The following is a 227,464-nucleotide window of genomic DNA, read 5'->3' as shown; positions in this document are numbered from 1 at the left end:
ATCCAACCTGACCGGGAAACGCTCTAATGCCCCGGCGCGTTGGGAAAGCGCAGCGCCTTGTAATAGTCCAGATCATGCGCCGGTTCCGGATATCCTTCCGGCGCCCGCTTGCCCGACACGCTTTCCCAATACAGCACCGAGGCGTCGCGCCACCATTTCGCTTCCTTTTCCTGAATGCGCAGGAAATCGGCCGTCTTGGCGAAGCGGCGCGGGTCGATGTCGCCCTTCAGCGACTGCCACTGCCGCTCCATCGCCTGCACCTGTTCGACACCGGTCTGATAATGATCGAGCAGCGATTGCCACAGCGTCTCGCCCGATCGCATCCGGTAGTCCCAGGCCAGATGGTGAAACCATAGCAGGTCCCGGTCGGGCACGGCGGCGAGATCGCCGAACTCTTTCGCGACCGGCGGCGCATATTGTGCGATCGCGTTGCTGCCGCTCGCCGTGCGGTCGAAGCCGATGCCGTCTTTATCCGCGCGGTTGTAATAAGCCGGATTCCATTCCGGCCGGCCGAGATCGCTGACCCACGGTCCCGGTCCGTAATGATGCCCCGTCGCCATCTGGTGCGCCAGACCCAGCGGCGTCATATAGTTCACCACCGCCTCGCGCGAGGTCATCATCATGTCGAGCACGGTGCGCGTCACGTCGTCGCGCGGGCCGAAAGTCAGTTCCGCCCATTCGACCGCGATGTTGCGCGCCGAGCTTTGCGGGTTCCAGGCCATCCGGCCGAACGCGAACCAGTTGGCCTGGTTAAACGTCGATCCCGTCCAATCGCGATCGTCGCCGATATTGGCGACGCCGGCCATGCCGGTCAGCTTGTGTGCGCCGTACCGCCCCTCGATCACCTTGGCGACGGTCGCCCCCTCACCGTGCCGGCGGGTGTCCGCCTCCAGCACCTCTTCCCATAACGGACCGAGATAGACGAGGTGCGTGGCCTGCCCCAGATATTCCTTGGTGATCTGGAATTCCATCATCAGCGGCGTTTCCGGCATCGCGCCGAACAGCGGGTGGAACGGCTCTCGCGGCTGGAAATCGATCGGCCCGTTCTTCACCTGCAACAGCACATTGTCCGCGAACGTGCCGTCCAGCGGCTTGAACTCGGCATAGGCCTGTTTCGCCCGGTCGGTCGCGTCCTCGGCCGAATAGACGAAGGCGCGCCACATCACGATGCCGCCATGCGGTGCCACCGCCGCTGCCAGCATGTTCGCACCCTCGGCATGGCTGCGGTGATAATCCTGCGGCCCCGGCTGCCCTTCGGAATTCGCCTTCACCAGGAACCCGCCGAAATCGGGGATGCTTGCGTAGATCTCGTCCGCCTTCGCCTTCCACCAGGCGGCCACCTCCGGGTCGAGCGGGTCAGCGGTGTCGAGCCCGCCCAGCTCGATCGGCGCGGAAAAGCGCGCCGACAGATAGACCTTCATCCCCCAGGGGCGCAGGGTGTCCGCGATCGCCGCCGCCTTTGCGATGTAGCGTGGCGTCAGGCTCAGTGCGCTGGCATTGACGTTGTTGAGTACCGCACCGTTGATGCCGATCGAAGCGTTGGCGCGGGCGTAATCGACCAGCCGCGGATCGACATGCTCGGGCAGCGTCCACCAGTTCCAGATCGACTGCCCGGCATAGCCGCGCTCCACCGACCCGTCGAGATTATCCCAATGGTCGAGCACGCGAAGTTGCAGCTTCGGCGCCGATCGCATGTTCATTTCGTCGATCGGAAGTCCGCGCTGGATATGTTCGAGAAGCGCGAAGGCACCGTATAGAAGGCCGGCATCGCCATTCGCCGCGACCACGGTGACGGGTTTTCCGTCCAGCGTCATGCTGCGCAGCAGATATCCTTCGGCTCCCAGGTCGGAAAGCGGCAGGTCGATGCCGAGGCGCGCCTGCACCGATGGGTTGGCGAGAATCACCGTTCCGGCGGAAATTTGCGTCCCCGCCGGGATTTCGCGCGCCAGCATTCCGCCCAGCCCGCGCTGAAGCTCGCTGATCGCCGATGCGACCACCGCAGAGGGGCGGTCCGGCCCGGTGATGCTCGCGGCGCGCTGCGCAACCGCACCCGCCCGCTGCGCGCTCAGTGCGTCATAGCGCAGCCAGAGCCGGTATCCGTCCTCGGCTCGGGCCACCGGCGCCAGCACCATCGCCGCCAGCAGCCAAAGGCACATTCCGCGCAGCATCCGCATTCAACCTCTCCCGCGTCTGATCGCCCGCATTGTTGGTAGCGGTATCACAGACACCGGCGCAATCGGCAACCAAGCAGCGACACCCATTACATGCTCATCGCCCCGCGGCGCAGAAATCGCGTACATAGTCGCCGTGCAGCGGCATCTGTGCGGCATTGTCCCGAATGATGCGGCGCATCTGCTCCAGCGCCGCCGCCAGCCGGTCCTCGTCCAGCGCGTCGGTGATGGGGTCGTATCCCTGCGGAGTCCAGTTCTGGCCCACCATCACCGCCACCCAGTTGGACAGGTCGAACAGTTCGTCGTCATAGCGGAAGAAACGCCCCTTGTCGCGGAACAGCGCGATCTTCTCGGCCAGGCTGTCCGGCAGCTCCATGGTCCGCAACCGGTTCCAGAACGGCGTGTCGTCCCGCTGGGTCGCGGCATAATGCAGGATGATGAAGTCGCGCACGCCGTCGACCGTTCGGCGCATCAGCCGGTTGTAGGTATCGCGCTCGATCGCGGCGAAGCGGCGGTCCGGCATCAGCGCCATCAGCTTGGAAATACCGGTCTGGATCAGATGGATGCTGGTCGATTCCAGCGGCTCCAGAAAACCGCTCGACAAGCCGATGGCGACGACGTTCTTCTCCCAGAAGCGCTCGCGCCGTCCCGCGGTGAAGGCAAGATGGCGCGGCGGCGCCGTCGCCTTTGTCTCCAGGGTCTCGAGCAATGTCGCTTCTGCCTCGTCCGGCGTCATGTACGCATCGCAATAGACATGGCCATTGCCAGTGCGATGCTGCAGCGGAATGCGCCATTGCCACCCCGCCGGGCGGGCGAAAGCCTGGGTATAAGGCCGCGGCCGCGCGGTGGCTTCGCTGGGCACCGCGACAGCGCGGTTGCATGGCAGCCAATGGCTCCAATCCTCGAACCCGACACCCAGCGTTCGCCCCAGCAGCAGCGCGCGAAACCCCGAACAGTCCAGAAACAGGTCGCCCGCGACACGCCGGTCGTCCGAAAGCCGCACGGCGGTGACGAATCCGCTCTGCCCGTCCTGCTCGACCTCCTCGATCCGCCCCTCGATACGCTGCACGCCCAGCCGCTCTGCATAGTCGCGCAGGAATCTGGCATAGTGGCCGGCATCGAAATGATAGGCGTAAACCGGGCGCGAAAAGGGCGAGCGCGAATCGCCAGCGCGGTGCGCGAAGCGACCCCGCGCCGCCGCCGCGGCACAAAGCGAATATTCCTCCAGCGGCCCGGCCCTGCCGAGCCGCGCCAGCTTTTCGCGGATATGGTGGAACTGCACGCCCTGAAGCGGCTGGCCGTAACTGCTGAACGGATGCAGATAGCGGTCGCCGACCGCCCCCCAGTCGCTGAATTCGATGCCCAGCTTGAACGTTCCGCCCGTCGCCCGCAGGAACGCCGCTTCGTCGATGCCCAGCATCTGGTTGAAGCCCAGAATGGTCGGGATCGTCGCCTCGCCCACGCCAACGGTTCCGATCGCGTCGGATTCAATGAGCGTGACGCGCGTATGGCCGTTGTTGAGGAACCGGCCATAGGCGGCGGCCGCCATCCATCCCGCCGTCCCGCCGCCGACAATCACGACGTCGCGCAGCCGCTGGTCCGCGCCGCCGTTCATGCTGCCCGCGCGCTGCGCAGCCGCGCCAGGACGGTATCGTGGCGCGGAGCGGCGTTCAGCTCCGTCGCCATCGCGCCGAGGAAGGTGTCGGCGAAGGACGCGAACTGCTGCGCCGTAAGGTTATCGGCAAGCGCGTCGGCATGGCGCGGCAACACGGACGCCCCCAGCAGCACCGCATACCAGGCCTCCGGACCGAAACTTCCGAAGTTGCGCAACGGCAATCGCCCGCGTTCGCGGAACAGCGCCAGCGCGTAATTCAGTTCGTCCGGCAGCTCGACGTCGCGCAGCCGCTTCCAACAGGGGTCGTTCCGGCCTGAAACGGCATGATGCAGGATCAGGAAGTCGCGCAGCCGGTCCGCCTCCTCGCCCCATTCGCGGTTATAGCGGGCAAGTTCCAGCGGCGCGAACTCCGTGTCGGGCAACAGGTTCAGAATACGATCGATCGCCGCATGGATCAGATGGCAATGCGGCGCCTCCAGCGGCTCGCATTCGACCGCCGCATCACCGATCGCGACACAATTGCCGATCCAGGCAGCCGCGCGCCGGCCCGGCCGGATTTCCAGCCGCTCGGCTGCGTCGCCGAGGGCGCGCGCGACCGTCTCGTCCTTCAGCCGCCGGGAGGAATAAACGCGTGCGATGGTGCGCCCCGCCGGCAAATCACTTGTCAGGCGCCAGCCGACCCGCTCCGCCATGACGATGTCCGCCGGTATCAGCTCGGGTCCCGATCGCTCGCGCGTCACCTGAACCCGGTCGTTCGGCAGCCAGTGCGACCAGTCGCGGCGCGCATCGCCTCCCTCCAGGCTCGACAGCAGCGCCGCCGCCGACCCGCTTGCATCGACGTACAGATCGGCGTCGATCGTTTCGCCGTCCACTCCGTGCAGGCCCGTCACCCGCTCGCCCGTCGCCGACACGCCGCACAGGCGCGACGCGGTCGCGACGTTCGCCGCAAGCGCCGCCTGTCTCAGCACCTCGCGATAGGCGGCCGGATCCACCGCGATCGCAACGTCGAAGCCCCAGAACGGCGACCGTGCGTCCACCGCCGGCGGTCGAAACCGTCCAGCAGAGATCAGGGCGGCGGCGGGAGAAAAGCGATCGAACGCCGGTGCCGCACCGCGGTGCGCCGCCGCGATCCACGCCTGATGGAAGGGCACGCCGCTGACGGACCGGCCATGGCCGCCGATCGGCCGGACGAAATGTCCGCCCATGCGCATCCAGCCGTCGAAGCGCGTGCCGAGGCGAAAGGCGCCCCCGCATGTCGCGAGCAGCTTGCGCTCGTCGATCCCGGCGCGCAGATGGAAGTCTCGCGCCGATACCTGCATCGTGCCGAACCGGTCCGCCATCCCGCACGGCGCATCATCCGTCGGCACCACCGTCACCTGCGTTCCGGGCAGCCGCCGGGCAAAGGCGAGCGCCGCCGCCCAGGCCGCCACCCCGCCGCCGGCGATGGCGATCCGCGTGATCGGCCGCGCCGTCATGCCGCCATCGCGCCGGTTCGCATCATATAGTCGACATGGCCCGGCATCCCCGCGGCGACTTCGGCCGTGCGCCGGCGGAACGCCTCCATCCCCTTCGCCACCGCTTCGATCGACCCCGCCCCGGCCCGCTGGTCGAAGCCGTCGGGGACGATCCGCTGCCCCGCATAAACGGCAATCCAGCTCGGTTCGAGGAACAGTCCGCGACCATATTGCGCCACGCGCCCGCGGCGACGGTACAACTCTATCTTTTCCGCCAGGCTGTCGGGAATATCGAGCGTCCGCATCCGTTCCCAGAATGCCGAATCGCTCCGCTGCGTCGCGTGATAATGCAGGATCAGAAAGTCGCGAATCCGGTCATATTCCAGATCGAGCACCCGGTTGAACTCGTCGCGGTCGATCGCGGCGACGCCGTCCTGCGGAAACAGCTCGATCAGCGTCTGCACGCAAAGCTGGACCAGATAAATGCTCGTCGATTCGAGCGGTTCCAAAAAGCCGCCCGAAAGGCCCACGCTCACACAATTGTTCACCCAGCCGCGCCGTCGCCGACCGGCGCGAAAGCGCAGGATGCGCGGTTCAGCGATCGGCTCGCCCTCGATCGCGCCCAGGATCGCCGCCACCGCTTCGTCATCCGAACAATGGCCGGAAGCATAGACATAGCCGTTGCCGACCCGGTGCTGCAGCGGAATGCGCCACCGCCAGCCCGACGGCATCGCGATCGCGCTCGTATAGGGCAGAAGCGGCCCCGCCTGTACTGCGCACGGCACCGCCGCCGCACGGTCGCATGGCAACCAGCGCGACCAGTCCTCGAACGGTTCTTCCAGCACGCCGTCGATCAGCAGCGCGCGAAAACCGGAGCAGTCGAGGAACAGGTCGCCCTCGAAAGACCGGCCGTCCTCCAGCGTCACGGCGCGAATATCGCCGCTTTCGCCGTGGCGGGCCACGTCCACCACTTTGCCTTCTATGCGTTCCACGCCGCGCGCCTCGGCGAAGCGGCGCAGATAGGGCGCGTACAGCGTCGAATCGAACTGATAGGCATGGCTGAACCCGTGTGGCGCCCGGGCGATGGTGTCGGCCGGCGTGAAGCGCGCCATGCGCGCCGCGACCACCGGCAGCGAATAGGCGTCCAGGTCCTCCGCCTGTCCGGCCGCACGTGCGCGGTGCCAATAGTGGTGGAAACCAACGCCGCCGATATCGTTGCCGAACGCGCCGAAGGGGTGAATGTAGCTGTCGCCGATGCGCGCCCAGTCGCGAAATTCGATCCCCAGCTTATAGGTCGCGCGCGTCGCCGCCATGAACGCCGCCTCGTTGAAGCCGAGCCGGTCGTTGAACGCCTTGAGATGCGGCAGCGTCGCCTCGCCCACGCCGATGATGCCGATCGCTTCCGATTCGATCAGCGTGACGGCGCATTTGCGCGGCAACAGCGCCGCCAGGGCCGCCGCGGCCATCCAACCCGCCGTCCCGCCGCCGACGATCGTCACGCGCACGCGCTCGGCCATCGCTCCCTCTCCTTCCCGTTGCGGGACCGCTACCATATCCGCCGGGCACCTGGCGACAATATCTCGCCCGAGCCGCCGCCGGCGCGCGGGCCGGAACGACGCCGGCCGCACGATCGGTTGACAGCGTCGTGCCATTCGCTCCACTACTCAGACAAATAAGAAGAGGTGGAGGATGGCTTGTCGGGCGTAACCCTGGCGCAGGTCAGCAAGAGCTACGGATCGCTGCGAGTGGTCGACCGGCTGTCGTTGGAGATCGCGCCCGGCGAGTTCGTCGTGTTCCTGGGTCCGTCGGGCTGCGGAAAATCGACATTGCTGCGCATGATCGCGGGGCTGGAGACGGTTGATTCGGGTGCGATCCATATCGGCGATGCCCGTGTGGACCATCTGCCGCCCGGCAAACGCGGCGTGGCGATGGTGTTCCAGCATTATGCGCTCTACCCGCACATGACGGTGCGCGAGAACATGGCGTTCGGCCTGCGCAACGCCGGCGTCGACAAGGCGGAGATCACCCGCCGGGCCGAAGCGGCGGCCGAGAGCCTGGAGATATCTGCGCTTCTCGACCGCAAGCCCGGACAGCTTTCCGGCGGTCAGCGGCAGCGCGTCGCCATCGCCCGCGCGATCGTCAAGGAACCGGCATTGTTCCTGCTCGACGAGCCGCTGTCGAACCTCGACGCCGCGCTCAGGAACCGCACGCGGCTGGAAATCGCGCAGCTCCACCAACGGCTGGGCGCGACGATGATCTTCGTCACCCACGACCAGGTGGAGGCGATGACGCTCGCCGACCGCATCGTCATCCTGAACGGCGGCGGGATCGAACAGGTCGGCACGCCGATGGAAATCTATCTTCGCCCGCGCACGCAGTTCGTCGCGACCTTTGTCGGTTCGCCGCGCATCAACCTGCTGCCCGCCGCGATGGACGATGCCGAGGCGGGCCACGCGATCGTGCGGCTGGGCGACGGAACGCGCGTCGTGACGAAGATCGCGGCCGAAAGCCTCGACAATGCAGACAACATGAATCTCGGCATCCGGCCCGAATGCGTGCGGCCGGTGCCGATGGAGCGGGCGGTGATGCAAGGCAAGGCCGCGGTTGTCGAACGGCTCGGCGAACGGACGCTGGTTCACGTGACGCTGTCCGACGGCGAAACACTGGTCGCCGAGGATGCAGGCGTCTCGTCCATTCGCGTCGGCGATGTGGTCGGCGTGTCGCTCGACACCGACGCCGCGCACCTGTTCGATGCGCATGGCCTCGGTCACCACCCGGAAGGGGCCGGCTGATGGCGACGGCCTTTTCCGAACCCACCGCGCCGATCCCGGCCGAACCGCCAAAGCGGCGGCAGGCGGCGACCTGGGGCAATCTGCTGTTCGTGGTGCCGTATCTCACCGTGTTCGCGATCATGCTGGTCATCCCGCTCGGCTGGGGCATCTGGCTGTCGACGACGAAAGGCGACCTGTTCGGCACCGACCGCTGGGTCGGCCTGGCCAATTTCATCCGCCTGTTCCGCGATCCGATCTTCCTCGAAACGGTGTGGAATACCTTTTACTTCGTCCTGCTGACCGTGCCCGCCCTCGCCGCGATCGGGCTGGCGCTGGCGCTCGTGCTCAACCGGCAGACGCGCTGGGCGGCGGTGCTGCGGACGATCTTCTTCGCCTCGACGGTCTTGTCGGTGACGGTGGTTACCTTGGTCTGGCGGCTGGTCTTCCTGCCCGATGGCGGCCTGCTCGCGGTGGTGACGAAGGCGCTGGGCGGCACGCCGGTCGCGTTCCTCAACGACGAAACGCTCGCCATGCCGGCGATCGCGATCACCACCATCTGGTGGTGCATCGGTCTGCCGATGGTCCTGTTCCTCGCCGCCCTGCAACAGGTGCCGCGTGACCTGTACGAAGCGGCCGCGCTCGACAACGCCTCGCGCTGGACGACGCTGACCAGGATCACGCTGCCGGCGATCCGGCGCACCTTCATGCTCGTGTTGATTATCGAGATCATCCTGCAGTTCCAGCTCTTCGGACAGCCGCAACTGATGACGCTGGGCGGTCCCAACAACGCGACGCGGCCGATCGTACTGTTCATCTACGAAACCGGCTGGCGGCAATGGGAGCTGGGCTATGCCTCGGCCGCCGCGCAGGTGCTGTTCGTGATGATCCTGCTCGCGGCGATGGCGCAGTACCGGGTGTCGTCTCGCAGGGAGGAGACATGATGCGCGTCGGCAGGACGCACCCGGTGGCGATCGCGCTCGTCATATTCGCGGCGATCCTGATGCTGCTGCCTTTGGGCTGGGTGCTAGCGCTCTCGCTCAAGGCCAATGCGGCGCTGCTCGCCGACACCAATTCGGTCTTCCACGCGCCTTATACGCTCGAAAACTACCGCATCCTGTTCGGCGACGGGCAGGTGTTCCGCTGGATCGGCAACAGCCTGATCGTCTCGCTGGGGATGACGGCGGGGGTGCTCGTTCTCTCCTCGCTCGCCGGTTACGGCTTTGCGCGGCTGGAATTTCCGGGGCGCGGGGCGCTGTTCGTGGTCGTCCTGCTGGGACTCGCCGTGCCCGAGCAGGCGGTCATCATCGCGCGGCACCAGATGTTCAGCGCGGTGTCGATGCACAACACCTACATTGCGCTGATGCTGCCGGGCATGTCGGCCCCGTTCGGGGTGTTCCTGATGACGCAATATTTCAAGGCGATCCCGCGCGATATCGACGAAGCCGCAATGCTCGACGGCGCCTCACGCCTGCGCATCTTCCTGCGTGTGCTGCTGCCGCTCACCATACCGGCACAGGCCACGCTCGGCATCTTCACCTTCCTGACTGCGTGGAACGATTATTGGTGGCCGCTCATCTCGGCAACCAACAAGGCGATGTACACGCTGACCGTCGGCATCGCCTCGACGCAGATGAACTTCGCCCAGACCGAAGGGCTGGGTTTCCTGATGGCGCAGGCGGTGTTCGCCGGGCTGCCGATCCTGATCGTCTACCTTTTCTTCCAGAAATATATCGTTCAGGCGGTGGCGGGAGCGGCCGGACGATGAGACGATCTGTTGTTTGCCATCACCCTTCCCACGCCGTGGCGCGCGCGCTCCCTCCCTCTCCCGATGGGAGAGGGAGGGAGCGCCGAAGGCGCGGAAGGATGAGGGCGACCGCGCCCATCCGAACCTGGTTCGCGCTGGTTCTGGCCCTCACCCTCGCGGCATGTGGTTCCGCAAAGGACGAGGGCCGGACCACGCTCGTCATTCAGCGCTTCTTCGGGTCGTGCGAGGCCGAATACGGCGCGAATACCGATATCGCCTCGGCCGAGGGCGAATGCGGCATCATGACCTCGATCATCAACGCCTTCGAAAAGGCCAATCCCGATATCGAGGTGAAGCAGAATGTCGTCTTCTGGCCCGGCTACGACCAGTTGACGGCACAGCTTGCCGCCAACGACGCGCCCGACCTCGTCACCATGCACGGATCGGTGATCGCCGATTATCAGGCGCGCGGCCTGCTCGATCCGCTGGGGCCGGACCTTGCCGCGATCGGCATCACGCCCGACCAGTTCACCCCCGCGGCCCGCCGCGCCGTGACCATCAACGGCAGGGTCTGGGGTATGCCGCTCGATAGCTGGGCGACGCTGTGGCACATCAACATGAACCTGTTCCGCAAGGCCGGGCTGGTGGAAAACGGCAGGCCCGTCCTGCCCCATTCGCCGGACGCGCTTCTGGCGCAGGCCGAGCAGTTCGGGCGCCGCACCGGCAAGCCCTATTTCGTCGCCCCGACCGCCAACGAATATGCCAGCTTCACCCGCAACTTCTATACCATGGTGATGCAGCAGGGCGGCCGGGTCTACACCGGCCCGCGCCACGCCAATTTCCAGACGCCCGAGGCCCGCCGCGCGCTCGAGCTGTTCCGCACGCTCTACCGCCGCGGGCTGATGACGCGGAACATGGACTATTCCTCGGCCGTATCGGGCTTTCTGAACGGCGCCGGCGGTGTGTTCCTCGTCGGCACCTGGATGGTGCAGGATTTCGACACCGCATCGCGCAAGCCCGATCGGCCGCTGTCGAACGGCTATGCGGTCGTCCCCTACCCCGCCATCTTCGCCAAGGACGTAACCTTCGCCGACGGCCACAACTGGGTGATGCCGCACGATCCCGACCGCACGCCCGCCGAGCGACAGGCCGCGCGCAAATTCCTGAAGTTCTTCGCCGCTCACGACATCGACTGGTCGCGCACCGGCCACCTGCCCGCTTTTTCCCGGGTGGTCGAGGCCGATGCGTGGCAGGCGCTGCCGCACCGCGAAGACCTTGCGCGGCTGACCGAGACGGCCACGCCGCTGCCCAAGCAGATCCGCCGCCAATTCCCGATCGAGACCATCGTCGGTCAGGAAGCCGGCGCAGCCATCACCGGCGCCAAGTCCGTCGACCAGGCGCTCACCGACATGGAGCGGCGCGTGAACGCCGTTCTTCAGCACATCTGACGCTCAAGAGGACCCCAATGGCCAAATCGCACATCATCGCCGACCGCGACTTCGTGATCGCCCCCGTCAACCGGCACATCTACGGCAGCTTCGTCGAGCATCTCGGCCGCTGCGTCTATGGCGGCATCTACGAGCCGGGGCATCCGAGCGCGGACGAACACGGTTTCCGCCGCGACGTGCTCGACCTCACGCGCGAACTCGGCGTATCGATCGTGCGCTACCCCGGCGGCAATTTCGTCTCGGGCTATGATTGGGAAGACGGCGTCGGGCCGAAGGACGAGCGCCCCATCCGCCTCGATCTCGCCTGGGGTTCGACCGAAACCAACCAGTTCGGCACCAACGAGTTCATGGACTGGTGCCGGCAAGCGGACGTAGAGCCGATGTTCGCCGTCAATCTCGGCACGCGCGGGCCGGCGGAGGCGCAGAACTTCCTCGAATATTGCTGCCATCCCGGCGGCACGCATTATTCCGACCTGCGCAAGCGCCACGGCTATGAACAGCCGCACGACATCGCCTTCTGGTGCCTCGGCAACGAAATGGACGGCCCCTGGCAGACCTGCGCGAAGACGGCCGAGGAATATGGCCGCATCGCCACCGAAACGGCAAAGATGATGCGCTGGACCAAGGACGGGCTGAAGCTCGCGGTGTGCGGCTCGTCCTTCCGCGACATGCCGACCTTCGGCGCATGGGAATATACCGTGCTCGACCATTGTTTCGAGCATGTCGACTATATCTCGCTCCACCAGTATTTCGAAAATCAGGAGGACGAGGTCGACCGCTTTCTCACCGTCATCGACGATCTCGAAAGCTTCATCGTCGAGGTCGCGGGCATCGCCGACGCGGTGGCCGCCAAGCGCCGATCCGACAAGCGCATCATGTTGTCGCTCGATGAATGGAATGTCTGGTATCGCGCACGCTCGGGCGAACAACTGCGCGGGGTCGGCTGGCCGCAGGCGCCGCATCTGCTCGAGGAGATCTACAATTTCGAGGATGCGCTCGTCATCGGCGGCGCGCTGCTCACGATGATCAACCATTCCGATCGGGTGAAGGCCGCGTGCCTGGCGCAACTCGTCAACGTCATCGGCCCGATCATGACGGAGACCGGCGGCCCGGCGTGGCGACAGACGATCTTCCATCCCTTCGCCCAGGCCGCGCGCTACGGCCGCGGCAACGCCTTGCGCACGAAAGTCACGACCGACACCTTCGCCGCGGGCAAGCAGAAGGCGGCGCCGCTGCTCGTCAGCTCGGTGATCGACGACCCCGACACGGGCCGCGTCACCGTCTTCGCGCTCAACCGCAGCACCGACGCGGCGATGGATCTGACCGTCGAATTGCGCGGCATGGGCGACCGCCGCATCGAAACCGCACAGCAACTGCACCACGCCGACCTGAAGGCGATCAACTCGAAGGACGCGCCCGACACGGTGGCGCCCGCCGATCACCCGGCAGTCGAACTCGCCAACGGTACGCTCTCCGCGACGCTCAAGCCGCTGTCCTGGAACATGTTCGTGACGATGCCGGCCTGAACCGGTATCGGTTGTGAAACCAACCACGCGCGATACAACGGAGGATATGACGGCCAGGGACAGACGCAAGAGGAGCACGGAGCCGGTGCCGGCCGGGCGCGGCAAGGCGCTGCGCATCCACGGCACCATCGCGCGCGATCTCGGCATCATGATCGTCACCGGCAAATACCGGCCGGGCGAAACGCTGAATGGCGAGGTGGAGGCGAGCGATCGGCTCAATGTCTCGCGCACCGCCTATCGCGAGGCGTTGCGCATGCTCTCGGCCAAGGGGTTGGTCGAATCCCGTCCCAAAACGGGCACCCGGGTAAGCGAGCGGACCAACTGGCACCTGCTCGATCCCGACGTGCTGTCCTGGATTTTCGAGTTCGAACCCGAAGACGACCTGCTCGCCAGCCTGTTCGAGCTGCGCAAGATCGTCGAGCCCGAAGCGGCGGCGCTGGCCGCCCAGCGCCGCACAGATGCGCATGTGGAACGGATGAGGGACGCGCTGGAGCGGATGGGCAAGCACACACTGGCGTCGGAGGAAGGTCGCACCGCCGACCAGGATTTTCATGCCGCCCTGCTCGGTGCATCGGGCAACCCGTTCCTCGTCACCCTGACCAGCGGCGTCGGCGCGGCGGTCGCCTGGACCACCATCTTCAAGCAGCGCAACATGCCGCTCAGGCGCGATCCCGTTCCCGACCATGCCCGCGTGTTCGATGCGGTCGCCGCCCGCAATGCCGGCGCGGCGCACCGCGCCATGTCGGACCTAGTCGACCTCGCCTTCCTCGACACCGAACGCTCGCTGGCCCCCAAAGCGCGGGCCTGATTCGGTTACCGCAGCGAGCACGAGCGGCTACGGTTCTCGCACAGGCCGAAGAAGAACAGTGCTTCGACAAGCTCAGCACAAACGGAGGCGGCGCTCGAATCGATCTTCCGCTCTCGGAATTGTCGCTCGAATTGCACAAATCCTCCGTCCGCCCTGAGCTTGTCGAAGAGCCGTTCTTCTCCTCACGGTCGAAGGAAAGAGCAGCGCTTCCGCAAACCCGGCGCAAACGGTGAGCTCATTCCGCTTCGGCGGCGAGCGTCTCTTCAGGCAGCGCCGCGGTCGGCCGGCTGCCCCACAATGCGTAGAACAGCACGTACAGCTCGCACACCGCCGGCAGCAGGAACGACCATTGCAGCCCGTAATGATCCGCGATCCAGCCCTGCCCGGTAGCCAGCGCACCGCCGGCGATCGCCATGATCAGCAATCCGGAGCCTTCCTCGGTCAGCGGTCCCAAGCCGCGAATGCCCAAGGTGAAGATCGTCGGAAACATGATCGAGTGGAACAGCCCGACGAGCACCAGCGCCCACATCGACAGGTGGCCCGTGCCGAAGATCACGATCATCAGCAGCGCGAACGCCCCGACCGCAGCGCCCGCAAGCATCATTTCGGCGCGGATGAAGCGCATCATGAAGCTGCCGGCGAAGCGGCCGACCATCATCCCGCCCCACAGCAGCGTCAGATAGAAGCCGGCATCCTCCGGCGTCAGCGCACCGATATCGGGACGGGTGATGAAGCTGATCAGCAGGCTGCCGACCCCGATTTCCGCGATCAGGTAGATAAAGATCGCGGGAATGCCGAAGACGAGGTTGCGGTGCTTCCACAGGCTGTGCTTCCGGCGCTCCTCGCGTGCGACGCGGCGCGTCTCGCCGCCCAGGTCGGGCAGCTTGATCAACGCGAACACGACCGCGAGCAGCACCAGCACGATGACGATGCCGATATAGGGAAGCTGAACCGACTGCGCGTCGGCGAGCTTCTGCGCCGCCGTCAGCTTCGTCGCGACCGCGTCGCCGCCCTCGACCGAGCCGGAGCTGCTGCGCCCCAGGATGAGCAGGCTGCCGAAGATCGGCGCGACCCACGTTCCCGCCGAATTCATCGCCTGCACCAGGTTCAGCCGCGAAGAAGAGGTTTCCGGCGGCCCCAGTACGGACACGTAAGGGTTCGCCGCGACCTGCAGCAGCGTGATGCCCGATGCCAGAACGAACAACGCCGTCAGGAAAAAGGCGTAGGAGACGAATTGCGACGCCGGAAGAAACCCCAGCGCACCCACGGCCATGATCGCCAGGCCGATGACGATCGACCATTTGTACCCGGCGCGTTCGAGCAGCTTCGCCGACGGAATCGACATCACGAAATAGGCGATGAACCAGACGAACTGCACCAGCAATGCCTGCGTATAGTTCAGATCGAAGACGATCTTCAGGTGCGGAATCAGGATGTCGTTCAGGACCGTGATGAAGCCCCACATGAAGAACAGCGAGGCGAGTACCGCCAGCGCGGCGGTATAGGTCTTGCGCGGACGTGCCGCGCCGGACGGAGAACTGGAAACGCCTGCTACCATCGACTACTCCTGGTGACCCGTTATTCTTCTATCGCGCAATCGGCCACCCGTCCGTCGTCCATTCGATCGGGCGAATGCGAAGCGTGGGAAGGCCGTTCCGCTGCGTATCATAGGCGTGATAAGTAATATAATCGCCGTCGTCACCCCGCACTATGGCGACGTGACCCCGCCCGACATAGCGGCTGCCCTCAGCCTGTCCAGATGTGAGGACGATCGTTCCCCCGCCCTGCAGCATCGGGGTTCCGTCCCGGTCGACATACGGCCCCGTCGGCTCGGCGGACCGCCCGACGACGGTGTAATAGCTGCTGTCCGCGCCGCGACAGCAATAATCGAACGAGGCGAACAGATAATAATGGTCCCCGTGGCGGATCACATAAGGCGCCTCGATCGCACCGGCCTGCGGTCGCCGGGCGAGCGAGCGCACGGGTTCCGCCGCCAGGCGCTTGCCTGTGGCCGGATCGAGCCGAACCATCTTGATCCCCGACCAGAAGCTGCCGAAGACCAGCCACTGGCGATCGTTTGCATCCTCGAACACATTCGGATCGATGGCGTTGAAGTCGTCGCCTTCGTGCGACGCGATCACCTCGCCGCGGTCGCGCCACCCCTCCGCCGCGTCCGACGGCGTCAGTGTCGATCGGGTCGCGAGCCCGATTGCCGAGCGGTTCTTGCCGAACGTCGAAACCGAATAATAAAGACGGTATTCGCCGTTCCGCCGGGAAATGTCGGGCGCCCAGATGCCATGGGTTCCCGGCACCGCGGCGTGCGCCCAGGCCGGAATGGCCTCGAACACGGCACCGCGATAGGTCCAGTGCCGCAGATCGGGTGAGGTCCGCACCGCCAGCAACCCCTCGGGATCGTCCCGATTGCCGGTGGTGAACAGATAATATCCGCCATCGCCGGCGAGGATCGAGGGATCGTGAACCGGCGCCGTATCGCCGGAAAGCGTCAACGCCTCCGGCGCAGGCGCAGGCGTCGCGATCGGCGGGGGTGTGGGCGAAGGAGCGGGCGACGGCGAGACGACCCCGCCTATGCCGCCATTGTTACCGCCGCACCCGCTCAGCAGCATGGCGGCGGCGATCAGCGGACCGGCCGCCGCTCGCCACCTCCAAACATCATGGCCACGGACGAAAGAGCGGCATGCGGTGCCCACGCCTAGTCCAGCGAATACCGGACACCGAGCGCGAAGGTCCGGTCGATGATGGTATTGCCCAGATTGAACATGTCCGGCCCGCCCGCGTCGCCGAACCGGTAATAGGCCTGGCTCAGTTCGTTGGTCAGGTTGGTCGCGTCGAACGACAGCGCCAGCCGGTCGGTGATGTCGTAGTTGAACTGGAAGTCCAGGCTGCTTTCCGGCCGCCGCCACACGCCGATCGGATTGGCGAAGAGCGACGCCTCGTTATTGGCGAGGAAGTTCTTGCGCCAGACATAGGACAGCCGGACGCCGACGGGGCCGTGTTCATAGATGCCGGTGATGTTGTAGGAGGTGTCCGACACGCCGAAGAACCCTGTCTCCCGTTCGTCCACGACATTGCCTTCATTGTCGGTGATCGGGATGTTCTGTTTCGAATCCAGCAGCGTCAGACTGCCCTGCGCGCCCAGGCCGTCCAGGATTCCCGGCAGGAAATCGGGGAAATAGACGAAGCCCAGTTCGGCCCCCTTCAGCACGCCGTCAGAGGCATTGGCCGGCCGCGTGATGATGAAATTGTCGGTGTTCAGATCGCTTCCCGGAATGGTGACGAACTGCCGCAGCGGCACGACCAGCCCGTCGACCTCGCGGCGGAACAGCGTGCCGTAAAGGGCGCTGTCGTTTTCGAAATACCATTCGAGCGACAGGTCGTAATTGGTCGCCTTGGTCGGGTTCAGGTCCGGATTGCCGCCCGTGCCGCTGCCATAGCCGACATTGGTAAGGTCCCCCGTCAGCGTATAGTTCGGGTTCAGGTCGACGAAGTTCGGCCGGCGCAGCGTCTTGCCGAAGTTGAACCGCATCCGCAGGTCGTCGGTGATGTCGTACATCACGGTGACGCTGGGCAGCATGCTCGCCGCCGCCTTGGAATCGCGTGTGGTCGTGCCCGTCAGCAGGTCGGTGAAGGTCAGATCGGTATCCACGTCGACATAGCGCGCGCCCACCTGCAGGCGCAGGGGCCGATCGAAGATGCGGGTCTCGAAATCTCCCTGCACATAGGCCGCCATGGTGATCTCGTCGACGTTGAAGGTGCGCCGCAGCGCGAGCTGGTCGCTGGTCTGGATGCCGGGATCGACGCTGTTCTGATAGAGCTGCCGGATCTCGTCGGCATGATCGAGCAGATAATATCCATTGGGCACCACCCAGCTCGTCGGCACGTCGGCCCGACCGTCATAATAGCCGCTGTTGGTGTAGAAGAAGCCGGAATCGAGCTGATCGAACGGCTGGTTCAGCACCGGCGCATCCTGCGTCCGCTGCGCCTCCGACGCCCCGCGATCATCATAGCGCAGGCCGAAACTCAACTTCTTGAAGATGCCCTCGGAAAATTCATAATCGCCATCGGCGGTAAAGGTGATCGCATCACCCTTGTTGCGATTGGCGTTGTCGTAGAACTCCCCGAGTTGCCACTGCGACGGATCGGTCGCCAGGCTGTCATCGCCGTAATGGAAGGACGGCAGCCCGCCGCCGGCATTGAAGTTGACGTCGATCGACGCCGGCACGCGGTTGGTGCGGAGCGCGATGAACCGCGATTCGAACGTGCTCGTCTGGTACGAAGCGTCCGCCGTCAGGTGAAGCTGCCCCAGGTCCCAATCGCCGTTCAGGGCATAGACATAGCTGTCGGTCGAGGACTTGGTCAGGTCGCCGCTCGTGAAGTTGTACGGAAAATTCACATGGCGTGAATGAACGATATTGGTGCCGTCATAGGTCGTGATCGATCCCGCAGGATCGTCCTGCACGCCGCCGGCATAATCGACGAAGTTGAACAGCAGGCTGTTGAAGGTCGTGCTGCGGAATCCGTTCCAGAAGAACTCGAAGCTATAGGTGGAGGCTTCGTCGGGCGCCCACTGCACCATGGCGTTGACCGCGGGCCGTTCCCGTTCACCGTGCAGGTCCGACTGGAACACCGCGTCACGCGACAGGAGGTAGGGCACCTCCTCGCCGTTGATGGTGAAGGTCGACCCTTCGGCATAGGGAAGCCCGGTCTGCAGCCCCGGAACCCAGATCTGCTGGCCGGGGGCGCGGCAATCGGTGGGTTGGATGCGCTCCAGCGGAATCCAGCCATTCGGGTTCGAAGGATCGCAGCTATTGGCGGCCCCGCTTCCCGGCGGCGGATTGGTCGCCGACGCGAACGGCACGAGCGCGCCTGCCGTAAGCACCTGGTCGCGATAGCGCGTGCGGGCATAGCTCGCATTCACCAGCACGCCGATGTCGCCGATCCCCGTTTCCCAGCGATCGCTGACCAGCGCGCTGAGATGCGGATTCACCTCGTCCGCCTGCTCGCTATAGATGCCGCGGGCATAGCCGGACAGCGCGAACCCGTCGAAATCGAACGGCCGCCGCGTGCGGATGTCGATCTGCCCGGCAAGGCCGGTGGGCAATTGATCGGCCCCGCGCGTCTTATAGACGTCGATCCTGCCCACCAGCGTGGCGGGCACGTCTGCCAGCGCCAGTTGCCGGCCCGATGCGGTGAACACCATGCGACCGTTGAGCGTGGTGGTGATGTCCGGCAGGCCGCGAATGGTGATCGTGTTGGCCTCGTCGCTCGCCCGGTCCGTCACCTGGATGCCGGTTATCCGTTGCAGCGCCTCGACCACGTTGTTGTCAGGCAGCTTGCCGATGTCTTCGGCCACCACGGACTCTACTACCTGCGTCGCCTGCCGCTTCACCTCCAGCGCCCTGACCAGCGAAGCACGCACGCCGGTCACGACGATCTCGTTGGGAACCGATGTCTCGCTTTCCTGATCGTCCTGCCGGTCGGCCGGCATCGACTCGGGTATTGGCTGCGGGTTGGTTTGTTGCCCGGCCTCGACAGCCTGAGCGTGAACCGGCGCCGCGACCATAGTCATCGCCAGCACCGACGCGGATCCGAGCGCGCACAGCTTGATCGCCATCATTTCTCCCCTCCTGCACCGCCATTTTTCGCCGGCTCGGAGGCCGATCTTTATCGCGGCAATACTCAGACAAAACTTCTAGTGCCGCTCTGCCGCCAGCGCAACCGGAAAGTGCGATATTCTCGGACAATATCCCGCCGTACACGCGCTAATCCCGAAATTCCGTGAATTTTTATTCCCAGCGGCACCCCTTTATAGCGCGCGCCAAGCTTGTTGATTCCCTCCGGCCTTGCCGATATGTCTGAGTTAAAATTGCGCTGCGCGATCCCGCGGTGGCGCCTCATCGGCTATGGAGAGAACTTTGACATTGCGGCTGGTCCAGTATCGCGCCGAGGACGGCGAGCGGCGGGTTGCCGCATCCGATGGCGACGACTTTTGCGCGCTGGAACGCTGGTCGAGCATCTACGACCTCGCCAACGCGGCGATCTCCGGCAACGTCGCCCTGTCGGACCTGGTCGGGGAGGCGCGCGGCGCACGGCTGGATGTGGACGCCTTGCAGCGCGAGAGCCGGCTTCTCTCGCCGATCGCGCACCCCGACCCGGCGCATTGCCACGTCACCGGCACCGGCCTCACCCATCTCGGCTCGGCCGAAGGCCGCGACCAGATGCACCGGGCGGCCGCCAGCGGAGACCTTACCGATTCCATGCGCATGTTCCTGATGGGCATGGAGGGGGGAAAGCCGCGCGCCGGTGAAGACGGCGTCCAGCCCGAATGGTTCTACAAGGGCGATGGTTCCTGCATCGTCGGCCCGTCCGAGGATCTCCCCTCGCCCGCATTCGCGCTCGACGGCAGCGAAGAGCCGGAAATCGCCGGCATCTATATCATCGACGGCGCCGGCACGCCGCGGCGCCTGGGCTTCACGCTCGCCAACGAATTTTCCGACCACGTGACGGAAAAGGGCAATTATCTATGGCTGGCACATTCGAAATTGCGCCACGCTGCGCTCGGCGCGGAACTGCTCGTGGGCGATCTGCCGAGCGACATTCGGGGCACCAGCAGCATTTTGCGCGATGGCGAGACGCTGTGGGAAAAGCCGTTTCTGTCCGGTGAAGCGAACATGTCGCACAGCATCGCCAACCTCGAACGCCACCATTTCAAATACGGCCTGTTCCGCCGGCCCGGCGATATCCACATCCACTTCTTCGGCACCGCCACCCTGTCCTTTGCCGACGGCGTGGAAACCGCCCCCGGCGACATTTTCGAGATTTCGGCCCCGCCCTTTACCATTCCGCTGCGCAATCGGCTGTGTCCCATGGCGCCGGAAACGGTAGAGGTGCGTCCCCTATGAGCAGCAAACCCATCCGCATCGCCCTGGCCGGCATCGGCAAGATCGCCCGCGACCAGCATATCCCCAGCATCGCCGTCAGCGACCGGTTCGAACTCGTCGCCGCCGTCACCGGCCATGCCCCGCCCGAAGGGGTTCCCGGTTTCGCCACGGTCGACGCCATGATGCAGGCGGTGCCGGACGTCCAGGCGCTTTCCATCTGCACGCCGCCGCGCGGGCGTACCGCGCTGATGGCGGACGGTTTCCGCCACGGTCTCGATCTGATGATCGAGAAGCCGCCGGCCGCCACCGTCAGTGAAGCCGACGGTTTCGCCGCGATGGCGCGCGCCGCCGACCGCATCCTCTACGCCACCTGGCATTCGCGCGAGGCGGCGGGCGTGGCGCCGGCGCGCGACTGGCTGAAGGGGTGCGAAATCCGGCGCGTCGCGTGCAACTGGAAAGAGGATGTGCGCGTCTGGCACCCGGGCCAGGAATGGATCTGGGAACCCGGCATCGGCGTCTTCGATCCCGGCATCAATGCGCTGTCGGTGCTGACGGCGATCCTGCCGATGCCGCTGGTGCTGGAACAGGCGAAGCTCCGCTTTCCCGAAAACAAGGCGGCGCCGATCGCTGCCGATCTCGATTATTCGCATGGCGATGCGCCGGTGCGCGTCGAATTCGATTTCGACCAGCGCGGGCCGCAGACCTGGGACATCGACGTCGAAACCGATAACGGCACGCTCAACCTGTCCAAGGGCGCCTCGCAACTGGCGATCGATGGCCAGCCCGTCGATGTCGGCGACGAGACCGAATATGCCAGGCTTTACCGCCGGTTCGCCGAACTGGTCGATGCGCGGCAGTGCGACGTCGATCTGGCGCCCTTCCACCATGTCGCCGACGCCTTCTTCATGGGCGAGCGCACCACCATCCACGCTTTCGACGAACAGCCCGACCGCTAAAGCGGCGGCGGGAAAAGGGGAGAGGAAGAACAATGAAATTGCTGAAACATGCCGGCATGTCGCTGGCAGGGGTGCTGGCGCTGACCGCGCCGCTTTATGCGCAGGAACGCGCATCGGTCTCGATCGACACCGCCCGTCCGGGGGCGACCATCGACCCCGCCGTCCAGGGCCAGTTCGCCGAGGATCTCGGCCGGGGCATCTATGGCGGCGTCTGGGTTGGGCCGGATTCGAAGATTCCCAATACCGACGGCTATCGCAACGACGTGATGCAGGCGATCAGAAAGCTGAACCCGCCGGTGATCCGCTGGCCGGGCGGCTGCTTCGCCGACCAGTATGACTGGCGCGACGGCATCGGCCCGCGGGATAAGCGGCCGGTCCGCGTCAACGTCACCTGGGGCGGCGTCACCTATGACAACAGCTTCGGCACCAACGAGTTCATGAACTATACCGAGTTGGTCGGTGCCGATGCCTATGTCGCCGGCAACATGGGGTCGATGACCCCGCACGACATGCAGCAGTGGATCGAATATATGACCTTCGCCGGCGATTCCACGCTGGCGGACATGCGGCGCGAAAACGGTCGCGACAAACCGTGGACGAACCTGAAATATTTCGGCGTCGGCAATGAAACTTGGGGCTGCGGCGGCAACATGACCGCCGAATTCGCCGCGGAGATGCACCGCCGCTACGCCACCTTCGTCTGGAAGGCCGGCGACAGCCCGCCGATCACCAAGGTCGCGTCGGGCGCCAATGTCGACGACTATCACTGGACCGAGGCGATGATGAAGACGGCCGGGCGCATGATGGATGCGCTCAGCCTGCATTACTATACCTTCCCGGGAAGCTGGGAGAACAAGGGCGCGGCGACCGGCTTCACCGAGGATGCGTGGGCCTCCACGCTGAAGAACGCGCGGCACATGGACGAACTGATCACGAAGCATTCGGCGATCATGGACAAGTACGATCCCGAAAAGCGGGTCGGCCTCTATGTCGACGAATGGGGCACCTGGTACGACCAGGAACCAGGGTCGCATCCGGGCTTCCTTTATCAGCAGAACAGCTTGCGCGACGCCGAGGTCGCGGCGCTGACGCTCAACATCTTTCACCGCCATTCCGACCGGGTAAAGCTCGCCGCAATCGCGCAGATGGTGAACGTGCTTCAGGCGATGATCCTGACGAAGGGCGACCAGATGGTGCTGACGCCCACCTATCATGTGTTCGACATGTACAAGGTCTTCCAGGGCGCGACTCCCTATCCCGTCGACATCGACACGCCGCGCTACAAGCATGGCGATATCGACCTGCCGATGGTCGATGCCTCGGCGGCGAAGGCCGGGGACGGCACGCTCTATCTGGCGCTCGTCAACCTGAACCCGGACGAACCGGCGCATATCGTCACCGGCATGACGGGAACGGCCAGAGGACGCATTCTGACAGGGCCGAAGATGGACACGCACAACACGTTCGAGGCGCCGAACACCATTCACCCGGTGGCATATGAAGGCACCTCGGACGGCGGCAAGCTCGCCTTCGACCTGCCGGCCAAGTCGGTCGCGGTGGTCGCCGTCGAGCAACGCTGATGTGGACGCGCCGCGCATTCCTGGCTTCGGTGAGCATAGTTGCGCTCGCCGGGCCGGTCGCGGCGCGCTCTGCACCGGCAGCGGGTCCGCGCATCCGCGTGCAGCCGGTGCCGCTGGAAAGCGTCCGGCTCAAACCCGGGCCGTTTCTGAACGCGGTCGCGCGTAACCGCGAATATCTCCTGTCGCTCGACGCCGACCGTCTCCTGCACAATTTCCGCGCGAGCGCCGGGCTTCAACCCAAGGCGCCCGTCTATGGCGGCTGGGAGGCGCGCGGCATCGCCGGGCACACGCTCGGCCACTATCTCTCCGCCTGCTCGCTGATGCACGCCCAGACCGGCGACCCCGCCGTGCGCGACCATATCCATTACATCGTCGATGAACTCGCCGCCTGCCAGGCTGCGCATGGCGACGGCTATATCGGCGGCACCACGGTCGAGCGGGACGGCAAGGAAGTCGACGGCAAGATCGTCTTCGAGGAAATCCGCCGCGGTACAATCGAAAGCGGCGGGTTCGACGTCAATGGCGGCTGGGTGCCGCTCTATACCTGGCACAAGGTTCATGCCGGGCTGATCGACGCCTACCGGACCGGCAAGGTCGAACGCGCCCTGCCGGTCATGCTCGGCATGGCGGGCTATCTCGCCACGATCTTGGAAGGCTTGAGCGACGCGCAGATGCAGACGCTGCTCAAGGCCGAATATGGCGGGTTGAACGAAAGCTACGCCAACACCCACGCGATTACCGGCGATCCGCGCTGGCTGCGCGTGGCGGAGAAAATCTACGACCGCCGCGTGCTCGACCCGCTGACCGCAGAGAAGGACAGGCTTGCCGGGCTTCACGCGAATACACAGATCCCCAAGCTGATCGGGCTGGCACGCATCTACGAGCTGAACGGCGAGCCGCGCGACCGCATCGCCGCCCGCTTCTTCCGCAACACCGTCGCGAACCATCACAGCTATGTGATCGGCGGCAATTCGCAGGCAGAGCATTTCGGCCCGCCCGACCAGCTCAGCGATGCAATTACCGAACGCACCTGCGAGCATTGCAACAGCTACAACATGCTCAAACTGACGCGCCACCAATATGGCTGGGCGCCCGACGCCGCACTGTTCGACTTCTACGAGCGGGTTCACCTCAACCATGTGCTCGCCAGCCAGAATCCCGAGACGGGCATGTTCGCCTATTTCATGCCGCTGTCGGCCGGCGCGAAGCGGACCTGGTCGACGCCCCATGACAGCTTCTGGTGCTGCGTCGGGTCGGGGATGGAAAGCCATGCCAAGCACGGCGATTCCATCTACTGGCACGACGCCGACACGCTCTACGTCAATCTGTTCATCCCCTCGACGCTCGACTGGGAGGGCGGCAGGCTCGACCTGTCGACCGACTATCCCTTCAGCGATACGATCACCCTGACGATCAATGCGCCGATGAAGCACGCCATCGCGCTGCGCCTCCCCGGCTGGAGCAAGGCGCCGAGCGTCGCCGTCAACGGCGCGCCCGCGCGGTTGGAGCGTCGCAACGGCTATGCCGTCCTGCGCCGCGAATGGCGCGCGGGCGACCGGATCGAGCTGACGGTGCCGATGGCGCTCACGGTCGAGCCCACGCCCGACGATCCGGGCATCGTCGCCTACACGCACGGCCCTATCGTGCTCGGCGCCGATCTCGGCCCGGCATCCGAGGATTGGGACGGCCTGCCGCCGGCGCTGGTCGCCGCGACGCCGGAACAGGCCGCTACGCCGATCGACGCCGCGGCGCACCGCTTCCGTCTCACGGGGACAAAGCCCGAAGCGGTCACGCTCCTTCCCTTCTTCAACCAGTATGACCGCCGTACCGCCGTCTATTTCCCGACCTTCACAAGGGAGCGCTGGAATGCGGAGGAAGCCGCCTTCATCGCCGATCAGCGGGCCAGGCAAGCGCTGAAGAAGCGCACCGTCGATGGAATCGATATCGGCGAGCAGCAGCCCGAGCGCGACCACGACATCGCCTTCAACCATGCCGACCTGCAAAGCTGGGCGGGCAAGAGCGGGCGCCTGCTTCCCTGGGGCACGGGCAATTACATCGAATTCACCCTCGCCGTCCGCCCCGGACCGATGGTGCTGCGCGCACTCTATTGGGGCGAAGAGGTCGATAAGGATTTCGCCATCGAAATCGATGGCCATTTACTCGCCGAGGAGCACCGTTCGGTCCCGCCGGTGAAGGAATGGGTGGCGCAGGACTATCCGATCCCTGAGGCCCTCACCCGCGGCAAGCACAACGTCCGCGTCCGCTTCGAGACTCGCGGCACCGACGCGCGCATCTACGAGGTCCGGATGCTCGAAGCGGCGGCGGGCGCCTGAGGGGCCAGCAGTGCTCCTGCGCAGGCAGGAGCACGGGAAGGCCCTGAAAGGATGCCTCTGCGAAAGGCGCGAAATGGAAATCTCTTTCGTCATGCTGAACTTGATTCAGCATCCACTTGGCCGCAATATCAAATGCTTAGGCTGAGCGGCTCGTGGACCCCGGCCTTCGCCGAGGTGACGAGAATGGGTTTCGCAGAGGCATCCTGAAAGGAAGGCTCGTCGCGCCGGCCGCCTAATGATTATGCCGCGGCACACCGTACTTCTGGACGATACGCTGATATTTCACGGCGGGTTCAAGCACCGCGCCGGTGCCCATCTGCCCGGTGACGCCGCGCTGCATTTCCTGCCACGGCGTCTGGCTGCCCGGATAGGCGAAGCCGCCCGCCGCCTCCAGTTCCTTGCGACGGCGGTCGAGTTCCTCGTCCGACACCAGCATGTTCGCCTCGCCCTTGTTCAGGTCGATACGAATGCGGTCGCCGGTGCGCAGCAACGCCAGCCCCCCGCCCGCCGCCGCTTCCGGTGAGGCGTTGAGGATCGACGGACTGCCGCTCGTGCCCGACTGCCGCCCGTCGCCCATGCAGGGCAGCGCATGAATGCCCATTTTCAGGAGCTTGGCCGGCGGTCGCATGTTCACCACCTCGGCCGCACCGGGATAGCCGACGGGCCCGGCACCGCGCATGATCAATAGCGTCCGTTCGTCGACGTCGAGAGCAGGATCGTCGATCCGCGCATGATAATCCTCCGGCCCGTCGAAAACGACGACGCGTCCCTCGAACGCCCAGGGGTCGTCGGGATCGGACAGGAAACGCTCGCGAAACTCGTCGGAGATCACCGACAGTTTCATGATCGCGCTGTCGAACAAATTGCCGTGCAGCACCGAAAAGCCCGCATCGGGCCGCAGGGCATCGTCGAACGGGTGGATGACGCGCTCGTCCTCGATTGTCGCGTCGCGGCAATTGTCGCCGATCGACCTGCCGTTGACGGTCAACGCATTCTCGTGAATCAGCCCTTGGCCCATCAACTGCGCGATCACCGCCGGTACGCCGCCGGCGCGGTAATAATCCTCGCCCAGATATTCGCCGGCCGGCTGCAGGTTGACGAGCAGCGGCACCTTGCGGCCCTCGCTCTCCCAATCCTCGATCTTCAGCTCGACGCCCATGTGCCGGGCAATCGCATTGATGTGGATCGGCGCGTTGGTCGAGCCGCCGATCGCCGAATTGACGCGGATGGCGTTCACGAAGGCCTCGCGCGTCATGATGTCGGAGGGCTTGCGGTCGGCATGGACCATCTCGACGATCTGCCTGCCGGTCCGGTACGCGGCCTCCTGCCGGTCGCGATAGGGCGCGGGGATCGCGGCCGATCCGGGCAGCGACATGCCCAGCGCTTCCGTCAGGGAATTCATCGTCGTCGCCGTACCCATCGTGTTGCAATAGCCCGTCGACGGCGCGGACGAGGCGACCAGCTTGATGAAGCCCTGATAATCGATCTCACCGGCGGCGAGCAGTTCGCGCGCCTTCCACACGATCGTGCCCGATCCGGTCCGTTCGCCCTTGTGCCAACCATTGAGCATCGGCCCCACCGACAACGCGATCGCCGGCATGTTCACCGTGGCCGCGGCCATCAGCGCGGCCGGCGTGGTCTTGTCGCAACCGATCGTCAGCACCACCCCGTCGAGCGGATAGCCGAACAGGATCTCGACCAGCCCGAGATAGGACAGGTTCCGGTCGAGCCCCGCGGTCGGGCGCTTGCCCGTCTCCTGGATGGGGTGGACGGGAAATTCGATGGCGATGCCGCCGGCCTCGCGGATACCTTCGCGCACCCGCTCGGCCAGCACCAGGTGATGCCGATTGCACGGGCTGAGGTCGCTGCCCGATTGTGCGATGCCGATGATCGGCTTGCCCGATTGCAGCTCTTCCAGACTGATGCCGAAATTCATGTAGCGCTCCAGATAGAGCGCGGTCATGTCCGCATTGCTCGGATCGTCGAACCAGGCGCGCGAACGCAGGGTCCGCCCGTTTCTGATATCGTCGGTATTCACACTGTCATCGGTCATCAATCGTCCGCCACCGAGAATTTGAAGATCATGCTGTTGGTATAGGTTTCGCCAGGGTCGAGCCGGGCGCTGGGAAAATCGGGATGGTTCGGCGCGTCGGGGAAAAGCTGCGGCTCGAACACCAGTGCATCGCCTTCGCGGTAGATGTGCTGTCCCTTGCCCAGCGTCGTGCCGTCCAGGAAGTTGCCGGAATAGAATTGCAGGCCCGGCGCTGCCGACCAGACCTCCATCACCCGGCCGGAGCCCGAATCCTCCACCCGCGCCATGCGTCGCATCGTGCCCGCATCGCCGTCGATCACGAAATTGTGGTCATAGCCATGGCCATAGCGAAGCTGTTCGCTCGATCCGTCGCGCACGCGCGCGCCGATGCGGGTCGGCTTGCGGAAATCGAACGGGGTGCCCGCGACGGGGCGAATCTCGCCGGTCGGGATGAGCGTCCCACTCACCGGCGTGAAGGCCGAGGCATCAATCGTCAGCAGATCGTCCATCGATCCGGTGTCCGACGTCGCGCCGGCCAGGTTCCAATAGCTGTGGTTGCTCATGTTGACGATCGTCGGTGCATCGGTCGTCGCGCGATAGGTCACGTGAAGCGCATTGTCCCTGCCCAGCGAATAGGTCGCCGTCGCCGTGACGGTGCCGGGATAGCCGCCCTCGCCATCGGCACTGACATAGCGATAGGTGACGCTCGCGGTCGGTCCGCTCTCCACCGACGCGACCTCCCACACGCGCTTGTCGAAGCCCTGCTTGCCACCGTGCAGCGAGTTGGGTCCGTCGTTGATCTCGAGCTGATACTGCTTGCCGTCGAGGGGGAAGCGGCCCCTGTCGATACGGTTGGCGAAGCGGCCGACGGTCGCCCCGAAATATTGCGGGTCGGCGAGGTACTCCGCCGGCGTGTCATAGCCGAGAACGACGTCCGCACGCTTGCCGTCGCGGTCGGGCACGCTCAGCGATTGCACCGACGCGCCCAGTGCCATCGTCGTCACCGACATGCCGTTGTCGTTCGTCAGCGTCACCTTTTCGATCGCGGTGCCATCCGCCAGCTTGCCGAACGGCGCGCGAACCGCGTCCGCGGCGACGGCCGGCTGCGCCACCGTTGCCAGCGCCGCCGTCAGAACCGCCGGCCCGATATTCCTTCCTCGCATGCGCCTACCCTCTCGCGTCACCGTGATTTAGTCAGACAAATGACAAGCTTTTGCCGATGTAACAAGAGAAGATATCCATCAAGTGCGTTTTCCGGTCGGGCCGGATCACCCTTCTTGTGCTCCTGCGAACGCAGGAACACGGGCACCATTGCTCGGGTAGCCGGCGTAAAGCCGAACGCATGCCGCGCCGGGCCACAGCGCCGATGCCGGCGGCATATCGACCTGATGGATAGTATTCGACGGGAATGGTGCCCCTGGCCGGAGTCGAACCAGCACGCCTTGCGGCACTCGATTTTGAGTCGAGCGCGTCTACCAATTCCGCCACAGGGGCACTCGCCGGTGCGCTAGACGATCGGCGACACCATCGCAAGATGTCCGTTCCCGAGCCGCCGGCGGCGATCAACTCCGGTGCCCGCCGGCGATAGCCCAGCCCGACCCAATGATGGCCGTCCTCCCTTCCCTTGCAAGAAGGCCTCTTTTCGTCATGCCGGACTTGTTCCGGCATCCACGGCGCAGCAAACCGGCACCATACGGGTTCGTGGCTCCGTGGCCCCCGGAACAAGTCCGGGATGACGGGGAGTTTCGCAGAAGTCTCTAGAAAGGGAGGGGAAATAAACGGCAGCTCGCCACCGTTGCGTTTCTTCAAGCTCGCGGGGCCTGCCGCCGATAGCTGAGCGCTTCGGCCACATGGATGCGGGCGACCTCGTCGGCGCCTGCCAGATCCGCAACCGTGCGTGCGACCCGGAGCACCCGCGTATAGCCGCGCGCGGACATCCGCGTGGCCTCGGCCGCCTGCGCCAGCAACGCCCGGCCCGGTTCGTCGGGCGTCGCCGCGGTTTCCAGCAGATCGCCGTCGATTTCGGCATTGGTCCGCGCTGTCGCCGCTTCGTATCGCTGCGTCTGCGCCTGGCGTGCGGCGGCGACCCGCGCGGCCACCTCAACGGAACCTTCGGCCGGCGGCGGCAGCACCAGGTCGGCCGCGCTCACCGCATCGACCTCGACATGAAGGTCGATCCGGTCGAGCAGCGGGCCGGAAACCTTGGCCTGATAATCGACCGCGCATTTCGGCGCGCGCGAACAGGCGAGCGCCGCATCGCCCAGATGCCCGCAGCGGCACGGGTTCATCGCCGCGACGAGCTGGACCCGTGCGGGAAAGGTGACATGCGCATTGGCGCGGGCGACGCTCACCGTTCCCGTTTCCAGCGGCTGCCGCAGCGAATCGAGCACGGCCCGCTGGAATTCCGGCAGTTCGTCCAGGAACAGGACGCCCAGATGCGCCATGCTCACCTCGCCCGGCTTCACCTTCAGCCCGCCACCGGTCAGCGCCGCCATGGATGCCGAGTGATGCGGGTCGCGAAACGGCCGCCGGCGCGTCAGCTTGCCGTCCGTCATGGTTCCCGCCACCGACGCGACCATCGAAACTTCCAGCGCCTCGGCCGCATCGAGCGGGGGCAGGATGCCGGGCAGGCAGGACGCCAGCAGCGACTTGCCCGCACCGGGCGGCCCGACCATCAGCAGGTTGTGACCGCCCGCCGCCGCGATCTCCAGCGCCCGTTTCGCGATTTCCTGGCCCTTGACCTTCTTCAGGTCCGGCCCCGTTTCCGCCGCGATCATCTCGCCCGCCGGCGGCGCCGGCAACAACTGCTCGCCCTTCAGATGATTGGTGAGCGCGATGAGATCGGGCGCGGCCAGCACCTCGACCGAACCGGCCCAGGCCGCCTCCGCCCCCTGCTCGACCGGACAGATCAGCCCCCGATCCCGCTCGCCGGCATGCAGCGCGGCAAGCAGCACGCCGGGCGACGGCGCGATGCGCCCGTTCAGGCCCAGCTCGCCGACCACGACATAGCCGGCCAGCGTCTCGGCATCGACCACGCCCATCGCGCTCAGCAGGCCGAGCGCGATGGGCAGATCGTAATGCGATCCCTCCTTGGGCAGGTCGGCCGGCGACAGGTTCACGGTGATGCGCTTCGGCGGCAGCGACAGGCCGATGGCGGCGATGGCGGCACGCACCCGCTCACGGCTTTCGGCGACCGCCTTGTCCGGCAATCCCACCACCACGAAGGCGGGCACGCCCGGTGCGACCTGGACCTGCACCTCCACCGCCCGCGCCTCCAGCCCCAGATAGGCTACCGTCGATACGATCGCGACCATCGATTCCCCCCTGTTCGCGCCCTGCATAGCGCGTTTGCCGGCACGCGCCACCATGGGCCGTCCGCCACGCTCGCTCCGTCGCGAGCGCGGTTGCGCAGGGCGCCCCGGTGCACCAGATAGCGTCTGTGCATCCTCCGCTTCCCGCCTCGGCTTCATGATCCGCTTTCTGCTTCTGTGCACCGGCATCCTGGTCATGCTGCTGTCGCCGCTGGTCGGCGCCATTCCCGGTCCGGGCGGGATATTCGTGTTCGCCGGAGGCCTTGTCCTCGTTCTGCGCAACTCACTCTGGGCACGACGCGTCTTCGTGCGGGCCAAGCTGCGCTGGCCGCGCTTTGGGCATCTGGCCGACCGCGCCTTGCGCCGCCGCAGCGCCCGGCGGCGGCGCAACCTGGCGAAGAAAGCCGCGCGTTGACTTGGGCCCCGTCCTTGCGTAAGGGCTGCGGCCAAGCAGGTCGTCCCCCGTCGGGGCGGCCCTTTTAGTTTCGATCCTTGAGGAATGAGTGATGAAGCGGACCTTTCAGCCGAGCAACCTCGTGCGTGCACGCCGGCACGGTTTCCGTGCCCGCATGGCGACGCCGGGCGGTCGCAAGGTGATCCGGGCGCGCCGGGCGCGCGGCCGCAAGAAGCTGTCGGCGTAACCGGGCTCAAGCGGCGGAGCGAGTTTCTCGCGGCCAATCGCGGCGCGCGTGCGCCGATGCCGGGATTCGTCCTGCTGGTGCGCGACCGCCGCGACGACGATCCGACCATGCGGATCGGCATCACCGTGTCGAAAAAGGTCGGGAACGCCGTCGTGCGCAATCGCATGAAACGGCGTTTTCGCGCGCTTGCCCGGGAAATCCTGCCCACCTGCGGCCATCCCGGCGCCGATCACGTCCTGATCGGCCGCGCTTCCGGTATCGAGCGCGCCTTCGATCAGCTTCGCACCGAACTGCGCAAGGCGCTGGCGAAGATCGCCCGGCGCGGGGCCGACACGCGGAACGGAGCAGACGCGTGATCGCCAGGCTGCTTATCCTGCTCGCGCGGGGCTGGCAGCTCGGACCATCCATGGTAATGCCGCCAACCTGCCGCTACACGCCGTCCTGTTCCAGCTATGCGATTCAGGCGCTGCGTCGATATGGCGCACTGAAGGGAGGCTGGTTGGCGATCCGGCGCATCGCGCGCTGCCATCCATGGGGCGGATTCGGGCACGATCCGGTCCCGTGAACATGCGGGCCGGTGCCATAGGTCAAAGAGGGTTGCGGGGATCAGAGTGAAGAACGATCAGAAGAATTTCATCCTCTTCGCGGTGATCGCCGCGCTCGTGCTGTTCGCGTGGCAGCCGATCGTGGATCGCTTCTTCCCCTCCAACCCGCGGCCGACGACGGTCGAGAGCGGCGCCGAGATGGAGCCGAAGGCGAACCCGAAGGCGGACCCCACCGCCGAAGCGCCCGCGGTGGTCCGCGACCGGGCAAAGGTGATCGCGGAAACGCCGCGCGTGCGGATCGACACGCCGCATCTCAAAGGCTCGATCAATCTGAAGGGCGCGCGGATCGACGATCTCGTCCTGCCCGAATACCGCCAGACCATCGCCGAGGATTCGCCGCCGATCCGCCTGCTGTCGCCGGCCGGCACCCCCCACGCCTATTTCGCCGGGTTCGGCTGGCGGGCACAGGGAATCGTCCCGCCCGGCCCCGACACGGTGTGGCAGGCCGACAGCAAGATACTGACGCCGGGTCGTCCGGTCACGCTGACGGCGCAAAACGGCCGTGGCCAGCGCTTCGCCATCACCATCGGCGTCGACGATCAGTATATGTTCACCGTCAAGCAGACCGTGGCCAATGCCGGAAACGCGCCCGTGCAGGTCCGCCCCTATGCGCTGGTGAACCGCAGCGGCGAGTCCGAAGACGCCGATACCTGGACGATCCATACCGGGCCGATGGCCGTTCACGGCGGCGCGGCCGATTACGACATCGACTTCGACGACCTGGACGAAAAGCCCGCCGCGTTCGACACCACCGGCGGCTGGATGGGCTTTACCGACAAATACTGGCTGACCGCGCTCGTCCCCGATCAGTCGCGCCCGGTAAGCGCCCAGTTCCGCTCCGGCGCCAACCAGACCTACCAGAGCGACTACACCCCGACGCAGCCCAGGCTGCTCCAGCCGGGGCAGCAGACGAGCTACACTTCCCGCTTCTTCGCCGGCGGCAAGGAGGTATCGCTCCTCCAGCATTATCAGAGTGCCGGCGTCCCGCTGTTCGACAAGGCGATCGACTGGGGCTGGTTCGAAATCGTCGAAAAGCCGATCTTCTATTATCTCGACTGGCTGTTCCGCCATGTCGGCAATTTCGGCATCGCGATCATCCTGCTGACGCTTACCATTCGCGGCGCGATGTTCCCGATCGCCCAGCGCCAGTTCCGCTCCATGGCGGGCATGCGCGCGATCCAGCCGAAGATGAAGGCGCTGCAGGAACGCCACAAGGACGACAAGCCGCGCCTCCAGCAGGAGATGATGCAGCTCTACAAGGAGGAAAAGGTCAATCCGCTCGGCGGCTGCGCGCCGACGCTGCTGCAGATTCCGGTCTTCTTCGCGCTCTACAAGGTGCTGCAGCTCACCATCGAGATGCGCCACAAGCCCTTTGTTCTGTGGATCAAGGATCTGTCCGCGCCCGATCCGCTGACGCCGGTGAACCTGTTCGGCCTGCTCGATTTCACCCCGCCGCATTTCATCGCAATCGGCGTGATTCCGATCCTGCTCGGCATTTCGATGTTCTTTCAGTTCCGCCTCAATCCGGCGCCGATGGACGACACGCAGAAGCAGATCTTCGGCCTGATGCCGTGGGTGCTGATGTTCGTGATGGCGCCGTTCGCGGTCGGCCTGCAGATCTACTGGATCACGTCCAATCTGGTGACCATCGCGCAGCAGCAATATCTCTACAGCCGCCATCCGCAGCTCAAGCAGCAGAAGGAAAAGGCGAAGGCGGAATGAACCGCACGGCGGATGCGACGTTCGACCGGACGTCCGTCCGCCGCCGGACCGGCCGTCGCGCAGAACCGACATGAGCTTCGATCCCGAACCGATTGAACAGGCGCGGAAAGTCTTCGCCGGCCCGATCACCTTCCTGAAATCCGCGCCGCAGCTTCAGTTCCTGCCGGATCCGTCCGTGCCGGAAATCGCCTTTGCCGGCCGCTCGAACGTCGGCAAGTCGTCGCTGATCAACGCGCTCACCGGCCGCAACAGCCTGGCGCGCACGTCCGTCACGCCCGGCCGCACGCAGGAATTGAACTTTTTCGACGTAGGCGATCCCCTGACCTTCCGTCTCGTCGACATGCCGGGCTACGGCTTCGCCAAGGCGCCGAAGGACGTGGTGAAGAAGTGGCGCTATCTGGTGAACGATTTCCTGCGCGGCCGCGCCGTGCTGAAGCGTACGCTGGTCCTCATCGATTCGCGCCACGGCGTGAAGGAAATCGACCGCGACATTCTGGACATGCTCGACAAGGCGGCGGTCAGCTACCGCATCGTCCTCACCAAGGCGGACAAGATCAAGGCGAGCGCGCTCGCCGAAACGATCGATCGGACCGCCGCCGAAGTCCGCAAGCGTCCAGCCGCCCATCCCGACATCCTCGCCACGTCGAGCGAGAAGGGAATGGGCATCGCCGATCTGCGCGCCGTCGTCCTCGAAGCGATCCTCTAACGCCGTTCAGAGGTAGGTTCGGCCGACTGTAAACGTCGTACCGCCCCTTGAGCCGGCCCAGGAAGAGTCTCGTTCCAACTCCACCTTCCTTGCGCTCCCGCGAAGGCGGGAGCCCGGTGGCACCGACGGGATCGATGCCCGGTCCGGCCCGCTGCCGTGATCCGATCCACCGTTAACCCTTTCTTTACCATGTTGGCGTTAATCCTTTTCTAACGCCCTTTGCGAAAAGGATAGACGGCGATGCGCGCGCACATTTCCGCGCTCCTGACGAGCATTCTGCTGGCCGGCTGCGCCAATATGGCGTCCCGTACGGATACGGTCGAGCCGGTCTCCGCGGCGGCGATCGAGGAAACGGGCTGGCGTGCGACGATCCGTCCCGACGACGAGGCCAGGCTCGCCGAACTCGATCGCATCTGGAGCGATGCGCTGGCCCTTGCGGAGAAGCACAAGGCCGCCTCGCTCGAAAAGGAAGCGCCGTTCACGCAGGCCGACGGCGCGCTCGATCACCCGGCGCTGCCGCCGGGTTCCTATCGCTGCCGCGTCATCCGGCTGGGCGCCTATGCCAACCGGCGCGGCTTCGAATCCTTCCCGCCCTTCTTCTGCTATGTGAAAAGCGACGGGCCGGAGCATCTCAGCTTCCTGAAACAGACCGGAACCGATCTTCCCGCCGGTTGGCTGTATCACGACGAAGATGCGAACCGGCTCGTCTTCCTCGGCGCGCAGCAGGACGCGCCGGGCGAGAATTCGCTCGGCTACGGCGCACAGCCGGATCGCGACATCGCCGGCGTCGTCGAACGGGTCGGCCCGTTCCAGTGGCGACTGGTGGTCCCGCACAGCGATCCGGACGGTCTCGACATCTATGCGCTGACGCCGGTCCCGGCGGCCGACCAGCCCGACTGACCCGCATCCGGCGCGGATTGCTCCGCGCCGGTCGCACCGCTATGCCGGTGCCATGCGCAAGCTCATCATCGGCAATAAGGCCTATTCCTCCTGGTCGCTGCGCGGCTGGCTCGCCATGAAGCAGTCGGGCCTTCCGTTCGAGGAAGCGGTCGTTCCGCTCTACGATCAGGATTGGGAAAAGCGCCGCCGGGGCGACGAGTTCGCGCCGTCCTCCGGCAAGGTGCCGGTGCTGTGGGACGGCGACGATGTGGTGTGGGACAGCCTGGCGATCATCGAACACCTCAACGACCAGACCGGCAACCGCCTTTTCTGGCCCGACGATCCCGCAGCCCGCGCCATGGCCCGCTCGATGGCGGCGGAAATGCATTCCAGCTTTCCCGCGCTGCGCAGCAAGCATCCCATGAACATCCGCCAGACCTTCGCGCCGAAACAGCCCGACGCGGATGTCGTCGCGGAATTGCAGCGCGTTATGGAATTATGGGCGCAGGCCAGGGCACGCTATGGCGGCGCCGGTGCCTTCCTGTTCGGCGCATTCGGCGCGGCGGACATCATGTTCGCGCCCGTCGTCACCCGCATCATCACCTATTCGCTGCCGGTCGCGCGTTTCGCCCCGGCCTATATGCAGGCGGTGATCGCCCATCCCTTCATGCAGGACTGGATCGCCGGCGCGCAGGAGGAGGATTGGGTGATCGAACGCTACGAACAGCCGGCGTCGCAATGAAGCGGCGGCACGCGGGTTCCGGCAGGAATATCGGTATCGGCGTTGCGATCGGCGTCGCCGTCGGTGTGGCGATGGACAATATTGGTGTCGGCATCGCCATCGGCCTCGCGCTCGGCATCGCCATGCCGTCCGGTTCGTCGAAGGACGAGGGAACCGATTGACTCGCCCGCGTCAGAACGCGCTGCCGTCGCGGCGCCGGAACCCCTCGCCCGGCACCAACTGCATGTCGACGTCGGGATAGTGGCAGGCGGTATTCGACGGCCGGCCGACCGCCACGAACACGCATTCCGAACCGCTGCGGTTCTGCAGCACATGGCCGTTGCCGTCGCCCTTGGGAAAGGCGGCACAGTCTCCGGCGCGAAGCCTGGTTTCGCCGGTGTCGTCGACCAGCACCGCTTCGCCCGACAGCATCACCACGAACTCGTCCTCGCCGGCGTGCCAGTGGCGCTGCGACGACCAGGCGCCGGGTTTCAGCGTCACGTGGCTGACGCCGAAATCCTCCAGCCCGGCGGCCGGCGCCAGCCGGCGATACCAGCGCCCCGCGACGGCACCGGCATATTCGGGCGGATAGCCGGTGGCGTTGGTTTGCGGGATTGTATCGAGATCTAGCTTGGGCAATGCCCCCTCCATGACTGATGAATCGATGCTTCGCGACGCCGTCGCCCTCGCCAGCCGACTGATCGACGCGGAAAGCGTAACGCCGGCGGGACCCGCCGTCTTCGACGCGCTGGAGGCGATGTTGCACCCGCTCGGCTTCGCCGTCGAGCGATTCCATGCCGGCGAAGCACCGGATGGACCCGTCGAAAACCTGCTCGCGGTGCGGGGCACCGGATCGCCGCACTTCGCCTTTGCCGGACATCTCGACGTCGTGCCGCCCGGCGAAGGCTGGTCGAGCGACCCGTTCGCGGCGGACATCCGCGGCGGCCTGCTCTACGGGCGCGGCGCCGTCGACATGAAGGGGGCGATCGCCGCGTTCGTCGCCGCTGTCGCCCGCCAGGCGGCGGGGAACGGCACGCTCAGCCTGATCATCACGGGCGACGAGGAAGGCCCCGCCATCCACGGCACCCGCGCGCTGATCGACCGCCTGCGCGGGCGCTCGCTCATTCCCGACCTGTGCCTGGTGGGCGAGCCGACCTCGGTCGATCGACTGGGCGACACGATCAAGATCGGCCGGCGCGGATCGGTCAATATCTGGATCGACGTGCCGGGCCGGCAGGGGCACGTGGCCTATCCGCATCTCGCCGACAATCCGGTGCCGAAACTGGTACGCGCGCTCGCCGCCATCGACGCCCTCCCGCTCGACCAGGGCACCGAATGGTTCCAGCCCTCGAATATCGAGATCACCGACCTGGCCGTCGGCAATCCTGCCCATAACGTCATCCCCGCCGCTGCCTCCGCCCGCATCAGCATCCGTTTCAACGACCTCCATCGCGGTGAGGACCTGGCCCGACTGATCGAGCGCACCGTCCATGCCCATGCGCCCGAAGCGACCGTTACCCCGCGCATTTCCGGCGAGGCCTTCCTGACCGAGCCCGGCCCGTTTTCCGATCTCGTTTCCGACGCGATCCAGGCGGAAGCGGGTACATGTCCCACCCTGTCGACCGGCGGCGGCACGTCGGACGCGCGCTTCCTGTCGCAGCTCTGCCCGGTGGTGGAATTCGGCCTGGTCAACGCGACGATGCACAAGCTGGACGAAGCCGTGGCCGTGGCCGACCTGGACCGGCTGAGCCGGATCTATGCCGACATCCTCGCACGGGCCTTCAGGCGGTAAGGCGGACCTCGGCATCGCGCAGCCAGTCCGGCATGGACATGGCTCAATGCCGGTGCGGAATCGTGTCGATCAGCCGGTCGTTCGCGCGCGCCGAAGAATGACGTAAAGTGCGCCGGCGCCGCCGTGGCGCGGATGCGCCGGCCGGATCGCGGCGATCCGCGCGGCGTGCGGCGACACCGCGATCCAGTCCTCCACCGACGCGCGGATCGAGCCGCGAACATGGGGCCGCATGCCCTCGCCCCTCGGCGCCCTGCCGGTCACGAGCAGGATCACCCGCTCGCCCAAATGGATCGCCTCGGCCAGGCCGCGATCGAGCATCGCATGGGCGGAGGCCAGGCTGTGGCCATGCAGGTCGATCGTGCGATCGGGTTCGATCCGCCCCTTGCCGATGCGCCGGTCCCATCCGCCGTCCAGCCCCGGCACCGCGCGCGTGGCGACGGGCGCCGGCGCGATCCTGGGCGACGGCGCCACGGGCGCGGCCACGTCGCGCGCCCGCGCCTTCGCCGGTGCAGTCGGCGTCGCCGGCCGACCGGGCTCCAGCGGCCGCACCCCGGACGTTACCCGCTGCCACAATGCGCGCTCGGCGTCGCTAAGGCGTCGTCCGGCCATCGGCCTGCAATTTCGCCAGCGTTCCACGCGGCACCAGTACGAAGGCGGTCCCGCGCGCCGACATGCCGCCCGCGATCGCGCGCGCCTCCTCGCCCGCGCCCCAGAATGTATCGAACCGGTTGGCGCCCTTGATCGCCCCGCCGGTATCCTGCGCCACCCACAGGCCGGTCGCATCCGACCGGTCGAGCGACAGGAACACCGGCGCGCCCATCGGCACGAAGGCGGGGTCGGCGGCAATGCTCGTGCGCGGTGTCACCGGCAGACCCATCGCCCCGATCGGCCCCGGACCCGTCAGTTCGCGAAAGAAGACGTAGCTCTTATTCTCGCGCATCAGCGCGGCGCCCGCCTGCCGGTGGCGGTGCAACCAGTCGACGATTCCCTGCATCGACGCCTGGCCGGGCGCCAACAGTTCGCGCTCGCGCATCAATTTGCCGATGCTCACATAATCGCGGCCATTCTGCCCGGCATAGCCGACCCGCATGACCGAACCATCGCGCAGGCGCAGCCGACCCGATCCCTGGATCTGCAGAAAGAACGCCGCCACCGGGTCCGCCGCCCAGGCGAGTTCGAGCCCGCGACCGGCCAGTGCGCCGCCCTCGATTTCCGCCCGATCGTAATAGGGTACGAAGCTCGTGCCCGAAACCCGCCCGCGCACCGTCTTTTTGGCCAGCGAATCCGAAAAACGGCCGAGATCGGCGTCGATCAGGTCCGCCGGTCGGGCATAGATCGGCGTCGCATAGCCGGCGCGGCGCTTGCGTGAGGCCGCGATCTCGGGCTCATAATAGCCGGTGGCGAAGGTGTCGCCCCGCCCCACCTGCACCGTTTCGAACTGTTCCGTAAAGAACCGGCCGGCGTCGGTCGCGTGCCTGGCCCGGTCGCACACCGTCCGCCAGTCCGCGCCCCCGGTCAGGCCGGATTTGTCGCCGCCGCGCAGCAGCGATGGGCATGATCGGCGAAACGCCTCCAGCGCGCGCGCGGCGCCGTCGGAACCGATCGGCAAATCAATGGTCGGCGGCCCGGCAACGATGCCGCTCGCCAGCGCGGTGACGGCGCCATCCGGTGCGGCGGGTGCGGCCATGGGTGCCATCGGCATCGCCGGCGGCGGCGTGCGGGCGGGCGGATTGGCGGGCGCGGCAGTGGGTGGCGCCCCGGCCCCCTCGCCCGGCGGGACCATCGAACCGGAACAGGCCCCAAGCAGCGCCGCCAGCGCGATTGCCCCCCCAAATCGCATTGCGGCTCCGCCCGTCAGACCTCGTCTGTCTCGATCAGTTTCCAATTGGGGTCGTCGCTGCCCAGCGTCCGACCGAAGGTCCAGATATCATGGGTTTCGACGGCGTCGCTCATCGATCCGCCGATGACATTGCCGTCGGCATCGCGCGTCACCGCCGCGATATCGGCGTCGAATCGCACCGTCACCCGCGCTTCGCGGCCATGGACTTCGGCATCGAGGATCTTCGCCTCCTCAATCGACACCAGCCGGTTGTCGAGCGTGTGGCCCGCCTTTTCCCGCTCGTCGATCGCGCTTTCGAACGCCCGGCGTACATCATCGCCGGCCAGCCATTCCAGCGTCTTGCGATCGCCCTTCCAGAACGCCTCGAGTACCATGCGATAGGCCGCCTTCGAACCGTCAAGGAACTGGGCCACGTCGAACGAGGAATCGGCCGCGACCAGCGCGCGGATTCCGTTTTCCGCGCCGGGATCGAGCCGGCGGCCGGCCTCGTCACGCGGCTGTTGCGGCATGTCGATGGTGCGCGCGACCGGTCGCGCGCCGACGCGTTCTTCGGCCGGCTTGGTCAGCGGCTGTTCGTGTCCGGTGCGCTTGCCGAGCACCGAATACAGCCGAAGCGCCAGGAACGCGGCGACCATGGCGAGGAGAACGATGTAAAGCACTATTCCTCCGAGGTTGTCCCCAAATACATAGGCGCTTGGCCGCGGTGATTCAAATGCCACGGCGCGGGGTGCATTGAACTTGGGCGGACCGGCTGCTAGTCGCAGCCGCGACAGGCGGGCGATCATCGCAATCACCGCACCATCCGACGAAAAGGGACATTGCATGGCCGAGCAGGAAAACGGCGCGAATACTGGTTCCACTGCGCCCAACGGCGCCGACACCGCGGCGGAAAACGCGCCGATGGCGAACGTGCTTTCGCAATATGTGAAGGACCTGTCCTTCGAAAATCCCAACGCGCCGGCGGTGTTCCAGAAGAACGGCCAGCCTCAGATCGACGTGCAGTTCAACATCGGCGCCAATCAGGTCGGCGACGGCGTGCACGAGGTGATTCTCAAGATCGAGGCGAAGGCGACCGTCGAGGGGCAGACCGCGTTCCTCGTCGATCTCAGCTATGCCGGCCTGTTCGGCCTGCGCAACGTGCCCGAAGAGCATGTCCGCCCCTTCATGCTGGCGGAAGCGCCGCGCATCCTGTTCCCGTTCGCCCGCCGCGTGCTGGCCGATGCGGTGCGCGACGGCGGCTTCGCCCCGCTGATGCTGGAGCCGATCGACTTCAACGCATTGTTCCAGCAGCAGGCGCAGGAACAGGGCTTCAACCTGCAGGCATCGGGCGCCGATATCGGCCAGGCCTGAACCGCACCCTGACCGGGACGATATAGCGTGAACCTGACACGCGCCCTGGGGTCGGTTGGCGGGCTCACGCTCGCCAGCCGCATACTCGCCCTGGGGCGCGACACGCTCCAGGCGACGTTCGTCGGCGCGGGCTTCGCATCCGACGCCTTTCTCGTCGCCTTCCGATTGCCCAACATGTTCCGGTCGCTCTTTGCCGAGGGTGCCTTTTCCGCCGCCTTCATCCCGCTGTTCAACCGCAAGGTGGCGGAAGCCGACGATCTGAGTGCGGGCCTCCGCTTCGCCGAACAGGCGCTGGCGGTCCTGTTCCCGATCCTGGTAGTGATGACGCTGGTGATGTTGGCCGCCGCCTGGCCGCTCACCTGGGCGCTGTCGGGCGGGTTCGACGATCCCAGCCGCGCGCAGTTCGCGTTCGCCGTCACGCTGTCGCGCTTCACCATCCCCTATCTGATGCTGATCTCGCTAGCGTCGCTGCTGGGTGGGATCCTCAATTCGCTCGACAAGTTCTGGGTGAACGCCGCTGCCCCCATCCTGCTCAACGTCGCGATGATTTCCGGCCTGTGGTTCTTCCACGGCGACGGCCCGTACGAGACCGCGCGCGTCCAGGCGATCTCCGTCACCATCGGCGGCATGTTGCAGCTCGGCTGGCTGATGCTCGCCTGTCGCAGGGCCGGCATCAGCCTGCGCCTGCGCCGCCCGCGTTTCGACAAGGACGTGCGCGAACTGATGGCGCTGATCCTGCCGGCCGCCGCCGGTGCCGGCGCCACGCAGATCAACCTGCTGATCTCCACCGCGCTCGCCGGCGGGCTGCTCGATGCGGGTTCGATCTCCTACATCTATTATGCCGATCGGCTGAACCAGTTGCCGCTCGGCCTGATCGGGATCGGTCTCGGCACCATCCTGTTGCCCACCATCTCGCGCCTGATCGGCCAGGGCAAGGAAGCGGAAGCGAGAGAGACGCAGAATCGCGGCATCGAACTCGCTCTGTTCCTGACGCTGCCCGCCACCATCGCCTTTCTCGTCTCCGCCCAGCCGATCCTCGCCGGCCTGTTCCAGCACGGGCAATTCACCGCGATCGACAGCGAACGCAGCAGTTGGGCGCTTGCCGCCTTCTCGCTCGGCCTGCCCTCCTATGTGCTGGTAAAGGTGCTGACCCCCGCATTCTATGCTCGGTCGGATACCAGGACGCCGGTGCGCTTCGCCACCATTTCGGTCGGCGTCAATATCGTCGGCAACCTCATCCTCATCCCGCTGATCGCCCATATCGGCCCGCCATTGGCGACGGCGATCGCGGCCACCGTAAACGCGGTGCTGCTCTACCGGACGCTGCGCGCGCGCGGCCAGATGGAAGCCGATGCCCGGCTGCGCCGCCGCGTGCCGCGGCTGCTCCTCGCCGCGCTCCTGATGGGGGTCGCCTTGTTCTTCCTCGACGGTTTCATCGCGCCATGGACGACCGGCGACCTGCTTGCCCGGGTGACCGGTCTGACGCTACTGGTCGGCGGCGGCGTCGCGGTCTATGCGCTCGCCTGCATCGCCACCGGCGCCTATCGCATTGCGGATCTCACCGCGATGCTGCGCCGCCGCCCCGCCAATTCGTAAGGACCATCATGCGCATCGTCTCCGGCATCCAGACCACCGGCAATCTGCACCTCGGCAACTATCTGGGCGCGATCAAGCAATGGGTCGCGATGCAAAACGATGTCGCGGCGACAGGTGGCGACTGCCTGTTCTTCCTCGCCGACCTGCACTCGCTCACCGTGGCGATTCCGCCCGCCGAACGCGCGCGGACCACGATCGAGATGGCCGCCACCCTGCTCGCCGCCGGCATCGACCCGGACAAGGCGATCCTGTTCAACCAGGCGCGCGTGCCCGCCCATGCGGAGCTTTGCTGGATTCTGCAGGGCACGGCGCGCATGGGCTGGCTCGGCCGCATGACGCAGTGGAAGGACAAGGCCGGCAAGAACCGGGAAGGCGCCAGCGTCGGCCTGTTCACCTATCCGGTGCTCCAGGCAGCAGACGTCCTGGTCTATAACGCCACGCACGTTCCCGTGGGCGAGGATCAGAAACAGCATCTCGAACTGGCCCGCGACATCGCCACGAAATTCAACACCGATTTCGACACCGAACTGTTCACCCTGCCCGAACCCTTCGTATCGAAGGCGGCGCCGCGGATCATGAGCCTGCGCGACGGCGCGGCGAAGATGTCCAAGTCCGACCCTTCCGACATGACGCGCATCAACCTGACCGACGACGACGACGCCATCGCGCAGAAATTCCGCAAGGCGCGCACCGACCCCGCCCCGCTGCCCGACACCATGGATGCCCTTGCCGATCGGCCGGAGGCGCGCAACCTCGTCACGATCTTCGCCGCCCTTGCCGACCGCACGCCGCAATCGGTGGTTACCGAATATGCCGGCCAGGGCTTCGGCACGTTCAAACCCGCGCTCGCGGACCTCGCCATCGCGCGGCTCGGCCCTATCCGCGACCGCCTGACGCGCTTGCTCGACAATCCGGACGCCGTCACGGCCCATCTCGTACGCGGTGCCGAGCGTGCCGATGCGCTCGCCGCGCCCATGCTGCAGGCCGCCCAGCACGCCACCGGCCTGCAGGTCTGAGCGCGAGCCCCGGCGGGACAACCCGCTTGCCGCGCGGCGCATCCGGCGATAGCCAAGCGGACATGAAAGCCGTCCTGCCCACCCTCGCCCGCCCGCTTCTCGAGGAAAAGCTGCCCGGCGGCCTCGACATCCGCTGGTTCGAGTCTCGCGAAGAGGCGCAGGAGATGATCGTCGATGCCGACATTGCCTGGGTCGACATGCAGCGCTCGAAACACACGGCGGAAACCATCGCCAAGGGCGAGCGGCTGAAATGGCTCTTCACCCTCTATGCCGGCGTCGACCCGTTCGATCTCGATCTGCTGCGCGAGCGCGGCACCATCGTCACCAACGGCGTCGGCATCAACACCATCGCGGTCGCAGAATATGCGGTGATGGGCGTCCTCGTCGCGGCCAAGCGCTATGACGACGTCGTCCGCCACGCCGACGGCCACGAATGGCTGACCGACGCCCCCGGAAAGGTCGAGCTGTACGATACGAAAGCGCTCGTCATCGGCTATGGCGCCATCGGCAAGGCGATCGGCGACCGGCTCGCCGCATTCGGCGTGACGGTGACCGGCGTCACCCGCTCCGGCCGTGACGGCACGCTCACCCCGGACCAGTGGCGCGAGCGCTTGGTCGAGTTCGACTGGGTGATTCTCGCCGCCCCCTCGACGGGCGAGACCCATGCCCTGATCGGCGCGGCCGAGCTGGAGGCTATGAAGAAGACCGCCTGGCTCGTGAACATCGCGCGCGGCGACATGGTCGACCAGGACGAACTGATCAAGGCGCTCAAAAAGTCCCGCATTGGCGGTGCCTTCCTCGATACCGTCACGCCCGAGCCGATGCCCGAGGACCATCCCCTGTGGTCCGCGCCCAATGTGCTGATGACGATGCACCTGGCGGGTCGTAGCCAGACGAAGATGTTCCAGCGCGCCGCGACGCTGTTCCTCGAAAATCTCGAGGCCTTCCGCGAGGGCCGCGAGATGCGGAACGTCGTCGACCTGAACGCCGGCTACTGACCGGCCGCCGCCCGGCCGGCCACTCCCCGCCGCCGCCCTTCCCGTCATCCCGGACGTGATCCGGGATCCAGCTTCTTCTTCCTTCTTCACTTCCCTCCTTCCGTTCACAACCTGGGGTAAATCGCCCAACCCCTCTTGCGCACCATTACCCCTTTAGGGTAACCCCTCGCGCATGACGACGCTAGCAGGCTCCAAGATCCGCCGCTTCCGCGAGGAGCGCTCCATCACCCGCGCGGCGTTCGGCGCGTGGTTCGACACCCCCGGCAGCACCGTTCAGGGCTGGGAGGAGGACGGCAAGCGCGCCAATGCCAAGGTCGTCAACCAGATCGCCGCCAACGGCATCGCCCACCATGCCGACTGGTATGTCGCGCTCAACATCGCCGCGCCCGACGCTCCCGAATGGACCCCGGCAAGCTGGATGCAGGCGGAGGCGCGCCAGCTCCCCGCCTATCCGGACGCCGACGCCCTCGCCGCCGCCACCGAACAGCTTTCGTCCTGTCCGCCGCTGGTCTTCGCCGGAGAAGCGCGCAACCTCACCGCCGATCTCGGCGAAGTCGCCGCCGGCCGCGCCTTCCTGCTCCAGGGCGGCGACTGCGCGGAGAGCTTTGCCGAGTTCCACCCCAACAACATTCGCGACACCTTCCGCGTCATCCTGCAGATGGCGGTCGTCCTCACCTTCGCCTCGAAGCTGCCGACGGTGAAGCTCGGTCGCATGGCCGGCCAGTTCGCCAAGCCCCGCTCCGCCCCCACCGAGCGCCAGGGCGACATCGAACTGCCCAGCTACCGCGGCGACATCGTCAACGACATGGCCTTCACCGCAGAGGCCCGTGCCCCCGATCCGCAGCGCATGATCCGCGCCTACAGCCAGTCGGCGGCGACGGTGAACCTGCTGCGCGCCTTTGCGCAGGGCGGCTATGCCAATCTCCACCAGGTCCACCGCTGGACGCACGATTTCCTCGGCGCCAGCCCCTGGGCGAAGAAATATGCCGAGACCGCCGACCGCATCGGCGAAGCGCTCGACTTCATGGAGGCCTGCGGCATCGACGCCGACAGCGTGCCCCAGCTAAAGGCCACCCAGTTCTACACCAGCCACGAAGCGCTGCTCCTGCCCTATGAGCAGGCCCTCACCCGCGCCGACAGCCTGACCGGCGACTGGTACGACACATCCGCCCATTTCCTGTGGATCGGCGACCGCACCCGCTTCGAAGGCTCGGCCCATGTCGAGTTCCTGCGCGGCATCGGCAATCCCATCGGCATGAAATGCGGTCCGAACCTCGACCCCGACGAAGCCCTGCGCCTGCTCGACACCCTCAACCCGCAGCGCATCCCCGGCCGCATGACGCTCATCACCCGCTACGGCCACGACAAGATCGAAAAGCACCTCCCCGCCCTCGTCCGCGCGGTAAAGCGCGAGGGGCATCCGGTGGTGTGGAGCTGCGACCCGATGCACGGCAACGTCGTCAAGGCGGCGAACGGCTTCAAGACCCGCCCCTTCGACCGCATCCTGGACGAGGTGCGCGGCTTCTTCGCCGTCCACCGCGCGGAGGGCACCTATGCCGGCGGCATCCATACCGAAATGACCGGCCAGAACGTCACCGAATGCACCGGCGGCGCGGTCGCCGTCACCGAACAGGCACTGGCCGACCGCTACCACACCCACTGCGACCCGCGCCTCAACGCGAGCCAGAGCCTGGAACTGGCGTTCCTGCTGGCCGAGATGCTCAACGCGGAGATGGCGGAGCGGCGGAAGGCGGCGGCTTAGGACGGTATTTGGGTCTGTAGCAGACTTAAGGTCCACCTGCGCGAGCGAATCGAGGCGGCCGCCGCGAGCCAACCGACCTCCTCTTCGAGCCCGTGCCGCAGTGGCGCGTTCGGGCGGATGGGTGGCCGGCTCAGGTGCAGCGCGCCTTGGACATCCTCGCGCGCACGGGCGTTGTGGCGCGCGGCGGGACGGCGATCGTATCCCTGCGCCGCCATCACCCTTGAAGAACCATCGCAAAACGCACACCGGTAGGTCGGCCCGCCCGCACCTGCCCGCGGCGCACCCATTGGCCGGTTCGTCGAACGGCGATCTGCGAATTAGGGAGCTTGCAGCCGCGTTGGTGACCCCTACGGGACTCGAACCCGTGTTTTCGCCGTGAGAGGGCGACGTCCTGGACCGCTAGACGAAGGGGCCGTCGTTGCGTTGCTGCGAAGGCGCGCCTCCTACGAGGGTTGATCCGGCGCGTCAAGCGGTGTGCGCTGCATCCCGTCCAGGCGATCCAGCGTCGCCTCGCTCCAGCCGCCGCCCAGCGCCTTGTAAAGCGATGCGAGTGCCTGTTTCAGCGCGCCGTCGCTCTGCGCGAGCTGGTTGCGCTGCTCTAGCACCGATGCCTGCGCCTGCAACACGGCCGAGATGTCGGCCAGGCCCGCCCGCTGCCGCGCCGCCGCCGCGTGTTCGGCGCGCTCGGCGTTCGCAAGCGATTCCGTCAGCCGCTGCCGCCGGCGCTGTTCGCCTGCGACGCGGGCGAGCGCATCCTCGACATCCTTCAGCGCGGTCAGGACCGTCTGCTGGTAGGCGATATAGGCCTGTTCCCGGTCCTCCTCGCGCAGGCGGACCTGACCGCGGCCCCGCCCGAAATCGAGGATCGGGAACACCGCCTGTCCGGCCGCCCGCGTCTGCAGGCTGTCGCTTTCCAGCAGCGAGGACAGGCTCGTCGAGATGAGTTGCGCCGCGCCGGTAAGGCTGAACTTGGGATAGAGGTCCGCCACCGCCACGCCGATATCGGCGGTCGCAGCGGCAAGCCGGCGCTCGGCCGCGCGAACGTCCGGTCGCCGCCGGAGCAATTCCGACGGCAGGCCCGGCGGCACCACCGGCGGTGTCGCGGCGGTCGGATTGGGCGCCGACAGGGTGTCGATCAGCGCGCCGGGCGGCTTGCCGAGCAACAGCGCAAGCGCGTGCATCTGGATGCGCTCCTGCACCAGCACCGGCTCGATCGCCGCCTCGGTCGCGGACAAGGCGGCGCGCTGGCGGATCGGATCGGTCTCGGGCGTCAGGCCGACCGCCGCGCGGTGCTGCTGCAACGCCGACAGGCGCCGCTGCCGGGCGGCCTCGTCCCGCAGGATCGCCTCGCGGTGCTGGAGCGTGCGCAATTGCAGATAGCTGTCGGCCACCTCCGCGGCCAGGGTCACGCTGGCGTCACGGGAATTCCAGCGCGCCGCGTCCAGCCGCGCCCGTGCCGCCTCGGCCGATCGCTTTACGCCGCCGAACAGGTCGAGTTCCCAGCTCGCGTCGAAACCGGCGGAATAGGTGGTGATCCCGCCACCGGGCAGCGCGATGCCGCCACCGTCGCCCCCCTCGCCGCCGAACAACTGCGCCAGGGACGAAAACCCTGCATTCTTGGAAAAGTCCATCCGCGTGGCGCCGGCATTCGCATTGACCTGCGGAAGAAACTGCGCCCGCGCCAGCGCCGCCGCATAGCGCGCGCGCCGAATGCGCGACGCCGCCATGCGCATGTCGAGCCCTTCGGACAGGGCGGTGGCGACCAGGTCGTTCAGTTGCGGATCGTCGAAACTTCGCCACCACCGCTCCAGATCGACGTCGCGCGCCGAGGCGCCCGGCCGCGCCGCCTCGCTGAAATGCGGGGGCACCGCGACGTCCGGGGCATGATAGTCGGGGCCCACCGTACAGGCGGCGAGGGCCGAGCCGAACGCCGTCAGCGCGACAGCCGGTCGCAGCGATGAAAAGCGGTGGTACGGATATGGCATCAATGGGCTCCGGCCGGCGCCTTCGCGCCGCGCTTGCTTTTCAGGAACAAGGCCACGGGGCTGACCACGAAGACGAAGAGCATGAACGTATGGAACGTATCCAGAAAGGACAGCATCGCCGCTTGTTGCTGCACGATCTGATAGAGTACGGCCATGCGCGCCTCCATGCTTTCGCCCACCATCGCGGCGGCTCGGTTCATCCATTCCACATAGTTCGGATTGAGCGGATTCAGACCCTCGACCAGGCGGGACTGTTCGACCTGACGATAATTGGCCAGCAATGTCTGGGCCGCGGAGATTCCCACCGTTCCGCCCAGGTTCCGCGACACGTTCAACAGGCTCGACGCCTGCGCCGTCGCGCGTTGCGGCAAGCCGACATAGGCCGCGGCGTTGATCGGTACGAACAGGAAGGGCAGCGCCACCGATTGGTACATGCGGGCGACGGCGGCATCCATGAACGCGATATGGCTGTTCAGCAGTGACAGGTTGTACAGCGCCAGTCCCTGCACGATCAGTGCGGGAAAGAGCAGCATCCGCACGTCCACCTTGTCGGTCAGGCGCCCCGCGATCGGAACGGCCAGCAGCGTGGCGATGCCGCCGACGGTGAGCGCGAGACCGGCGTCCGTCGCGCTATATCCCAGCACCTGTTGCAGCATCTGCGGAATGAGCTGCGTCGTGCCGAACAGAATCATGCCGGTCGTGAACATGATCAGGTTGGTGATGGCGAAGTTCCGGTTCCGGAACAGCTTGATGTCGACAATGGGATCCTTGTGCCGCCATTCCCACGCAACCAGCCCGACCAGCGCGACCGCCGAAACCAACGCCGTCGTCAGGATGAAACTGCTGTCGAACCAGGCCTCGCGCTCGCCACGGTCCAGCGTGAGTTCCAGAAAGCCGAGCCCGGCGGCGACGAGGGCGAAGCCGATATAGTCGATGCGGATGCCGCGCCGGTGCCGCGCCTTGCGCTCGTCGATCAGGATTTGTGGTTCGTCGACGAACAACTGTGTCAGCACCAACGAAGCGATCCCGACCGGTACGTTGATCAGGAAGATCCAGTGCCAGCTCGCCGTATCGGTGATGAAGCCGCCCAGCGTCGGTCCCAGCACCGGCCCGACCACCACGACGATGGCGAAGGTCGCGAATGCCATGCCGCGTTTTTCCGGGGGAAAGGTATCCGCGAGCATCGACTGTTCGACCGGCGCCAACCCGCCGCCGCCGATACCCTGCAATATCCGCGCGATGACCAGGAACTGCAGGTTCGGCGCGATGCCGCACAGAAAGGATGCGATCGTGAACAGCGCGACGGAAATCATGAAATAGCGCTTTCGGCCGATCACGTCGGACAACCAGCCGGAGATCGGAATGATGATCGCGTTGGCGACGAGATAGCTGGTCAGCACCCACGTCGCCTGGTCCAGCGTGATCGACAGGCCGCCGGCGATCTCGTTGAGCGACACGTTCGCGATCGATGTGTCGAGCACTTCCATGAAGGTCGGCAGGCTGATGATCGCGACGATCGCCCACGGGTTGTTGCGCCCCGCGACCGAGCGTTCCGAATTCCATGCGTGCGACGGGGCGGCGGCGCTCGCCATCGGATCAGCGCACCTTCACCGTCGGGACCGCGGACATACCGGGGCCGATGGGATATTTGCGCCAGTCGGCACCGCCCGCTTCGCGATCGAATTCGATGCGCACGGGCACGCGTTGCACCACCTTTACGAAATTGCCGGTGGCGTTTTGCGGTGGGAGCAGGGCGAATGCCTGGCCCGCGCCGCGCTGAATCGAATCGACATGGCCGTGGAAGTGAAGCTCGGGAAAGGCATCGACCTTGATGTCGACGGGGTCGCCCCGCTTCATCTCGGTGATCTGCGTTTCCTTGAAATTGGCGGTAATCCAGACGTGATCGGGCACGATCGCCATGAGCTGGGTTTGCGGTGACACGGTGCTGCCCGTCGTAACCGACCGATTGACGACCTGCCCGGCAATCGGCGCGGATACCGTCAGGTCGCTGACGGTGTCCCGGGCCTGGGTCACCTGGGCCTGGGCCGCCTTTCGCTGCGCGCGGGCCGCGTCTAGCGCGCGCTCCGCCACGACCACCTGAGCCCTGGCCGTTGCGATCTGCTGCTGTGCGGCTTCGGCCTGTGCAGCCGTCGAGCGCGCCTGCGCCCTGGCCGCATCGAGCTGGGTCGCGGCCACCGCATTGTCGTCTATGGCCTCCAGATCCCGATAGCGGGCGAGATCGCGCGCCGCATTGGCCGCTTCGGCTCGTGGGGCGGCCGCGTTGGCGCGGGCCTGTTCAACCTGGGCGCGGGCGGCGACGAGGCTACCCTGCGCCCGTTTCACCGCGGCGTCCGCCTCGGCAAGACCCGCCCTGGCCTGTTGCAACTTCGCCAGCGGCGTGGTCGGCTCGATCTTCGCGAGCAGTTGGCCCGCCTTCACGTGCCGGTTGTCGGCATCCGCGACCCAGGTCAGCCGCCCCGATATCTGCGGCTGCAGGCGAAGGATATGGGCATCGACGAACGCGTTGTCGGTGGACTCGTATTTGCGCGAGTGAAGATAATAGAGAATGGCACCGACGATCACGACCGCGATGATCGCACCGCCGATGATCCAGAATAACGGCCGCTTGTAGATCGGCGGCTTGTCCGGCTTCTGCTCCGAAGACTCATCGTCGCGGCCCGAATCCGGCTGCGCATCCCGGTTTTCGTTGTCCCGATCGTCCTCGGCGCTCATCCCTTTGCGGCTCCCTGTTGCCCACTCGCCACCAAATCGGACGAGGTGGATAGCGTTCCAATTACTGGACGCAACCGTTCTGCATCCAGTTAGGCGAGGCCGCGCTGCTCCGCAAGCGCTCTGCGCCAATCGGCTATTCGGCCGGTTGCAACGCATTGCTGCGGCGCAACATTTTCTTTTCCGGCGTGGCCGCTGGGCGGGTCGCGGGCGCAGCCCCCATGATCGAGAACATGGATCGCCCATCGCAATCACACGGTGGGAATTCGTACAACTGCCAAGTAGTTTCTTCCGCTGGTGCCGAAATCCGCCATGCGCAGGATAATTGTTGCACAAAAACAACAAGCGATCGGATAATTGTCGCGATTTGCAAAGCTCGCCTTGTGTAAGCGCCGTGCTCTGATAGCAAGCGCCCCCTCATCTCATTGTTGTGGACCTGCTCGCGACTTGACTGTTCTGCGATGGACCACTTCTCGCTGCGCTTTGCGCAGCATTGAACCCGTATTCGTCACGCCAAACAAACCGGATAGACAGAATGAATCGACTTACCACGACCGTATCCGCAACCGCGCTGCTGGCCGCGATCGCCACGCCAGCGGCCGCACAGACCAGCAACGACGCGCAGCAAGGCGACCAGCAGGCGGGCACCGCCCGTCAGCCGGCGGCTCAGCAGCGTACCGGCGGCATCCAGGAAATCACCGTCACCGCGACGAAGCGCAGTGAAAACCTGCAGGACGTGCCGGTCGCGGTGCAGGCGCTGGGCGGGGAGGAACTCGGTCAGCTCGGCGTTTCCAATTTCCAGGATTACCTGACCCAGCTTCCCAACGTGACCGCCGGCGGCGGCGGACCGGGGCAGAACACCATCTATATCCGTGGGCTCGCCTCGACCACGCCGAACCTGACGACCGCCGGCGTCGCGGGCCTGGCGCCCAACGTCGCGGTATATCTCGACGAGCAGCCGCTGACCCAGCCGGGCCGCAATCTTGACGTCTATGCCGCCGATCTCGACCGGATCGAGGTGCTTTCGGGGCCGCAGGGCACATTGTTCGGCGCCAGCTCGCAGGCCGGCGTGGTGCGCCTGATCACCAATAAGCCGGTCAACAGCTTCGAGGCTTATGCGAAGGGCGAGACGTCCTTCACCAAGGGTGGCGACGAAAGCTACAAGGCGGAGTTCATGCTGAACGTGCCCGTCACCGACAAGCTGGCGGTGCGCGGCGTGGTCTATCTCGACCATCAGGGCGGCTATATCGACAATGTGCACGGCACCCGCACCCTGCGCGACAGCGCGCGGTTCCGCCCGGCCGGCACGGAACGCTATAACGGCGTGCCGGTAAGCGACGTTCGTGCCGGATTCCAGTCCGATCCGGATTCGCTCGCCTATATCGACAACGACGTGAACTTCCTGGCGGCGGACAATGCGCGGCTTGTCGAGGACGATTTCAACACCGCACAATATTCGGGCTTTCGCGCGTCCGCGCGCTACGAATTCAATTCCGACTGGCGCGTGACCGTGGCCCATACCCGTCAGGGGCTGGACACCGACGGCGTTTTCTTCGCCGACCCCGAACTCGGCCTGGATGACCCGTCGATCCAGCGCTATTCGGACGATTACATGAAGGACGACTTCTCGAACACGGCCTGGACGGTCGAGGGTCGCCTGGCCGCGCTCGATCTGGTTTACACCGGCGCTTATACGGATCGCGAAACGCATCAGAATGTCGGCTATTCCGACTATCTGTTCGTGGGCCAGTACATTCCCTATTATATGTGCGACACGGCCGTCACCTATCCCGGCTATGTCGCGCCGGGCGATCAGCCGGCCAACCCGACGTGCTACGAGCCGGACCTTGCCGTAACGTCGGACACCGATACCAGCGTGTTCACGCAGGAATTCCGCTTCAACACGCCGGAAGAGGAGCGTATCCGCTTCACCGGCGGCGGCTTCTATTCGAACACCGTTCTGAAGGAGCGCAACGACTATTATTACGCCGATGACCGGGCGGTCGGCCTGGACGGCGAGACGCCGGGCTTTTCCGACATCTATCCGTTCACCAATACCGAGGTGACGGGCACGACCGGAAATGCCTATCCCGGCTATTACAGCGATCCCGGCCCGCTTCCCACCGATGTAGGTTTCCGCAACGACGTCAAGCGCACCGACGAGCAGTTCGGCCTGTTCGGGGAAGCGTCGTTCGACATCATTCCCGACACGCTGACCATTACCGGCGGCGCGCGTTACTATAACGTCTCCGTCGATCTGGAAGGTGCGGCCACGTCGGCCTTCTGCAAACGCAACTCGCCCGTATTCGGCGCCAATGTCGGCGTGCCAGTGGACGAGCAGACCAACATTCCGGGCTGCGGCGGCACCAATCTTTCGCAGAAATACGGGCCCGACAATCCCGACGGCAACCCCGACAAGGCGAAGACCGAGGGCGTGATCTTCAAGGGTACGCTGACCTATACGCCGACCAGCGATCTGCTGTTCTACGCCACCTATTCGGAAGGGTTCCGGCCCGGCCTGCTCAACCGTCCGGGCGGCGCGAACGGCCCCGGCGACTATGTCGTGCCGTATGCGCTCGACACCGACAATGTGCAGAATTACGAGATCGGCTGGAAGACGAGCCTGTTCGACCGGCAGGTGCGCCTGAACGGCAGCGCATTCTATGTCGATGTCTCCGACCTGCAGACGACGATCTTCGATCCCAGCATCACCAACCTGTTCTTCTCGGACAATGCGGCCGATGCGGAGATCAAGGGCGTCGAGGGGGATTTCGCCTATGCCCCCTATGCGGTGCCGGGCCTGACCCTGGCGGGTGCCTTCTCGTTCCTCGATACCAAGATCACCAAGGTGCTGACCCCGACCAACGATGTGAAGAAGGGCGAGCCGCTCGCCTTCGCACCGGAATTCCAGGGCAATCTGCGGATTCGCTACGAATGGGATCTGGGCGATACCGGCCTGCGCGCGCACGTCATGCCGCAGGTGAAGCATTCGGCGTCGAAATACACCGACATCATCGAGATCAACAAACTGAAGCTCCACAGCTACACTACGTTCAGCCTGACCGCCGGCGTCGAGAAGGACCATTGGTCTGCCGAGCTGTTCGGGGAAAATCTCAGCGACGAACGCGCCGAGATCTCGGGCAATTTCTACTTCGATCGCCCGCGCGTGACCATCAACCGTCCGCTGACGGTCGGTATCCGCGTCGGATACACCTACTAAGCGCATCCGCGCTTCGATCAGGAGCGGCGGGCGGCCTTCGGGCCTTGCCCGCCGCTTTGTATTTGGGCACGAGGCAAGGCCGATGGCTGAGGAAACGGAAAAGGCTCAGGCGCTGGACGCCGCGCGCCAGGCCCTGCGCGCCGGCCGCCACGCCGATGCGCTGGCGGGTGCCGAGGCGGTGCTCGGTCGGGCGCCGGACGATGTCGACACGCTCTATGTCGCAGCCGTCGCGGCGCGCTTCGCGGGCCGGCAGAAGGATGCGCGCGCATTTCAGGACCGGCTGCTGACGATCGCGCCCGATTATGGGCGGGCCTGGCAGGAGCGCGGGCATCTCGCGCGCGATACCGGCGACAGCGACGCCGCCATCGCCGCCTATCGCCGCGCCTGCCGCTATAATCCGGCGCTGCACGCGAGTTGGAAGTGGCAGGCCGACCTGCTCGCCGCGCGCGGGCGGCACGGCGAAGCAGCGGCCGCGCGGGCACAGGCCGACAGGCTTTCATCGCTGCCGCGCGATCTGGTCGCCGTCACCAACATGATCCACGAAGGTCGCGTGCTGAAGGCCGAAGCCTTGTGCCGACGGTTCCTCCAGGCCCATCCCCATCATGTCGAGGCGATGCGCCTGCTCGCCGACATCGGCAGCCGGCTGGGTGTGCTCGACGATGCCGATTTCCTGCTGGAAAGCGCGGTCGCGTTCGAACCCGACAATGTCCAGCTTCGCCTCGACTGGATCCGGCTTCTCAGGAAACGGCAAAAATTCGCCGCTGCACTCGCCCAGGCGGAAGCGCTGTACGAGCGCGATCCCGACAACCCGCTGTTCCAGTCGCAACTCGCGATCGAGGCGATGCAGACCGGCGATTATGAGCGCGCCTTCGCCCTATTCGACCGGGTGCTGGCGAAGCTTCCGAACGACCCGGCCACGCTGACTTCCAGGGGCCATGCGCTCAAGACGCGCGGAGAGCATGACGCGGCGGTCGCCTCGTACCGCGCCGCAACGGCGGCGATACCGGGACATGGTGACGCCTGGTATTCGCTGGCCAATCTCAAGACCTATCGCTTCACCGATGCCGAGATCGCGCAGATGCACGATCAGGTCGGTCGCGCCGATCTGGGCTTCATGGACCGCGTGAACCTGTCCTTCGCGCTGGGCAAGGCACATGAAGACCGGCGCGAATATGACGAATCCTTCCGCTTCTATGCGCAGGGCAACGATCTGAAACGCCGCCAATCGCGCTATGACGCCGATGCCATGTCGGCGGAGCTGGCGCTGCAGCGCGAATTCTGCACGCCGGACCTGTTCGCAGCAAAGGCGGGCATGGGCGATCCCGCCCCCGATCCGATCTTCGTGCTCGGGCTGCCGCGGGCCGGGTCGACGCTGATCGAGCAGATCCTCGCCTCGCACAGCCAGGTCGATGGCACGATGGAGCTGCCCGACATCCTGTCGCTGGCGCACCGGCTGCGCGGGCGGATGAAGGGCGGCGGACAGGGCCACTATCCCGCCAATCTAGCCGGACTGTCGGCCGAACAGCTTCGCGAAATGGGCGAACAGTTCATCGAGAACACCCGCATCCACCGCGGCGGCGCGCCCTTCTTCATCGACAAGATGCCGAACAATTTCCGGCATATCGGTCTCATCCACCTGATCCTGCCCAATGCGAAGATCATCGACGCCAGGCGGGCGCCGATGGATTGCTGTTTTTCCGGGTTCAAGCAGTTGTTCGCGGAAGGCCAGGAATTCACCTACGGCCTGTACGAAATCGGCCGGTATTACCGCGACTATGTCGCGCTGATGGACCATTGGGACCGGGTCCTGCCGGGCAGGGTTCTCCGCGTCGTCCATGAGGACGTATTGGACGATCTGGAAGGCCAGGTGCGGCGGATGCTCGATTTCGTCGGGCTTCCCTTCGAGCGGGCCTGCCTGGAATTCCATAAGACCGACCGCGCCGTCAGGACCGCCAGTTCCGAACAGGTGCGCCGGCCGATCAACAAGAGCGGCGTGGGAAGCTGGAAACCGTTCGAGCCGTGGCTGGATCCGCTGAAGAAGGCGCTGGGCCCGCTGGCGCCGTAAGCCGGCGTATCCCATGACCGTTGCCGGGCACCCTCACCCGAAGATATAAAGAAATCTTTATATGACGCTTGACGCAGGCCACCGCACTACGCGATATTGCGGTGGTCGAGGTTCTCCGGTCGGCATGGCCACACCGGAGCTAAGACGGGAAGCCGGTGCAAATCCGGCGCTGCCCCCGCAACTGTAAGCGGCGAGCGGCGGTCCATCCATGTCACTGGGGCGCAAAGCCTCGGGAAGACGGACCGTCCGCTATGACCCGCGAGCCAGGAGACCTGCCTTCGACGCCATAACGTCCACCGGCGGGGTGCCCGGTCTGGTCTCCTGACAGTCGTGGCCGGCCCGCTTCCGGTCACGCGTGACGGTGTCCGGCTATCGCCCCCGCCTTCATCTTCGGGGTTGAAGAATATGACCGTCACCACCGCCACCCTCGGCTTTCCACGCATCGGGCCGCGCCGCGAGCTGAAATTCGCACTCGAAAAATTCTGGTCGGGAAAATCGGACGAGACAGAATTGCTCGGGGCCGCAGCCGGCCTCAGAACCGCGTCCTGGGCGCGACAGAATGCACTCGGCGTCGACTGGCTGCCGTCGGGCGATTTCTCGCTGTACGACCATATGCTCGACATGAGCGCGATGCTTGGCGCGATTCCCGATCGCTACGGCGTCCCGCACGGCACCGCCGACCTTTCGACCTATTTCGCGATGGCGCGCGGCACCGGCGGCGCGGACAGCGTCACCGCCTGCGAAATGACCAAGTGGTTCGATACCAACTACCACTATATCGTTCCCGAACTCCATGCCGGACAGCATCTTGCGCTCGGCCGGCTGGGCGTTGTCGATGCCTATCGCGAGGCGAAGGCACAGGGGTTCGAAACCCGGCCCGTCATCGTCGGTCCGATCACCTGGCTCAGCCTGGCCAAGGGGCATGGCATCGACCCGTTCGATTATCTCGAGGAGGTGCTCGGTCTTTATCGCGTGATCCTCGGTCATCTTGGGCAGGCCGGCGCCGAATGGGTGCAGATCGACGAGCCGATCCTCGTCACCGACCTCGACGACCGCCAGCGCAGCGCCCTCACCCGCGCCTATGCCAAGCTTGCGCGCTCGGGGCCGAAACTGATGCTGACCACCTATTTCGGCGGATTGGGCGACAATCTGTCCTTCGCCGCGTCGCTGCCGGTGTCGGGGCTGCACATCGATTGCGTCCGCGCGCCCGAACAGCTCGACCGGCTGGTCAGGATCGCGCCCAAGTCACTGCTGCTCTCGCTCGGCGTGATCGACGGCCGCAATGTCTGGCGCGCGGATCTCGCGGCGCTGCTCGACCGGCTGGAACCGATCGCGGCGTTGCGGGACATCGTTGTCGCGCCGTCCTGTTCGCTGCTCCACGTGCCGGTCGATCTCGACCTGGAGCAAAAGCTCGATGACGAGGTGAAACAGTGGCTCGCCTTTGCCGCGCAGAAGGTCGCCGAACTGACCACGCTCAAGACCGCGCTCAACGAAGGCCGCGATGCGGTGGCGAAAGACCTTGCCGCGTCGACCGAGGCATCGGTCTCGCGCAAGCGGTCGCAGCGCATCCACGACAGCGCGGTCGCAGCCCGCGTCCACCAGGCAACGCCCGACATGCGCCAGCGCAAGTCCGGGCATGACGAACGTACGCGCGCGCAGGCCGAGGCGCTCAACCTGCCGCTCTTTCCAACGACGACGATCGGCTCCTTCCCGCAGACGCGTGAGGTGCGCAAGGCACGCGCTTCATACAACCGGGGCGAAATGGATGCTGCCGGCTATGACGCCTTCCTGCGCGCCGAAACCGAACGCGCGATCCGCTGGCAGGAGGAGGTCGGGCTCGACATGCTCGTCCATGGCGAGTTCGAGCGCAACGACATGGTCCAGTATTTCGGCGAGAAGCTGTCGGGTTTCGCCTTCACCACGGGCGGTTGGGTACAATCCTACGGTTCGCGTTGCGTGCGCCCGCCGATCCTGTTCGGCGACGTCTCGCGGCCAGAGCCGATGACGGTGGACTGGTGGCATTATGCCCAGGGCCTGACGGACAGGCCGGTGAAGGGAATGCTCACCGGTCCCGTCACGATCCTCAACTGGAGCTTCGTGCGCGACGATCAGCCGCGCGAGGACAGTTGCCGCCAGATCGCGCTCGCCATCCGCGACGAGGTGCGGGATCTGGAAGCCGCCGGTTGCAAGGCGATCCAGATCGACGAGGCGGCGCTTCGTGAGGGCCTGCCGCTCAGGCGCGATGCGTGGCGGCATTATCTCGACTGGGCGGTCGACTGTTTCCGACTCGCCGCTTCGGGGGTCGAGGACCGGACGCAGATTCACACGCATATGTGCTATTCGGAATTCAACGACATTCTCGCCGATATCGGCGCGATGGATGCCGATGTGATCTCGATCGAAACGGCGCGGTCGCAGATGGAGTTGCTCGAAGGCTTCGCCCGCTACGAATATCCGGCGGCGATCGGGCCGGGTGTCTATGACATCCATACGCCGCGTGTGCCCGGTGAGGACGAGATGGTTCACCTGATCCGCCTCGCGCAGCGCCATCTGCGGCCCGAGCAGCTCTGGGTAAATCCCGATTGCGGACTCAAGACGCGCAGATGGGAGGAGGTACGCCCGTCGATCGATGCGATGGTCGCGGCGGCGCGTACCCTGCGGGCCGAAGGGACGGCACGGGTCTGACGCATCACGGCAAGGGCCTGAAACGGCGTCGCCGGATTGATCGACACGATTTTTTCCCGGCGACGCCAATCATCACGGCACGCCGTTCGGCGGCACGGCGACAGACAGCGTCGTGTTTTCGAGCATATGGCGGAGCACGCCGGTATCGATCATCGAATATAAGCAGAAATATCTGTTGGTCGGGGAGACAGGATTCGAACCTGCGACCCTCTGCTCCCAAAGCAGATGCGCTACCAGGCTGCGCTACTCCCCGACCGTCGCGCTGCTACACGCTCACCGCGCGCGGAGCAACGTCATCGTGACAGCGCGGTTCGCATCGTTATGCTGCCCCCTTCCGTAAACCGAAGGGGGAGGACCATCATGCAACGCTCCATTACCGCGATCGCCGGCCTGGCGCTGCTCGCCGGCTGCAACAGTTCGGGCGCGGACCAGCAGGCCGCGGCCGCGAAGCCGGAAAAGCCGGATTGCACATCAGTCGACGTGCAGCCGACCTATAACGGCTTTTCGTCCGCCGCCATCGCCGATCTCGCCGACAAGCGGGTGCAGATGATGCAGGCCGGCGGAAGCGACGCCGCCGCCTGGGACGAGGGGGCGAAGACCTTCGCGACCTATTTCCTCGACCAGATCGGGATGAAGCCCGATGCGCTGTGTCCCGGCAACTATAAGGCGATTCAGACGCTGATGGGCGCGGAGATGGACTTCGAATCGCGCGCGCCGGACAAGGCGGTCCTGCCCGAGGATAAGACCGCCGATTATATCCGCATTCTCTACAGCACCGCCGGCCTCAGCGAGGATCGCGGCGAGGATGCGCTCGATACCAAGGTCCAGCAGACCATGGAGGGCGTCGCCCGCACCCGGGAAAGCTGGAACAAATAGGCAGACCGCAGCGGCGCTGGTGGGCCCGGCAGGACTCGAACCCGCAACCTAGCCGTTATGAGCGGCCAGCTCTAACCGATTGAGCTACAGGCCCCCAGCGCCAGCAGCGGCGATAGCCGAGCGGAGCCCCGCCCCGCAAGCCGGAACGGCGCTCAACCCGCCGCGTCGATCGCTTCGATCAGTTCCGCCTCATTTGTCGAGCGATAGCCGAGCCGCGCGAGTTCGGCGAGCACCCCGTCCCACCAGCCATGGAAGCGCGCCAGATCGGCCGGGTCGCGCACATAGGGCGTGAAACCCGGAACGAGCGACGGCGAATGGAAGCTGAAATTCAAGAGGCGGATGCCCTCGCCCGCGGCAATGCGGATGGCTTCGGTCGCCTCGGCCAGCGGCATGTCCTCCGGCGTCAGCGCCACGCGCGACAACAAGCGGGCGCGCGCGAAGGCGCCCCTGCCCTTCGGCACCGGTCCCAGCATCGGATAGAGCGCCGGCCCCAGCGCACGCAGCATCCCTGTGAAAATCGTCGTAAGCGGCAGTTCGACGATGCCGTCCCGCCGGAACGCACGGTTGCCGATCCGTGCAAAGCCCGGCCCGCCGGCGGCGCGATAATCGTATCGTGCGCGCATCGAGCTGTCGATGCGGTAGCCGCGATGCGCCAGCCCCGCCAGCGTCTCAGGACCGATGCCATAGCGTCCGGCGCGATAGATGCGCGGCCGCCGACCGAAATTCGTCGTGATCGCCTCGCTCAGCAAATCCAGCTTCGCCATCTCCAGCGCCGGGCGAAGATTGCCGGGATAGCTGTTGTGGTGATCGACGGTTTCCTGGAACGGCGGGTTCACCCAGGGGTGAAGCTGCGCCCCTACCGAAGCCCCGGCCTCGACAAGCGGTCCGATCGCGTCGATCGCCTGCCGCGCGGTCGCAATCGGGTGATCGACCAGATAGGCCGGGGCCGCGCCGCCGTCGCGCAATCGGCGGTGCGCATCCGGCAACGCCGCGACGGCGGTGGTTTCCCGCGCGTTCCGGTCGAAAGGGCGGGACCAGTCGAATTCCTCTTCGGTGTCGATGAACAGGCAGAAGCGGCTGCCGAATGCTTCCGGCCATCGCAGGAACTCGGCCTTGGCCGGCGGCGAAATCTCGCCTGCCGTTCGCGCGGGCGTTGCCGTCCCCCGCATCCGGTCAGTTCTTCTGCGCCTCGTCCACCCTGCGATCCTCCGCGCTCGGCAGTTGCAAAGTCAAGCAGCGATCGCCGAACGACAGGTTGCCGCCGAGTTCACGCGCCAGATTGCGCGCCAGGCGCAATGCGAAATCGATGCCGAGCAGGGCATGGTCGTCGCAATATTCCTCGTCCACCGCGTCGGCCTGGCCTGGATAGCCGCGCAGGCTCGACGGGCGGTCGAACGTGATGAGGATCCGGTCGTCCTCGGCATGCGCCTCGATGGCGATCGCCTCGTTGCTGGCCGACGCGACGAGGGTGGCCAGCAGGCGCGCGAAAAGGCGCTCGATCGCCTGCGAATCCCCCGCGACACGGTAATCCGCGTCGGGTAGTGCGATCCGCGCCGATCGCATGACGGCCAGCGGCTCCAGATCGGTGACGATCCGGATCAGAAGCGGCGTGAGCGACACCTGTTCCGCCGCCAATTCCAGCGACTGCACCTCGATCCGCGCGGCGAGGTCGAGATCCTCGATGACCCCCAGCAATTCCCGCGCATCGGTCAGGATGTCCCGCGCCATGCGGCGATAGGGTTCGGCCACGGCGCCGAACAGTTGCTGCTCGATCATCTCGGCAAAGCCGGTGATGGCGCCCGCGGGCGTGCGGAGTTCGTGCACGAGTTGGCGCAGCGACTGCGCCGCGGCGACGTCCTTGCGCGGCGTTTCCGCCCGCTCGTCGCGGCGCGGCCGCCGGCCGCTGCCGCGATAGCCCGTGAACCGGCCGTTATGCGGATCGAAGGCCGGCGTCGCGGAGATCAGCCAGTCACCGGCACAGGCCGCCCGCCCCTCGATCACCAGGCGCGCATTGGCGAAGGGCGACCGGCTGCGAAACGCGCCCGCGGCCGCCGCATCGACCCGCGACATTCCCGACGGGCCCGCAAGCGCCAGCGACAGCCCCACCAGCGTCGACGGCTCGATCCCGTCAACGGCATAGACGACGCCCGCGGCATCGCAGGCGAAGGTGAACCGTTCGGGATCCGCGACATCTGCGTCGGGCGACGGCGGGGCCTGCGTCGCGCCGGCTTCGCGCCGCTGCTGATAGGCCTGGATCCGGGCCATAACTTCGGGAATGGTAAACGGCCCATGTTCCGGCCCGCCGCGCCCCGCGACTCTTGCCGGACCGGCGGCGGCATCGCCACCCTGTCGCCGTGCTTCGGCGACGATGGGGAGGTCGGAGGTGATCGCGCCGACCGAAGCGAAGGAGGCGGTGCGCTCCGGCGCCGGCGGCGCAACCGTCGCGGAATCGGTGGCTCCTGTCGCCGCGCCGCCTGCCTGCGTCGCTTCCCGTGCGTCGTCGAGCACGAAGTCGGCTGAGCCGAAACTGTCCAGGGCACGACGCACCGCGCTCGACAGGTCCTTCCGCCCGCGCAGGATCGCGCGTCCCACCGATGGCAGTTGCGGCAGCAACTGGCGCCACTCGGCGTCGCTCAACCGCGCATGGTGCAACACCGGACCCGCCACGGCGGGATTGTCGGTCGCGAGAATCGCCACCAGCGATGCCGGCGGATCGGCCAATTCCAGCGCCCGTGCGCTCGCCGCGCGCACCGGCAGCGGCACCGAATCGCGCAAGGCGGTCAGCCGGGAAAGCGCCTCATCCGTCGGCGCGGCCTTGCGCCGACCAATCAGGTCGACCAATTGCAGCCACAGCGACTGCCGCCCCGGATTGGTGGAAGCATCGCCTGCCAGAACCGTTTCCAGGCTGTCGTCGAACCGCAAAGATGGGACCTCGCTCCGGCACGACCATCCGCGCCACATGCTTGTCCTACCGCGTCCCCGCGGCTTGGGAAACCGCGATTTTGGGCACGTCGCATTGTGGGACAATTGCGTTTGCAAGCAATTAAATTATGCTATGGCCCGGAAATGAAGAAGGAAAGCATTGCGGCGGCTATGGGGGAACAGAAAATGGCGTTTGACCGGATCGACCGGCAGATCATGGCGCTCCTGCAGGAGGACGGCCGTATGACCAACGTCGAACTGGCGGAACGGGTGGGACTTACGGCGCCGCCATGCCTGCGGCGTGTCCGCGCGCTGGAGGAAGAGGGCGCGATCCACGGTTACCATGCCCAGCTCGACCCGCTCGCACTCGGTTACACCATCACCGTATTCGCGCTGGTCAGCCTGCGCAGCCAGGCGGAAAGCGATCTCGACGCCTTCGAGGACCATGTCGCCGAAATTCCCGAAGTCCGCGAATGTCACATGCTGAATGGTGAAATCGATTTCATCCTCAAGATCGTGGCGGCGGACCTGAAAAGCTTTCAGGAACTGCTGACCACCCGCCTCACCACCGCGCCGAACGTCACCAGCGTGAAGACGTCGCTCACCATCCGCACCTCGAAGCAACTTCCTGGTATCCCGGTCCGCGACTGACGCGATCGGGCGCGCACGACCCCGCAAAAAAGGGCGGGAAGCGACATCGCCGCTTCCCGCCCCGTTTCGCACGGCCGAGCGTGCAGATAGATCAGTTGCCGGTGGGCTGGGTCGCCGCCGTGGTGCCCGTCGTTGCCGAAGCACCCGCCATCGTGCCGGCGCCCGCCGCCGCGCCCGACCGGTTATCGAGCCAAAGCTCCCACAGATCGGCGATGTCGCCGCGCACGCCGGTGCCGTTCACCTTGGCAAAGGCCTGTTCCGCCTGCGCCGTCTGTCCGGCCTTGGCATAGGCGATGCCCAGGCGCGTGTTGATCACATCGGCTTCGACGCCGCCCTTCTGCAATGCGGTATTGTAGAGTTCAACCGCCGTGGCGGGCTGACCGTCGGCCAGATAGGCATCGGCCGTCTGCGCGGCCAGGTTGCCCTTGGCGGAAGCCATGGCTTCCTTCCTGAGCGCATCCAGCGACTTGTCGTTCTTCACCGCGCCCTTGGCCTCGGTATATAGCTGGTTCAACGCCGACGAACTGGACGAGATCTTGCCGTCGGCGCGGCCCTGATCGATCACCGCGATCGTTTCATAGGGCAGTCCCATCCGGTTGGTCAGATCGGCATATTCGGTATAGTCGCTGTCACCGGCCAGCGCGTCGCTCGCCCGCATCAGGCGGAAGAAGTCGAGCCGCGCCGGCTTGTCCAGCCCGCCGGCCGACGGCGAGATGGCGTCGCGATAGACGACAAGGCCCTGGCGCCAGTTCTCCGCGGTCGGATACGCATCGATCCAGCGCATCAGCCATTTCGTCGCGGCAGCCATGTCCTTGGCCTTATAGGCCTGCGACCAGCCGAACTTGTACTGCGATTCGGGCACTTCCTTGCCGGCGGCCTTCTCCGCGGCGATCGCCTCGTCCAACGATTGCAGCCCGGGCTGGATCTGGCCGCTGTCGATCTGCGCGCGCGCCAGCATCAGGGGCATTTCCGGGTTGGAATAGCCGAGCTGTTTCGACTTGTTGAGATAGGTGATCGCGGCCGCGTTGTCGTCCTCGTTGAGGGCGATCTGCGCGCGATAGAAATTGTATTTCGCGCGGTCGGCCTGCTGGACGCGGTCGCTGGCCAGCAGCGCGTCGAGCGCGGTCTTCATCATCGCTTCGTCATTTTCCCGCGCGGCGAGTGGGAGCTGAAGCGAAGCGAGGAAATATTTCTCGTCCGGTGTCTTGGCGAGCGACGCGGCGGTCTGAATCTGTGTCTTGGCCGTGGCGGTATCGCCTGACTGCAGCGCCGTCTGCGCGGCTACGGCAGCCTCACGGAACTCCTTGCCGACCTGCAGCGGAGCCTCTTTCTGTTCGTCTTTGTCCTGTTTGACGGCGGCGTCGGCCGGGGTCGCGATGACCGGCAACGCCATACCGGTCGCAAGCGCAACGGCCAGTGCGGCCTTGGAAGCGAATTTCATGGGGAAAACTCTCCTTGTTCAAGGGTGCGGTCGCAGCCTCGGCGCACGAATAGTCGGCGCTCGGCGGCCATTCAAGACGCACCAGGACGACCTGTTTACCAATTCCGGTCTGAACGCGATTTGAACGCCTTCGTTGCATTTTGACGCATGAGCGCTGCTGTGCTTAGGCCTGCGACCACCATGATCGTCACCCTTTCTCCTGCCAAGACGCTCGATTACAGCAGCGCCCTGCCCGATATCGCGCCGACCCGGCCGCGCTTCCGCGAAGATGCGGACAAGCTCGCTGCCGCTGCCGCCAGGCTGGGAGCGAAGAAGCTCGGCGGCCTGATGAAGATTTCGGACAAGCTGGCGAAGCTGAATGCCGAACGTTTCCGCGAATTCGCCGACGCGCCGGAGCGCCCCGCCCTGTTCGCCTTTGCCGGCGATGTCTATACCGGGTTGGAGGTGGCGACGCTCGACGCGCCGGCGATCGACTTCGCACAGGATCACGTCCGCATCCTGTCCGGCCTGTACGGCCTGCTGCGTCCGCACGACGAAATCCGGCCCTATCGCCTGGAAATGGGCACCCGCTGGGCGCCGGGCCGGGTGAAGGACATCTATCATTATTGGGACGATAGGATCGCAAACGCGCTGGCGGACGACGTTCGCGCGGAAGGATCGGACACGGTCCTCAATCTCGCCAGCAACGAATATTGGCACGCGGTGAAAGGCCGGCTGCCGGCCGGCATTCGCGTGGTCGACGTGGATTTCCGCGAACCCGGCCCGGACGGGCCGCGCATCGTCAGCTTCCATGCCAAGAAGGCGCGCGGCATGATGGCGCGCTGGCTTTGCGAACACCGCGTGCGCGACGTGGAAGCGATGAAGCAATTCGACAGCGCCGGCTATCGCTACGACGCCGGGACCAGCACCGACGATCATTGGCAATTCCTGCGCGCATGACCGGGTCGGCCGTCATCATTGGCGCTTCGGGCGGTATCGGCCGCGCCTTCGTCGCAGCGCTGGAGGAGGAAGGCGCCTTCGCGAAAATCTGGCAATTCGCCCGTTCCTTCGGCGGCGACCGGCATCTCGACCTGGGCGACGAGGCGAGCATTGCCGCCGCCGCGCAGCGCGTGGCATCGGGACCGGCCCCCATGCTCGTCATCGTCGCCACCGGTATCCTGCACGACGACGTGCACGGGCCGGAGCGTGCGCTGAAAGACCTCGACGCCGGATGGCTGGCTCGGCAATTCGCCGTCAACGCCATCGGTCCGGCGCTCGTCGCCAAACATTTCCTGCCCCTGCTGCCGCGCGACGGCGCGCCCGTCTTCGCCGCGCTCTCCGCCCGGATCGGCAGCATTTCCGACAATGGGATGGGCGGCTGGTACGGCTACCGCGCATCCAAGGCGGCGCTCAACATGCTGATCCGCTCCGCGGCGATCGAGGCGAAGCGCGCGAACAATCGCTCGATCGTCGTCGGCCTCCATCCCGGCACGGTGGACACGCCGCTGTCCGAACCGTTCCAGGCCAATGTCGCGCCCGGCAAGCTGTTCGAACCGGATCGCGCGGCCCTCCAGCTCCTCGACGTCATCGACGGCCTGAAGCCGCAGGATTCGGGCAGGCTGTTCGCGTGGGACGGCGAGGAAATCGCCCCCTGAGCACCACGGCTCACGCGCGCACGCGCGTACATACGCGCGCGTGACAATTGCAGCCGAAGGCGTTAGACCGGCCTCATCTTCTGAACCCATTACCTGAAAGCGTGAAATCTTGACCGACGAGACCGTGCTCGCCGACCCATCGGACATTTCCCCCGTCAGCATCGTCGACGAGATGAAGGCGAGCTATCTCGATTATGCCATGTCGGTGATCGTCAGCCGCGCGCTACCGGATGTCCGCGACGGCCTGAAGCCCGTCCACCGCCGCATCCTCTATTCGGCGAGCGAGAACGGCTTTTATTACAACCGGCCCTATCGCAAGTCGGCGCGCATCGTCGGTGACGTGATCGGTAAATACCACCCGCACGGCGACACCGCGATCTACGACGCGCTCGCGCGCATGACGCAGGACTGGTCGATGCGCGTGCCGCTGATCGACGGCCAGGGCAATTTCGGATCGATGGACCCCGATCCGCCGGCGGCGATGCGCTACACCGAAGCGCGCCTCGCGAAATCGGCGAACGAGCTGCTGACCGATCTCGACAAGGACACGGTCGATTTCCAGGACAATTACGACAGTTCGGAAACCGAGCCGCAGGTGCTGCCGGCGCGCTTTCCCAACCTGCTCGTCAATGGCGCCGGCGGCATCGCGGTCGGCATGGCGACCAACGTTCCGCCGCACAATCTGGGCGAGGTGATGAATGCCTGCCTGGCGATCGTCGACGCCAAGACCGGCGGCGAAGTGGTGACCGACGAGGCGTTGCTGGAAATCGTCCCCGGCCCGGACTTCCCCACCGGCGCGATGATGCTGGGCCGGTCGGGCGCGCGTTCGGCCTATATGACCGGCCGCGGCTCTGTGATGCTGCGCTCGCGCTATGATGTGGAAGCGCGCGGCGACCGGCGTTCGATCGTCCTTACCGAGATCCCGTACCAGGTCGGCAAGGCCGGTCTGGTCGAAAAGATCGCCGACGCCGCCAAGGAAAAGCGGATCGAGGGCGTCGCCGACATTCGCGACGAATCGAACCGCGAAGGCGTGCGCATCGTCATCGAGCTGAAGCGCGACGCCACGCCCGAGGTCGTCCTCAACCAGCTCTGGCGCCACACGCCGGCGCAGTCGAGCTTCGCCGCCAACATGCTGGCGATCCGCGGCGGCCGCCCCGAACTGCTCAACCTGCGCGAAATCCTCGAAGCGTTCATCGACTTCCGTGAACAGGTCATCACCCGCCGCTCGAAGTTCGAACTCGCCAAGGCCCGCGACCGCGCCCATGTGTTGCTCGGCCTTGTCATCGCCGTCACCAATCTCGACGAGGTGGTGAAGATCATCCGCGGTTCGGCGTCGCCGGCGGACGCCCGCGCCGCGCTGCTCGCGCGCGAATGGCCGGTCGCGGAAATCGCCGGCTATATCCGCCTGGTCGAAGCGGTCGAGCATGAGGTCGAGGGCGACACCTATACGCTGTCCGAAACACAGGTCCGCGCGATTCTCGACCTGCGCCTGCACCGCCTGACCGCGCTCGGCCGCGACGAGATCGGCGACGAACTCGCCAAACTCGCCGAATCGATCACCGAACTGCTCGAAATCCTCGGCAACCGCGCCAAGCTCTATGAAGTCATGCGCGGCGAGCTGGTCGCCGTGCGCGACGAATTCGCCACCCCGCGCAGGACCGAGATCACCGCCGCCGCCGACGGCATCGAGGACGAGGACCTGATCGAGCGCGAGGACATGGTCGTCACCGTGACCATGCAGGGCTATATCAAACGCACCCCGCTCGCGACCTTCCGCGCGCAGAAGCGCGGCGGCAAGGGGCGCGCGGGGATGCAGACCAAAGACGAGGACGCGATCACCAACCTGTTCGTCACCTCGACGCACACGCCGGTGCTGTTCTTCTCCACGGCCGGCAAGGTCTATCGCAAGAAGGTCTGGCGCCTTCCCGAAGGTGGCCCCGCAACCCGGGGGCGGCCGATGGTGAACCTGTTGCCGCTCGAAAAGGACGAAACCATCTCGACGGTCCTCTCGCTGCCCGAGGACGAGGCCGAATGGGCGAACCTGCACGTCATGTTCGCCACTGCGGGCGGAACCGTGCGCCGCAATTCGATGGATGCGTTCACCAACGTGCCCTCGAACGGAAAGATCGCGATGCGGTTCGACGACGACAGCGACGACCGGCTGATCAGCGTCAAGCTGCTGACTGAAACCGACGACGTGCTGCTCGCCACGCGCGACGGCAAGGCGATCCGCTTCGCCGCCACCGATGTCCGCGAATTCCAGAGCCGCACCGCGACCGGCGTGCGCGGCATCCGGTTGCTCGGCGACGATCAGGTCATTTCGATGTCGGTGCTGCGCGGCTTCGCATCCTCGACCGAGGAGCGCGACGCCTATCTGCGCGCCGCGCCGTGGAAGGAGGGCGAGCGCGAGGTCACGCTGTCGCCAGAGCGCATGGCCGAATTCGAGCGCGACGAGGAATTCATCCTCACCGTCACCGCCAACGGCTTCGGCAAGCGCACCAGCGCCTATGAATATCGCCGCACCGGCCGCGGCGGACAGGGCATCACCAACATCGTGATGTCGGATCGCAACGGCCCCGTGGTCGCCAGCTTCCCGGCGCATAACGGCGAACAGCTCATGCTCGTGACCGACCAGGCGAAGCTCATCCGCACCACCGTCGGCGACATCCGCATCGCCGGCCGCAACACCCAGGGCGTCACCATCTTCCGCGTCGCCGAGAACGAGCATGTCGTCTCCGCCGCACGCATCGATGAGGAAGAGGAACCCGAGAACGAGGCCGAGGAACTGGTTGCGCAGGAGCGGGCCGGACAGGCACCTTCGGACGATCAAGACGATTCGATTCGGGTGGACGACGGCACGGGGCCGGAAACACTTGACGAGCGCGTCGACGAATCTGGCTCAGAGGAGGAGGAATGACCCCGGACGCGGCCTATAAGGTCCTGACCGACGAACAGATGCAGGCGCTGGAGGCCGACCGCTTCGAAGGCGCCGAGGTCGATCGGCGGGACGGCTTCATCCACCTGTCCACCGCCGATCAGCTCACCGAGACGGTCGACAGGCATTTCGCCGACCAGACCGACCTTTGGATCGCTGAGGTCGATCTAGAAATATTGGGCAAGCAGGTCCGCTGGGAGGAATCACGCGGCGGCGACCGCTTTCCGCATCTCTACGGCAAGCTGCGGCTCGACACGATCATCGCCTACAGCCCGCTGGAACGCGACGAGGACGGCCGCGTGAAATTACCGGTCGCCGGCTGACACCGGCACCGCCGGAGCAAGATGCACGCCGCCGAGGAATGCGGGGCTGACCCGCATCAAATTCGGTCTGCGCGGACGGATTCCGGCCTAGCAACCCCCCGATCCCACGATTCCATCTCCTTCCCCCTCCCTTTCGAGGGAGGGGATCAAGGGGTGGGTCCAGCAAAGCCGAGGCTCGATGCCTCGGCTTTGCTTGATCGGGACGCAAAGGTTCGCTTCGCTCGCCCCCGCCCCTGCAAGGGAGCGGAGCAGGCGGCCAAGCCCTCAGCAAGAAACAACAGGAACCGAACGCCCCCCTGAGGGACAAAAGAACGAAGGCCGCCGCCTCAGCGTCCGGCGAAGATTGGAAAGGGTGCGCGACGTACCGCCCGGATGCCCCACACCATCAACGCGACGCCGCCGAAATGGAGCGGCCAGACCAGCAGCGTCGGCACGACGGTCTCGCCCAGCGGCCCGGCACGCGCGAAGATCAGCAGGTCGGACGCCACGAACAATATCGCGCCGACGCCCGTTCGATAGCGGGGAAAGCGGCTCAGCCACGCCGTCGCCGCCATGACACCAAGTACGCCGGCATAAATGCCTGCCGCCATTTCGCTGCCGGTACGCCACACCAGCGCGACGGCGATCACCACCGTCAGCGGCCCCAGCAGGCGGCCGAGAAGCCTCTGGCTCCCGCTCGGCCGCGCGCGGCCATTGCGCAGGAAGAGCGCGATCGCGAACAGATGGCCGATCAGGAATGCGATGGCGCCGATCGCCAGTCCGACCACGTCGAGCAGCACGTCGCCGGTCGCATAAAAGACGAGCATCAGCGCCAGCAGGCCGTCATCGACCGTCCGCGCCCGCGCCGTCGCCCAGGCCGCGAGCAGGCCGACGCCCGCCCCTTTCCACACCGTGACCCAGGGTCCGGCCCAGCCGAACCACGCCGCCAGGCAATAGCTCGCGCCCGCAATCAATCCGGCGCCCCACAGAATCCGCATCGCTCCCCCTGTCCTACATGGCCGGCAATCCCTATCATTGACGGCGGCGGCAACAAATGATCGGAGCCGCGCAACTTTCAACAAGAATGATCGCGAATTTTGTGAACGTAAGCCAATCCCAGCCGAATCACGACATCCACATCATTGGCGGCGGCCTTGCCGGGTCCGAAGCCGCGTGGCAGCTCGCCCAGGCCGGCAAGCGCGTGCGCCTGTCGGAAATGCGCGGGAGCGGCGAGATGACGCCGGCGCACCACACCGATCGTCTCGCCGAACTCGTCTGCTCCAACAGCTTCCGCTCCGACGATGCGGAAAGCAACGCCGTCGGGCTGCTTCATGCCGAGATGCGCAGCCTGGATTCGCTCATCATGGCGATGGGCGACAAGCACAAGGTTCCCGCCGGTTCCGCGCTCGCGGTCGATCGCGACGGCTTTGCGGCGGGCGTGACCGAAGCGCTGGAGAACCATCCCAACATCACGCTCGTGCGGGAAAAGATAGAGACGCTCCCGCCCGAGGGGCTCACCATCGTCGCCACCGGCCCTCTCACCGCCCCCGGTCTCGCCGAAGCGATCGGCGGTGCGACCGGCGCGGAAAGCCTCGCCTTCTTCGACGCCATTGCGCCCATCGTCTATCGGGAAAGCATCGATTTCGACATGGCCTGGTTCCAGTCGCGCTGGAACAAAGGTGAAGGCAAGGACTACATCAACTGCCCGCTCGACAAGGACCAGTATGTCGCCTTCGTGCAAGGGCTGATCGACGGCGAAAAGACCGAGTTCAAGGACTGGGAGAAGGACACCCCCTATTTCGACGGCTGCATGCCGATCGAGGTCATGGCCGAACGCGGGATCGATACGCTGCGCCACGGGCCGATGAAGCCGGTCGGGCTCGACGATCCGCGCACCGGGCGCTGGCCCTATGCCGCCGTGCAGCTTCGCCAGGATAACGCCAGCGGCACGCTCTGGAACATCGTCGGTTTCCAGACCAAGCTGAAATATGGCGCGCAGGTGGCGCTGTTCCGCACCATTCCGGGGCTGGAGAATGCCGAATTCGCGCGGCTAGGCGGGCTGCACCGCAATACCTTCATCCGCTCGCCCGAATTGCTCGATTCGACGCTGAGGCTCAAGGCGCGCCCGAACATCCGCTTCGCCGGGCAAATCACCGGCTGCGAGGGCTATATCGAAAGCGCCGCGATCGGCCTCATCGCCGGCCGCTTCGCCGCGGCGGAGCATGACGGTGCGCTGATGATGCCGCCGCCGCCCGAGACCGCGCTGGGTGCACTCCTCGGTCATATCACCGGCGGTGCGGTAGCCGAAACCTATCAGCCGATGAACGTCAATTTCGGCCTGTTCCCGCCCATCACCCAGCGAGCGAAAAAGGCGGAGCGCAAGAAACTCTACACCGCCCGCGCCCGCGAAGCGCTGGGCGACTGGCTCGCGGCCTGACAGCGCTCAGTCGCGCCGCGTCGTCGCGAACTCGGCGCGGCTGAGCCTGCCGGAATCGTCGGCATCGGCCTTGTCGAACTTGTCATAGGTCGTGTGCGCCCATTCGCGAAAGGACAGCACTCCGTCGCCGTCACTGTCCAGGTGCCCGAACCGGGTATGACGCGATTCCAGCAACTCCGCGCGCGTGATCCACTCGTCGCCATTGTCGTCATAGCGATCAAAGCGCTTTTCCTCCCGCGTCTTCTCGGTGGCCCTCGGCGGTTCGATATCGGCGACGCGCGGTGGCTTCGCATCGTCCGCCGCCGGGTGCGGCGGCGGCTTCAGCGGCAGCGGTTCCGGTCCGGGCCGCGCTTCACCACGATACAGAACCACCGCGGCGGCGATCATCAACATCGCTCCCAATCCGCCGACCAGATATCGCCACATGCGTCCCCCGAAGCCGCAGCCTAGCAGACCCGGCCATGCGGACAAGCGATCACATTCCGGTCAGGCGGTGCCACAACATGCGGCCCACACGGCCCGGCGCGCCGACCTGCACCGGGTCGGACGGCGGACGGCGCGAATCCCGTTCGGCCAAATGCGCCAGCGCCCCCAGACCGCGCGCCGCGCGGGGCAACCTGCCCCTCAGCCCGTAGCGAAGCAGCGGCCGGGCGATTTCCAGGCAGGCGTCGGCCAACGCGCTCGACCGACTGTGCCGCGCCAGGTCGACCAGCGCCCAGCCCTGCCCGCATTTGCGGAGGCGCCCGTCATCCTCCACCGAACACAGGGCCGCCGCCGATCCGAACAGATTGCCGCCGCGCAATCGTGCAAACCGCATAAGCGCGTCCCGGCCCAGCGTTTCCTCCTCGATCAGGACCGACCAGCCATCCGCGATTCCGGCGACCAGATCGGTCTGCACATCCGCACCCTGGGGGAGGGCATATCGATGGATATTTTCCACGGCCGGAACCGCCGCGACCCGGCCGGACTTCAGATCCAGAACGGTATCACGCCACCATAAAAGCCGCATCTGGCCGAGCGCAGGCTCGGTCGTGGTGCGCACGACCTCCGCCAGCTTGCCGTCCAGCGCGAACAGCGCGGCGACCCCGGATTGGGCCGCAGGCGGCACATAGCTGAGCGCCAGTGCGAATTCCGGGTTCTCGATCAGTTCCGCGGTTGCTGAAGCCGTCACCAGATATTTTCCTATTCGATATTAACCATTTGTCACAACCGACGAGAAAGCAGGACCCGCTATGGCGACCGATGGACCAAAGGATGGGAATTGCAGATGTCGGTGACGAACGCCGCGGCGCGCTGCGCCGCATGGTATCTTCGCAAGCTTGCCAGCCTGGCGTCAAATCGTCGCGCATCCGCGCTGCCTTTCATGGCGGCGGCATTGCTTCCCGTTCTTGCGGTAATCGGCGCGGCGGTCGACACGGGACGCCTCTACATCGTCAAATCGCAACTGCAGGCCGGTGTCGACGCTGGTGCGCTCGCTGGCGCGCGCGCATTCGGTATTACCGACGACAGTCCGACCTCGCGCGATCAACAGGCGCTTTCCTATTTCTACGGCAATTTCCCGGATTCTCCGCCGTATATGGGCGTAGAGAATTTGCAGGTGCTGCCCGAATTTACCCGGCGCGGAGAACTGAACGTCACCACCCTCACGGCAACGGCCGAAGTGCCGATGACTTTCATGCGCATTTTCGGCATCGATCGCCGTTCCGTGGCGGCCGAGGCCAAGGCCGAATTGCAGCCCAGGCCGCTGGAGGTGATGGTCATCCTCGACAATACGGGCTCGATGCGCAACGGATTGAACGGCGGTACGCGCATGACGGCCCTGAAGAGCGCCGCGCACGACTTCCTGGACGTTCTGTACCAGGGCCGTGACAAGCGCGAGGACCTGGCGATCGGCTTTCTGCCGTACGACATCACCGTAAACGTCGGACATCTGCTCGAAAAAGCTAGCATTCCGTTGAAGTCGAACGGCATCGAACCGCTCGACGGCTTTACCTATTTGAGCAATCCCCAATACAATAAATATTGGCACGAGTGGCCGGCCAACAAGCTTGCCTGGAAGGGCTGCGTGATGGCCGATCCGACGATCCCAAAGGTCAACAACGACATCGAAGATTCCGATCCCGGCGCCTGGGATCTGACCCGCTCGCTGCCGGGTGAGAACGGGCGCGATCCGGTGCGTCCCTTCTTCATGCCGCCGCTGTGGATTCCCAACATCAATAAGAATTCCGTGACACAGGCCCAAAAACTCGATCCCGAAAGTAGATATTATCAAGCGCTAAATTACGAGGGCGGTGACAACCGGTATCTTCTTACTGGCGGATACACCGGGTCCGCAGGGGAGACAGTAGCCAAGATTCTTGCCAATACCGACGCCTATAGGGATTACTTTTTCGAATATTATATCGACCTGAACGAAGACGGACCGGATAGCAGCTATAACGATGTAATCCGCAAGAAAAATGGCAACGGGTACGTCAAGCCGACTCCGGGAAAGAGCCACAGCAACGATTGGGCGGTCGATCCTTCGCACCTGCCGCAACTGTCGTCCTGGAAACAGGCGACGGATGCCGTCGTCAATCCGAAGGGCGGGAGCACCACCAGCTCCTATTACAACAAAACGCCGATTCCGTCGCCCAACTGGCAATGTCCGCAAGAAGCGATGCTCGTGCAATATGATCGGCCGAAGTCGGACTATGACGACTATATCGACCAGGAGAACGGCGCGATTTATCCTGCCAACGGAACACTGCACCACAGTGGCCTGCTGTGGGGGTTTCGTCTGCTTGTTCGAGATGACGCCTTCCCTCGCGACAAGCCCACCAACGAATTGCCTCGCCGCGCGATCGTCTTCATGACCGATGGCCAGAACGAGATCTCCGAGGAGCACAACCGCTATAAGGACCGGACCTATACCTGGTACGGCCGCTGGACCGACGGACTGGTTCCCGGCGATCAGGTAAATGTGGAAAAGCAATCGGAGCTGCGGTTCTCCAAGACCTGTTCGAACATCCACCGCGAGGCCAATCCGCCGGAAGTGTATATCATTGCGCTGGCGACCGATGGCGGCGGTCTTTTCGATAACTGCGCACCTGGGCATGTATATAGGACGAGCAGCACCGACGAATTGCGCAAGGCCTTTCAGGACGTCGCGACCGAGCTGGTCGACTTGCATCTCGTCCAATGACCGCCCGCCCTCTTCTTCGCCACGATCGCCGTGCGGTTACCGCGGTGGAGTTCGCGATCGTCCTTCCCGCGCTGTTGACGTTGATTTGCGGCACGTTGGAACTCGGGCATCTGCTGTTCGCCCGAACGGTGCTCGACGGTGCCGTGATCGACGCTTCGCGCATCGCGACCGCCTCGCTGGAAACATCAGAGGAAGAGCGCGACGCCGTTCTCCGCGACAGCATCATAAAATCGATGGAAGATTTTCCGCTGGCCGACGGTCGATCCATGACCATCGTTACCAAGGTGTACCGGGACTTCAGCACTTCCTATCCGGAAAGCTATGACGATGTGGACGGCAACGGCCAACACGACCTGAATGAGCCTTATGTCGATCGGAATCGGAACGGCGAGTGGGATCCGGCGGAGCCGATCGAAGGGACACTCGGAGGGCCGGGAGACGTGGTGAGCTATACTGCCATTTATCCCAAGAAAATCCTGTTCGACTTCCTTGCCCGCCCGCTCGGCCTCCAAGATGCCATCACGATCAGCGCAACGACCGTCGTCCGAAACGAATCGGTACGCCGAAAGGATTTAGACGAATGATGTACCGGGCGTGCCGCAATCGCTTGAACGCGGTTTTGCTCGCCACGAAAGGCGTGGCGATGATCGAGTTCGCCTTGGGCCTACCCCTTTTGCTGGGGCTGTCGCTCAGCGGCCTCGAAATGGGCAATTACATCATCGCGAACAATCGGGTGCAACGCCTGGCGTCGATGGCAGCCGACCTCATAGCGCAAAGCGGGCAAGGACGCATCGGGCTGAACGAAGGGCAGATTTACGATCTGTTCAACGCGCTCGACGTCACCGCCAAACCGTTCAATCTGCGCGAACACGGCCGGATCGTCATCACGGCGGTGCGGGGCGTCGACAAGAGCGGCAGCGGGAAAACGACGAATGAGATACTGTGGCAGCGCTTCGACGGAGCCTTCGCTCAGGCACAACCGGTCCTTGGCTGCTGGCAGGACTCGAAAACCGCCGATTTGAACAAGGTGTTGCCGAAGAACGAACTGCTATTCCACGTTCAGGTCACCTATGATTATCAGCCTCTGTTCTCGAGCATCCCGTTCTCGATGCTCGATCTACCGCAGCATTTTACCCGCACCGCCATGTACCGGGCGCGCAAGAACGACCTGACCCTGCCCGATCAGCAAGATCAGTTTCCACCCAAGCAAAATTGCGATTCAGCCGACGGGCTCTGACGATCGGACAGGCGGGACGCGCTCTTCCGAACGCGTCCCGCTGCGGACCGGCTAGGCGGTCTATTCTACGTAGCAGACCTTCTTCGCCGCCGCGACGACGCGGTCGGCGTCGATCAGCGCCATCTTCTCCAGGTTGGCGGCATAGGGCAGCGGCACGTCCTCGTTGGTCACGCGCAGCACCGGCGCGTCGAGATCGTCGAACCCTTCCTCCATGCAGATCGCCGCGATTTCGCTGGCGATCGAGCAGGTCGGCCAGCCTTCTTCGGCAACCACGACGCGATTCGTCTTCTTCAGGCTGTCGAGCACGGCCTGCTTGTCGAGCGGGCGCAGCGTGCGAAGGTCGATCACTTCCGCGTCGATCCCCTCCTCGGCCAGCTTCTCGGCGGCTTCGAGCGATACGCCTACACCGATCGAATAGCTGACGATGGTGACGTCCGCACCTTCCCGCATGATCCGCGCCTTGCCGATCGGCAGGACATAGTCGTCCAGCTTCGGGATCTCGAAGCTGCGGCCATAGACCAGTTCGTTCTCCAGGAACACGACCGGATCCTCGCTGCGGATCGCGGCCTTGAGCAGGCCCTTGCAATCCGCCGCGTCATAGGGCGCGATCACGACCAGGCCCGGCACGCTGGCATACCAGGGACCGTAATTCTGGCTGTGCTGCGCGCCTACGCGGCTCGCGGCGCCGTTCGGCCCGCGGAATACGATCGGACAGCGCATCTGGCCGCCGGACATGTAGTTCGTCTTCGCGGCGGAGTTCACGATATGATCGATCGCCTGCATGGCGAAGTTGAACGTCATGAACTCGACCACGGGGCGAAGGCCGCCCATCGCCGCACCGGTGCCGACACCGGCAAAGCCGTATTCGGTGATCGGCGTGTCGATCACGCGCCTGTCGCCGAATTCGTCGAGCAGCCCCTGCGTGACCTTGTAGGCGCCCTGATATTCCGCGACTTCCTCGCCCATCACGAAGACGCGCTCGTCCTTGCGCATCTCCTCGGCCATCGCGTCGCGCAGCGCCTCGCGGACGGTGATCTTCACCATCTCGGTGCCTTCCGGCACTTCCGGATCGGGCTGCCGCGCCTCGGACTCGAGGCGTTCCGGCTTCGTCGGCGCTTCTTTCCTCTCGGTTTCGGGTTTGGCCGGCTTGGTGTCGCTCTCGCCCGCCTTTTCCTTCTTGTCGGGGGTATCGGCCTCGGGCGCCTCGACATCGCCCACGTCCTCGCCTTCCTCCGCAAGCATGGCGATGACGGCGCCGACCTTCACATTATCCGTGCCTTCATCGACCAGGATCTTGGCGATCGTACCCTCGTCGACCGCCTCGAACTCCATCGTCGCCTTGTCCGTCTCGATCTCGGCCATGATGTCGCCGGCCGCGACGGTATCGCCTTCCTTCACCAGCCACTTCGCCAGCGTGCCCTCTTCCATCGTGGGCGACAGCGCCGGCATCTTCAGTTCGATCGCCATCTCAGTAGGACTCCACCAGAACGTCGGTATACAGTTCGCCCGCCTCGGGTTCGGGCGTCGATTCCGCAAAGTCCGCGGCCTCGTTCACGATTCGGCGGATTTCCTTCTCCGTGGTCTTGATATCGTCCTCGCTGATACCGGCTTCCGCCAGTTCGCGCTTCACTCGCTCGATCGGATCGGACTTTTCGCGCATCGTCTGCACCTCGTCGCGGCTGCGATATTTCGCCGGGTCGGACATGGAGTGGCCGCGATAGCGATAGGTCTTCATCTCCAGGATGATCGGCCCCTTGCCGCTGCGCACCCATTCCAGCGCCGTCTCGGCCGCGCCGCGCGCCGCCAGCACGTCCATGCCGTCGACCTGCAGGCCGGGAATGCGGAAGGATTCGCCGCGCTTGTAGAGCTGGTCCTCGGCCGCCGAGCGATTGACGCTGGTGCCCATCGCGTATTGGTTGTTCTCGATCACGAAGATGATCGGCAGCTTCCACAGCTCGGCCATGTTGAAGGCTTCGTAAACCTGGCCCTGATTGGACGCGCCGTCGCCGAAATAAGCGAGGCACACGCCGCCATCCTCATTGTATTTGTGGCTGAAGGCCAGCCCGGCGCCCAGCGGCACCGAGGCGCCGACGATGCCGTGGCCGCCATAGAATTTATGCTCGACCGAGAACATGTGCATCGAGCCGCCCTTGCCCTTCGAGATGCCGGCGGCGCGGCCGGTCAGCTCGGCCATGACGTCCTTCGGCGGCAGGCCGCACAGCAGCATATGGCCATGATCGCGATAGGCGGTGATGACGCTGTCCTTTTCGGCAAGCGCCGATTGCAGACCGACCGCCACGGCCTCCTGCCCGATATAGAGATGACAGAAGCCGCCGATGAGGCCGAGGCCATATAACTGGCCCGCCTTTTCCTCGAAACGGCGGATGAGAAGCATCTTCTTGTAGAACTCGATGAGTTCTTCCTTGGATGCCTCGTATCGCTTGGGCTCGTCCGGCCGTTCGCGATTGGGCTTGGGGGGGGTGCTCTTACGGCTGCGTGCCGGTGCCTTGGCCACGATTTGCTAAACCTCGTTTCCTTGGGAAGGACGATGGAGCCTATAATCAGGTTATAAGCCTCACTGCAACGCCAACGCGCGGATCGCGATGACGTTCAACGCACGATGTGCGTCAGTTGAGCGGAATGATCTTCTCGTCCGGATGGACGACGTTCAGCTCCTTGCGCACCAGTTCGTCGGCCAGGTCCGGATTGACGTGGCGCGGATCGAGCAGCTTCTTGCGGTTGCGCAGATCGGCGCGCTCCGCATCGAGCCGCGCATACCGCGCCTCCCGCTGCGCGAGTTGATGTTGATAATCGCGATACGCCAGAACGCCGTTCGGGCCGAGTACCGCGTAATAGCCGAAAAAGACCATTGAAACGATCGCCGCAGCCGGCAAGCTCGCGCGGCGCAGCATCGTCAGGGGAGCGGAACGGGGCATATCTGATATTCGCCCGACACGGCCGGTAAATCAAGGATTTTCGCTGTGCATCGACGCCGAAGCACGGCGCCCCGCCCGCTCCGCGGATCGATTCGCCCCCTCGCCTTCGATTAGGGGTACTGACGCTGGGCCTACTCGTTGGCGAGGGCTCTGCTGCTGACGCAGACCGGCCCGTCGCCAACGGTTCGCAGGTTCTAGCCGCGCAGCACCGAGCGCCCGGCATAGCGCGCCACGTCGCCCAGCTCCTCTTCGATGCGGATGAGCTGGTTGTACTTGGCGAGCCGGTCAGAACGCGCCAGGCTACCGGTCTTGATCTGCCCGCAATTGGTCGCGACGGCGAGATCCGCGATCGTCGCATCCTCGGTTTCGCCCGAACGGTGCGACATGACGGCCGTATAGCCCGAACGCTGCGCCAGGCTGACCGCCTCCAGCGTCTCCGACAATGACCCGATCTGATTGACCTTGACCAGCAACGAATTGGCCAGGCCGCGCTCGATACCGTCGGCCAGGCGCTCCGGGTTGGTGACGAACAGGTCGTCGCCGACGAGCTGGACCTTGCCGCCGGAAAGGTCGGTATGCGCCTTCCAGCCTTCGAAATCGTCCTCGGCCATACCGTCCTCGATCGACAGGATCGGATAGCGGCCGACCAGATCATCCAGATATTGCGCCATCTCGTCGGGGCTCAGCGTCTTGCCCTCGCCTTCCATGTGATAGGCGCCGTCCCGGAAGAATTCGGTCGAGGCGCAATCAAGTGCGAGCATGATGTCGTCGCCGGGCGTGTAGCCCGCCGCCTCGACCGACCGCATGATGAAGTCGAGCGCGTCGGTGGTCGAACCCAGCGCCGGCGCGAAGCCGCCCTCGTCCCCCACGGAGGTGGAAAGCCCCTTCTCGCTCAGGCCCTTCTTCAGCGTGTGGAAGATCTCGGAACCATAGCGCACCGCCTCGGCGATGCTGTCCGCGCCCACCGGCATGATCATGAATTCCTGGAAGTCGATCGGGTTGTCGGCGTGCTCGCCGCCATTGATGATGTTCATCATCGGCACCGGCAGGAGATGCGTGCCGACGCCGCCGACATAGCGATAGAGCGGCAGGCCACGTGCCTCGGCCGCGGCTTTCGCCACCGCCAGGCTGACGCCCAGGATCGCGTTGGCGCCCAGGCGGCCCTTGTTGTCGGTGCCGTCGAGCGTCCGCATGACCGCATCGACATCGCCCTGGTCCTCCGCCTCGAAGCCCAGCAATGCCTCGGCGATCTCTCCGTTGACCGCCTCGACGGCCTGGCTGACGCCCTTGCCCAGGTAACGCGACTTGTCGCCGTCGCGCCGCTCCACCGCCTCGTGCGCGCCGGTCGAGGCGCCAGACGGCACGGCGGCACGGCCGAAACTGCCATCTTCCAGCAGAACGTCGACCTCGACCGTCGGATTGCCCCGGCTGTCAAAAATCTGGCGGCCATGAATGTCGATAATTGCGGTCACGAAACGATCTCCCTACCTGATATCTGTTGGCGGCGCGAATTCGGGCGTGGCTCTAGCCATTACCGGGTGCGTCGGCAATTCGCATCTGCGGATGGAACCACGCGACTGCTTCGAGGTTGTTTCGCCTGAATGATGAAAGGGTTTCTATATGGCCGACGACAAGATTCCCGCCGCGCCCGTCAAGGACGGTCCGGGTGATGCCAAGCCGCCAAAGGCGCCAAAGCCGCCGCAGCCGAAGGCGACCGGTCCGAAGCCCGCCGATCCGGCGAAGACGGCTGGCGAAGGCAGCGATATGCCGCGCAAGAGCGCCAGGGACATGGTGAAGGAAGAAGCATCCAAGGCGTCGCGCGAAGCCGCCGGCAAGGCGCGCAGCTACGCAAGCGAGGGCAAGACGAAAGCGACGGGCACGCTCAGGGACGTGTCCAGAATGATGGAGGAGGCGGCCGGTTCCGTGGACGAACGGTTCGGCGCCGAATACGGAAAATATGCGCGTCAGGCCGCGGGTTCCGTATCGGACTTCGCCGCCACCCTGGAAAGCAGGGAGGTGGACGAACTGCTCGATGACGTGCGCGACTTCGTTCGCAAGAGTCCCGCCGTCGCCATCGGCACGGCGGCCGCCCTCGGCTTCGTCTTCGCCCGGATCCTGAAGTCGGGCTTCGATCACGACGGCGCCGATTGAACCGGCTCGGCAGCGACGTGAACGAAAGGAATCCCGAAGAACTCGGCACCGGCGCGCTGATCGCACAACTGTTCCGCGAAAGCAGGGACTGGGCGCGTGCCGAAATCGGCTTCTACAAGACGCTTCTGCGCGACCGGCTCGATGCCGCGAAGATGGCGGCGGCCTTCGGCATCGCCGGTGCGGTGCTGGCCAATGCCGCGCTGATCGCCTTGTTGGTGGGCCTGATCATCGCGCTGATGCCTGTCGTCGGCATCGTCTGGTCGATCGTCATCGTGATCGGCGTTACGCTTGCGACCGCCGGCCTTCTGGTTCGCGCGGCGATACGACGGATGCAGCAGGTCACCGCCTCGACCAAGCGGGAGGAAATGTGAGCGACGAAACCGCTGTCCATGCCGCCGCCGCACAGGCGCGCGAGGCGAAGCACGACGTCCTGCTGACCGCCAATGTGCTGAAGGACCGGTTGCGCCCGAAACGCCTGGCGGCGCAAGCCGGGGCGACCGCGAAGTCGAAGGCCGGCGCTCTGGCCGTCGGCGGAGTGTGGGCCTTGCGCCGGCGACCCGGCCTTGCCCTCGCACTGACCGGTGCCTTGGCCGGTGCGTGGCTGACAAAGCGCCTGCTGGCCCGCCGGTGCGATAAAGGGTCGTGAAACCGCCCCGCCCCTTCGAGAGTTTGAATCCCATGAGCCCGGTGACGAGGCCCGCAAGAAAGGAAAGTCCGACATGACGGATACGCAGACGCCCAATGCCAACAGCTCGCAATCCGGCATCCGCGGCAAGGCGGACGATACGATCAGCAAGACTCGCGACCGCGCCAGCAAGGCCTATGGCAAGTCCCGCGAAACGGGTCGGAAGGCGACCAGATATGCCGGCGACAGCCTCGACGGCAATCCGCTCGCCATGCTCGTCGGCGGTGCGGCCGTCGGACTGTTGGCCGGTGTCCTTCTGCCCCGTACCGAGCGCGAGACCGAAATGTTCGGCTCCACCGGCAAGCGGTTGATCCAGGGCGCCACCGCCGCAGCCGCCGCGGCGCGCGACGCGGGCAAGGAAGAGTTCGAAGCGCTTGCGCCCGACAAGGGCACGGCGAAGAGCAAGGCCTCCTCGATCTTCGGCCACGTCGCAAAGGCGGCGGGCGACGCCGGCAAATCGGCGGTCTCGGGCAAGAAAACCGCCTGAGCTTCGCAGAAACTTGCCCTTCGGGGATTGCGTGATCGGCGTCAGCGGCTATTCGCTGGCGCCGATTCCCCTCATTCTCCTTCCGGAGGCCGTATGACCAAGCTGCACTTCGTGTTCGGCGGTCGCGTCAGCGATCCCACCACGCTCGATTTCACGAATCTCAAGGAAATCGAAATGGTGGGGATCTTCCCCGATTATGCCAGCGCCGAACAGGCCTGGCGCGCCGCGGCACAGCGCACCGTCGACGATGCCGAGATGAAATATGTCGTGGCCCATCTCCACCGCCTGTTCGAGCCGGAAACCGGCCTGACGCGGGAGGACTAGGCCAGCCTCGGCACAATGAAGCCGCGGGCCGCGCGAGCAAGATTTCGCTATTCTCGTCATTCCCGCGCGAAGGCGGGATGCGCCGGCTGGTTTTTCCGAACGGCCCAACCAAGCCCGCCTCCGCGGAACCTCTACGAAAGGGCGCACCTTTTCGTCATCCCGAACCCTTTGGACCGGATCAGGCAGAGCGTCGTGCCTTCCCGCCCTTGTTCCGAACCTCCGAGAGTCCAGGCTGATCGTGTGCAAAGCTGATAGCATTCGCCTCTGACGGGTTCGTCGCTCCGCGGACCTGAACTTGAAGGTCTGCGCGGGTGGAAAGAACGAGCGGTCCCTCGACAGGCTCAGCACGAACGGATCGGTAACGCCCCAAGCCGCTCAAACCCAGCGGCGACGCAGCGACAGCAGCGGCCGCGCGAGCAGCAGGCCGGCGGCGAACCCGCCGACATGCGCCGCGGCCGCGATCGGCATCCCCGTATCGGCGCTGAGTATCCCGATCAGCAGGTTGAGGCCCGTCCACGCCGCCGCCAGCCACAGCACATGCACCGCCCGCGCCGGTATCGGCCCGATCGCACGCGCTCGCATCCGGCCATAAAGCAGTGAATAGGCACCCACGATCGCGGAGATGGCGCCGCTCGCACCGATCATCGGTGTCTGCACATCGGGACCGGCCAGCCACTGCGCCGCCGCCGCGGCATAGGCTCCCGCCAGATACAATATGGCAATGCCCGTACCGCCCAGCGCCCGCTCGCTTTCGCGGCCGGTATATAGAAACATCACCATGTTGAACCCCAGGTGCAGGAGCCCGGCATGGACCAGCGTGGCCGTCAGCGGCGTTAAACCGGCCGGCGCAAGTCGGTAATAGCTCTCGAACAGGGACGTGCCGCCGATCCGCGCCGGGATGAATCCGCCCCATATGGCCGCAGCGTCGATCGCCCCCGAAAACAGGAACGCGATGCTCACGACGGCCGTGAGCATCGCGATTCCGAGCGTTACAGGCGCGCCAAATGCGCGCATCCGGTCAGATGAACTCGATCTTCGATACGAGGTAATAGCGGTCGCCCGACGGCACCGTCACCTCGACCTCGTCGTCGACACGTTTGCCGATCAAGCCGCGCCCCATCGGCGAATTATAGGAAATGCGCCCCGCCTTGGCATCGGCCTCGGTCGGGCCGACGATCTGGTACTTTATCGGCTTGTCGTCCTCGTCGAGCAGCGTCACGGTCGCACCGAAGACGATCTTGTCGCCCGACAGATCCCTGGGGTCGATGACCTGGGCGCGGCTCAGCTTGTCCTCGATATCGGCGATCGACGCTTCGATCTGCCCCTGCCGCTCCTTGGCGGCATGATATTCCGCGTTTTCGGAAAGGTCGCCGTGCGCACGCGCTTCCTCGATCGCGTCCACAACCTGCGGGCGTTCCGCCTTGAGCGCCTTGAGCTGCTCGGTCAGCTTTGCGTGGCCCTCGGCCAGCATTGGCACCTTTTCGACCGTCGCCATAACCTTCCAATCCTTGTCTCACGGTCCCCCGGCTCAAGCGTCTCGCCGCAGAGCCGCTCGCACATTAAACCGAGTTGGGGGAAATCAATTGTGCGAACGCGAATAATAGGTTTGCAACGACCGCACTTCAAGGGAGTGTTGCGACAGCGCCACGATCGCCTGCGCCGCGGCATTACTGGCGGGTGCCGTGGTGAAATAGGGCACCTTCTGGCTGACGGCGGATGCGCGGATGGACTTGGAATCCTGAAGCGACTGCCATCCCTCGGTCGTATTGAAGACCAGGTCGACCCGCCCGTCCAGGATCCGGTCGACGATGTGCGGGCGCCCCTGCGCCACCTTGTTGACCCGCTCGATCGCGATACCCTGCCGTTCCAGATAGTCCGCCGTGCCACCGGTGGCGATGATGGTGAAGCCGTGCTCGGCGAGCATCCGGACCCCCGCGACGATCACCGGCTTGTCGCTGTCCTTCACGCTGACGAACAGCGTCCCCCGCTCCGGCAACGTTACGCCGGCACCGAGCTGGGATTTGGCAAAAGCGACGGCAAAATCATCATCGATTCCCATCACTTCACCGGTGCTCTTCATTTCCGGTGACAGCACGGGATCGACGCCGGGAAAGCGCCCCCAGGGAAAGACGGCTTCCTTGACCGCGACATAGTCGATCGCGCGGTCGATGGTCGGCAGGTCGGCGAGTTTTTCGCCCGCCATCACCCGCGCGGCGATCTTCGCGATGGGCGCGCCGATCGCCTTGGCGACGAAGGGAACGGTGCGGCTGGCACGCGGATTGACCTCGATCAGATAGACCTCGCCCGCCTTAACCGCGAACTGGATGTTCATCAGCCCGCGCACTTTCAGCGCACGCGCCAGCGCCTCGGTCTGTTTCTCGATTTCCGCGACGATGTCTTGCGGAAGGCTGTGCGGCGGGATGGCGCAGGCGCTGTCGCCCGAATGCACACCGGCTTCCTCGATATGCTGAAGCACGCCAGCGACCACGACATCCTTGCCATCGGCGACGGCGTCGACATCGACCTCGATCGCATCGCGCAGATATTGGTCGATCAGCACCGGGCTCTCGCCCGACACCTGCACGGCCGTCTCGATATATTCCTCGAGCTGGCGGGTCGAATCCACGATCTCCATCGCGCGCCCGCCGAGCACATAGCTCGGCCGCGTCAGCACCGGATAGCCGATGCGCTCGGCCACCGCGATCGCCTCCTCGCGACTGCGCGCGATACCGTTGTCGGGCTGCTTCAGCTTGAGCTTCGCCACCAGCGCGGCAAAGCGTTCGCGGTCCTCGGCCAGGTCGATCGCATCCGGCGCGGTGCCCAGGATCGGGATGCCCGCTTCTTCCAGCGCACGGGCGAGGCTGAGCGGCGTCTGTCCGCCGAACTGGACGATCACGCCGGCAAGCGTACCGTTCGACTGCTCGACGTGCAGGATCTCCAGCACGTCCTCGACCGTCAGCGGCTCGAAATACAGCCGGTCGGACGTATCGTAATCGGTCGACACCGTTTCGGGATTGCAGTTGACCATGATGGTCTCGAACCCGGCTTCCTCCAGCGCGAAACAGGCGTGGCAGCAGCAATAATCGAACTCGATCCCCTGTCCGATACGGTTCGGCCCGCCGCCCAGGATCACGATCTTTTTTCGGTCGCTGGGCATCGCCTCGTTTTCGGGTGCGCCGAAACTGGGAGCCTCATAGGTCGAATACATGTACGGCGTCTTCGCCTCGAACTCGGCCGCGCAGGTGTCGATGCGCTTATAGACCGGCCGCACGCCCATGCGGTGCCGCGCGCGGCGCACCTCATCCTCGGTCACGCCGCCGGTCATCGCCTTGACCGCTTCGTGGATCAGCCCCGATCCGCGCGCGATCGCGTCCTCGCTGCCGTGGCGCAGATTGGCCGATTGCAGCGCCAGCGCCGCCAGCCGCTTATCCGAAAAGCCCATGGATTTCAGCTTGCGCATACCGGCCGCCTCCTGCGGCAGACCGTCCCGGCACACCGCTTCTTCGGCCCGCACGATCTCGGCGATACGTTCCAGGAACCAGGGATCGTATTTCGTGATCGCCTGCACTTCGGCCACGGTGAAACCCTCGCGCAGCGCCTGCGCCGTTACCAGCAACCGCTCCGGCGTCGGCTTGGCCAGCGCCGCCTCGATCACCGGCCGCGTCGCCCCGACCAGCCGCTCCACGGGATCGAAGCCCGCAAGCCCCGTTTCCAGCCCGCGCAGCGCCTTCTGCATCGATTCGTGGATGTTGCGGCCGATCGCCATCACCTCGCCCACCGATTTCATCGCGGTGGCGAGCACGGGTTCGGCGCCCTTGAACTTCTCGAATGCGAAGCGCGGGATCTTGGTCACGACATAATCAATCGTCGGCTCGAACGATGCCGGGGTGACGCCGGTGATGTCGTTGTCGATCTCGTCAAGCGTGTAGCCCACCGCCAGCTTCGCCGCGACCTTGGCGATCGGGAAGCCCGTCGCCTTCGACGCCAGCGCCGAAGAGCGCGACACGCGCGGGTTCATCTCGATGACGACCAGCCGGCCGTCCTTCGGATTCACTGCGAACTGTACGTTGGAACCGCCTGTTTCGACGCCGATTTCGCGGAGCACCGCCAGGCTGGCATTGCGCATGACCTGATATTCCTTGTCGGTCAGCGTCAGCGCCGGTGCGACGGTGATCGAATCGCCCGTATGCACGCCCATCGGATCGACATTCTCGATCGCGCAGATGATGATGCAGTTGTCCGCGCGGTCGCGGACCACCTCCATCTCATATTCCTTCCAGCCGAGCAGCGACTCGTCGATCAGGATCTGGCCGACCGGCGACGCCTCGATGCCGGTGCGGGCATAATGCTCGAATTCCTCGCGATTATACGCGACGCCGCCGCCGGTGCCGCCCAGCGTGAAGGCCGGGCGGATGATCGCGGGCAAGCCGATCTCATCCATCAGCTCCATCGCACGCACGACGCCGCGTGGGCGGTCATAACCGACGACGCGGCCGTTTGCGTCCGTGATCTCGGGCGCGGCGGCGATCGCGGCGCGCGGGCTTTCGAGCCCGATCTTATCCATCGCCGCGCGGAATTTCTCGCGGTCCTCGGCCTTGTCGATCGCCTCGGCATTGGCGCCGATCATCTGGCAGCCGAACTTTTCCAGCGTGCCGTCGCGGTCGAGCGCGAGCGCGGTATTGAGCGCGGTCTGCCCACCCATCGTCGGCAGGACGGCGTCGGGTCGTTCCTTCTCGATGATCTTGGCGACGATCTCGGGCGTGATCGGCTCGACATAGGTCGCGTCCGCCAGTTCGGGATCGGTCATGATCGTCGCCGGGTTCGAATTGACGAGGACGATCCGGTAACCCTCCTCGCGCAGCGCCTTGATCGCCTGCGTACCCGAATAATCGAACTCGCACGCCTGCCCGATGATGATCGGACCGGCACCGATGATGAGGATGGAGGAAATGTCAGTGCGTTTGGGCATTAGTGAGACAACCAATGTAGGATAGCGAGCAGAGCTTGTTTTGCTAATTCACCAATCGAGGCTGCCCCTGCCTTTTCGGCTATCCAGCCTAAGCAGCGTTTAGCATATTCTATTACCGGCACTGCTCTGACCCGACCTTTGTCGAGCAAGGTAAAAAGCACCGAAACTTCCGTTTCAACGACTGGTTTTTCGTCTCCGAATATCGAGCCTGCCTCATTGCTGGTAGCTAGCTCGTCTTCTAGTTTGGCCAAACTTCCGATGGCCTCTTGATACGCCGCTTCATTGTCTGATTTAGATACGAATCTATCTGATGCAGGCGCAACTTCATCAAAGTCGATCGTTACGCTAACCCAATCTTCTTCAAACGCGCCAAACTCACCATCGCGAAATAACGCTGGGGCCGAATTCTCTTCCTCGTGAAGACGCTGTTCGACAAGATCAATTCCGGCATCAGTGAGCATGAAATATTGCACTTCGTGATTTTTTCGGGATCGATCGAAAGGGTCTACAACCAGCTCACGATCTAGAAGACTATTTAGCGCTAGGCGCAATTGGGGAGCATTGGAAAGCTCGCCCAATCCAGCCAAAATGTCCTCTTCTTTGGAGATAGTGTGCCCGTCTATCATCGCGTTACGGTAGATTATATACAGCGCGATTTCGCCGTACTCTCGCGTTCGCATGACCTTCACGAACTTGCCTCCAACATCCCCACAAACCGCTCGAACAGGTAGAAGCTGTCCTGAGGTCCCGGGCTGGCTTCGGGGTGGTACTGGACGGCGAAGACAGGCTTGTCGGTCAGCTCGAACCCGGCGTTGGAGCCGTCGAATAGCGACACATGCGTCTCGCGCGCACCCTTGGGCAGCGTATCGCCCTTTACCGAAAAGCCGTGGTTCATGCTGGTGATCTCGACCACGCCGTCGCTTAGCCGCTTGACCGGATGGTTGGCGCCGCGATGCCCTTGGAACATCTTGGTCGTCTCCGCACCCACCGCGAGCGCGAGGAGCTGGTGACCTAGGCAGATGCCGAAGATCGGCAGTCCGGTCTCGATCAGCTTGCGGATCACCGGCACGGCATATTCGCCCGTCGCCGCCGGATCGCCGGGGCCGTTCGACAGGAAGATGCCGTCGGGCTGCAGCGCCATGACATCGTCGAAGCTGGCGGTGGCGGGCAGCACGGAAACCTTCGCGCCGGCCTTCACCAGGTTGCGATAGATGTTGCGCTTGGCGCCGTAATCGATCGCGACGACATGGGGGCGGATACCAGCCTCGGGTTTCTCGACTTCGCTCGAAACCAGCGGTTCTTTTGCGGAGGCGCCGCGCCCTTCTCCGTTCGTGTCGAGCGAAGTCGAGACACGTTCCCCCTCGCCCTCATATCCGAAGCCCAGCCGCCACACGCCGCCTTCCCAGCCGTAATGCGTCTCGGTCGTGACCTCTTTCGCAAGGTCCATCCCCTCCAGCCCCGGCCAGTCGCGCGCCATCTGGAGCAGCTTGGGAATGTCGAACCGCCCCGCTTTCGAATGCGCGATCACGCCGCTGGGCGCACCACCTGCCCGGATACGCCGGGTCAGCGCGCGCGTGTCGATGCCGGAAAGGCCGATACGCTCGTGCGTCGCCATCCATTGGTCGAGCCTATCGACCGAGCGGAAATTGCTCGGCTCGGTCACGTCCTCGCGCACGATCATGCCCAGCGCGTGCGGGTCGTTCGCCTCGATGTCCTCGGCATTGGTGCCGACATTGCCGATATGCGGAAAGGTGAAGGTGATGATCTGCCCGGCATAAGAGGGATCGGTCATCACCTCCTGATAGCCGGTCATCGCGGTGTTGAAGCAGACCTCGCCGACCGCCGCGCCTTCCGCGCCGAATCCCCTGCCCCACAGCACGTCTCCGTTCGCCAGAACCAATACCCCCGTCGCTCCTTCGGGCACGGGGTGGCGTTTGGCGTCGGCCATGGTGGCGGGCACTCCTAAAAAGCAAGGTTCCGGCGATGTCGCTAAGCGGTGTCCGCTAGAGCGCTGCGGCGGGGTCGTCAACTGCCTCGGCTTGCATTACATCGCGCGCAGCATCGATTCCAACGAGAGCAAAGCCATGATCCGCGACGATATCAAAGCCGCGCTCGTCACCGCGATGAAGAGCGGCGACAAGCAGACCACCGCCACCATCCGCCTGGTCCAGTCCGCCATCAAGAACCGCGACATCGAAGCCCGCGGCAGCGAGGTCGCCGACGACGACGCGCTGGTGACGGAGGTGCTGCAGAAGATGGTCAAACAGCGCCGCGAATCGATCGACATGTACGAAAAGGGCGGCCGCGCCGAACTGGCCGAGGCGGAAGCGGCGGAAGTGGCGGTGATCGAGCGCTTCCTTCCCGCCCGGATGGACGAGGCCGAGACGAAGGCCGCGATCGAACAGGTGAAGGCCGATGTCGGCGCCACGGGCATGAAGGACATGGGCCGCGTGATGGCCGAACTGAAGGCGCGTCACGGCACGCAGCTCGACATGAGCAAGGCGAGCGGACTGGTGAAGGCGTCTTTGGCGAATTAACAGACATTCTCCCCTCCCGCTCACGGGAGGGGTCGGGGGAGGGAATGGAGACCCGAACCAAAGCGCGCAATCTTCGCCGCGAAGCCACGCCGGCAGAGCGAAAGCTGTGGCAGTATCTTCGTGCGCGCCAGATCGCCAGCGTCCGGTTCAACCGCCAGGTTCCTGTCGGTCCTTTCATCTGCGATTTTGTGGCGCGAGGTGCTAAGCTCGTTGTCGAGGTCGATGGCGGGCAACATGGCTGGCAATCGGAACAGGATCGCGAGCGCACGCGGTTTCTGGAAGCCAAGGGATATCGGGTGATCCGTTTCTGGAACAACGATGTGATGGAGCGGGTCGGAGGCGTGGTGAGCGAAATTGAGCGCGTATTGGTCGAACTGCCCTCCCCTAACCCCTCCCGCAAGCGGGAGGGGAACCCGTGACCCTCACCCCCGCCTTTCTCGACGAACTGCGTTCGCGCATCACGCTGTCCTCGCTCATCGGCAAGTCGGTGAAGATCCGGCGCGCCGGGCGCGAGTACAAGGCGTGCTGCCCGTTCCACCAGGAAAAGACGCCCAGTTTCACGATCAACGACGACAAGGGCTTCTATCACTGTTTCGGCTGCGGCGCGCATGGCGATGCGATTCGCTGGATGACCGACCAGCGCGGCCTGCCGTTCATGGATGCGGTAAAGGAACTCGCCGCCGCCGCCGGGATGGAGGTCCCCGCCCCCGACAAGCGCTCCGCCGAGCGGGCCGAGCGGCAGAAGGGGCTGCACGACCTGATGGCCGACGCCGCGCAGTGGTTTACCGAGCAATTGCACGGCCTGGCGGGCGCGGAAGCGCGTGCGGTGCTCGAACGGCGCGGGATCAGTGCGGAGACGGCGCGCAGGTTCGGCTTCGGCTACGCCCCCGATTCGCGCTCCAGGCTCCGCCATGCGCTGTCGAGCTATGGCGACGCCAGGCTGGTCGAGGCGGGAATGCTGATCCAGGTCGAGGGCAAGGAGCCGTACGACCGGTTCCGTGGCCGCCTGATGATCCCGATCCGCGACGTGCGCGGGCGCGTGATCGCGTTCGGCGGACGCATCATCGGCGACGGTGAGCCCAAATATCTGAATTCGCCCGAGACGCCGCTCTTCGACAAGGGCCGCAACCTCTACAATCTCGACCGGGCACAGGCCGCCGCGCGCAAGGCCGGCCGCGTGATCGCGGTCGAAGGCTATATGGACGTGATCGCGCTCGCCCAGGCCGGCTTCGAGGAATCCGTCGCCCCGCTCGGCACCGCGATGACGGAGCAGCAACTGGAGCGGCTGTGGCGCATGGCCGATGTGCCGCTGCTCTGCTTCGACGGTGATTCGGCCGGGCAGAAGGCAGCGATGCGCGCTGCGATGCGCGCCCTTCCCCTGCTCCAGCCGGGGCGCAGTCTCGGCTTCGTCGTACTGCCGCAGGGACTCGATCCCGACGATCTCGTGCGCCAGCGTGGTCCCGCCGCTTTCGAGCAACTGCTTGCAAAGCCCGAACCGCTGGTCGAGCGCATCTGGGCACACGAACTCGCCGCACAGCCGATCGAAACGCCCGAGGCGCGCGCGGGTCTGCGCCGCCGCCTCACCGAGCACGCGCAGGCGATCGGCGATCCGATCGTGCGATCAGAATATCTCGCCGAGTTCCGCCGCCGTTTCGACCGGCTGTTCGCGCCGCCGCCCCGCCGGCAATATCAGCAGCGACAGCCCGGCCCTGCCGGCCAACGCCGCGGACCGTGGAAACCGCCCGAGCCACCGCCCTCGGCCGAGGCGCGCAACGTGCATTCCGGCGGCATCGACCGGGTCCTGGCCAAGGCGATCCTTGCCGGCCTCATCCGGCATCCGGCCGAGATCGCGCGGCACATGGAGGTGCTCGGCACGCTCAAGATGGCAGACGGCGCCCTGGGGCGGCTGTTCGAGGCGGTCATCGACGTGGCGCTGGAAGATCAGGCGCTTGATGGCGAGCGGTTACGCACCATATTGGCCACGTCCGGTTTCGACCAGATCGCTGGCGATCTGCTCAGGGCCGACACGCTACCATTCTCGTTCACGCAAGTCGGAGGGGACGAAGACAGGGCCCGCGCCGACCTGAACGAGGCGATCGCGGTGCTGGTCGCGCGGCCCGCGGTGGATGCTGCGCTTGCGGAAGCGACGGCGGCGGTGCAGTCGGGCTTCACGGACGAAGCCTTTGCACGGCAGGTAGCGTTGGTAAAGGAACGACAAATGCTGGAAGCGCGTCTTGCAAATCTGATGCTCGACGACGAAGAAGGCGAAACGATCGCGTAATCGAGGGCTATTGATGGCGAAGGCGAATACGGCGGATGTCGCTGAAAATCAGGATCAAGGCGACGCGCCGCTGATCGACCTCAACGAAGGTTCGATCAAGAAGATGATCACCCGCGCGAGGAAGCGCGGCTATATCACGGTCGACCAACTCAACGAGATGCTGCCCCAGGACCAGATGTCTTCCGAGCAGATCGAGGACATCATGGCGCAGCTCAACGAGATGGGCGTGAATGTCGTCGAGAACGAGGAAGCCGGCGAGGACGGCGACCGCGACGACGACACGCCGGACGAAATCGACGCCGAGGACGGCGCCACGGCGAAGAAGCCGGCGACCGAGACCAAGAAGAAGGAAACGGTCGATCGAACCGACGATCCCGTGCGCATGTACCTGCGCGAGATGGGCGCGGTCGAACTGCTCAGCCGCGAGGGCGAGATCGCGATCGCCAAGCGTATCGAGGCCGGTCGCGACACGATGATCCTGGGGCTTTGCGAAAGTCCCATTACCTTCAACGCCATCATCGGCTGGTCCGACGCGCTCAACGAAGGCGAAATGCAGTTGCGCGAGATCCTCGATCTCGACGCCATGCTGACCAAGGATCCCGCGCCCGAGGCCATGTCCGACGATGACGAGGCGGACGGCGACGGCGAAATCTCCGAAAAGACCGCCGGTCCTTCCTTCAAGGAAGAGGACGAAGTCGAGGACGAGTCCGAAGACGACGAAGAGGACTCGATGACGGAACGTCGTGCCAAGCGCAACGACGATGACGACGAGGAGGACAACACCCTCAGCCTCGCCCAGATGGAAGAGACGCTGAAGCCGCAGGCGCTCGAGAAGTTCGCGAACATCACCGCGATCTACAAGAAGTTCTCGGCCATGCAGTCGAAGCGGCTCGACGCGATGGCCTCCGGCGGAGAGCTGTCCGCGGCCGAGGAAAAGAAATATCAGAAGCTGCGCGAGGACCTGACGGCCGAGGTCGAAAGCGTCCAGTTCCACCAGGCGAAGATCGAATATCTCGTCGACCAGCTCTACAGCTTCAACCGGCGCCTGACTGCGCTGGGCGGTCAGATGCTGCGTCTTGCCGAGCGCCACAAGGTCAAGCGCAAGGACTTTCTCGACGCCTATGTCGATCACGAACTCGACGAGGGATGGCTCGGCTCGGTCGCGGGCATCGACAAGAAGTGGAAGGCGTTCACCGAGAATGAGGGCGATGCGGTCGACCGCATCCGCACCGAGATCGCCGAAATCTCGCAACAGACCGGCATGGCGCTGGGCGAGTTCCGCCGCATCGTCAACATGGTGCAAAAGGGCGAGCGCGAGGCGCGGATCGCGAAGAAGGAGATGGTCGAGGCCAATCTGCGCCTGGTGATCTCCATCGCTAAGAAATACACCAATCGCGGGCTGCAGTTTCTGGACCTGATTCAAGAGGGCAATATCGGCCTGATGAAGGCGGTCGACAAGTTCGAGTATCGCCGCGGCTACAAATTCTCGACCTATGCGACCTGGTGGATTCGCCAGGCGATCACCCGCTCCATCGCCGATCAGGCGCGCACGATCCGCATCCCGGTCCACATGATCGAGACGATCAACAAGCTGGTCCGCACCAGCCGCCAGTTCCTCCACGAACAGGGGCGCGAACCGACGCCCGAGGAAATGGCGGAACGCCTTTCGATGCCGCTGGAGAAAGTGCGCAAGGTGATGAAGATCGCCAAGGAGCCGATCTCCCTCGAAACGCCGATCGGCGACGAGGAGGACAGCCATCTCGGCGATTTCATCGAGGACAAGAACGCGGTCATTCCCGTGGATTCGGCGATCCAGTCGAACCTGAAGGAAACGGTGACGCGCGTGCTCGCCAGCCTCACCCCGCGCGAGGAGCGCGTGCTGCGCATGCGCTTCGGCATCGGCATGAACACCGATCACACGCTGGAGGAAGTCGGGCAGCAGTTCAGCGTGACGCGCGAACGTATTCGCCAGATCGAGGCGAAGGCGCTCAGGAAGCTCAAGCATCCCTCGCGCAGCCGCAAGATGCGCAGCTTCCTCGACCAGTAGGAAAATGTACCCGGCGCCGAGAGGACCAACACCGGCGCCGGGTACGCGAAGCTTCGCGACGATGGGTGAGTTCGCGAAACCTCCTTTCCGACCGGCGGTGAAGAACCGGGGTGCCGACCGGAAATTCTTTTTCGGCGCCAGTGCATAACGCTGTGCCGATGTCCTGATGCTAGGGCCGGTGGCGCAATCTATCGCTAACGCGCAGCGCTTACGGGACTGCGTGAAATGCGTGCTTTGCGCGAACGGCAAGGCTGCCGGGCGGCTGGCCTGTCCAAAATGGACACAATGATCCGCGCAACCTGCTGACCGCGCGCCTTTCCCTGCCGTTTCGGAGACAGCGCCGCTGTCCGACGCCCCGCCGACATGGCCTTTAGAAGCCCTTCGTGCAGCAAGGGAGGCCCGGATGACATCGCGCAAATCAGGAGATTACGGATCACACCCGGCCCCGGGGGCCGAATCGCGGCAGGACCAGGCGACGGCATCGCAACTCGTGCGAAATTTTGGCTATTGGCAGGATAAGGCCAGGCGGCACCCCGTTTATATCCTGCATCGCGGCCGCCCGCGCCTCGCACTGTCGTCAATCGAACAGTTCCGCGAATTGCAGTCGCCCGATTCTCCGCAGGAACGGCTGATCAACGAACGCGATGTCGTGCTCGATGCCATGCGCGACATCGCCATCCTGCTCGACCGCGAACTCCGCATCGTCACGGTCAATCGTGCGGCGCGCACCTATTTCGGCCGCGATCTTGGCGTCGCCGGGATGTCCCTGACAGCGGCGCTGCCCGAACCGGTCGGCGGATATCTGGACGACACCGCCCGCCGGATCCGGGCAAGCGGCACCATGGAGCGGATCGACCTGCGGCTCGACGACACGGGAAGCCGCAGCCTTTCGCTCGCCTTCGCGCCCTACCCGGACGGCGTGGCCCTGGTCGGCACCGACATTTCGGTGCAGGATCAGCGCGACCTCGCATTCTCGGCCCGTCAATCGGTCGACATGGCGCTTGCCGAACTCGAAGACATCGCCAAGGCGCGGATCAATCCCCGCGGCTATATCGCCCGGCCGACGGAAAGCCTCACCCGGATGACCGGCATAGCGGCGGAGATGTTGCGCAACGTCCGCTATGCCGGTCTGTTCGATCTATCCTCGCGCAGCCGCGTTGCGGATGCGATCGAGCATATTCTGGACGGTGGCGAGCCGATGCGGATCGAGGCCGGCCTGGTGGTACGCGGCACGGAGACAATGCCCGTCCGCGTCGCCTTCGCGCCCGTGCGGCGACATGTTGTGGTCGATGCGGTGCAGACCGTCCTGGTCGCCGCCGCCTGATCCACGCAAATTCCTTAGCGGGACGTTCACCAGCTTTTTACGTGCTTCGGTATAACAAGGTGGCGCACAAGGGCCGGACCGGACGACGCGGTGATCGTCCGGAGGACGGCACAGGAGAATCATGGTCAGCGAACCCGCCCGACTCGCCGGTTTCGGAGGCGCCTGGGAAACGGTCCGCGCACTGGTGCGCGCCGATGGAACCACGGCCCAGCCCTTCGTCGAACACCTGATCGGCCGGGACTGCCCCGCACGCGATCGCGCCGACGCCGTGCATCATCTATGTGCGCTGCACGGACGCTATCCGGGGATCATCGAACATGCGGCCGACTACATGCCCGGCCCGCCCGCCCGCGACTGGCTGATCGCTGCGGCGAACGCCTTCGCGATCGAGCGAAGCTATCTGGCGAACCTTGCCGCTGCCGCCGGTCCGGTGCCGAGCACCCCCGGCCAGGCGGAGGCGGAAGCCGCCAGTGCCGCGCAGCGCCACGCCCTCGATACGCTCGGACGATCGGAACGCAAGGGCTGTGCATTGGGCGCGGCCGTGGTACTCGCCCTGGAATGGCAGGAAATCCGCCGGCTACTCGACGCCGCCGCGCTCCGCCTGGGCGTGGCCGCGCCGCAATCCACGTTGCCACCGGAGCATGAAGCGGCCGCGCTGCTCGCCGCGCTGTCGGACGGTGTCGCCATCGAACGCGCGATGCTGTTCGGCGCCGATCAGCTCCTTGCCCAGCATCGCGGGCTGTGGGCGCTGTTGGAAGCGCGGGCCGAAGCGCGCGGCATCGACTGAGCCGCCACCACAGTTGCGCGCCCTGCTAAAGGATCGCACGTATCCCTGACGCTGACGGGCTCGACCGGCGATGCGCGAACTCAGCCGCCAGAAATTCAGCCGCAAGAAATAGCGCGGCCGGACCCTACAGCCGCGATACGGCGCGCTCGATCCGGCGGACCATCTCCCGGTGGCCGGCGGCGCACGCGGTCGCTTCCGTGGCCAGCGCCATCAGCCGCACCGCACCGAAGCTGGCGGCAAGTCCCTTCATGCGCATCGCGGCCGAATCCCATTCCTCCTGCCGCGCCGCCGAGGAAAGCGTGGCGAGATGTTCCTGCACGCCCTCGAGAAAGGCCAGGCGCAATTCCGCGATCAGTCCGGGCTCGTCGCCCAGCGCGGCCGCCAGAGTCGCATCGATTGCACCGGGATCGTAAGCCATGCTCCACCGCTATCACGCCTCGGGTTAACGCGGTGTGTCGCAAAACGGTTTGCCGGCGAGGGAAACGTGATAGACATAGTGGCCATGAGCGGGGTGTCGAAGATCGTCGGGCTGAGGCCCGGGCACGAGGCGGGGTCCGAAAGCCCCGACGGGGAAATCGAAGCGGCCGGCAACGCCGCTCTCGACGAAACGGTCGAGGCCGAAGAGGCGGGGTTTTCGGACCTCGACCATGCGGAGCCGGACGAACACGAGTCGACCGGACGGTTGGACCGGATCATGCCGGTCCTCGCGACCCTGGCCACCGCGGCGTGGCTCGGCGGCATGCTCTACCTCGCCTGGCCGACCATCAGCCGCCCCATGGCGCCCGTCGCGATCGTGGAGTTCATCGCCGCGCTGTGCGTTCCGCCCACGCTCATCGGCATCCTGTGGCTGCTCGCCCTGCGCACGAGCCGCGCGGAGGCGCGGCGCTTCGGATCGACCGCGCGCGCCATGCGTGCGGAGGCGATCAGCCTGGAGCGCATGGTCGCCACCCTGTCGCAAAAGATCGAGGAGAATCGCGCCGAACTCGCCAAGCAGACCAACTATCTGCTGTCGCTGGGCGACGATGCCGCGGAACGCCTGCGCGCCGTCAGCAACGGCATGGGCGACCAGGCCGACGCCATCGACCGTTCCACCCGCACCCTCGGCCAGGCCGCGGGCGATGCCGAAAAGTCGCTCAACGTGGTCCTCGCATCCCTGCCCCGTGCGCATGAGGAAACCCAGGCCCTGGCGCGCACGCTCGACGAATCGGGTCTGAATGCCAGCAAGCATGCCGCGGCGCTCGATGCCCAGCTTGCCGCGCTCGCACAGCGCGGGCGCGAGGCGAACGAGGTCTCCGGCGGCGCGGCCGAGCGGCTTGCCGCGCACATCGCCCGCATGGAAGCGACCAGCGAAACCGCCGGCGCCCGGCTGGAAAAGGTCACGGCGGAAATGTCGCAGGCCGTCGACGGTGTGCTCGACCGCGCCGCCGACGCGGTCGAGCAGGCGCGCCAGGGCATCACCGCCCAAGGCGAGGCGATGCTTGCCATGATCTCCAGCAACCAGGGCGCGATGGAACGGGCCGGCGAAGAAGGCGTCGCCGCTTTGGCCGAACGCATCCAGGGCGTCGACGCCGCCATTTCCCGTATCGCCGAACAGCTCGGCGAGCAGCAGCAGCGCGGCGCGGTGCTGTTCGAAACGCTGGAAAGCGGTGCCGCCGAAGCCGATTCCCGCTTCGAGCAGTTGCACGGCGACGGCATGAAGCGGACGCAGGAACTTGCCGCCTCGCTCAGCGCCCTCACCGAATCGGCCAATGCCATGACGCATTCGATGCAGAGCGGCGACGAAACCGCGGGACAGGTCATCGCGACGGCGGAAAATCTGCTCGTCGCCCTGGACGCCGCGGCGCGCGAGATGGACGAGACGCTTCCCGGCGCGCTTCAGCGGCTCGACGAGCGCATCGGCCAGAGCCGCTCGATCGTCGCCAGCGCCAAGCCGGAGCTGCTGTCACTCGTCACGGCGGCGGAAAGCACGCACGACGCGATCGAGGCGATCGCCGGGGTCGTCGGCACCCAGCGCGACACGCTTGCCGCCGTAACCGAATCGCTGCTCGAGAATCTGGACGTGGGCAAGGATCGCATCGCCGACGTGCAGAAGATCGTCGACGCCACGGTCGAGAGCACGCGGCGCTTCGCCGACGAAGCGGCGCCGCAACTGGTCGATTCGCTGCTGCGCATCCGCGAAACCGCGACGACGGCCAGCGATCAGGCCCGCACCACGCTCGCCAGCGTCATTCCCGCCGCCGCGCGCAAGCTGGAACAGGAAGGCGCCGATGCGCTCGGCCGCGCGGCGGAAACGACGGTCGGTCGCCAGATCGCCGATCTGCACCGCACGACCGAAGAAGCGGTCGCCGCGGCCGCCACCGCCTCCGAACGGCTCGCGCGCCAGATGCAGGCTCTGTCCGAGACCACGGCGGCGGTCGAAGCGCGGATTGAGGAGGGGCGCGCCGAGCGCGAAGAGAATGACCGCGACAGCTTCGCGCGCCGTGTTTCGCTATTGATCGAGGCGCTCAACTCCGCTTCGATCGACATCACCAAGACGTTCAGCCACGAGGTTTCGGACAGCGCCTGGGCCGCCTATCTGAAGGGCGATCGCGGCGTGTTCACCCGCCGCGCCGTGCGCCTGCTGGAGCCCCACGAAGCACGCGAAATCGGCCGGATGTACAATGATGAGCCGGAATTCCGCGAACAGGTCAACCGCTACATCCACGATTTCGAGGCCATGCTGCGCCACGTGCTGGCGCTGCGCGACGGCACGCCGATGGGCGTGACGCTGTTGTCGTCGGATATGGGCAAGCTCTACGTCGCGCTGGCCCAGGCGATCGAACGCCTGCGCGCCTGATCACCCGGCGCTGAAATCGAGCATCGCGACCGTGACCCAGCCATAGCTGTAGTTCAGGGCGAACAGCGCGAACAGAATGGCCGATACCAGCGTCGTCTGCAGCAGGATGCGGCGGAACGGCACCGTCGCCGGCGCGCTGTCGGCCTGTCCCGGCACATGCTCGTCCCCCGCCGCCGGGTCCGTCCGCACGTTGAACGGCAGCACCACGAAGGCGGTGATCACCCAGAACAGCACATAGACCGCCAGCATCGACTGCCAGGCCACGCGCTCAGACCTCGACGATCAGAACGTCGACCACCGGTTTCTTGCCCGTCCAGCGGCGGGCAGTCCGCCGCACCGCCAGGCGCAGGCTTTCGCGCGTCGCCTCGAGGTCGCCGGAACGCTTCTCCAGCGCGCGGCGCACGGCATCGGCGGTTTCGTTCAGGAATTCGTCGCGATCCTCTTCCACCGGCACGCCCGCCATCCGGAATTGCGGGTCCCCGGCCAGGCGCCCGCCCGCATCCAGCGCGACCGCCACCGAAATCTGGCCGTTGATGGACAGTTTGCGGCGCTCGTTGATGGTGCCGCCATCGGCGGGCAGGATCACGTCGCCATCCAGCACGAGCCGCCCGACAAAAGCGTGGGCGACCTTTTCCGCCCTACCGGGCGCCAGCCGCACGATATCGCCGTCGGTCTGCACGAGCGCCTGCGGAATGCCGTTTGCGAGGCCGAACCGGGCATGTTCCATCAGGTGTCGCATCTCCCCATGCACGGGGATCAGGATGTCGGGCCGTATCCAGTCGTACATCGCCTTCAGCTCCGGGCGACCCGGATGGCCGGAGACGTGGATATGCGCCTGCCGCTCGGTGATCATCTCCACCCCGCGCGCGGCGAGCTGGTTCTGGATGCGGCCGATCGCCACCTCGTTGCCCGGAATCTGCTTGGACGAGAAGATCACCCGGTCGCCGGCCTCCAGGGCGATCGGATGCGTACCCTCGGCCACGCGTGCCAGGGCCGCGCGCGGCTCCCCCTGCCCGCCGGTGGCGATGATCAGCACGTCTTCGCGCGGCAGGTCCATGGCCGTGTCGAAATCGACAGTGCGCGGGAAATCCTTCAGATAACCGGTCTGCTGCGCCACGCGCAGGATACGGTTGAGCGAGCGGCCGGCAACGCACAGCGTCCGACCCGTGTCTTGCGCCACGTCGGCCAGCGTCTTCAGCCGCGCGGCGTTCGACGCGAACGTCGTCACCATCACGCGGCCGCGCGCCTCCGCCACGACCTCGGCCAGTCCCGCGCGCACGCTTTCCTCGGGTCCCGACGCTTCGGCGTTGTAGACGTTGGTCGAATCGCACATGAGCGCGAGAACACCGTCGTCGCCGATCGCCTTCAGCGTATCGGCGGTGGCGACGTCGCCCAGCACCGGCGCGTCGTCCAGCTTCCAGTCGCCGGTATGCAGCACGGTGCCATATTCAGAGGTGATGAGGACCGCGTTACCCTCCGGAATGGAGTGGGCGACGGGGACGAAACGCATACCGAACGGGCCGACCTCGAAATCGGTGCCGGGATCGACGACGTTCAGCTCGACCTCGTCGGCTATGCCTTCCTCTTCCAGCTTGCACCGCACCAGCCCCGCGGTGAACGGCGAAGCATAGATCGGCACGCCCAGATCCAGCGCCAGATAGGGAATGGCGCCGATATGATCCTCGTGGCCGTGGGTGAGGACGATCCCCGTCAGCCCGTCGAGCTGTTCCTCGATGAAGCGGAGATCCGGCAGGATCACGTCCACGCCCGGATAGCCGGGATCGGCGAAGGTGATGCCGCAATCCACCATCACCCATTGGCCGCGGGTGCCATAGCAGTTGACGTTCATGCCGATCTCGCCCGACCCGCCGAGCGCGACGAAGAGAAGTTCCTTGCCTGGTGTCACAGAGTTCCTGTTGCGTTGCCGGCGTCCATCGTTGCGCCGTTCGGTTCTAGATATGGGCGCGTGCCCGCAATATCGCCAATCCCTGAAGCGTCAGATCGGTTTCGACAGCGTCGAAGATATCGGTGTGCCGCTCGAACAGGACCGCGAGGCCGCCCGTCGCCACCACCTTTACCGGCCTTCCGATCTCCGCCTTCATGCGCGCGACGAGGCCTTCCATCATCGCGATATACCCCCAATAGATGCCGATCTGCATCTGGTCGACCGTGTTCCGCCCGATGACCGAATTGGTCGCGGGCTCGTCGATCGCGATCCGCGGCAGTTTCGCCGCCGCGCTGACCAGCGCATCGAGCGACAGATTGATGCCCGGCGCAATGATGCCGCCCTTGTACGCGCCGCGATAATCTATCACGTCGAACGTCGTCGCGGTGCCGAAATCGATGATCAGCAGGTCACCGCCATGGCTCGCATGCGCCGCGATCATGTTGAGCGCGCGGTCGGCGCCCAGGCTCTGCGGCTCGTCCACGTCGAGCGCGATCCCCCAGCCGGCATCGCCCTGCCCGGCGATAACGGGGGTCACGCCGAAATATTTCGTCGCCAGCACCTCCAGATTGTGCAGCGCGCGCGGCACGACCGTGCCGATGATGACGTCGTTCACATCGCCGCGCTCGAACCCTTCGAGCTGCAGGAGCTGACTGAGCCAGACGGCATATTCGTCGGCCGTCCGCCGCGGATCCGTCGTGATGCGCCAGCGGGTGCGGATCCGGCCCGGATCGCCAGGCTCCGGGCCCGGCTCGAACAGGGCGAAGACGATGTTGGTATTTCCGGCATCGATCGCGAGCAGCACGATCGCTCTCCTCTGTCTGGCGGCGGTCTTCAGATCAGGAAGACATCGCCTGCGTGAATGACATGGCGTTCGCCCGAGGCCAAGCGCAGGATCAATGCGCCGTCGCCGTCCAGCCCGTCGAACAACCCGTCGACACTCGCTCCGTCGCTGGTCCGGGCGGTGAGCGCGGTCCCCGGCGGATGCGCGCAGGCCAGCCAGCGACTGCGAATCGGCGCGATGCCTTCGCCCCGCCAACGCGAAAGCCAGCGGGCGACGCTTTCGGCCAGCGTCTCCACGAACATCGCCGGGTCGATCGACATGCCGTGTTCCGCAAGGCTGGTTGCCGCGCGCTCCAGTCCCTGCGGATGGTGCGCCAGGTTTACGCCGAATCCGATCACGACGGCGTCGCCGGCGCGCTCGAGCAGAATGCCGGAAAGCTTGGCGCCGTCCAGCAACAGGTCATTGGGCCATTTCAATCGGATCGGGCTGTCGCAATAGACGGCAACCGCCTCATGCAGCGCGATTGCCGCCGTCAACGCCAGCGTCGCAGCCGGCGGATCGGAAGGTCGCAGCCGGATCAGGGTGCTCGCATAGCAATTGCCCGCGGGCGAGGCCCATTGCCGCCCCTGCCGACCGCGCCCGGCGGTCTGCCGCTCGGCGCGGAGCCACGTCCCCTCCGCCGCGCCCTCCCGGGCGAGCAAGAGGAGATCGGCGTTGGTCGAGCCCGTCTCTGCGAGCGTGCGGATCGTCGTCAGAACAACGCCTGCGCAGCGGCCAGCGACCACGCCGTCAGGGCCGGAACGGCAAGATAGGCGAACGGCGAGATGCAGATCGTGGCGATCGTCAGCAGACCGCCCTCCATCCGGCTTTCCATCGGCGCATATTCGGGCGCGGGCGCATCGAAGAACATCGTCTTGACGATCCGCAGATAGTAATAGGCGCCGACCACCGAACCGACGACGCCGGCCACCGCCAGCGGGAACAGCCCCGCCTGCACCGCCGCGCTGAACACGACGAACTTGGCGTAGAAGCCGAACATCGGCGGGATGCCGGCAAGCGAGAACATGACGATCAGCAGTGCCCAGGCAAGGCCCGGCCGCGTGGTCGACAGGCCCGACAGGCTCTCGATCGTCTCGATCGGCCTGCCGTCCTGCCCGCGCATCTGCAGCACGACCAGGAAGCTCGCCAGCGTCATCACGACATAGATCGCCATATAGACCAGCACGGCCGCGACGCCTTCGCGCGTTCCGGCGGCGAGCCCGATCAGCGCGAACCCGACATTGTTGATCGAGGAATAAGCGAGCAGGCGTTTGATATTGGTCTGCCCGATCGCCGCCACGGCGCCCAGGAAGATCGACGCCAGCGCCGCGAAGATCACGATCTGTCGCCACTCGGTCAGCGCCGGACCCATCGCCTCAACCGCGACGCGCAGTGCCAGGCCCATCGCCGCGACCTTGGGCGCACTGGCGAAGAAGGCCGTGACGGGCGTCGGCGCGCCTTCATAGACGTCGGGCGTCCACATGTGGAACGGCACGGCGGAAATCTTGAAGGCGATGCCGGCGAAGACGAAGACCAGGCCGAACAGCATGCCCGTCGACATTCCGGCGGCATAGCGCACGGCGATGTCGTCGAACAGCGTCGTTCCGGTAAAGCCGTAGACCAGCGAGATGCCGTAGAGCAGGATCCCGCTCGCCAGCGCGCCGAGCACGAAATATTTCAGGCCGGCCTCGGCCGAACGCGTGTCGCGCCGCATGAAGCTCGCCAGCACATAAGCGGCAAGGCTCTGCAGTTCGAGACCGACATAGAGCGTCAACAGATCGGCTGCCGATACCATGATGCCCATGCCGACCGCCGACAACAGGATCAGCACCGGATATTCGGGCCGCAGGTCGTCCCCGCCGGTCGCGGCGAAGAAGCGCGGCGCGATCAGGATCGACACGCCGGCGGCGATGTAGATCAGCAGCTTGGCGAAGCCGGCAAAGGCATCCGCGCGGTAGAGGCCGTAAAAGGCTTCCCCGCCACCGGTCGCGGGACCGATCAGCGCAATGGCGGCGCCGGCCAGCAGCGCCACCGCCGCCAGGCTCACGCCGTAAGCGGACCGCTGCCCGCCCCAGGCGGCGACGAGCATCAGCACCAGCGCGCCGAGCGACAGCACGACCTCCGGCAGGGTCATCACCAGTTGCGAGGCGTAGGACATCAGTGCGCCTCCCCGTGACCGGCTTCGGCCGCGTGCGCAACCCCGCTTCCGGCGGTGGGCCGGGAATCGCCTTCCGGCTGCGCGCGGTCGATCCGCTGCAACAGGATGGCGACGTCGTCGCGCATCGGCGCGAGGAAGCTTTCGGGATAGACGCCCATCCACAACACGACCGCCGCGACGGGCGCCAGCAGCGCGATCTCGCGCTTGCTCAGATCAGGCATCGCCTTCACATCTTCCTTGGTCAGATCGCCGAACACCACGCGGGCATAGAGATACAGCATATAGGCCGCGCCCAGGATGATGCCGGTGGCGCACAGCAGCGTGATCCAGGTCGATACCTGATAGGTGCCCATCAGCGCCAGCAATTCGCCGACGAAGTTGCTCGTGCCCGGCAGGCCGATCGAGGCCATGGTGAAGAGCAGAAACAGCGTCGCATAACGCGGCATGTTGATCGCCAGCCCGCCATAGCGGCTGATCTCGCGCGTGTGCAGCCGGTCGTAGATCACCCCGACGCACAGGAACAGCGCGCCGGACACCAGACCATGGCCCAGCATCACCAGCATCGCGCCCTCTATCCCCTGTCGGTTGAAGGCGAACAGCCCGATCGTGACGATCGCCATGTGCGCGACCGAGGAATAGGCGATCAGCTTCTTCATGTCCTGCTGCACCAACGCGACGAGCGAGGTGTAGATCACCGCTACCGCCGACAGCGCGAAGACGAGCCAGATGAGCTGCGACGAGGCTTCGGGGAACATCGGCAGCGAAAAGCGCAGGAAGCCGTAGCCGCCCAGCTTCAAGAGCACGCCCGCCAGGATCACCGAGCCCGCCGTCGGCGCCTGGACGTGCGCGTCGGGCAGCCAGGTGTGGACCGGCCACATCGGCATCTTCACCGCGAAAGAGGCGAAGAAGGCGAGCCACAGCCAGGTCTGCGCATGAACCGGGAAATCGTGGTCCATCAGGTCGGGAATATAGGTCGTACCCGCATTCTGGCTCATCCACAGCATCGCGATCAGCATCAGCACCGACCCGAGCAGCGTATAGAGGAAGAATTTGTAACTGGCGTAGATCCGGTTCGTGCCGCCCCAGATGCCGATGATCAGATACATCGGGATCAGGCCGGCCTCGAAGAAGATGTAGAACAGGAACAGGTCCTGCGCCGCGAACGTGCCGATCATCAGCAATTCGGTCAGCAGGAACAGCGCCATATATTCCGGCACGCGCTTCTGGATCGCTTCCCAGCTCGCGCCGATGCAGATCGGCATCAGGAACACCGAAAGCATGATCAGCAGAAGGGCGAAGCCGTCGATGCCCAGCGACCAGGTGAAGGTCCCGAACAGCGCGTCGGAATGCTCTACGAACTGCCACTGCGCGCCGCCGATGTCGAAATTGGCCCAGAGCAGCACACCCAGCGCCAGATTGACTAGCGTCGCCGCCAGCGCCAGCCAGCGCGCCGACTTCGCATCGAGGAACAGACAGATGGCCGCCGCGACCGCAGGCACGGCGAGCATCACGGAAAGAATGGGAAAACCGTTCATCGCATTGCCATCCTTACCGCGTGATTGCCCAGGTAACCGCGGCGGTGAGCCCGATCAGCATGACGAATGCATAAGCGTAGAGATATCCCGATTGAACGCGTCCGGCGATCCGGCTGCCGAAGGCCACCAGCGCCGCCGAGCCGTTCGGCCCGAAGCGATCGATCGTGCCCTCGTCGCCGCGCTTCCAGAACAGCCGCCCGAAAGCGAACGCGGAACGCACGAAGAGGAAATGATAGATCTCGTCGAAATACCATTTGTGGAGAAGGAAGCGGTACAGGACGCGGAAGTGATCCGCCGTGCGCGCCGGAAACTCCTTGTTCCGGATATAGCCGTACCAGGCCGTCACCAATCCGATCAGCATCACGATCGTCGCGGCCAGCTTGCCCCATTCCGGGATTTCGTGCGCTGCGTGCGCCAGATGCTCGTTGAAGAACAGGCTGCCCTTCCAGAAATTCGCGCCGGCCTCCGGATCGATGAAGAACTGGTGGAAGAACACGCCGGCGAACACCGCCCCCATCGACAGGACGACGAGCGGCACCAGCATCATCCACGGACTTTCATGCGGATGATATCCGCCCGTTCCACCCGGCATGTCGGTCTTGCGCGGGCCGGCCTCGTGCGGCTCCGCTCCCGCATCCTCGGCCTGCGGATTGTCCTCCACCTCGCGCGTCGGATGTTCGACATGCGCATCTTCCGCCTCGTGATGGCCGTGCGCGTCGTGGATCGCATGCTGGATATGCTCCGAACCCGCCCAGCGCGGCTTGCCCCAGAACGTCAGGAACATCAGCCGCCAGGAATAGAAGCTCGTCAGCAGCGCGGCGATCACGCCGGCCCAATACGCGCCCATTCCGCCCGCGGCGAACGCACTCTCGATGATCGAATCCTTGGAGTGGAACCCGGCAAAGCCGATGTCGAGGAAAGGAATGCCGACGCCGGTGATCGCCAGGGTGCCCGCCATCATCGCCCAGAAGGTGACCGGGATCTCCTTTCGCAGCGCACCGTAATAGCGCATGTCCTGCTCGTGGTGCATCGCATGGATGACCGAGCCCGCGCCGAGGAACAGCAGCGCCTTGAAGAAGGCATGCGTGAACAGGTGGAACATCGCCGCGCCATATGCGCCGACGCCGGCGGCAAAGAACATGTAGCCGAGCTGGCTGCACGTCGAATAGGCGATCACGCGCTTGATGTCCGTCTGCACCGTGCCGATCGTCGCCGCGAAGAAGCAGGTCAGCGCGCCGATGAAGGTGACGACGCCGAGTGCCACCGGGCTCGTTTCGAACATCGGCGACAGGCGGCACACCATGAACACACCCGCGGTCACCATGGTCGCTGCGTGGATCAGCGCCGACACCGGGGTCGGGCCTTCCATCGCGTCGGGAAGCCAGGTGTGCAGGCCGATCTGCGCCGACTTGCCCATCGCGCCGACGAACAACAGCAGGCACAGCACCGTCATCGTGTCGGCACGCAGGCCCAGAAAGCCGATCGTCGACCCCGCCATGCCGGGTGCGGCGGCGAGAATCTCGGGGATGGAGACGGTGCCGAACACCAGGAACGTGCCGAAGATGCCGAGCATGAAGCCCAGATCGCCCACCCGGTTGACCACGAAAGCCTTGATCGCCGCGGCACGCGCGCTCGCCTTCTGGAACCAGAAGCCGATCAGCAGATAGGATGCCAGGCCGACGCCTTCCCAGCCGAAGAAGAGCTGGATCAGGTTGTTCGCCGTCACCAGCATCAGCATGGCGAAGGTGAACAGCGACAGATAGGCGAAGAAACGCGGCTGATCCGGGTCCTCGTCCATATAGCCCCAGCTATACAGGTGGACGAGCGAGGACACCGTGGTCACCACGACCAGCATGACGGCCGTCAGCGCATCGACGCGCAGCGCCCAGGAAACGTCGAAATCGCCCGACATCATCCAGGTCGCGATGGGCGCGACGCTCGGCTCCGACGTGCCCTGCAGAAAACCGATGAAGATCGGCCAGGACAGCGCGCAGGCGATGAACAGGGCGCCCGTCGTCACGATCTTGGGCAGCGTCGCCCCGAAGGCGCGATTGCTGAGCCCGGCGAAAGCGGCAGCGAGCAGCGGCAGGAATACGATAAGCTGGATCACCGAATGATCACCCCTTCATCCGGTTGACGTCATCGACCGCGATCGAGCCGCGGCCACGGAAATAGATCACCAGGATCGCCAGCCCGATCGCCGCCTCGCCGGCGGCTACGGTCAACACGAACATGGCGAAGACCTGCCCCACCAGATCGTGGAGATAGGCGGAAAAGGCCACAAGGTTCAGGTTCACCGCCAGCAGGATCAACTCGATCGCCATCAGGATGACGATCAGGTTCTTGCGGTTGGCGAAGATGCCGAGCACCCCCATGGTGAACAGGATCGCCGAAACGACGAGATAGTGCGTAAGGCCGATCACAGCTCCACCCCCTGCCCCACGGGCGCATCGACATTGCGGATCGCGTCCTTCGACCGGCGGTTGATCTGGCGGCTGATCTTCTGCGGCCGCACGCCCGCGCGCTGCCGGTGCGTCAGCACGATCGCGCCGATCATCGCGACCAGCAGCACCAGCCCGGCGCCTTCGAACACGAAAAGATAGCGCGTATAGAGCAGGCGCCCGATCGCCTCGATATTGGGCACCGCCGGATCGACCGGCGCAATGCGCCTGGCGATATCGATGCCGCCGGCCGTCCAGGCGCCCACGGCGATCAGGATCTCGGCGACCAGCGCCACGGCCAGCGTGAACCCGATCCAGAAATATTTGACGAAGCCTGCGCGCAACTCGGCGAAATCGATGTCGAGCATCATCACCACGAACAGGAACAGCACCGCGACCGCACCGACATAGACGATGACGAGCAGCATCGCGATGAACTCCGCACCGACCAGCACCATCAGGCCGGCGGCGTTGAAGAAGGCGAGAATCAGCCACAGCACCGAATGCACGGGGTTGCGCGCCGATATCGTCATCGCGGCGGAGATCAGCACCACCGCGGCGAACAGGTAGAAGGCGATTGCTTGGATCACTGAACGAACATGCCCCCTGAACTCCGTATGGGCCGCCAGGTGCACGAGGGCACCGACAGGCGCAGCCCGAACGGAACGGAATCGATAGTCACGGCGCGCTTAACGGTACGGCGCGTCGGCGGCAAGGTTCGCCGCGATCGCGCGTTCCCAACGGTCACCGTTTTCGAGGAGCTTGTCCTTCTGATAGATCAATTCCTCGCGCGTTTCGGTCGAAAATTCGTAATTCGGCCCCTCGACGATGGCATCGACGGGGCACGCCTCCTGGCACAGACCGCAATAGATGCACTTCGTCATGTCGATGTCGTAGCGCGTCGTGCGCCGCGATCCGTCATCGCGCGGCTCGGCCTCGATCGTGATGGCGAGCGCAGGGCAGATCGCTTCGCACAGCTTGCACGCGATGCAGCGTTCCTCGCCGTTGGGATAGCGCCTCAGCGCGTGCTCGCCCCGAAAGCGCGGGCTTACCGGGTTGTGCTCATATGGATAGTTGATCGTCGCCTTGGGCTTGAAGAAGTAGCTCAGCGTCTTGGCGTGCGCGCCGATGAACTCCCAAAGCGTGAAGGATCGTATCGTCTGCGCGACACTCATGCGGGAACTCCGTAACGGGTGAGCATCAGGAAACCGGAAATCAGCACCACGAACACCAGGCTCAGCGGCAGGAAAATCTTCCAGCCCAGCCGCATCAACTGGTCGTAGCGATAGCGCGGGACCGTTGCCTTCACCCAACTGAACAGGAAGAAGAAGAAGCACATCTTGGCCAGCAGCCAGATGATGCCGGGCACGGCGTAGAGGAACGGAATGTCGAGCGGCGGCAGATAGCCGCCCCAGAACAGGATCGCGTTCAGCGCGCACATCAGGATGACGTTGGCATATTCGCCCAGCCAGAACAGCGCGAAGCTCATCGACGAATATTCCGTCTGATAGCCCGCGACGAGTTCCGATTCCGCCTCGGTCAGGTCGAACGGCGGGCGCTGCGTCTCCGCCAGTGCGGAGATGAAGAACACCACCGCCATCGGGAACAGCAGGATGTTGAAGCCGAACCCGTTCAGGATGCCCAGGCCATAGATATCACGCTGCGCCTCGACGATTTCCGTCAGGTTGAAGCTGCCCGACCAGAGCACGACCGAGATCAGGACGAAACCGATCGCGACCTCATAGGACACCATCTGCGCCGCCGCGCGGATCGCCGAATAGAAGGGATATTTGGAATTGGACGCCCAACCGGCCAGGATCACGCCGTACACGCCCAGCGACGAGGCCGCGAGCACGTAGAGCAGGCCGACATTGATGTTCGCGAGCACGACATAGGGCTGGAACGGCACCACCGCCCATACGATCAGCGCGACCGTGAAGGTGATGATCGGGGCGAGCAGGAAGATGCCCTTGTTCGCGCCCGACGGAATGATCGTTTCCTGAAGGAAGACCTTCAGGCCGTCGGCGAAGGACTGGAGCAATCCCAGCGGCCCGACCACGTTCGGCCCGCGCCGGAGCGCCATCGCCGCCCAGATCTTGCGGTCGGCATAGATCACCATGGCGACCGCCAACATCACCGGCAACGCGATGGCGAGGATGCCGACAATGGTCGCGAGGAACCATGCCCAGCCGTGCATCATCCCCAGGGATTCGAAGAAGGCTGTCACTTCACTCCCCCCTCACCCGTTCGTGTCGAGCGCAGTCGAGACACGTCAGCCGGACGCTGCTTTACCGCTTCTCGACTACGCGCGAAGCGAACGGTATTGGTAAAAATCGCTGCCATCACTCCGCGGCCTCCGCAAAGTCTTCACCGTGGACCAGTTCGGCCGAGCAGCGCTGCATCGTCGGGCTGGCGCGGCAGATGGCGTTGGTCAGATAGAAGTCGTGGATCGGATAGGCGACCTCGCCCTCGCTTTTCTTGTCGAGCGCCGGCGGGTTCCATTCGAACGTGGCGAGGCCTTCGTTCGCCAGTGCCGGCGCATCGGCCGCCATCTGCGCGCGCAGTTCCTCGAACGTGTCGAACGGCAGGGTATGGCCCAGCTTCTCCGAAAGCGCGCGCAGGATCGTCCAGTCCTCGCGCGCGTCGCCCGGCGGGAACACCGCGCGGTCGCCGCGCTGCACCCGGCCTTCCAGGTTCACATAGGTGCCCGGCTTCTCGGCATAGCTCGCGCCCGGCAGGATGACGTCGGCGGCATGCGCCCCGGCATCGCCGTGATGCCCGATATAGACCTTGAAGCTATCGGCGAAGCGCGAATAATCGACCTCGTCGGCGCCCAGGAAGAAGGCGAGCTTGGGCTTCGCCGCGATAATGTCGGCTAGGCCGCCCGCCTGCGCATAGCCCAGCATCAGCCCGCCCATCCGCGCCGCCGACATGTGCAGCACGTTGAACCCGTTCCACGTCGTGCCGTCTTCCAGTGTGCGGACGAGCTTCAGCGACTTGGCGAGCGCCAGTGCGCCGCCATGTCCGCCGGCGAGCGCCGCCCCGCCGACGATCACCACCGGCTTCCTGGCGTCCGCGAACGCGTCCTTCGCCGCCTTGGGCAGCTTGCCGAGCAGCGACAGATCGTTGCCCAGCCATTCGACCTTGTAGGTCAGGTCGACCTCGGGACCGATGCCGAACACCTTCGCACCCTGCTTGCGCACCGCCTTGCGGATGCGCGTGTTGACCAGCGGCGCTTCCCAGCGGACGTTCGAGCCGACGACGAGGATCGCATCCGCCTCTTCGAGCCGCGCGATGGTGGTGTTGAAATTGACCGCCGACAGGCTCGACACGTCATAATCCATGCCCGTCTGCCGCCCTTCGAGCAGCGACGAGCCCATTTCCCCGACGAGCGCCTTGGCCGCAAACATCGTCTCGCAATCGACGAGATCGCCGGCAATCGCGGCGACATTCGATTTCGCGGTCTTTGCGACCTCGGTTATGGCGTCGAACGCCTCTTCCCAGCTTGCGGCGGCCAGCTTGCCGTCGCGCCGGACATAGGGTTGGTCGAGCCGCCGCCGGATCAGACCGTCGACATGATAGCGGGTCTTGTCGTGCGCCCACTCCTCGTTCACCTCGTCGTTGACGCGCGGCAGGCAGCGAAGCACGGCGCGCCCACGCCGATCGAGGCGAATATTGGTGCCGACCGCATCCATCACGTCGATCGCCAGGCTCTTGCCGAGTTCCCAAGGACGATATTCAAACGCATAAGGCTTGTGCGTCAGCGCGCCGACCGGGCACAGGTCGTTGACGTTGCCGGACAATTCGCTGTGCACGGCCTCTTCGAGATAGGACGTGATCTGCATGTCCTCGCCGCGATAGATCGCGCCGATTTCCTCGACGCCCGCGACTTCCTCGGCAAAGCGCACGCAGCGGGTGCAATGGATGCACCGGGTCATGATCGTCTTGACGACCGGCCCCATATATTTCTCGGTGACCGCGCGCTTGTTCTCGTCATAGCGCGACCAGCCCTTGCCGTACGCCATGGCCTGGTCCTGCAGGTCGCACTCGCCGCCCTGGTCGCAGATCGGGCAGTCGAGCGGATGATTGATGAGCAGGAACTCCATCACGCCTTCGCGCGCGGCTTTGACCATGGCGCTATCGGTGCGGATCTCCTGCCCGTCGGCCGTGGGCAGCGCGCAACTCGCCTGCGGCTTGGGCGGCCCCGGCTTCACCTCGACCAGGCACATGCGGCAATTGCCGGCGATCGACAGCCGCTCATGATAGCAGAAGCGCGGGATCTCCTTGCCGGCAAGCTCGCATGCCTGCAGCACGGTGGCGCCCTGCGGCACCTCAATCTCGGTTCCGTCTACGGTTACCTTCGGCATTATTCGGCAGCTTCCATCATCGGTTCGGCCCCACCCGGCGCCTGGCGCTCGGCGATGCGGCGTTCCAGCTCGGGGCGGAAATGGCGGATCAGGCCCTGGATCGGCCAGGCGGCGGCATCGCCCAGCGCGCAGATCGTGTGGCCCTCGACCTGCTTGGTCACCTCCCACAGCGTGTCGATCTCGTTGACGTCGGCATCGCCGGTGCGCAGCCGTTCCATCACTCGCCACATCCAGCCCGCGCCCTCGCGGCACGGCGTGCACTGGCCGCAGCTCTCATGCTTGTAGAAATAGCTGATCCGGCTGATCGCGCGGACGATGTCGGTGGACTTGTCCATCACGATAACCGCCGCGGTGCCGAGGCCCGATTTCAGCTCTTTCAGCCCGTCGAAATCCATCGGCGCGTCGATGATCTGCTCGGCCGGCACCAGCGGCACCGACGATCCGCCCGGAATCACCGCGAGCAGATTGTCCCAGCCGCCGCGTATGCCGCCGCCGTGCCGCTCGATCAGCTCGCGGAAGGAAATCGACATTTCCTCCTCGACCACGCACGGCGTGTTGATGTGGCCCGAAAGCTGGAACAGCTTGGTGCCGCGGTTGTTCTCGCGGCCGAAGCTCGCGAACCATTCCGCCCCGCGCCGCAGGATCGTCGGCACCACCGCGATGGATTCGACGTTGTTGACCGTCGTCGGACAGCCATACAGCCCCGCGCCCGCCGGAAAGGGCGGTTTCAGCCGCGGCTGACCCTTCTTGCCCTCCAGGCTTTCGAGCATCGCGGTCTCTTCGCCGCAGATATACGCACCCGCGCCCCGGTGGACGAAAACGTCGAAGTCATAGCCCGATCCGCAGGCATTCTTGCCGAGAAAGCCCTTGTCGTATGCCTCGGCCACCGCGGCGAACAGGTTCTCCGCCTCGCGGATGAACTCGCCGCGGATATAGATGTACGCCGCCCGCGCACGCATCGCGAAGCCCGCCACCAGCGCGCCCTCGATCAGCTTGTGCGGATCGTGGCGGATGATCTCGCGGTCCTTGCAACTGCCGGGTTCGGATTCGTCGGCATTGATGACGAGGAAGCTGGGCCGATCCGGCTTCGGCTCTTTGGGCATGAAACCCCATTTCACACCGGTCGGAAATCCCGCGCCGCCGCGCCCGCGCAATCCGCTCGCCTTCACCCGGTCGATGATGTCGTCCTGCCCGATTTCGAGCAACTTCTTCGTGTTGTCCCAGTCGCCGCGCTTCATCGCGGCACCGATCTGCCACGACTGATAGCCATAGACGTTGGTGAAGATGCGGTCCTTGTCAGCGAGCATGACGAACTCCGTTCGCCACCCCGGCGCAGGCCGGGGTCTCCAGCCGCTGGGGTGCGGGATGAAACATGGCGATCCCGGCCTTCGCCGGGATGACGGAATAGCGGTTCATCGTCCCCTCCCGATCAGCTTTTCGGCAAAGAAATAGGCCAGCACGGCCAGCCCCACCCCGATCGCGAGCACGATCAGCCCGAGCGCGAGCTTCAACAGCGCCACCAGGATGACGACCGCGACGACCCCGACCAGAATGGCGATCAGCAGGTTCATGCCCACTCCCCGCGATAATCATGGTTTTCCTCGGCCATCGCCTTCAGCGTGGTCGGGCCGCCCTGCGGCGCGGAAGTCTGGCGGTCGACCTGCGGTCCCGGCCTGGGCGTTTCGCCGCCGGCCAGCGCATCGAGAATGCGCGTCGTGCTGTCGTAATCGAGGTCTTCGTAATTATCGTCGTTGATCTGCATCATCGGCGCATTGGCGCAATTGCCCATGCACTCGACCTCGGTCAGCGTGAACAGCCCGTCCGGCGTCGTCTTGCCGCGCGCCAGCCCCTTGTTCTTGCACGCCGCGAACACGTCATCCGATCCGCGCAGCATGCACGGCGTCGTGCCGCACACCTGCACATGATACTTGCCCACCGGCACCAGGTTGAACATGGTATAGAAGGTCGCGACCTCGAACACGCGCATATAGGGCGTATCGATCTCGCGGGCGACATATTCGATCACCGGAACGGGCAACCAGCCCTGCGTGTTCGTCGCGGCCCCCACCTGTCGCTGGGCGAGATCGAGCAGCGGGATCGACGCCGATTGCTGGCGCCCCGGCGGATAGCGGCCGATGATTTCCTTGGCCTTGGCGGCGTTTTCCGGCGTCCAGGCGAAATCGCTCCACTGCGCGCGGACTTCCGTTTCGTCGGGGAGTTGAGGTTTCTCAGCCATTGCTACGCTTCTTGTTCGTTGCGACGGCGACCGCGATTAGCGCGGAGCCAGTGGAAATCGAAAGCAGCCCGATGGCCAGCGGCTCGATGAGGACCAGTTCCACCAATCCAAACACAAGGAGAAGCGGACTCAGCAGCCAGAGCATCTTGTGCGCGGTTCCCATCGTCACCGGTCACACTCCCCGAAAACGATGTCCATCGCGCCGAGAATGGCGGTGGTGTCGGCGAGCATGTGCCCCTTCGACATGAAATCCATCGCCTGCAAATGGCTGAACGCGGTCGGGCGGATCTTGCAGCGGTACGGGCTGTTGGTGCCGTCGGACACCATATAGATGCCGAATTCGCCCTTGGGCGCTTCGGTCGCGACATAAACCTCGCCCGCGGGAACGTGATAGCCCTCGGTATAGAGCTTGAAGTGATGGATCAGCGCTTCCATCGAATGCTTCATCTCGCCGCGCTTGGGCGGGCCGACCTTGCGATCCATCGTCATGATCGGGCCTTCGGGCATTTCCGCCAGGCACTGCTTCATGATCTTCGCCGACTGGTACACTTCCTCGACCCGCACCATGAAACGGTCGTAGCAATCGCCATTGGTGCCGACCGGGATTTCGAAGTCCATGCGATCATAGACATCATAGGGCTGCGACTTGCGGATATCCCAGGCGATGCCCGCAGCACGGATCATCGGACCGGAAAAGCCCCAGCGGATCGCGTCGTCGCGGCTCACCACCGCGATGTCGACGTTGCGCTGCTTGAAGATGCGATTTTCCGCGACCAGGCTGATGGCGTCGCCGAACAGCTTGGGCAGCCGCGTGTCGAGCCATTCGCCGATGTCGGTCAGGAGCTTCAGCGGCACATCCTGATGCACCCCGCCGACGCGGTAATAGTTGGAGTGCATGCGCGCACCCGATGCCCGCTCGAAGAAGTTCATGCAGTCTTCGCGCAGCTCGAACATCCACAGGTTCGGCGTCATCGCGCCCACGTCCATCACGTGGCTGCCGAGGTTCAGCATGTGGTTCGAAATGCGCGTCAGCTCGGCGAACAACACGCGCAGATACTGCGCACGCAACGGCACTTCCAGATCGAGCAGCTTCTCGACCGCCAGCACGAAGCTGTGCTCCATGCACAGCGGCGAGCAGTAATCGAGGCGGTCCATGTACGGGAGCGCCTGCGCATAGGTCTTGTATTCGATCAGCTTTTCGGTGCCGCGGTGAAGCAGGCCGACATGCGGGTCGATCCGCTCGACGATTTCGCCATCCAGTTCCATGACGAGGCGCAGCACGCCGTGCGCCGCCGGATGCTGCGGACCGAAATTGATCGTGTAGTTCTGGATCTCGACATCGCCCGCCCTCGGGTCGGCGCGATCGGTCTCACCCAGCATCTCTTCAACATATTCAGCCATTACTGATTCTGCCCCTTGCTGGGCACCACATCGGGATCGTCCGGCTTTTCCTCGGGCCGGTTGCCCGGATCGGGCTTGCCGGCCCCGGTCTGCGCCGGGGAATCGGTGGTCGCGGGCTCCGGAGCGTTCGGCTTCGCCTCTCGCGCATCGTCGGCCTTCTTCTGCTCGTCGGCGGTCAGCGGCGTCGGCGCGCCCTTGGCTTCCGGTTCATGCGCCTTCTCGTCGCCCGGAAGGATGTATTCGGCACCTTCCCACGGGCTCATGAAGTCGAAGGTGCGGAAATCCTGCGCCAGCTCGACCGGTTCGTACACGACGCGCTTCGCCTCTTCCGAATAGCGCAGCTCGACATAGCCCGTCAGCGGGAAGTCCTTGCGTTGCGGATGGCCGCGAAAGCCGTAATCGGTCAGGATGCGGCGCAGGTCGGCATTGCCGTCGAACAGCACGCCGTACATGTCGTACACTTCGCGTTCCAGCCAGCCCGCGACCGGCCAGATGCCCGTCACCGACGGCACCGACTTCACCTCGTCGGTGGAGACATGGACGTGCAGGCGGTGATTTCGCGTCAGGCTGAGCAGGCAATAGACGATCTCGAACCGCTCCTCGCGCTCGGGATAGTCGACGCCCGCGATTTCCATGAGCTGCTGATATTCGAGGCCGGACGCATCGCGCAGCGCGATCATCGCCTCGACCAGGCGCTCGCGCGCGACGTGCAACTGCACCTCGCCCACGCGCTCACGCGCATCGACCAGCATGTCACCAAGCGCCGAGCGCGCGGCGTCGATCACCCCGTCATTGGCGGCGTATTTGGGAGCAGGCGCCCTCATACCCAATCTCCACCGTTCGTGTCGAGCGAAGTCGAGACACGCCGCCGCAGGGAAACGCTTCTCGACTGCGCTCGAAGCGAACGGCTGATATTGTTCCCGATTTCGCTCATCGCTCGATCGTCCCTGCGCGGCGAATCTTCCGCTGCAACTGCATCACGCCATAGAGCAACGCCTCGGCGGTCGGCGGGCAGCCGGGCACATAGACATCCACGGGCACGATCCGGTCGCAGCCGCGCACCACCGAATAGCTGTAGTGATAATAGCCGCCGCCATTGGCGCAGCTACCCATCGAGATGACGTATTTCGGCTCCGACATCTGGTCATATACGCGGCGCAGCGCCGGGGCCATCTTGTTGCACAGCGTGCCGGCGACGATCATCACGTCCGACTGGCGCGGGCTCGCACGCGGCGCGGCGCCGAACCGCTCCATGTCATAGCGCGGCATGTTGACGTGGATCATCTCCACCGCGCAGCAGGCGAGGCCGAACGTCATCCACCACAGCGAGCCCGTGCGCGCCCACTGGAACAGCTCCTCGGTCGAGGTGACGAGGAACCCCTTGTCGGTCAGTTCGCCGTTCAGATCATTGAAAAACTGCTGGTCGGGCAGCTTTCCCTCGGGCGGAGGGCTCAATTCTACTCCCACTCCAACGCTCCCACTTTCCAGGCATAGGCAAGGCCCAGCGCAAGTTCCGCGATGAACACCATCATCGAGAACCAGGCCGTCCAGCCGATGTCGAACACGCTTACCGCCCACGGATAGATGAACGCCGCCTCCAGATCGAAGATGATGAAGAGGATCGCGACGAGGTAAAAGCGCACGTCGAACTGGTTGCGCGGGTCCTCGAACGCCGGAAAGCCGCATTCATATTCGGTCAGCTTTTCCGGATACGGCTTGTGCGCGCCGGTCAGCCGGCCGACGATCATCGGCAGGACGACGAAGGCGACCGAAAGCGCCAGCGCGACCCCGAGAAAGATCAGGATCGGAAGATATTGCGACAGATCGAACAAGGTCATCTCGCGGTTGCGGTAAAGTTGAGGCGCTTCTAGGACGCTGCCCCGTACCGGGCAAGGCCCACGGGGACAGAATCTCGCGCCAATTTTGCGACGGTTCGCCCAGATGGCGGACCGGAACGCCGAAAAGGCGGTTCATCATCTGCGCCCGACGCTGTACGATATCGTTTCGATTTTCTGTATTTGAAGGGGATCGCGACATGAAAGCCGCAATCCTGGCTGTCGCCTTGACGTTTTCCGCGAGCATTTCCACCGCGTCCGCACAGAACGCCAGCCGCTCGCCCGCGCCCGCGACCGCGACGAAGCCCTCGCTCGCGCTCATTCACAACATCACGGCCGACCCGCAAGCCATCAGCGAGATCCTTCGCGCCGACGGCTATGACGCGGAGATCGAATATTCGGCCAGCGGCGATCCCTTCATCACCAGCGAGGGATCGAAGAATCGCTTCACCATCTTCTTCAACAACTGCACCGACGGAAAGGACTGCCGCACCATCCAGTTCTATGCGGGCTTCGCCACGTCCGAACCGCGCACCCTCTCGCTGATCAACCAGTGGAACCGGGAAAAGCGCTTCGCCAAGGCCTATATCGACGACCAGAACGATCCTCGGCTGGAGATGGACCTCAATCTCAATAATGGCGGCGTGGCGCGGAACAACTTCGTCAGCGACTTCCGCCTCTGGGTCCGCCTGCTCGATGCCTTCAAGAGCCATATCGACTGGAACGAGGACGAATAAGGCGGACGGCGCGGTTCGTCGCCGGCGGATGCGCCGCCTATTTGTTGCGCAGCGCCCCTGCCACCAGCTTGTGCAGCTTCGAATGCAGCGCGTCGTTGGCCGCCAGCACCTGCTTGCGCGTCATCGCCTGGTCGCCGCCCCGAAAGTCGGTGACGAAACCGCCCGCTTCGCGCACCAGCAACAGTCCGGCCGCCACGTCCCAGGGCTGCAGCCCGCTCTCCCAGAAGCCGTCATAGCGGCCCGCCGCGACCCAGGCGAGATCGAGCGCGGCCGACCCGAAGCGGCGAATGCCCGCCACCTCCGGCGCCACGGCACCGAAGATCCGGGTCCACTCGGCAAAATCACCGTGGCCGAGAAACGGGATTCCGGTCGCGATCAGCGACTCGTCCAGATGCCGGCGCGCCGACACCCGCAGCCGCCCGTCATGCAACCAGGCGCCCCGCCCCTTTTCGGCCCAGAAGCTCTCGTCCGTCAGCGGCTGATAGATGAGCCCGCTGGTGATTTCCGGCTGACCGCCCGCCCCGCGCGGATCTTCCACCGCGATGGAAATGGCGAAATGCGGAATGCCGTGCAGGAAGTTGCTCGTGCCGTCGAGCGGATCGACGATCCAGCGCGGCTTGTCGGGGTCGCCCTCGATCTTGCCGCCCTCTTCCAGCAACATACCCCAGTCGGGTCGCGCCTTGCGCAGTTCCTCGAAAATGGTCTGCTCGGCCCGCTTGTCGGCCATGGAGACGAAGTCCGCCGGCCCCTTGCGGCTGACCTGCAGGTGCTGAACCTCGTTGAAGTCGCGCCGAAGCCGCGGCGCCGCCTTGCGCGCGGCGCGCTCCATGATGGTAAGAAGACCCGAATGCGAAACCATGATGCTCTCCCCCCTCCCGCTTACGGGAGGGGCTGGGGGAGGGAAAATTCGTGACGCGGGATGTGCGGGGTCAGGCCCTCCCCCGACCCCTCCCGCAGGCGGGAGGGGAAACTAGTCCGCCCGCTTCACATATGCCTGTTCGTACACGTCAACGACGACGCGCGTGCCGGAGCTGATATGCGGCGGCACCATGATGCGCACGCCGTTGTCGAGCACCGCCGGCTTGTAGGAAGACGACGCCGTCTGCCCCTTCACCACCGCATCGGCTTCGACGATCTCCGCTTCGATCTGGTCGGGCAGTTGCACGGAAATCGGCTTGTCCTCGTAAAGTTCCAGCGTCACGTCCATCCCGTCCTGCAGGAACGCCGCGGCGTCGCCCAGCATGTCGGTGGGCAGCGTGATCTGCTCGAACGTGTCCTTGTCCATGAAGGTCAGCATCTCGCCGTCCTGGAACAGGAACTGGAAATCCTTGGTGTCCAGCCGCACCTTCTCGACCGTTTCGGCCGAGCGGAAACGGACGTTGGTCTTGCGGCCGTCCATCAGGTTCTTCATTTCGACCTGCATGTACGCGCCGCCCTTGCCGGGCTGGGTGTGCTGGATCTTGGCGGCCCGCCACAGGCCGTTTTCATATTCGATGATGTTGCCGGGACGAATGTCCACGCCGCTGATCTTCATGAGTCTACCCGTTGGAAAGAGCGTTGCGGCGGCTCACGACAAGCCGCCTCGTGGCCGGCCATTTAGAGGGTGGCGACGCAGAGGGCAATCCCGCCGACGCCGGTTGCGCCGCGCACCGCCCGATCCGCTCCGCCGTGCGCGCTCGATCAGTGCGCGCCGGCCGGTTCCGACACCAGCAGCGGATAAGGGTCGATCGGCGTTCCCCGCCACCATCCATCCCCTCGCGCGCGTCGCCACACGCCGAAATGCAAATGGTAATTCCCGGCACCCGCATTGCCGCTGTCGCCGACATTCGCGATCCACTGGCCGGCACGGACCCGCTGTCCTTCGCGCAGGTCCGGCGCATAGCGGTCGAGATGGGCGTAATAATAGGTCCGCCTGCCGTCCGCCGACCGTTCGTAGATGGTGACCCCGCCGCCGCCTTCGCTGAAATACAGCCTGTCGATCCGCCCCGGCGCGGCGGCGAGCACGGGTGTGCCCCTGTCGGCCATGATGTCGAGGCCCTCGTGCCGCCGCGCGCCGCCTTCGCGCGGATCGGCGAAGTTGGGCGTGAGGTCGCGGCGCGCCACCCCGGCCACCGGCACGACGAGCATGCCCGAACCATCGCCGCGGTCCGCCGCCTGCCCGTCCGCGGACATATCGGCGTCGTTCACCCCGTCCGCTGGCTGCCGCTTGGACGGCGTATCGAAAGGGGCGATCTCGACGCGCGTGGTGGCGACGAACAGGATGACTATCAACACCAACAGCCCGGCCACCGCCCAGCCGAGGCGGGACAGGATCACGGCTGGAAGATCGCCGGCGTACCCGGTTTCACCATCAGCGAGAGCCGCGCCGCGTCCCAGTTGGTCAGGCGAATGCAGCCATGGCTCTCCGCCCGGCCGATCGTTTCCGGTGCGGGCGTGCCATGGATGCCGTAATGCTCCTTGGACAGATCGAGCCAGACGACGCCGACCGGGCCATTCGGTCCCGGCGGCAGCTTCGCCTCGCCCTCGCTCGAATCCGCATCCCAGAACAGGTCCGGATCATAGGCAAATTCGGGATTGTAGTCGGCACCCTTGATGGTCCAGCGACCGATCGGCAGCGGATCGTGCTCGCTTCCCATGGTTGCGCTGAACTGCGCGAGCAGCCGGTCCCGCTTGTCGAGAACGCGCAGCACCCCGTCGGACTTGTCGACCACGATATGATCCGCGGTGGGCACGTCGGCCTCGACATTGAGCATGTTGAGCGTATCCCGCCATTGCGGCTCCAGGTCCTGCGGATAGGCGCGAGAGGTCGGCAGCGCGTTGGGGAACACCACCTTCGTGCCCGGCGTCAGCATCGTCTGCGGGCTGTTGAGTTCCAGCAGCACCTCCGGCGTGGTGTGGAACATCTCGGCCAGTTTTTCCATCGGCGAACGATAGCCCAGTCGTTGCAGCTTCGCCTGCTCCTTCGGATCGTCGGGCAGCGGATTGACATAAGGTCCCGCCAGCGCCTTGCGCGACAGCGTCAGCGTCCTGGTCGGCCGCCACGCGCGATAGCGATGGAGGGCGCGCAACGTCGCCCGGTCGATCTCGCCCGTTTCGGGCAGCCCCCGCGACTCCTGGAAGCCTTCGAGCGCGGCATGAAGCGACTGGCCCATTCTGCCGTCGAGCACGCCCGGCCCGAAGCCGAGATGATCGAGGATCACCTGCACATGCAGCGTCGTCCAGTCGATCTTGTCGGGCGACGCCGCAACCGGCCGCGCAGGCGCCGTGCCCGCATTCGCCACCCCGCCGGCCGCCGTCAGGGCAATCGTCGTGATCGCTATAAGAACGCCGCGCATACTGATACTCCCCAACCGCCAATGGTCGGTGCTTCAAACGAAATCCGGCACGCTTGTTTCCGGCAGGTGATATCGGCTCTGAAGCTGTCAGGCGTCGAGCTTCTCGGCAAAGGCGCGGACGGCGGCCGCCTCGTCGCCGTTCCACACGCTGCCGCACACGGCCAGGAAATCGGCCCCGGCTTCGATCAGCGGTCGGCAATTGTCCGGCGTGATACCACCGATCGCCACGCTCGGCAGTTCGAACAGGGCCGACCACCAGGACAGGATCGACGGATCGGGATGGTGCTCCACGTCCTTGGTCGTCGTCGCGAAGAAGCTGCCAAAGGCGACATAGTCCGCCCCGGCCTCGCCCGCCTCCATGGCGAGGTGTCGGCTGTCGTGACAGGTCACGCCGATCTGCACCTCGGGGCCGAGGCTGCGCCGTGCCTCGCGCGGATCGCCGTCGCCCTGGCCCAGATGCACGCCGTCGGCCCCCAGCCGCTTTGCCAGGCTGATACTGTCGTTGACGATGAAGGCGACGTCGTGATCGGCGCAGATCGCCTGCAACGGCTCGGCCGCGCGCGCCGCGGCGTGCTGGTCCATATCCTTGACCCGGTACTGGAACGCCGCGACCGGCCCGGCGTCGAGCGCGCGCGCCAGGCGCTCGGCGAAATCGCCCGATATGTCGAGCGGCGAGATCAGATAGAGCTGGCATGGCGCGCGCGCCGCCTCCTCCCGACGGAATTGGGCCGCGAAGCCCTCCAGCGCGTTACCCTGCGGTTCGTCCTGTTCGGAGATCGTCATATGCCTTCTTCCCCTCGGCCCGGCGCGTCCGCGATCCGCATCGGCTGCTCGGGCTGGAATTATCGTCACTGGCGTGGTCGGTTCTATCCCGAAAAGCTCGCCGTCAAGAACTGGTTCGGCTTTTATGCCGAGCATTTCGACACGGTCGAGATCAACAACAGTTTCTATCGCCTGCCCAAGGCCGAAACCTTCGACAAGCACCGTCGGGATTCTGCTACGCCGTCAAGGCCAACCGCTACCTCACCCACATGAAAAAGCTGAAGGACAGCGAGGATTCGCTCGCCCGGATGCTGCCGCCGACGCGGCGCCTGCGCCAGACGCTGGGACCGATCCTCTATCAGCTCCCGCCGAACTTCGGGCTCGATTGCGACCGCCTCGCGGATTTCCTCGCGCTACTTCCAAAAAAGCATAGCCATGTCTTCGAGTTTCGCGACAAGAGCTGGTACACCGACGATGTGCTGGCGCTGCTCGATCGGCACGGCGCCTCCTTCTGCGTTCACGACATGCCCGGCTCCGCCAGCCCGCGCTGGGCGACGGGACGGGCCGCCTATGTCCGGTTTCACGGCGGCGAAGGCAAATATCACGGCCGCTATTCCGACGAAGGGCTACGCGACTGGAGCGACTGGCTGGTCGGGCAGGCGAAGGCGGGCCGCTCCGTCTGGGCCTATTTCAACAACGACATCGACGCCCATGCCATCCACGACGCGCGAACGCTGAAAGCAATGGTGCGCCAGGCGGGCGGCTGATCCTCCCCGAGCTTGCTCGGGGAGGGGGACCGCCGACCGCAGGCCGGTGGTGGAGGGGCATCTCGCTCGCCAATTGCGAACCGGGATACCCCTCCACCCCGCGACAGAGTCGCGTGGTCCCCCTCCCCCTGCGGGGGAGGATCTATTCTTCGCCCTTGTAGATCCGCACGATCTTGTCGAGCATGGCCAGCGCTTCCTCGCGCGGGCGCTGGAAGGTGTTGCGGCCGATGATCGATCCATTGCCGCCGCCGTCGCGAATGTCGCGCGCGTCCTGAAAGACCGCGTCCGCCCCCTTGGCCGCGCCGCCTGAAAACACGACGATCCGGCGCCCCGCAAAACAGCTCTGCACGACATGCGCGACGCGCTTCGCCTGGGTCGAGGCGTCGAAATTCTCGTACGCCTTCTTCGCATCCTTCTGCTCGATATGGTCGCTCGGCAGCTTCACCTTGATGACGTGCGCGCCGAGCAGCGCCGCCATGTGCGCCGCATAGGCGCCGACGTCGAGCGCCAGTTCGCCGGCCTTCGACAACTCGCCGCCGCGCGGGTACGACCAGATGACGGTGGCGAGGCCCACCGACTTCGCCTCCAGCGACAGTTCGCGGATTTCCTCGGCGAGTTCGAAGAAATGTTCCGAGCCCGGATAGACGGTGAACCCGATCGCCGCACAGCCGAGCCGCAGCGCGTCGTCCACGCCCCCGGTGACCGCCTGATCCTTGGTCGTCGCCCAGCTATTGGCGCTGTTGAGCTTTAGGATCGTCGGGATCTGGCCGGCAAAGGTGTCCGCGCCCGCTTCCAGCATACCCAGCGGCGCGGCGAAGGCAGAAAGGCCCGCATCGATCGCGAGCTGATAATGGTAATGCGGATCATAGGCCGGCGGATTGACCGCGAAACTGCGCGCCGGGCCGTGCTCGAACCCCTGGTCGACCGGCAGGATGACCAGCTTGCCGGTGCCGCCGAGCCTGCCCTGCATCAGGATACGGGCAATATTGCCCTTGGTGCCGGGACAATCGGATTCGTACTTGTCCAGAATGGCCTTCACGGTCGGCGTCATCGTTTCCCTTCCCCAGTCTTTTCGATTATCGACGTTGTGAGCGCGTGATACTCACTCGTCGATAGTCCGGCAATGCCGATATGCAGCGGATATTGCTTGCGGAATCGGCGGTCCGTTCCTCTATGGGGGCGATGCACGGCACCAGCCCCCCGGAATCGCAGCGCAACCTGTCTCGCGGTCTGATCCTCCTCTTGGCCACCGCCTGCGGGGCGATGGTTGCGAATCTCTATTACGCGCAGACGCTCATCGACACGATCGGCCCGGAAATCGGGCTTTCTCCCGGCGTGGCGGGGGCGATCACCACCCTTACCCAGCTCGGCTACGGCGCGGGGCTCGCCCTGTTCGTGCCGCTCGGCGACCTGTTCGAAAACAAGCGCCTGGCGCTGCTGTCGACCGCCGGCGCTATTCTGGGGTGCCTCGGAATCGCGGCATCGAACGGTCCCGTCTCGTTTCTCGCCGCCTCGCTCATCACCGGCATCTGCGCCACCGGCGCGCAGGTGGTGCTTCCCCTCGCCTCGCACCTGGCGGTGAAGGAGCGGCAGGGCCGCGTCATCGGCACGATCATGAGCGGCCTGCTGTTCGGCATCATGCTCGCGCGTCCCGTCGCCAGCTTCCTTGCCGATGCGATCAGTTGGCGCGCGGTGTTCCTTCTGTCGGCCGGCCTCATGGCGGCGATCGGCATCGCCTTGTGGTTCGTCTGCCCCACCCGCAAGCCGGAAACGAAGCTCGGTTACGGTGCCATTCTCGGTTCGGTATGGGGCCAGCTCCGCCGCCACCGGGCACTGCGCCTGCGTGCCTTCTATCAGGCGATGCTGTTCGCCGCGTTCAACCTGTTCTGGACCGCGGCCCCGCTCGAACTCCTGCGCAACTTCGACTTCACGCAGCAGCAGGTCGCCTGGTTCGCGCTGGCCGGGGCCGGCGGCGCGCTGGCAGCGCCGCTTGCCGGAAGCCTCGCCGATCGCGGCCTGATGTGGTGGACCTCGTTCGGCGCGCTCCTGATGCTGACGCTGTCCTTCATCGGCGCCGACGTTGCGGTCGCAGCCACCAGCGTTGCCGCTTTCGTCATCGCCGCGATATTGATCGACACCGGTGTGCAGCTCAACCAGATCACCGGGCAGAAGATCATCTTCGCGCTTTCGAGCGATGCCCGCGCGCGCGTCAACGCGGCCTATATGACGGTGATGTTCGTCGTCGGCGCCAGCGGTTCGCTGATCGGCTCGGCTACCTTCGAGCATGGCGGCTGGACGCTCAGCGCGCTCACCGGCGCCGCGATCGGCGGAATTGCGCTCGTCATATTCCTGCTGTTCGACCGCGGCGCGAGCGATCCGGACTGACGCCTATCCGGCGAGCGCAGCGACGCCGGGCAGTTCCTTGCCTTCCATCCACTCGAGGAACGCCCCGCCCGCAGCCGAAACGAAGCTGAAATCGTCCGCCACGCCGGCCTGGTTGAGCGCCGCGACGGTGTCGCCGCCACCGGCAACCGACACGAGCTGGCCTTCCTTGGTCAGCGCCGCCGCCGTCCTGGCGAGCGTCACCGTCGCTACATCGAACGGCGGTGTCTCGAACGCACCCAGCGGGCCGTTCCACACCAGCGTCCTGCAGGTCTTGAGCGCATCGGCAAGCGCCTCGGTCGCTGCGGGTCCGATGTCGAGGATCATTTCGTCCGCCGCGACCTCGTGCACATTCACCGTGCGCGTCTCGGGATGCGGCTTGAATTCCTTCGCGACCACCGCGTCATAGGGCAGGTGCACGGTGCAGCCCGCGCTGTCGGCGGCGTCCATGATCGCCTCCGCCGTATCGGTCAGGTCGTGCTCGCACAGGCTCTTGCCGACATCAACGCCGCGCGCGGCAAGAAAGGTGTTGGCCATACCGCCGCCGATGATCAGGTGATCGACGCGGCCGACCAGATTCTTCAGCACGTCGAGCTTGGTCGAAACCTTCGCGCCGCCGACCACCGCCGCGACGGGGTGTTCGGGATCGCCCAGCGCCTTGTCGAGGGCGTCCAGTTCGGCTTCCATCGCCCGCCCGGCAAAGGACGGCAGCTTGTGCGCAAGCCCCTCGGTCGAAGCATGCGCGCGGTGCGCCGCCGAAAAGGCGTCGTTGACGTAGAAATCGCCCAGCTTCGCCATGGCGTCGGCCAGCGCCGGATCGTTTTTCTCCTCACCCGCATGGAAGCGCGTGTTTTCGAGAATCGCGATATCGCCCTCGCCCAGCGTCGCGACCGCCTGTTCCGCGTCGTCGCCCGCGCAATCGTCGATGAAGCGGACGGGCCGGCCCAGCACCTGCTCATAGGGTCTGGTGACGAGCGCCAGCGACATCTCCGGCTTGCGCTCGCCCTTCGGCCGCCCGAAATGGGCGAGCAGCAGGACGATCGCGCCCTTGTCGGCGAGTTCGGTGACAGTCGGGATCGTCGCCTTCAGCCGCGTATCGTCGGTCACCGCGCCGTCGGCCATCGGCACGTTCAGGTCTTCGCGCACGAGCACGCGCTTGCCGCGCACATCGCCCATGTCGTCCAGCGTCTTGAAATTGCGAGCCATGTTCGTCCCTTCCTCGTGCCTTCTGCATATCCCCGCGCTCCTGCGGGCAGGAACGTTGGGCTTTCCCGTTCCGTGCTCCTGCGAAAGCAGGAGCCCAGAGCATCAAGCGCGTCGCTTGCAGCCCCGGATTCCTGCCTTCGCAGGAATACGATCTAGTCCAATACCGCCATCGTATCGCCGACCACGATGCGGCCGGGCGCGATCACCCTGGCGAGCGCACCGCCGCGCCAGCCGGGCGTCAGCGCCGTTTTCAATTCCGGCGCGACCTCCTCCATGCGGCTGCACGGGGTGCATTCTTGCGTAATTTCGAGAATGACGGCCTCGCCGATGCGGATCCGCGTCCCCGCTATCTGCGGCAAGTCGAAATCCTCGGCCAGCAGGTTGGCGCGCCGGTGCCACCATTCGAGACCGTGGCCAAGTTCGGCCATCGCCGCGTTCCAGTCCTCCGCCTCGATCAGCGAAACCTGCCGCCGGCCCCTGCCGCCGGGCTTCACGCTCCCGCGAAAGTCGCCGGCAAGCCCGCCGTCCACGGTAATCTCGACCGCATCGAGCGTTTCCATGGGGCCGCGCGGGCGGCCATGGCGGGCAATGCCGGCGAGCCTGCTCAACCGAGCCTGGCCATCGCGCCGGCGGTGTCGACCATGCGGTTCGAGAAACCCCATTCATTGTCATACCAGCTCACGACGCGCACCAGCTTGCCGTCCAGCACCGCGGTTTCCAGGCTGTCGACCGTCGACGACGCCGGCGTATGCACCAGGTCGATCGAGACCAGCGGCTCGTCGGTATAGGCGAGCACGCCCGCCAGCGGGCCGCTCTCCGCCGCCTTCTTCAGGATCGCGTTGACCTCGTCCCTGGTCACGTCGCGCTTCGGCGTGAAGGTCAGGTCGATGAGGCTGCCATCCGGCACGGGCACGCGCACCGCCGAGCCGTCGAGCTTGCCCTTCAGTTCCGGCAGCACCTCGCCCACCGCGCGGGCGGCGCCGGTGGTGGTCGGGATCATCGACATGCCGGCGGCACGCGCGCGGCGCAGGTCCTTGTGGATCTGGTCGAGGATCTTCTGGTCGTTGGTATAGGCGTGGATCGTCGTCATCAGGCCGCGCTCGATCCCGATTTCGTCGTTCAGCACCTTGGCGACCGGCGCCAGGCAGTTGGTCGTGCACGACGCGTTCGACACGATCCGGTGATCGTCGGTCAGCTTGTCGTGATTGACGCCGTAAACCACCGTCAGGTCGACATTCTTGGCAGGCGCGGAGATCAGCACCTTCTTCGCGCCGGCATCGATATGCTTCTGCGCGCTGTCGCGGTCGGTGAAGAAGCCGGTGCATTCGAGCACCAGATCGACGCCATTGTCCTTGTGCGGCAGGTTCGCCGGGTCGCGCTCGGCGGTGACGTGGATCTTCTTGCCGTCGATGACGATGTCGTTGCCGTCGACCTCCACCTTGCCGGGATAGCGGCCATGGACCGAATCGCGCTCGAACAGCCAGGCATTGGACTTCGCGTCGGCGAGATCGTTGATCGTCACAAGTTCGAGCCCGCAATCGGGACGCTCCAGGATCGCGCGCGCCACCAGGCGGCCGATGCGTCCGAACCCGTTGATCGCTACCTTCGTCATATAATTCTCCTGCTCGTCGATTTCCGTTTCGGCGGAATATCACCCTACCGTTCGCGCTGAGCTTGTCGAAGCGCCGTCCTTCTTCGCCCGAGCAAAGAAAATGCAGGGTTTCGACAGGCTCAGCCCAAACCGATTCTATCTTCCCACGGCCGCCGCGATCTTCGTTTCGACCGCCTCGGCGGTAAGCTCGAAATGCTCGTACAACCGCGCCCCCGGTCCCGACGCGCCGAAGCGATCGAGGCCGAAGCGCAGGCCGTTCGCCCCGGTGTAGCGTTCCCAGCCCATCGTCGTTCCCGCCTCGATCGACACGCGGAGGATTTTGTCCGGCGTGACGTCGGGCAGGATGTCCTCGCGATAGCTTTCGGGTTGGGCGTCGAAGCGCGACCAGCACGGCATGGACACCACATCGGCGCCGATGCCGCGCGCTTCAAGCCTTTCGCGCACTTCGACCGCGGTCGAAACCTCCGACCCGCTGGCGATCAGGACGACGCGCCGCTCCGCCTTCGCGGCCCGCAACCGATACGCGCCGCGCGCACAGCGATTCTCGTCCGCCTCGTCGCGCAATTGCGGCAGATTCTGGCGCGAAAGGGCGAGCAGCGACGGCCCGTCCTTGCGCGCGACCGCCAGTTCCCAGCACTCCGCCGTCTCGACCGCATCGGCGGGGCGGTAGCTGTCGAGATTGGGGATGACCCGCAAGCTCATCATATGCTCGATCGGCTGGTGCGTCGGGCCGTCCTCGCCCAGCCCGATCGAATCATGCGTCATCACATAGACGACACGCGTGCGCTGCAGCGCGGACAACCGGATCGCCGGCCGCGCATAATCCGAAAAGACCAGGAACGTCCCGCCATAGGGAATGACGCCGCCATGCAGCGCCATGCCGTTCATCGCCGCGCCCATCCCGAACTCGCGAATACCGTAATAGACGTAGCGACCGCCGTAATTGTCGCGGTCGAACGTGCCGAGGTCCCTGGTCAGCGTGTTGTTCGACCCCGTCAGGTCGGCGGACCCGCCGATCGTTTCGGGCAGGGCGGCGTTGACCGCCTCCAGCGCCAGTTCGGACGCCTTGCGCGTCGCCACCGTCCTGGGCTCGCCCAGCAGCTTGGTGACATGATCCCCGACCGAGAAACCCTCGGGCAGGTCGCCCGCCATGCGCCGCTCGAATTCCTCGCGCTTTCCGTGGCTTGCAAGACGCTCCTGCCAATCGGCATGCGGCACGGCGCGGCTCTTGCCGTTCTGCAGCCAGACGTCGCGAATATCGCCCGGAATCTCGAAGGCCGGCGCGTCCCATCCAAGCTCCTTGCGCGCCGCCGCGACCTCGTCCTCGCCCAGCGCGGCGCCGTGCGTCTTGGCCGTGCCCTGCTTGTTGGGCGCGCCCTTGCCGATGATCGTGCGGCAGCGCACCAGGGACGGCCGGTCGTCCTTCAGCGCCGCGTCGAACGCGCGAGAAATATCCGCGAAATTGTGCCCGTCGCATTCCACGACATGCCAGCCTGTCGCCTCATAGCGCGCCGGAATATCTTCGCTGGTCGAAAGCTCGGTCGACCCGTCGATGGTGATCCTGTTGTCGTCCCACAGCACGATCAGTCGGCCGAGCTTCAGATGGCCGGCAAGGCCGATCGCCTCATGGTTGATGCCTTCCATCAGGCACCCGTCGCCGGCGATCGCCCAGGTGCGGTGATCGACCAGATCGTCGCCGAATTCGGCATTCAGGTGCCGCTCGGCCATCGCCATGCCGACCGCCATGGCCAGCCCCTGCCCCAATGGCCCGGTGGTGCATTCGACACCGGGCAGCTCGAAATTCTCCGGGTGGCCGGCGCACGGGCTGCCGACCTTGCGGAAATTGCGGATGTCCTCGATCGTCGGCCGTGCATAGCCGGTCAGGTGCAACAGCGAATAAAGCAGCATCGACCCGTGCCCCGCCGACAGCACGAAGCGGTCGCGGTCGGGCCATGCCGGATCGGCCGGATCGTATTTGAGATAGCGGGTGAATAATATCGTCGCGACATCGGCCATGCCCATCGGCATGCCGGGATGGCCCGAATTGGCGGCCTCGACCGCATCCATGGACAGGACGCGGATCGCATTGGCGAGGTCGGTGTCGGTAACGGGCATCGGGCTCTCCGCAGACGGCATGGCGACCGGCGCGCTGGGGAAAAGGGCGATGCACCGGCGAGTCTTCATCAATCGCGCACGCCTTTGCGGGGCCGAGCCGCTCTCGTCAACCGGCGAGCGGTGCTTGCCCGCCGGCCCTACTCGGCATATCTCTGGAGGCATGTCGGAAAACTCGCGTCAGACCCGCATGCAACGGATCGAGCGCGCCGTCGCGCGCATCGAAAAGGCGGCCGCCGCCCGCGCCTATGCTACCGACGCAATCGCGCGGCGGCACGCGCGATTGCGCCAGCGGATGAACGAAGCGGTCGAGGCGCTGGACGGCCTGCTCGAACGCGAAGAGCGCAAGGGCGACGAGGCGTAATGGGCGAGGTCACCTTCACCGTTGCCGGACGCCCGCATACCGTGGCCTGCCGCGACGGCGAGGAACCGCAACTGCGCGAACTGGCGGCGATGCTCGACGCGCATTCGGAAAGTGCGACGCGGGCCTCCGGCGGGCTGTCGGCCGAACGGACCATGATGTTCATCGCCCTGATGCTCGCCGACGAGGTGGCGGAGGCGCGGCGCAATCCGCCTGCGGGCATTCCCGACGAAATGCTCGATCGCATCGCCGATCGGCTCGAAGCCGTTGCGGCGACCCTTGAGGACGAAAGCGCGACCTCCTAGATTGGCCCGTGGCGGGCACTGCCCGGTACGAGCTTTAGCGATTATCCCTGAGGCGATAGAAACATCCAAGGGAGCTGTCCCTGTTCGGGTCCTGGCCCGATGCACACGGCGCCCACCTGACGTTACTGGCGTCAGAGGATATTCGAGCAAACGGCCCAAGGTGGTCCCGCCACATGACGAAGCAGCCGATGGACAAGCCCGCCCTCCGCGCCCGCATGCGGGCCGAGCGCGACCGATTCGTCGCCGAACATGGCGGCCGGATCGTCGTGCCGGACTGGTTCTTGGCATTGCTCCGGGCCGGCCTCACGGTCGCTTCCTATCATCCCATCGGCAGCGAGGCTGATCCCGCGCCTCTGGCGAACGCAGCCGTTGCGGCGGGCGCAACGCTTGCACTACCGCACGTCGCGGGCAAGAAGGCGCCGATGCGCTTTCTCGCCTGGCACCCCGACGACGGACTGGCCGACGGTCCGTTCGGCCTGCAGCAGCCGACGGGCGACCGGCCGGTGGCGCCCGATATCGTTCTGACGCCGCTCGTGGCCTTCGACGGCGCCCGCAACCGCCTGGGCCAGGGCGCCGGCCATTACGACCGCGCCTTTGCCGAACATCACGATGCCCTGCGCATCGGCGTCGCCTGGCAGGTGCAGCAGGTCGACCGGCTGCGGCCCGATCCCTGGGACGTGCCCCTGCATGCGGTCATAACCGAGGCCGGCTCGATCAGAGAGAGGAATTGATGCAGCCCACCTGGCGCAAACCGGCCGGCGCCCTCCTGATCCTCGGCCTCGTCATCATCTGGGCGATTCTTGTCGGCAGCCTGTCGCCGAGCATCTCCCGGCTGGCCTGGCCGCTGCAGACGATCGTGTACGCCGTCGCCGGCATCATCTGGATCGCGCCGCTGCGCCCGCTCCTCCGCTGGATGGAAACGGGTCGCTGGCGCGCCTGACGGGGCCGGGCTCACATGTAGGTGAACCCGTAATGGCCATATAGCATACGGCCATATTCCTCATCGAACTGCGGTGGATCGGACTGGTATCTGGGTCCGTCCTCGACCTCTGCGCGCGTCACGTTCAAGATGTAGCCGCGCCGGCTGATATCATAGGTCAGCGCCTGCCACGGCAACGGATAATAATGTCCGCTCAGCCCCAGGATGCCGCCGAAGGACAGGATGACATATTCGACCTGGCCCGACGCCTTGTCGATCATGAACCGTTCGACCTGCCCCAGCTTTTCACCGTCACGGCTATAGGCACTTGTCCCCTCGACCCGGTCCGAGGCGATCAGCCGGCCCGCGTGCAGCGACTCGTCGCTCATGCTGTTGGCTCCCGCTTTGGTTGTCGCCGCCGACAGGCGGCCATGCCTTGCCAACGAACGGAAAGCATCAGCTTTCCGTAGCGTCCGTCCAATTTCCGCGGTGGGATAAGGGTCGCCCTTCCCGTTCGGGAAATGGCGCGAGTGACGGGACTTGAACCCGCGACCTCCGGCGTGACAGGCCGGCGCTCTAACCAACTGAGCTACACCCGCATGTTAGCGAGGAGGCGGCTGTTAGAGGAGCGATTCCGGGGTGTCAACCGGATTGCGCACCATTTTCAGCCGGCGTCTTTTCCGTGGCCGGCGGATTGTGCACCAGCGTGCCGTGTTCGAACAGGAATCCGGCAATATCCGGTTTTCCGGCCGCTTCCACGACCGTCTGGATGATGATCAGCAGCGGCACCGCGAGGAGCGCTCCCGGCGTCCCCCAGACCCAGCCCCAGAAGCTCAGCGAGATCAGTATCAGGATCGGATTGATGGTCAGGCGGTGGCCAACCACCAGCGGGGTGATCAGATTCGCCTCGATCAGATGCGCGCCGATCATGATGACGGCGGGCAGCAGCGCCCACCACAGGTCGTTATACGTCATCAGCCCGCCGATCGCGAGAAGCAACGCCGCCACGATCGGGCCCAGATAAGGGATGTAGTTGAACACCGCGACCAGCCCGCCCCACATGAGCGGCGTCGGCATCCCGACCCCCCACAGGGCCAGCGCCACCGTCAGCCCCAGCGAGATATTGATGACGGTGATCGTGCCCAGATAGGCGGAGGTATCGTCCACCACGTCCTGGATGACGCGCGCCGTCGCCATGGCGCCGTCGAAGCTCGTCCGGCTGGTGATCGCGCTGCGCCGCAGCCGGGTCCAGCCCGACAGGAAGAAGAAGATCACCAGGATGGCGAAGAACATCTCGATCAGCGCCGACGGCGCCGATGTCGCGAACAGATCGAACAGCGACCGGGGCGGCGAAGCGGCGGAAATCACCTGCTCCTGATGGGCCGGGGCCGTCGCCATGTTCTGGATCACGCGGTTCACGAAACTTTCGAGATTCGAATAGAAGTCAATCAGCGGCGCGACATTGCGTTGAATCTGGTCGATCCGGTCGGGAAGGATCTGCGCCCAGCCCCAGGCCGGCACGACGATCGAAGCGAGCGCGACATTGGCGAGAACAAGGAACAGCAGCACACAGGTCAGCGATGCCAGCGGCGCGGGCACCCGGTGCCGTTCCAGCCATTCCAGCACCGGCACCAGCGCGATCGCGACCACGATCGCCGCCGTCAGCGGCAGGAAGAATTCCGACCCCGCCTGCAAGGCGAAGGGCAGCGCCAGCAACAGGCCGATACCGGCGATCAGCGTCAGGCCGGCCAGCAACCGGTCGCGGCGCAGTTCCTCGGCGGCGATCGCGTCGTGCATCGCCTGGGTCCGCAGCGCCTGTTCCTCGGCCGCCGGCTCGTCCCACGCCTGCGCGCCGCCGCGCTCTCCCTCCCTGATGCCCGATTCGTCGTTCACATGCTGTCCCTGTCCTGCGATCGGACAGTCTAGCGCGGTTCCATGCGCTTGTAATCCCGGCTACGATCGGCTGCATGGCGGAATTGATCCTGGTTCTCGACGAAGGCACCACCTCCACCCGGGCGATGCTGTTCGATCCCTCCGGCCGGTGCCTGGGCGCGCGATCGGCCGACCTCACTCGGCAGTATCCCGAACCGGGCCGCGTCGAACATGACGCTGCGGAAATCTGGGAAAAAACCGTCGCCTGCGGCCGCGCCGTGGTGGATGCCGCCGGGGGCACGGACCGTATCGCGGCCATCGGTATCGCCAATCAGCGCGAAACCGTGATATTCTGGGACCGGGAAACCGGCGAGCCGCTGGCGCCCGCCATTGGCTGGCAGGACCGGCGCACCGCCGCTTATTGCCGCAAGCTGCGCGAAAGCGGAGAGGAAAGCGCCGTGCAGGCCCGCACCGGATTGCTGCTCGACCCTTATTTCTCCGGCTCGAAGATCGCCTGGGCGATGGACAACCTGGCCGAAGTCGCCGAAGCCGGAGACCGCCTGGCCATCGGCACGGTCGAAAGCTGGCTGGTCTGGAAGCTGACCGGCGGCCTGCACGTCACCGACGCCACCAACGCCTCGCGCACGCTGATGATGGGCCTGGGCAGCGGAAGCTGGGACGACGGCCTCACTGCGATGTTCCGCGCGCCGCGTGCCGCCCTGCCCGAAATCGTCGACAGCGCGGGGAATTTCGGCACCACCACCGTTTTCGGCGGCGAGATTCCGATCTGCGGCCTGGCCGGCGACCAGCAGGCCGCCACGATCGGCCAGGCCTGTCTCGAAAAGGGCGACTCCAAGGGTACGTTCGGCACCGGCGCCTTTCTTCTCGCCAATGCCGGCACCACGCCGCCAAAGTCGCGCAAACGCCTGCTCGCGACCGTGGCATGGCAGCTCGGCGGCAAGCGTACCTATGCGATCGAGGGCTCGATCTTCGTCGCCGGCAGCCTGATCCAGTGGCTGCGCGATTCGGTCGGGCTCATCGGCGATGCGGCGGCGACCGAGGAACTGGCGCGCAGCGTGAAGGACAATGGCGGCGTCTATCTGGTCCCCGCGCTCAGCGGCATCGGCGCGCCCTGGTGGGAGCCGGAGGCGCGGGCCGCCATTTCCGGCCTCAGCTTCTCCACCGGCCGCGCCCATATCGTGCGCGCCGCGTTGGAGGCGATGGCACATCAGACCGTCGACCTGAAAACGGCCTTCGCCGCCGACGGCGCCGACTGGGCGCGGCTGAAGGTCGATGGCGGCATGGTCGCGAACGACTGGCTGACGCAGGACCTGTCGAACATGCTCGGCATACCCGTCGAACGCCCGCAATTCGCCGAAACCACCGCGCTGGGCGCGGCGATGCTCGCCGGGGTCGGCTGCGGCTGGTTCGAAGACCTCCACGCCGCCGCCGCCATGCGCGGCGCGACCGACATGTTCGAACCGGCCATGGGCAAGCAGGCCCGCCAACGCCGCCTAGACGGCTGGCACCACGCCGTGGAAAGCGTCATCGGCGCGGCCCACGATTAGGATCGGTCCCGGGGCGGTTCCGCCCGGTTGGATCTTCATTCCGTTAAGCAAGGCCGCGGCATCGAGCCCCGCCTTCGCTGAACCCACCCCTTGATCTCTCCCTTTCAAGGAGACTTCTGCAAAAGGCGCGAAACGGAAGCCTCTTTCGTCGTGCTGAACTTGTTTCAGCATCCACTTGGCTGCAATATCAAACGCGTAAGCTAAGCGGCTCGGTAGACCCAACCTCCGCCGGGGTGACGAGAATGGGTTTCGCAGAGGCATCCTCGCCCGAAAGGGAGGGGAAATAGAACCACCTTCCAACCCGTCGTTCCTGCGAAGGCAGGAACCCCTGTCTCTCGCCGCACCACACCGCGCAGAAACCATTTTCCTACACCCGCCGGTCTATGCCACCACCGGCACCGCTCTTTGATATCGGTTATACTCCCCGCGCGCGCACCCGCGCGCACGCACGCCTGCGTTGAGGTGTGACTCTGTGCGACCTTTGGCGGTTTTCCGCAGCGTTCGGGAAAGCAGCGAATCCCCCCTCCGGCACCGCATCTCCTCCCCTCCCTTTCAAGGGAGGGGCCGGGGGTGGGTGCGAGCGCAGCGAGCTTCAACGCCAGCCGAATACCAGGAAACGGAACGGAAGCGATGGCGGCTCTGCATGCCGGGCCGCCGTTCGGCTCGAGCAGATCAAATTCAGCATGACGGAATGCATGCCCCACCGTCATCGCCGAAGAGGCGGGGATCCACATTGGCTGGCCTTCTGGACGAGCAGCCGCGGGAAATATGGATTCCCGCCTTTGCGGGAATGACGATCAAAGCTGGCCTCGTTTTCCTTGCTGAAACGCCGCGCCGGAGGTGAAATCGCCGCCCCTGTCCCGTCGGGGCTCGCTACCGCTCCTGCCTGATGGCTTCAAGCCGCCTGTTCCGCCGCGAACCACGCCTTCAGCTCACGCTTCATGATCTTGCCGTTGGCGTTGCGCGGCAGCACCGCGTCGGAAAACCGCACGGCGACCGGCACCTTGAACGCCGCCAGCCGTTCGCGCACCAGGTCCTGCAATTCCGCCTCGCTCGCAGTCGTGCCGGGCGCGAGATGCACCACCGCCACCGGCTCTTCGCCCAGCGTGCGGTGCGGAACGCCGATCAGCGCGGCGTCGGTGACGGCGGGATGCGAATACAACACGTCCTCGACTTCGGACGAATAGATATTCTCGCCGCCGCGGATGATGATGTCCTTGGCCCGGTCGACGATGTAGCAGAACCCCTCCTCGTCCAGCCGGGCGAGGTCGCCGGTCTTCACCCAGCCGTCCACGAATGCCTCGGCCGTGTCGCCGGGCTTTTCCCAATATCCTTTCACGACCATCGGCCCCTTGACCCACAATTCACCGACCTCGCCGACCGGCAATTCGCGGTCCCCCTCCGGCGACATGATCTTCAGGTCGGCGACCGGCACCGGCGGGCCGCAGCTCGTCGGACGGTTGAGATAATCCTCCGCCCCGTGGCTGGTCACCGTCGCCATCGTCTCGGTCATGCCCCAGCCATTGCCGGGCAGCGCGCCGAATTCGGTATAGATGCGCCGGACCAGCTCGGGCGCTGCCGGCGCGCCGCCATAGGCGATATTCTCGAGGCTGGAGAGATCGTACCTGTCGCGATCGGGATGTTCGAGCAACTGCCAGGCGATGGTCGGAACCCCGCCCGTCACCGCCACCTTCTCGCGCTCGATGATCTCCATCGCCGCGACGGGATCCCATTTGTACATGAAGACCATGGCCGAGCCGCTCGCGATCGTTGTCATCATGCCCGCGCTGCACGCAGTGACGTGGAACAGCGGAATGACGAGCAGCGAGGTACGCGGCTCCGGCTCGGGCGGCTGTTCGCCGCGGCGCAGAAAGGATCGCGCCGCCGCATAGCCGCCGGAAAAGATGTTGGTGATGATGTTGCGATGTGTGCCCAGCGCCCCCTTGGGGTGCCCGGTCGTGCCGCTGGTGTAGAAGATCGTCGCATCGTCGTCGGGTGCTATCCGCACCTGCGGAAACGCGATCTCGGGCAGGTCGGCCCATGTCTTCGCCCCGCCGATCAGATCCTCGAAATGGCCGAACCGCCCCTCCAGCTTGGCATCGGTACGGCTCACGAAGACGCGTTCGAGCTGCGCCATGTTCCGATAATGCTCGGCCAGCCGCCCGTGCCGCCCCCCGTCAAGGAACAGGATCTTCGCGCCCGAATCGGCGATGCCATATTCCAGTTCGGCGCCCGTCCACCATGCGTTCAGCGGCACGATGATCGCGCCGATGCTGGTCGCGGCGAAGAAGATGACCGGCCATTCGGGCAGGTTGCGCATGGCGAGGCCGACCCGGTCCCCCTTTCCCACCCCCATTTCGCGCAGGCGGGCCGCGAGATGCGCGACCGCACGGTAATTGGCGTCATAGGTGACGCGCTCGTCCTCATAGATGGTGAAGGGCCGTGCTCCATGCGCCCGCGACAACTGGATCAGCGCGGCGAGTGACGGCGGCGCATTCTTCCATACCCGCGTCGGCACGCCGCGAATGTCCACCGTTTCCATCTCGAAGCGCTGTCCCGGCGCACAGAGAATTTCCTGAGCCTGGGCAAGGTCGAGCCTGGGCCAGGATGGATCGAGTTCGATCAGGGGTGCGGTGGCCAAGGCGTCCTCTCTCACGATCTTGAATGTCGGGTTTGCTTCCGCAAGCCGTTTTTACGAACGTTAGTGTTGATTCATGCAGCGCTCAAGGCAATAGATAATGCGAAGAAAACCGGATCGCGCCTCGACCGCGATTCGAACCTGGGGTATGGAAAGCCTGATGACAATCGCACGCGCCGACAAGCATGGTCTCGACAGCGGACGGCTGGCGCGGATCGATGGCTTCGTGAAGGAACGCTATCTCGATTCGGGCAAGCTGCCCAATGCGCAGTTGCTCGTCGCACGCGAAGGCGAGATCGTCCATTTCTCGCATCAGGGCCAAGCGCGCGAAGGCGGCGGGGCAATCGACGAAGGGTCGCTGTTCCGCATTGCGTCGATGACCAAACCGATCACCTCGATCGCGTTCATGATGCTGGTCGAGCAGGGCAAGATCGCGATCGACACGCCCGTTCACCACGTCCTTCCCGAATTCAAGGATATCGGCGTCTATGACGGCGGCGGGGGCGGCGTGCCTTTCGTCACCAGACCGGCGGCGCAGCCCATGCGGATGATCGATCTGCTGCGCCACACCTCGGGTCTCACCTACAGCTTCCAGAACCGCTCGAACATCGACGCGGCGATGCGCGAGGGCAAGCTGGAGAACTGGCATGGCGGACTGACGCTCGACGAATTCGTCGCGGCGATCGCCAAGCTGCCGCTCGAATTCCCGCCCGGCGAGGCGTGGAATTATTCGGTGTCGACCGACATCCTGGGCGCGGTCGTCCAGCGCGTGTCGGGGCTGCCGCTCGACCGGTTCCTGGCCGAGAAGATCTTTCGGCCGCTCGGCATGAACGACACCTTCTTTCAGGTGCCAGCGGACAAGCTCGACCGCCTCACCGATTGCTACACGCTCGCGCCCGGCGAGGGTCGCGTGATGTACGATCGCGGCGAATCTTCCGCCTGGGCGCATATGCCGCGGCTGGTATCGGGCGGCGGCGGGCTCGTGTCGACTGCGCTCGATTATCACCGCTTCTGCACCATGTGCCTGAACGGCGGTGAACTGGACGGCGTGCGCATCGTTGGTCGCAAGACGATCGAACTGATGACGATGAACCACCTGCCGGAAGACTCCGACCTGTCGAGCATGTCGCGATCGATGTTCAGCGAGGCGACGAACGCCGGCGCCGGTTTCGGGCTGGGCTTTGCGGTGACGCAGAACGTGGCGAAATCGATGATCCCCGGCTCGGCGGGCGAATATTATTGGGGCGGGCTGTTCTCGACCGCCTTCTTCATCGATCCGGTCGAACGGCTGCACATGGTCTTCATGACGCAGGTGAGCCCGTCGAACGCCCATCCCATTCGCCGCGAGTTGAAAACGCTGATCTATTCGGCGCTGACGTGAGACGAACACTCACCTTCGCCATTCCCGCGACGGCGGGAATCCAGACGCACAGCGGCAGCGCTTTTGCCGCTCCGTCCGAACAATCTGGATCCCCGCCTTCGCGGGGATGACGGAAAGAATCAGGAGAGCCAGACATGACATCCCCCATCCGCACCGAACGGCACGGCGACATACTCGTCGTCATTTCCGACAACCCGCCCGTGAACGCACTGAGTGCCGCCGTCCGCCAGGGACTGGAAGCCGGCATCAAGGAAGCGCAGGGCGACAGCGCGGTGAAGGCGGTCGTTATCCGCTGCGACGGCAGGACCTTCTTCGCCGGCGCCGACATCACCGAATTCGGCAAGCCGATGCAGGAGCCGGCGCTGCCCATGCTGGTCGACATGATCGAGGCGTGCGACAAGCCCGTGGTCGCCGCGATCCACGGCACTGCGCTCGGCGGCGGGTGCGAGGTCGCGCTCGGCTGCCACTACCGCATCGCCGTGCCCTCGGCGAAACTCGGCTTTCCGGAAGTGAAGCTCGGCCTGCTCCCCGGCGCCGGCGGCACCCAGCGCGCGCCCCGCATCGCCGGCGTTCCGCTCGCGCTCGAAATGACGGCCAAGGGCGATCCGATCCCGGCGCAGAAGGCGAAGGACGCAGGCCTGATCGACCGCCTTGCCGGCGAAGACAGCCTGATCGAGGACGCGCTGGCCTTTGCGGGCGAAGTGATCGGCAAGACCCCGCTGCCGCGCGCCAGCCTTAAGGAGGCAAAGCCCGACCGCCAAGCGGTCGAGGAATTCAGGAAAAAGAACGCCCGCCGCTTCCGCGGCTTCGACGCGCCGGCCGCCAACATCGCCTGCGTCGCCAAGGCCACCGAGGTCCCGTTCCGGGAGGGTATCGAGTTCGAGCGCCAGGAATTCATGAAGCTGATGATGGGCGTGCAATCCGCCGCACAGCGCCACATCTTCTTCGCGGAGCGCAAGGCGCAGAAGATCGACGACGTGCCCGACGATGTCCAGAAGCGCGACATCGCCCGCGTCGGTGTGATCGGCGCCGGCACGATGGGCGGCGGCATTTCGATGAATTTCCTGTCGGCTGGCATCCCCGTTACCATTGTCGAGATGAACCGGGAAGCGCTCGACCGCGGCACCGGCGTCATGCGCAAGAATTACGAAAATACCGCTGCAAAAGGCCGCATCACCGCCGATCAGGTCGAACAGGCGATGGGGCTCCTGAACCCGACGCTCGATTTCGACGCGCTCGCCGACTGCGACCTCATCATCGAGGCGGTCTATGAGGATATGGACGTCAAGAAGGATATTTTCGGCCGGCTCGACAAGACCGCCAAGAAAGGCGCGATCCTCGCCTCGAACACCAGCTATCTCGACATCAACGAGATCGCCGCCAGCACATCGCGGCCCGAGGATGTGCTCGGCATGCACTTCTTCTCGCCCGCCAACGTCATGAAGCTGCTCGAGGTCGTGCGCGGCGACAAGACCGCGAAGGACGTGCTGGCGACCGTCATGGCGCTCGCCAAGAAGATCCGGAAGGTCGCGGTCGTCGCCGGCGTCTGCCACGGCTTCATCGGCAACCGGATGCTGATGCCGCGCCAGGTCGAGGCGCAGAAGCTGCTGATGGAAGGCGCAACGCCGGAACAGATCGACAAGGTTCATGTCGAATTCGGCATGCCGATGGGGCCGTTCCAGATGTCCGACCTCGCCGGCGTCGATATCGGCTGGCACCGCGATCCCGAACGGATCGAGAGCATTCGCGACGCGCTGTGCGCCGAGGGGCGCTGGGGCCAGAAAAGACAGGCGGGCTTTTACGATTATGACGACAGGCGCAATCCGACGCCCAGCCCTCGCGTCGCCGAGATCATCGAGGATTTCCGCAAGAAAACCGGCGCTCGGCAGCACGACGTGACCGAGCAGGAAATCATCGAGCGCACGCTCTATCCCATGGTCAACGAGGGCGCGAAGATCCTCGAGGAAGGCAAGGCCCAGCGCGCCTCCGACATCGATGTGGTGTGGATCTACGGCTATGGCTGGCCGGTCTATCGCGGCGGCCCGATGTTCTGGGCGGACACGGTGGGCCTCAAGACCATCGTAGAGGGGCTGGAAAAGCACGGCTTCGACGTGTCCCCGCTCCTCAGGCAAAAGGCCGAGAAGGGGGAGCGGTTCAATTGATGCACTTCCGCTCCACCCCCGTCATCCCCGCAAAGGCGGCGATCGCGCCGATCGAAGCGCGTGACGGCGCCATCAACGCCGCGCGCCTCGCCGCCGATTTCAGCAGGAACTGACCGATGAGCAGTCTCGAAACTTTCCGCGCCGAAACGCGCGCCTGGCTGAAGGAAAACGTGCCCGCCTCGATGCGCGAGCCGGTACGCAGCGACACCGATATCAACTGGGGCGGCCGCCGCGCGGACTATGCGAAGAACCCCGACCAGAAGTGGTACATGGATGCGATGGCCGAGCGCGGCTGGACGGTGCCCGACTGGCCGACCGAATATGGCGGCGGCGGCCTTTCCCCGGCCGAAACCAAGATCCTGCGCGAGGAGATGCGGCGCATCAAGGCTCGCAATCCGCTCAACAGCTTCGGCATTTCGATGCTCGGCCCGGCGCTGCTCAAATACGGCACCGAGGCGCAGAAGCTGAAACACCTGCCGAAGATCGCGCGCGGCGAAATCCGCTGGTGCCAGGGCTATTCGGAACCGAACGCCGGCAGCGACCTCGCCGGCCTCGCAACCTCGGCCGAAGACCGGGGAGACCATTTCCTCGTCAACGGACAGAAGGTCTGGACCAGCTATGCCGACAAGGCCGACTGGATCTTCTGCCTCGTCCGCACCGACAGGACCAGCAAGCAGGGCGGCATCAGCTTCCTCCTGTTCGACATGGAATCGGAAGGCGTTTCGACCAGGCCGATCCTGCTCATTTCCGGCTACTCGCCCTTTTGCGAAACCTTTTTCGACAATGTGAAGGTGCCGAAGGAGAATCTGGTCGGTGAACTCAACAAGGGCTGGGACGTCGCCAAATATCTGCTCGGCCATGAGCGCGAGATGATTTCCGGCATGGGATTGCAGTCGAGCGGCGGCAATCCGCTGGTCGACGGCGCGATCGCCATGGTCGGCCTGGACGAAAGCGGCCGCCTCGCCGACCCGCTGCTACGCGCGCAGATCGCGCTGTTCGAGGTGCGCGCCAAGGCATTCTCCGCCATGTCCGAACGTTTCATCGACGAGCTGAAAGCCGGCAAGGCGCATCCCGCGCAGCCCTCGATGATGAAATATTACGGCACCGAGCTGAACAAGACGCGCCACGAGCTGATGATGGCGGCGGGCGGTTCGGACGCGCTCGAATGGGACAGCATGCAATCGAACGGCGGAGCGGCGGCGCGCGCATGGCTGCGCACCAAGGGCAATTCGATCGAGGGCGGAACGAGCGAGATCCAGCTCAATATCATCGCCAAGCGGATATTGGAGCTGCCGAGCCAATAAGCCTTCTCCCCTTCAGGGGAGAGGGTTGGGAAAGGGGCAGTCTCAACAAAAACAATGGGCCGGAATAGAGAGACTGCCCCTCTCCCCGGCCCTCTCCCCGCAAGCGGGGAGAGGGAGTAATAAAATGCCCCTCTATCTCAACGACGAACAGACCATGCTTGCCGATACCGCGCGGGATTTCGTCGCCCAACACGCTCCGGTAAAGCACCTGCGCAGCCTGCGCGACACGAGCGACCCGACCGGCTTCAGCCGCGACTTGTGGAAACAGTTCGCTGAAATGGGCTTCACCGGCATCCTGATCCCGGAGGGGGACGGCGGCCTGGGCCTCGGCCATATCGAAGCGGGCGTGGTGTTGGAGGAAATCGGCCGCAACCTCTCCCCCTCGCCCTTTCTGGCAACCTCGGTGGCGGCAGTGGCGGCGCTCAACCATTCCGCTCAGCGCGACCGCTGGTTTTTCGGCATCGTCTCGGGCGAAACCGTCGCCGCCATCGCGGTTGATGAAAAAGCGAAACACGGCACCGGGATCGCGATGCGGGCCGAGCGTTCGGGCAACGGGTTCCGACTGACCGGCACCAAACAATTCGTCGCCCACGGCCATGTCGCCGACCTGATCCTCGTCGCCGCCCGCACCGCGGGTTCGGCGGAAGACGAACAAGGCATCACCCTCTTCGCGGTGCCAAAGGACGCCGCGAATCTTTCGGCCGACCCGCGCCGCCTCGCCGACTCCAGCCTCGCTGCGCATCTCACCTTCGACGGGGTGGAGGTCGATGCCGATGCCGTTATCGGCGAAGTCGATCAGGGTTCCCTCCCGCTCAAGGCGCTGCTCGCCGCCGGCCGCACCGGTGCGTCGGCCGAAATGCTGGGCGTCGGCGGCGGCGCGGCCGACATGACGGTCGCCTATCTGAAGGAGCGCAAGCAGTTCGGCGCGCACATCGGCAGCTTCCAGGCGCTCCAGCACCGCGCCGCGCACGTCTATGCGGAGATGGAAGTCGCCCGCGCCGCCGTGCTGAAAGCGCAGCAACTGCTCGACGCCGGCTCCGACGAAGCGGAAACCGCCGTGTCGGTCGCCAAGGCGACGACCGCGCTCGCAACCACGTTGTCGGTGCAGGAAGGCGTCCAGATGCACGGCGGCATCGGCATGACCGACGAATATGACATCGGCTTCTACATGAAGCGCGCGCGCGTCCTTGCCGAACTGTTCGGCGATGCCAATTATCATGCCGATCAACTGGCACGCGCAGCAGGATATTGATGGCAGACGCACCCGCAAAACCGACCACGCCCGAAGCACTCACGAAGCAGCTTGTCGAGTTGCTCGATGTCGAGGAGATCGATACCGACCTGTACCGCGGCGCGCGCCAGCCGGGTGGCGTCGGCCGCGTCTTCGGTGGTCAGGTGATCGCGCAGGCGCTCCAGGCGGCGCAGCGTTCGACCGACGAGCACGGCAAGATCGCCCATTCGCTTCATGCCTATTTCATGCGGCCGGGCAATGAGGATTATCCGATCATCTACCGCGTCGTGCGCGATTTCGAAGGGCGCAGCTTCGCCACGCGCCGCGTGATCGCGATGCAGCGCGGCAAGCCGATCCTCAACATGGCCGCCTCGTTCCAGGCGCCGGAAGACGGACTGCATCACCAGGACACGATGCCCGACGTGCCCGGCCCCGACGACCTCAAGTCCGAAACCGAGCTGCGCGCCGAGATCGAGGACCGGGTCCCGGAACGGATGCGCGCCTTCTTCCTGCGCCCGCGCCCGATCGAGATCCGGCCGGTCAACCCGCGCAACTGGTTTTCGCCCGACAAGTGCGAGCCGGTCCAGCATAGCTGGTTCCGCGTCTCGTCCGCGCTGCCCGACGACCCGGCGATGCACCGCGCGATGCTCGCTTATGCCTCCGACATGGCGCTGCTCGGCACGGCGATGTTGCCGCACGGTATCAATTGGCTGACCAACCGGATGCAGACCGCCAGCCTAGACCACGCGCTGTGGCTGCACGAAGGATTCCGCGCCGACGAATGGCTGCTCTATTCGTGCGACAGCCCGTGGTCGGGCCATGCCCGCGGTTTCAACCGCGGCCGCATCTTTGCCGCCAACGGAACGCTGGTCGCCGATGTGACGCAGGAAGGGCTGATCCGCCTGCGCGAATAGCCTGCTGTCAGTCGCGCTCGGCCTGCACATTGGCTAGTCCCGCCGGCATGGCGAAGCGGACTCGTTCGACACAGCCGACGCGATTCACGTCACTTTTGCCAAGCCTGCCCTGGGCGATGATCTCGCGCGCCGCGTCGCCGAACGCGTCGGCTGGCTCGCTCGCCAACACCTCGACATCGCCCGTGTCGCCCCAGGGGGCGACATCGAAGCGTATGATCGCCCATCCCTCGATCCCGCGTCTGCGGAATGCGTTCGGATAGTGTTGCGCCAACGAGGGCAGATGGTCCCACTCCCCCTCGGCCACGCATGTATCCGCCGCGGAAAACCGCGCTCCGGACGGCATTTCTGGTGCGGGTACGGCCGGCGTCCCGCCGCGCCAGAAGAAATAGCGGCAGCCATGATAGGCCTTGCCGCTTACAAACCGCCATTTCCGCATCGCCTGCAGGCCCGCCTCGTTCAGCTCCCGATTTCCATCCGATCCGATCAGCGCCACGTTGCGCGGCTTGCCGTCGGCGGTCGTGTCGAAGGTGAAGAAGCTGGTCGACAGCCGCCCCGGCTCCTGCTCGACATCCTTGAAGTCGGGATAGACGGTCACACGCCGCGCGGGACGTTCGTCGTTGCAGTTCGATTCCTCCGGCGCGAAGGACGGCCATACGTTCAAGCCGGGCCCGCCGATGTTCGGCAGGGCCGCATAACGCATCGCTTCGCCCCGCGGGGCAGCGTCGGGCGCATAGGCCTGCGGCACGAAGGTGACGGTGCAGTCGCCGCGCGCCTGCCCGGGCTCGAAGCGCCACGCGGCCAGGGAAGCAGCGACGTCCGTGTGTGAATTCCGCCTGCTCCGGTCATCCGCTTCGGCGATGCCCAGCGGCCGGCCCGTTCGCGAAATCCGGAAGGAAAGCCTTCGCGGCGACAGCGCGTCATCGCTCCGCCCGCGGATGAAGGCGCCGTTCGGCACCACCGGCTCGCGCCACAGCGGCGTCACGCCTTCGCCGCCGCAGCGCACGGCGCCGGACGTGTAGGTGATCAGCCGCTGTCCCGCACGCCCCGGCGCAACGGGCGCCGCCGGCGGCTGCTGAAAAAGCGAGGAGGCGAGCAAAGCCAATGCGATAGCCATGGCGCAGCCTCGCCCTCATTTATGACAATGTAAAGGCTGTCCGACCGCGCTGCCTGCAGCGGCAGGCCAGCTAAACCGCCGTCTTGCCAAATTGCTGGCGCGTCACCGGATGGCTGGAGGACAGGCCGCTATCGACAGCGATCGCCTGTCCATTGAAGTACCTGGCGGCATCGGAGGCGAGGAACGCGACGACCTCGGCCTGTTTTCGGCTGGAAATCATCACCTTCGCCCCCGCTCGCCGAGCGCCACGGCCGCCGCCCTGCCGATCCTCCGCGAAGATCCGGTGATGATCGCGGCTTTGCCGGTCAGGTCGAACAGTCCCATTCACCTTCTCCGTTCGTGTCGAGCGAAGTCGAGGCACGTCGCCACATCCCGTTCCTCGACGTCGCTCGGAACGAACGGGATCGAATCTGCTACTCAGCCCCCGCCTTCCTTGCGAACTCCCACGCCGCTTCGGCCAGCCCCGGCACGCGTGCAGCCGTCGCCGCCGCCTTTGCATTCGATGCGTTGCCGTCGAGCCAGCGCTTCTTGATCCCCTGCACGATCCCCATCAGGCGGAAGAGATTGTAGGAAAAATACCAGTTGAGATCGGGCACCCCGTCGCGGCCGGTCCTCTCGCAATAGCGTTCGGTCACTTCCTCCAGCGTCGGGATGCCCGTTTCCGGTCCCGTTCGTCCCATCACGCCCGAACGCCCCTCCGGCTCGGTCACCCAGTTCATCGCGAAATAGGCGAAGTCGGCAAGCGGATCGCCCAGGGTCGAAAGCTCCCAGTCGAGCAACGCCAGGATATTAGGTGCGTCGGGCGCGAAGATCATGTTGTCGATGCGGTAATCGCCGTGGACGATCGCGGTGCGGTCCTGCTTCGGCACCGTGCGCGGCAGAAAGTCGATCAGCTTTTCCGCCGCTTCGATCTCGTCGGTCTGGCTGGCGCGATACTGTCGCGTCCAGCGCCCCACCTGCCGCTCGAAATAATTGCCCGGCTTGCCGTAATCGCCGAGCCCTGCCGCCACGTAATCGATCGTGTGCAACCGGGCGAGCGTGTCGATCATCGCGTGGTAGTGCGCGGTTCGCTCGGGCGGCGTCAGGCCGGGCAGCGTTCCGTCCCAGATCGTGCGTCCTTCGACCAGTTCCATGACGTAGAACATCGATCCGATCACCGAATCGTCCGAGCACAGGCCGAAATAGGGCCTGGGCACGGGAAATCCCGTCGGATGGAGCGCCGCGATTAGGCGATATTCCCGGTCCACGGCATGGGCGGAGGGCAGCAACTTGCCGAACGGCTGGCGTCTCAGAACGTAGCGCCGGCCCGGCGTATCGACCCGATAGGTCGGGTTCGACTGGCCGCCCTTGAACTTGGCGAGACTTACGGGACCGGAAAATCCCGGCATCCGGGCCTTCATCCAGCGTTCCAGCGCGGACATGTCGACGGGGTCATCCGGCGGCACGGCCATGGTCCCGGTCATCGGAGTGTTGGCCTGCTCGCTCACGAGAAGTCGATCACGGAGCGTACCGCGCTCCCTTCGCGCAGCCTGTCGAAGGCGCCATTGACGTCCTCGAGCCGGATCGTCTCGGCGACCATCGAGTCGAGGTCGAGCTTGCCGTCGAGGTACATCTGCACCAGCCGCGGCAGGTCGGTCGGGAATTGCGTCGAGCCCAACAGCGAACCTTGCATCTTCTTGCCCGTCAGAAAGCTCGGCCCCGCTATGCTCACGCTGTTTCCCGGCGCGATCATGCCGAGAATCGTCGCCGTGCCGCCGCGTCGCAGGATATTCCAGGCAAGCTCCGCCGTGTCCGATCGCCCCACCGCCTCGATCGCGTAATGGGCGCCGCCCTCGGTGAGTGTGAGTACCTGCCTGACGAGATCGCCGGCATTGGCGTCGAAACTGTGCGTCGCGCCCATTTTCTCGGCGAGCGCACGCTTTTCCGGCACCGGGTCGATCGCAACGATCCGCCCCGCCCCCGCGATCTTAGCCGCGTTGATCGCCGACAAGCCGATGCCGCCCGCGCCGATTACCGCGACGCTCTCGCCGGGCTTGACCTTGCTGTCGTTGAACACCGATCCCGCGCCGGTAATCACTGCGCAGCCGAGCAGCGCCGCGCGGTCCAGCGGCATTTCCTTCGCGATCGCGACGCAGGCATTTTCATGCACCAGCATCATTTCGGCAAAGGCCGACAGGTTGAGGAACTGCGTTACCGGCGTACCATCGGCCAGCCTGATCCGCGGTTCGGCATCCTTCGCCCGCTTGGTCGCCGGATTGACGCATAGCGACGGACGTCCGGTCGTGCAGAACTCGCAACTGCCGCAGAAGACGGTGAAGAAGGTAATGATATGATCGCCGACCTTCAGATTGGCGACGTCGCTTCCCACCGCCTCGACCACGCCCGCCGCTTCGTGGCCCGGCACCGTCGGCACCGGATGCGGGAACGCGCCGTCGACGAAGTGCAGGTCCGACCGGCACACGCCGCACGCGATCGTGCGGATCAGCACCTCGCGCGGCGCCGGATCGGACAGCTTGATGTCCTCGATGGAAAGCGGCTGCTTCGCCTTGTGCAATATGGCTGCCTTCACGCCAACTCCTCTCGATCCGCTCGCCCCAAACCTGTCGTGGGGCAATCGTTCACCGTTGGTTCGATAAAGTGCCGGGCTTCGACAGGCTCAGCCCAAACGGTTGCTATGCTCCAGCTCCGCCGACCCAACTTGAACTCGCCGCATCTCAAGCACGGCTGCCTTCACGACCATTCCTCTCATTCCGCTTGCCCCGAGCTTGTCGAAGGGCTGTTCTTCCTTTCACCGTCGCGAAAAAGGGCGGGGTTTCGACCAGCGCAGCCCGAACGATCGCTGTGACCTAGCTCGGCCGATCCACCTTTAACTCGCCATATTTCCCGAATTCGGCGCGTGCTATGGCGCGGTTGTGAACCTCGTCGGGCCCGTCGGCCAAACGCAACGTGCGGACATTCGCCCAGGCGCTCGCCAGGGCGAAATCGCCCGACACGCCCGCGCCGCCATGCGCCTGGACCGCATCGTCGAGGATCTGCAGCGCCATGGCCGGCGCCTGCACCTTAATCATCGCGATTTCCTGTCTGGCCGCCTTGTTGCCCGCCTTGTCCATCATGTCCGCGGCCTTGAGGCAGAGAAGTCGCGTCATCTCGATATCGATGCGCGCGCGGGCGATACGCTGTTCCCATACCGAATGATCGGAAATGCGCTTGCCGAACGCAATGCGCGACACCAGCCGCCCGGCCATCGCCGCGATCGCCTCCTCCGCGACGCCGATGGTGCGCATGCAATGGTGGATGCGTCCCGGCCCCAGCCGCCCCTGCGCGATCTCGAACCCGCGCCCCTCGCCCAGCAGGACATTGCCGACCGGCACGCGCACGTCCTTCAGCACCACCTCGCCGTGCCCGTGCGGCGCGTGGTCATAGCCATAGACGCTCAGCATCCGTTCGATCGTGACACCCTCGGCATCGAGCGGCACGAGGATCTGCGAATGTTGCGCATGGCGCGCGGCGTCGGGGTTGGTCTTGCCCATGACGATGGCGATCTTGCAGCGCGGATCGCCGGTGCCGCTCGACCACCATTTGCGGCCGTTGATGACATAGTGATCACCGTCGCGGACCATCGACGTCTCGATATTGGTGGCATCCGACGATGCCACCGCCGGTTCGGTCATCAGAAAGGCGGAGCGAATCTCGCCCTCCATCAGCGGCCGCAACCACCGCTCCTTCTGTTCGCGCGTGCCGTAGCGGTGAAGCACCTCCATATTGCCGGTATCGGGCGCGGAGCAGTTGAAGCATTCGCTCGCCCAGCCGATCCGGCCCATCTCCTCGGCGCATAGCGCATATTCGAGATTGGTGAGCTGCTCGCCCTCGAAGACAAAGCTGTCATCGACATGCTGCTGTCCCGAATCCGGCGGCATGAAGAAATTCCACAGCCCTTCGCGCCTGGCGAGAGCCTTCACTTCCTCGACGACCGGAATCACCTTCCAGCGCTCGCCCTCGCGCACCTGAGCGGCATAGTCGTCCTGGCGCGGCCGGATATGCGTGTCGATGAACGCCCGCACCCGATCCCGGAAACAGGTTTCCCGCTCGGTGAGGGTGAAATCCATCGCATCTCTCCATGGTCGGCCGTTCGCGGCCCTTCCATCTCCGCTTAGACCGTACCCGATATTCGGTAAACCCGCATCGAACATCTTTCCATGCCTTGTCCGACGCTGCGAAACCCTGTCGGTTCGCGGGCACAAAAAATGCTGTCGCTTCGAACCCGTTTTGCTAAACTGGACATATGACTGCAGCGGAGGCTGCCGCACCGGCGGCGGAAAAGGGGACCAAGCGTTTTCAGGCCAAGCGGGATGCCATCCTCGCCGCGGCCGCGGACGCGATCAACGAACAGAGCGCGAAGGGCATGACCTTCGCCGACGTGGCGCGCCGCGTCGGGCTGAACACCACCAGCGTCACCTATTATTTCAAGCGCAAGGAAGACCTGGCGGCGGCGTGTTTCGACTATACGCTCGACTACCTGCAATCCATGCTCGACGAGGCGATGGCGGAGCCCACGCCGGAACAGCGGGTCGACAGGCTGCTTTCGACCAACATGGCCCGGCTGGCGCGCATCGAGCGCGGCGAGGAAACCTCCTACGCCATCCTGTCCGACCTCCGCGCGATGGAAGGACCGGTCAAGAATGAACTGCTGCGCAAATGGCAGCGCGTATTCCGCACCGCGCGCCAGTTGTGGGGCGAGGAGAAATCGCGCGAGCACAAGGATCTGCTGGGCGCCCGCGCCCATGTCCTGCTGGAGAACATCTTCTGGCTCGCCGCCTGGCTCGACCGCTACGCGCTCGACCAGTATGACCGGGTGGAGGCGCGGCTGATGGACGTGTTCCGCTATGGCATCGCCCCGGCCGACGCGAAATGGCAGCCGAACCTGCTGAACGTCGCGTATGAAGAGCCGGAGCCGGGCCGCGAATCCTTCCTCGTCGCGGCCACCCGCCTCATCAACGAACTGGGCTATCGCGGCGCGTCGGTGCAGAAGATCGCCTCGGAACTGAACGTGACCAAGGGCAGTTTCTATCACCATCTCGACGCCAAGGATGATCTGGTGATCGAATGCTACAAGCGCAGCTTCGACACTATTGCGGAGGCGCAGCGAGAGGCCGATGCCGGCGGCGGCACGCACTGGCAGCGCCTGTCGAGCATGATCGCGACGTTGCTCGACGTGCAGTTTTCCGAACATGGCCCGCTTCTGCGCACGACGGCATTGTCCGGCCTGCCGTTGCGTGCGCGCCAGGGCATGATCGACCGCTCCAATCGCATCGCCCGGCGGTTCGCCGGCACGATTATCGACGGCATCAGCGAAGGCTCGATCCGCGCCATCGACCCGCTGGTCGCCAGCCAGGCGCTGATGGCGGCGCAAAATGCCGCCTTCGACCTGCGCAAATGGGCCTCGACGATGGAGCGCGAGCGCGCGGTCGCGCTTTACGCCTCGACCATCGCCTTTGGCATGTTCGACGACCGCATCCTGGATGCGTGACCCCTCCCGTTCACGGGGACGAGACACGGGCGGATTCGCGGCCAATGGTACGAATCCGCTCGGTGCAACGCGCGGGGCAGGTGATTTCCCGATGAGGTGCCTCACTGCCTATGTGCTCCTGGCGGCGCTTGCGACCTGGGTTCCTGCTTTCGCAGGAACACGATTCCATGCGGGTAGGGAACCGCACTAGCCGTCCCGCGCCGCTTCAGCAGCACGCCCGCCCGCCAATAGTGAAAGATCGCCCCCGGATCAGAATTTGCCGCGCACCGTGACGCCATAGGTCCGCGGTTCGGCGAGATAGGCCGAATAGGTCTGCTGCGACGCCACAAATGGCGTGTTGAATGCGACCTGCGTATATTGCGTATCGAACAGGTTTTGCGCCCAGGCCTCGATCGACCAGGCCTGGTCCGGCCCGCGCAGCCCGATCCTGGCGTTCACAACGGTATAGCTGTCCTGCTCCTTGCCATAGAGCAAATCAGACCCGGTATTGTAGTCGTCGACCGTGCGCGCGTTCACGTAGAACAGCCCCGACAGCCCCGAATTTCCGATCGGCGGCGTGTAGGACAGCGAGGCCGTACCCGTCAGCTCGGGCGCGTTCGACAGATTGTCGCCGGGCAGCAGCCGCAGCGCCGGATCGAGCGGCGCGCCGTTGTTGGTGCCGATCAGGTCGTGGCGATATTTGGTGTCGGCATAGGTGATGCCCATCGTCACGCTGAGGTCGCGCACCGGCGTAATCGCGCTTTCCAGCTCTACGCCCTGCGAGATCACGCCCGGCCGAACGTCGTCGGGTGAGCAGGACCCGGTGGAAGCGTCGGCGTCCGTGTCGCCCCCGTTTAAATCCGTCGAACAGGCGTTGATGTTCTGCACCAGGAACACCGATCCGTTGAAGGTGTTCAACTGGAAATTGTCGAATTCCTCGCGGAACGCGGCGATGCCGAAGCTGAAATTGCGCCCGCCATATTTCGCGCCGACTTCATAGGCGTTCACCGTTTCCGCGCCGAATTGCAGATTGGCGGTCGAACCGTTGGTCGCCGGGTTGAACAGCGGATTGCCGAGCGCCGACCGATCGAGATTGAATCCGCCCGCCTTGTAGCCGCGCGAATAGCTGGCATAGACCATCCAGTCCTCCACCGGTCGGTAGGACACGACCGCCGTGCCGGTGAATTCGTCCTCCTTGCGCTTGTCCGACAGTTCCAGGCCATCCAGTTCGGACGTCGAATTGCCCTGGCACGACAGCGAGATGATGCCCCCCGCCAGCGGCGCCAGCGCGGCATTGGCGAGTAGCGGCGACAAAAGGTCGCGATTGATCGGGCAATAGATGTTGTCGTTGGTGAAGGAGGAGTGGAAATCCTTGGTCTCGTTCGTGTACCGCACGCCCAGCGTGACATCCAGCTTGTCGGTGACATGGAAGATGTTGTGGGTGAACAGCGCGAAATTCTCGCTGTCCTGATTATAGATGTCGACGTCCGAGCCCAGGTCGTTGATCTGCGCCAGCGTGTCGAGCCCGGCGAAGATCAGCGGCGTGGCCGGGCCGAACGCGCCCGCGCCGCCATTGGCCGCGGACAGGATGGCGCGGCCCGTCGCGCTCAGGCAGCCGGTGCTCGTGGGTGATGCCAGCGCCGGGTTGACCGCGTTGACGATCCGGCACGGCGCGAACGCGCCATATTGGTTGCCGAAGCGCAGATTGTCCCGCACCTCCAGCTTTTCGTTGGCGTAATAGGCGCCGACCAGCCAGTCCAGCTTGTCCCCGAACAGCGTGCCCGAAAGCCGAAACTCCTGTGAAAATGTCTTGAACGCCCGCGCCCCGCCATTTTCGTTCGGCGCACGGTACAGGATGTCGACCTGCGTATAGTCGGTATCCGACCCCTGGAAGTTGGAATATTCGCGGTACGCCGTGATCGAGGTCAGGTTGACGTCGCCGAACTCGAAATCGCCCTGCAGCGAGACGCCGTAATCCTCGGTCTGGCCGGCGAAGGAACGGCCGGGTGACATATAGATGTCGCGGTCGAAGGTGCTCTGATTGAGCGCGCGCGGATCCTGCCCCAGGCCGAGCAGGATCGGGATGATCGGATTGGCCGTGCTGGTCAGTGCGGGCGTCTGCGTACCGGGATAATCGAATGGCGCGTTGTTGGTATCGAGAACCGAAATATCGTCCGCAAGGCGCGCGAGCGGCGCAAATTCCGGCTGGACGAAGGTGGCCGCGCAGCAGGCTTCGTCCTTTTTCGAATAGTCGCCGACCAGCCGCAGCCGGATGGCCGAACTCGGCTCGAACAGCAATTGGCCGCGAACCAGATACCGGTCCTTGTTGTTGACGTCGGTATCGTTGACGACATCGGTATAGAAGCCGTCGCGCTTGGCATAGACGCCGTCGATCCGCGCCGCGAGCGTCTCCGTCAGGGGCGCGTTGACGCCTGCTTCGAACCGGTAATGGTCGTAATTGCCGTAGCTGGCCGAACCATAGCCCGAAAAGTCGAATTCCGGCGGCGCGGTATAGATGCTGATAAGCCCGGCCGACGAGTTGCGCCCGCCCAGCGTGCCCTGGGGACCGCGCTGGATCTCGACCCGGTCGATCGGCCCCAGTTCGCCCAGCGCATTGCCGCTGCGCGAACGATAGACACCGTCGATGAAGACCGCGACCGAGCTTTCCAGGCCCGGATTGTCGCCAACGGTGCCGATTCCGCGGATGCGCGCCGATCCATTCGCTTCGTTACCCGTCGAGGACACCAGCAGCGACGGCGCGAGCTGATTCAGCTCGCGAATGTCGCTGGCTCCCGATTTCTCCAGGCTCTCGGCATTTACCGCCGAAATGGCGACCGGCACGTCGGCCAGCACCTGACGGCGTCCCTGCGCGGTGACAATGATGTCCTGCGACATCGGTGGATTGGCCTCATCCCCGGCAAGCGGCGTTCCCGTTTCGCCCTGCGCCGACGGTTCGGCGGCTGCCTGCCCGGCGTCGTCCGTGTCCTGTGCATGCACGGGCGCGGCGAGCGCGAGCATGAGCGCCGAGCCCGCGCAGGCCGAAAGAAGCGTCGGCTTAAGCATCATTCCTCTCCCATTGGCCGCAACATCGTTGTGCTGCATACCCTATGCTCGAATAGAGCCTGCAATCGGGCTCGCGTCAAGACATGTCGAACGCCGTATATCGCCCTGAAATACTGCACGTATCCGAAATACAACACCCGACGATGGGAGGTTGGCCGGACTAAACCGAATTTCAGAAACAGTGGATCAGGAACTACTCAGCCAATGAGCGCACCTTCAACGACGGCGGGGAACTTCGCCGCCAGCCATTCGCGCCCGCCTGCGGAAGGCGCCGCCGGTCGACGAGCGCCTCGACATCGGGTGCGGTGGCGATCGCGCTCTCCTCGAACGTATCGCGCGGGGCAGCGCACATCACCTTATTTGAGGGTTTGGCACGGCGGGCCATGCGTCACGCGGTAAAACATCCTCTCCGTCAAAGACGATCCGAGCGCCGCCGCGCCTTGCCTCGATCGCGACTCTTCCCATGTTTCGCGGACGCTTCACTGCAAGGGACACACCTATGATCGATCTGCATTACTGGCCGACGCCCAACGGCCACAAGATCACGATGCTCCTGGAAGAGACCGGCCTCGACTATGACATCCACCCGGTGAACATCGGCGCGGGCGATCAGTTCAAACCCGATTTCCTCAAGATCGCACCCAATAACCGCATGCCGGCGATCGTCGACCGCGATCCCGTCGGTGGCGGCGACCCCGTCGCCATCTTCGAATCGGGTGCGATCCTGATGTATCTGGCGGAAAAGACCGGCAGATTCCTCCCCAGCGACATGCGCCGGCGCTATCAGGTCATCCAGTGGCTGATGTGGCAGATGGGCGGCCTCGGCCCGATGGCGGGCCAGAACCACCATTTCAACAGATATGCGCCGGAGAAGATTCCCTACGCCATCGACCGCTATGTCAACGAGACCAACCGGCTGTACGGCGTGCTCGACCGCCAGCTCGAGGGCCGCGATTTCATCGCCGGCGATTATTCGATTGCCGACATGGCCTGCTATCCCTGGATCGTGCCACACGAAGCGCAAGGGCAGGACCTGAACGACTTCGCCAATGTGAAGCGCTGGTTCGACGCGATCCATGACCGCCCCGCCACGCTCGCCGCCTATGCCAAGGGCGAGGAGATCCGCCCGGCGAGCGAGAGCGGGATGACGGACGAGCAGAAGAGGATCCTGTTCGGCCAGACGGCGAAATCATCGGACCGATAAGCCACAGCAGCGGCCGACCTCCGCCCCACCGGGAGAACCGCTTGCGACAATTTGCGACACTTTTCCGAACGCCTGACAAACTCGCGCGACAACCTTCCCCCAGAAAGGGCACCGAAGCGCAAGCATAGCGCTCTCGGAAAGGATTATCGCAGTCATGAAGAAGTTGATCATTTCGGCCGCACTCGCCGCCACGTCGCTGACCGGCGTCGCTGTCGCGGCGCAGCAGCAGCCCGCGCCCGCCGGTCGCCATCATTTCGGCCCGGACGCCAACAAGGACGGCATCGTCACCCGCGACGAAGCCATCGCCGCGGCCGATGCCCGGTTCGCCCGCCAGGACGCCGACAAGGACGGCCAGCTCTCGGCGGACGAGATGGGACGCCACCACAAGGGCATGCGCGGCCATCACCGCAAGCATGGCGGTCGCTGGATGAAGCGGCTCGACACCAATGGCGACGGCCAGCTCTCCGACGCGGAGCGTCAGGCGGGCAAGGCCAGGATGACCGCGCGGCTCGATACCGACGGTAACGGCACTGTCTCGGCCGAGGAAAAGCAGGCCGCCCGCGCCAAATGGCAAGAACATCGCGGCAAGCGCGGCCACGGCGGGATGCACGAACGCATGATGCAGCGCTTCGACGCCAACAAGGACGGCGCGCTGTCGGATACTGAAAAACAGGCTGCCAAGGCGCAGTTCGAGGCGCGCCGCGACCAGATGCGCGAGCGAATGATGGCGAAGCTCGACACCGACGAGAACGGCACCATCAGCCAGGCCGAATTCCGCGCGGCCGCGATGGATCGCTTCGCCAGGGCCGACGCCAACAAGGACGGCCGCATCGACAAGGCCGAACACGACGCGGTCCGCGCGAAGATGAAGGCCCGCGACCAAATGCGCGACCGCAACGGCCCGCCGCCTCCGCCGCCCGCCGATTAAGTCTCCTCCCCGACCTGCCGGGCGAGTGCTCCCTGCTCGCCCGGCCCTCTTTTCGTTTCCCCCGTTTATGGCTACCGCGAGCGATATGGCTGAAACCCCGCACCTGCTGCTGGTAGACGACGAGCGCTCCATCCGCGAACCGCTCGCCCAGTTCCTGACCAAACAGGGTTTCCGTGTGACGCAGGTGGGCGATGCCGCCACCGCGCGCGACCGCCTCAACGCCTATGCGATCGACCTCGTCGTCCTCGACATCATGATGCCGGGCGAAGACGGCCTGTCGCTATGCCGCCATATCCGCGCGACCAGCGAGACGCCGGTCATCCTGCTCACCGCCCGATCGGAAGAGACCGACCGCATCGTCGGGCTGGAAATGGGCGCCGACGATTATGTCGTGAAGCCTTTCTCCCCGCGCGAACTCGCCGCGCGCATCAAGGTCGTGCTGCGCCGCCTCGCCGCCGGCGGGACACGCCAGAATGCGCCCGAGGCCGGCGCCTATTCCTTCGCCGGTTGGGTGCTGAAGACGGGGGAACGCGCGCTCGTCGATCGCGAGGGTGTTTCGGTCCCGCTGTCGACGGGGGAGTTCAATCTGCTCCTCGCGCTGGTGCAGCGACCGCGCCAGGTGCTGACCCGCGACCAGCTTCTCGACCTCACCCAGGGGCGCGAAGCTGCCGCGTTCGACCGCGCCATCGACAATCAGGTCAGCCGCCTGCGCAAGAAGATCGAGGCCGATCCCAGGGATCCGGCGATCATCAAGACGGTGTGGGGCGGCGGCTATACGCTGGCGGCGGAGGTGACGCGGCTGTGACCCGCTCACTCTGGCCGCGCAGCCTGCCGGGCCAGCTCATGCTGCTGGTCGCGATCCTGCTGTTCGTGGCCCAGGCGATCAACTTCGCCCTGCTCCTCAACGGCCGTCGCCAGCTTCGCTACGCCCAGTTCACCGTGCCCGCCGTCAACCGCGTGATCGATTCGATGGAAAACCTGCGCTCGGGCGAACCGGTCGTCGACCGTCGCGGCCTGCGCCAGACCCGCATCGACACGAGGAGCCGCATCCCCGTGACCCATCACGACGCGCCGAAGGTCGAGCAGGGCATCCGCGACGGCCTGGCCGAAGCGAACCTCACCGCCGGCGCGATCGCCACCGAAATCCGCGACCTGCGCGCCGACGACCCGCGCCTGCGCCATCGTCACAGCCGCCGGGCCGAGCGCCTGCGCCGTGTCGGCACCGAGTTGCGCATCGCCGTCGAAGTCCCCGGCAGCGGTTGGCTGAACGTCCGCACCCCCTGGCCGGACAGCAGCAATTTCATCTTCTGGCAGCTCATCGCCCAGACGCTGGTCATCTATCTCGTCACCCTGATCCCGATGTTCTGGATCGGCCGTCGCATCGCCCGTCCGCTGCGCGACCTGGCGACCGCCGCGCGCACCTTCGATCCCTCTACCCCCGGCACCGATGTCGAGGAACGTGGCCCCGGCGACGTTCGCGCGGTGATCATCGCCTTCAACCAGCTTTCCGACCGCGTCGCCGCCATGCTGGACGAAAAGGACCGGATGCTGGGCGCGATCGGCCACGACCTGCGGACACCGCTGGCCGCGCTTCGCGTGCGCATCGAATCGGTCGAGGACGATGGCGACCGCGCGAAGATGGCCGACACCATCGACGAAATGAACCGAACGCTCGACGACATCCTCTCGCTCGCCCGGCTCGGCCGCCCCAGCGAACCCGCCACGCAGGTCGACCTGTCGGCGCTGGTCGATGCGGTAGTGGAGGATTTCCGCGATATCGGCGCCGACGTGACGGCGGAGGAAACGCCGCGCATCCTCGTCCGCATTCGCCCGTCGCTGATGCGTCGCGCACTGCGCAACCTCATCGAGAATGCGGTCAAATATGCCGGCGCGGCCGAGGTCGCGCTGAATCAGGATGACGGCCATGTCGGCATCGCCGTCGCCGATCGCGGCCCCGGCATCCCCGACGACAAGCTCGCCGCCGTGTTCGATCCCTTCACCCGGCTGGAAAGTTCGCGCAACCGCGAAACCGGCGGCATCGGCCTGGGCCTCGCCCTCGCCCGGGCAATCGTGCGGGAGGCGGGCGGCGAGATCGTACTCGCCAACCGCGACGGCGGCGGTTTGGTCGCCACCATTCGCCTGCCGAAACGGCCCGCCTGACATGACGGCGGGAACTCTCTGCCCGTACGAAGCGATAATTGACCGACGATGATCAAGGTCGCGAGCTACAATACGCACAAGTCGATCGGCACCGATCGCCGGCGCGATCCCGAACGCACGCTGCATGTCCTGAACGAGATCGACGCCGACGTGATCGCGCTGCAGGAGGCCGACCGCCGTTTCGGCAGGCGGATGAGCGTCATCGCCCCGCATCTGCTGGAGGAACATACCGACTGGAAACCGGTGCCCGTGACCATGCGCCCGATGAGCATGGGCTGGCACGGCAATGTGATCCTGGTGCGTAAAGGTGCGCATATCCTCGATTGCGAGCCGATCCACCTGCCCGCGCTGGAACCGCGCGGCGCGGTGATGGCCGATCTCCGCGTGAATGGCGTCCCTTTGCGCATCATCGGCATGCATCTCGACCTTTCCGGCCTCTGGCGGCGGCGGCAGGCGCACGCCATTCTTTCGCACATCGCCGCCAGCGCGAAGCCGCTGCCCGCCGTGCTGATGGGCGACCTCAACGAATGGAGCACCGCGCGCGGCTGCCTGCGCGATTTCGGCCGCGACTTCGCCTTTGCCCCATGCGGCCGCAGCTTTCACGCGCGCCGGCCGGTCGCCACGCTCGACCGGATCATGGCCTCGCGCGACCTGACGATTCTGGAAGCGGGGGTCCATGAAAGCGCGGCTGCACGCACCGCTTCCGATCACCTGCCGATCTGGGCTAGGCTGGCCCCCGCATAGGAATACGGGCGGGGCAGGATGCGCGACAAGGAATTACGGCTGGCGCTGGTCTGCTACGGCGGCATCAGCCTCGCCGTTTACATGCACGGCATCACCAAGGAGATTTGGCGCCTCGCCCGCGCCAGCCGCGCCTTCTGCGACGACGAACCGCCGACAAGCGGCAGCCAGGCGGTCTATCGCGCGTTGCTCGAAAACATTGCCGACACCGCCGGGCTGCGCCTGCGCGTCATGGTCGACATCGTCGCGGGCGCGAGCGCGGGCGGCATCAACGGCGTATTCCTGGCCCAGGCGATCACCACCGGCCAATCGCTCGAGCCGCTGACGGCAATGTGGCTGGAAAAGGCAGATGTCGAAGCGCTGCTCGCCCCGTCACGCGCGCCGTCGAGCAAGATGACGAAATTCTGGGCGCTGCCCATCGCCTGGATGGTGGCCGGGCGCGGCAGCAATGTCGACGAGACGGTCGACCCGGAAAGCCGCGACGAGGTGCGCGCCAAGCTGGAACATTTCGTCCGCTCGCGCTGGTTCGAGCCGCCCTTCGGCGGCGAGCAGATGCTGACGATGATGTTCGATGCGCTCGACGCGATGGCGAAGACGCAGGAAGATCCGCGCCTGCTCCCGCCCGGCCAGCCCCTCGACCTGTTCGTCACCATCACCGATTTCGCCGGCCATCCCGAACGGCTGCGCCTCAACTCCCCGCCCGAAGTGGTCGAGACCGAGCACCGCCTCGTCTGCTCGTTCACCGATCGCGGTCATATGGGCGATGCGCTGGCACATCCGGCCGAACTGGCCTTCGCCGCACGCGCGACCTCCAGCTTTCCCGGCGCCTTCCCACCCTTCACGATTGCCGAACTCGACAAGGTCGTGGCCGACCGCAATGTCGACTGGCCGCACCGCGAGGCGTTCCTCGAACATGCGCTTCCGCGCCATTTCGCCATCGGTGCGGTCGACAAGGCGGCGCTGATCGACGGTTCGGTGCTCGCCAACGCTCCGTTCCGCCCGGCGATCGCGGCTCTGCGCGAACGCCCCGCCCGCCGCCAGGTCGATCGCCGCTTCATCTATATCGACCCGACGCCCGGCCACCGCTTCGGCGCATCCAGGCGGGAAAAGGATGCGCCCGGTTTTTTCCAGACGATCATCGGCGCGCTGTCCGAACTGCCGCGTCAGCAACCCATTCGCGACAATCTGGAAGACCTCGCCGATCGGTCCGAACGGATCACGCGCATGCTCGCCATCGTCGAGAAGATCCGCGCCGAGGTGGAAACCCAGGTCGTGTCGCTGTTCGGCTATACGCTGTTCCTCGACTATCCGACGCCCAAGCGCATCGTCTCCTGGCGCCGCCGCGCCCAGACGGCGGCGGCGGCGAAGGCGGGCTACGGTCACACCTCCTACGGTCTGTTGAAGGTCGACAACATGATCGACCGCATCACCGAGCTGCTGCACACGGTGGCCGACCGCCCCGGCCCGGACCATCGCCGCACCATTCACGAAGCGGTGAACAAGGCGGTGCGCGATCGCGGCTACGACGATTTCGGCGCGAGCGGCGGCGACAATGCTGCGCCTGCCACGCTCGATTTCCTGCGCAGCCACGACCTCGCCTTTCGCATTCGCCGCCTGCGCCTCGTCGCCCGCCGCCTCACCGAGCTTGACGAGGAGCACTCCCAGGCGGAGCTGACGCCCATCCGCGACGCCGTCTACGAATCGCTCGCCGCCTATCTGGAATGCGAGCGGCGCGAGACCTTTGCCGACCTCAAGCCGGAGGTCCGCGACCTGAAAGGCGATGCCGGCCCGCTGCTCGACCGCGTGGCGGATCGCATGGACCTGCCCGCGCTCGACGCCCGCACCGACGATCTGTTGTCGCGGGGCCTGAGCGCCCTGTCGCGCGAACTGCGCCGCCCGATCCTGCTCGCCTATCTCGGCTTTCCGTTCTTCGACATCGCGACCCTGCCGCTGCTCCAGGGCGAGGGGCTCGACGAATTCGATCCCATCCGCGTCGATCGCATCTCCCCCGACGACGCCACCGCCATCCGCGAGGGCGGGGCCGAGGCGACCTTGAAGGGCATCCAGTTCAACAGCTTCGGCGCGTTCTTCAGCCGCGGCTATCGCGAGAACGACTATCTCTGGGGCCGTCTCCACGGGGCCGACCGTCTGATCGATATCGTCCTGTCGACCCTCCCCTCCGGCAGCCGCATGAAAGCGGGCCATGTCGCCCGCCTGAAGCGCGAGGCCTTCCACGCCATCCTCGACGAAGAGGAAACCCGCCTGACCAACGCCGCCGGCCTGATCGCGGCAGTGCGCAAGGAAATCGGCTGACGCGGACTCCTCCCCAAGCAAGCTCGCGGGGGGGGGAATCGCTCGTCCGCGTCTCCTCAGCCGACCTTCCCCGCGTCCCACCCCTTCCCCCCCGCGCCCTCCCCGCCTAGAGTGGCGGGCGCGCGAAAACACCGGGAGGCGAGAAGCGACGGCATGCAGTTTCTGAAGACCCTGTTCTGGGCGCTGATCATCGGCCTGGCCGCGGCTTTCGCGCTGAACAACTGGGTCCCGGTGGAGATCCGTCTCTGGGGCGGGGTGGTCGCGGACGTGAACCTGCCGCTGCTGCTGCTTGTCACGTTCCTGATCGGCTTCGTGCCGATGCTGCTCGCTTATTACACCGTACGCTGGCGGTTACGGCAGCGGCTCGCGGCATCGGAGCGTGCGCTCACCGAACTGCGCGCCCTGCACGAATCGAAGCCGGCCACTGCCGAGCCCGGCGATCCCGCGCCCGCCGCCGACGCGACGCCCGCGGATGACGGCCCGCTATTTTCCTCCGGCACCGGAGGGCGCAGCGCGTGAAATCACCGATCTACGTTGCACTCGACACTCCCGATATCGACCGCGCCAAGGCGGTTGCGACGCGCGTGAAACAGCATGTCGGCGGCATCAAGCTCGGCCTCGAATTCTTCATGGCGAACGGCCGTCACGGCGTTCACGAGATGGCGGAAGTCGGTCTGCCGGTCTTCCTCGACCTCAAGCTGCACGACATTCCCAACACGGTCGCCAAGGCGATCCAGGCGCTGCGCCCGCTCGACCCCGCGATCCTGACGGTCCACGCCGCCGGTGGCCGCGCGATGCTGGAGGATGCCAAGGCGGCGGCCGCCGCCGGCACCAAGGTCGTGGCGGTGACGATGCTCACCAGCCTCGACGGTGCCGATATGCGCTCGATCGGCCTGGCCGCCGACCCGCACGAACAGGTGTTGCGTCTCGCCGAACTCGCACGGGAATCGGGCGTCGACGGCATCGTCTGTTCCGGCGAGGAGGTGTCGGCCGCGCACAAGGCCTGGAAGGACGGGTTCTTCGTCGTCCCCGGCGTCAGGCCCGCCGCCGGCAAGTCCGCCGATCAGAAGCGCGTCGTCACGCCCCGCGCAGCGTTGGACGGCGGTGCCTCGGTCCTCGTCATCGGCCGCCCGATCACCCAGGCCGACGATCCGGACGAGGCCGCCCGCGCGATCGAGGCGACGCTCTAGCGCACCCCCGGCGCAGGCCGGTCAAAGCCGTCGCCGGCCCGCGATCAATTGCCACACCACGACGATCACGGCGATCACGAGCAGCAGATGGATCAACCCACCCGCGACATGGAAGGCAAAGAAGCCGAGTAGCCACAATATCAGCAGAATGACGGCGATCGTCCAGAGCATGAGATCTTCCTTTCACGGCACCGCCCGTTGGGCGGCTCGATCAAACCTGAACCCGCGGATCGCCCGTTCCGTTCCCCGCATGATCACGCCGCCGGGTCTTGCCAAGCGCGGCCGAAGCCCCGATGGGGGCTGGCATGGCGACCGATGCGAAGATCTGCGGACTGTCCACGCCCGATACGCTGGATGCGGCCGTGCGTGGCGGCGCAAGCCATGTCGGATTCGTGTTCTTTGCCCCGTCGCCGCGCCATGTGAGCTTCGACGCGGTCGCAGCGCTCGCCGCGCGGGTGCCGCCGCACGTCCGTAAGGTCGGCGTATTCGTTGACCCCGATGACAACCTGCTCGACGCGGCCATTGCCGCTGCGAAACTCGATGCGCTCCAGCTTCACCGCACCGCGCCGGAGCGCACCGCCGCCATCCGCGGCCGGACAGGCCGGGAAATCTGGTCGGCGGTCGCGGTCAAGACTCGCGCCGATCTCGACGCCGCCCGCCGCTATGCCCAGGCCGCGGACCGGGTCCTCTACGACGCCAGAACCCCGGACGATGCCGCCCTTCCCGGCGGCATGGGCCTGCGCTTCGACTGGACGCTGCTGGAAGGGTTTCGCCACCCGCTTCCCTGGGCGCTGTCCGGCGGCCTGGATGCCGCCAACGTCGCCGAGGCGATCCACCGCACCGGGGCGCCGCTGGTCGATGTCTCCTCCGGCGTGGAATCGGCCCCGGGCATCAAGGCGGTGGACAAGATCGCCGCATTCCTCCAAGCGACCGCTGCGGCCTGATCCATCCGCGTCCGGCAACCATCGCGGCACACGGACAGGCATCTCGACTTCGCTGCACGCGAACGGCAAATGGACATGATGACCGCGAACTCCTACCGCACTCAGCCCGACGAACGGGGCCATTTCGGCGATTATGGCGGCCGCTACGTCGCCGAGACGCTGATGCCGCTTATCCTCGAACTCGACCGCGCCTATCGCGCCGCGAAGGCCGATCCGGCGTTCACGGCGGAGTTCGAGGACCTGCTCGAACATTATGTCGGCCGCCCCAGCCCGCTTTATTATGCCGAGCGGTTGACCGAGGCGCTGCGCGCGGATGCAGCGCCCGGCAAGGGCGCGGCTGTCTGGTTCAAACGCGACGAACTCAATCACACCGGTGCGCACAAGATCAACAACTGCATCGGCCAGATCCTGCTCGCCAAACGCATGGGCAAGACGCGCATCATCGCGGAAACCGGCGCCGGCCAGCACGGGGTGGCGACCGCCACCGTCGCCGCCCGCTTCGGCCTGCCCTGCGTCATCTATATGGGCGCCAAAGATGCGGCGCGGCAGCAGCCCAACGTATTCCGCATGAAGCTGCTGGGCGCGGAGGTTCGCGCGGTGGAGTCGGGCGCGAAGACGCTGAAGGACGCGATGAACGAAGCGCTCAGGGACTGGGTCGCCAACGTTCACGACACCTTCTACATCATCGGCACCGCCGCCGGCCCGCACCCCTATCCCGAGCTTGTTCGCGATTTCCAGAGCGTGATCGGCCGAGAGGCGCGCGAGCAGATGCAGGCGCGCACCGGTCGCCTGCCCGACCTGCTCGTCGCCGCGATCGGCGGCGGGTCGAACGCGATCGGGCTGTTTCATCCCTTTCTAGACGATGCACAAGTGAAGATGCTCGGCGTCGAAGCGGCGGGCGAAGGGCTGGACAGCAAGCATGCCGCCAGCCTCGCCGGCGGTTTTCCGGGCGTGCTTCACGGCAATAAGACCTATTTGCTGCAAACGCAGGACGGTCAGATTACCGAGGCCCATTCGATCAGCGCCGGCCTGGACTATCCCGGCATCGGTCCCGAACATGCCTGGCTGAAGGATATCGGCCGGGTGGAATATACCGCGGTTACCGACGAGCAGGCGCTCGACGCTTTCCAGCTCCTGTGCCGCACGGAAGGCATCATCCCGGCGCTGGAACCTTCACACGCCATCGCAGCGGTCGCCGCCAAGGCACGGGAAATGGACGAGGATCAGGTCATCCTCGCCAATCTGTGCGGCCGCGGCGACAAGGACATCTTCACCGTCGCCGAAGCCCTGGGAGTCGCGATATGAGCCGCCTGCAATTCCTCCTCGTCAATTTCTTCGGCTGGTTCCTGGTGATCGAACTGGCCGGCATCCTCGTCTTCAACCTGGCCGAAAACGGGCTGTTCAGCCTCTCGCCCTCGACCGTCTCCGCGACCGTGCTGGTGATCCTGTTCCTCGTCGCCATCCTGGGATCGGCGCTCGTCACCCGCCATTTCCTCCGCCGCCGCGCGAGGCGGGGCATCCGGTGATGACCGATCGTCTTGCCCAAGCCTTTGCCGGGGCCGCCGACGAAAATCGCGCCGCGCTCGTGACCTTCGTGACCGCCGGCGACCCCTCGCCCGCGGCGACGCCGGCGATCCTCGACGCGCTGGTCGAAGGCGGCGCCGACGTCATCGAACTCGGCATGCCGTTCACCGATCCCATGGCCGACGGTCCGGCGATCCAGGCCGCCGATCTGCGCAGCCTCGCCGCCGGCACCACCACCGCGGACGTGCTCGCCACCGCCCGCACCTTCCGCGACCGCCATCCGGACGTGCCGCTGGTGCTGATGGGCTATGCGAATCCCATGGTACGACGTGGTGCCGACTGGTTCGCCGAGGCTGCACGCGCCGCCGGGGTCGACGGCGTGATCTGCGTCGACATTCCGCCGGAAGAGGATGCAAGTCTCGGCCCGGCGCTGCGAAATGCGGGGATCGACCTCGTACGGCTCGCTACGCCCACCACCGATGCGTGCCGCCTGCCTGCGGTGCTGGAAGGCGCGGGCGGCTTTCTCTATTATGTCTCGGTCGCCGGAATCACCGGCAAGCAACAGGCCGCGGCCGGCACGATCGAGACGGCGGTCGCCGCGCTCAAGGTAGCGAGCGACCTGCCCGTGGCGGTGGGCTTCGGCGTCCGCACGCCCGAACAGGCCGCCGCCATCGCGCGGGTCGCCGACGGCGTGGTGGTCGGCTCGGCGATCGTCGAGCGGATCGCCGAGCACGGCGAGGATGCACCAGGTCCGGTGCGCGACTATGTACAGACACTGGCGGCCGCGATCCGCGCCGCAGCAAAGGAAACCGCATGAGCTGGCTCAACCGCGTCCGCAACGCGATCCCCTTCATCACCAAGCGCGAGACGCCCGATAACCTCTGGTACAAGTGCAAGGGCTGTGGCCAGATGGTGTTCCGCAAGGAGTGGGAGGAGAACCTCCATGTCTGCCCCAATTGCGAACATCACGGCCGCATCGGCCCGCAACTGCGCTTCGAATATCTGTTCGACGAGCAGAAATTCACGGTGCTTCCCAGCCCCAGGGTGGCCGAGGATCCGCTGAAGTTCCGCGATTCCAAGCGCTATACCGAACGCCTGAAGGCGGCCCGCGCGCAGACCGGCGATCAGGACGCCTTCCTGAACGCCCGTGGCACGATCGAGGGCGGCAAGGCGGTGGTCGGCGTACAGAATTTCGCCTTCATGGGCGGCTCGATGGGTCAGGCCGTGGGTGAGGCGTTCATCGCCGGCGTCGAGGCCGCGATCGCCGACAAGGCCCCCTATATCGTCTTCACCGCCAGCGGGGGCGCGCGGATGCAGGAAGGCATATTGAGCCTGATGCAGATGCCGCGCACCACCGTCGCGATCGAAATGCTGCACGACGCCAGCCTGCCCTATATCGTCGTCCTCACCGACCCGACCTCGGGCGGCGTGATGGCGGCCTATGCGATGCTGGGCGACGTGCACATCGCCGAACCGGGCGCGACGCTGGCCTTCACCGGCAGGCGGGTGATCGAATCGACGATCCGCGAAAAGCTGCCCGAGGATTTCCAGACCAGCGAATATTATCTCGAACACGGACTGATCGACATGGTGACGCACAGAAAGGACCTGCGCGAAACCCTCGGCAAGCTGATCGGCTTCCTCTGCAACGGCCGCACAGAGGCGGCGTAGAAGGGAGAAAAGCCCTCTCCCCTGCGGGGAGAGGGTTGGGAGAGGGGCAGTGCCGAAAACGAACGAACGCCTGCTCCAAAACGCAAAAGCGATGCGAAGCGAAATGCCGGAGCCGGAGCGTCGGCTCTGGGAAGCTATTCGCGGTAAACGCCTGAACGGCGTCAAGTTCAACCGCCAGGTGGTCATCGGCCCCTATATCGTGGATTTTGCGGCGAGATCGCACAAGCTCGTCATCGAAGTCGATGGCGACACCCACACCGATGCTGAGCGCGACGCCAACCGCACCGCCCATCTCGAATCACAAGGCTATCGGGTGCTCCGCTTCACCAATCACGAAATCATGACTAACCTTGCCGGAGTCAGCGAAGCGATTTTGTCGGCCATTCCGACTGCCCCTCTCCCAAACCCTCTCCCCGGCGGGGAGAGGGCTTAAATATGCCTGATCACGCCGTCTCGGCCGCTCCGGCAGTCCAGCGCCAGCTCGACCGCTTGTCGCAGCTCGGCCCCGGCGCCGACATTCTCGGCCTCGACCGCATCACCCGCCTGCTGGATCGCGTCGGCAACCCGCACCGCAAGCTCCCACCGGTCTTCCACGTCGCCGGCACCAACGGAAAGGGCTCCACCTGCGCCTTTCTGCGGGCCGCGCTGGAGGCGGACGGCAAACGCGTGCACGTCTTCACCAGCCCGCATCTCGTCCGCTTCAACGAGCGTATCCGCCTTGCCGGGCGGCTGATCGACGACGATGCGCTCGCCGTCCTGCTCGAAGAAGTGCTCGACCGCGGCGGCGACGTCGGCGCCAGTTTCTTCGAGGTGACGACCACCGCCGCATTCCTCGCCTTTGCGCGCACGCCCGCCGATGCGTGCGTCATCGAGGTGGGCCTGGGCGGACGCCTCGATGCCACCAATGTGGTCGATGCCCCCGCCGCCTGCGGCATCGCCCAACTCGGCATCGACCACGAAGCCTTTCTCGGTAATTCGCTGCTCGGCATCGCGCGCGAAAAAGCCGGGATCGCCAAGTCTGGCAGCCCGCTCGTCACCCTCGCCTATCCGGAAGATATCGCCGCCGCCGTCCGCGAAGTCGCCGAAGCGCGCGGCACGCCGCTGATCGCCGGCGGCAAGGACTGGAATTTCACCCGCACGCCGGAGCACGTCACCCTCTCCGACCGGCACGGCACGCTCACCGTGCCCGCTCCGCAGCTCGTCGGCGGCCATCAGGGCGCGAACCTCGCGCTCGCCCTCACCATGCTTCGCGCGCAGTCCCGGGTTCGCGTCAGCGAAGCCGCGCTGAAAGCCGCCGCGACCGACGCGCGCTGGCCGGCGCGGATGCAGCGCCTGGCTCCGGGCCCGCTCACCGATCGCCTGCCGGCCGGCAGCAGCGTCTGGCTTGACGGCGGCCACAACCGGGCCGCCGCCGCCGCGGTCAGCAATGCACTTGCCGAGCGCGCCGGGGGTGCCCGCGTCCACCTGATCCTCGGCATGCTGTCGAACAAGGATGCGCCCGGTCTGCTCGCGCCGTTCGTTCCGCTGGCCGAGTCGCTCACGGCCATCCCCGTGCCCGGCCACGATCACCACGCACCGAATATGCTGGCGACCCTGGCACACGACCTCGGCATCGCCGCCACCAGCACGGCCCCCGACGTTACCGCCGCGATCGACGGTATCGCCGCCGCTGCGCACGAGTCGCCGCCGATGGTCTGCATCCTCGGCTCACTCTACCTCGCCGGCGAAGTGCTCCGCGAAAACGATGAATGCCCCGACTGAGTACTTGTTGCTATTGACTTGCAATAACGGATTGGCGAGGCTGCGCCGCATGACGATGAACAGCCCCCAGCCGCTCGCCATGCTCGCGTCCACGCTGCCGCATCGCCAGCCCGACTCGCGTAGCGCCCGCCTCGCCCTGTTCGCGATCCGGCAGATGGGGGCGAACGGTCTGGACGATGCGCACGCCCAGCATGCGATGTTCCTCACCTTCGGCCAGCATTATCGCCGCCCGCTTACGGCGCTGCGCACATTGGTGTTCGAATTGTCCCAGGCTTCGTCCCGCCCGATCAACATCGCCCCGCGCTGCTGCTGCCGCATGACTGCGGACGAAGCGGCCCTGCTCGCGATCCTGGCCCGCGCCACCGACAATGCGCCCGCCGCCGAAATGCTGCTCGCAGACCTCACCGGCTGCCGAACGACGCCGGGTCTGTTCATGAGCGTGCAGTTCGTCGCAGACGCCTTCGCGGATGCCGGGCGGCCGTTCTAGGACTGCTCGATCGGCTTCTCGGCGCGGACATCGCCATCGCCCTGCGTGCCCGCGCTGCCGATCGAACGATCGACCAGCCCGCTGCGCATCATCCAGGCATAGAGGATCACGCCCGGCAACGCGACGACGGTGGTGAGCAGATAGAAGTTCACATAGCCCATCCACTCGATCAACGCGCCCGCCGTCGTTCCGGTAATGAACCGTCCGACGATCGCCGCACCTGCTGAGATCAGCGCATATTGAAATGCCGTGAACCGCAGGTCGCACAGCGCCGAGAAATAAGCGACGACGACCACGCCGCCGAATCCGCTCGCGAAATTTTCGAACCCGATCGCACCGCCCATGCCCCAGTTGGAATGGCCCAACGCTGCCAACCCAGCGAAGCTGAGATTGGAGATCGCCATCAGGATTAGGGCGAACAGCACTGATCGCTTCATCCCCATCCGCGCATAGAGCATCCCGCCGACGAAGATGCCGATCAGATACGCCCAGAAACCCAGTCCCACGTCGAAAAAGGCGATCTCGTCGTTCGAAAAGCCGAGATCGTCGAACAACAGACGAAAGGTCAGATTGGCGAGCGTGTCGCCAATCTTGTGAACGAGGATGAAGATCAGCACGATTATCGCGCCCTCGCGCGAAAAGAACTGCGCGATCGGGTCCCATACCGTGTGCAGCATCGCCTGCACCCCCTTGCGCTCGACGGGATCGCGGTGCCGCTTCGGCTCACCGAGCAACAGTCCGGTGATCATCGCGGGCAACGCCAGCAACGCGCAGGCGAGATAGGCAGCTTCCCAACCATATCGCGCCGCCACGACCAGCGCGATCGCGCCCGCCCCGGCCGACCCGATCCGCCAGCCATATTGCGACATTCCCGATCCTACGCCGAGCTGCCGCGGCTCGAGGATTTCGATCCGATAGGCGTCGATCACGATGTCGAACGTCGCGCTGGCGAAGGCGACCAGGATGGCGGCGATCGCGGTCGCCTCGATATCGCTTGTCGGTTGCTGGACCGCGAGATTGGCGACCGCCACCATCACCAGCGCGCCGGTGAAAAGCAACCACGACACGCGCTGACCCAGCCGCCCGAGCAGCGGGATATGCACCCCGTCCACGATCCACGCCCACAACCATTTGAACGAATAGATGAGGAAGGCGAGGCTGAACGCCGTCACCGTCGATTTCTCGATATTGGCCTGGGCGAGCCGTGTGGTCAGCGTCGCGGCGATCATCGCAAAGGGAAAACCGGACGAGATGCCCAGCGCGAGGGCCGCCAGCGGCGCCTTTTCGAGATACGGCTTCACACCGTCGATCCAGCTTCCGCCCTCGGCGCCCGATTCACGCATTAACCACTTGCTCCCCGAACTCGTTTGGCGCGACACTAGCGGAAAAGGTGGAGAGGAACAGCCACGAACGCGCTCACGCCCACCCGCGGACAACTCGCCTCGGCGGAGCAGATCGCAGAAGGGGTTCGCGCGGGTGCCGCTGGTCATCGCCCCGTCGGCGCTGCTTCCCGACCGCAACATGGCCGTGCCGCACGACGCGGTCGAGGCGCGGCTCGCCTGAGGCCGGCGCAGCTTTCCCTTGATTTGCGGCGCGCTTCATGGCTTCGCGAGGGCATGACCCAGTCCCCCGCCCCCGGCGCCCGCGCGCGCACCGCCCTGCCGACCGCCGTCACTCTCCGCTCGCGCCCGTTGGTCGTGTTGATCGTGATCGGCCTGCTGGCGCTGGTCGGCGCCCTTGTCGCCGCCGTCTGGGTTCAGAATCGCAGTGCCGCCGACGGCGACCTCGTCGAACACACGCTGGAGGTCGAGGCCCGCGTGAACGCGCTTTCGGCCCTCAACGAACAGATCGAGACCTCGCGCCGCGGCTATCTGCTCCAGGGGGACGACATCTATCGCCGGCACTTCGTCGATGCCGCCGCCCAGGTCGGGCCGTTGATCGCCAGGATCGACGAAATGACGAACGACAACGGCTCGCAACAGGCGCGGCTGAACGCATTGCGCAACCTGTCGGAACAGCGGCGCGCGCATCTCGCGAACGTTGTTGCGCTGGTGAAATCGGGCCGCCGCCGCCTAGCTGTCCGCGCCTTCGGAAACGACGATTCCACCGCCATCACCCGGCGTTTTCGCGCGATCGTCGACGAAATGCTGCACGAGGAGCAGGCGCTGCTGCGCGATCGCAATATCCGCCAGCGCGAAACGCTCACCACACTCTACATCGTACTCGCCATCACCGCGGCCCTGATCATCGCCATTGCCGCCTCGGTGCTCGTCATCCTCGGCCGCGCATCGAAAGCCCTGCACGCCAGCAATGCGGAGCTGGAGCGCCTCAACAGCAATCTGGAAGCCGAAATCGACGCACGCACGGGCGAGCTTCAGCGCGCCAATCAGGAAATCCAGCGCTTCGCCTATATCGTGTCGCACGACCTGCGCTCGCCGCTGGTCAACGTCATGGGATTCACCGCCGAACTGGAAACCGCGCGCAAGGACATCGCGGCCTATTTCGACACGCTGTTCGAGGAGCATCCCGATCTCGCCAGCCAGGAGGCTCGCCGCGCCGTCGAGGAGGATCTGCCGGAGGCGCTGGAATTCATCCGCACCTCCACGGCGAAGATGGACCGCCTGATCAACGCCATTCTCCAGCTTTCGCGGCAGGGCCAGCGTCGGCTCGCGCCCGAGGAACTGGCGATGGGCACCCTGGTGGAGGACATTGCCGACAGCCTGCACCAGCGCGCCTCCACGGCCGGCGCGACCATCACGATCGAGGAACTGCCCGACATCGTCAGCGACCGTCTGGCGATCGAGCAGATCTTCTCCAACGTCATGGAAAACGCCGTCAAATATCTCAGCCCCGACCGGGCGGGCGAGGTGACCGTCCGCGGCAGGGTCGAGGGCGCTCGCGCCGTCTATGAGATCGAAGACAATGGCCGCGGCATCGACCAGCGCGACCACGGCCGTATTTTCGAGCTGTTTCGCCGCTCGGGCGCGCAGGACCAACCGGGCGAAGGGTTGGGGCTGGCCTATGTGCGTGCGCTGATTTACCGTCTGGGCGGGGCCGTCGAGGTAGAATCGGAACTTGACCGCGGCACCACCTTCAGGCTTTCACTACCGCTGGCCATATCCGCATCGTAACGAAGGGAAGTATGAGTACCCGATATCCCGCCGTGAACATCGTCATGATCGAAGACGATGAAGGCCATGCCCGCCTGATCGAAAAGAACATCCGCCGCGCCGGCATTTCCAACGAAATAAAGCATTTCGCCGACGGCACGTCGGCGCTCAAATTCCTGTTCGAGGCGCCCGACGGACCGACGTTGAACGGCCCCGCGCTGGTATTGCTCGATCTCAACCTGCCGGACATGAGCGGTACGGACATCCTCGAGCGGATCAAGGAAGACGAGACGCTGCACCGGACCCCGGTCGTCGTCCTGACCACCACCGACGACAAGGTGGAAATCCAGCGCTGCTACGATCTCGGCTGCAACGTCTACATCACCAAGCCGGTCAATTATGAAAGCTTCGCGGATGCCATCCGCCAGCTCGGCCTGTTCCTGTCCGTCATCCAGATGCCGGACTTCGCGCAATAGCGTCCGGACACGGGGAATACCGTGCGCATACTCTATATCGATGATGACGCGGGCCTGCGCCGCCTGGCCGAGCGAGCGCTGACGCGACGCGGTTTCCATGTGCGCACCGCCGCCAACGGGCCGGAGGGGCTGGCGCTTCTTGATGCGGAACGGTTCGACCTCGTCGCCATCGACCATTACATGCCCGGCCAGGACGGGCTCCAGGTTCTCGCCACCATCCGCGAACGGCCGGACGCACCGCCCGTCGTCTATGTCACGGGATCGGACGAAACCCGCGTCGCGGTCGCGGCGCTGAAGGCGGGCGCCGCCGATTATGTCGTGAAGACGGTGGGCGAGGCCTTTTTCGACCTCCTGTCGCGCAGTTTCGAACAGGCCGTTCGCCAGGTCGCGCTGGAAGCGGACAAGCGCCGCGCCGAACGCGAACTGCGCGAAAGCCTTGCGCGCCTCGAAACCATGTTGGGCGAGGTCCATCACCGCGTCGCCAACAGCCTTCAGCTCGTCTCCGCCTTCGTCAACATGCAGCTCGTGGCCGGGTGCAGCGACGAAACGCGCGAGGCGTTGATCGCCATTCAGGGACGGATCGACGCCATCGGCCAGGTGCACCGCCGGCTCTATACGTCGAACCATCCGGATTCGGTGCGGCTCGACGAATATCTCGACCACCTCCTGCGCGACATCGGGCGCAGCCTGAGCAGCGGCGCACCCGATTTGGTGCTCAGGGCGCAGCCGCTCGTGGTAAAGCCCGATCATGCCATCTCGATCGGCATCATCGTCGCCGAACTCTCCAGCAACGCGATCAAATACGCCTATCCCGGAAATTCGAGCGGAGAGGTGCGCGTGTGCGTGGAAGGCGCGGGCGAAGGTTTCGCCGTGCGCGTCGAGGATGACGGCATCGGCATGCCCGCCGACGGGAAGGTGCGCGGCACGGGCCTCGGCATGCGCGTGATCGACGCGATGGCGCGCAGCGTCGGCGGAACGATTTGCCGCGATGACGGCGCCCAGGGCGCGGCCTTCCGCCTCGATGTGCCGCCCGGCGTGGCGATGGAACCCTGACCCGCGCACGCTCTACATTCGCAGCGTCCCGGTACGTTACAGAGCCTGGAGCGTCTGGCGGAGGTAATAGCGGCTCGACGCCACGGGGAATCGCCTCCTCCCCTCCCTCTAGGAGAATTCTGCGAAACCCATTCTCGTCTCCCCGGCGGAAGCCCGGTCCACCGAGCCGCTTAGCTTAAGCGTTTGCTGTTGCAGCCAGGTGGATGCTGAAACAAGTTCAGCATGACGAAAGAAGTTTCCACTTTCGCGCCTTTTGCAGAAGTCTCCCTGAGGGGGAGGGGAGATGGGACGACACGCGTCGCCCGGCTAGGCTGCGGCGTCGAACAGGCTGAAATTGGCCGGCAGCTTCTTCGGCTTCCTGCCCTCCGCCACGGCCTCGATGGCGTCGATCGCCGTCATCAGGTCGCGCTGCGTATAGGGTTTCGACAGACATCCCGCGGCCAATTCCCGCGCTTCGGCCGGGCAGTTGCCGGTCACGAACAGCACCAGCACGCCCGCTGCGTGCGCGGCTTGCGCGACGTCGATGCCACTGCCGTCGTTGAGCTTGACATCGACCAGCACGAGATCCACCGGCATCGGCCCCTCGAGCACCGACCTGGCCTCGATCACCGAATCGGTCGTGTCGACGATCGAAAATCCTTCATCGCCCAGGAAATGCTCGGTGTCGAACGCCACCAGCGGCTCATCCTCGACGATCAGGATGTTGTTTATCCGCCGCTTTTTCTTTCCGAACAACATGGACTTCGCTCACGCTCCCTGGATCGTGCAACCGTTTCGGTTCCGATCGAACCAACTCGACAGGTGCAGGATCGTTGCGCGCAGCAAAGCTTTTGCACCGACGCACAAACACTCTATCACCGCGGCCATTATGACTGTCACGCCCAAAAAAGCCCGCGCCCGGCAACCGAACGATCCTGCGCCCCGTTCGTCGGCCAAGGAAGCACAGCGCATCGCCAAACTGCTCGCCCGTGCGGGAATCGCGTCGCGGCGAGAGGTGGAGCGCATGATCGCCGACGGCCGGGTCGCGATCGATGGCAAGGTATTGGAAACGCCCGCCACGCTCGTCGCCTCGCTGCACGGCGTCACCGTCGACGGACAGGCCGTCGCCGCGCCGGCGCCTGCGCGCCTCTTCCTGTTCCACAAGCCGACCGGCTGCCTCACCACCGAACATGATCCCAAGGGGCGTAAGACGATCTACGACGTCCTGCCGGATGGGTTGCCCCGGCTGATGCCGGTCGGCCGGCTCGACTACAATACCGAGGGGCTGCTCCTGATGACCACGGACGGCGAGTTGAAGCGGCAGCTCGAACTTCCGTCCTCGGGGGTGGAGCGCACCTATCGCGCCCGTGCCTTCGGCCAGGTCAACCAGGAGCAGTTGGAGGACCTGATCGAGGGGGTGGAAATCGACGGCATGCGCTATGGCCGGATCGACGCCAATCTCGAACGCCGCACCGGCGCCAATACCTGGGTCGAAATGACGCTCACCGAGGGAAAGAATCGCGAGGTCCGCCGCGTTCTCGAACATCTCGGGCTGGAGGTGAACCGCCTCATCCGCACGCGCTACGGCCCTTTCGAGCTGGCCGACCTGCCCTCGGGCGGCGTCACCGAAGTGCGCCGCCACGATCTGGTCGTGTTCCGAAAGACGCTCGCCCCACCCCGGAAGAACGAGGACGGCCGCGACCGTAAGCGACCGGACCGCTCGCCGCGCCCAGGCCGCCGCCAGACCGGCAAATGAGGATTATCGCCGGCCAGTGGCGCGGGCGTCCGCTGTCGAGCCCGCGCGGCGCCACCACGCGTCCCACCGCCGACCGTACGCGTGAGGCGCTATTTTCCATGCTCGCCAGCCGCCTCGGCAGTTTCGAGGATCTGCGCGCGGCCGATCTGTTCGCCGGCTCGGGCGCGCTCGGGCTGGAAGCATTGTCGCGCGGCGCGGCGACCTGCCTGTTCGTCGAGCAGGATCAGGCGGCGATAGAGGCGATCCGCGACAATGTCCTCAGGCTCGGCGCGCACGGCGCGGACATCCGCGCGCAGTCGGTCATGGCGCTGGGTCCGGCTTCGGAACCGCTCGACCTGATCCTGATGGACCCGCCCTACGAAACCGGCGCGGGCAGCGTCGCACTCGACAGGCTGGAGCGCCTCGGCTGGGTCGGCGATCATAGCTGGATCAGCATCGAAACCGGCCGCGGCGAAAACGTCGAGGTTGCCGGCTTCGCGGTCGACGCCGCCCGCAGTTACGGCAAGGCAAAGATCACGCTGTTGCGCCGCGCCCGATCCTAATTCGCACCGCTCGGCGAGCGCTGCAGGTCGTAATCGATCCGGATGCGCACCCAGGCGCCGACCTGCGATTTGCCGCCGATGCGCGGCGGCCGCACGCGGAACTGGTATGCCGCCGCCAATACCGCCTGCGCGATCCCCGAATGGTCGGGATATTCATCCACGGACACGCAATCCTCCACCCGGAAACGCGGCGCCGTCTTGCACGCGATCAGCGCCCAGCCCGGCCCCTTCGCCGCCGACAGATAGCCGCGCAGTTCATCGTCGCGCGGCTCGCGATACCAGGATGCGGCATATAACGGCTCGCCATGCGGGCCGGAGCCCGCCACGCGCGGCGTATCGCCCGCCGTCGCTGCATAGAGCGGATTCGCCACCGGCCCATAAGGCTGCGCCGGCGCCGTTTTCGGCTTTGACGGGTTGCGATTGGAAAGATCGATGCTCGCCATCTGGTCGGGCGAGATCGGGATGAAGGCCGGCGGCTCCTTCGCCTGCTCCGGTTGCGGCTCGGGCGGCGGGGGCTGCGGTGGCATCGGCTGCCGCTCCGGCTGCGGCTGCGGCTGCGCTGCCTCGGACCGCTCCGCCGGTTCGGGTTGGGCGCGATCAGCGTCCGCCGGTGTCGGCTTGCCCGCATCGGCATTCTTTTCGACGGCATCCTCGGGCGTATAGAATTGCAGAACCGTACTTTCCGGCGGCTCCTCGCGCATCGCCGGACCCGCGAGCGTCAGCAGCAGCAACGCCAGCAATATCTCGATCAGCAGCGCCAGCAGCGCCCCCGACAGGCGGGTTCCCAGCCGAGATCGGACCGCGTCCGGAAAGTGTTGCAGCAGTCGGGGAAGCTGAACCAAGAAACCTCGATCTCGACAAGCGGACGGCGCGCGGACGCCGCGATGCGTGCACCGCGCGCTATCAGCGCTTTGCGTTCAAAACATGTCGGCGGTATGTCGCGCAATCACTTCGGCGCGGCGCGTCATTCCTGCGGGCATTCGCGCGTGGTGATCCGCGTGACCGTCCCGCCGGCATCGCGCTCCACCTGGCGTTCCGGCGCGCATCCGCCGCCCCCGACGATGCCGGAGGTCCGCAGCCAGACCCAGCCGAACGTCACCAGCGCCGCGAGCGCCAGTGCGATCACCAGCCGCCGCCGAAACCGTCCGCCCTCGTCCATCCCAATCCTCCTGTGACAGCGACATAATACACCGCACGTTGCGCTTCGTCATCCCATGCTTGCCCGTCGCGCGCTCGTTCCCTAACTGTTCACGCGTGACCGAGCTTGCCCCCACCCCGTCCGAACCGCCCTACCTCCGCGGCCTCAACGAACCGCAGCGCGAGGCCGTGCTCACCACCGACGGCCCCGTCCTCGTCCTCGCCGGCGCGGGCACGGGCAAGACCGCCGCGCTGACCCGCCGCCTCGCCCACATCCTCTACCAGCGCAAGGCATGGCCGTCGGAGATCCTCGCCGTCACCTTCACCAACAAGGCGGCGCGCGAGATGAAGGAGCGCGTCGGCCACCTCGTCGGCGACGCGGTCGAGGGGATGCCGTGGCTGGGCACCTTCCACGCGATCGGCGCGAAGATGCTCAGGCGCCATGCCGAGCTGGTCGGGCTGCACAGCAACTTCACCATCCTCGACACCGACGATCAGAAGCGCCTGCTCAAGCAACTCATCGCCGCCAACGATCTCGACGAGAAACGCTGGCCCGCGCGCCAGCTCGCCGGGCTGATCGACGGGTGGAAGAACAAGGGCCTGACGCCCAAGGACCTCGACGCCGGCGAGTCCGAGCTTTACGCCAATGGTCGCGGGCAGGACCTCTACCAGCAATATCAGGATCGCCTGCGCACGCTCAACGCCTGCGATTTCGGCGACCTGCTCCTCCACATGCTCGTGATCCTCAAGGAGCACGCGCAAGTCCTCGAACAGTATCAGCAGCGCTTCAAATACATCCTCGTCGACGAATATCAGGACACCAACGCCGTCCAGTATCTCTGGCTGCGCCTCTTGGCCCAGGAGCGAAAGAACATCGCCTGTGTCGGCGACGACGACCAGTCGATCTATTCGTGGCGCGGCGCGCGGGTCGAGAACATCCTGAAGTTCGAGCGCGACTTCCCCGGCGCGACCGTCATCCGCCTCGAACAGAATTACCGCTCCACCCCGCACATCCTCGGCGCGGCATCCGGCGTCATCGCCAACAATGGCGGCCGCCTCGGCAAGATGCTGTGGACCGAGCTCGACGCCGGTGAAAAGGTGAAGGTGCTCGGCGTCTGGGACGGCCCCGAAGAGGCCCGCCGCGTCGGCGAGGAGATCGAGGCGTGCCAGCGCGCCGGCAAGAGCCTGGACGACATCGCCATCCTCGTCCGCGCCCAGCACCAGACGCGTGAGTTCGAGGACCGCTTCATTTCGATCGGCCTGCCCTACCGCATCATCGGCGGGTATCGCTTCTACGAACGCGCCGAAATCCGCGACGCGCTCGCCTATCTGCGCATCATCAACCAGCCCGCCGACGACCTCGCCTTCGAACGCATCGTCAACACCCCCAAGCGCGGCCTGGGCGACAAGGCGGTGGCGCAGATCCACAGCCTCGCGCGCGCCGAGGGCGTCCCCCTCCTCACCGCCGCCGCGCGCCTGATCGGCACCGACGAGCTACAGGCCCGCGCCCGCAACGCCCTCGCCGCCTTCATCGCCGACATCGCCCGCTGGCGCGACATGGCGTTCAGTTCCTCGCCAAGCTCGCTTGAGGAGGGGAACCGCCCGGCGCAGCCGGGTGGTGGAGGGGCCGGCGAAGCCGGAACGCCGTTCGCCGACGCCATCCCCCACCCCGAACTCGCCCGCATCGTCCTCGACGAAAGCGGCTACACCGCGATGCTGCAGGCGGACAAATCCGCCGAATCCGCCGGCCGCCTCGAAAACCTGACCGAGCTTGTCCGCGCGATGGAGGAATATGAAAGTCTCGGCGCGTTCCTCGAACATGTCAGCCTCGTCATGGACAACGATGCGCTCGCCGAGGACGCGAAGGTCACCATCATGACCATCCACGCCGCCAAGGGACTGGAATACGACACCGTGTTCCTCGTCGGCTGGGAAGAAGGGCTGTTCCCCTCGCAGCGCGCGCTCGACGAAGGCGGCCTCGCCAGCCTCGAGGAGGAGCGCCGCCTCGCCTATGTCGCGATCACCCGCGCGCGCCGCCGCGCGGTCATCCTCCACGCCGCCAACCGCCGCATCTACGGCCAGTGGAACTCCAGCCTGCCGAGCCGCTTCGTCGGCGAACTGCCCAGGGAGCATATCGAGGAGGAAACGACGATGACCGGCGGCGAGAGCCTGTGGCGCGCCAACTGGTCCGAACATAGCGACCCCTTCGCCGACACCACGCGCGGCACCGGACGAGGCCCCGGCTGGCAGCGCGCGGCGGGCAAGATCGGCGGCGAATGGACCAGCCGCACCTTCACCCGCGAACCGGCCCGCGTGATGGAAGCGCGCGCCAGCGCCGTCAGCCTCGGCAACAAGGGCCGCGACGATATTGCGGTCGGTTGCCGAGTCTTCCACCAGAAATTCGGCTATGGCCGGGTGGAGGAAATCGAAGGCAACAAGCTCGAAATCGAGTTCGAAAAGGCCGGCCGCAAACGGGTGATGGATAGTTTTGTGACGGTGGAATGAGAGGCGACTCTCAGGAACCCGTTGTTTTCCAAATTTCTGGCACTACTCTGATGACGATTTTGACTGGGAATTAGCGGTATGGGGAAGGTCTTGGACGCCATCGAGAATAATGAAATCCGAACGGAAGCTGTGGATTTCTCTTTCGGAGAATTGCTCAATCTCCACAAAGACGGCGAGATCGTTATCCGCCCAGAGTATCAGCGGCTGTTTAGATGGAGTAACGAGCAGCGGTCTCGGCTCATCGAGTCTATACTGCTCAAACTCCCTATTCCTCCCATCTTCCTCATCGAGGATAATGAAGGCGTTCTCGAGCTTATAGATGGCCTTCAGCGAACTAGCTCAGTGATTCAATTCATGGATCACGACGCCATTGAAGAACCAGAATTAATCCTTGAGGGATGCGACATCCTCGATGATCTCAACGGAATGAAATTCGAAGATTTTGCGACATCAATTCGCTTGGGGTTAAAAAGGACTCCAATACGAGCAATCATAATCAAGAAAAGCGGGAGCGATTTTGTAAAATATGAGATGTTCAAGCGTCTCAATACGGGCGGATCGCTTTTGGCTCCGCAAGAAATTCGCAATTGCTCCTGCCGGATGATCTCCGGAGGTGCGGACTTTTATACCAGACTCCAATCGCTTGCATCACATAGCGGATTCGTCACCGCCACCAATCGGATTCCCGAGACGGATCGCGAGCAACGGGCTGATGAAGAACTGGTGCTTCGCTTTTTTGCAGTAGAGCAATATCGGGATCACTTCTCCGGCAATGTCCGAGAATGGCTCGATGCATACATGGAAGAAATCCTGTTCGAAGAAGACCAGAGTCATATTTTTAATGAAGATCATTTCAGATACTTTTTCGACTTCATCGCGGACAAGTTTGGTGACTCCGCGTTTTCTCGCTGGAGAGACGGGAGCGCCACCGGACGGTTGGCTCCCGCTTATTTCGAAGCTGTGTGTGGCGCACTCTCGCCGCGCTTTAAAGAATTAACCGATCGTTCGCCGGAGGATCTGCAAGCAACATTAAACAACGCGTTTGAAGACGAGGAATTTCGGGACGCTACCGGCCCGGGCGCGAATTCAAAGATGAAGATGGAAGCGCGCATCGAGGTAGTTGGGAAACATTTCTTTCCGGAATGAGTCCAATAAAGGAAATTGAGCGTGATCTGGATTGGCGAGAGACAGAACTTGCCACTCTTAGATTGCTACTTGCAAACAGGGCGGTTCAAGCACGGGAGCGAACCGTTCTGTTCCGCGCAGCATGGACGCTACTCTATGCCCACTACGAAGGTTTCTGCAAATTTGCGCTTACGGTATATTACGACACCCTCAAGCGCTCCGGAAAAAAGTGTGACGAGTTTCCGTTTCCTGTTCAGTGCTTTGCTGTAAGCAAAAATCTCAAGAAGATACGTGACCTTCCAAGAAAAGAACTATTGCAGAAGATAGTTAAGTTTTCAGATGAACATTTGAAGTCGTCTCCATCATTTCCTGAGGTAGAGACCGATTCAAATCTCTGGCCCGATAAGCTGATCGAACTATTATATGATGCTGACCTAGTCACACCATCACTACCGCTTCATAATCGAAAATTAGAAACATTGGTAAGGCGGCGAAATAAGATCGCGCATGGCGAGCGCGACATTATCAAGGAGTTGGATTACTACGTAGAGTATGAGGATGCATTTAAGATAGTGGCTTATGAGTTGGTTTTTGCAATCAACGACAAACTCGAAGCCCTATAATTTTTTTGCTGCGAACTTTCACCTGACTTCCGGCGTTTTCTCCTTCAACACTCCCGCCTACCGGAAGCCACCCCATGCCCGACACCACCTTCCGCCCCCGCGCCTGGCTGCTCAAAACCTGTCCCTTTTGCCTGAAGCTGCGCATCGCGCTCAATGAGATGGGCCTCGACGACCGGTTCGACTTCACCGTGTTCGAAAAGGGCGACGACACCGAAGCCGATCTCCGCCGCCGCCTCACCGACGCCGGGATCAAGCCCAGCTACCCCGCCGTAGAAGTCGCGCCGGGCGAATATGAAACCGAAAGCGATCGGCTGATCGCCCGCTACGCGCGCGAGGCCGGGGTCGATCCCGAGACCGACCTGCCGCTGCTCGCCTATTACGAAGCGGGCGTGTTTCCGAAATTCATCGAATTGTTCAAGGAGCATCAGGCGCGCGCGGACGCGGATACCTGAACGCCCCCGCCCGACCTTCGCCTCGCCCCTCGCCGTGCTCCTGCGCAGGCAGGAGCCCAGGGCTACCGGCACGGGCATAGGCTCTGGATTCCCGCGTTCGCAGGAATATCGCCGCGAAGGCTCGGCGTGTGTGAACCCCATTGACGGGCGCCACACCCGCAACGCCGCTTCGCCCATCCGGCACGCACCCGGCGCGCCGCTTTCCTACACCCCGGCGCCCGCGCTATACCGCACGGACCCGCTCTTTCTCAGCGTCCGCTCCCCACGAAGACCTGCGCAACAAAGCTGCGCGCCTCCGCAACCTTCCTAAAGAAACACCGCGAATTGTGTGAAGCTAAGCGCGCGCACCGCCGCGTTGCCGCCGCCGAATCATCCGGCGGCGCGGGCGGCTCATTCCGCCGCTTCGGCGACGTCCTCGAACTCGGCCTCGGCCAGGAAGCGTTCGGCGTCGAGTGCCGCCATGCAGCCGGTGCCGGCCGCCGTCACGGCCTGGCGGTACACCTTGTCCATCACGTCGCCGCACGCGAACACGCCCGGCACGCTGGTGCGCGTCGACCCCGGCTCGACGGTGATATAGCTGTCGCCGTCCAGCGCCAGATGGCCGCGGAACAGCTCGGTCGCTGGATGGTGGCCGATCGCGACGAAGCCGCCTTCCACCTCCAGCGTGGAGAGCGCGCCCGTATGGGTGTCCTTCAGCTCCAGCGCGACCAGCCCTTCCGGCGTGCCGCCGCCGACGAAGCGTTCGACCTGCTTGTTCCACAGGACAGTGATGCGCTCGTTCTTGAACAGCCGCTCCTGCAGGATCTTTTCCGCGCGCAGCGAATCGCGCCGGTGGATCAGCGTCACGTCCGGCGAATGGTTGGTCAGGTACAAAGCCTCCTCGACCGCGGTGTTGCCGCCGCCGATCACCGCCACCTTCTTGCCGCGATAGAAGAAGCCGTCGCAGGTGGCGCAGGCGGAAACGCCCTTGCCCTTCATCGCCTCTTCGCTGTCGAGGCCCAGCCATTTGGCCTGCGCGCCGGTGGCGATGACCAGCACGTCGCCTTCGTACAGGTCCCCGCTGTCGCCGGTCAGGCGGAACGGCCGCTGCGACAGATCGACATGCGTGATCGTGTCCCAGACGAGCTTGGTGCCGACATGCTCGGCCTGCGCCTGCATCTCCTCCATCAGCCACGGTCCCTGGATGACGTCGCGAAAGCCGGGATAGTTCTCCACATCGGTCGTGGTGGTTAGCTGCCCGCCGGGCTGGATGCCCTGCACCAGGATCGGCTCCATGCCGGCGCGCGCGCCGTAGATGGCGGCGGAAAGGCCGGCGGGGCCGGAGCCCAGGATCAGCATGCGGGTCTTGTGCGTGGCGCTCATGAAGGCTCTCGTCATTGCGGTGGTTGCTGGCGGCAGGCAGGCATCTAGGCCGCCGTCCCCGTCCGACGCAACATGGGAGTGTCGGGCCGGCGCGTCCAGCCGGCAGCGCCCAAGCAAATCTTCGGTGGCGGGAAGTGGGCTTGCCTGTCTCGACCCCAGCCGCTCGCCCGCTACAGGATGACGATCAGCGCACCGGTCCACAGAACGGCCGACAGCAGCATCGCGATGGCCATGCCCAGGGCAAGCGGCAATCGCTCGTCCTGCTCCGCGGAGTGGAGCGGATGGGATCGGTCGGTTCGCATCACCTTCGCCGCATAGCGCCGCGACGGTTAACAAAGTGCTAAGGCGTCGCGGCCATGCAACGTTTCCGCCGTCCTCGGGTTGAAGCCGCATGACGAAGGGGAGATTGAAATGGCGAAGCGCGACGATCGGTTGACGGTAAAGGATTACAAGGGCGCAGCCGGCGGCTGGGGGTCCATGAAGAGCTTGGCCCGTGTCCTGCCCGAAGAACGGATCGGCCCGGACGCGCTCGATACGCTGCGGCGGCAGAACAAGCCCGAAGGCGCGATGTGCGTAAGCTGCGCCTGGGGCAAGCCGGCCAGGCCCCATATCGCGGAATTCTGCGAAAACGGGGCGAAGGCGACTGCCTGGGAATTGACCAGTCTGCGCAACACGCCCGATTTCTTTCAGCAGCATAGCGTAAGCGAACTGCGCGAATGGCGCGATCACGACCTGGAACAGGCCGGCCGCCTCACCCATCCGATGAAATACGACGCGGCCACGGACAAATATGTGGCGGTGAGCTGGGCCGAGGCATTCGACGCGATCGGCAAGCGGCTGAAGGCGGTCGATCCGAAGAAGGTCGTGTTCTACGCCTCGGGCCGCGCCAGCCTCGAGGCCTCCTACATGTATTCGCTGATGGCCCGGCTCTACGGCTCGCACAACCTGCCCGACAGCTCCAACATGTGCCACGAGACCACGTCGGTCGGGCTGAAGAACGCCACCGGCTCGCCCGTCGCCACGATCCAGATGGACGATTACGAGCATTGCGACGCCATCTTCTGCTGGGGCCAGAATGTCGGCAGCAACAGCCCGCGCATGCTCCACACGCTGAAGGCGGCGCGCAAGCGCGGGGTCGAGATCGTCACCTTTAACCCGTTGCGGGAACGCGGCTGGGAGCGCTTCGCCGATCCGCAGAATCCGGTGCAGATGACCGTCGGCGGATCGACCCAGATATCCACCCAATACCATCAGGTCCGTCCCGGCGGCGACATCGCCGCCATCCTCGGCATCATCAAGATCGCGGTGGAGGCCGACGACCGCGCACGGGCCGAGGGCAAGGAAGCGGTGCTCGACCACCATTTCATCCGGCAGCACACGGTCCGTTTCGACGAGGTGGCGGATTTCGCCCGCAACGCCGATTGGGACGATCTGACGCGCGAAAGCGGCCTGACCCGCGAAGCGATCGAAGACGCCGCGCGCGTCTACCTGAAGTCCAAGGCGCTGATCGCCGTCTATGGCATGGGCATCACCCAGCACCGCTACGGCATGGACAGCCTGTACATGCTCGTGAACCTGCTGCTGATGCGGGGCCATATCGGCAGGCCGGGCGCCGGGCCGGGTCCGGTCCGCGGCCATTCCAACGTCCAGGGCCAGCGCACCGTCGGCATCACCGAAAAACCGGAACTGGCGCCCAACGACCGTCTGAAACAACTCTACGACTTCGATCCGCCCGACTGGAGGGGATGGGATACCGTCGAAAGCTGCCGTCACGTCATCGACGGGACGTGCGAGGGATTCATCCAGCTCGGCGGCAACTTCCTGCGCGCCACGCCCGAGCATAAAAAGATGGTCGAAGGATGGTCGAACCTCCCGATCCAGGTTCACATCGCGACCAAGCTCAACAAGTCGCACCTGTCGCCGGGTGCCGACGCCTGGCTGCTGCCGTGCCTGGGCCGCCTGGAGCGCGACATGCAGGAAAGCGGTGCGCAGGTGGTAACGATGGAGGATTCGTTCAGCCATATTTATGGCTCGGTCGGCAAGGCGGAACCCGCAAGCCCGTACCTGCTGTCCGAACCCGCCATCGTCGCCGGGATCGCCAAGGCGACCCTGAAGGACAATCCCAACGTGCCGTGGGACGCGTGGGTCGGCGATTACGGGCTGGTCCGCGACGCCATCGAGAACACCTATCCCGACAAATTCTCGAACTTCAACGAACGCATGTTCGAACCCGGCGGATTCTGGAAAGGCAATCCTGCCGCCCATCGGGAATGGAATACGCAAAGCGGCAAGGCCGAATTCAATGTTCCGCGCGCGCTCAATGCCCGCGGGTTCGAAGACAGGGAAGGCCGATTCGCGCTCGTCACCCTGCGATCGAACGACCAGTTCAACACGACCATCTACGGCTATCACGATCGATTCCGCGGCATTCACGGCACGCGCGACGTGGTGATGATGAACAAGGCGGATATGGATCGGCTGCAATTGCGGGCCGGCGACAAGGTGACACTGGAAAGCGATGCCGACGATCAGGTCGCGAGGTCGGTCGGCGGACTGCAGGTCGTGTCGTACAATATTCCCGAAGGAAGCATCGGCGGATATTATCCCGAACTGAACGTGCTGATCCCACTCGAACATCATGCGCTGGAAAGCCATGTGCCTGCGGGCAAGTCGGTGCCGGTACGCGTGCGCCCGGAGCAATGAGGCGAACGCTCGGCGCCTTGCTGGCCGGCGGGCAGGCGCGGCGCTTCGGCGCGGACAAGGCTCTCGCGCGGTGGCGTGGAAAATCGCTGATCGAACACGCAGCCGATGCTCTTCGGCCACATTGCGACCGGGTCGTGATCGTCGGACGCGACCGCCACGACCTGCGCTGCGTACCGGATCGACCGGCATCGGGGCTGGGTCCGCTCGGCGGCATAGCCGGGGCTCTGGCACATGCGAGCGAGAACGGGATGGAGTCCGTCCTCACGGCACCCTGCGATGTCCCCTGCCCCCCACACGAACTGTTCGAGGCGCTCAGGCCCGCTGCGTGCTGGTGTGAGGAACATCCGGCCTTCGGGCGCTGGCCGGCCACCCTGGCTCCCACCCTTGCATCATGGCTCAGAACAGCGGAGCATCGATCGATCCGCGCATTCGCCAGAACGGTGGGCGCAATTCCGATCTCCGTGCCGACGCCCATCCGCGATGTGGACACTCCCGAGGATCTCGCTGCGCTGTGAGCGATATGAGAACCGAAACCGGCCTGTGCATCGGCGACGGACAAGCGCTGCCGACGCCCCGGGCGATCGCCACCGAGGCCCCGGTCGCGGTCGAATATAACGGCATCGGCTACGCCGTCATGATGATGACGCCGCGCGATCTGAACGACTTCGCGCTGGGGTTCTCGATGACGGAGCGGATTGTGACCGACGCCAACGAAATTCTCGATACGGACATTGCAGACGTACCGGCAGGCACGATCCTGCGCATCACCGTCGGCCGTGAAGCGGCAACACGGATCGGTGATCGCGTTCGGCATCGCAGCAGCGACACCGGCTGCGGCCTGTGCGGCATTGCGAGCCTGGAATCGCTGCAGCGGTCGTTACCGCCCCGCCCCGTCCCGATGCCTTTTCCACGCGAAGCCGTCCGCCTGGCGCTCGCGAGGTTGCGCGATCATCAGCCGCTGGGGCAGCAGACCGGCGCGACCCACGCCGCTGCTTGGTGCGCGGAGGACGGCCGCATCCTCGACGTTCGTGAGGATGTCGGACGCCATAATGCGCTCGACAAGCTGATCGGCACGCTGGAAGGCAAGAAAGAGCGCCCGGGGGGCTTCGCCATCGTCACGTCGCGCATCAGCTTCGAAATGGCCGACAAGGCGCTGGTCGCCCGAATGCCCTGGCTCGTCGGCATTTCCGCGCCGACGACCATGGCGCTCGACCATGCACGGCGGCACGGTCTGGGGCTGGTGGCGCTCGCCCGGCAGGATTCGATGTGGTGCTTCAGCGAACCCGATCAGGAATAAGCGGCGATGTCGCACAGGAAATCCCGCAGGTGCGCGCAAAATCGACCGAAGGGCTAACGCCCGTTATCCTGAACGCAGCAATCCCACCGCCGCGTCGCGCTCGAACAGATAGAGCGCGATCCGCGCCGCTTGACCGCGTTCCCCCTCCAGCCCGCCGTCGCGCTCGACAAGCAGGCGCGCATCGCTGTTCGCGGCGGGCAGCAACGCACCGAGGCTGTCGGGCGTCGCCAGCCGGAATTCCATCTCCCCCGACTGCCGCGTGCCGAGCAGTTCGCCCGCGCCGCGCAGCCGCAGGTCCTCCTCCGCGATGCGGAAGCCGTCGTTGGTCTCGCGCATCAATGCCAGCCGCGCACGCGACGTCTCGCTGAGCGCATTGCCGCGCAACAGCAGGCAGATCGACTTGCCCGACCCGCGCCCGACGCGCCCGCGCAACTGGTGGAGCTGCGCCAGCCCGAACCGGTCGGCATGTTCGATTACGATCAATGTCGCATTGGGCACGTCGACGCCGACCTCGATCACCGTCGTTGCGACCAGCACGCCCAGCTTGCCACTCGCGAAGCGCTCCATCACCGCGTCCTTGGCAGGCCCTTTCATGCGGCCGTGAACCAGTCCGACGCGGTCGCCGAACCGCTTGGCGAGCACGGCGGCGCGGTCCTCGGCGGCGGCGAGGTCGCTCTTGGCGCTTTCCTCGACCAGCGGGCACACCCAATAGGCTTGCCCCCCGTTCGACAGGTGCCGCGCGAGCCCGTCGACCACTGCATCCATCCGCTCTTCCGAAACGACGCGCGTTTCGACCGGCTGTCGCCCCGGGGGCATCTCGTCGAGGCGGCTGACGTCCATCTCGCCATATTGGGCGAGCGTCAGCGTGCGCGGGATCGGCGTCGCGGTCATCACCAGCAGGTGCGGCGGGCGTTCCGCTTTCGCCTGCAACATCATCCGTTGCGCGACGCCGAAGCGGTGCTGCTCGTCGACCACGGCCAGCCCTAGACTCTTGTAGGTGACGCCTTCCTGAAAGATCGCGTGCGTGCCGATCAATATGTCGATCGACCCGTCGGCGAGGCCCATCAGCACGCCCTCGCGCGCGCGCCCCTTGTCGCGCCCGGTAAGGATGGCGAGGTTGACGCCGACCCCCGCCAACATCCTGCTGAGCGTTTCGTAATGCTGCCGCGCGAGGATTTCGGTCGGCGCGAGCAGCGCGCCCTGCGCCCCGGCCTCCGCCGCCATCAGCAGCGCCATCGCCGCGACCAGCGTCTTGCCCGACCCGACATCACCCTGCAGCAGGCGCAGCATCGGGCGCTGTTGCGCCAGGTCGCCCTCGATCTCGGCGATCGTCCGCGCCTGCGCGCCTGTCGGCGCATAAGGCAGGTCGAGCCGGTCGCGCAGGCGCCCGTCGCCCGCCAGCGGTCGCCCGCGTTTGCTGCGCGCCTCGCCACGCACGAGCAGCAGCGCGAGCTGGTTGGCGAAAATCTCGTCATAGGCAAGCCGCTCGCGCGCCTTCGCATCCGCCGGATCGGCGTGAATGCGTTTCAGCGCATCACGCCAGTCCGGCCAGCCGTGCCGCGCCTTGACGCTCGGTTCGATCCATTCGGGCAGTTCGGGCGCACGGGCGATCGCCTGTTCGGCGAGCGCGGCGATACGCTTCGAGGTGATACCCTCCGATAGCGGATAAATCGCTTCGCGCTCGCGATGGTCTTCGGCTTCCTCGGGCGGCACGACATAATCGGGATGCACGATCTGCAATTCCTGCCCGTACATCTCCAGCTTGCCCGATACGCGCCGCTTCTCGCCCAGCGGCAGCAGCTTCTTCACCCAGCCCGAATTACCGCCGAAATAGACGAGGGAGACGTGATTGCCCGCCGCATCGGTGGCATGCACGCGGATCGGAGAGCGGCGCGTTCCGCCGAGCTTGTATTCGACCGCCGTCAGCGTGATCGCGATGACGCGGCCCGCATCTGCCATGTCGAGTTCTTCACGCGGAAAGCGGTCGATCCAGCCGGTCGGCAGGTGAAAGGCGATATCGACCGCCCGCGCCAGCCCCAGCCGCTCCAGCGGCTTGGCAAGCGCCGGCCCGACGCCCTTGAGCGCGGTCGTCTCGGCAAAGAGCGGGTTGAGGATATCGGGACGCATGGGGCCGGAGTAAAGCAGTGCTGCGCAATGCGGAAGGCGCGATCCGAAATCCGTCAGGGACCGTGCTTCCTGCTGCGCCTCGCGGCTGCTTCAGAACAGCCGGGTGGCCAGATAGAAAAGCGCTCCCACCACCGCCGAGGCGGGGATGGTGACCACCCAGGCGATGACGACATTCTGCGCCACGCCCCAGCGCACCGCCGAAGCACGGCGCGCCGAGCCCGCACCGATGACGCAGCCGGTGATGGTGTGCGTGGTCGATACCGGAATGCCGAGCAGGGACGCCGTGAACAGGATCACCGAGCCGCCCGCCGACGCGCTGAATCCCTGATGGTGCGACAGCTTGGTAATGCGCGAACCCATCGTCTCGATGATCTTCCAGCCGCCCGAAAGCGTGCCGAGTGCGATCGCGATATAGCAACTGATGGCCACCCAATGCGGGATCGCGAACTCCCCGGAAAGATAACCGGTCGAATATAGGAGCACGGTGATGATGCCCATCGTCTTCTGCGCGTCGTTCAGCCCGTGGCTGAGCGAATAGGCGGCCGACGACAGCAGATGGAGGAACCGGAAGCCCCGCTCTGCGCCGCGCGCGGTGGCGTTCCGCAGCGCCCAGCTCGTCACCAGCATGACGATCATCGTCAGGATCATGCCGAGCGTCGGCGACAGCACGATGGCGATCAGCGTCTTGTTCAGGCCCGCCCATTCGATGCCGGAAATACCCGCATGCGCGACGCCTGCGCCGACCAGGCCGCCGATCAGCGCATGGCTGCTCGATGACGGAATGCCCTTCACCCAGGTGACGATGTTCCAGAACATCGCGCCGGCAAGCGCGCCGAACACGACCGCCGGCGTCACCAGATCCCTGTCGATCAGCCCTTCCCCGATCGTCTGCGCCACCTTGTGCAGTTCGGGAAAGGCGAGCGTCAGGAAATAGGCCGCGAAATTGAACGCGGCGGCGAATGCCACGGCCTGCACCGGCCCCAACAGGCGGGTGGCGACGACGGTGGCGATCGAGTTCGCAGCGTCGTGCAAGCCGTTCAGGAAATCGAAGGCGAGCGCCGTGGCGATCAGGCCGATCAGCAGCGGCAGGGCGAGGGAATGCATGGGAAGCGCTCGAACTCAGGCGTGATCGATGACGATGCCGTCGATCTCGTTGGCGACATCCTCCAGCGCATCGACGATGCGCTCCAGATGCTTGTAGATTTCGCGTTTCACGCTGAACCGCAGCGGGTCCTTCGGCCCGTCCTCCTTGAACGCCTTCTTGACGCCGGCGCCGTAGATGTCGTCGGCATGGCCTTCCATCCGCACGACCCGCTCGGTCAGTTCGTGCAGGCGTTTGCCGTTGCGGGCCACGTCGCGCAGCAGCGGCATGGCCTCGGCCACCAGCCGCGCACTGTCGACGATGATCGCCGCCATATCGCGCATTTCCGGCTCGAAACTGCCCACCTCGTACAGATCGATGGCGCCCACCGTGGCCTGCATCTCGTCGATGGCATCGTCCATGGCGCCGATGAGAGAGATGATGGCGCTGCGATCGAACGGCGTCAAAAAGGTCTGGCGCACCTCCTTCAGGATTTCCCGGATGATGTCGTCGGCGTCGTGTTCGCGTTCGATGACCTCGCGGATATGATCGCGGGAATCCGATCCGTTCTGCAGCACCCGCGACAGCGCGTCGGCGCCCGCGACGATCGTCACGGCATGCGCCTCGAAAAGCTCGAAGAAATTACCCTTGTTCGGCAGCAGCCGTTGAAACCAAGCGAACATGTCACCCATCCTGGATTTGCGACCCATCGTGGCGAACATTCCCGCCCGCTGCGTGATCGCCTTGAACTCCGAGGCCGCGAACGAACGAATCAGGTCGCGGAGATCCTCTTCTTCCACGGCTTCCGCCGCATCGGCCAGCGTGAACCACCGCCGTTCACGCTCATGGCTTTCCTTCCAGCGGTCGAGCTCCCGGCTGACCGCCAGCGGAAAGACATCGACATGGACCATCAGCGACGCGCCGTTGCCGCGTCGCTTGCGGTACTGGTACGATCCCAGCGGCGTCGGGCAAACCGATCCGCAAACGCCGGCTTCCTCTTCCGCTTCCTCGGCCGCGGCCGCATGCGGCGACAGGCCGCCGGGTATGTTGCCCTTCGGAATCACCCAGCGGCGAGTTTCGCGCGACGTAATCAGCAGGATGCGCACCGGCGCATCGATCGCCACACCTTCGGTGCGATACGGCAAGGCTGCAATCTGGCGAATCCGGCCCTCCTCTTCGCGACCATGAGCGCCGCCCTTAGCGAATGTGACAGTTGCATGACAATCGCGATCGCGCGCCAGCCTGCGATGTTCCGATACGGGGCGGCCGCCTTGCATCCCCGCGCGCCGTTCGTTAGCCGGTTGCGACGGGGGCCAGCGTCACCAGGTGCAATCGCCGGACCGTGCCACACAGGATGCGGTACGATTGCGCAGCAGCAGGCAGCGGCCCCCATAGATCCGTCACGGAGCATCTCTCGCCTTCGCGAACGACTGGAAGGAACAGCAATGAGCGATCGCCAGGCGCCTGCAAGGCGCTTCCGTATCGAAGCCAATCCCCCCGTTCTTTATATTTCCGCGGGTTTGATCGCGGCGATCCTCGTGTTCAGCGTTGCATTCGCCGACGCCGCAGGTGACGCATTCACGGCCGCGCAGGCGTTTGCGGTGGCGTATTTCGGCTGGTTCTACATCTCGGCGGTGGCCGTCTTTCTGGTGTTCGTCGTCTTTCTCGCATTCACCCGCTTCGGCAATATCCGGCTTGGCCCGGACGGTTCGGAACCTGATTACAGCTACGGATCCTGGTTCGCGATGCTGTTCAGCGCCGGCATGGGCATCGGCATCATGTTCTACGGCGTTGCCGAGCCCATCTCGCATTACGTGAACCCGCCGGTCGGCAGCGGCAGTACGGTCAATGCGGAGCGCGAGGCGCTGATGCTGACCTTCTTCCACTGGGGGCTGCATGCCTGGGCGATCTATGCGGTGATCGCCATGTCGCTCGCCTATTTCGCGTTCCGCCGCGGACTGCCGCTCACCATCCGCTCGGCGCTCTATCCGCTGATCGGCGAAAAGGTGCACGGTCCGATCGGCCATACGGTCGACATCTTTGCGGTGATCAGCACCATGTTCGGCCTCGCTGCATCGCTCGGCATCGGCGTGCTTCAGGTCGATGCCGGGCTCGCCTGGCTGTTCGGTGCGCCGGTCGCAGCCTGGTTCCAGGTGTTGTTGATCATCGCCATTACGCTCTGCGCCACCGCATCGGCCGTGCTCGGGCTAGACAAGGGCATCAAGCGGCTGTCGGAGATCAATATCGGATTGGCGGTGCTGCTGCTCGTGTTCGTGCTGGCGACGGGGCCGACCGTGTTCCTGCTGCAGGCCTTCGTGCAGAATGTCGGCACCTATCTCGGCAATGTCATTCCGCGCACTTTCCGCATGTACGCGTATGAACCCAATGCGTGGCTGGGCGACTGGACGCTGTTCTATTGGGGCTGGTGGATCGCCTGGTCACCGTTTGTCGGCATGTTCATCGCCCGCGTGTCGCGCGGCCGTACGATCCGCGAGTTCATCTCCGGCGTGTTGCTGGTGCCTGTTGCCTTCACCTTCTTGTGGATGACGGTCTTCGGCAACACGGCGCTCTGGCAGGAAGTGAACCACATCGCGCCCATTGCGCAGCTCGTGAAGAACGACATGCCGGTCGCCCTGTTCTCCATGCTGGCGAACCTGCCGCTTTCCTATATCACCACCGGCATCGCGACGCTCCTGGTCGTGACGTTCTTCGTCACCTCGGCCGACTCGGGTGCGCTCGTGATCGACATGCTGACATCCGGCGGCGCGGAAAATCCACCGGTATGGCAGCGCATCTTCTGGGCGTTCACCGCCGGCGCGGTGGCGGCGGTGCTTCTGCTGGTCGGAGGATTGGATGCGTTGCAGACGGCGACGATCGTCTCTGCGCTTCCCTTCACCGTGGTGATGCTCTTCATTTGCTACGGCCTCTATAAGGCGCTGTCCTCCGAACCGACGCTGATCGCGCACGCGCACAATATTACCGACAATCACGACCTGGAGGAGGCGATCGACGCCCTGTTCGTCACGCCGGACGCCAACGATGCCGCGCGCAGGTTGCACGACGTGGCGCGCCCGGCGCTCGCGATGGTCGCGGACCGTGTGCGCAACCGCGGCGCCAGCGCCGATTTCACCACCAACGCGCACGAGGTGGTGCTGCGCATCTCGCGCGAAGACGATTCGCAGTTCGAATACCGCGTGCAATTGAAGGACGGCGACGGCGAGATCGCGACCGGCGGCAAATATCTGGCAGCCTCGCTGAGCGGAGAGAGCGCCAGCCACAATGTCACGACCTGGACCCGCCGCGATATCGTCCGCGACGTGATCGCCAACTACGCACGGCTGTAGGGGACGCGGGAGTCGGCGGACGCGTTCACGGCGCGGATCGGCTCTGTTCGCTTGCGCCGGTTCCGGTTAGCGGCGTCGGAGGCGAACCCTTCCAAACGGGCCGGGTCACTCGCGTCCCAGCACCTGACGCACGTTGCTGGCCCAGGCCCTGCTTTCGATCCGCGCGAGCAGTGCGCGGTTCAGCTTTTCCCGGATCGCGCTGTGCTGTGGAAGCGCGAAGGCATAATCCTGGCGGCCGAACGTCGCCGGTACAAGCCTCAGGTCATTGGCGGTATCGCCCTGTTTCAGTTTCGATACGAGCAGCGGACGGTCATACACGAACGCGCTGATATTACCCGACCGCACGGCCTTCAGGCCTTCGTCGATCCCGTTGAACGGCCGGAACCCGACGCCGCGGTCGTTCAGCCATTCCTCGGCCGCCGATCCCGGCACCGTCCCGACCGCGACCCCGGCCAGATCGTCGGGGCCGGTAATCTTGCCCGAGAGGCGCCCCTCGGTCAGCGAGGAGGCGATCAGGCCGGTGAAGGTCGAAATGATGATGATCGCGGCGAACATCCACACGAGCGCGATGATGCGGCCGGCAAGCGTGCGCGGCGCCTTGTCGCCATATCCCACGGTCGTCATCGTCACCGCCGAGAACCAGAAGCCGGACCCGATCCCGTCGAGCGGCTTGCCGCCGAACTCGTCGCGATTGTGGCGGCGTTCCGCCAGCCAGAACAGAAAACCGACGACCAGCAACACACCCGCCAGCAGCAGAACCGCCGACAGGAAACTCCAGGTGAAGAAATTGCGCACCAGCAGGAGCCAACTGGACGGCGTCTCGCCAGTCACGATGCCGAAGCCGGTGGTGTAATAGGGGTGGGTGAAATCGACCACTTGCTCGCGCCCTGGCGTCACCGTCAGCGCACCGACACTGGCATCGTATCGTCCGTCCGCCACGCCCTGCACCATGCCGTCCAGGTCGGTCTGTTCGAAATGATAGCGGATGCCGGTATCCTGCGCGATCTGGCGCCACAGGTTGATCGCCAGCCCGCCCCAGGCGCCATCCGATCCCTTCATGGCAAATGGCGGCGCCTCTCGCGTTGCGATGGTCAGTTCACCGGTCGGCGCGGCCTCGGTGCGCGCCGCAGCGAGCCGCCCGTCCTGCGCCATCGCAGGCATCGCGATGGCTGTAAGTGTGATGAGGAGAAGCGCGAGGCGGCGGCAAAACGTCGGCGTATTGGTCATGTCCGGCAGCTTAGCATGATCGTACCAAGGCTTGTCCATGGCGGCCGGCCCGCTGTCCTGTCGGGCCAAGCGCGTCAGCAGATGGGCTTTTCCCGCGCCCAAGCGGTGCGCGGTTTCGCATTGCCAACCGCGACACCGCAACTTCGGGCCGATGCCTCGAACACGCCTCCTTGCAGCCGGAGGCCTTTGAACAATCACGGTAGCGTTGATGCGACGGACATTGGATTTCGGGGCTTAGCCAAGTCCGCGGGACTGATGCGAATCGCCAGAAACGGGGTAGTGGCGGAGAGGGAGGGATTCGAACCCTCGGAACCCTTGCGGGCTCAACGGTTTTCGAGACCGCCCCGTTCGACCACTCCGGCACCTCTCCGCGGGGGGCTTCGCACCGGCTGATCCGGTATCGGATGCAGCGGCGCTGGTCGGTGAGCGCGCGGCATTAACGGAAAGATTCGCACCTTACAAGGTGCAGCTTGTGCGTTGCCGCAAAGACATTAGATTGGTGTCATGACCGTTGCCCGCAAATCAGATGTGTTCGCCGGGATCGGCACCTCGGTGCCGCCTGTTTCCCATGCCCGATTCAATGTCGGGGACGTAGTGCGGCACCGCATGTTCGATTTCCGCGGCGTGATCTTCGATGTCGACCCCGTCTTCGCGAATAGCGAGGAATGGTACGATTCCATTCCCAAGGATGCCCGCCCCCGGAAGGACCAGCCCTTCTACCATATCCTCGCGGAGAATATGGAAAGCGACTATGTCGCCTATGTCAGCCAACAGAACCTGGTGGCCGACCATAGCGACGAGCCGGTCGATCACCCCGCCATCACCGGCCTGTTCGATGCCTATTCCGACGGGCATTACCGCCTGCGACGCGAACATCGTCATTAGACGCGGCGGCGTCCGAGCTTTTTCGCGCGGCGTCGGTTGACAATCTGGCGCTCTCGGCATAGTCGGCGCCTTCTTTCCGCGACGGTGCATTCGGCGCGGACACATGTATTTGGAAGTGAAGAGGGCCATGTTCGCAGTCGTGCGCACGGGCGGCAAGCAGTATCGCGTTGCCGCAGGAGACAAGATCGTCGTCGAGAAGATCGGCGGCGAGGCCGGCACAACGGTCAAGCTCGATGATGTGTTGCTCGCCGGCGACGGCAGCGACCTGAAGGCGGTCGACGGACTGAGCGTCGCGGCCGAGATCGTGGCGCAGGCGAAGGGCGAGAAGGTCGTCATCTTCAAGAAGCGCCGTCGGCACAATTATCGTCGCAAGGCCGGCCACCGCCAGCAGCACACGATCCTGAAGATCACCGCAATCGGTGAGGAAAAGGCCAAGAAGGCCGCGCCGAAGCCTGCCGCGAAGAAGGCCGCGCCGAAAGAGGCAGCGCCCGAGGCGGACAAGGCCTGAGCCGCACCCGAGATTTCGAGGAGTTAGACAATGGCACATAAGAAAGCAGGCGGCTCGTCGCGTAACGGTCGCGATTCCGCAGGCCGTCGCCTTGGCGTGAAGAAGTTCGGGGGCGAAGCCGTCGTCGCCGGCAACATCATCGTGCGTCAGCGCGGCACCAAATTCTATCCCGGCACGAATGTCGGCATGGGCAAGGACCATACCCTGTTCGCGCTTACCGATGGTCGTGTGTCCTTCAAGGAAGGCAAGCTCGGCCGCAAATTCGCGTCGGTGGATATTATGGCGGACGCCGCCGAATAACGGGCAACCGACCGGGTTGCCCACCAGGGTGACCCGGGTTCCGAGAGCGGAACCAACCAAGAAGGGAGACGGGTCGCCCCGGCTCCCTTTTTTTCGTGCTCCCTCCCTGTTGCGTCGTCATCCTGTCATTGAACACGGGCATGAACGCGCAGAAATACGAGGAGAGTACCCATGTTCATGCGTACCCCGCGTCTGACCCTGCGGCCAGGCTGGGCCGAAGACGCCGATGAACTCGCCGTCGCCATCGCCCACCGGAAAGTCGTGCACAACCTTGGCCGTGCGCCCTGGCCCTATGCGCTGGGCGATGCTCGGGCGTTTATCGAGGCGCAGCAGGCCGAACGGCACGGCGCCTCCTTCCTCATCTGCTCGCACGAGGATGGCGCCTGCCCGATCGTGGGCGGCATCGGCTTCGGCCCGTACGAAAATCGCCCGAACGAACTCGGCTACTGGATCACACCCCGCGCATGGGGACGCGGCTATGCCACCGAGGCGGGGCACGCGGCGATCGCGGTCGCCCGCATGCTGGGCGTTGCCGAACTTACCGCAGGGCATCATGTCGACAATCCGGCGTCGGGCGCCGTGCTGCGCAAGCTGGGCTTCGCGTCCTCGGGATCGGCCCGCCGGTATTCGCGCGGACGCGGTGCCTGGGTCGACTGCACCGAATATGTGCTGCCCCTGGCGTCTCGCCGTAACGCGGCCGACAGCGCAGTGGCGACGAGCAGCAGGTTGCTGGCGGCCTGATTCGATTCCGAATCGGGCCGCCGCCCTTCCCCGCCGGCACAGCGGCGGCCTTTGCGTTCAGGCGCGTTTTCCGCCACAAGCGGGTTTTCCCGATCAGGCCAGATCCGCTCCCTCATGCCCGCTACCGTTCGCAAACGCCTCTCACCGCAGGAAGCGCGCATCGCCGCGCTGGAAGCTGCTCGCGCCATCCTGATCGAGGACGGACCGCAAGCAGTTACACTGAAGGCGGTAGCCGCACGTATCGGGCGGACCCACGCCAATCTGCTCCATCATTTCGGCTCGGCCGCCGGGTTGCAGAAAGCGCTGATCGCAAGCATGGCAGAAACGATCACCGCGATCATCGGTGCCGCGGCGATGAAGGCCCGTGCCGGCGACCAGAATCCGCGCGAGGTGGTGGACCTCACCTTCGACGCGTTCGACAGCGAGGGCGCCGGCGCGCTCGCGAGCTGGATGATCCTGTCCGGCAACCAGGATGCGCTTGACCCCATTCTGGAGGCGATCCACAAGCTCGTCGACGATCTGGCGGAAGGGCATTCGGAAGCGAGCATGTCGATCCACGAGGAGACGCTGCAACTCGTCCTGATGGCGCTGGGAGATGCGCTGCTGGGCGGGCCGATGGCCCGCGCCCTGGGCCTGCCACGCGAAAAGGCGCGGGACCTTGCGTGCCAGGCGCTGCTGGCGTCGCGCGCCGGTGAGCATGCCGACTGAACGATGGTGGCCGATGCCCCCGCTATCGTCATGCCGAACGTGATCCGGCATCCATTCGCGCTCGGCTGGAATCTCACGCGTGGCGTTGAACGGATTCCGACTTCCGTCGGGATGACGGCTGGTTCGCGTCGGGCACGGCACCGAAACGCCACCACTGGCGAAACCGGCACATATCGTTAAGTAAGCCCCCATGCATTTCCTCGATCAGGCGAAGATCTATGTCCGCTCCGGCGCGGGCGGCCCCGGTGCGGTGAGTTTCCGGCGCGAGAAATATATCGAGTTCGGCGGCCCCGACGGCGGTGACGGCGGCAAGGGCGGCGATATCGTGTTCGAGGCGGTGCCCGGTCTCAATACCCTGATAGACTTTCGCTACACCCAGCATTTCCGCGCCCCGCGCGGCAAAGGCGGAGCCGGGGCGAACCGCACCGGGGCGGGCGGCGAGGACCTGGTCATCAAAGTGCCCGTCGGCACCCAGGTGATCAGCGAGGACAAGGAGCATGTCCTCATGGATTTCACCCGCGTCGGCCAGCGCGAGGTCTTCCTGCGCGGTGGCGACGGCGGTCGCGGCAACATGAGCTACAAGAGTTCGACCAATCGTGCGCCGCGCCAGCACGGCACCGGCTGGCCCGGCGAGGAAGCCTGGATATGGCTGCGGCTCAAGCTGCTCGCCGATATCGGGCTCGTCGGCCTGCCCAATGCCGGCAAGTCCACCTTCGTCAACGCCGTAACCAATGCCAGGGCGAAGGTAGGCGATTATGCCTTCACCACCACCCGGCCCCAGCTCGGCGTGGTGAAGCACAAGGGACGCGAGTTCGTCGTTGCCGATATTCCAGGCCTGATCGAGGGCGCCGCCGATGGTGTCGGCATCGGCGACCGGTTCCTGGGCCATGTCGAGCGCTGCAAGGTGCTGCTGCACCTGGTCGATGCGCACGCGCCAGACCTTACACAGGCCTATCGTACCGTGCGCGACGAACTCGAATCCTACGGCGCCGGCCTCGCCGACAAGCGCGAGGTGCTCGTACTCAACAAGACCGACCTGCTCGACGCGGAACTCACCGACGCCCTGCGCGCTGAACTGGCGGATGCCAGCGGTGCGGAGGTTCTGCCCGCCTCCGGCGCCACCGGCGCGGGGATGGAAGCGTTGCTCGACCGCCTGATCGAGGCACTCGGGCCGATGAGGAACGATGACGCGCAGAAACCCGACGACAAGGACCCGGCGGAACCGATAGAATGGTCGCCGATCTGAACTTTGAACCTCGAAACGCAGGAGGCACGGTTTGAACGAAGCCGACCGCTTTTCTCCCAAGAACTGCCCGCGGCTGATCGTGAAGGTCGGTTCGGCGCTGCTTGTCGATCCCGACGGCGAACTGCACCGCGAATGGCTCGAAACCCTGATCGACGATGTGCATGAACGCATCAAGGCCGGCCAGGAGGTCGCGATCGTCAGTTCCGGCTCCATCGCCATCGGCGCACGGCGGCTCGGCCTGCCCGGCGGCGGTCGCAACAGCCTTGAGGACGCGCAGGCATCCGCCGCCACCGGCCAGATCGCGCTTGCCCATATGTGGTCGGAACTGCTGCACGATCGCGGCCTTTCCGCGGCCCAGGTGCTGGTCACGCTGGGCGACATGGAGGACCGGCGCCGCTACCTGAACGCATCCGCCACGCTTGGCCGTCTGCTCGGCCTGGGCGTCGTGCCCGTGGTGAACGAAAACGACACGGTCGCGACCGAGCGCATCCGCTTCGGCGACAATGACCGGCTCGCCGCCCGCGTGGCGCAGGCCGCCAATGCCGACGGCGTGATCCTGCTGTCCGATGTCGACGGCCTGTACGATTCGAATCCGACCCATAATCCGGATGCCAAACTGATCCCCGTGATCGAGGAGATCGACGAGAGCATCACCGGCATGGCCGACTCGCGTTCGGCTTCCGGCATGGGATCGGGCGGCATGGTGTCGAAGATCGAGGCGGCACGCATCGCAACGACCGTGGGCGCCGATCTCGCCATCGTATCGGGCAAGCAGATGCACGCGCTTAAGGCATTCGAGGAGAGCGGGCACGGTTCGGTCTTCGTCGGTTCCGGCAATGCCGGCGCGCGCAAGGCCTGGCTTGCCGGCGGGCTGACCGAGGAAGGCACGATCATCATCGACCAGGGCGCGGTCGAGGCACTGCAGAACGGCAACAGCCTGCTGCCCGCCGGTGCGATCCGCATCGAGGGCGAGTTCCTGCGCGGCGATCTGGTGTCGATCGTCGATTCGAAGCACAACAAGATCGCCCGCGGGCTGGCCGAATATGATTATGTCGATGCGCAGCGCATCGTCGGCAGGCGGAGCGAGGACATCGCCCGGATCCTCGGCTATTCACCCCGTTCCGCGCTCGTCCATCGCAGCCACATGGCGGTGCTTTGACGACACTGGCGCTCACCGGCGGCACCGGGTTCGTCGGCGGCCGCCTGATCGGGCTGGCGCTGGCGGCGGGGCACCGGATCCGTGCCCTCACCCGCCGACCGCAGAACGCGCGCGAGGGCGTGACCTGGGTGCCGGGCTCTCTGTCCACACCGGATGCGCTGGAGGAACTGGCGACCGGCGCCGATGCGTTGATTCATGTCGCCGGCGTGGTGAATGCACGCGACCGCGACGGCTTCATGCGCGGCAACGCGGCCGGAACGCAGGCGATGCTCGACGCCGCGGCGCGCGCAGAGGTGGCGCGCTTCGTCCATGTCTCGTCGCTGGCAGCGCGGGAGCCGGGACTGTCGGATTATGGCTGGTCGAAGGCCGGCGCCGAACGCGCCGTAACGGATTCGGACCGCGCCTGGACCATCGTTCGCCCGCCCGCCATCTATGGCCCCGGCGACATGGAGATGCGCGACATCTTCCGCCTCGCCCGCTACGGCCTCGCGCTGTTGCCGCCGCCGGGCCGCATGTCGTTGATCGAGGTGGGCGATCTCGCCCGGTTGCTGCTGACCCTTGCCACGCACGATCCCGGCCGGGTGATCCTCGAAGTCGATGACGGCGCCGAGCGCGGCTGGACGCACGGCGACTTCGCCCGCGCGGTCGGCGATGCGGTGGGCAGGCGCGTGCTGCCCCTCCCCCTGCCCCGAGCCATATTGTCGCTGGCGTCCAGGGGCGACGCGCTGCTGCGCGGCGAAAAGGCGAAACTGACGTCGGACCGGGTATCCTATTTCTGTCATCCCGACTGGTGCATCGACCCGGAAAAGCGCCCCGACCCAACGCTTTGGCGACCCGAAGTGCCGACGCCGGAAGGACTGGCGCGAACCGCGGCATGGTATCGTGCGCAAGGCCTGCTATAGGGCCGGGCGGAAAGACGCCGAAATCGCGCCGCAATTGCGTGGCATCGGCGCACCTGACATCCGCGAAAGAGAAAGACGTTCATGAGCGACCGCCAAGCAACCTTCGATAAAGTCGCCGAGCTGATCGCACCGTTCAACAAGAAGGGCGTGACGCTGACGGAGGCGACCAGCTTTCAGCACGACCTGGAATGGGACAGCCTGACGGTGATGGACTTCGTCGCCGCGATCGAGGACGAATTCGACATCCTTATCACCATGAACATGCAGGCCGAAATCGAGACCGTGGGCCAGCTCGTCGATGCGGTCGAAAAGCTGAAGCAGACACGGGACTGACACTGACACTGCGTTCGTGCCGAGCCTGTCGAAGCACCGTTCTTCTCTCCGCGCCGAAGGTGAAGAACAGCCCTTCGACAAGCTCAGGGCGAACGGCAAAGGACAATCGACCATGACCGAAGCCGTGCAAGCCGATCACCGCCGCCCTGCCGACTCCGCTCCCGCCGCGCCCGATCGCGACCTGATGAGCAAGTTCGATGCCCTGATCGCGGAGCGCCAGGCCTTGCTCGATTCCGGCGTTACCGATCCATTCTCCATCGTCATGGACGCGGTGAAATCGCCCACCGAAGCGGTGATCAGGGGCAAGGACACCATCCTGCTCGGCACCTATAATTATATGGGCATGACGTTCGACCCGGACGTGATCCGGGCCGGCAAGGACGCGCTCGACCAGTTCGGATCGGGCACCAACGGCAGCCGCATGCTGAACGGCACGTTCCGCGATCATATGGGCGTCGAACAGGCGTTGCGCGACTTCTACGGCATGGCCGGCGCGATCGTCTTCTCGACCGGGTATATGGCCAATCTCGGCATGATCTCGACGCTCGCCGGCAAGGGCGAATATGTCATTCTCGACGCCGACAGCCATGCCTCCATCTATGACGGATGCAAGCAGGGTGTCGCGGAAATCGTCCGATTTCGCCACAATTCGGTGGAGGATCTCGACAAGCGGCTCGGCCGCCTGCCCGCCGACGCCGGAAAGCTCGTCGTGCTCGAAGGCGTCTATTCCATGGTCGGCGACATCGCGCCGCTGAAGGAAATGGTCGCGGCATCGAAGAAGCACGGCGCCATGGTGCTGGTCGACGAAGCGCATTCCATGGGCTTTTTCGGCGCCAACGGCCGCGGTGTCTATGAGGAGCAGGGGCTGGAAGGCCAGGTCGATTTCGTCGTCGGCACCTTTTCCAAGTCGGTCGGCACGGTGGGCGGCTTCTGCGTATCGGATCATCCGAAGTTCGAGGCGATCCGGCTGGCCTGCCGCCCCTATATCTTCACCGCCAGCCTGCCGCCGAGCGTCGTCGCCACGGCCGAAACCTCGGTCCGCAAGCTGATGCACGCCCACGGGAAACGCGAGCAGCTCTGGAAGAATGCCCGCCGGCTGCACGGCGGCCTCGTCCAAATGGGCTTTCGCCTCGGCACCGAAACGCCGGACAGCGCGATCGTCGCGGTCATGCTGGAGGATCAGGAACAGGCCGTCGCCATGTGGCAGACGCTTCTCGACCGCGGCCTCTACGTCAACATGGCGCGGCCGCCGGCCACGCCGATGGGCACCTATCTGCTGCGCTGCTCGCTTTGCGCCGAACATAGCGACGCGCAGATCGACGCGGTGCTCGCCATGTTTCGCGCCGCCGGCGAGGCCACCGGCGTTCTTCCCGGATAATCGGTTCAAACGCCAATTCGCTTTGCAAGCCGATACCTTCTCCGTAGAATCGCACCCGACATGACCGATATCGCAGCGGCGGAGGTTGACCAGGACGGCGGTTGGGGGCGTCGCTGGCGTACCATTTCGATGGTCGTCATCGCCGTGCTCGGCGTGGCCGTGCTCACCGCCGTGATATTGTCGATCCGGACCGCGGACCGGGAACGCGATCGGGCGCTGGCGCTGCAGTCGCACAGCTATGAAGTCATGATCCTGGCCCGCTCGCTGTCCGAAACCATGGCGAGTGCGGAGGCGTCACTGGGCCGGTACGTCATTTCCGGCGAACGCCAGATGGGACAGGTCTATTCCGATCGGTGGCTGAAGGCGGCAGGTCAACTTCACCGGCTGGATCAGGTGACCCATGGCGACCCGGTCGTCTCCACCCAGGTCGACCGGGTTCGTAAGGCCTATTACCAGCGCGGCGACGAACTCGATCGCATCGCCTTCTACACGCAACAGGACCGCAATCGGGAGGCTTTCGCCTTTTACAACGCCGCGCGGGATACCCCGGCGCTGCGCCGGCTCCAACGGCGCCTGGACGAATTGATGGCGCTCGAACGCAAACTGTTGCAGGCGCACAGCGAAGCGGCCAGCGCGACCGTCGCCCAGTCGACCTCGATCACCAAGATGCTGGCCGCATTCGGCATTCTGATCGTCGTCGGAGCAGGCTTTCTCGCATGGAAGGTCGTGCAGTCGACACGAGCGCGGGCCACCGCCGACGCCGAAGCGACGACCGAGCGCGAACGCGCCGCAGAACTGGAAGCCGCCGTCGCCAGCGCCACCGCCCAGCTGCGCGAAGAGGCGGCCGAGCGGCAGGCGGCGGAGGAAAAGCTGCGCCAGGTCCAGAAGATGGAAGCCGTCGGCCAGCTCACCGGTGGTATCGCGCACGATTTCAACAATATGCTCGCCGTCGTGATCGGCGGCCTGGAACTGGCTCGGCGGCATGTGAAGCTCGATCCGCAGGTCACCCGCCGCCATATCGACAACGCGATGGATGGCGCCCGGCGCGCCGCCGCTCTCACCCGCCGGCTTCTCGCCTTCGCCCGCGCCGAGGCGCTGATGCCCGAATCGATCGATTCCGCCGATCTGATCGCCAGCATGTCCGATCTGCTCGACCGGACCATCGGCGACACGATTTCGGTGCGGACGCGCGACGCCGAACTGGGCTGGTGTACCTGGGCCGACCGGCACCTGCTGGAAAACGCCATCCTCAACCTGGCCGTCAACGCACGCGATGCGATGGAGGGCAAGGGCACGCTCACCATCGAGACCGGCGGCCGATCGTTGACCGCCGGCGAGATCGGGCAGTGCTCGGCCGGCGACTATGTCACCATCGCCGTGTGCGATACCGGCTGCGGCATGCCCGCCGACGTCGTGGAACGCGCGTTCGAGCCCTTTTTCACCACGAAACCGGTGGGCAAGGGCACCGGCCTCGGCCTGAGCCAGATCTTCGGCTTCGTCCGCCAGTCGTCCGGGGAAATCACCATCGATTCGACGCCCGGCGCCGGCACGACCGTGACGATGTTCCTGCCCCGCCACGAGGGCGAAGCGGCGAGCGAGATCGGGCGGGACCCGGACGACGGCGAAACGACGACACCGGGTCGCGCCCTGGACGTAATGGTGGTGGAAGACGATCCGCGCGTGCTTGCCGCCACGGTCAGCATTCTGCGCGAACTCGGCCATCGCCCGGTGGCGTGCGACCAGCCCCTGCACGCCCGCGACGTCCTGGGATCGATGCCGCATATCGACTGCCTGATCACCGACGTGCTGATGCCCGGCCAGACCGGGCCGGAGATGGTCGCCGACCTGCGCGGCACCCTGTCGGGGGTCGGGATCATCTTCGTCACCGGCTATGCGGGCGACAGCGCCGACGGCGCCGTGCTCGACGAGCATGTCGTCCTGCGAAAACCGTTCACCATCACCGGCCTCACCCGTGCGCTCGATCGTGCGCTGGACAAGGCCAGCCAGGATATTGAGACCGAGCCGCCGCGCAGGACCGGCGTCGCCGGGGGCTGACGAAAGGCGCGAGCCCCGCTATAGCCGCCCGCATCCGTCAGGGCGCCGCACCGCCCGCCCGCGAAGAGGCCGCATTCCCGCATGAAGTCGATCGACCGCTACATGGCCCGGCAGATCGCGGTCCCGTTGATCTCCACCCTGATCATCGCGGCGATGCTCCTGGTGCTGGAACGCATGCTCCGCCTGTTCGACTTCGTCGCGGAGGAAGGCGGGCCGGTCAGCGTCGTCTGGCGCATGCTCGCCAACCTGCTGCCCGAATATCTCGGCCTCGGCATCCCCATCGGCCTTCTGCTGGGCGTGCTGCTCGCCTTTCGGCGGCTGGCCACCACGTCCGAACTGGACGTCATGCGGGCCGTCGGCATGGGCTATGGCCGCCTGCTGCGCGTGCCGTTCATGTACGCCTTCGCGCTCGCCGCGCTCAACCTCGCCATTGTCGGCTTCGTCCAGCCCTGGGCGCGGTATAATTACGAAGGGCTGCAGTTCGAGCTGCGCTCCGGCGCGCTGGGCGCGTCGATCAAGATCGGCGAATTCACCCATTTCGGCGACGCCATGACCCTGCGCATCGACGAAAGCCACGACAATGGCAGCGATCTCGAGGGCATCTTCGTCTATACCACGCCCGAGGACGGCAACTGGATCGCGGTGAACGCGCAGCGGGGCAAGTTCCTTGCCACGGACGATCCGAACACGATCATCTTCCGCCTCACCAACGGCACGCTGATCCATTACGCGCCGGGTTTCGCCAGCCCGCGGGTGCTGACCTTCACCTCGCACGATCTGACCATTCCGCTGCCCACGCTGAAGAACTTCCGCAATCGCGGCGACAGCAATCGCGAACTGACGCTGCCCGAACTCGTCCGGGTCGGCCACAATCCCGAACGACCCGAGGAAACCCGGCTGAAGAGCCGCGCCAATTTCCATTTCCGCGTCGTGGAGGCGGCCACTATCCTGCTGCTGCCGTTCCTGGCGCTCGCGCTCGGCGTGCCGCCCAAGCGATCGACATCGGCGCTCGGCGTCTTTCTGGCGCTGGTGATGGTGATCACCTATCACAAGGTCAATGAATATGGCGAAGCGATCGGCGGCCTGGGCCGGGTCGATCCGGTCATCGCCCTGTGGGGGCCGTTCCTCGTCTTCGCCGCGATCATCCTGCGCATGTATTATGTGATCGCCCATGTGCCGGGCGGGCAGCCGATCGGATCGCTGGAACGCGGCGCATCGAAACTCGGCCGGGCGATCGCCCGACGCCTGCCGGGTCGGAGGCGCGCGGCATGAGCCAGGCCGATTTCTTCCCCTCTCGCACCATCTCCCTCTACATGGTGCGGTTGTTCCTGGTGCGCACGCTGGCGATACTCGCCGGACTGGTCATGATCCTCCAGACGCTCGACCTGTTGAGCGAAACCGGCGACATTCTGGCCGTGGCGGGCAATGGCCAGAGCGAGATTTGGCGCTATATCGGCCTGCGCACGCCGCAGATCATCGCGCAATTCCTGCCCTTCTCGGTCCTGCTCGGCACCATCATCACGCTGTCGACGCTGAACCAGAACAGCGAAGTGATCGCGATGAAGTCGGCGGGATTGTCCGCCCATCAGGTGCTGGCGCCGTTGCTGATCGCCAGCCTGGGGGTGGCGATCGTTTCCTTCACTTTCAACGAACGCGTCGTCGCGCGCGCCACCGCCACGCTAGACCAGTGGCAGGACGTGGAATACGGCCCCCTGCCCATCGACCGCGGCGACCGCTCCAATGTCTGGGTCCGCGATAATGGCGACCTGATCCATGTGCGCCAGATCGCCGACGCCATCGGCGGCGGCACGCCGCGGCTGTCGGGCGTCGAAATCTATGACCGCGAAGAAGGCAAGCTGGAGGCGATCCTGTCCGGGCCGCGAGCCCTGCGCGCCAGCCACGGCTGGATCCTGCTCGACGCCAAGCGGTTCGACGCCGCGACCGGCGAGACCCGGAACATCGGCCCGGTCCGATTCGGCGACGGCGTGACGCTGGAGCAGTTCACACTCGCCAACGTGAACGCGGAAGGCCTGACCTTTGCCGAGTTGAACGGCGCGATCAATGACCTGGAGGCGGCCGGCCGTCCGGGCGAAGCGCTGAAGGGCAGCCTCTGGCACAAGCTTTCGGGGCCGCTGTCGTCGGTGCTGATGCCGCTGCTGGGCGCGGTGGCGGCGTTCGGCATCGCCCGGTCGGGCAAACTGTTCATTCGCGCCGTGATCGGCATGGCCCTGGGCTTCGCCTATTTCGTCGCGGACAATTTCGCCCTGGCGATGGGCAATCTGGGCGCATATCCGCCGTTCCTGGCGGCCTGGGCGCCGTTTCTGCTGTTCCTGCTGATCGGCGAGGCGGTGCTGTTCCGCACCGAGGAATAGCCGCGGCGCGGCTCCGGCTGTCACCTGCCCCCTGCGGAAATCCGCCAAAGGTCGGACAGAGTCGCACCTCAACGCGTGCGCGTGCGTGCGTAGGCGCGCGCGAGGGAATTCATTCCAACTTTTCAATCAGCGCCGGGAACGTGCCACGGCGCACCACCTGTAGGAAAGTTCAAAAGCCGACGGCGTGCCACCGTTCGTCGCCGGGGCCGGGGCCGGGGCCGGGGCCGCCGCCGACGCGGATCAGCGACCGCGCAGGGTGCTCATCACCAGCCGCCGGGTGAGTGCCGGCAGACCGGTATGGCTCGATTTGTGATAGGGCGACTGCTCGTCCAGCGCGGCCCCAAGGCGGCGGTGCGCCTCACCGAGCGAATGGTAAGGCAGGCTGGGCAGGAGATGGTGGAGCGCATGATAGCGCAGGCCCACCGGCGCCCACAGCATCGGCAGCACGGCCGGCGGCGGCACGTTCACCGAATCGAGATATTGCGCCGTGACGCTCATCGCCTCCCCCTCATTCTCCCACAGATGGGCGACGAGGGTACGCACCTGGTTGATCACCGCGACGCCGGACGACACGGCGAGCATCACGGCGAAGGCGGAAAGCGGCAGGTTGCCGGTAGCCACCAGAACCAGCAGCGTGATCGCCCACAGGCTTGCCGCCGCCTCGATGCGCACCCACTGCGCGGCGAACGCCCCGCCGGGCATCCGCCGGCGAAAGGAAGGATTGATCGACAGCGACGAATAGCGCTCGACCACGACCCGGCGCAGCGACGGAATCACCAGCGAGAGCGGCGACAGGATCGCGAAGCGGATCAGCAGCCCCACGGGCGCCAGCGCGGCGACCAGGACGAAGGTCGGCAGCGTCCAGGGGTTCATCAGCGCCAGCGGCAGATATTCGGGATCCTCGACCGTGCCGTAGCGCGTCTTTGCATGGTGCAGGTTATGCACGCCTTCATACAGGAAGGACGGTGTCAGCATCGGAATGCCGACGAGCAGGTTCCAGCCGAGGCGAAAACCGGGCAGCGTGGCATGCTTCACATGCGTCAGTTCGTGGATGAAGCTGAGCGCGCGGTACAGCGCCAGCACCGCGACGACGCCCGCGACGACCGCCCAGCCGACAGCGGCAAGCGTCGCCGCCAGATAGAGCGCGCCATAGCCGATCGCGACCGACGCGATCAGGTCCGTCCAATAGATGCCGGGGCGCACCGCATTGATGTCGCGCGTCAGCTCGGCCGCGGTACGCAACATCTGCTTGTCGTCGGCAGCGCGGGGCGATGCCGTGCGGGGATGACCGTCCCGCACGCCCGCGGTGGCGCCGCCATCAAGGCGAAGAGAGCTTTCCATGGATTGCATATCTGCCCCTAGATAGTGGCGATATGGAGGCATTTTGAGGGTTCCCGTTCGGCTCAGCCCCGCTCGCCGGTTGACAGCGCCGCGCGAAGGCGGGACTGCTCCGTACAAAATTCGAGGCGTTTCTTGGCACAGAATCTAATCATCCGGCCCGTCGAAACCAACGCGGACCGCAAGGCTTTTATCGATCTCGCTTATCGCGTGAATCGAAATGACCCGAACTGGGTGCCGCCGCTGCGAGGCGAGGTGGCCGGGACCATCGATCCCAAGAAGAACGGCTGGTTCAGCCATGCCGAGGCGCAGTTGTTCCTCGCCCAGCGCGACGGCCGGCAGACGGGGCGGATTTCGGCGCATATCGATACGCTGGCGCTCACCATGCCGGCGGAGCAGGGCTTCGGCCCCGGCGCCGGCTTCTGGGGCATGTTGGAGGCCGAGGACCAGGAAAGCGCGGCGGCACTGATCGCGGCGGCGGAAGGCTGGCTGCGCGAGCACGGCATGGACCGCGCGATCGGCCCGATCAGCCTGTCGATCTGGGAGGAGCCGGGCCTGCTGATCAAGGGGCACGACCATGCCCCCACGGTAATGATGGGGCATCACCGCCCCGAATATCAGGGCTGGATCGAGGCGGCGGGATACGGCGCGGTCAAGCAGCTATTGACCTATGAACTCGACATCACACAGGAATTTCCGCCGCTGGTGAAGCGGATCGTCGCCGCCGGCGAACGCAACAGCCGCATCGTCATCCGTAAGGTCGACAAGTCGAAATTCGACCGGGAAGCGGCGATCATCCTCGCCATCCTGAACGACGCCTGGTCGGACAACTGGGGCTTCGTCCCCCTCACCCAGCCCGAAATCGACGATGTCGGCAAGAAGCTGAAGCCCATCGTGTTCGAGGATCTGATCCGCATCGCCGAACTCGACGGCGAACCCGTCGCCTTCATGATCACGCTGCCCGATCTGAACGAGGCCATTGCCCCGCTCAAAGGCTCGCTTTTCCCCTTCGGCTGGGCAAAGCTGCTATTGTGGCTACGCCGGCCCAGGGTGCGCACCATGCGGGTGCCGCTGATGGGCGTGGTGAAGCGCCTGCAATCCTCGCGCATGGCGAGCCAGCTCGCCTTCATGATGATCGAATATATCCGCCGGGCGTCGGTCGACAGATATGGCGCGCGGCGCGGCGAAATCGGCTGGATTCTGGACGACAACCAGGGGATGATCGCGATCGCGGAGACGATCGACAGCCGTGTGAACCGCATCTATCAGATTTACGAAAAGCGCCTGTGACGCCGTCGGGAGGGGACGAAAGCGCCCCCTCCCCGCGCGTTCATTCATCGGCCAGCGGGTCGATGCCCCGCTTCAGCCACTCGCCATATTTGCGGCAGATCGTGCGCCGCAGGCGCGATCCCGTCACGGGTTCGATCCTGACACAAACCCTGGTGTCCCTGGAAACGGTCTCGTGCTGCTGCGCCTTCGTTGCTGCTGCCGAACTTGCCTTGGCGGCATCGTCGCGATCGGCCGCGTGGGCAGCGCCCGCACACAGGGTCGCGGCAGCAATTGCCAATATCATGCGTTGCATCGAATCCTCCCATACCGTGCCGGCAACGGCGCCGGCACTGTATTGGTGCATTAGGTATGCCAGACACTCAGGAGGTTGAAATAGCGTGATATTCCTGGGTAACGGGTCTTCCCGCCCGTTCCATTACGCCAAGACTTGGCGAATTACGCCGGATTGCGGATCCGCACCCAGGTGGGCGCGTGGTCGCTCGCTTTTTCCCGGCCGCGATAGTCGCGGTCGACGCCGGCATCCTCGAACCGGTCGGCGGCGATCGGGCTGAGCAGCAGGTGGTCGATGCGAAAGCCCGCATCGCGCCGCCAGGCGCCGGCCTGATAGTCCCAGAACGTCCAGACGCCGCCCGCAGGAAAGCGGGTACGCAGGCTGTCGGTCCAGCCCCCGGCCAGCAGCCGGCGATAGGCGCGTCGCGATTCCGGTTGCATCAAGGCGTCGTTCGCCATGGCGGGGGGCGAGAAGACGTCGTCGTCATGCGGAATGACGTTATAGTCGCCGGCGAGGATGACGGGACGTTCCTCGGCGAAGAGCGCGGCCGCACGATCGATCAACCGGTCGAACCAGGCGAGCTTGTATTCGAATTTCGGGCCGGGAACGGGATTGCCGTTCGGCAGGTAGATCGACGCCACGACCAGCCCGTCGACCTCCGCCTCCAGATAGCGGCTGTGCGTGTCGTCGGGATCGCCGTCGAGCCCGCGCTTGCGCTCCACGGGATCACGGTCGCGCGCCAGGACGGCAACGCCGTTGAACCCCTTCTGGCCGTGCCAGACCGCACCATAGCCGGCATCGCGGATCGCCGCTTCGGGAAAGGTCTCGTCCGAGCTTTTCAGTTCCTGCAGGCAGACGATGTCGGGGCTCTGTTCGCCCAGATATTCCAGCAGGCGCGGGAGGCGCGCCTTGATGCCGTTGACATTGTAGCTGACGACCTTCACCGGCGCGCGCGGCCTCAGACGGCGAAGCTGGAACCGCAGCCGCACCCGGCGGCGGCGTTGGGATTTTCGACGCGGAAGGCCGTGCCGCCCAGCGATTCGACGAAATCAACCGAACAACCACGCACGAGATCCAGACTGACCGGATCGACGACGAGGCGCACGCCGTCCGTTTCCGCGACGATATCCTCCGCCTCCACCGTATCGGCCAGGCCGAACCGGTACTGAAAGCCGGAACAACCGCCGCCCTCCACCGACAGGCGAAGGATCGCCGGCTTTTCCTGCCGCTCGGCGATGGTCCGAACCCGCGCGGCGGCAGCCTGGGTCAGCGACAGGTCGGTTGTGCGTGTATCCGTCATACCCGTCCAGATAAGCGCAAGGGGCGCCATCGGCAACCGACGCGCGCCCCTTTGTCCGCCCCTTTCGGGAAGCGGTGATCAGTCGGCGGGACCGCCGATCGCCGCAACCTTCGTCGGCGCCGGCTCGGCCGAATCCTGCACATCGGCCAGATAGGCGGCCTTTTCGAGATAGGGCACCGGGTTCACGGCATGGCCGTCGATGCGAACCTCATAATGCAGATGGCTGCCGGTGGAGCGGCCGGTCGAACCCATCAGCGCGATTTCCTGGCCGCGATGGACCCGCTCGTGATCCTTCACCAGAATCTTCGACAGATGGCCGTAGCGGGTCTGAATGCCCCGGCCATGATTGATCTCGATCATGTTGCCATAGCCACCGGCACGGCCGGCGCGATCGATGATGCCGTCGGCGGTCGCATAGACCGGCGTGCCGCGCGGGCCCGGAATGTCGACCCCGGTGTGCATCGCCGAGCTGCCGTTGAACGGATCGCTGCGGACTCCGAACATGCTGGAGAACCGGACATGGTCGACGGGTTTGAGCGACGGAATGGAGATCACCGCCTGCTCCAGCGAATCGAGCTTCTTCCACGCCGCGAACAGCGAGCGGAACTGCTTGTCGGCGCCGCGCTGCGCGATCTGTTCGTTGACGTCGACCGGTTCGTAGGGGCCGCCCATCGCCGGGGCGAACCGGTTCGGGTTCAGGCCCAGGCTGCGAAGATGCTTCGACATGACCGCATAGCGCGCCTCGGCGGTCTTGCGCGCCTTCATGGCCAGGTCGGCCTGGCGCTTCTCGATCCGGCCGAAGGGCGCGATCTGGTCGGCGAGCGCCAGGTCGGTGCCGGTCAGGTTCGTCGCGATGTCGAACTTCGCCGGATCCTCACGCCCGGCGAGCACCGCCGCGATCAGCGCCTGGCGCTTCTCCACCAAGGCGGCGCGCTGCTGCGCGGCCTCAGTCACCGCCGCCATCTTCGCCTGCATCGCCGTCATCTGCTGCTGCATGGAAGCGATCCGCCCGTCCGGCGAGGAAGCGGACGCGACCGCATCCGCCGTGATCGCGACGGCGCCATAGCCCGACAGGCCGATCGTCACTGCCGCGGCAGCGGCCATCAGGCCCTGCTTTGTTCCGGAAAAGGTAAAACGACGAAGATCTCGCCCGTCGTGGAAGATGAAATCGCGTGTCTTGAAAATTCGACGGAACCGATCGGCAACCGATACGTTCTGTTTGCGACCCGAATTGATGTTCATTGTACCCCGCGACCGTATTTGTTGCAGCTTGGCCGTATCGGCACCTGCTTCAAGTTTGTCTCGATCGCAGCCCCACCCGCGCCGTGACACCCATCATAGTGGTCAGAAAATCCTTAGCGAACAAGGCTGTCGTAATAAGAGCGGGTTAAACCGGCGCTCGCACGCGCTGAATCGTTCAGTGGCGCTTTGATCTGTCCCCGAAAATACCGTTTCACCAGCTTTTGCCATGACGTTTCGGGATCGATTCGATCTTCGGCGCAGCGATATTCGAACCATTTCGTGCCCAGTCCGACATGGCGGATCTCGTCGGTATAGATGCGCTGGAGGATGCGCGCGGTGGCGATGTCGCCCTGCGCCTCGACCCGCGCAACGGTGGCCGGCGTCACGTCCAGGCCGCGCGCTTCCAGCACCATCGGCACGATCGCCAGCCGGGCGAGCGCATCGTGCGCCGTGCTTTCCGCCGCCTCCCACAGGCCGGCATGCGCGGGCAGCGCGCCGTACCGGCTGCCGAGGGACCGCAGCCGCCGGTCGAGCAACGCGAAGTGCATCGCCTCGTCCGCGCCCACCGACATCCAGTCGTCGACAAAGCCGCGCGGAAAATCGCAGCCGAAGCGGCCCGCCATGTCGAAGGCCAGGTCGATCGCCGTGAACTCGATATGCGCCAGCGCATGAAGCAGGGCGATCCGGCCGCGCTCGGACCCGCCTTTGCCCCGCCTGGGCATGCGGCTGGGCGGCAGCAGTTCGGGTTCCCGCGGACGGCCCGGCGCGTCGGGCATGGCGACGTCGAAGGCATGGTCGAGGTCGCCCCGGCGCCACCGCCGCGCCGCGCTTCGCGCCAGTTTCACCTTCCGTCGCGGGTCGGCCGTCGTCAGGACATCGCGGATCGCGCGCGCCAGCGTCATGCCGCCGGCAATGCCTCCACCGCTTCGAGAACGGCGTCGACATGGCCCGGCACGCGTACCTTGCGCCAGCTTTTCACCAGCGCGCCGCCGGCGTCGAACAGGAAGGTCGACCGCTCGATCCCCATGGATTTCCGGCCGTACATGTTCTTTTCCACCCACACGCCGAACGCATCGCAGACCGACCCGTCGGCATCGGTGGCGAGCGGCACGGTCAGATCGTGCTTGGCGGCGAACTTGCGGTGCTTTTCGGCGCTGTCCTTCGACACGCCGAGCACCCGGACGCCGGCGCGATCGAACCGGTCCAGCGCGGCGCTGAACTCGCTCGCTTCGCGCGTGCAGCCCGAGGTATCGTCGCGCGGATAGAAATAAAGGACGAGCGGCTTGCCGCGATAATCGCGCAGGTCCACCGCCGTACCGTCGCTACCCTCCAGCGTCACCGCCGGAAGCGGATCACCCTCGCCGATCGCCATCGCCTTCATCTTCCGTCCGCATATTCTCGACCGCCTGCCAGCAGGCGCGAACCTGTTGCCGGGTCCGCTCGAACGTTTCAAGCACCGCGTCCCAATCGGCCGCCCCCACGGCATCGGCCACCAGCCCTCGGGTCGCCGGAGCGGGCGGCTGCGCGTCGGGCGCGACCAGCCGCAGGACCACGAGCAAGCGGGTGAGGAAATCATATGCCGGCAGCATCTCCGCCGGCAGCAGGTCCGCCGCGACGAGAGCCTCGATCGCGCGGCCCAGATGGGGATCGAATCCCTGTCGGTGGATCAACTGCCGAACATGAACGGCGAATTCGAGGTCGACCAGTCCGCCATCCAGCAGCTTGGCATCGAGCGGGCCGAGCGGCGGCTTGTGCAAGGCCATGTCCCGCCGCATACGCACGGCGTCACCGGCGATGTCCCGCGGGGTGCGACCGCCGTCCAGCACCGCCTGAATGATACCGCCCAGCGCCTGCCGCCCGGCGGCGGAGCCATAGACCGGCCGCGCCCTGGTCAGCGCCATATGCTCCCAGGTCCATGCCTCGTCACGCTGATAGGCGGCGAAGCCGTCGAGCGACACCGAGAGCGGCCCCTGCGCGCCCGACGGCCGCAACCGCGTATCGACCTCGTAGAGCGGCCCCGCCGCCGTCGGAACGGACAAAGCGGCGGTGATGCGCTGCGCCAGGCGGTTGTAATAGGTCACGGCGCCGAGCGGCTTGTCGCCGTCCGATTCCGCCCGGTGATCGCCGGTGAAGACGTAGATGAGGTCGAGATCGCTGGCATGGGTCAGCGCCGCACCGCCCAGCCGGCCCAGCGCCAGGATCAGCAATTCGCTGCCCGGAACATGGCCGTGCCGTTGCGCGAATTCGGCCGTGCTCGCATCCGCCAATACGCCGATCGCGGCTTCGGCCAGCCGCGCATAGCCTGCCGACACCGATAGCGGGTCGCTGGCGCCCGAAACGATCTGGGCGCCCAGGGCGAAACGCTGTTCATTGGTGAAGCGACGGACATGGTCGAGCACGTCCTGATAGTCGCGGTCGGGCGGCACCGCCATCGCGGCGATCAGCGTCTCGACATCGCCGACCGGATCGAGTGCGCTGGCGTCGATCAGGCCGTCGAGCAGTTCCACCCGCCGCCCCAGCATCGCGGCCAGCGTCGGCGCATGACACAATATGGTGCTGAGCAGCTTCGCCAGCGCCGGCTCCGCCTCCAGCAGGCGAAGGAAATTGATCGCGCTGGGCAGGCCGGCGACCACGGCATCGAAGCGCAACAGCGCCGCGCGCGGATCGGCGGCCTGCGCCATGGCGTCGACCAGGGCGGGCAACACGCCCTCCAGCGCCGACTGCGCCGTGCTGCTACGCAAGGCCGGATAGGTCGCGGCGCGCCATTTCCCGATCAGGCGGACGGCATCCTTCGAATCGGCGAACCCCTTGTCCCGCAAGGCATGTTCCAGCCCCGTCGCGTCGCGCGGCAGGCCGCCGCCCTCTTCCTCGTCCAGCGCGTCATATTCGCGGCCCGCGCGCTCGACATGGGGACGCAGTAGATCGAGCAGCGCGTCGGCGTCGCCGCAACCGTGAAGCCCCGCGACATCGGCCAGGCGTTCCGCATCCTGCGGCAGGGCATGTTCCTGCCGGTCGTCGAGCATCTGCACGCGGTGTTCGATGGTGCGCAGCAGGCGATAGGCGTCGGCCAGCGCCGATGCTGCATCGGCACCGATCCACCCCGCCGTGCCCAGCGCCGCCAGCGCGTCAAGCGTCGCCGGCGCGCGCAATTCCGGGTCGCGGCCGCCATGGATCAGTTGATGCACCTGCGCGAAGAACTCGATCTCGCGAATGCCGCCGCGCCCGCGCTTCAGGTCGTAGCCGGGGCCGAATGCCTGGCCCTGCGCATAATGATCGCGGATGCGTTTGGTGATCGCCATGATTTCCCCGATCGCCCCGAAATCGAGCGATCGCCGCCAGATGAAACCCTGGATCGCGTCGAGGAAATAGTCGCCGAGCGCGCGATCTCCCGCCGCCGTCCGCGCGCGGATGAAGGCGGTGCGCTCCCACGGAAGCGCCTGCGATTCGTAATGGGCGATGGCGGCATTGACCGGCAGCGCGATCGGCGTCGCCTCCGGCTGGGGCCGCAGCCGGAGATCGACGCGCAGGACATAGCCGTCGCCGTCGAGCGTCTGGAGCAGTTCGAGCACCCGCCGCGCGATCCGGTTGGCGGCGTCTTCGGGTGCTTCGCGTTCCCGCGTGGGCAATCGCTGCGGATCGTACAGCAGGATGGGGTCGATGTCGGAGGAATAATTGAGTTCCCGGCTGCCCTGCTTGCCGAGCGCGACCGCGGTCATGCCGACCGGCTCCGCATCGGGCGTGCGCTCCGCGATCGCGGCGCGGATCGCACGGTCGAGCGCATCGTCGGCAAAGTCGCTCAGCAGCCGCGTCGTCCGTTCGAAGGAATAGCGCCCCGACAGATCCCCCAGCGCCGTCAGCAGCGCCAGGCGCCGCCGCTCGACGCGCAGCCGCGTCGCGGTTGGCGCGTCCGGGCCGGCCGCGATCGCCGCCAGCGGGTCGTCGAGCGCCGAATCGAGACGATCGAGCAGCGCGCTTTCCCGCCGCAAAAGTCCACTGAGAAACGGCGAATGCGCTTCCGCCCGGTCGATCGCGCCCTGCAGATCCGGCGCGATCATGGCCGGATGATACCACCGACAGCCGCAGCCTGTCGCAAATACATTGTGAACGGCAACAAATCCGTCATTGGGTCGTTACATCGGACATGAGCAACATGCCTCCCAATTCGCGTCGGGAAGCCCCGAAAAGCCCTGTCGTGGTGGCGGCCCCGCGCACGAGCGATGCCGTCGGCACTGCGCTGCGCGACATCTATGCGGCTGCGGAGGGGCTGCCCGACGACATGATCGCTTGCCTGAACCGCATCGATTCCAAGGCCAAGACCAGGTTCAACTGACTGCGGCGCGCCGGTTTCGCGCCAGGCGACAGCACCGCCGCCGGACACGGCCTCACCGATCGCGGCTGAGATCGTCCACCTCGCCCATGATCGAATCGAGCGCGCCGGTATCGCCCGGCTCGTGATCGGAACGCGGCGGCAGTTTGCCGTCGTTCAGGAGGTTTTCGAGCGCAACGCGGCCGCGGGCGACGCGGCTCTTGATCGTGCCGACCGCCACACCGCAGATTTCGGCCGCCTCCTCATAGGCGAAACCGCCCGCCCCGACCAGGATCAGCGCCTCGCGCTGCGGCTGGGGAAGATGCAGCAGCGCACGCTGCATGTCGGCCAGGTCGACATGGCGATCCTGGCTCGCCGGCGCGGCCAGCAGCCGGTCGGCGACGAGATCGTCCCATTCGCCCTTGAAGCGGGCGCGGCGCATCTGCGACAGATAGAGATTGCGCAGGATGATGAAGGTCCAGGCGCGCATGTTGGTACCCGCCTGAAAACGCTTTCGCGCCGCCCAGGCCTTCAGCAGCGTCTCCTGCACCAGATCGTCCGCGACATCGCGGTTGCCAGACAGGGACCGCCCGAAGGCGCGCAGGTGCGGAATGACAAGCGCGAGCTGTTCCTTGAACTCGGAATCGGGCAGAGCGACATGCTCCTGCTCCGCGCCCGCCTCTTGCTCGCTCCGGTTTTCGGATCCCTTCATTCCGTCCTGTTCGTTTCTGTTGTGTTGTCGGGCGCGGATCACCGGCCACCATTGCAAATAGGCGGCCGGTGGGCCGATTGCCAGTGTTCCTGCAAGAGGCTCAATAGAAGTAGAGCACCAGCGCCATCACGATGACGATGAGAACCATCGATATCCCGAGGATGTAGCGCGTCATGTGCGGAGTCGACCCGGCTCGCGCGCGGTCCGTATCGACATGCTGTTCACGATTGTCTTCGGCCATGGGCCATCAACCCCCCAGAATCGTTTTGGGTCCGTACCTGCTTCGGATCCGTATCCCGTTCAGGCCGCCGGTACGGTTTCCTGATCGAAGAACAGTGCCTGGCTGATCGCCGCCTTCACCGTGGAACGCTGAAACGGCTTCGTGATCAGGAAGGTCGGTTCCGGACGCTCGCCGGTCAGCAGGCGCTCGGGAAAGGCGGTGATGAAGATCACGGGCACGTTGAATTCGGCCAGGATGTCCTTCACCGCGTCGATACCGGAGCTGTCGTCGGCAAGCTGGATGTCGGCAAGCACCAGGCCCGGCCGGTCCTCCATCGCCAGCGCCACGGCCTCGTCGCGCGTGACGGCGACGCCGGTGACCTCGTGCCCCTGATCGCGCACGATGGTTTCCAGATCCATGGCGATGATCGGCTCGTCCTCGATGACGAGGACGCGCGAGCGCGTCTGCTGTTCGATCTCGCCGAGCGCGTCGTCGATCAGTTTCTCGACCTCGTCCTCGCTGCTTTCCAGCAGATAGGCGGTGTCTTCGGTGGTGAAGCCCTCCATCGCCGTCAGCAGCAGCGCCTGGCGCGACATCGGCGCGATGCGGGCGAGGCGCGCCCGCGCGATGGCTTCCGGCTGATCGCCGTCATCGGCGCTCGCGGCCCATTCCTCGGGATGGGTCGACGACCAGATGCCCTGGAACATGCGGTACAGGCCCAGGCGGGGATCGACCGATTTCGGAAATTCCTCCGGCGCGGCGACGATCGCCTCCAGCGCGGCCCGGACGTAGCGGTCGCCTTCGGCCTGGCTGCCGGTGAGGGCGCGGGCGTAGCGACGCAGGAAGGGAAGATGGGGTGCGAGCTGCTGTCCTAGCGACATGAGCGGATATGTCTCCTCCGTTGAACCGCCGTAACTGTCGGGGTTCACATCAATTCGTTCAAGGCCGGCGCATGGCGGAAGAGGCGCCCTCCCCGATTTTGCACCGACCCATGGAACAAACGAGACGGACTTTGGTTTCATCCCATCAAACACGCTCCGTTTTCGCGGTTGTCGGCGGCCACGGTTTATGCCGATAAGGCGTGCGAAATGTTCATTCGTTGCGGTTTTCCACGGGAAGATCGCCGCCGAGGGGGAAGATAGTGCGGTCGGAAGACGATCGAAACAAGGATCTGCAGGACGCAGTCGAGCGAAGGACTGAAAAAGCCCAGCGGGAGAAGAAGGACGTCGGTTCCGCCTTGCGCAACGTCTATCGCGAGGCGGTGTCGGAGGATGTGCCTGACGAGATGCTCGACCTGCTCGACAAGCTGAAATAACAAAGCGGGCCGCGATGACAGCGCACGAACGGCCTCGGTCCGGGCGGCGAGGCATCGCTTCTTCACTGGCCGGAATCCCGACCGGGGCGAAGATCTTTCTGATTCTCAGCGGCGCGCTGCTGCCGCTGGCCGTCATCGTGTTCTTCGCCTCTCTGCAGACCACGCGCCTCGCCGATGTCGAGGCGCGGGCGCGCTTGCGCGTGGCCGCGGCGGAGGGGTCGCGCGCGCTGTCCAACGAGCTGATCGGCGACATGACGGCGCTGCGCGTGGCGCTCAACACCCTGGACGCCGATCCCAACGACCGGCCCGCCTGCGCCCGCGTCCAGGGCGTGTTCGCCCAGCAATTCGCCGCGGGCACGAAATTCGCCATCTATGACGCGCGCGGCACATTGCTGTGCGGCACGCCGATCCGCGCCGATCGGATCCGGCAGTCGGCGGGCGACGAAATCAGCTCGACATTGCTGCGCGATCGCGGACTCCTGCTCGCGGTGGGCGGCACCCGGCACGGCGCGCGGGCCGTCGCCTTCTTTCCCACGGGCTTCCTGTCGCGGGTCGCGCGGCCGAGCGGTTTCGTGCCGCCTTATTCCGCCACGCTGGAGCGCGGCGCCGAATCCCTGGTGTTGGAGAGCCTGCCGTCACGCGGGCCGCTGGACCGGCGCGAGCGGCGCAATGTCGCGCTGGGGGTCGGCAATCTTTCCCTCGCCATGTCGGTGCGGTCGGCGCCGATCACCTCTCCGGTGATCGTCACCATGCTGCTGCCGCTCCTGATGTGGGCGGCGGCGGCGGGCATCGGCTGGTTCGTGGTCGACCGGCTGCTGATCCGTCCGCTGCGGCGGCTGCGCGCGCGCGTCGGCGCGTTCAAGCCGGGCGAGATCATCGACCCGCCGCTTCCCGGCGCGGTGCCGGCGCAGGAGCTGCGCGAACTGGGCGATACCTTCCGCGACATCAGCCGCACCGTTCGCGACCATGAGGCCAATCTGGCCGAAGGGCTGGTGCGGCAGACGCGCCTGACCCGCGAGGTCCATCACCGCGTCAAGAACAACCTGCAGGTCATCGCCAGCCTCATCAACTTTCATGCGCGCAGCGCGAAGGGGGACGAGGCGACCGAGGCCTATGCCTCCATCCAGCGCCGCGTCGACGCGCTGGCGGTGGTGCATCGGCACCATTACGCCGAGATCGAGGAGCATCACGGCCTCGAACTGCGCTCCGTCGTCGGCGAACTCGCCTCCAACCTGCGGGCGACCGCGCCGGAAAGCGCCGCGCAGGTGGGCATCGCGCTCGACCTCGATGCCTTCCTGGTGTCGCAGGACACCGCCGTGGCGGTGGCGTTCCTGCTGACCGAACTGGTCGAGCTGGCGATCAAGTGCGACCGGAATACGACGGTGAGCATCTCGCTGAAACCGGCGCCGGACGCGGGCTGCGCGATCCTGCGGGTCAGTTCGCCGGCCCTGACGGAGGGGCCGCGCTTCGATCATCTGAACGATACGCGCTATGGCCGCATCATTGCCGGGCTGGCGCGGCAGCTACGCGGCACGCTCCATCACGATCCGCTCGTAGGTGCCTATGAAATCTTGATTTTAGTGCGCGACCCCAATTAGAAATTTTTTGCATCGGCCGGGAACCGTACCGCTTTGGAAGGCGTTGAGCGGTGTGGATAGTGACAATATGCCCCCCCGCTCTCGCTATCCAAGACATGGGCCCGAAAGCGTCGACCCCCTCCCCCCCCCGGTGGCGCTTTCGGGTCCAAAATTTTTTGCGCCGGCGCCGACCGTTTCCCCGTTCATATTCCGTTGTCGACACGGAACGAAAACCGGCGTTCGCGCATTCCGTATGCCGGAACCCACGTTCCAGCACAGCGGAGAATGTCATGCGTAAGATTATCGGAATTGCGTTCGTCGCCTCGGCGATCCTGGTGAGCGCGTGCAACACCGTCGAAGGTGTGGGCCGTGATGTCCAGTCGGCCGGCGACACCGTCGCGGACACGGCGAACGACGCGAAATAATCGCACGGAAAGGGCCGCGCTTCGCCGCGGCCCTTTTTGCTTCGTCCCGCGCCGGAGCGATTTGCGACCCAGGGGCAAGTCCGATCAGCTTTGAACGCTTTGCCGGGCTTTTCGGGCGGATCAGCCATATACTGACAACCGCCGCCTTCCCCGCGCCCGCCTTCCTTGTATCCCCGCGCAGGCGGGGGCCTGGTCTGTATCCCCGCCTGCGCGGGGATACAGATGCCGAACCTCCCGAAAAGTTCAGGCTGCTCCTGTGCAAAGCTGACAGCGCTCGCCCTCAGGCGCTGTTCGTGCGTTCCGCCTCGACCCGGCGCCGCTTCTCGGTAAACCAGATACCGATGATGCCCAGTTCGTACAGACCCACCAGCGGCAGGGCGAGCAGAAGCTGCGAGCCGACATCGGGCGGCGTGAGCACGGCCGAAATGGCGAAAGCGCCCACGATCGCGTAACGGCGCGCGCTCTTGAGCTGTGCCCTGGTAACGATCCCGGCCCGTTCCAGCAGCATCAGCAATACCGGCAGCAGGAAGGCGATGCCGAATGCGAACAGGAACTGCATGATGAAATCGAGGTAATTGCCGACCGACGGCAACGCCTTCTGGTCGATCCCGCCGAAATTGCCCTGATAGCTGAGCAGGAAATGCAACGCGACCGGCACCGCGATGTAATAGGCCATGGCCGCGCCCAGCAGGAACAACAGCGGCGTGGCGAGCAGGAAGGGCAGCAGCGCGCGCTTCTCCCGCCGATAGAGGCCGGGCGCCACGAACTGCCACAACTGATTGGCGATCACCGGAAAGGACAGCATGAGGGCGGCGAAGAAGGCCACCTTGATCCGCACGAAGAACGCCTCGAAAATCTGCGTGAAGATAATCTGTTCCTGGCCGGCATGCACCAGGGGCTGAACGAGGAAGGCGAAGATCTGCTCGGCAAAGGCGTAGCTGGCGATGAAGGTGAGCAGCAACGCCGCGATACAGTAAAGCAGCCGCCGCCTGAGTTCGATCAGGTGGTCGAGAAGCGGCGCCTGGCTTTCGTCGATGTCGTAATCCTCATCGCTCATCGGGCGGCGTCGCTCCCGTCACCCGGAGCGCGCCCGTCCGAAGCCGGGGCATCGGGGGCCGGGGCATCGGAGGTATCGGAAGGCGTGTCGGCGCCCGGCGCGCGTGCGGCCGCTTGCCCGCCGTCCGATTCCTGTCCCGCGGCGTCGTCCGGCGCCCGCGCGGTATCGCCGCCGCCGGAGACGGAAGCAGCGGATCCGTTCGATTCGGCGGTCAGAAGCGATTCGGGCGGATGTTCGCGCATGATCCGCTCATTTTCTTCCTTCCACTTCTTCTCCATCTCCGCGAGTTCGGCCTCGCGCACGATGTTGTCGAAGCCCTGGCGGAACTGGCGCGCGACGCCGCGGGCGCGACCGACCCAATAGCCGGCCACGCGCATCGCCTTCGGCAAATCCTTGGGACCGATGATGATGATCGCCACGAAAGCGACCAGCAGCAATTCGGTCGGGGCAATGTCGAGCATCTATATCCGTGCCTGAAACGGGGCGCTGCGGCCCGGCGGCTCAACGTTCTTCGCGGCGCGCCTCTCGGTCGTAGCTGGCATCGGGATCGGCAACCGGCTTCGCATCGATGCGGGACGGTTCCTTTTTCTGCTCTTCCTCGTCGTCGGCCATGCCCTTCTTGAAGTTCTTGATACCCTGCGCGACGTCGCCCATCAGGTTGGAAAAGCGCCCGCCGCCGAGCAGAAGCACCGCCACGATCGCCAGAACCAGCCAGTGTACAAGGCTGAAGCTACCCATTGAAAATCTCCTCGCGTTCAGCCCCTATCTACGCGTTATCTCGGCAATCAGCAACGGCGAACGGCGTCGCTGGCGCAATCCATGCGGCGCCCGCCATGCGGACCGCAACGCCATCGGGTCACGAGGATTCCTTCTCTACCCCGTCCCGATCGGGCTCGTCCCCGGACTCGGCCCGGTCCAGCGCGAGATCGACGGGATCGAGCAGTCCGGCGGCGCGAAGATCGTCGATCCCCGGCAGATCGCGCCGGCTCGCCAGGCCGAAATGGTCGAGAAAGCCTTGCGTCGTCACATAAGTGAGCGGCCGGCCCGGCACTTCGCGCCGCCCGGCGGGACGAATCCAGCCCGTCTCCAGCAGCACGTCGAGCGTTCCCTTCGAGATCTGCACGCCGCGGATCGCCTCGATCTCGGCGCGCGTGACCGGCTCGTGATAGGCGATGATGGCCAGCGTCTCGGTTCCCGCCCGCGACAGCTTGCGCGGCTCCTCCCGGTCGCGGCGCAACAAGTGGGCGAGATCGCCCGCCGTTTCGAAATGCCAGCGCTCGCCCCGACGCACCAGGCGAACGCCGCGTTCGGCATAGTGATCGCTGAGCGCGTCGAGCGCCGGACGCACCTCGGCATCGCCCAGATGCGCCCTGATCTCGTGGACGGTGAGCGGCGCTTCGGCCGCGAACAACACCGCCTCCACCGCGCGCATCAGGTCATCGGGCGGCGTCACCGCGCGGCCTTCACGTAAAGCGGGGCGAAGGTCGATTTCTGCCGCAGGTCCAGCTTGCCCTGCCGCGCCAGTTCCAGCGCCGCGACGAAGCTGGAGGCCAGCGCCGATTTGCGAAAGCCCGGCTCCGCGCCGGCGGGCAGGAAGCTCTCGATCGTCGACCAGTCGATGCGTTCGCCCAGCATCGCCTCCACCCGCGCGATGGCCGTTTCCAGCGTCATCACCGGCCGGCGGGCGACGACGTGCATCACCGGTCGCGTGCGCGCGCTGACCCGGCCGTAAGCGGCGATCAGATCATAGATTTCGGCCTGCCATTTCGTCTGGCGCACGGTGCGCAGCCCTTCCGGGCGCCCGCGCGCGAATACGTCGCGGCCCAGCCGGTCGCGCGCCATCAGCCGCGCGCCCGCTTCGCGCATCGCGTGCAGCCGCTCCAGCCGCAATTGCAGGCGCAGCGCCAATTCCTCCGGGCTCGGCTCGACCTCCGGATCGCGCGGCAGCAACAGGCCGGACTTCAGAAAGGCGAGCCAGGCCGCCATCACCAGATAATCGGCCGCCAGTTCGAGGCGAAGCGTCTGCGCCTCCGCGACATAGCGCAGATACTGCTCGACGAGCTGCAGAATGGAGATTTCGCGGAGGTCCACCTTCTGCGACCGCGCCAGCGCCAGCAACAGGTCGAGCGGCCCTTCCCAGCCGTCTATGTCCAGCGTCAGGTGACCGGCTTCGTCCGTTTGTTCGTCCATCCCCGGAGTAAAGCGACCGCGGCGATCAAGAGCAAGCGCGCTATTCGATGATCCACCGTTCGCGCTTGATCATCTTCGATTCGATCGGACGGCCCGCCGCATCGCGCGCGGGCGTGAAGCGGTAGCGCTGCTCGATCAGGCGGCAGGTCGTCACGTCGAGCGCGCGCGATCCGCTCGACCGGCGGATGCCGCAATCGCTGACGCTGCCGTCGCGGTGAATGGTGAACAACACCTCGACCGTGCCGCCGATCCCTGCGTCGATCACCGGTTGCGGCAGGTCGGCCGTGCGCAGCCTGCCGCCGATCTGGCGCGGCGGCGTCCCGCCCCCGGCGCCGGCGCCGCTGCCCGATCCGCCGCTGCCGGTGCCTTCGCCCTGTCCGCCGCTTCCCGTCCCCGGTCCGCGCACATCGGCATTGCCGGCGGTCGCGTCCTTGCCGGCACCGGGTTCCGGCGCGACCGTCACGAGGCTTTCGGTATCGAGCCGTATCTCCGGCTCCGGCGCGGTCACCTCGGTGCGCCTCGAATGGATGTTGGGCGGCGACGCCGCGCCTTCGGGCCGGGGATCGGGTTTCGGCCTGGGCTGTGCCGGCGGGTTTTCCGGCGGCGGTGGCGGTGGCGGCGACACGCGGAAGACGTCGAGCGCGCGGCTGGTCACCTGGGGAAGCGAAACGTTCAGCCCCGCGATCAGGCCGTAGCCGAGCAGGGCGGACAGCACGATCGACAGCACGGCGCCGCGCACCCTGCCTGCCGCCGCCGATCCCTGATACCTGCCCATGCCCGAACAAAGCCCGGCCGCGCGGAAAGGTCCCCGCGCGCCGTCGCGGCCACCCCGGCGTCAGTCCGCGGTAATGGCCAGCAATTCGTCGCGGCGGGCGA

The 227,464-nt window shown here is 65.4% G+C and carries 210 protein-coding genes, 6 tRNA genes, 2 pseudogenes and 1 riboswitch (1 of these 219 cut by a window edge); of the genes and pseudogenes, 111 read left to right on the top strand and 107 right to left on the bottom strand.

The features are described 5' to 3' along the window. Window positions 1-23: 23 nt before the first annotated feature. From RPR59_RS07655 to RPR59_RS07640, 4 genes are all read right to left on the bottom strand, one after another. Window positions 24-2,168 (bottom strand): alpha-glucuronidase family glycosyl hydrolase, encoded by a 2,145-nt coding sequence (locus RPR59_RS07655; protein WP_432280309.1) that lies wholly within the window; start codon window positions 2,166-2,168, stop codon window positions 24-26. Between the two features lie 100 nt (window positions 2,169-2,268). After that, complete coding sequence (locus tag RPR59_RS07650; protein WP_313912717.1) at window positions 2,269-3,786, bottom strand: tryptophan halogenase family protein; 1,518 nt, start codon at window positions 3,784-3,786, stop codon at window positions 2,269-2,271. After that, the gene (locus RPR59_RS07645; RefSeq protein WP_313912715.1) at window positions 3,783-5,261 is read right to left on the bottom strand and encodes a tryptophan 7-halogenase; all 1,479 of its coding nucleotides are present in this window, start codon (window positions 5,259-5,261) and stop codon (window positions 3,783-3,785) included. Before RPR59_RS07645 ends, RPR59_RS07650 begins: the two co-directional genes overlap by 4 nt. Continuing rightward, window positions 5,258-6,757 (bottom strand): tryptophan halogenase family protein, encoded by a 1,500-nt coding sequence (locus tag RPR59_RS07640; protein WP_313912713.1) that lies wholly within the window; start codon window positions 6,755-6,757, stop codon window positions 5,258-5,260. Before RPR59_RS07640 ends, RPR59_RS07645 begins: the two co-directional genes overlap by 4 nt. A gap of 177 nt (window positions 6,758-6,934) precedes the next feature. On the opposite strand from RPR59_RS07640, the gene RPR59_RS07635 reads away from it, so the two are divergent. The 6 genes from RPR59_RS07635 to RPR59_RS07610 all read left to right on the top strand — a co-directional run bounded on the left by RPR59_RS07635 (window position 6,935) and on the right by RPR59_RS07610 (window position 13,537). Then, entirely contained in the window at window positions 6,935-8,032 is a 1,098-nt protein-coding gene (locus tag RPR59_RS07635) for an ABC transporter ATP-binding protein (protein WP_313912711.1), read from the top strand. Further along, complete coding sequence (locus RPR59_RS07630) at window positions 8,032-8,952, top strand: carbohydrate ABC transporter permease (protein ID WP_313912709.1); 921 nt, start codon at window positions 8,032-8,034, stop codon at window positions 8,950-8,952. Before RPR59_RS07635 ends, RPR59_RS07630 begins: the two co-directional genes overlap by 1 nt. Continuing rightward, a complete protein-coding gene (locus tag RPR59_RS07625) occupies window positions 8,952-9,776 on the top strand; it encodes a carbohydrate ABC transporter permease (protein WP_313912707.1) in 825 nt (274 codons plus the stop codon). The genes RPR59_RS07630 and RPR59_RS07625 overlap by 1 nt, the downstream gene beginning before the upstream one ends. A gap of 98 nt (window positions 9,777-9,874) precedes the next feature. Further along, entirely contained in the window at window positions 9,875-11,203 is a 1,329-nt protein-coding gene (locus RPR59_RS07620) for an extracellular solute-binding protein (RefSeq protein WP_313912705.1), read from the top strand. A 17-nt stretch (window positions 11,204-11,220) separates the two neighbouring features. After that, a complete protein-coding gene (gene arfA, locus RPR59_RS07615; RefSeq protein WP_313912703.1) occupies window positions 11,221-12,729 on the top strand; it encodes an arabinosylfuranosidase ArfA in 1,509 nt (502 codons plus the stop codon). A 46-nt stretch (window positions 12,730-12,775) separates the two neighbouring features. Then, window positions 12,776-13,537 (top strand): FadR/GntR family transcriptional regulator, encoded by a 762-nt coding sequence (locus tag RPR59_RS07610; protein ID WP_313912701.1) that lies wholly within the window; start codon window positions 12,776-12,778, stop codon window positions 13,535-13,537. Between the two features lie 235 nt (window positions 13,538-13,772). Here RPR59_RS07610 and RPR59_RS07605 read toward each other — a convergent pair whose 3' ends face one another. The 3 genes from RPR59_RS07605 to RPR59_RS07595 form a co-directional block, all read right to left on the bottom strand. Continuing rightward, complete coding sequence (locus tag RPR59_RS07605; RefSeq protein ID WP_313912699.1) at window positions 13,773-15,095, bottom strand: sugar MFS transporter; 1,323 nt, start codon at window positions 15,093-15,095, stop codon at window positions 13,773-13,775. Window positions 15,096-15,123: 28 nt separating this feature from the next. After that, complete coding sequence (locus RPR59_RS07600) at window positions 15,124-16,161, bottom strand: arabinan endo-1,5-alpha-L-arabinosidase (protein ID WP_313912696.1); 1,038 nt, start codon at window positions 16,159-16,161, stop codon at window positions 15,124-15,126. Between the two features lie 86 nt (window positions 16,162-16,247). Then, on the bottom strand, window positions 16,248-19,169 hold the full coding sequence (locus tag RPR59_RS07595) for a TonB-dependent receptor (RefSeq protein WP_313912694.1): 2,922 nt from the start codon (window positions 19,167-19,169) through the stop codon (window positions 16,248-16,250). 301 nt (window positions 19,170-19,470) lie between these two features. Here RPR59_RS07595 and araD1 point away from each other — a divergent pair, with 301 nt between their 5' ends. The 4 genes from araD1 to RPR59_RS07575 are packed head-to-tail and all read left to right on the top strand — an operon-like array spanning window position 19,471 to window position 25,305. Next, window positions 19,471-20,457, top strand: coding sequence for an AraD1 family protein (gene araD1 / locus RPR59_RS07590; protein ID WP_313912691.1), 987 nt, complete (start codon window positions 19,471-19,473; stop codon window positions 20,455-20,457). Beyond that, window positions 20,454-21,392: a Gfo/Idh/MocA family protein gene (locus tag RPR59_RS07585; RefSeq protein ID WP_313912689.1), complete on the top strand. Its 939-nt coding sequence runs from the start codon at window positions 20,454-20,456 to the stop codon at window positions 21,390-21,392. The genes araD1 and RPR59_RS07585 overlap by 4 nt, the downstream gene beginning before the upstream one ends. Window positions 21,393-21,424: 32 nt before the next feature. Further along, window positions 21,425-22,972 carry an alpha-N-arabinofuranosidase gene (locus RPR59_RS07580; RefSeq protein WP_313912687.1) on the top strand — a complete coding sequence of 516 codons (1,548 nt, stop codon included), beginning with the start codon at window positions 21,425-21,427 and terminating at the stop codon, window positions 22,970-22,972. Next, window positions 22,972-25,305 (top strand): glycoside hydrolase family 127 protein, encoded by a 2,334-nt coding sequence (locus tag RPR59_RS07575; protein WP_313912685.1) that lies wholly within the window; start codon window positions 22,972-22,974, stop codon window positions 25,303-25,305. The genes RPR59_RS07580 and RPR59_RS07575 overlap by 1 nt, the downstream gene beginning before the upstream one ends. A gap of 232 nt (window positions 25,306-25,537) precedes the next feature. Here RPR59_RS07575 and RPR59_RS07570 read toward each other — a convergent pair whose 3' ends face one another. From RPR59_RS07570 to RPR59_RS07555, 4 genes are all read right to left on the bottom strand, one after another. Beyond that, the gene (locus RPR59_RS07570) at window positions 25,538-27,358 is read right to left on the bottom strand and encodes an IlvD/Edd family dehydratase (RefSeq protein ID WP_313912683.1); all 1,821 of its coding nucleotides are present in this window, start codon (window positions 27,356-27,358) and stop codon (window positions 25,538-25,540) included. Further along, window positions 27,358-28,500: an aldose epimerase family protein gene (locus RPR59_RS07565; protein WP_313912681.1), complete on the bottom strand. Its 1,143-nt coding sequence runs from the start codon at window positions 28,498-28,500 to the stop codon at window positions 27,358-27,360. The genes RPR59_RS07570 and RPR59_RS07565 overlap by 1 nt, the downstream gene beginning before the upstream one ends. A gap of 246 nt (window positions 28,501-28,746) precedes the next feature. Then, window positions 28,747-28,831: transfer RNA gene (locus tag RPR59_RS07560), tRNA-Leu, on the bottom strand. Between the two features lie 311 nt (window positions 28,832-29,142). Then, window positions 29,143-30,651: a YifB family Mg chelatase-like AAA ATPase gene (locus tag RPR59_RS07555; RefSeq protein WP_313912678.1), complete on the bottom strand. Its 1,509-nt coding sequence runs from the start codon at window positions 30,649-30,651 to the stop codon at window positions 29,143-29,145. 154 nt (window positions 30,652-30,805) lie between these two features. Here RPR59_RS07555 and RPR59_RS07550 point away from each other — a divergent pair, with 154 nt between their 5' ends. From RPR59_RS07550 to RPR59_RS07510, 9 genes are all read left to right on the top strand, one after another. After that, the gene (locus RPR59_RS07550) at window positions 30,806-31,063 is read left to right on the top strand and encodes a hypothetical protein (RefSeq protein WP_313912676.1); all 258 of its coding nucleotides are present in this window, start codon (window positions 30,806-30,808) and stop codon (window positions 31,061-31,063) included. A gap of 91 nt (window positions 31,064-31,154) precedes the next feature. Then, window positions 31,155-31,289, top strand: a complete 135-nt coding sequence (rpmH, locus tag RPR59_RS07545) for a 50S ribosomal protein L34 (protein ID WP_109806156.1) — start codon at window positions 31,155-31,157, stop codon at window positions 31,287-31,289. 56 nt (window positions 31,290-31,345) lie between these two features. After that, complete coding sequence (rnpA, locus tag RPR59_RS07540) at window positions 31,346-31,645, top strand: ribonuclease P protein component (protein WP_313912672.1); 300 nt, start codon at window positions 31,346-31,348, stop codon at window positions 31,643-31,645. After that, complete coding sequence (gene yidD / locus RPR59_RS07535; protein ID WP_313912670.1) at window positions 31,642-31,854, top strand: membrane protein insertion efficiency factor YidD; 213 nt, start codon at window positions 31,642-31,644, stop codon at window positions 31,852-31,854. Before rnpA ends, yidD begins: the two co-directional genes overlap by 4 nt. 46 nt (window positions 31,855-31,900) lie before the next feature. Next, on the top strand, window positions 31,901-33,616 hold the full coding sequence (yidC, locus tag RPR59_RS07530) for a membrane protein insertase YidC (RefSeq protein ID WP_313912668.1): 1,716 nt from the start codon (window positions 31,901-31,903) through the stop codon (window positions 33,614-33,616). 70 nt (window positions 33,617-33,686) lie between these two features. Continuing rightward, on the top strand, window positions 33,687-34,322 hold the full coding sequence (yihA, locus tag RPR59_RS07525; RefSeq protein WP_313912666.1) for a ribosome biogenesis GTP-binding protein YihA/YsxC: 636 nt from the start codon (window positions 33,687-33,689) through the stop codon (window positions 34,320-34,322). Between the two features lie 240 nt (window positions 34,323-34,562). Then, on the top strand, window positions 34,563-35,222 hold the full coding sequence (locus tag RPR59_RS07520; RefSeq protein ID WP_313912664.1) for a DUF4893 domain-containing protein: 660 nt from the start codon (window positions 34,563-34,565) through the stop codon (window positions 35,220-35,222). A gap of 52 nt (window positions 35,223-35,274) precedes the next feature. Continuing rightward, a complete protein-coding gene (locus RPR59_RS07515) occupies window positions 35,275-35,943 on the top strand; it encodes a glutathione S-transferase family protein (RefSeq protein ID WP_313912661.1) in 669 nt (222 codons plus the stop codon). Next, window positions 35,940-36,104 carry a glycine zipper domain-containing protein gene (locus tag RPR59_RS07510; RefSeq protein WP_313912659.1) on the top strand — a complete coding sequence of 55 codons (165 nt, stop codon included), beginning with the start codon at window positions 35,940-35,942 and terminating at the stop codon, window positions 36,102-36,104. Before RPR59_RS07515 ends, RPR59_RS07510 begins: the two co-directional genes overlap by 4 nt. Window positions 36,105-36,114: 10 nt before the next feature. Here RPR59_RS07510 and RPR59_RS07505 read toward each other — a convergent pair whose 3' ends face one another. Continuing rightward, window positions 36,115-36,561 carry a cupin domain-containing protein gene (locus RPR59_RS07505; protein ID WP_313912656.1) on the bottom strand — a complete coding sequence of 149 codons (447 nt, stop codon included), beginning with the start codon at window positions 36,559-36,561 and terminating at the stop codon, window positions 36,115-36,117. A 10-nt stretch (window positions 36,562-36,571) separates the two neighbouring features. Here RPR59_RS07505 and dapE point away from each other — a divergent pair, with 10 nt between their 5' ends. After that, the gene (dapE, locus tag RPR59_RS07500) at window positions 36,572-37,714 is read left to right on the top strand and encodes a succinyl-diaminopimelate desuccinylase (RefSeq protein ID WP_313918259.1); all 1,143 of its coding nucleotides are present in this window, start codon (window positions 36,572-36,574) and stop codon (window positions 37,712-37,714) included. Window positions 37,715-37,783: 69 nt separating this feature from the next. On the opposite strand, the gene RPR59_RS07495 is transcribed toward dapE, so the two are convergent. Genes RPR59_RS07495 through RPR59_RS07485 form a run of 3 tightly spaced genes read right to left on the bottom strand, consistent with a single transcriptional unit; the run spans window position 37,784 to window position 40,213 of the window. Continuing rightward, the gene (locus RPR59_RS07495; protein ID WP_313918257.1) at window positions 37,784-38,323 is read right to left on the bottom strand and encodes a Smr/MutS family protein; all 540 of its coding nucleotides are present in this window, start codon (window positions 38,321-38,323) and stop codon (window positions 37,784-37,786) included. Continuing rightward, window positions 38,304-39,554, bottom strand: a complete 1,251-nt coding sequence (mltA, locus tag RPR59_RS07490) for a murein transglycosylase A (RefSeq protein ID WP_313918255.1) — start codon at window positions 39,552-39,554, stop codon at window positions 38,304-38,306. The genes RPR59_RS07495 and mltA overlap by 20 nt, the downstream gene beginning before the upstream one ends. 14 nt (window positions 39,555-39,568) lie before the next feature. Then, a complete protein-coding gene (locus RPR59_RS07485) occupies window positions 39,569-40,213 on the bottom strand; it encodes a Tim44/TimA family putative adaptor protein (protein ID WP_313918253.1) in 645 nt (214 codons plus the stop codon). A gap of 163 nt (window positions 40,214-40,376) precedes the next feature. Between RPR59_RS07485 and secB the strand changes: the two genes are divergently transcribed. The 5 genes from secB to RPR59_RS07460 all read left to right on the top strand — a co-directional run bounded on the left by secB (window position 40,377) and on the right by RPR59_RS07460 (window position 46,276). Further along, entirely contained in the window at window positions 40,377-40,904 is a 528-nt protein-coding gene (gene secB, locus RPR59_RS07480) for a protein-export chaperone SecB (RefSeq protein ID WP_313918251.1), read from the top strand. 27 nt (window positions 40,905-40,931) lie between these two features. Then, window positions 40,932-42,500: a murein biosynthesis integral membrane protein MurJ gene (gene murJ, locus RPR59_RS07475; protein ID WP_313918249.1), complete on the top strand. Its 1,569-nt coding sequence runs from the start codon at window positions 40,932-40,934 to the stop codon at window positions 42,498-42,500. Window positions 42,501-42,508: 8 nt separating this feature from the next. Further along, window positions 42,509-43,516, top strand: coding sequence for a tryptophan--tRNA ligase (trpS, locus tag RPR59_RS07470; protein ID WP_313918247.1), 1,008 nt, complete (start codon window positions 42,509-42,511; stop codon window positions 43,514-43,516). Between the two features lie 62 nt (window positions 43,517-43,578). After that, window positions 43,579-44,514 (top strand): D-2-hydroxyacid dehydrogenase, encoded by a 936-nt coding sequence (locus RPR59_RS07465; protein ID WP_313918245.1) that lies wholly within the window; start codon window positions 43,579-43,581, stop codon window positions 44,512-44,514. Between the two features lie 172 nt (window positions 44,515-44,686). Further along, on the top strand, window positions 44,687-46,276 hold the full coding sequence (locus tag RPR59_RS07460; RefSeq protein ID WP_313918243.1) for a class II 3-deoxy-7-phosphoheptulonate synthase: 1,590 nt from the start codon (window positions 44,687-44,689) through the stop codon (window positions 46,274-46,276). A 338-nt stretch (window positions 46,277-46,614) separates the two neighbouring features. Here RPR59_RS07460 and RPR59_RS07455 read toward each other — a convergent pair. From RPR59_RS07455 to RPR59_RS07440, 4 genes are all read right to left on the bottom strand, one after another. Beyond that, window positions 46,615-46,690 (bottom strand) — tRNA-Glu (locus RPR59_RS07455). Window positions 46,691-46,719: 29 nt separating this feature from the next. Continuing rightward, on the bottom strand, window positions 46,720-48,261 hold the full coding sequence (locus RPR59_RS07450) for an efflux transporter outer membrane subunit (RefSeq protein WP_313918241.1): 1,542 nt from the start codon (window positions 48,259-48,261) through the stop codon (window positions 46,720-46,722). Further along, window positions 48,261-49,853, bottom strand: coding sequence for a DHA2 family efflux MFS transporter permease subunit (locus RPR59_RS07445; RefSeq protein ID WP_313918239.1), 1,593 nt, complete (start codon window positions 49,851-49,853; stop codon window positions 48,261-48,263). The genes RPR59_RS07450 and RPR59_RS07445 overlap by 1 nt, the downstream gene beginning before the upstream one ends. 4 nt (window positions 49,854-49,857) lie before the next feature. After that, window positions 49,858-50,994, bottom strand: a complete 1,137-nt coding sequence (locus RPR59_RS07440; protein ID WP_313918237.1) for an HlyD family secretion protein — start codon at window positions 50,992-50,994, stop codon at window positions 49,858-49,860. Window positions 50,995-51,526: 532 nt separating this feature from the next. Here RPR59_RS07440 and RPR59_RS07435 point away from each other — a divergent pair. From RPR59_RS07435 to metE, 3 genes are all read left to right on the top strand, one after another. After that, window positions 51,527-54,211, top strand: a complete 2,685-nt coding sequence (locus RPR59_RS07435) for a TonB-dependent receptor (RefSeq protein WP_313918235.1) — start codon at window positions 51,527-51,529, stop codon at window positions 54,209-54,211. Window positions 54,212-54,293: 82 nt separating this feature from the next. After that, window positions 54,294-56,276, top strand: coding sequence for a tetratricopeptide repeat-containing sulfotransferase family protein (locus RPR59_RS07430; RefSeq protein ID WP_313918233.1), 1,983 nt, complete (start codon window positions 54,294-54,296; stop codon window positions 56,274-56,276). Window positions 56,277-56,367: 91 nt separating this feature from the next. Further along, a riboswitch (cobalamin riboswitch) is annotated at window positions 56,368-56,570 on the top strand. 111 nt (window positions 56,571-56,681) lie between these two features. After that, window positions 56,682-58,961 (top strand): 5-methyltetrahydropteroyltriglutamate--homocysteine S-methyltransferase, encoded by a 2,280-nt coding sequence (gene metE / locus RPR59_RS07425; protein ID WP_313918231.1) that lies wholly within the window; start codon window positions 56,682-56,684, stop codon window positions 58,959-58,961. A gap of 176 nt (window positions 58,962-59,137) precedes the next feature. Here the strand turns inward: metE and RPR59_RS07420 are convergent. Continuing rightward, a tRNA-Pro gene (locus RPR59_RS07420) sits at window positions 59,138-59,214 on the bottom strand. A 107-nt stretch (window positions 59,215-59,321) separates the two neighbouring features. Here RPR59_RS07420 and RPR59_RS07415 point away from each other — a divergent pair. Next, the gene (locus RPR59_RS07415; protein ID WP_313918230.1) at window positions 59,322-59,837 is read left to right on the top strand and encodes a hypothetical protein; all 516 of its coding nucleotides are present in this window, start codon (window positions 59,322-59,324) and stop codon (window positions 59,835-59,837) included. A gap of 17 nt (window positions 59,838-59,854) precedes the next feature. Here RPR59_RS07415 and RPR59_RS07410 read toward each other — a convergent pair. The 3 genes from RPR59_RS07410 to RPR59_RS07400 all read right to left on the bottom strand — a co-directional run bounded on the left by RPR59_RS07410 (window position 59,855) and on the right by RPR59_RS07400 (window position 62,759). Continuing rightward, window positions 59,855-59,931 (bottom strand) — tRNA-Ile (locus RPR59_RS07410). 58 nt (window positions 59,932-59,989) lie between these two features. Then, window positions 59,990-61,006: a polysaccharide deacetylase family protein gene (locus tag RPR59_RS07405; protein WP_313918227.1), complete on the bottom strand. Its 1,017-nt coding sequence runs from the start codon at window positions 61,004-61,006 to the stop codon at window positions 59,990-59,992. Window positions 61,007-61,010: 4 nt separating this feature from the next. Then, on the bottom strand, window positions 61,011-62,759 hold the full coding sequence (locus RPR59_RS07400) for a histidine kinase dimerization/phospho-acceptor domain-containing protein (protein WP_313918225.1): 1,749 nt from the start codon (window positions 62,757-62,759) through the stop codon (window positions 61,011-61,013). Window positions 62,760-62,945: 186 nt separating this feature from the next. Here RPR59_RS07400 and RPR59_RS07395 point away from each other — a divergent pair, with 186 nt between their 5' ends. After that, window positions 62,946-63,410 (top strand): Lrp/AsnC family transcriptional regulator, encoded by a 465-nt coding sequence (locus tag RPR59_RS07395; protein WP_313918223.1) that lies wholly within the window; start codon window positions 62,946-62,948, stop codon window positions 63,408-63,410. A gap of 91 nt (window positions 63,411-63,501) precedes the next feature. Here the strand turns inward: RPR59_RS07395 and RPR59_RS07390 are convergent, their stop codons facing one another. Further along, a complete protein-coding gene (locus RPR59_RS07390) occupies window positions 63,502-64,851 on the bottom strand; it encodes a tetratricopeptide repeat protein (protein ID WP_313918221.1) in 1,350 nt (449 codons plus the stop codon). Between the two features lie 180 nt (window positions 64,852-65,031). On the opposite strand from RPR59_RS07390, the gene yaaA reads away from it, so the two are divergent. The 4 genes from yaaA (at window position 65,032) to RPR59_RS07370 (ending at window position 69,743) form a co-directional block, all read left to right on the top strand. Beyond that, entirely contained in the window at window positions 65,032-65,790 is a 759-nt protein-coding gene (yaaA, locus tag RPR59_RS07385) for a peroxide stress protein YaaA (RefSeq protein ID WP_313918218.1), read from the top strand. Beyond that, complete coding sequence (locus RPR59_RS07380; protein WP_313918216.1) at window positions 65,787-66,485, top strand: SDR family NAD(P)-dependent oxidoreductase; 699 nt, start codon at window positions 65,787-65,789, stop codon at window positions 66,483-66,485. Before yaaA ends, RPR59_RS07380 begins: the two co-directional genes overlap by 4 nt. A gap of 109 nt (window positions 66,486-66,594) precedes the next feature. Further along, the gene (gyrA, locus tag RPR59_RS07375) at window positions 66,595-69,402 is read left to right on the top strand and encodes a DNA gyrase subunit A (RefSeq protein WP_313918214.1); all 2,808 of its coding nucleotides are present in this window, start codon (window positions 66,595-66,597) and stop codon (window positions 69,400-69,402) included. Then, entirely contained in the window at window positions 69,399-69,743 is a 345-nt protein-coding gene (locus RPR59_RS07370) for a DUF952 domain-containing protein (protein WP_313918212.1), read from the top strand. The genes gyrA and RPR59_RS07370 overlap by 4 nt, the downstream gene beginning before the upstream one ends. Window positions 69,744-70,069: 326 nt before the next feature. Here RPR59_RS07370 and RPR59_RS07365 read toward each other — a convergent pair whose 3' ends face one another. Continuing rightward, window positions 70,070-70,720 carry a lysoplasmalogenase family protein gene (locus RPR59_RS07365; protein ID WP_313918210.1) on the bottom strand — a complete coding sequence of 217 codons (651 nt, stop codon included), beginning with the start codon at window positions 70,718-70,720 and terminating at the stop codon, window positions 70,070-70,072. An 86-nt stretch (window positions 70,721-70,806) separates the two neighbouring features. Between RPR59_RS07365 and trmFO the strand changes: the two genes are divergently transcribed. Further along, a complete protein-coding gene (gene trmFO, locus RPR59_RS07360; protein ID WP_313918208.1) occupies window positions 70,807-72,159 on the top strand; it encodes a methylenetetrahydrofolate--tRNA-(uracil(54)-C(5))-methyltransferase (FADH(2)-oxidizing) TrmFO in 1,353 nt (450 codons plus the stop codon). Window positions 72,160-72,165: 6 nt separating this feature from the next. On the opposite strand, the gene RPR59_RS07355 is transcribed toward trmFO, so the two are convergent. Both RPR59_RS07355 and RPR59_RS07350 read right to left on the bottom strand, forming a co-directional pair. Then, window positions 72,166-72,585, bottom strand: coding sequence for an EF-hand domain-containing protein (locus RPR59_RS07355; RefSeq protein ID WP_313918206.1), 420 nt, complete (start codon window positions 72,583-72,585; stop codon window positions 72,166-72,168). Between the two features lie 49 nt (window positions 72,586-72,634). Next, the gene (locus tag RPR59_RS07350) at window positions 72,635-73,330 is read right to left on the bottom strand and encodes a squalene/phytoene synthase family protein (protein ID WP_313918204.1); all 696 of its coding nucleotides are present in this window, start codon (window positions 73,328-73,330) and stop codon (window positions 72,635-72,637) included. 96 nt (window positions 73,331-73,426) lie between these two features. Here RPR59_RS07350 and RPR59_RS07345 point away from each other — a divergent pair, with 96 nt between their 5' ends. From RPR59_RS07345 to RPR59_RS07335, 3 genes are read left to right on the top strand one after another with little or no spacing between them, the layout of a single operon-like run. Next, on the top strand, window positions 73,427-75,343 hold the full coding sequence (locus RPR59_RS07345) for a TadE/TadG family type IV pilus assembly protein (RefSeq protein ID WP_313918201.1): 1,917 nt from the start codon (window positions 73,427-73,429) through the stop codon (window positions 75,341-75,343). Beyond that, window positions 75,340-75,927, top strand: coding sequence for a TadE/TadG family type IV pilus assembly protein (locus RPR59_RS07340; protein WP_313918199.1), 588 nt, complete (start codon window positions 75,340-75,342; stop codon window positions 75,925-75,927). The genes RPR59_RS07345 and RPR59_RS07340 overlap by 4 nt, the downstream gene beginning before the upstream one ends. After that, window positions 75,924-76,580, top strand: coding sequence for a TadE/TadG family type IV pilus assembly protein (locus RPR59_RS07335; protein WP_313918197.1), 657 nt, complete (start codon window positions 75,924-75,926; stop codon window positions 76,578-76,580). The genes RPR59_RS07340 and RPR59_RS07335 overlap by 4 nt, the downstream gene beginning before the upstream one ends. A gap of 60 nt (window positions 76,581-76,640) precedes the next feature. On the opposite strand, the gene RPR59_RS07330 is transcribed toward RPR59_RS07335, so the two are convergent. From RPR59_RS07330 to eno, 4 genes are all read right to left on the bottom strand, one after another. Next, the gene (locus RPR59_RS07330) at window positions 76,641-78,047 is read right to left on the bottom strand and encodes a pyruvate dehydrogenase complex E1 component subunit beta (RefSeq protein WP_313918195.1); all 1,407 of its coding nucleotides are present in this window, start codon (window positions 78,045-78,047) and stop codon (window positions 76,641-76,643) included. Between the two features lies 1 nt (window position 78,048). After that, window positions 78,049-79,095 carry a pyruvate dehydrogenase (acetyl-transferring) E1 component subunit alpha gene (pdhA, locus tag RPR59_RS07325; protein WP_313918194.1) on the bottom strand — a complete coding sequence of 349 codons (1,047 nt, stop codon included), beginning with the start codon at window positions 79,093-79,095 and terminating at the stop codon, window positions 78,049-78,051. Between the two features lie 112 nt (window positions 79,096-79,207). After that, window positions 79,208-79,516 (bottom strand): FtsB family cell division protein, encoded by a 309-nt coding sequence (locus tag RPR59_RS07320; protein ID WP_313918192.1) that lies wholly within the window; start codon window positions 79,514-79,516, stop codon window positions 79,208-79,210. Window positions 79,517-79,710: 194 nt separating this feature from the next. Continuing rightward, entirely contained in the window at window positions 79,711-80,988 is a 1,278-nt protein-coding gene (gene eno, locus RPR59_RS07315) for a phosphopyruvate hydratase (protein WP_313918189.1), read from the bottom strand. Window positions 80,989-81,136: 148 nt separating this feature from the next. Here eno and RPR59_RS07310 point away from each other — a divergent pair, with 148 nt between their 5' ends. The 5 genes from RPR59_RS07310 to RPR59_RS07290 all read left to right on the top strand — a co-directional run bounded on the left by RPR59_RS07310 (window position 81,137) and on the right by RPR59_RS07290 (window position 83,163). Then, window positions 81,137-81,667, top strand: a complete 531-nt coding sequence (locus tag RPR59_RS07310; RefSeq protein ID WP_313918188.1) for a hypothetical protein — start codon at window positions 81,137-81,139, stop codon at window positions 81,665-81,667. A gap of 17 nt (window positions 81,668-81,684) precedes the next feature. Beyond that, on the top strand, window positions 81,685-82,038 hold the full coding sequence (locus RPR59_RS07305) for a phage holin family protein (protein WP_313918186.1): 354 nt from the start codon (window positions 81,685-81,687) through the stop codon (window positions 82,036-82,038). After that, entirely contained in the window at window positions 82,035-82,313 is a 279-nt protein-coding gene (locus RPR59_RS07300) for a hypothetical protein (protein WP_313918184.1), read from the top strand. The genes RPR59_RS07305 and RPR59_RS07300 overlap by 4 nt, the downstream gene beginning before the upstream one ends. 73 nt (window positions 82,314-82,386) lie before the next feature. Next, a complete protein-coding gene (locus tag RPR59_RS07295) occupies window positions 82,387-82,839 on the top strand; it encodes a hypothetical protein (RefSeq protein WP_313918182.1) in 453 nt (150 codons plus the stop codon). A gap of 93 nt (window positions 82,840-82,932) precedes the next feature. Next, a complete protein-coding gene (locus tag RPR59_RS07290; RefSeq protein WP_313918180.1) occupies window positions 82,933-83,163 on the top strand; it encodes a DUF4170 domain-containing protein in 231 nt (76 codons plus the stop codon). Between the two features lie 375 nt (window positions 83,164-83,538). On the opposite strand, the gene RPR59_RS07285 is transcribed toward RPR59_RS07290, so the two are convergent. The 5 genes from RPR59_RS07285 to carA form a co-directional block, all read right to left on the bottom strand. Then, window positions 83,539-84,138: a rhomboid family intramembrane serine protease gene (locus RPR59_RS07285; protein ID WP_313918178.1), complete on the bottom strand. Its 600-nt coding sequence runs from the start codon at window positions 84,136-84,138 to the stop codon at window positions 83,539-83,541. 43 nt (window positions 84,139-84,181) lie between these two features. Further along, complete coding sequence (gene greA, locus RPR59_RS07280) at window positions 84,182-84,658, bottom strand: transcription elongation factor GreA (protein WP_313918176.1); 477 nt, start codon at window positions 84,656-84,658, stop codon at window positions 84,182-84,184. 84 nt (window positions 84,659-84,742) lie between these two features. Continuing rightward, window positions 84,743-88,132 (bottom strand): carbamoyl-phosphate synthase large subunit, encoded by a 3,390-nt coding sequence (gene carB, locus RPR59_RS07275; protein ID WP_313918174.1) that lies wholly within the window; start codon window positions 88,130-88,132, stop codon window positions 84,743-84,745. After that, window positions 88,132-88,821, bottom strand: coding sequence for a hypothetical protein (locus RPR59_RS07270; protein WP_313918172.1), 690 nt, complete (start codon window positions 88,819-88,821; stop codon window positions 88,132-88,134). The genes carB and RPR59_RS07270 overlap by 1 nt, the downstream gene beginning before the upstream one ends. Then, on the bottom strand, window positions 88,818-90,080 hold the full coding sequence (gene carA, locus RPR59_RS07265; protein WP_313918171.1) for a glutamine-hydrolyzing carbamoyl-phosphate synthase small subunit: 1,263 nt from the start codon (window positions 90,078-90,080) through the stop codon (window positions 88,818-88,820). Before carA ends, RPR59_RS07270 begins: the two co-directional genes overlap by 4 nt. Before the next feature lie 136 nt (window positions 90,081-90,216). Here carA and RPR59_RS07260 point away from each other — a divergent pair, with 136 nt between their 5' ends. The 6 genes from RPR59_RS07260 to RPR59_RS07235 all read left to right on the top strand — a co-directional run bounded on the left by RPR59_RS07260 (window position 90,217) and on the right by RPR59_RS07235 (window position 97,108). After that, a complete protein-coding gene (locus RPR59_RS07260) occupies window positions 90,217-90,669 on the top strand; it encodes a GatB/YqeY domain-containing protein (RefSeq protein ID WP_313918170.1) in 453 nt (150 codons plus the stop codon). A 44-nt stretch (window positions 90,670-90,713) separates the two neighbouring features. Beyond that, entirely contained in the window at window positions 90,714-91,088 is a 375-nt protein-coding gene (locus RPR59_RS07255; protein WP_313918168.1) for an endonuclease domain-containing protein, read from the top strand. After that, window positions 91,085-92,950, top strand: coding sequence for a DNA primase (gene dnaG, locus RPR59_RS07250; protein WP_313918166.1), 1,866 nt, complete (start codon window positions 91,085-91,087; stop codon window positions 92,948-92,950). Before RPR59_RS07255 ends, dnaG begins: the two co-directional genes overlap by 4 nt. 13 nt (window positions 92,951-92,963) lie before the next feature. Beyond that, on the top strand, window positions 92,964-94,997 hold the full coding sequence (gene rpoD, locus RPR59_RS07245; RefSeq protein WP_313918163.1) for an RNA polymerase sigma factor RpoD: 2,034 nt from the start codon (window positions 92,964-92,966) through the stop codon (window positions 94,995-94,997). 403 nt (window positions 94,998-95,400) lie between these two features. Next, window positions 95,401-96,321: a PAS domain-containing protein gene (locus tag RPR59_RS07240; RefSeq protein ID WP_313918161.1), complete on the top strand. Its 921-nt coding sequence runs from the start codon at window positions 95,401-95,403 to the stop codon at window positions 96,319-96,321. Window positions 96,322-96,442: 121 nt separating this feature from the next. Then, on the top strand, window positions 96,443-97,108 hold the full coding sequence (locus RPR59_RS07235; protein ID WP_313918159.1) for a DUF6975 family protein: 666 nt from the start codon (window positions 96,443-96,445) through the stop codon (window positions 97,106-97,108). Window positions 97,109-97,232: 124 nt separating this feature from the next. On the opposite strand, the gene RPR59_RS07230 is transcribed toward RPR59_RS07235, so the two are convergent. After that, window positions 97,233-97,526 (bottom strand): Hpt domain-containing protein, encoded by a 294-nt coding sequence (locus RPR59_RS07230; protein ID WP_313918157.1) that lies wholly within the window; start codon window positions 97,524-97,526, stop codon window positions 97,233-97,235. 84 nt (window positions 97,527-97,610) lie between these two features. Here RPR59_RS07230 and RPR59_RS07225 point away from each other — a divergent pair, with 84 nt between their 5' ends. Next, complete coding sequence (locus tag RPR59_RS07225; protein ID WP_313918155.1) at window positions 97,611-99,944, top strand: coiled-coil domain-containing protein; 2,334 nt, start codon at window positions 97,611-97,613, stop codon at window positions 99,942-99,944. Here the strand turns inward: RPR59_RS07225 and RPR59_RS07220 are convergent, their stop codons facing one another. From RPR59_RS07220 to ndhC, 20 genes are all read right to left on the bottom strand, one after another. After that, window positions 99,945-100,208 carry a DUF1467 family protein gene (locus RPR59_RS07220; RefSeq protein WP_313918153.1) on the bottom strand — a complete coding sequence of 88 codons (264 nt, stop codon included), beginning with the start codon at window positions 100,206-100,208 and terminating at the stop codon, window positions 99,945-99,947. It lies immediately after the preceding gene. Window positions 100,209-100,212: 4 nt separating this feature from the next. After that, complete coding sequence (locus RPR59_RS07215; protein ID WP_313918151.1) at window positions 100,213-101,850, bottom strand: ribonuclease J; 1,638 nt, start codon at window positions 101,848-101,850, stop codon at window positions 100,213-100,215. 46 nt (window positions 101,851-101,896) lie between these two features. Then, window positions 101,897-102,694, bottom strand: coding sequence for a type III pantothenate kinase (locus RPR59_RS07210; protein WP_313918149.1), 798 nt, complete (start codon window positions 102,692-102,694; stop codon window positions 101,897-101,899). A 29-nt stretch (window positions 102,695-102,723) separates the two neighbouring features. After that, a complete protein-coding gene (locus tag RPR59_RS07205; RefSeq protein WP_432280308.1) occupies window positions 102,724-103,428 on the bottom strand; it encodes a biotin--[acetyl-CoA-carboxylase] ligase in 705 nt (234 codons plus the stop codon). Further along, the gene (gene nuoN, locus RPR59_RS07200) at window positions 103,425-104,870 is read right to left on the bottom strand and encodes an NADH-quinone oxidoreductase subunit NuoN (RefSeq protein WP_313918147.1); all 1,446 of its coding nucleotides are present in this window, start codon (window positions 104,868-104,870) and stop codon (window positions 103,425-103,427) included. Before nuoN ends, RPR59_RS07205 begins: the two co-directional genes overlap by 4 nt. Beyond that, window positions 104,870-106,405, bottom strand: a complete 1,536-nt coding sequence (locus RPR59_RS07195; RefSeq protein WP_313918145.1) for an NADH-quinone oxidoreductase subunit M — start codon at window positions 106,403-106,405, stop codon at window positions 104,870-104,872. Before RPR59_RS07195 ends, nuoN begins: the two co-directional genes overlap by 1 nt. 13 nt (window positions 106,406-106,418) lie before the next feature. Then, entirely contained in the window at window positions 106,419-108,515 is a 2,097-nt protein-coding gene (gene nuoL, locus RPR59_RS07190) for an NADH-quinone oxidoreductase subunit L (protein ID WP_313918143.1), read from the bottom strand. 7 nt (window positions 108,516-108,522) lie between these two features. After that, window positions 108,523-108,828: an NADH-quinone oxidoreductase subunit NuoK gene (gene nuoK, locus RPR59_RS07185; protein ID WP_313918141.1), complete on the bottom strand. Its 306-nt coding sequence runs from the start codon at window positions 108,826-108,828 to the stop codon at window positions 108,523-108,525. Further along, complete coding sequence (locus tag RPR59_RS07180; RefSeq protein WP_313918139.1) at window positions 108,825-109,436, bottom strand: NADH-quinone oxidoreductase subunit J; 612 nt, start codon at window positions 109,434-109,436, stop codon at window positions 108,825-108,827. The genes nuoK and RPR59_RS07180 overlap by 4 nt, the downstream gene beginning before the upstream one ends. A gap of 99 nt (window positions 109,437-109,535) precedes the next feature. Next, window positions 109,536-110,021 (bottom strand): NADH-quinone oxidoreductase subunit NuoI, encoded by a 486-nt coding sequence (nuoI, locus tag RPR59_RS07175; protein WP_313918137.1) that lies wholly within the window; start codon window positions 110,019-110,021, stop codon window positions 109,536-109,538. Further along, entirely contained in the window at window positions 110,018-111,073 is a 1,056-nt protein-coding gene (gene nuoH, locus RPR59_RS07170; protein WP_313918135.1) for an NADH-quinone oxidoreductase subunit NuoH, read from the bottom strand. The genes nuoI and nuoH overlap by 4 nt, the downstream gene beginning before the upstream one ends. 115 nt (window positions 111,074-111,188) lie before the next feature. After that, window positions 111,189-113,213, bottom strand: a complete 2,025-nt coding sequence (gene nuoG, locus RPR59_RS07165; RefSeq protein WP_313918133.1) for an NADH-quinone oxidoreductase subunit NuoG — start codon at window positions 113,211-113,213, stop codon at window positions 111,189-111,191. After that, window positions 113,213-114,520, bottom strand: coding sequence for an NADH-quinone oxidoreductase subunit NuoF (nuoF, locus tag RPR59_RS07160; RefSeq protein ID WP_313918131.1), 1,308 nt, complete (start codon window positions 114,518-114,520; stop codon window positions 113,213-113,215). Before nuoF ends, nuoG begins: the two co-directional genes overlap by 1 nt. A 105-nt stretch (window positions 114,521-114,625) precedes the next feature. Continuing rightward, complete coding sequence (locus RPR59_RS07155; RefSeq protein ID WP_313918130.1) at window positions 114,626-114,784, bottom strand: hypothetical protein; 159 nt, start codon at window positions 114,782-114,784, stop codon at window positions 114,626-114,628. Then, window positions 114,781-115,449, bottom strand: a complete 669-nt coding sequence (locus RPR59_RS07150) for a complex I 24 kDa subunit family protein (RefSeq protein WP_313918128.1) — start codon at window positions 115,447-115,449, stop codon at window positions 114,781-114,783. Before RPR59_RS07150 ends, RPR59_RS07155 begins: the two co-directional genes overlap by 4 nt. Continuing rightward, window positions 115,442-115,618, bottom strand: coding sequence for a hypothetical protein (locus RPR59_RS07145; RefSeq protein ID WP_313918126.1), 177 nt, complete (start codon window positions 115,616-115,618; stop codon window positions 115,442-115,444). The genes RPR59_RS07150 and RPR59_RS07145 overlap by 8 nt, the downstream gene beginning before the upstream one ends. Then, window positions 115,615-116,850 (bottom strand): NADH-quinone oxidoreductase subunit D, encoded by a 1,236-nt coding sequence (locus RPR59_RS07140; RefSeq protein WP_313918124.1) that lies wholly within the window; start codon window positions 116,848-116,850, stop codon window positions 115,615-115,617. The genes RPR59_RS07145 and RPR59_RS07140 overlap by 4 nt, the downstream gene beginning before the upstream one ends. Continuing rightward, entirely contained in the window at window positions 116,850-117,674 is an 825-nt protein-coding gene (locus RPR59_RS07135; RefSeq protein ID WP_313918122.1) for an NADH-quinone oxidoreductase subunit C, read from the bottom strand. Before RPR59_RS07135 ends, RPR59_RS07140 begins: the two co-directional genes overlap by 1 nt. A gap of 106 nt (window positions 117,675-117,780) precedes the next feature. Then, entirely contained in the window at window positions 117,781-118,317 is a 537-nt protein-coding gene (locus RPR59_RS07130) for a NuoB/complex I 20 kDa subunit family protein (RefSeq protein ID WP_313918120.1), read from the bottom strand. Further along, window positions 118,308-118,682: an NADH-quinone oxidoreductase subunit A gene (gene ndhC, locus RPR59_RS07125; protein WP_313918403.1), complete on the bottom strand. Its 375-nt coding sequence runs from the start codon at window positions 118,680-118,682 to the stop codon at window positions 118,308-118,310. The genes RPR59_RS07130 and ndhC overlap by 10 nt, the downstream gene beginning before the upstream one ends. Window positions 118,683-118,885: 203 nt before the next feature. On the opposite strand from ndhC, the gene RPR59_RS07120 reads away from it, so the two are divergent. Continuing rightward, window positions 118,886-119,422 (top strand): YbjN domain-containing protein, encoded by a 537-nt coding sequence (locus tag RPR59_RS07120; protein ID WP_313918118.1) that lies wholly within the window; start codon window positions 118,886-118,888, stop codon window positions 119,420-119,422. 37 nt (window positions 119,423-119,459) lie between these two features. Here RPR59_RS07120 and RPR59_RS07115 read toward each other — a convergent pair whose 3' ends face one another. From RPR59_RS07115 to thiE, 5 genes are all read right to left on the bottom strand, one after another. After that, window positions 119,460-120,281: an inositol monophosphatase family protein gene (locus RPR59_RS07115; protein ID WP_313918116.1), complete on the bottom strand. Its 822-nt coding sequence runs from the start codon at window positions 120,279-120,281 to the stop codon at window positions 119,460-119,462. Window positions 120,282-120,392: 111 nt separating this feature from the next. Beyond that, window positions 120,393-120,956 carry an elongation factor P gene (gene efp, locus RPR59_RS07110; protein ID WP_313918114.1) on the bottom strand — a complete coding sequence of 188 codons (564 nt, stop codon included), beginning with the start codon at window positions 120,954-120,956 and terminating at the stop codon, window positions 120,393-120,395. Between the two features lie 146 nt (window positions 120,957-121,102). Further along, a complete protein-coding gene (locus RPR59_RS07105) occupies window positions 121,103-121,738 on the bottom strand; it encodes a M23 family metallopeptidase (RefSeq protein ID WP_313918112.1) in 636 nt (211 codons plus the stop codon). Then, window positions 121,735-122,757 carry a L,D-transpeptidase family protein gene (locus RPR59_RS07100; RefSeq protein WP_313918110.1) on the bottom strand — a complete coding sequence of 341 codons (1,023 nt, stop codon included), beginning with the start codon at window positions 122,755-122,757 and terminating at the stop codon, window positions 121,735-121,737. Before RPR59_RS07100 ends, RPR59_RS07105 begins: the two co-directional genes overlap by 4 nt. An 87-nt stretch (window positions 122,758-122,844) precedes the next feature. Continuing rightward, window positions 122,845-123,540, bottom strand: a complete 696-nt coding sequence (gene thiE / locus RPR59_RS07095; protein ID WP_313918108.1) for a thiamine phosphate synthase — start codon at window positions 123,538-123,540, stop codon at window positions 122,845-122,847. Between thiE and RPR59_RS07085 the strand changes: the two are divergent. Continuing rightward, a pseudogene (locus RPR59_RS07085) lies at window positions 123,541-124,286 on the top strand (DUF72 domain-containing protein). Window positions 124,287-124,428: 142 nt separating this feature from the next. Here RPR59_RS07085 and RPR59_RS07080 read toward each other — a convergent pair. After that, window positions 124,429-125,337 carry a class I fructose-bisphosphate aldolase gene (locus RPR59_RS07080; protein ID WP_313918102.1) on the bottom strand — a complete coding sequence of 303 codons (909 nt, stop codon included), beginning with the start codon at window positions 125,335-125,337 and terminating at the stop codon, window positions 124,429-124,431. A gap of 131 nt (window positions 125,338-125,468) precedes the next feature. Here RPR59_RS07080 and RPR59_RS07075 point away from each other — a divergent pair, with 131 nt between their 5' ends. Next, window positions 125,469-126,671, top strand: coding sequence for an MFS transporter (locus RPR59_RS07075; RefSeq protein WP_313918099.1), 1,203 nt, complete (start codon window positions 125,469-125,471; stop codon window positions 126,669-126,671). A 3-nt stretch (window positions 126,672-126,674) separates the two neighbouring features. On the opposite strand, the gene RPR59_RS07070 is transcribed toward RPR59_RS07075, so the two are convergent. The 4 genes from RPR59_RS07070 to tkt form a co-directional block, all read right to left on the bottom strand. Further along, window positions 126,675-127,874, bottom strand: coding sequence for a phosphoglycerate kinase (locus RPR59_RS07070; RefSeq protein ID WP_313918097.1), 1,200 nt, complete (start codon window positions 127,872-127,874; stop codon window positions 126,675-126,677). A 152-nt stretch (window positions 127,875-128,026) separates the two neighbouring features. Then, window positions 128,027-128,482, bottom strand: a complete 456-nt coding sequence (locus tag RPR59_RS07065; protein WP_313918095.1) for an MOSC domain-containing protein — start codon at window positions 128,480-128,482, stop codon at window positions 128,027-128,029. Further along, a complete protein-coding gene (gap, locus tag RPR59_RS07060; RefSeq protein ID WP_313918092.1) occupies window positions 128,479-129,486 on the bottom strand; it encodes a type I glyceraldehyde-3-phosphate dehydrogenase in 1,008 nt (335 codons plus the stop codon). Before gap ends, RPR59_RS07065 begins: the two co-directional genes overlap by 4 nt. Before the next feature lie 135 nt (window positions 129,487-129,621). Further along, entirely contained in the window at window positions 129,622-131,601 is a 1,980-nt protein-coding gene (gene tkt, locus RPR59_RS07055) for a transketolase (RefSeq protein ID WP_313918090.1), read from the bottom strand. A 187-nt stretch (window positions 131,602-131,788) separates the two neighbouring features. Between tkt and RPR59_RS07050 the strand changes: the two genes are divergently transcribed. From RPR59_RS07050 to RPR59_RS07035, 4 genes are all read left to right on the top strand, one after another. Continuing rightward, window positions 131,789-131,962 carry a hypothetical protein gene (locus tag RPR59_RS07050; RefSeq protein WP_313918087.1) on the top strand — a complete coding sequence of 58 codons (174 nt, stop codon included), beginning with the start codon at window positions 131,789-131,791 and terminating at the stop codon, window positions 131,960-131,962. Continuing rightward, on the top strand, window positions 131,962-132,264 hold the full coding sequence (locus RPR59_RS07045) for a cell division protein ZapA (protein ID WP_313918085.1): 303 nt from the start codon (window positions 131,962-131,964) through the stop codon (window positions 132,262-132,264). Before RPR59_RS07050 ends, RPR59_RS07045 begins: the two co-directional genes overlap by 1 nt. A gap of 173 nt (window positions 132,265-132,437) precedes the next feature. Further along, the gene (locus RPR59_RS07040) at window positions 132,438-132,995 is read left to right on the top strand and encodes a 5-formyltetrahydrofolate cyclo-ligase (RefSeq protein WP_313918083.1); all 558 of its coding nucleotides are present in this window, start codon (window positions 132,438-132,440) and stop codon (window positions 132,993-132,995) included. Further along, window positions 132,995-133,204 carry a DUF2842 domain-containing protein gene (locus tag RPR59_RS07035; RefSeq protein WP_313918081.1) on the top strand — a complete coding sequence of 70 codons (210 nt, stop codon included), beginning with the start codon at window positions 132,995-132,997 and terminating at the stop codon, window positions 133,202-133,204. Before RPR59_RS07040 ends, RPR59_RS07035 begins: the two co-directional genes overlap by 1 nt. A gap of 11 nt (window positions 133,205-133,215) precedes the next feature. On the opposite strand, the gene RPR59_RS07030 is transcribed toward RPR59_RS07035, so the two are convergent. The 3 genes from RPR59_RS07030 to RPR59_RS07020 form a co-directional block, all read right to left on the bottom strand. After that, window positions 133,216-133,572, bottom strand: a complete 357-nt coding sequence (locus tag RPR59_RS07030; protein ID WP_313918079.1) for a PRC-barrel domain-containing protein — start codon at window positions 133,570-133,572, stop codon at window positions 133,216-133,218. Window positions 133,573-133,705: 133 nt separating this feature from the next. After that, a tRNA-Asp gene (locus RPR59_RS07025) sits at window positions 133,706-133,782 on the bottom strand. Window positions 133,783-133,825: 43 nt separating this feature from the next. After that, window positions 133,826-134,980, bottom strand: a complete 1,155-nt coding sequence (locus tag RPR59_RS07020; RefSeq protein ID WP_313918401.1) for an AI-2E family transporter — start codon at window positions 134,978-134,980, stop codon at window positions 133,826-133,828. Between the two features lie 170 nt (window positions 134,981-135,150). Between RPR59_RS07020 and RPR59_RS07015 the strand changes: the two genes are divergently transcribed. Then, a complete protein-coding gene (locus RPR59_RS07015) occupies window positions 135,151-136,623 on the top strand; it encodes an FGGY family carbohydrate kinase (RefSeq protein ID WP_313918077.1) in 1,473 nt (490 codons plus the stop codon). An 895-nt stretch (window positions 136,624-137,518) separates the two neighbouring features. Here the strand turns inward: RPR59_RS07015 and RPR59_RS07010 are convergent. Then, entirely contained in the window at window positions 137,519-139,264 is a 1,746-nt protein-coding gene (locus tag RPR59_RS07010) for a class I adenylate-forming enzyme family protein (RefSeq protein ID WP_313918075.1), read from the bottom strand. 157 nt (window positions 139,265-139,421) lie between these two features. Here RPR59_RS07010 and RPR59_RS07005 point away from each other — a divergent pair, with 157 nt between their 5' ends. The 5 genes from RPR59_RS07005 to RPR59_RS06985 all read left to right on the top strand — a co-directional run bounded on the left by RPR59_RS07005 (window position 139,422) and on the right by RPR59_RS06985 (window position 146,253). Next, complete coding sequence (locus RPR59_RS07005) at window positions 139,422-140,642, top strand: serine hydrolase domain-containing protein (protein WP_313918072.1); 1,221 nt, start codon at window positions 139,422-139,424, stop codon at window positions 140,640-140,642. 134 nt (window positions 140,643-140,776) lie between these two features. Then, window positions 140,777-142,804 (top strand): 3-hydroxyacyl-CoA dehydrogenase NAD-binding domain-containing protein, encoded by a 2,028-nt coding sequence (locus tag RPR59_RS07000; protein ID WP_313918070.1) that lies wholly within the window; start codon window positions 140,777-140,779, stop codon window positions 142,802-142,804. 116 nt (window positions 142,805-142,920) lie between these two features. Continuing rightward, window positions 142,921-144,108 (top strand): acyl-CoA dehydrogenase family protein, encoded by a 1,188-nt coding sequence (locus tag RPR59_RS06995; protein ID WP_313918068.1) that lies wholly within the window; start codon window positions 142,921-142,923, stop codon window positions 144,106-144,108. A 124-nt stretch (window positions 144,109-144,232) separates the two neighbouring features. Next, window positions 144,233-145,360 carry an acyl-CoA dehydrogenase family protein gene (locus tag RPR59_RS06990; protein WP_313918066.1) on the top strand — a complete coding sequence of 376 codons (1,128 nt, stop codon included), beginning with the start codon at window positions 144,233-144,235 and terminating at the stop codon, window positions 145,358-145,360. After that, window positions 145,360-146,253, top strand: coding sequence for an acyl-CoA thioesterase (locus tag RPR59_RS06985; RefSeq protein ID WP_313918063.1), 894 nt, complete (start codon window positions 145,360-145,362; stop codon window positions 146,251-146,253). Before RPR59_RS06990 ends, RPR59_RS06985 begins: the two co-directional genes overlap by 1 nt. 7 nt (window positions 146,254-146,260) lie before the next feature. Here the strand turns inward: RPR59_RS06985 and RPR59_RS06980 are convergent, their stop codons facing one another. The 5 genes and pseudogenes from RPR59_RS06980 to RPR59_RS06960 all read right to left on the bottom strand — a co-directional run bounded on the left by RPR59_RS06980 (window position 146,261) and on the right by RPR59_RS06960 (window position 151,473). Further along, entirely contained in the window at window positions 146,261-147,367 is a 1,107-nt protein-coding gene (locus tag RPR59_RS06980) for a TonB family protein (RefSeq protein ID WP_313918061.1), read from the bottom strand. Window positions 147,368-147,437: 70 nt separating this feature from the next. Further along, a pseudogene (locus RPR59_RS06975) lies at window positions 147,438-147,566 on the bottom strand (oxidoreductase); the annotation flags it as partial. Window positions 147,567-147,780: 214 nt separating this feature from the next. After that, entirely contained in the window at window positions 147,781-148,830 is a 1,050-nt protein-coding gene (locus RPR59_RS06970) for a phosphotransferase family protein (protein WP_313918059.1), read from the bottom strand. Window positions 148,831-148,850: 20 nt separating this feature from the next. Continuing rightward, a complete protein-coding gene (locus RPR59_RS06965; RefSeq protein WP_313918057.1) occupies window positions 148,851-149,936 on the bottom strand; it encodes a Zn-dependent alcohol dehydrogenase in 1,086 nt (361 codons plus the stop codon). 277 nt (window positions 149,937-150,213) lie between these two features. Then, the gene (locus tag RPR59_RS06960) at window positions 150,214-151,473 is read right to left on the bottom strand and encodes an acyl-CoA dehydrogenase family protein (RefSeq protein WP_313918055.1); all 1,260 of its coding nucleotides are present in this window, start codon (window positions 151,471-151,473) and stop codon (window positions 150,214-150,216) included. Window positions 151,474-151,649: 176 nt separating this feature from the next. Between RPR59_RS06960 and RPR59_RS06955 the strand changes: the two genes are divergently transcribed. Then, window positions 151,650-152,894, top strand: a complete 1,245-nt coding sequence (locus RPR59_RS06955; RefSeq protein WP_313918053.1) for a TetR/AcrR family transcriptional regulator — start codon at window positions 151,650-151,652, stop codon at window positions 152,892-152,894. A 249-nt stretch (window positions 152,895-153,143) separates the two neighbouring features. On the opposite strand, the gene RPR59_RS06950 is transcribed toward RPR59_RS06955, so the two are convergent. Then, window positions 153,144-155,936, bottom strand: a complete 2,793-nt coding sequence (locus tag RPR59_RS06950) for a TonB-dependent receptor domain-containing protein (RefSeq protein WP_313918051.1) — start codon at window positions 155,934-155,936, stop codon at window positions 153,144-153,146. Between the two features lie 499 nt (window positions 155,937-156,435). Between RPR59_RS06950 and RPR59_RS06945 the strand changes: the two genes are divergently transcribed. From RPR59_RS06945 to pyrF, 8 genes are all read left to right on the top strand, one after another. Next, on the top strand, window positions 156,436-157,140 hold the full coding sequence (locus RPR59_RS06945; protein ID WP_313918049.1) for a glutathione S-transferase N-terminal domain-containing protein: 705 nt from the start codon (window positions 156,436-156,438) through the stop codon (window positions 157,138-157,140). Window positions 157,141-157,294: 154 nt separating this feature from the next. Continuing rightward, complete coding sequence (locus RPR59_RS06940) at window positions 157,295-158,068, top strand: EF-hand domain-containing protein (protein WP_313918047.1); 774 nt, start codon at window positions 157,295-157,297, stop codon at window positions 158,066-158,068. An 85-nt stretch (window positions 158,069-158,153) separates the two neighbouring features. Continuing rightward, window positions 158,154-158,873 (top strand): response regulator, encoded by a 720-nt coding sequence (locus tag RPR59_RS06935; protein WP_313918045.1) that lies wholly within the window; start codon window positions 158,154-158,156, stop codon window positions 158,871-158,873. Further along, on the top strand, window positions 158,870-160,228 hold the full coding sequence (locus tag RPR59_RS06930; RefSeq protein WP_432280300.1) for a sensor histidine kinase: 1,359 nt from the start codon (window positions 158,870-158,872) through the stop codon (window positions 160,226-160,228). Before RPR59_RS06935 ends, RPR59_RS06930 begins: the two co-directional genes overlap by 4 nt. 48 nt (window positions 160,229-160,276) lie before the next feature. Then, window positions 160,277-160,972 carry an endonuclease/exonuclease/phosphatase family protein gene (locus tag RPR59_RS06925; RefSeq protein WP_313918043.1) on the top strand — a complete coding sequence of 232 codons (696 nt, stop codon included), beginning with the start codon at window positions 160,277-160,279 and terminating at the stop codon, window positions 160,970-160,972. An 18-nt stretch (window positions 160,973-160,990) separates the two neighbouring features. Next, a complete protein-coding gene (locus RPR59_RS06920) occupies window positions 160,991-163,282 on the top strand; it encodes a patatin-like protein (protein WP_313918041.1) in 2,292 nt (763 codons plus the stop codon). Between the two features lie 153 nt (window positions 163,283-163,435). Further along, window positions 163,436-163,801 carry a lipopolysaccharide assembly protein LapA domain-containing protein gene (locus tag RPR59_RS06915; RefSeq protein ID WP_313918039.1) on the top strand — a complete coding sequence of 122 codons (366 nt, stop codon included), beginning with the start codon at window positions 163,436-163,438 and terminating at the stop codon, window positions 163,799-163,801. After that, a complete protein-coding gene (gene pyrF, locus RPR59_RS06910) occupies window positions 163,798-164,472 on the top strand; it encodes an orotidine-5'-phosphate decarboxylase (RefSeq protein WP_313918037.1) in 675 nt (224 codons plus the stop codon). The genes RPR59_RS06915 and pyrF overlap by 4 nt, the downstream gene beginning before the upstream one ends. 21 nt (window positions 164,473-164,493) lie before the next feature. Here pyrF and RPR59_RS06905 read toward each other — a convergent pair whose 3' ends face one another. After that, window positions 164,494-164,643 carry a lmo0937 family membrane protein gene (locus tag RPR59_RS06905; RefSeq protein WP_313918034.1) on the bottom strand — a complete coding sequence of 50 codons (150 nt, stop codon included), beginning with the start codon at window positions 164,641-164,643 and terminating at the stop codon, window positions 164,494-164,496. Between the two features lie 134 nt (window positions 164,644-164,777). Between RPR59_RS06905 and RPR59_RS06900 the strand changes: the two genes are divergently transcribed. From RPR59_RS06900 to RPR59_RS06865, 8 genes are all read left to right on the top strand, one after another. Then, entirely contained in the window at window positions 164,778-165,416 is a 639-nt protein-coding gene (locus RPR59_RS06900; protein ID WP_313918032.1) for a phosphoribosylanthranilate isomerase, read from the top strand. 75 nt (window positions 165,417-165,491) lie between these two features. After that, window positions 165,492-166,721 carry a tryptophan synthase subunit beta gene (gene trpB / locus RPR59_RS06895; RefSeq protein WP_313918029.1) on the top strand — a complete coding sequence of 410 codons (1,230 nt, stop codon included), beginning with the start codon at window positions 165,492-165,494 and terminating at the stop codon, window positions 166,719-166,721. Beyond that, window positions 166,718-166,942, top strand: coding sequence for a hypothetical protein (locus RPR59_RS06890; protein ID WP_313918027.1), 225 nt, complete (start codon window positions 166,718-166,720; stop codon window positions 166,940-166,942). The genes trpB and RPR59_RS06890 overlap by 4 nt, the downstream gene beginning before the upstream one ends. Further along, window positions 166,942-167,757, top strand: coding sequence for a tryptophan synthase subunit alpha (trpA, locus tag RPR59_RS06885; protein ID WP_313918026.1), 816 nt, complete (start codon window positions 166,942-166,944; stop codon window positions 167,755-167,757). The genes RPR59_RS06890 and trpA overlap by 1 nt, the downstream gene beginning before the upstream one ends. Then, window positions 167,754-168,611: an acetyl-CoA carboxylase, carboxyltransferase subunit beta gene (gene accD, locus RPR59_RS06880; protein ID WP_313918024.1), complete on the top strand. Its 858-nt coding sequence runs from the start codon at window positions 167,754-167,756 to the stop codon at window positions 168,609-168,611. The genes trpA and accD overlap by 4 nt, the downstream gene beginning before the upstream one ends. A 49-nt stretch (window positions 168,612-168,660) precedes the next feature. Further along, complete coding sequence (locus tag RPR59_RS06875; protein ID WP_313918022.1) at window positions 168,661-169,044, top strand: endonuclease domain-containing protein; 384 nt, start codon at window positions 168,661-168,663, stop codon at window positions 169,042-169,044. 2 nt (window positions 169,045-169,046) lie between these two features. Next, window positions 169,047-170,372, top strand: coding sequence for a bifunctional folylpolyglutamate synthase/dihydrofolate synthase (locus RPR59_RS06870; protein ID WP_313918020.1), 1,326 nt, complete (start codon window positions 169,047-169,049; stop codon window positions 170,370-170,372). Between the two features lie 49 nt (window positions 170,373-170,421). Next, window positions 170,422-170,859, top strand: coding sequence for a DUF6628 family protein (locus tag RPR59_RS06865; protein ID WP_313918019.1), 438 nt, complete (start codon window positions 170,422-170,424; stop codon window positions 170,857-170,859). Here RPR59_RS06865 and RPR59_RS06860 read toward each other — a convergent pair. Beyond that, window positions 170,856-172,202, bottom strand: a complete 1,347-nt coding sequence (locus RPR59_RS06860) for an AmpG family muropeptide MFS transporter (protein ID WP_313918017.1) — start codon at window positions 172,200-172,202, stop codon at window positions 170,856-170,858. The genes RPR59_RS06865 and RPR59_RS06860 overlap by 4 nt on opposite strands. A 273-nt stretch (window positions 172,203-172,475) precedes the next feature. Here RPR59_RS06860 and RPR59_RS06855 point away from each other — a divergent pair, with 273 nt between their 5' ends. The 3 genes from RPR59_RS06855 to RPR59_RS06845 are packed head-to-tail and all read left to right on the top strand — an operon-like array spanning window position 172,476 to window position 175,498. Then, the gene (locus RPR59_RS06855) at window positions 172,476-173,990 is read left to right on the top strand and encodes a sensor histidine kinase (RefSeq protein WP_313918015.1); all 1,515 of its coding nucleotides are present in this window, start codon (window positions 172,476-172,478) and stop codon (window positions 173,988-173,990) included. Between the two features lie 11 nt (window positions 173,991-174,001). Beyond that, the gene (locus RPR59_RS06850; RefSeq protein WP_313918013.1) at window positions 174,002-174,445 is read left to right on the top strand and encodes a response regulator; all 444 of its coding nucleotides are present in this window, start codon (window positions 174,002-174,004) and stop codon (window positions 174,443-174,445) included. Between the two features lie 21 nt (window positions 174,446-174,466). Then, complete coding sequence (locus RPR59_RS06845) at window positions 174,467-175,498, top strand: sensor histidine kinase (protein ID WP_313918011.1); 1,032 nt, start codon at window positions 174,467-174,469, stop codon at window positions 175,496-175,498. 306 nt (window positions 175,499-175,804) lie between these two features. Here RPR59_RS06845 and RPR59_RS06840 read toward each other — a convergent pair whose 3' ends face one another. Next, window positions 175,805-176,236, bottom strand: a complete 432-nt coding sequence (locus tag RPR59_RS06840; protein WP_313918009.1) for a response regulator — start codon at window positions 176,234-176,236, stop codon at window positions 175,805-175,807. Window positions 176,237-176,366: 130 nt separating this feature from the next. On the opposite strand from RPR59_RS06840, the gene RPR59_RS06835 reads away from it, so the two are divergent. Both RPR59_RS06835 and rsmD read left to right on the top strand, forming a co-directional pair. Further along, the gene (locus RPR59_RS06835; protein WP_313918007.1) at window positions 176,367-177,233 is read left to right on the top strand and encodes a pseudouridine synthase; all 867 of its coding nucleotides are present in this window, start codon (window positions 176,367-176,369) and stop codon (window positions 177,231-177,233) included. Continuing rightward, window positions 177,230-177,775: a 16S rRNA (guanine(966)-N(2))-methyltransferase RsmD gene (rsmD, locus tag RPR59_RS06830; protein ID WP_313918005.1), complete on the top strand. Its 546-nt coding sequence runs from the start codon at window positions 177,230-177,232 to the stop codon at window positions 177,773-177,775. The genes RPR59_RS06835 and rsmD overlap by 4 nt, the downstream gene beginning before the upstream one ends. Here rsmD and RPR59_RS06825 read toward each other — a convergent pair. Together RPR59_RS06825 and RPR59_RS06820 are read right to left on the bottom strand one after the other, a co-directional pair. Beyond that, a complete protein-coding gene (locus tag RPR59_RS06825) occupies window positions 177,772-178,617 on the bottom strand; it encodes a hypothetical protein (RefSeq protein ID WP_313918002.1) in 846 nt (281 codons plus the stop codon). The genes rsmD and RPR59_RS06825 overlap by 4 nt on opposite strands. Window positions 178,618-178,739: 122 nt before the next feature. After that, on the bottom strand, window positions 178,740-178,934 hold the full coding sequence (locus RPR59_RS06820; RefSeq protein WP_313917999.1) for a hypothetical protein: 195 nt from the start codon (window positions 178,932-178,934) through the stop codon (window positions 178,740-178,742). A 95-nt stretch (window positions 178,935-179,029) separates the two neighbouring features. Here RPR59_RS06820 and RPR59_RS06815 point away from each other — a divergent pair, with 95 nt between their 5' ends. The 4 genes from RPR59_RS06815 (at window position 179,030) to RPR59_RS06800 (ending at window position 183,617) form a co-directional block, all read left to right on the top strand. Beyond that, window positions 179,030-181,417, top strand: a complete 2,388-nt coding sequence (locus RPR59_RS06815) for an ATP-dependent helicase (protein ID WP_313917997.1) — start codon at window positions 179,030-179,032, stop codon at window positions 181,415-181,417. 90 nt (window positions 181,418-181,507) lie between these two features. After that, window positions 181,508-182,563 (top strand): DUF262 domain-containing protein, encoded by a 1,056-nt coding sequence (locus tag RPR59_RS06810; RefSeq protein ID WP_313917995.1) that lies wholly within the window; start codon window positions 181,508-181,510, stop codon window positions 182,561-182,563. Continuing rightward, a complete protein-coding gene (locus RPR59_RS06805; RefSeq protein WP_313917994.1) occupies window positions 182,560-183,165 on the top strand; it encodes an MAE_28990/MAE_18760 family HEPN-like nuclease in 606 nt (201 codons plus the stop codon). Before RPR59_RS06810 ends, RPR59_RS06805 begins: the two co-directional genes overlap by 4 nt. Before the next feature lie 74 nt (window positions 183,166-183,239). Continuing rightward, window positions 183,240-183,617, top strand: coding sequence for a glutathione S-transferase N-terminal domain-containing protein (locus tag RPR59_RS06800; protein WP_313917992.1), 378 nt, complete (start codon window positions 183,240-183,242; stop codon window positions 183,615-183,617). Window positions 183,618-184,007: 390 nt separating this feature from the next. On the opposite strand, the gene trxB is transcribed toward RPR59_RS06800, so the two are convergent. After that, on the bottom strand, window positions 184,008-184,979 hold the full coding sequence (trxB, locus tag RPR59_RS06795; protein ID WP_313917990.1) for a thioredoxin-disulfide reductase: 972 nt from the start codon (window positions 184,977-184,979) through the stop codon (window positions 184,008-184,010). Between the two features lie 170 nt (window positions 184,980-185,149). Next, on the bottom strand, window positions 185,150-185,281 hold the full coding sequence (locus tag RPR59_RS06790) for a hypothetical protein (RefSeq protein ID WP_313917989.1): 132 nt from the start codon (window positions 185,279-185,281) through the stop codon (window positions 185,150-185,152). Window positions 185,282-185,390: 109 nt separating this feature from the next. Here RPR59_RS06790 and RPR59_RS06785 point away from each other — a divergent pair, with 109 nt between their 5' ends. Genes RPR59_RS06785 through fdhD form a run of 3 tightly spaced genes read left to right on the top strand, consistent with a single transcriptional unit; the run spans window position 185,391 to window position 188,979 of the window. Further along, window positions 185,391-187,682 carry an FdhF/YdeP family oxidoreductase gene (locus RPR59_RS06785; RefSeq protein ID WP_313917986.1) on the top strand — a complete coding sequence of 764 codons (2,292 nt, stop codon included), beginning with the start codon at window positions 185,391-185,393 and terminating at the stop codon, window positions 187,680-187,682. Continuing rightward, entirely contained in the window at window positions 187,679-188,197 is a 519-nt protein-coding gene (gene mobA, locus RPR59_RS06780; RefSeq protein WP_313917984.1) for a molybdenum cofactor guanylyltransferase, read from the top strand. Before RPR59_RS06785 ends, mobA begins: the two co-directional genes overlap by 4 nt. 5 nt (window positions 188,198-188,202) lie before the next feature. Then, window positions 188,203-188,979: a formate dehydrogenase accessory sulfurtransferase FdhD gene (gene fdhD, locus RPR59_RS06775; protein WP_313918397.1), complete on the top strand. Its 777-nt coding sequence runs from the start codon at window positions 188,203-188,205 to the stop codon at window positions 188,977-188,979. 63 nt (window positions 188,980-189,042) lie between these two features. Here fdhD and recG read toward each other — a convergent pair whose 3' ends face one another. The 3 genes from recG to RPR59_RS06760 all read right to left on the bottom strand — a co-directional run bounded on the left by recG (window position 189,043) and on the right by RPR59_RS06760 (window position 193,332). Beyond that, window positions 189,043-191,106, bottom strand: coding sequence for an ATP-dependent DNA helicase RecG (gene recG / locus RPR59_RS06770; protein WP_313917982.1), 2,064 nt, complete (start codon window positions 191,104-191,106; stop codon window positions 189,043-189,045). Between the two features lie 90 nt (window positions 191,107-191,196). Further along, window positions 191,197-192,210, bottom strand: coding sequence for an inorganic phosphate transporter (locus RPR59_RS06765; protein WP_313917980.1), 1,014 nt, complete (start codon window positions 192,208-192,210; stop codon window positions 191,197-191,199). 15 nt (window positions 192,211-192,225) lie between these two features. Further along, window positions 192,226-193,332 (bottom strand): DUF47 family protein, encoded by a 1,107-nt coding sequence (locus tag RPR59_RS06760; RefSeq protein WP_313917978.1) that lies wholly within the window; start codon window positions 193,330-193,332, stop codon window positions 192,226-192,228. Window positions 193,333-193,371: 39 nt separating this feature from the next. Between RPR59_RS06760 and RPR59_RS06755 the strand changes: the two genes are divergently transcribed. Next, window positions 193,372-195,531, top strand: coding sequence for a BCCT family transporter (locus tag RPR59_RS06755; RefSeq protein ID WP_313917976.1), 2,160 nt, complete (start codon window positions 193,372-193,374; stop codon window positions 195,529-195,531). 105 nt (window positions 195,532-195,636) lie between these two features. Here the strand turns inward: RPR59_RS06755 and RPR59_RS06750 are convergent, their stop codons facing one another. After that, the gene (locus RPR59_RS06750; protein ID WP_313917974.1) at window positions 195,637-196,758 is read right to left on the bottom strand and encodes a transporter substrate-binding domain-containing protein; all 1,122 of its coding nucleotides are present in this window, start codon (window positions 196,756-196,758) and stop codon (window positions 195,637-195,639) included. 280 nt (window positions 196,759-197,038) lie between these two features. Continuing rightward, window positions 197,039-197,128: transfer RNA gene (locus tag RPR59_RS06745), tRNA-Ser, on the bottom strand. Window positions 197,129-197,262: 134 nt separating this feature from the next. Between RPR59_RS06745 and hspQ the strand changes: the two genes are divergently transcribed. The 13 genes from hspQ (at window position 197,263) to lptG (ending at window position 209,345) form a co-directional block, all read left to right on the top strand. Continuing rightward, window positions 197,263-197,643, top strand: a complete 381-nt coding sequence (gene hspQ / locus RPR59_RS06740) for a heat shock protein HspQ (RefSeq protein ID WP_313917971.1) — start codon at window positions 197,263-197,265, stop codon at window positions 197,641-197,643. A 127-nt stretch (window positions 197,644-197,770) separates the two neighbouring features. Continuing rightward, window positions 197,771-198,151 carry a 50S ribosomal protein L21 gene (gene rplU / locus RPR59_RS06735; protein WP_313917969.1) on the top strand — a complete coding sequence of 127 codons (381 nt, stop codon included), beginning with the start codon at window positions 197,771-197,773 and terminating at the stop codon, window positions 198,149-198,151. A gap of 30 nt (window positions 198,152-198,181) precedes the next feature. Beyond that, window positions 198,182-198,451, top strand: a complete 270-nt coding sequence (gene rpmA, locus RPR59_RS06730; protein WP_284052473.1) for a 50S ribosomal protein L27 — start codon at window positions 198,182-198,184, stop codon at window positions 198,449-198,451. Between the two features lie 171 nt (window positions 198,452-198,622). Continuing rightward, window positions 198,623-199,192: a GNAT family N-acetyltransferase gene (locus tag RPR59_RS06725; protein ID WP_313917965.1), complete on the top strand. Its 570-nt coding sequence runs from the start codon at window positions 198,623-198,625 to the stop codon at window positions 199,190-199,192. A 114-nt stretch (window positions 199,193-199,306) separates the two neighbouring features. Beyond that, the gene (locus RPR59_RS06720; RefSeq protein ID WP_313917963.1) at window positions 199,307-199,900 is read left to right on the top strand and encodes a TetR family transcriptional regulator; all 594 of its coding nucleotides are present in this window, start codon (window positions 199,307-199,309) and stop codon (window positions 199,898-199,900) included. A gap of 190 nt (window positions 199,901-200,090) precedes the next feature. Next, on the top strand, window positions 200,091-201,146 hold the full coding sequence (gene obgE / locus RPR59_RS06715) for a GTPase ObgE (protein WP_313917961.1): 1,056 nt from the start codon (window positions 200,091-200,093) through the stop codon (window positions 201,144-201,146). Between the two features lie 31 nt (window positions 201,147-201,177). Then, window positions 201,178-202,305, top strand: a complete 1,128-nt coding sequence (gene proB / locus RPR59_RS06710) for a glutamate 5-kinase (protein WP_313917959.1) — start codon at window positions 201,178-201,180, stop codon at window positions 202,303-202,305. Further along, on the top strand, window positions 202,302-203,207 hold the full coding sequence (locus RPR59_RS06705) for an NAD-dependent epimerase/dehydratase family protein (RefSeq protein WP_313917956.1): 906 nt from the start codon (window positions 202,302-202,304) through the stop codon (window positions 203,205-203,207). Before proB ends, RPR59_RS06705 begins: the two co-directional genes overlap by 4 nt. A gap of 81 nt (window positions 203,208-203,288) precedes the next feature. Then, window positions 203,289-203,540 carry an acyl carrier protein gene (locus tag RPR59_RS06700; RefSeq protein WP_313917954.1) on the top strand — a complete coding sequence of 84 codons (252 nt, stop codon included), beginning with the start codon at window positions 203,289-203,291 and terminating at the stop codon, window positions 203,538-203,540. A gap of 112 nt (window positions 203,541-203,652) precedes the next feature. Further along, complete coding sequence (gene spt, locus RPR59_RS06695; protein WP_432280299.1) at window positions 203,653-204,918, top strand: serine palmitoyltransferase; 1,266 nt, start codon at window positions 203,653-203,655, stop codon at window positions 204,916-204,918. A gap of 60 nt (window positions 204,919-204,978) precedes the next feature. Beyond that, window positions 204,979-206,973, top strand: coding sequence for an ATP-binding protein (locus RPR59_RS06690; protein ID WP_313917952.1), 1,995 nt, complete (start codon window positions 204,979-204,981; stop codon window positions 206,971-206,973). 81 nt (window positions 206,974-207,054) lie between these two features. After that, window positions 207,055-208,245, top strand: a complete 1,191-nt coding sequence (lptF, locus tag RPR59_RS06685) for an LPS export ABC transporter permease LptF (RefSeq protein ID WP_313917950.1) — start codon at window positions 207,055-207,057, stop codon at window positions 208,243-208,245. Further along, on the top strand, window positions 208,242-209,345 hold the full coding sequence (gene lptG / locus RPR59_RS06680; protein WP_313917948.1) for an LPS export ABC transporter permease LptG: 1,104 nt from the start codon (window positions 208,242-208,244) through the stop codon (window positions 209,343-209,345). The genes lptF and lptG overlap by 4 nt, the downstream gene beginning before the upstream one ends. A 240-nt stretch (window positions 209,346-209,585) precedes the next feature. Here the strand turns inward: lptG and RPR59_RS06675 are convergent, their stop codons facing one another. After that, entirely contained in the window at window positions 209,586-210,686 is a 1,101-nt protein-coding gene (locus tag RPR59_RS06675; protein ID WP_313917946.1) for a fatty acid desaturase family protein, read from the bottom strand. Between the two features lie 132 nt (window positions 210,687-210,818). On the opposite strand from RPR59_RS06675, the gene RPR59_RS06670 reads away from it, so the two are divergent. Then, entirely contained in the window at window positions 210,819-211,973 is a 1,155-nt protein-coding gene (locus tag RPR59_RS06670) for an N-acetyltransferase (RefSeq protein ID WP_313917945.1), read from the top strand. Between the two features lie 40 nt (window positions 211,974-212,013). Here the strand turns inward: RPR59_RS06670 and RPR59_RS06665 are convergent, their stop codons facing one another. The 7 genes from RPR59_RS06665 to RPR59_RS06635 form a co-directional block, all read right to left on the bottom strand. Continuing rightward, complete coding sequence (locus RPR59_RS06665) at window positions 212,014-212,316, bottom strand: hypothetical protein (protein ID WP_313917943.1); 303 nt, start codon at window positions 212,314-212,316, stop codon at window positions 212,014-212,016. A gap of 92 nt (window positions 212,317-212,408) precedes the next feature. After that, a complete protein-coding gene (xth, locus tag RPR59_RS06660; protein WP_313917941.1) occupies window positions 212,409-213,188 on the bottom strand; it encodes an exodeoxyribonuclease III in 780 nt (259 codons plus the stop codon). A 14-nt stretch (window positions 213,189-213,202) separates the two neighbouring features. Beyond that, window positions 213,203-213,544 (bottom strand): iron-sulfur cluster insertion protein ErpA, encoded by a 342-nt coding sequence (gene erpA, locus RPR59_RS06655; RefSeq protein WP_313917939.1) that lies wholly within the window; start codon window positions 213,542-213,544, stop codon window positions 213,203-213,205. 78 nt (window positions 213,545-213,622) lie between these two features. Next, complete coding sequence (locus tag RPR59_RS06650; RefSeq protein WP_313917937.1) at window positions 213,623-214,648, bottom strand: peptidoglycan DD-metalloendopeptidase family protein; 1,026 nt, start codon at window positions 214,646-214,648, stop codon at window positions 213,623-213,625. Window positions 214,649-214,899: 251 nt separating this feature from the next. Further along, window positions 214,900-215,688 carry a ferritin-like domain-containing protein gene (locus RPR59_RS06645; RefSeq protein WP_313917935.1) on the bottom strand — a complete coding sequence of 263 codons (789 nt, stop codon included), beginning with the start codon at window positions 215,686-215,688 and terminating at the stop codon, window positions 214,900-214,902. Further along, window positions 215,685-216,158: a peroxiredoxin gene (locus tag RPR59_RS06640; protein ID WP_313917933.1), complete on the bottom strand. Its 474-nt coding sequence runs from the start codon at window positions 216,156-216,158 to the stop codon at window positions 215,685-215,687. Before RPR59_RS06640 ends, RPR59_RS06645 begins: the two co-directional genes overlap by 4 nt. Continuing rightward, window positions 216,139-218,841, bottom strand: coding sequence for a bifunctional [glutamine synthetase] adenylyltransferase/[glutamine synthetase]-adenylyl-L-tyrosine phosphorylase (locus tag RPR59_RS06635; protein ID WP_313917931.1), 2,703 nt, complete (start codon window positions 218,839-218,841; stop codon window positions 216,139-216,141). Before RPR59_RS06635 ends, RPR59_RS06640 begins: the two co-directional genes overlap by 20 nt. A gap of 140 nt (window positions 218,842-218,981) precedes the next feature. On the opposite strand from RPR59_RS06635, the gene RPR59_RS06630 reads away from it, so the two are divergent. Continuing rightward, window positions 218,982-219,116, top strand: coding sequence for a hypothetical protein (locus tag RPR59_RS06630; RefSeq protein WP_313917929.1), 135 nt, complete (start codon window positions 218,982-218,984; stop codon window positions 219,114-219,116). Between the two features lie 52 nt (window positions 219,117-219,168). Here RPR59_RS06630 and RPR59_RS06625 read toward each other — a convergent pair whose 3' ends face one another. From RPR59_RS06625 to RPR59_RS06615, 3 genes are all read right to left on the bottom strand, one after another. Continuing rightward, on the bottom strand, window positions 219,169-219,804 hold the full coding sequence (locus RPR59_RS06625; protein ID WP_313917926.1) for a sigma-70 family RNA polymerase sigma factor: 636 nt from the start codon (window positions 219,802-219,804) through the stop codon (window positions 219,169-219,171). 100 nt (window positions 219,805-219,904) lie between these two features. After that, window positions 219,905-220,045 carry a hypothetical protein gene (locus RPR59_RS06620; protein ID WP_313917924.1) on the bottom strand — a complete coding sequence of 47 codons (141 nt, stop codon included), beginning with the start codon at window positions 220,043-220,045 and terminating at the stop codon, window positions 219,905-219,907. Between the two features lie 59 nt (window positions 220,046-220,104). Then, complete coding sequence (locus RPR59_RS06615; RefSeq protein ID WP_313917922.1) at window positions 220,105-220,905, bottom strand: response regulator; 801 nt, start codon at window positions 220,903-220,905, stop codon at window positions 220,105-220,107. Window positions 220,906-221,165: 260 nt separating this feature from the next. On the opposite strand from RPR59_RS06615, the gene RPR59_RS06610 reads away from it, so the two are divergent. The 3 genes from RPR59_RS06610 (at window position 221,166) to RPR59_RS06600 (ending at window position 223,341) form a co-directional block, all read left to right on the top strand. Then, the gene (locus tag RPR59_RS06610; RefSeq protein ID WP_313917920.1) at window positions 221,166-221,339 is read left to right on the top strand and encodes a NepR family anti-sigma factor; all 174 of its coding nucleotides are present in this window, start codon (window positions 221,166-221,168) and stop codon (window positions 221,337-221,339) included. A 14-nt stretch (window positions 221,340-221,353) separates the two neighbouring features. Continuing rightward, window positions 221,354-222,937: a sensor histidine kinase gene (locus RPR59_RS06605; protein WP_313917918.1), complete on the top strand. Its 1,584-nt coding sequence runs from the start codon at window positions 221,354-221,356 to the stop codon at window positions 222,935-222,937. 269 nt (window positions 222,938-223,206) lie between these two features. Beyond that, on the top strand, window positions 223,207-223,341 hold the full coding sequence (locus RPR59_RS06600; protein ID WP_313917917.1) for an entericidin A/B family lipoprotein: 135 nt from the start codon (window positions 223,207-223,209) through the stop codon (window positions 223,339-223,341). A 280-nt stretch (window positions 223,342-223,621) separates the two neighbouring features. On the opposite strand, the gene tatC is transcribed toward RPR59_RS06600, so the two are convergent. From tatC to nagZ, 7 genes are all read right to left on the bottom strand, one after another. Beyond that, the gene (tatC, locus tag RPR59_RS06595; RefSeq protein WP_313917915.1) at window positions 223,622-224,398 is read right to left on the bottom strand and encodes a twin-arginine translocase subunit TatC; all 777 of its coding nucleotides are present in this window, start codon (window positions 224,396-224,398) and stop codon (window positions 223,622-223,624) included. Continuing rightward, window positions 224,395-224,859 (bottom strand): Sec-independent protein translocase protein TatB, encoded by a 465-nt coding sequence (gene tatB / locus RPR59_RS06590; protein ID WP_313917913.1) that lies wholly within the window; start codon window positions 224,857-224,859, stop codon window positions 224,395-224,397. The genes tatC and tatB overlap by 4 nt, the downstream gene beginning before the upstream one ends. A 40-nt stretch (window positions 224,860-224,899) precedes the next feature. After that, window positions 224,900-225,136, bottom strand: coding sequence for a twin-arginine translocase TatA/TatE family subunit (locus tag RPR59_RS06585; RefSeq protein ID WP_313917912.1), 237 nt, complete (start codon window positions 225,134-225,136; stop codon window positions 224,900-224,902). Window positions 225,137-225,254: 118 nt separating this feature from the next. Next, entirely contained in the window at window positions 225,255-225,851 is a 597-nt protein-coding gene (gene scpB / locus RPR59_RS06580) for an SMC-Scp complex subunit ScpB (protein WP_313917910.1), read from the bottom strand. Next, complete coding sequence (locus RPR59_RS06575; protein ID WP_313917908.1) at window positions 225,848-226,588, bottom strand: segregation and condensation protein A; 741 nt, start codon at window positions 226,586-226,588, stop codon at window positions 225,848-225,850. Before RPR59_RS06575 ends, scpB begins: the two co-directional genes overlap by 4 nt. Window positions 226,589-226,628: 40 nt before the next feature. Next, window positions 226,629-227,363: an energy transducer TonB gene (locus RPR59_RS06570; protein WP_313917906.1), complete on the bottom strand. Its 735-nt coding sequence runs from the start codon at window positions 227,361-227,363 to the stop codon at window positions 226,629-226,631. A 60-nt stretch (window positions 227,364-227,423) separates the two neighbouring features. Continuing rightward, window positions 227,424-227,464: the 3' end of a beta-N-acetylhexosaminidase gene (gene nagZ / locus RPR59_RS06565; protein ID WP_313917905.1), read on the bottom strand. It continues 973 nt past the right edge of the window; 41 of the gene's 1,014 nt are visible here — the last part of the coding sequence; its start codon lies beyond the right edge, outside the window; the stop codon is at window positions 227,424-227,426.

This window comes from Stakelama saccharophila (genome assembly GCF_032229225.1).
Taxonomy (GTDB): domain Bacteria; phylum Pseudomonadota; class Alphaproteobacteria; order Sphingomonadales; family Sphingomonadaceae; genus Sphingomonas; species Sphingomonas saccharophila.
This window is presented reverse-complemented; position numbering and strand designations above follow the sequence as displayed.

Excerpts from the sequence above, each read along its gene's own strand:
- RPR59_RS07655 (WP_432280309.1), bottom strand. The coding sequence starts at position 2,168 with ATGCTGCGCGGAATGTGCCTTTGGCTGCTGGCGGCGATGGTGCTGGCG.
- RPR59_RS07650 (WP_313912717.1), bottom strand. The coding sequence starts at position 3,786 with ATGAACGGCGGCGCGGACCAGCGGCTGCGCGACGTCGTGATTGTCGGC.
- RPR59_RS07645 (WP_313912715.1), bottom strand. The coding sequence starts at position 5,261 with ATGACGGCGCGGCCGATCACGCGGATCGCCATCGCCGGCGGCGGGGTG.
- RPR59_RS07640 (WP_313912713.1), bottom strand. The coding sequence starts at position 6,757 with ATGGCCGAGCGCGTGCGCGTGACGATCGTCGGCGGCGGGACGGCGGGT.
- RPR59_RS07630 (WP_313912709.1), top strand. The coding sequence starts at position 8,032 with ATGGCGACGGCCTTTTCCGAACCCACCGCGCCGATCCCGGCCGAACCG.
- RPR59_RS07625 (WP_313912707.1), top strand. The coding sequence starts at position 8,952 with ATGCGCGTCGGCAGGACGCACCCGGTGGCGATCGCGCTCGTCATATTC.
- RPR59_RS07620 (WP_313912705.1), top strand. The coding sequence starts at position 9,875 with ATGAGGGCGACCGCGCCCATCCGAACCTGGTTCGCGCTGGTTCTGGCC.
- arfA (WP_313912703.1), top strand. The coding sequence starts at position 11,221 with ATGGCCAAATCGCACATCATCGCCGACCGCGACTTCGTGATCGCCCCC.
- RPR59_RS07610 (WP_313912701.1), top strand. The coding sequence starts at position 12,776 with ATGACGGCCAGGGACAGACGCAAGAGGAGCACGGAGCCGGTGCCGGCC.
- RPR59_RS07605 (WP_313912699.1), bottom strand. The coding sequence starts at position 15,095 with ATGGTAGCAGGCGTTTCCAGTTCTCCGTCCGGCGCGGCACGTCCGCGC.
- RPR59_RS07600 (WP_313912696.1), bottom strand. The coding sequence starts at position 16,161 with ATGCTGCTGAGCGGGTGCGGCGGTAACAATGGCGGCATAGGCGGGGTC.
- RPR59_RS07595 (WP_313912694.1), bottom strand. The coding sequence starts at position 19,169 with ATGGCGATCAAGCTGTGCGCGCTCGGATCCGCGTCGGTGCTGGCGATG.
- RPR59_RS07585 (WP_313912689.1), top strand. The coding sequence starts at position 20,454 with ATGAGCAGCAAACCCATCCGCATCGCCCTGGCCGGCATCGGCAAGATC.
- RPR59_RS07580 (WP_313912687.1), top strand. The coding sequence starts at position 21,425 with ATGAAATTGCTGAAACATGCCGGCATGTCGCTGGCAGGGGTGCTGGCG.
- RPR59_RS07575 (WP_313912685.1), top strand. The coding sequence starts at position 22,972 with ATGTGGACGCGCCGCGCATTCCTGGCTTCGGTGAGCATAGTTGCGCTC.
- RPR59_RS07570 (WP_313912683.1), bottom strand. The coding sequence starts at position 27,358 with ATGACCGATGACAGTGTGAATACCGACGATATCAGAAACGGGCGGACC.
- RPR59_RS07565 (WP_313912681.1), bottom strand. The coding sequence starts at position 28,500 with ATGCGAGGAAGGAATATCGGGCCGGCGGTTCTGACGGCGGCGCTGGCA.
- RPR59_RS07555 (WP_313912678.1), bottom strand. The coding sequence starts at position 30,651 with ATGGTCGCGATCGTATCGACGGTAGCCTATCTGGGGCTGGAGGCGCGG.
- RPR59_RS07550 (WP_313912676.1), top strand. The coding sequence starts at position 30,806 with ATGATCCGCTTTCTGCTTCTGTGCACCGGCATCCTGGTCATGCTGCTG.
- rpmH (WP_109806156.1), top strand. The coding sequence starts at position 31,155 with ATGAAGCGGACCTTTCAGCCGAGCAACCTCGTGCGTGCACGCCGGCAC.
- rnpA (WP_313912672.1), top strand. The coding sequence starts at position 31,346 with ATGCCGGGATTCGTCCTGCTGGTGCGCGACCGCCGCGACGACGATCCG.
- yihA (WP_313912666.1), top strand. The coding sequence starts at position 33,687 with ATGAGCTTCGATCCCGAACCGATTGAACAGGCGCGGAAAGTCTTCGCC.
- RPR59_RS07520 (WP_313912664.1), top strand. The coding sequence starts at position 34,563 with ATGCGCGCGCACATTTCCGCGCTCCTGACGAGCATTCTGCTGGCCGGC.
- RPR59_RS07515 (WP_313912661.1), top strand. The coding sequence starts at position 35,275 with ATGCGCAAGCTCATCATCGGCAATAAGGCCTATTCCTCCTGGTCGCTG.
- RPR59_RS07510 (WP_313912659.1), top strand. The coding sequence starts at position 35,940 with ATGAAGCGGCGGCACGCGGGTTCCGGCAGGAATATCGGTATCGGCGTT.
- dapE (WP_313918259.1), top strand. The coding sequence starts at position 36,572 with ATGACTGATGAATCGATGCTTCGCGACGCCGTCGCCCTCGCCAGCCGA.
- RPR59_RS07495 (WP_313918257.1), bottom strand. The coding sequence starts at position 38,323 with ATGGCCGGACGACGCCTTAGCGACGCCGAGCGCGCATTGTGGCAGCGG.
- mltA (WP_313918255.1), bottom strand. The coding sequence starts at position 39,554 with ATGCGATTTGGGGGGGCAATCGCGCTGGCGGCGCTGCTTGGGGCCTGT.
- secB (WP_313918251.1), top strand. The coding sequence starts at position 40,377 with ATGGCCGAGCAGGAAAACGGCGCGAATACTGGTTCCACTGCGCCCAAC.
- trpS (WP_313918247.1), top strand. The coding sequence starts at position 42,509 with ATGCGCATCGTCTCCGGCATCCAGACCACCGGCAATCTGCACCTCGGC.
- RPR59_RS07465 (WP_313918245.1), top strand. The coding sequence starts at position 43,579 with ATGAAAGCCGTCCTGCCCACCCTCGCCCGCCCGCTTCTCGAGGAAAAG.
- RPR59_RS07460 (WP_313918243.1), top strand. The coding sequence starts at position 44,687 with ATGACGACGCTAGCAGGCTCCAAGATCCGCCGCTTCCGCGAGGAGCGC.
- RPR59_RS07450 (WP_313918241.1), bottom strand. The coding sequence starts at position 48,261 with ATGCCATATCCGTACCACCGCTTTTCATCGCTGCGACCGGCTGTCGCG.
- RPR59_RS07445 (WP_313918239.1), bottom strand. The coding sequence starts at position 49,853 with ATGGCGAGCGCCGCCGCCCCGTCGCACGCATGGAATTCGGAACGCTCG.
- RPR59_RS07440 (WP_313918237.1), bottom strand. The coding sequence starts at position 50,994 with ATGAGCGCCGAGGACGATCGGGACAACGAAAACCGGGATGCGCAGCCG.
- RPR59_RS07435 (WP_313918235.1), top strand. The coding sequence starts at position 51,527 with ATGAATCGACTTACCACGACCGTATCCGCAACCGCGCTGCTGGCCGCG.
- RPR59_RS07430 (WP_313918233.1), top strand. The coding sequence starts at position 54,294 with ATGGCTGAGGAAACGGAAAAGGCTCAGGCGCTGGACGCCGCGCGCCAG.
- metE (WP_313918231.1), top strand. The coding sequence starts at position 56,682 with ATGACCGTCACCACCGCCACCCTCGGCTTTCCACGCATCGGGCCGCGC.
- RPR59_RS07415 (WP_313918230.1), top strand. The coding sequence starts at position 59,322 with ATGCAACGCTCCATTACCGCGATCGCCGGCCTGGCGCTGCTCGCCGGC.
- RPR59_RS07405 (WP_313918227.1), bottom strand. The coding sequence starts at position 61,006 with ATGCGGGGGACGGCAACGCCCGCGCGAACGGCAGGCGAGATTTCGCCG.
- RPR59_RS07395 (WP_313918223.1), top strand. The coding sequence starts at position 62,946 with ATGGCGTTTGACCGGATCGACCGGCAGATCATGGCGCTCCTGCAGGAG.
- RPR59_RS07390 (WP_313918221.1), bottom strand. The coding sequence starts at position 64,851 with ATGAAATTCGCTTCCAAGGCCGCACTGGCCGTTGCGCTTGCGACCGGT.
- yaaA (WP_313918218.1), top strand. The coding sequence starts at position 65,032 with ATGATCGTCACCCTTTCTCCTGCCAAGACGCTCGATTACAGCAGCGCC.
- RPR59_RS07380 (WP_313918216.1), top strand. The coding sequence starts at position 65,787 with ATGACCGGGTCGGCCGTCATCATTGGCGCTTCGGGCGGTATCGGCCGC.
- RPR59_RS07370 (WP_313918212.1), top strand. The coding sequence starts at position 69,399 with ATGACCCCGGACGCGGCCTATAAGGTCCTGACCGACGAACAGATGCAG.
- RPR59_RS07365 (WP_313918210.1), bottom strand. The coding sequence starts at position 70,720 with ATGCGGATTCTGTGGGGCGCCGGATTGATTGCGGGCGCGAGCTATTGC.
- trmFO (WP_313918208.1), top strand. The coding sequence starts at position 70,807 with ATGATCGCGAATTTTGTGAACGTAAGCCAATCCCAGCCGAATCACGAC.
- RPR59_RS07355 (WP_313918206.1), bottom strand. The coding sequence starts at position 72,585 with ATGTGGCGATATCTGGTCGGCGGATTGGGAGCGATGTTGATGATCGCC.
- RPR59_RS07345 (WP_313918201.1), top strand. The coding sequence starts at position 73,427 with ATGTCGGTGACGAACGCCGCGGCGCGCTGCGCCGCATGGTATCTTCGC.
- RPR59_RS07340 (WP_313918199.1), top strand. The coding sequence starts at position 75,340 with ATGACCGCCCGCCCTCTTCTTCGCCACGATCGCCGTGCGGTTACCGCG.
- RPR59_RS07335 (WP_313918197.1), top strand. The coding sequence starts at position 75,924 with ATGATGTACCGGGCGTGCCGCAATCGCTTGAACGCGGTTTTGCTCGCC.
- RPR59_RS07330 (WP_313918195.1), bottom strand. The coding sequence starts at position 78,047 with ATGGCGATCGAACTGAAGATGCCGGCGCTGTCGCCCACGATGGAAGAG.
- RPR59_RS07320 (WP_313918192.1), bottom strand. The coding sequence starts at position 79,516 with ATGCCCCGTTCCGCTCCCCTGACGATGCTGCGCCGCGCGAGCTTGCCG.
- RPR59_RS07310 (WP_313918188.1), top strand. The coding sequence starts at position 81,137 with ATGGCCGACGACAAGATTCCCGCCGCGCCCGTCAAGGACGGTCCGGGT.
- RPR59_RS07295 (WP_313918182.1), top strand. The coding sequence starts at position 82,387 with ATGACGGATACGCAGACGCCCAATGCCAACAGCTCGCAATCCGGCATC.
- RPR59_RS07290 (WP_313918180.1), top strand. The coding sequence starts at position 82,933 with ATGACCAAGCTGCACTTCGTGTTCGGCGGTCGCGTCAGCGATCCCACC.
- RPR59_RS07285 (WP_313918178.1), bottom strand. The coding sequence starts at position 84,138 with ATGCTCACGGCCGTCGTGAGCATCGCGTTCCTGTTTTCGGGGGCGATC.
- greA (WP_313918176.1), bottom strand. The coding sequence starts at position 84,658 with ATGGCGACGGTCGAAAAGGTGCCAATGCTGGCCGAGGGCCACGCAAAG.
- carB (WP_313918174.1), bottom strand. The coding sequence starts at position 88,132 with ATGCCCAAACGCACTGACATTTCCTCCATCCTCATCATCGGTGCCGGT.
- carA (WP_313918171.1), bottom strand. The coding sequence starts at position 90,080 with ATGGCCGACGCCAAACGCCACCCCGTGCCCGAAGGAGCGACGGGGGTA.
- RPR59_RS07260 (WP_313918170.1), top strand. The coding sequence starts at position 90,217 with ATGATCCGCGACGATATCAAAGCCGCGCTCGTCACCGCGATGAAGAGC.
- RPR59_RS07255 (WP_313918168.1), top strand. The coding sequence starts at position 90,714 with ATGGAGACCCGAACCAAAGCGCGCAATCTTCGCCGCGAAGCCACGCCG.
- rpoD (WP_313918163.1), top strand. The coding sequence starts at position 92,964 with ATGGCGAAGGCGAATACGGCGGATGTCGCTGAAAATCAGGATCAAGGC.
- RPR59_RS07240 (WP_313918161.1), top strand. The coding sequence starts at position 95,401 with ATGACATCGCGCAAATCAGGAGATTACGGATCACACCCGGCCCCGGGG.
- RPR59_RS07235 (WP_313918159.1), top strand. The coding sequence starts at position 96,443 with ATGGTCAGCGAACCCGCCCGACTCGCCGGTTTCGGAGGCGCCTGGGAA.
- RPR59_RS07230 (WP_313918157.1), bottom strand. The coding sequence starts at position 97,526 with ATGGCTTACGATCCCGGTGCAATCGATGCGACTCTGGCGGCCGCGCTG.
- RPR59_RS07225 (WP_313918155.1), top strand. The coding sequence starts at position 97,611 with ATGAGCGGGGTGTCGAAGATCGTCGGGCTGAGGCCCGGGCACGAGGCG.
- nuoN (WP_313918147.1), bottom strand. The coding sequence starts at position 104,870 with ATGTCCTACGCCTCGCAACTGGTGATGACCCTGCCGGAGGTCGTGCTG.
- RPR59_RS07195 (WP_313918145.1), bottom strand. The coding sequence starts at position 106,405 with ATGAACGGTTTTCCCATTCTTTCCGTGATGCTCGCCGTGCCTGCGGTC.
- nuoI (WP_313918137.1), bottom strand. The coding sequence starts at position 110,021 with ATGAGTGTCGCGCAGACGATACGATCCTTCACGCTTTGGGAGTTCATC.
- nuoG (WP_313918133.1), bottom strand. The coding sequence starts at position 113,213 with ATGCCGAAGGTAACCGTAGACGGAACCGAGATTGAGGTGCCGCAGGGC.
- nuoF (WP_313918131.1), bottom strand. The coding sequence starts at position 114,520 with ATGCTCGCTGACAAGGACCGCATCTTCACCAACGTCTATGGCTATCAG.
- RPR59_RS07155 (WP_313918130.1), bottom strand. The coding sequence starts at position 114,784 with ATGAACCTGCTGATCGCCATTCTGGTCGGGGTCGTCGCGGTCGTCATC.
- RPR59_RS07150 (WP_313918128.1), bottom strand. The coding sequence starts at position 115,449 with ATGGCTGAGAAACCTCAACTCCCCGACGAAACGGAAGTCCGCGCGCAG.
- RPR59_RS07140 (WP_313918124.1), bottom strand. The coding sequence starts at position 116,850 with ATGGCTGAATATGTTGAAGAGATGCTGGGTGAGACCGATCGCGCCGAC.
- RPR59_RS07135 (WP_313918122.1), bottom strand. The coding sequence starts at position 117,674 with ATGAGGGCGCCTGCTCCCAAATACGCCGCCAATGACGGGGTGATCGAC.
- RPR59_RS07120 (WP_313918118.1), top strand. The coding sequence starts at position 118,886 with ATGAAAGCCGCAATCCTGGCTGTCGCCTTGACGTTTTCCGCGAGCATT.
- RPR59_RS07115 (WP_313918116.1), bottom strand. The coding sequence starts at position 120,281 with ATGGTTTCGCATTCGGGTCTTCTTACCATCATGGAGCGCGCCGCGCGC.
- efp (WP_313918114.1), bottom strand. The coding sequence starts at position 120,956 with ATGAAGATCAGCGGCGTGGACATTCGTCCCGGCAACATCATCGAATAT.
- RPR59_RS07100 (WP_313918110.1), bottom strand. The coding sequence starts at position 122,757 with ATGCGCGGCGTTCTTATAGCGATCACGACGATTGCCCTGACGGCGGCC.
- thiE (WP_313918108.1), bottom strand. The coding sequence starts at position 123,540 with ATGACGATCTCCGAACAGGACGAACCGCAGGGTAACGCGCTGGAGGGC.
- RPR59_RS07080 (WP_313918102.1), bottom strand. The coding sequence starts at position 125,337 with ATGACGCCGACCGTGAAGGCCATTCTGGACAAGTACGAATCCGATTGT.
- RPR59_RS07075 (WP_313918099.1), top strand. The coding sequence starts at position 125,469 with ATGCACGGCACCAGCCCCCCGGAATCGCAGCGCAACCTGTCTCGCGGT.
- RPR59_RS07070 (WP_313918097.1), bottom strand. The coding sequence starts at position 127,874 with ATGGCTCGCAATTTCAAGACGCTGGACGACATGGGCGATGTGCGCGGC.
- gap (WP_313918092.1), bottom strand. The coding sequence starts at position 129,486 with ATGACGAAGGTAGCGATCAACGGGTTCGGACGCATCGGCCGCCTGGTG.
- tkt (WP_313918090.1), bottom strand. The coding sequence starts at position 131,601 with ATGCCCGTTACCGACACCGACCTCGCCAATGCGATCCGCGTCCTGTCC.
- RPR59_RS07050 (WP_313918087.1), top strand. The coding sequence starts at position 131,789 with ATGCAACGGATCGAGCGCGCCGTCGCGCGCATCGAAAAGGCGGCCGCC.
- RPR59_RS07045 (WP_313918085.1), top strand. The coding sequence starts at position 131,962 with ATGGGCGAGGTCACCTTCACCGTTGCCGGACGCCCGCATACCGTGGCC.
- RPR59_RS07040 (WP_313918083.1), top strand. The coding sequence starts at position 132,438 with ATGACGAAGCAGCCGATGGACAAGCCCGCCCTCCGCGCCCGCATGCGG.
- RPR59_RS07035 (WP_313918081.1), top strand. The coding sequence starts at position 132,995 with ATGCAGCCCACCTGGCGCAAACCGGCCGGCGCCCTCCTGATCCTCGGC.
- RPR59_RS07030 (WP_313918079.1), bottom strand. The coding sequence starts at position 133,572 with ATGAGCGACGAGTCGCTGCACGCGGGCCGGCTGATCGCCTCGGACCGG.
- RPR59_RS07020 (WP_313918401.1), bottom strand. The coding sequence starts at position 134,980 with ATGCACGACGCGATCGCCGCCGAGGAACTGCGCCGCGACCGGTTGCTG.
- RPR59_RS07015 (WP_313918077.1), top strand. The coding sequence starts at position 135,151 with ATGGCGGAATTGATCCTGGTTCTCGACGAAGGCACCACCTCCACCCGG.
- RPR59_RS07005 (WP_313918072.1), top strand. The coding sequence starts at position 139,422 with ATGACAATCGCACGCGCCGACAAGCATGGTCTCGACAGCGGACGGCTG.
- RPR59_RS07000 (WP_313918070.1), top strand. The coding sequence starts at position 140,777 with ATGACATCCCCCATCCGCACCGAACGGCACGGCGACATACTCGTCGTC.
- RPR59_RS06995 (WP_313918068.1), top strand. The coding sequence starts at position 142,921 with ATGAGCAGTCTCGAAACTTTCCGCGCCGAAACGCGCGCCTGGCTGAAG.
- RPR59_RS06990 (WP_313918066.1), top strand. The coding sequence starts at position 144,233 with ATGCCCCTCTATCTCAACGACGAACAGACCATGCTTGCCGATACCGCG.
- RPR59_RS06985 (WP_313918063.1), top strand. The coding sequence starts at position 145,360 with ATGGCAGACGCACCCGCAAAACCGACCACGCCCGAAGCACTCACGAAG.
- RPR59_RS06980 (WP_313918061.1), bottom strand. The coding sequence starts at position 147,367 with ATGGCTATCGCATTGGCTTTGCTCGCCTCCTCGCTTTTTCAGCAGCCG.
- RPR59_RS06970 (WP_313918059.1), bottom strand. The coding sequence starts at position 148,830 with ATGACCGGGACCATGGCCGTGCCGCCGGATGACCCCGTCGACATGTCC.
- RPR59_RS06960 (WP_313918055.1), bottom strand. The coding sequence starts at position 151,473 with ATGGATTTCACCCTCACCGAGCGGGAAACCTGTTTCCGGGATCGGGTG.
- RPR59_RS06955 (WP_313918053.1), top strand. The coding sequence starts at position 151,650 with ATGACTGCAGCGGAGGCTGCCGCACCGGCGGCGGAAAAGGGGACCAAG.
- RPR59_RS06950 (WP_313918051.1), bottom strand. The coding sequence starts at position 155,936 with ATGCTTAAGCCGACGCTTCTTTCGGCCTGCGCGGGCTCGGCGCTCATG.
- RPR59_RS06945 (WP_313918049.1), top strand. The coding sequence starts at position 156,436 with ATGATCGATCTGCATTACTGGCCGACGCCCAACGGCCACAAGATCACG.
- RPR59_RS06940 (WP_313918047.1), top strand. The coding sequence starts at position 157,295 with ATGAAGAAGTTGATCATTTCGGCCGCACTCGCCGCCACGTCGCTGACC.
- RPR59_RS06935 (WP_313918045.1), top strand. The coding sequence starts at position 158,154 with ATGGCTGAAACCCCGCACCTGCTGCTGGTAGACGACGAGCGCTCCATC.
- RPR59_RS06925 (WP_313918043.1), top strand. The coding sequence starts at position 160,277 with ATGATCAAGGTCGCGAGCTACAATACGCACAAGTCGATCGGCACCGAT.
- RPR59_RS06920 (WP_313918041.1), top strand. The coding sequence starts at position 160,991 with ATGCGCGACAAGGAATTACGGCTGGCGCTGGTCTGCTACGGCGGCATC.
- RPR59_RS06915 (WP_313918039.1), top strand. The coding sequence starts at position 163,436 with ATGCAGTTTCTGAAGACCCTGTTCTGGGCGCTGATCATCGGCCTGGCC.
- RPR59_RS06905 (WP_313918034.1), bottom strand. The coding sequence starts at position 164,643 with ATGCTCTGGACGATCGCCGTCATTCTGCTGATATTGTGGCTACTCGGC.
- RPR59_RS06900 (WP_313918032.1), top strand. The coding sequence starts at position 164,778 with ATGGCGACCGATGCGAAGATCTGCGGACTGTCCACGCCCGATACGCTG.
- trpB (WP_313918029.1), top strand. The coding sequence starts at position 165,492 with ATGATGACCGCGAACTCCTACCGCACTCAGCCCGACGAACGGGGCCAT.
- RPR59_RS06890 (WP_313918027.1), top strand. The coding sequence starts at position 166,718 with ATGAGCCGCCTGCAATTCCTCCTCGTCAATTTCTTCGGCTGGTTCCTG.
- trpA (WP_313918026.1), top strand. The coding sequence starts at position 166,942 with ATGACCGATCGTCTTGCCCAAGCCTTTGCCGGGGCCGCCGACGAAAAT.
- accD (WP_313918024.1), top strand. The coding sequence starts at position 167,754 with ATGAGCTGGCTCAACCGCGTCCGCAACGCGATCCCCTTCATCACCAAG.
- RPR59_RS06870 (WP_313918020.1), top strand. The coding sequence starts at position 169,047 with ATGCCTGATCACGCCGTCTCGGCCGCTCCGGCAGTCCAGCGCCAGCTC.
- RPR59_RS06865 (WP_313918019.1), top strand. The coding sequence starts at position 170,422 with ATGACGATGAACAGCCCCCAGCCGCTCGCCATGCTCGCGTCCACGCTG.
- RPR59_RS06860 (WP_313918017.1), bottom strand. The coding sequence starts at position 172,202 with ATGCGTGAATCGGGCGCCGAGGGCGGAAGCTGGATCGACGGTGTGAAG.
- RPR59_RS06855 (WP_313918015.1), top strand. The coding sequence starts at position 172,476 with ATGACCCAGTCCCCCGCCCCCGGCGCCCGCGCGCGCACCGCCCTGCCG.
- RPR59_RS06850 (WP_313918013.1), top strand. The coding sequence starts at position 174,002 with ATGAGTACCCGATATCCCGCCGTGAACATCGTCATGATCGAAGACGAT.
- RPR59_RS06840 (WP_313918009.1), bottom strand. The coding sequence starts at position 176,236 with ATGTTGTTCGGAAAGAAAAAGCGGCGGATAAACAACATCCTGATCGTC.
- RPR59_RS06835 (WP_313918007.1), top strand. The coding sequence starts at position 176,367 with ATGACTGTCACGCCCAAAAAAGCCCGCGCCCGGCAACCGAACGATCCT.
- rsmD (WP_313918005.1), top strand. The coding sequence starts at position 177,230 with ATGAGGATTATCGCCGGCCAGTGGCGCGGGCGTCCGCTGTCGAGCCCG.
- RPR59_RS06820 (WP_313917999.1), bottom strand. The coding sequence starts at position 178,934 with ATGGACGAGGGCGGACGGTTTCGGCGGCGGCTGGTGATCGCACTGGCG.
- RPR59_RS06805 (WP_313917994.1), top strand. The coding sequence starts at position 182,560 with ATGAGTCCAATAAAGGAAATTGAGCGTGATCTGGATTGGCGAGAGACA.
- RPR59_RS06800 (WP_313917992.1), top strand. The coding sequence starts at position 183,240 with ATGCCCGACACCACCTTCCGCCCCCGCGCCTGGCTGCTCAAAACCTGT.
- trxB (WP_313917990.1), bottom strand. The coding sequence starts at position 184,979 with ATGAGCGCCACGCACAAGACCCGCATGCTGATCCTGGGCTCCGGCCCC.
- RPR59_RS06790 (WP_313917989.1), bottom strand. The coding sequence starts at position 185,281 with ATGCGAACCGACCGATCCCATCCGCTCCACTCCGCGGAGCAGGACGAG.
- RPR59_RS06785 (WP_313917986.1), top strand. The coding sequence starts at position 185,391 with ATGGCGAAGCGCGACGATCGGTTGACGGTAAAGGATTACAAGGGCGCA.
- mobA (WP_313917984.1), top strand. The coding sequence starts at position 187,679 with ATGAGGCGAACGCTCGGCGCCTTGCTGGCCGGCGGGCAGGCGCGGCGC.
- fdhD (WP_313918397.1), top strand. The coding sequence starts at position 188,203 with ATGAGAACCGAAACCGGCCTGTGCATCGGCGACGGACAAGCGCTGCCG.
- recG (WP_313917982.1), bottom strand. The coding sequence starts at position 191,106 with ATGCGTCCCGATATCCTCAACCCGCTCTTTGCCGAGACGACCGCGCTC.
- RPR59_RS06765 (WP_313917980.1), bottom strand. The coding sequence starts at position 192,210 with ATGCATTCCCTCGCCCTGCCGCTGCTGATCGGCCTGATCGCCACGGCG.
- RPR59_RS06755 (WP_313917976.1), top strand. The coding sequence starts at position 193,372 with ATGAGCGCCGCCCTTAGCGAATGTGACAGTTGCATGACAATCGCGATC.
- RPR59_RS06750 (WP_313917974.1), bottom strand. The coding sequence starts at position 196,758 with ATGACCAATACGCCGACGTTTTGCCGCCGCCTCGCGCTTCTCCTCATC.
- hspQ (WP_313917971.1), top strand. The coding sequence starts at position 197,263 with ATGACCGTTGCCCGCAAATCAGATGTGTTCGCCGGGATCGGCACCTCG.
- rplU (WP_313917969.1), top strand. The coding sequence starts at position 197,771 with ATGTTCGCAGTCGTGCGCACGGGCGGCAAGCAGTATCGCGTTGCCGCA.
- rpmA (WP_284052473.1), top strand. The coding sequence starts at position 198,182 with ATGGCACATAAGAAAGCAGGCGGCTCGTCGCGTAACGGTCGCGATTCC.
- RPR59_RS06725 (WP_313917965.1), top strand. The coding sequence starts at position 198,623 with ATGTTCATGCGTACCCCGCGTCTGACCCTGCGGCCAGGCTGGGCCGAA.
- RPR59_RS06720 (WP_313917963.1), top strand. The coding sequence starts at position 199,307 with ATGCCCGCTACCGTTCGCAAACGCCTCTCACCGCAGGAAGCGCGCATC.
- obgE (WP_313917961.1), top strand. The coding sequence starts at position 200,091 with ATGCATTTCCTCGATCAGGCGAAGATCTATGTCCGCTCCGGCGCGGGC.
- RPR59_RS06700 (WP_313917954.1), top strand. The coding sequence starts at position 203,289 with ATGAGCGACCGCCAAGCAACCTTCGATAAAGTCGCCGAGCTGATCGCA.
- spt (WP_432280299.1), top strand. The coding sequence starts at position 203,653 with ATGACCGAAGCCGTGCAAGCCGATCACCGCCGCCCTGCCGACTCCGCT.
- RPR59_RS06690 (WP_313917952.1), top strand. The coding sequence starts at position 204,979 with ATGACCGATATCGCAGCGGCGGAGGTTGACCAGGACGGCGGTTGGGGG.
- lptF (WP_313917950.1), top strand. The coding sequence starts at position 207,055 with ATGAAGTCGATCGACCGCTACATGGCCCGGCAGATCGCGGTCCCGTTG.
- lptG (WP_313917948.1), top strand. The coding sequence starts at position 208,242 with ATGAGCCAGGCCGATTTCTTCCCCTCTCGCACCATCTCCCTCTACATG.
- RPR59_RS06675 (WP_313917946.1), bottom strand. The coding sequence starts at position 210,686 with ATGGAAAGCTCTCTTCGCCTTGATGGCGGCGCCACCGCGGGCGTGCGG.
- RPR59_RS06665 (WP_313917943.1), bottom strand. The coding sequence starts at position 212,316 with ATGCACCAATACAGTGCCGGCGCCGTTGCCGGCACGGTATGGGAGGAT.
- erpA (WP_313917939.1), bottom strand. The coding sequence starts at position 213,544 with ATGACGGATACACGCACAACCGACCTGTCGCTGACCCAGGCTGCCGCC.
- RPR59_RS06650 (WP_313917937.1), bottom strand. The coding sequence starts at position 214,648 with ATGGCCGCTGCCGCGGCAGTGACGATCGGCCTGTCGGGCTATGGCGCC.
- RPR59_RS06645 (WP_313917935.1), bottom strand. The coding sequence starts at position 215,688 with ATGACGCTGGCGCGCGCGATCCGCGATGTCCTGACGACGGCCGACCCG.
- RPR59_RS06640 (WP_313917933.1), bottom strand. The coding sequence starts at position 216,158 with ATGGCGATCGGCGAGGGTGATCCGCTTCCGGCGGTGACGCTGGAGGGT.
- RPR59_RS06635 (WP_313917931.1), bottom strand. The coding sequence starts at position 218,841 with ATGATCGCGCCGGATCTGCAGGGCGCGATCGACCGGGCGGAAGCGCAT.
- RPR59_RS06625 (WP_313917926.1), bottom strand. The coding sequence starts at position 219,804 with ATGAAGGGATCCGAAAACCGGAGCGAGCAAGAGGCGGGCGCGGAGCAG.
- RPR59_RS06620 (WP_313917924.1), bottom strand. The coding sequence starts at position 220,045 with ATGGCCGAAGACAATCGTGAACAGCATGTCGATACGGACCGCGCGCGA.
- RPR59_RS06615 (WP_313917922.1), bottom strand. The coding sequence starts at position 220,905 with ATGTCGCTAGGACAGCAGCTCGCACCCCATCTTCCCTTCCTGCGTCGC.
- RPR59_RS06605 (WP_313917918.1), top strand. The coding sequence starts at position 221,354 with ATGACAGCGCACGAACGGCCTCGGTCCGGGCGGCGAGGCATCGCTTCT.
- RPR59_RS06600 (WP_313917917.1), top strand. The coding sequence starts at position 223,207 with ATGCGTAAGATTATCGGAATTGCGTTCGTCGCCTCGGCGATCCTGGTG.
- tatC (WP_313917915.1), bottom strand. The coding sequence starts at position 224,398 with ATGAGCGATGAGGATTACGACATCGACGAAAGCCAGGCGCCGCTTCTC.
- tatB (WP_313917913.1), bottom strand. The coding sequence starts at position 224,859 with ATGCTCGACATTGCCCCGACCGAATTGCTGCTGGTCGCTTTCGTGGCG.
- RPR59_RS06585 (WP_313917912.1), bottom strand. The coding sequence starts at position 225,136 with ATGGGTAGCTTCAGCCTTGTACACTGGCTGGTTCTGGCGATCGTGGCG.
- RPR59_RS06575 (WP_313917908.1), bottom strand. The coding sequence starts at position 226,588 with ATGGACGAACAAACGGACGAAGCCGGTCACCTGACGCTGGACATAGAC.
- RPR59_RS06570 (WP_313917906.1), bottom strand. The coding sequence starts at position 227,363 with ATGGGCAGGTATCAGGGATCGGCGGCGGCAGGCAGGGTGCGCGGCGCC.